This is a genomic window from Pseudomonadales bacterium, from assembly GCA_041395665.1.
Lineage (GTDB): Bacteria > Pseudomonadota > Gammaproteobacteria > Pseudomonadales > UBA7239 > UBA7239.
In genome coordinates this window covers 113,148-338,955 of the sequence record JAWLAB010000001.1, presented here as the reverse complement: position 1 = coordinate 338,955, position 225,808 = coordinate 113,148, and the positions used below count along the sequence as shown (strand labels likewise).

At 50.4% G+C, this 225,808-nt stretch carries 231 protein-coding genes, 7 pseudogenes and 3 riboswitches (2 of these 241 only partly in view); of the genes and pseudogenes, 126 read left to right on the top strand and 112 right to left on the bottom strand.

Annotated features, from left to right (window positions below):
- Together yihA and dapF are read left to right on the top strand one after the other, a co-directional pair.
- Positions 1-523: the 3' portion of a ribosome biogenesis GTP-binding protein YihA/YsxC gene (gene yihA, locus R3E63_01855; GenBank protein ID MEZ5538706.1), read on the top strand. Its footprint begins 92 nt before the window's first position; 523 of the gene's 615 nt are visible here — the last part of the coding sequence; the start codon falls outside the window, past its left edge; the stop codon is at positions 521-523.
- A gap of 59 nt (positions 524-582) precedes the next feature.
- Positions 583-1,413: a diaminopimelate epimerase gene (dapF, locus tag R3E63_01850; protein MEZ5538705.1), complete on the top strand. Its 831-nt coding sequence runs from the start codon at positions 583-585 to the stop codon at positions 1,411-1,413.
- Between the two features lies 1 nt (position 1,414).
- Here the strand turns inward: dapF and gluQRS are convergent, their stop codons facing one another.
- A complete protein-coding gene (gene gluQRS, locus R3E63_01845) occupies positions 1,415-2,278 on the bottom strand; it encodes a tRNA glutamyl-Q(34) synthetase GluQRS (protein ID MEZ5538704.1) in 864 nt (287 codons plus the stop codon).
- On the bottom strand, positions 2,275-2,637 hold the full coding sequence (gene dksA / locus R3E63_01840; protein MEZ5538703.1) for an RNA polymerase-binding protein DksA: 363 nt from the start codon (positions 2,635-2,637) through the stop codon (positions 2,275-2,277). The genes gluQRS and dksA overlap by 4 nt, the downstream gene beginning before the upstream one ends.
- Positions 2,638-2,668: 31 nt before the next feature.
- Between dksA and R3E63_01835 the strand changes: the two genes are divergently transcribed.
- The 4 genes from R3E63_01835 to R3E63_01820 all read left to right on the top strand — a co-directional run bounded on the left by R3E63_01835 (position 2,669) and on the right by R3E63_01820 (position 5,980).
- Positions 2,669-3,388, top strand: a complete 720-nt coding sequence (locus R3E63_01835) for a hypothetical protein (GenBank protein MEZ5538702.1) — start codon at positions 2,669-2,671, stop codon at positions 3,386-3,388.
- A 305-nt stretch (positions 3,389-3,693) separates the two neighbouring features.
- Positions 3,694-4,359, top strand: coding sequence for a DUF484 family protein (locus R3E63_01830; protein ID MEZ5538701.1), 666 nt, complete (start codon positions 3,694-3,696; stop codon positions 4,357-4,359).
- A gap of 9 nt (positions 4,360-4,368) precedes the next feature.
- Positions 4,369-5,283 (top strand): tyrosine recombinase XerC, encoded by a 915-nt coding sequence (gene xerC / locus R3E63_01825; protein ID MEZ5538700.1) that lies wholly within the window; start codon positions 4,369-4,371, stop codon positions 5,281-5,283.
- Positions 5,276-5,980, top strand: a complete 705-nt coding sequence (locus tag R3E63_01820; GenBank protein MEZ5538699.1) for an HAD family hydrolase — start codon at positions 5,276-5,278, stop codon at positions 5,978-5,980. The genes xerC and R3E63_01820 overlap by 8 nt, the downstream gene beginning before the upstream one ends.
- Here the strand turns inward: R3E63_01820 and R3E63_01815 are convergent.
- Positions 5,934-7,115 carry an SGNH/GDSL hydrolase family protein gene (locus R3E63_01815; GenBank protein MEZ5538698.1) on the bottom strand — a complete coding sequence of 394 codons (1,182 nt, stop codon included), beginning with the start codon at positions 7,113-7,115 and terminating at the stop codon, positions 5,934-5,936. The two genes, R3E63_01820 and R3E63_01815, sit on opposite strands and share 47 nt — an antisense overlap.
- A gap of 24 nt (positions 7,116-7,139) precedes the next feature.
- Between R3E63_01815 and hemC the strand changes: the two genes are divergently transcribed.
- Genes hemC through R3E63_01785 form a run of 6 tightly spaced genes read left to right on the top strand, consistent with a single transcriptional unit; the run spans position 7,140 to position 12,057 of the window.
- Entirely contained in the window at positions 7,140-8,099 is a 960-nt protein-coding gene (hemC, locus tag R3E63_01810; protein ID MEZ5538697.1) for a hydroxymethylbilane synthase, read from the top strand.
- Complete coding sequence (locus R3E63_01805) at positions 8,089-8,871, top strand: uroporphyrinogen-III synthase (protein MEZ5538696.1); 783 nt, start codon at positions 8,089-8,091, stop codon at positions 8,869-8,871. Before hemC ends, R3E63_01805 begins: the two co-directional genes overlap by 11 nt.
- Positions 8,868-9,947 carry a uroporphyrinogen-III C-methyltransferase gene (locus R3E63_01800; protein MEZ5538695.1) on the top strand — a complete coding sequence of 360 codons (1,080 nt, stop codon included), beginning with the start codon at positions 8,868-8,870 and terminating at the stop codon, positions 9,945-9,947. The genes R3E63_01805 and R3E63_01800 overlap by 4 nt, the downstream gene beginning before the upstream one ends.
- Positions 9,947-11,029 (top strand): heme biosynthesis HemY N-terminal domain-containing protein, encoded by a 1,083-nt coding sequence (locus R3E63_01795; protein MEZ5538694.1) that lies wholly within the window; start codon positions 9,947-9,949, stop codon positions 11,027-11,029. The genes R3E63_01800 and R3E63_01795 overlap by 1 nt, the downstream gene beginning before the upstream one ends.
- A 10-nt stretch (positions 11,030-11,039) precedes the next feature.
- A complete protein-coding gene (locus R3E63_01790; protein MEZ5538693.1) occupies positions 11,040-11,564 on the top strand; it encodes a disulfide bond formation protein B in 525 nt (174 codons plus the stop codon).
- Positions 11,565-11,610: 46 nt separating this feature from the next.
- On the top strand, positions 11,611-12,057 hold the full coding sequence (locus R3E63_01785) for a hypothetical protein (GenBank protein MEZ5538692.1): 447 nt from the start codon (positions 11,611-11,613) through the stop codon (positions 12,055-12,057).
- A gap of 78 nt (positions 12,058-12,135) precedes the next feature.
- On the opposite strand, the gene R3E63_01780 is transcribed toward R3E63_01785, so the two are convergent.
- The 4 genes from R3E63_01780 to R3E63_01765 all read right to left on the bottom strand — a co-directional run bounded on the left by R3E63_01780 (position 12,136) and on the right by R3E63_01765 (position 13,715).
- On the bottom strand, positions 12,136-12,528 hold the full coding sequence (locus R3E63_01780) for a PIN domain nuclease (protein MEZ5538691.1): 393 nt from the start codon (positions 12,526-12,528) through the stop codon (positions 12,136-12,138).
- A complete protein-coding gene (locus R3E63_01775) occupies positions 12,525-12,719 on the bottom strand; it encodes a type II toxin-antitoxin system VapB family antitoxin (protein ID MEZ5538690.1) in 195 nt (64 codons plus the stop codon). The genes R3E63_01780 and R3E63_01775 overlap by 4 nt, the downstream gene beginning before the upstream one ends.
- A gap of 127 nt (positions 12,720-12,846) precedes the next feature.
- Positions 12,847-12,975: a hypothetical protein gene (locus tag R3E63_01770; protein ID MEZ5538689.1), complete on the bottom strand. Its 129-nt coding sequence runs from the start codon at positions 12,973-12,975 to the stop codon at positions 12,847-12,849.
- Entirely contained in the window at positions 12,972-13,715 is a 744-nt protein-coding gene (locus R3E63_01765) for an FKBP-type peptidyl-prolyl cis-trans isomerase N-terminal domain-containing protein (protein ID MEZ5538688.1), read from the bottom strand. The genes R3E63_01770 and R3E63_01765 overlap by 4 nt, the downstream gene beginning before the upstream one ends.
- A gap of 191 nt (positions 13,716-13,906) precedes the next feature.
- Here R3E63_01765 and R3E63_01760 point away from each other — a divergent pair, with 191 nt between their 5' ends.
- From R3E63_01760 to R3E63_01750, 3 genes are all read left to right on the top strand, one after another.
- Positions 13,907-14,587: a PaaI family thioesterase gene (locus R3E63_01760; GenBank protein MEZ5538687.1), complete on the top strand. Its 681-nt coding sequence runs from the start codon at positions 13,907-13,909 to the stop codon at positions 14,585-14,587.
- A gap of 71 nt (positions 14,588-14,658) precedes the next feature.
- Positions 14,659-15,255 carry a YceI family protein gene (locus R3E63_01755; GenBank protein MEZ5538686.1) on the top strand — a complete coding sequence of 199 codons (597 nt, stop codon included), beginning with the start codon at positions 14,659-14,661 and terminating at the stop codon, positions 15,253-15,255.
- 43 nt (positions 15,256-15,298) lie between these two features.
- Positions 15,299-15,829, top strand: coding sequence for a cytochrome b (locus R3E63_01750; protein ID MEZ5538685.1), 531 nt, complete (start codon positions 15,299-15,301; stop codon positions 15,827-15,829).
- A 10-nt stretch (positions 15,830-15,839) separates the two neighbouring features.
- Here the strand turns inward: R3E63_01750 and queG are convergent, their stop codons facing one another.
- Together queG and dapB are read right to left on the bottom strand one after the other, a co-directional pair.
- Positions 15,840-16,886, bottom strand: coding sequence for a tRNA epoxyqueuosine(34) reductase QueG (gene queG, locus R3E63_01745; GenBank protein ID MEZ5538684.1), 1,047 nt, complete (start codon positions 16,884-16,886; stop codon positions 15,840-15,842).
- An 11-nt stretch (positions 16,887-16,897) separates the two neighbouring features.
- Positions 16,898-17,719 carry a 4-hydroxy-tetrahydrodipicolinate reductase gene (dapB, locus tag R3E63_01740; GenBank protein ID MEZ5538683.1) on the bottom strand — a complete coding sequence of 274 codons (822 nt, stop codon included), beginning with the start codon at positions 17,717-17,719 and terminating at the stop codon, positions 16,898-16,900.
- 120 nt (positions 17,720-17,839) lie between these two features.
- Here dapB and R3E63_01735 point away from each other — a divergent pair, with 120 nt between their 5' ends.
- The 8 genes and pseudogenes from R3E63_01735 (at position 17,840) to R3E63_01700 (ending at position 27,053) form a co-directional block, all read left to right on the top strand.
- A complete protein-coding gene (locus R3E63_01735; protein ID MEZ5538682.1) occupies positions 17,840-18,022 on the top strand; it encodes a hypothetical protein in 183 nt (60 codons plus the stop codon).
- A gap of 3 nt (positions 18,023-18,025) precedes the next feature.
- Positions 18,026-20,986, top strand: coding sequence for an ATP-binding protein (locus R3E63_01730; GenBank protein MEZ5538681.1), 2,961 nt, complete (start codon positions 18,026-18,028; stop codon positions 20,984-20,986).
- Between the two features lie 20 nt (positions 20,987-21,006).
- A complete protein-coding gene (gene prmA, locus R3E63_01725) occupies positions 21,007-21,855 on the top strand; it encodes a 50S ribosomal protein L11 methyltransferase (protein ID MEZ5538680.1) in 849 nt (282 codons plus the stop codon).
- Positions 21,856-21,999: 144 nt separating this feature from the next.
- Positions 22,000-23,169, top strand: a pseudogene (gene hmpA, locus R3E63_01720) (NO-inducible flavohemoprotein).
- Positions 23,170-23,246: 77 nt separating this feature from the next.
- Complete coding sequence (locus tag R3E63_01715; GenBank protein ID MEZ5538679.1) at positions 23,247-23,684, top strand: Rrf2 family transcriptional regulator; 438 nt, start codon at positions 23,247-23,249, stop codon at positions 23,682-23,684.
- A gap of 59 nt (positions 23,685-23,743) precedes the next feature.
- A riboswitch (S-adenosyl-L-homocysteine riboswitch) is annotated at positions 23,744-23,830 on the top strand.
- Positions 23,831-23,910: 80 nt separating this feature from the next.
- The gene (gene ahcY, locus R3E63_01710) at positions 23,911-25,323 is read left to right on the top strand and encodes an adenosylhomocysteinase (GenBank protein MEZ5538678.1); all 1,413 of its coding nucleotides are present in this window, start codon (positions 23,911-23,913) and stop codon (positions 25,321-25,323) included.
- Between the two features lie 13 nt (positions 25,324-25,336).
- Entirely contained in the window at positions 25,337-26,086 is a 750-nt protein-coding gene (locus tag R3E63_01705) for a 16S rRNA (uracil(1498)-N(3))-methyltransferase (protein ID MEZ5538677.1), read from the top strand.
- A 28-nt stretch (positions 26,087-26,114) separates the two neighbouring features.
- Positions 26,115-27,053 (top strand): homoserine kinase, encoded by a 939-nt coding sequence (locus R3E63_01700; protein MEZ5538676.1) that lies wholly within the window; start codon positions 26,115-26,117, stop codon positions 27,051-27,053.
- A gap of 5 nt (positions 27,054-27,058) precedes the next feature.
- Here R3E63_01700 and R3E63_01695 read toward each other — a convergent pair whose 3' ends face one another.
- Positions 27,059-29,260 carry a GAF domain-containing protein gene (locus R3E63_01695; protein MEZ5538675.1) on the bottom strand — a complete coding sequence of 734 codons (2,202 nt, stop codon included), beginning with the start codon at positions 29,258-29,260 and terminating at the stop codon, positions 27,059-27,061.
- 62 nt (positions 29,261-29,322) lie between these two features.
- Between R3E63_01695 and R3E63_01690 the strand changes: the two genes are divergently transcribed.
- Positions 29,323-31,587, top strand: a complete 2,265-nt coding sequence (locus R3E63_01690; protein ID MEZ5538674.1) for an adenylate/guanylate cyclase domain-containing protein — start codon at positions 29,323-29,325, stop codon at positions 31,585-31,587.
- 43 nt (positions 31,588-31,630) lie between these two features.
- Here R3E63_01690 and R3E63_01685 read toward each other — a convergent pair whose 3' ends face one another.
- The 8 genes and pseudogenes from R3E63_01685 to znuC form a co-directional block, all read right to left on the bottom strand.
- The gene (locus R3E63_01685; protein ID MEZ5538673.1) at positions 31,631-32,491 is read right to left on the bottom strand and encodes a FecR family protein; all 861 of its coding nucleotides are present in this window, start codon (positions 32,489-32,491) and stop codon (positions 31,631-31,633) included.
- A 52-nt stretch (positions 32,492-32,543) separates the two neighbouring features.
- Positions 32,544-33,011 (bottom strand): hypothetical protein, encoded by a 468-nt coding sequence (locus tag R3E63_01680; GenBank protein ID MEZ5538672.1) that lies wholly within the window; start codon positions 33,009-33,011, stop codon positions 32,544-32,546.
- Positions 32,987-33,403, bottom strand: a complete 417-nt coding sequence (locus tag R3E63_01675) for a hypothetical protein (GenBank protein ID MEZ5538671.1) — start codon at positions 33,401-33,403, stop codon at positions 32,987-32,989. Before R3E63_01675 ends, R3E63_01680 begins: the two co-directional genes overlap by 25 nt.
- A gap of 32 nt (positions 33,404-33,435) precedes the next feature.
- On the bottom strand, positions 33,436-34,743 hold the full coding sequence (locus R3E63_01670; protein ID MEZ5538670.1) for a CDC27 family protein: 1,308 nt from the start codon (positions 34,741-34,743) through the stop codon (positions 33,436-33,438).
- Positions 34,744-34,790: 47 nt separating this feature from the next.
- Positions 34,791-35,581: pseudogene (locus tag R3E63_01665) on the bottom strand (SDR family oxidoreductase).
- Between the two features lie 25 nt (positions 35,582-35,606).
- Complete coding sequence (locus R3E63_01660; GenBank protein ID MEZ5538669.1) at positions 35,607-36,398, bottom strand: enoyl-CoA hydratase-related protein; 792 nt, start codon at positions 36,396-36,398, stop codon at positions 35,607-35,609.
- On the bottom strand, positions 36,395-37,189 hold the full coding sequence (locus tag R3E63_01655; GenBank protein ID MEZ5538668.1) for an iron chelate uptake ABC transporter family permease subunit: 795 nt from the start codon (positions 37,187-37,189) through the stop codon (positions 36,395-36,397). Before R3E63_01655 ends, R3E63_01660 begins: the two co-directional genes overlap by 4 nt.
- Positions 37,182-37,973: a zinc ABC transporter ATP-binding protein ZnuC gene (gene znuC, locus R3E63_01650; protein MEZ5538667.1), complete on the bottom strand. Its 792-nt coding sequence runs from the start codon at positions 37,971-37,973 to the stop codon at positions 37,182-37,184. Before znuC ends, R3E63_01655 begins: the two co-directional genes overlap by 8 nt.
- 74 nt (positions 37,974-38,047) lie before the next feature.
- Between znuC and R3E63_01645 the strand changes: the two genes are divergently transcribed.
- Entirely contained in the window at positions 38,048-38,920 is an 873-nt protein-coding gene (locus R3E63_01645) for a metal ABC transporter substrate-binding protein (GenBank protein ID MEZ5538666.1), read from the top strand.
- A gap of 11 nt (positions 38,921-38,931) precedes the next feature.
- On the opposite strand, the gene R3E63_01640 is transcribed toward R3E63_01645, so the two are convergent.
- The 4 genes from R3E63_01640 to R3E63_01625 form a co-directional block, all read right to left on the bottom strand.
- Positions 38,932-39,384, bottom strand: a complete 453-nt coding sequence (locus tag R3E63_01640; GenBank protein MEZ5538665.1) for a hypothetical protein — start codon at positions 39,382-39,384, stop codon at positions 38,932-38,934.
- Positions 39,385-39,418: 34 nt separating this feature from the next.
- Positions 39,419-40,990, bottom strand: coding sequence for a FadD3 family acyl-CoA ligase (locus tag R3E63_01635; protein ID MEZ5538664.1), 1,572 nt, complete (start codon positions 40,988-40,990; stop codon positions 39,419-39,421).
- Positions 40,991-41,004: 14 nt separating this feature from the next.
- A complete protein-coding gene (locus tag R3E63_01630; protein MEZ5538663.1) occupies positions 41,005-41,511 on the bottom strand; it encodes a flavin reductase family protein in 507 nt (168 codons plus the stop codon).
- A 91-nt stretch (positions 41,512-41,602) separates the two neighbouring features.
- The gene (locus R3E63_01625) at positions 41,603-43,102 is read right to left on the bottom strand and encodes a mechanosensitive ion channel (protein ID MEZ5538662.1); all 1,500 of its coding nucleotides are present in this window, start codon (positions 43,100-43,102) and stop codon (positions 41,603-41,605) included.
- Between the two features lie 240 nt (positions 43,103-43,342).
- Between R3E63_01625 and R3E63_01620 the strand changes: the two genes are divergently transcribed.
- Both R3E63_01620 and R3E63_01615 read left to right on the top strand, forming a co-directional pair.
- Positions 43,343-44,092, top strand: coding sequence for a PhoH family protein (locus R3E63_01620; protein ID MEZ5538661.1), 750 nt, complete (start codon positions 43,343-43,345; stop codon positions 44,090-44,092).
- Positions 44,093-44,206: 114 nt separating this feature from the next.
- Positions 44,207-44,545: a P-II family nitrogen regulator gene (locus R3E63_01615; GenBank protein MEZ5538660.1), complete on the top strand. Its 339-nt coding sequence runs from the start codon at positions 44,207-44,209 to the stop codon at positions 44,543-44,545.
- 4 nt (positions 44,546-44,549) lie between these two features.
- Here R3E63_01615 and bioD read toward each other — a convergent pair whose 3' ends face one another.
- The 6 genes and pseudogenes from bioD to R3E63_01585 form a co-directional block, all read right to left on the bottom strand.
- Complete coding sequence (gene bioD / locus R3E63_01610; GenBank protein ID MEZ5538659.1) at positions 44,550-45,188, bottom strand: dethiobiotin synthase; 639 nt, start codon at positions 45,186-45,188, stop codon at positions 44,550-44,552.
- Positions 45,185-45,550, bottom strand: coding sequence for a VanZ family protein (locus R3E63_01605; protein MEZ5538658.1), 366 nt, complete (start codon positions 45,548-45,550; stop codon positions 45,185-45,187). The genes bioD and R3E63_01605 overlap by 4 nt, the downstream gene beginning before the upstream one ends.
- The gene (bioC, locus tag R3E63_01600) at positions 45,534-47,057 is read right to left on the bottom strand and encodes a malonyl-ACP O-methyltransferase BioC (GenBank protein MEZ5538657.1); all 1,524 of its coding nucleotides are present in this window, start codon (positions 47,055-47,057) and stop codon (positions 45,534-45,536) included. Before bioC ends, R3E63_01605 begins: the two co-directional genes overlap by 17 nt.
- Positions 47,054-48,196, bottom strand: coding sequence for an 8-amino-7-oxononanoate synthase (bioF, locus tag R3E63_01595; protein ID MEZ5538656.1), 1,143 nt, complete (start codon positions 48,194-48,196; stop codon positions 47,054-47,056). The genes bioC and bioF overlap by 4 nt, the downstream gene beginning before the upstream one ends.
- Before the next feature lie 89 nt (positions 48,197-48,285).
- Positions 48,286-49,227 (bottom strand): annotated as a pseudogene (gene bioB / locus R3E63_01590) (biotin synthase BioB).
- A 50-nt stretch (positions 49,228-49,277) separates the two neighbouring features.
- Positions 49,278-50,252, bottom strand: a complete 975-nt coding sequence (locus tag R3E63_01585; protein MEZ5538655.1) for a phytanoyl-CoA dioxygenase family protein — start codon at positions 50,250-50,252, stop codon at positions 49,278-49,280.
- A 56-nt stretch (positions 50,253-50,308) separates the two neighbouring features.
- On the opposite strand from R3E63_01585, the gene R3E63_01580 reads away from it, so the two are divergent.
- From R3E63_01580 to R3E63_01525, 12 genes are all read left to right on the top strand, one after another.
- On the top strand, positions 50,309-50,947 hold the full coding sequence (locus tag R3E63_01580; GenBank protein MEZ5538654.1) for a paraquat-inducible protein A: 639 nt from the start codon (positions 50,309-50,311) through the stop codon (positions 50,945-50,947).
- A 1-nt stretch (position 50,948) separates the two neighbouring features.
- Positions 50,949-51,989 (top strand): hypothetical protein, encoded by a 1,041-nt coding sequence (locus tag R3E63_01575; GenBank protein MEZ5538653.1) that lies wholly within the window; start codon positions 50,949-50,951, stop codon positions 51,987-51,989.
- A gap of 6 nt (positions 51,990-51,995) precedes the next feature.
- Complete coding sequence (locus R3E63_01570; GenBank protein ID MEZ5538652.1) at positions 51,996-52,646, top strand: paraquat-inducible protein A; 651 nt, start codon at positions 51,996-51,998, stop codon at positions 52,644-52,646.
- 49 nt (positions 52,647-52,695) lie between these two features.
- Complete coding sequence (locus R3E63_01565; GenBank protein MEZ5538651.1) at positions 52,696-53,553, top strand: DUF3313 domain-containing protein; 858 nt, start codon at positions 52,696-52,698, stop codon at positions 53,551-53,553.
- Positions 53,554-53,579: 26 nt separating this feature from the next.
- Complete coding sequence (locus R3E63_01560; GenBank protein MEZ5538650.1) at positions 53,580-56,261, top strand: MlaD family protein; 2,682 nt, start codon at positions 53,580-53,582, stop codon at positions 56,259-56,261.
- A 43-nt stretch (positions 56,262-56,304) separates the two neighbouring features.
- Entirely contained in the window at positions 56,305-57,003 is a 699-nt protein-coding gene (locus R3E63_01555) for a ComF family protein (protein ID MEZ5538649.1), read from the top strand.
- Positions 57,004-57,077: 74 nt separating this feature from the next.
- Positions 57,078-57,305 (top strand): hypothetical protein, encoded by a 228-nt coding sequence (locus tag R3E63_01550; GenBank protein MEZ5538648.1) that lies wholly within the window; start codon positions 57,078-57,080, stop codon positions 57,303-57,305.
- Between the two features lie 191 nt (positions 57,306-57,496).
- Positions 57,497-58,372 (top strand): CoA-transferase, encoded by an 876-nt coding sequence (locus R3E63_01545; protein MEZ5538647.1) that lies wholly within the window; start codon positions 57,497-57,499, stop codon positions 58,370-58,372.
- Between the two features lie 15 nt (positions 58,373-58,387).
- Positions 58,388-59,155: a ketoacid CoA transferase gene (locus tag R3E63_01540; protein MEZ5538646.1), complete on the top strand. Its 768-nt coding sequence runs from the start codon at positions 58,388-58,390 to the stop codon at positions 59,153-59,155.
- Positions 59,156-59,161: 6 nt separating this feature from the next.
- Positions 59,162-59,593: a Zn-ribbon domain-containing OB-fold protein gene (locus R3E63_01535; protein MEZ5538645.1), complete on the top strand. Its 432-nt coding sequence runs from the start codon at positions 59,162-59,164 to the stop codon at positions 59,591-59,593.
- A 10-nt stretch (positions 59,594-59,603) separates the two neighbouring features.
- The gene (locus R3E63_01530; GenBank protein MEZ5538644.1) at positions 59,604-60,212 is read left to right on the top strand and encodes a beta-ketoacyl synthase N-terminal-like domain-containing protein; all 609 of its coding nucleotides are present in this window, start codon (positions 59,604-59,606) and stop codon (positions 60,210-60,212) included.
- Positions 60,188-60,784, top strand: coding sequence for a hypothetical protein (locus R3E63_01525; GenBank protein MEZ5538643.1), 597 nt, complete (start codon positions 60,188-60,190; stop codon positions 60,782-60,784). The genes R3E63_01530 and R3E63_01525 overlap by 25 nt, the downstream gene beginning before the upstream one ends.
- 76 nt (positions 60,785-60,860) lie before the next feature.
- Here the strand turns inward: R3E63_01525 and R3E63_01520 are convergent, their stop codons facing one another.
- Positions 60,861-62,117 (bottom strand): cytochrome P450, encoded by a 1,257-nt coding sequence (locus tag R3E63_01520; GenBank protein MEZ5538642.1) that lies wholly within the window; start codon positions 62,115-62,117, stop codon positions 60,861-60,863.
- A 100-nt stretch (positions 62,118-62,217) separates the two neighbouring features.
- Here R3E63_01520 and R3E63_01515 point away from each other — a divergent pair, with 100 nt between their 5' ends.
- The 3 genes from R3E63_01515 to R3E63_01505 all read left to right on the top strand — a co-directional run bounded on the left by R3E63_01515 (position 62,218) and on the right by R3E63_01505 (position 64,455).
- Positions 62,218-63,330 (top strand): nitronate monooxygenase, encoded by a 1,113-nt coding sequence (locus R3E63_01515; GenBank protein MEZ5538641.1) that lies wholly within the window; start codon positions 62,218-62,220, stop codon positions 63,328-63,330.
- 133 nt (positions 63,331-63,463) lie between these two features.
- On the top strand, positions 63,464-64,033 hold the full coding sequence (locus R3E63_01510) for a DUF882 domain-containing protein (GenBank protein ID MEZ5538640.1): 570 nt from the start codon (positions 63,464-63,466) through the stop codon (positions 64,031-64,033).
- A complete protein-coding gene (locus tag R3E63_01505; GenBank protein MEZ5538639.1) occupies positions 64,033-64,455 on the top strand; it encodes a thioesterase family protein in 423 nt (140 codons plus the stop codon). Before R3E63_01510 ends, R3E63_01505 begins: the two co-directional genes overlap by 1 nt.
- On the opposite strand, the gene R3E63_01500 is transcribed toward R3E63_01505, so the two are convergent.
- Complete coding sequence (locus R3E63_01500; GenBank protein MEZ5538638.1) at positions 64,449-66,041, bottom strand: L,D-transpeptidase family protein; 1,593 nt, start codon at positions 66,039-66,041, stop codon at positions 64,449-64,451. The two genes, R3E63_01505 and R3E63_01500, sit on opposite strands and share 7 nt — an antisense overlap.
- Before the next feature lie 126 nt (positions 66,042-66,167).
- Between R3E63_01500 and R3E63_01495 the strand changes: the two genes are divergently transcribed.
- The 7 genes from R3E63_01495 (at position 66,168) to R3E63_01465 (ending at position 72,455) form a co-directional block, all read left to right on the top strand.
- On the top strand, positions 66,168-66,923 hold the full coding sequence (locus tag R3E63_01495; protein ID MEZ5538637.1) for an enoyl-CoA hydratase family protein: 756 nt from the start codon (positions 66,168-66,170) through the stop codon (positions 66,921-66,923).
- A gap of 41 nt (positions 66,924-66,964) precedes the next feature.
- Positions 66,965-67,621: an isoprenoid biosynthesis glyoxalase ElbB gene (gene elbB / locus R3E63_01490; protein MEZ5538636.1), complete on the top strand. Its 657-nt coding sequence runs from the start codon at positions 66,965-66,967 to the stop codon at positions 67,619-67,621.
- Position 67,622: 1 nt separating this feature from the next.
- Positions 67,623-68,762: a phosphatidylserine/phosphatidylglycerophosphate/cardiolipin synthase family protein gene (locus R3E63_01485; GenBank protein ID MEZ5538635.1), complete on the top strand. Its 1,140-nt coding sequence runs from the start codon at positions 67,623-67,625 to the stop codon at positions 68,760-68,762.
- Between the two features lie 9 nt (positions 68,763-68,771).
- Positions 68,772-69,488, top strand: a complete 717-nt coding sequence (locus R3E63_01480; protein ID MEZ5538634.1) for an endonuclease/exonuclease/phosphatase family protein — start codon at positions 68,772-68,774, stop codon at positions 69,486-69,488.
- Between the two features lie 121 nt (positions 69,489-69,609).
- The gene (gene rpoZ / locus R3E63_01475) at positions 69,610-69,882 is read left to right on the top strand and encodes a DNA-directed RNA polymerase subunit omega (GenBank protein ID MEZ5538633.1); all 273 of its coding nucleotides are present in this window, start codon (positions 69,610-69,612) and stop codon (positions 69,880-69,882) included.
- A gap of 18 nt (positions 69,883-69,900) precedes the next feature.
- Complete coding sequence (spoT, locus tag R3E63_01470; protein MEZ5538632.1) at positions 69,901-72,030, top strand: bifunctional GTP diphosphokinase/guanosine-3',5'-bis pyrophosphate 3'-pyrophosphohydrolase; 2,130 nt, start codon at positions 69,901-69,903, stop codon at positions 72,028-72,030.
- A gap of 41 nt (positions 72,031-72,071) precedes the next feature.
- Complete coding sequence (locus R3E63_01465; protein MEZ5538631.1) at positions 72,072-72,455, top strand: RidA family protein; 384 nt, start codon at positions 72,072-72,074, stop codon at positions 72,453-72,455.
- Between the two features lie 7 nt (positions 72,456-72,462).
- Here the strand turns inward: R3E63_01465 and R3E63_01460 are convergent, their stop codons facing one another.
- The gene (locus R3E63_01460; protein ID MEZ5538630.1) at positions 72,463-73,779 is read right to left on the bottom strand and encodes a S41 family peptidase; all 1,317 of its coding nucleotides are present in this window, start codon (positions 73,777-73,779) and stop codon (positions 72,463-72,465) included.
- Positions 73,780-73,851: 72 nt separating this feature from the next.
- Between R3E63_01460 and dtd the strand changes: the two genes are divergently transcribed.
- A complete protein-coding gene (dtd, locus tag R3E63_01455; protein ID MEZ5538629.1) occupies positions 73,852-74,289 on the top strand; it encodes a D-aminoacyl-tRNA deacylase in 438 nt (145 codons plus the stop codon).
- A gap of 64 nt (positions 74,290-74,353) precedes the next feature.
- Here dtd and R3E63_01450 read toward each other — a convergent pair whose 3' ends face one another.
- Positions 74,354-75,607, bottom strand: a complete 1,254-nt coding sequence (locus R3E63_01450) for a CoA transferase (GenBank protein ID MEZ5538628.1) — start codon at positions 75,605-75,607, stop codon at positions 74,354-74,356.
- A gap of 213 nt (positions 75,608-75,820) precedes the next feature.
- Here R3E63_01450 and R3E63_01445 point away from each other — a divergent pair, with 213 nt between their 5' ends.
- On the top strand, positions 75,821-77,404 hold the full coding sequence (locus R3E63_01445) for a phosphoenolpyruvate carboxykinase (GenBank protein MEZ5538627.1): 1,584 nt from the start codon (positions 75,821-75,823) through the stop codon (positions 77,402-77,404).
- A 109-nt stretch (positions 77,405-77,513) separates the two neighbouring features.
- The gene (locus R3E63_01440) at positions 77,514-79,049 is read left to right on the top strand and encodes a thrombospondin type 3 repeat-containing protein (GenBank protein MEZ5538626.1); all 1,536 of its coding nucleotides are present in this window, start codon (positions 77,514-77,516) and stop codon (positions 79,047-79,049) included.
- On the opposite strand, the gene R3E63_01435 is transcribed toward R3E63_01440, so the two are convergent.
- Positions 79,029-80,888, bottom strand: coding sequence for a DUF4105 domain-containing protein (locus tag R3E63_01435; GenBank protein ID MEZ5538625.1), 1,860 nt, complete (start codon positions 80,886-80,888; stop codon positions 79,029-79,031). The two genes, R3E63_01440 and R3E63_01435, sit on opposite strands and share 21 nt — an antisense overlap.
- 70 nt (positions 80,889-80,958) lie before the next feature.
- Here R3E63_01435 and R3E63_01430 point away from each other — a divergent pair, with 70 nt between their 5' ends.
- From R3E63_01430 to R3E63_01420, 3 genes are read left to right on the top strand one after another with little or no spacing between them, the layout of a single operon-like run.
- Positions 80,959-81,393, top strand: a complete 435-nt coding sequence (locus R3E63_01430; GenBank protein MEZ5538624.1) for a hypothetical protein — start codon at positions 80,959-80,961, stop codon at positions 81,391-81,393.
- A gap of 21 nt (positions 81,394-81,414) precedes the next feature.
- On the top strand, positions 81,415-81,903 hold the full coding sequence (locus tag R3E63_01425) for a hypothetical protein (protein ID MEZ5538623.1): 489 nt from the start codon (positions 81,415-81,417) through the stop codon (positions 81,901-81,903).
- 7 nt (positions 81,904-81,910) lie between these two features.
- Positions 81,911-82,420, top strand: a complete 510-nt coding sequence (locus R3E63_01420; GenBank protein ID MEZ5538622.1) for a hypothetical protein — start codon at positions 81,911-81,913, stop codon at positions 82,418-82,420.
- Positions 82,421-82,489: 69 nt separating this feature from the next.
- On the opposite strand, the gene R3E63_01415 is transcribed toward R3E63_01420, so the two are convergent.
- The 10 genes from R3E63_01415 to pcnB form a co-directional block, all read right to left on the bottom strand.
- Entirely contained in the window at positions 82,490-83,422 is a 933-nt protein-coding gene (locus R3E63_01415; protein MEZ5538621.1) for a dihydropteroate synthase, read from the bottom strand.
- Positions 83,423-83,559: 137 nt separating this feature from the next.
- Positions 83,560-84,948 carry a monomethylamine:corrinoid methyltransferase gene (locus R3E63_01410; protein MEZ5538620.1) on the bottom strand — a complete coding sequence of 463 codons (1,389 nt, stop codon included), beginning with the start codon at positions 84,946-84,948 and terminating at the stop codon, positions 83,560-83,562.
- Positions 84,948-85,607 carry a cobalamin-dependent protein gene (locus R3E63_01405; protein ID MEZ5538619.1) on the bottom strand — a complete coding sequence of 220 codons (660 nt, stop codon included), beginning with the start codon at positions 85,605-85,607 and terminating at the stop codon, positions 84,948-84,950. Before R3E63_01405 ends, R3E63_01410 begins: the two co-directional genes overlap by 1 nt.
- Positions 85,608-85,643: 36 nt before the next feature.
- Positions 85,644-87,722, bottom strand: a complete 2,079-nt coding sequence (locus R3E63_01400) for an ASKHA domain-containing protein (GenBank protein MEZ5538618.1) — start codon at positions 87,720-87,722, stop codon at positions 85,644-85,646.
- Positions 87,719-88,357 (bottom strand): TetR/AcrR family transcriptional regulator, encoded by a 639-nt coding sequence (locus R3E63_01395; protein ID MEZ5538617.1) that lies wholly within the window; start codon positions 88,355-88,357, stop codon positions 87,719-87,721. Before R3E63_01395 ends, R3E63_01400 begins: the two co-directional genes overlap by 4 nt.
- Positions 88,358-88,426: 69 nt before the next feature.
- Positions 88,427-89,044 carry a guanylate kinase gene (gmk, locus tag R3E63_01390; GenBank protein MEZ5538616.1) on the bottom strand — a complete coding sequence of 206 codons (618 nt, stop codon included), beginning with the start codon at positions 89,042-89,044 and terminating at the stop codon, positions 88,427-88,429.
- 24 nt (positions 89,045-89,068) lie between these two features.
- A complete protein-coding gene (gene panB / locus R3E63_01385; GenBank protein MEZ5538615.1) occupies positions 89,069-89,860 on the bottom strand; it encodes a 3-methyl-2-oxobutanoate hydroxymethyltransferase in 792 nt (263 codons plus the stop codon).
- Positions 89,861-89,874: 14 nt separating this feature from the next.
- Positions 89,875-90,588: a deoxynucleoside kinase gene (locus R3E63_01380; protein MEZ5538614.1), complete on the bottom strand. Its 714-nt coding sequence runs from the start codon at positions 90,586-90,588 to the stop codon at positions 89,875-89,877.
- Positions 90,585-91,091, bottom strand: coding sequence for a 2-amino-4-hydroxy-6-hydroxymethyldihydropteridine diphosphokinase (folK, locus tag R3E63_01375; protein ID MEZ5538613.1), 507 nt, complete (start codon positions 91,089-91,091; stop codon positions 90,585-90,587). The genes R3E63_01380 and folK overlap by 4 nt, the downstream gene beginning before the upstream one ends.
- Positions 91,092-92,486, bottom strand: a complete 1,395-nt coding sequence (pcnB, locus tag R3E63_01370) for a polynucleotide adenylyltransferase PcnB (GenBank protein ID MEZ5538612.1) — start codon at positions 92,484-92,486, stop codon at positions 91,092-91,094.
- A 220-nt stretch (positions 92,487-92,706) separates the two neighbouring features.
- Here pcnB and R3E63_01365 point away from each other — a divergent pair, with 220 nt between their 5' ends.
- Positions 92,707-92,946, top strand: coding sequence for an Lpp/OprI family alanine-zipper lipoprotein (locus tag R3E63_01365; protein ID MEZ5538611.1), 240 nt, complete (start codon positions 92,707-92,709; stop codon positions 92,944-92,946).
- Between the two features lie 176 nt (positions 92,947-93,122).
- Here R3E63_01365 and R3E63_01360 read toward each other — a convergent pair whose 3' ends face one another.
- Together R3E63_01360 and R3E63_01355 are read right to left on the bottom strand one after the other, a co-directional pair.
- Positions 93,123-94,064, bottom strand: a complete 942-nt coding sequence (locus R3E63_01360; protein MEZ5538610.1) for a L,D-transpeptidase family protein — start codon at positions 94,062-94,064, stop codon at positions 93,123-93,125.
- Complete coding sequence (locus tag R3E63_01355; GenBank protein MEZ5538609.1) at positions 94,061-94,513, bottom strand: L,D-transpeptidase family protein; 453 nt, start codon at positions 94,511-94,513, stop codon at positions 94,061-94,063. The genes R3E63_01360 and R3E63_01355 overlap by 4 nt, the downstream gene beginning before the upstream one ends.
- A gap of 280 nt (positions 94,514-94,793) precedes the next feature.
- Here R3E63_01355 and R3E63_01350 point away from each other — a divergent pair, with 280 nt between their 5' ends.
- Together R3E63_01350 and R3E63_01345 are read left to right on the top strand one after the other, a co-directional pair.
- Complete coding sequence (locus R3E63_01350) at positions 94,794-95,432, top strand: DUF47 family protein (protein MEZ5538608.1); 639 nt, start codon at positions 94,794-94,796, stop codon at positions 95,430-95,432.
- A 35-nt stretch (positions 95,433-95,467) separates the two neighbouring features.
- Positions 95,468-96,475 (top strand): inorganic phosphate transporter, encoded by a 1,008-nt coding sequence (locus R3E63_01345; protein MEZ5538607.1) that lies wholly within the window; start codon positions 95,468-95,470, stop codon positions 96,473-96,475.
- 16 nt (positions 96,476-96,491) lie between these two features.
- Here the strand turns inward: R3E63_01345 and cmoB are convergent, their stop codons facing one another.
- From cmoB to R3E63_01330, 3 genes are read right to left on the bottom strand one after another with little or no spacing between them, the layout of a single operon-like run.
- Positions 96,492-97,481, bottom strand: a complete 990-nt coding sequence (gene cmoB, locus R3E63_01340) for a tRNA 5-methoxyuridine(34)/uridine 5-oxyacetic acid(34) synthase CmoB (protein ID MEZ5538606.1) — start codon at positions 97,479-97,481, stop codon at positions 96,492-96,494.
- Positions 97,478-98,200, bottom strand: a complete 723-nt coding sequence (gene cmoA / locus R3E63_01335) for a carboxy-S-adenosyl-L-methionine synthase CmoA (protein MEZ5538605.1) — start codon at positions 98,198-98,200, stop codon at positions 97,478-97,480. Before cmoA ends, cmoB begins: the two co-directional genes overlap by 4 nt.
- Before the next feature lie 2 nt (positions 98,201-98,202).
- Entirely contained in the window at positions 98,203-99,099 is an 897-nt protein-coding gene (locus tag R3E63_01330) for an aldo/keto reductase (GenBank protein MEZ5538604.1), read from the bottom strand.
- Positions 99,100-99,191: 92 nt separating this feature from the next.
- On the opposite strand from R3E63_01330, the gene R3E63_01325 reads away from it, so the two are divergent.
- Genes R3E63_01325 through R3E63_01310 form a run of 4 tightly spaced genes read left to right on the top strand, consistent with a single transcriptional unit; the run spans position 99,192 to position 103,174 of the window.
- Complete coding sequence (locus tag R3E63_01325; protein MEZ5538603.1) at positions 99,192-99,680, top strand: YajQ family cyclic di-GMP-binding protein; 489 nt, start codon at positions 99,192-99,194, stop codon at positions 99,678-99,680.
- A 6-nt stretch (positions 99,681-99,686) separates the two neighbouring features.
- Positions 99,687-101,117 carry a UbiA family prenyltransferase gene (locus R3E63_01320; protein ID MEZ5538602.1) on the top strand — a complete coding sequence of 477 codons (1,431 nt, stop codon included), beginning with the start codon at positions 99,687-99,689 and terminating at the stop codon, positions 101,115-101,117.
- The gene (locus R3E63_01315; GenBank protein ID MEZ5538601.1) at positions 101,117-102,418 is read left to right on the top strand and encodes an FAD-binding oxidoreductase; all 1,302 of its coding nucleotides are present in this window, start codon (positions 101,117-101,119) and stop codon (positions 102,416-102,418) included. The genes R3E63_01320 and R3E63_01315 overlap by 1 nt, the downstream gene beginning before the upstream one ends.
- An 18-nt stretch (positions 102,419-102,436) precedes the next feature.
- Positions 102,437-103,174, top strand: a complete 738-nt coding sequence (locus tag R3E63_01310) for an SDR family oxidoreductase (protein MEZ5538600.1) — start codon at positions 102,437-102,439, stop codon at positions 103,172-103,174.
- A 4-nt stretch (positions 103,175-103,178) separates the two neighbouring features.
- Here R3E63_01310 and R3E63_01305 read toward each other — a convergent pair whose 3' ends face one another.
- The 4 genes from R3E63_01305 to R3E63_01290 all read right to left on the bottom strand — a co-directional run bounded on the left by R3E63_01305 (position 103,179) and on the right by R3E63_01290 (position 105,853).
- Positions 103,179-103,586, bottom strand: coding sequence for a MaoC/PaaZ C-terminal domain-containing protein (locus tag R3E63_01305; GenBank protein MEZ5538599.1), 408 nt, complete (start codon positions 103,584-103,586; stop codon positions 103,179-103,181).
- 2 nt (positions 103,587-103,588) lie between these two features.
- Positions 103,589-104,074, bottom strand: coding sequence for a MaoC family dehydratase N-terminal domain-containing protein (locus R3E63_01300; protein MEZ5538598.1), 486 nt, complete (start codon positions 104,072-104,074; stop codon positions 103,589-103,591).
- A gap of 116 nt (positions 104,075-104,190) precedes the next feature.
- Entirely contained in the window at positions 104,191-105,381 is a 1,191-nt protein-coding gene (locus R3E63_01295) for an acyl-CoA dehydrogenase family protein (protein MEZ5538597.1), read from the bottom strand.
- Positions 105,382-105,535: 154 nt separating this feature from the next.
- On the bottom strand, positions 105,536-105,853 hold the full coding sequence (locus R3E63_01290; GenBank protein ID MEZ5538596.1) for a TRL-like family protein: 318 nt from the start codon (positions 105,851-105,853) through the stop codon (positions 105,536-105,538).
- A 220-nt stretch (positions 105,854-106,073) separates the two neighbouring features.
- On the opposite strand from R3E63_01290, the gene R3E63_01285 reads away from it, so the two are divergent.
- The 5 genes and pseudogenes from R3E63_01285 to R3E63_01265 all read left to right on the top strand — a co-directional run bounded on the left by R3E63_01285 (position 106,074) and on the right by R3E63_01265 (position 110,624).
- On the top strand, positions 106,074-107,342 hold the full coding sequence (locus R3E63_01285) for a 6-phosphofructokinase (protein ID MEZ5538595.1): 1,269 nt from the start codon (positions 106,074-106,076) through the stop codon (positions 107,340-107,342).
- A 4-nt stretch (positions 107,343-107,346) separates the two neighbouring features.
- Positions 107,347-107,625 (top strand): polyhydroxyalkanoic acid system family protein, encoded by a 279-nt coding sequence (locus R3E63_01280; protein MEZ5538594.1) that lies wholly within the window; start codon positions 107,347-107,349, stop codon positions 107,623-107,625.
- Between the two features lie 80 nt (positions 107,626-107,705).
- On the top strand, positions 107,706-108,020 hold the full coding sequence (locus tag R3E63_01275; protein MEZ5538593.1) for a hypothetical protein: 315 nt from the start codon (positions 107,706-107,708) through the stop codon (positions 108,018-108,020).
- A 57-nt stretch (positions 108,021-108,077) separates the two neighbouring features.
- Positions 108,078-108,590, top strand: coding sequence for a hypothetical protein (locus R3E63_01270; protein ID MEZ5538592.1), 513 nt, complete (start codon positions 108,078-108,080; stop codon positions 108,588-108,590).
- An 11-nt stretch (positions 108,591-108,601) separates the two neighbouring features.
- Positions 108,602-110,624, top strand: a pseudogene (locus R3E63_01265) (LTA synthase family protein).
- 13 nt (positions 110,625-110,637) lie between these two features.
- Here R3E63_01265 and R3E63_01260 read toward each other — a convergent pair.
- The 22 genes and pseudogenes from R3E63_01260 to R3E63_01155 form a co-directional block, all read right to left on the bottom strand.
- Positions 110,638-112,557 (bottom strand): TonB-dependent receptor, encoded by a 1,920-nt coding sequence (locus R3E63_01260; protein ID MEZ5538591.1) that lies wholly within the window; start codon positions 112,555-112,557, stop codon positions 110,638-110,640.
- Positions 112,558-112,671: 114 nt separating this feature from the next.
- Positions 112,672-112,894, bottom strand: a riboswitch (cobalamin riboswitch).
- 38 nt (positions 112,895-112,932) lie between these two features.
- Positions 112,933-113,922: a threonine-phosphate decarboxylase CobD gene (gene cobD, locus R3E63_01255; protein ID MEZ5538590.1), complete on the bottom strand. Its 990-nt coding sequence runs from the start codon at positions 113,920-113,922 to the stop codon at positions 112,933-112,935.
- A complete protein-coding gene (gene cbiB / locus R3E63_01250; GenBank protein ID MEZ5538589.1) occupies positions 113,915-114,829 on the bottom strand; it encodes an adenosylcobinamide-phosphate synthase CbiB in 915 nt (304 codons plus the stop codon). The genes cobD and cbiB overlap by 8 nt, the downstream gene beginning before the upstream one ends.
- Positions 114,829-115,551 (bottom strand): annotated as a pseudogene (cobA, locus tag R3E63_01245) (uroporphyrinogen-III C-methyltransferase). Before cobA ends, cbiB begins: the two are co-directional and overlap by 1 nt.
- A 29-nt stretch (positions 115,552-115,580) precedes the next feature.
- Complete coding sequence (locus R3E63_01240) at positions 115,581-115,946, bottom strand: ferredoxin (GenBank protein MEZ5538588.1); 366 nt, start codon at positions 115,944-115,946, stop codon at positions 115,581-115,583.
- Positions 115,939-116,643 (bottom strand): ChuX/HutX family heme-like substrate-binding protein, encoded by a 705-nt coding sequence (locus R3E63_01235; protein MEZ5538587.1) that lies wholly within the window; start codon positions 116,641-116,643, stop codon positions 115,939-115,941. The genes R3E63_01240 and R3E63_01235 overlap by 8 nt, the downstream gene beginning before the upstream one ends.
- A 79-nt stretch (positions 116,644-116,722) precedes the next feature.
- Entirely contained in the window at positions 116,723-117,316 is a 594-nt protein-coding gene (cobJ, locus tag R3E63_01230) for a precorrin-3B C(17)-methyltransferase (protein MEZ5538586.1), read from the bottom strand.
- Positions 117,313-117,708 carry a cobalamin biosynthesis protein gene (locus R3E63_01225; protein ID MEZ5538585.1) on the bottom strand — a complete coding sequence of 132 codons (396 nt, stop codon included), beginning with the start codon at positions 117,706-117,708 and terminating at the stop codon, positions 117,313-117,315. The genes cobJ and R3E63_01225 overlap by 4 nt, the downstream gene beginning before the upstream one ends.
- Positions 117,705-117,947, bottom strand: a complete 243-nt coding sequence (locus R3E63_01220) for a cobalamin biosynthesis central domain-containing protein (protein MEZ5538584.1) — start codon at positions 117,945-117,947, stop codon at positions 117,705-117,707. Before R3E63_01220 ends, R3E63_01225 begins: the two co-directional genes overlap by 4 nt.
- Complete coding sequence (locus R3E63_01215; GenBank protein ID MEZ5538583.1) at positions 117,917-118,279, bottom strand: hypothetical protein; 363 nt, start codon at positions 118,277-118,279, stop codon at positions 117,917-117,919. The genes R3E63_01220 and R3E63_01215 overlap by 31 nt, the downstream gene beginning before the upstream one ends.
- A complete protein-coding gene (locus tag R3E63_01210) occupies positions 118,269-118,457 on the bottom strand; it encodes a hypothetical protein (GenBank protein ID MEZ5538582.1) in 189 nt (62 codons plus the stop codon). The genes R3E63_01215 and R3E63_01210 overlap by 11 nt, the downstream gene beginning before the upstream one ends.
- 291 nt (positions 118,458-118,748) lie before the next feature.
- On the bottom strand, positions 118,749-119,198 hold the full coding sequence (locus R3E63_01205; protein ID MEZ5538581.1) for a precorrin-2 C(20)-methyltransferase: 450 nt from the start codon (positions 119,196-119,198) through the stop codon (positions 118,749-118,751).
- Between the two features lies 1 nt (position 119,199).
- Positions 119,200-120,501: a precorrin-6y C5,15-methyltransferase (decarboxylating) subunit CbiE gene (cbiE, locus tag R3E63_01200; protein ID MEZ5538580.1), complete on the bottom strand. Its 1,302-nt coding sequence runs from the start codon at positions 120,499-120,501 to the stop codon at positions 119,200-119,202.
- Positions 120,498-121,601 (bottom strand): cobalt-precorrin-5B (C(1))-methyltransferase, encoded by a 1,104-nt coding sequence (locus R3E63_01195; GenBank protein MEZ5538579.1) that lies wholly within the window; start codon positions 121,599-121,601, stop codon positions 120,498-120,500. Before R3E63_01195 ends, cbiE begins: the two co-directional genes overlap by 4 nt.
- Complete coding sequence (locus R3E63_01190; protein ID MEZ5538578.1) at positions 121,598-122,275, bottom strand: precorrin-8X methylmutase; 678 nt, start codon at positions 122,273-122,275, stop codon at positions 121,598-121,600. The genes R3E63_01195 and R3E63_01190 overlap by 4 nt, the downstream gene beginning before the upstream one ends.
- Positions 122,276-122,286: 11 nt before the next feature.
- Complete coding sequence (locus R3E63_01185; protein MEZ5538577.1) at positions 122,287-123,240, bottom strand: sirohydrochlorin chelatase; 954 nt, start codon at positions 123,238-123,240, stop codon at positions 122,287-122,289.
- The gene (gene cobM / locus R3E63_01180) at positions 123,237-124,031 is read right to left on the bottom strand and encodes a precorrin-4 C(11)-methyltransferase (GenBank protein MEZ5538576.1); all 795 of its coding nucleotides are present in this window, start codon (positions 124,029-124,031) and stop codon (positions 123,237-123,239) included. Before cobM ends, R3E63_01185 begins: the two co-directional genes overlap by 4 nt.
- A complete protein-coding gene (locus R3E63_01175) occupies positions 124,028-125,326 on the bottom strand; it encodes a cobyrinate a,c-diamide synthase (GenBank protein MEZ5538575.1) in 1,299 nt (432 codons plus the stop codon). The genes cobM and R3E63_01175 overlap by 4 nt, the downstream gene beginning before the upstream one ends.
- Positions 125,327-125,328: 2 nt before the next feature.
- Positions 125,329-126,090, bottom strand: coding sequence for a CbtA family protein (locus tag R3E63_01170; GenBank protein MEZ5538574.1), 762 nt, complete (start codon positions 126,088-126,090; stop codon positions 125,329-125,331).
- A gap of 15 nt (positions 126,091-126,105) precedes the next feature.
- A complete protein-coding gene (locus R3E63_01165) occupies positions 126,106-126,285 on the bottom strand; it encodes a CbtB domain-containing protein (GenBank protein ID MEZ5538573.1) in 180 nt (59 codons plus the stop codon).
- A 109-nt stretch (positions 126,286-126,394) separates the two neighbouring features.
- Positions 126,395-126,631: riboswitch (cobalamin riboswitch) on the bottom strand.
- A 33-nt stretch (positions 126,632-126,664) separates the two neighbouring features.
- The gene (cobO, locus tag R3E63_01160) at positions 126,665-127,270 is read right to left on the bottom strand and encodes a cob(I)yrinic acid a,c-diamide adenosyltransferase (protein ID MEZ5538572.1); all 606 of its coding nucleotides are present in this window, start codon (positions 127,268-127,270) and stop codon (positions 126,665-126,667) included.
- A 26-nt stretch (positions 127,271-127,296) separates the two neighbouring features.
- A complete protein-coding gene (locus tag R3E63_01155; GenBank protein ID MEZ5538571.1) occupies positions 127,297-128,145 on the bottom strand; it encodes a PA4780 family RIO1-like protein kinase in 849 nt (282 codons plus the stop codon).
- Positions 128,146-128,199: 54 nt separating this feature from the next.
- Here R3E63_01155 and R3E63_01150 point away from each other — a divergent pair, with 54 nt between their 5' ends.
- The 4 genes from R3E63_01150 to R3E63_01135 are packed head-to-tail and all read left to right on the top strand — an operon-like array spanning position 128,200 to position 131,285.
- Complete coding sequence (locus R3E63_01150) at positions 128,200-128,391, top strand: lipoprotein (GenBank protein ID MEZ5538570.1); 192 nt, start codon at positions 128,200-128,202, stop codon at positions 128,389-128,391.
- A 12-nt stretch (positions 128,392-128,403) separates the two neighbouring features.
- Positions 128,404-129,657, top strand: a complete 1,254-nt coding sequence (lysA, locus tag R3E63_01145) for a diaminopimelate decarboxylase (GenBank protein MEZ5538569.1) — start codon at positions 128,404-128,406, stop codon at positions 129,655-129,657.
- Positions 129,658-129,685: 28 nt separating this feature from the next.
- Positions 129,686-130,237: an NUDIX hydrolase gene (locus R3E63_01140; protein MEZ5538568.1), complete on the top strand. Its 552-nt coding sequence runs from the start codon at positions 129,686-129,688 to the stop codon at positions 130,235-130,237.
- A gap of 31 nt (positions 130,238-130,268) precedes the next feature.
- Positions 130,269-131,285 carry a TIGR03617 family F420-dependent LLM class oxidoreductase gene (locus tag R3E63_01135; GenBank protein MEZ5538567.1) on the top strand — a complete coding sequence of 339 codons (1,017 nt, stop codon included), beginning with the start codon at positions 130,269-130,271 and terminating at the stop codon, positions 131,283-131,285.
- Between the two features lie 44 nt (positions 131,286-131,329).
- On the opposite strand, the gene R3E63_01130 is transcribed toward R3E63_01135, so the two are convergent.
- From R3E63_01130 to R3E63_01105, 6 genes are all read right to left on the bottom strand, one after another.
- Positions 131,330-131,584, bottom strand: coding sequence for a helix-turn-helix transcriptional regulator (locus tag R3E63_01130; GenBank protein ID MEZ5538566.1), 255 nt, complete (start codon positions 131,582-131,584; stop codon positions 131,330-131,332).
- A 60-nt stretch (positions 131,585-131,644) separates the two neighbouring features.
- Positions 131,645-131,902, bottom strand: coding sequence for a Txe/YoeB family addiction module toxin (locus R3E63_01125; GenBank protein ID MEZ5538565.1), 258 nt, complete (start codon positions 131,900-131,902; stop codon positions 131,645-131,647).
- Entirely contained in the window at positions 131,899-132,150 is a 252-nt protein-coding gene (locus R3E63_01120) for a type II toxin-antitoxin system prevent-host-death family antitoxin (GenBank protein MEZ5538564.1), read from the bottom strand. Before R3E63_01120 ends, R3E63_01125 begins: the two co-directional genes overlap by 4 nt.
- A 62-nt stretch (positions 132,151-132,212) precedes the next feature.
- Entirely contained in the window at positions 132,213-133,304 is a 1,092-nt protein-coding gene (locus R3E63_01115; GenBank protein ID MEZ5538563.1) for a hypothetical protein, read from the bottom strand.
- Complete coding sequence (locus R3E63_01110; GenBank protein ID MEZ5538562.1) at positions 133,301-134,032, bottom strand: methyltransferase domain-containing protein; 732 nt, start codon at positions 134,030-134,032, stop codon at positions 133,301-133,303. Before R3E63_01110 ends, R3E63_01115 begins: the two co-directional genes overlap by 4 nt.
- Entirely contained in the window at positions 134,029-135,303 is a 1,275-nt protein-coding gene (locus tag R3E63_01105) for a glycosyltransferase family 4 protein (protein MEZ5538561.1), read from the bottom strand. Before R3E63_01105 ends, R3E63_01110 begins: the two co-directional genes overlap by 4 nt.
- A 127-nt stretch (positions 135,304-135,430) precedes the next feature.
- Between R3E63_01105 and R3E63_01100 the strand changes: the two genes are divergently transcribed.
- Positions 135,431-137,095 carry a cation:proton antiporter gene (locus R3E63_01100; protein ID MEZ5538560.1) on the top strand — a complete coding sequence of 555 codons (1,665 nt, stop codon included), beginning with the start codon at positions 135,431-135,433 and terminating at the stop codon, positions 137,093-137,095.
- Positions 137,096-137,167: 72 nt separating this feature from the next.
- The gene (locus R3E63_01095; GenBank protein MEZ5538559.1) at positions 137,168-137,755 is read left to right on the top strand and encodes a toluene tolerance protein; all 588 of its coding nucleotides are present in this window, start codon (positions 137,168-137,170) and stop codon (positions 137,753-137,755) included.
- Between the two features lie 142 nt (positions 137,756-137,897).
- Here the strand turns inward: R3E63_01095 and R3E63_01090 are convergent, their stop codons facing one another.
- Complete coding sequence (locus R3E63_01090) at positions 137,898-141,371, bottom strand: acyl-[ACP]--phospholipid O-acyltransferase (protein MEZ5538558.1); 3,474 nt, start codon at positions 141,369-141,371, stop codon at positions 137,898-137,900.
- 105 nt (positions 141,372-141,476) lie between these two features.
- Here R3E63_01090 and R3E63_01085 point away from each other — a divergent pair, with 105 nt between their 5' ends.
- Together R3E63_01085 and R3E63_01080 are read left to right on the top strand one after the other, a co-directional pair.
- Positions 141,477-141,863, top strand: a complete 387-nt coding sequence (locus R3E63_01085; GenBank protein MEZ5538557.1) for a DUF488 family protein — start codon at positions 141,477-141,479, stop codon at positions 141,861-141,863.
- Positions 141,860-142,540, top strand: a complete 681-nt coding sequence (locus R3E63_01080; protein ID MEZ5538556.1) for a 5-formyltetrahydrofolate cyclo-ligase — start codon at positions 141,860-141,862, stop codon at positions 142,538-142,540. Before R3E63_01085 ends, R3E63_01080 begins: the two co-directional genes overlap by 4 nt.
- Positions 142,541-142,548: 8 nt before the next feature.
- Here R3E63_01080 and R3E63_01075 read toward each other — a convergent pair whose 3' ends face one another.
- A complete protein-coding gene (locus tag R3E63_01075; protein MEZ5538555.1) occupies positions 142,549-143,148 on the bottom strand; it encodes a hypothetical protein in 600 nt (199 codons plus the stop codon).
- Between the two features lie 300 nt (positions 143,149-143,448).
- Here R3E63_01075 and R3E63_01070 point away from each other — a divergent pair, with 300 nt between their 5' ends.
- Positions 143,449-144,039: an SIS domain-containing protein gene (locus tag R3E63_01070; protein MEZ5538554.1), complete on the top strand. Its 591-nt coding sequence runs from the start codon at positions 143,449-143,451 to the stop codon at positions 144,037-144,039.
- Positions 144,040-144,041: 2 nt separating this feature from the next.
- Positions 144,042-144,605: a BON domain-containing protein gene (locus R3E63_01065; protein ID MEZ5538553.1), complete on the top strand. Its 564-nt coding sequence runs from the start codon at positions 144,042-144,044 to the stop codon at positions 144,603-144,605.
- Positions 144,606-144,686: 81 nt separating this feature from the next.
- Here the strand turns inward: R3E63_01065 and R3E63_01060 are convergent, their stop codons facing one another.
- Complete coding sequence (locus R3E63_01060; GenBank protein MEZ5538552.1) at positions 144,687-144,986, bottom strand: cell division protein ZapA; 300 nt, start codon at positions 144,984-144,986, stop codon at positions 144,687-144,689.
- Positions 144,987-145,016: 30 nt separating this feature from the next.
- On the bottom strand, positions 145,017-145,250 hold the full coding sequence (locus R3E63_01055; GenBank protein MEZ5538551.1) for a TIGR02449 family protein: 234 nt from the start codon (positions 145,248-145,250) through the stop codon (positions 145,017-145,019).
- A 213-nt stretch (positions 145,251-145,463) separates the two neighbouring features.
- Between R3E63_01055 and R3E63_01050 the strand changes: the two genes are divergently transcribed.
- The 5 genes and pseudogenes from R3E63_01050 (at position 145,464) to dprA (ending at position 151,103) form a co-directional block, all read left to right on the top strand.
- On the top strand, positions 145,464-146,060 hold the full coding sequence (locus R3E63_01050; protein MEZ5538550.1) for a UPF0149 family protein: 597 nt from the start codon (positions 145,464-145,466) through the stop codon (positions 146,058-146,060).
- Positions 146,057-147,367, top strand: a pseudogene (gene pepP, locus R3E63_01045) (Xaa-Pro aminopeptidase). Before R3E63_01050 ends, pepP begins: the two are co-directional and overlap by 4 nt.
- Before the next feature lie 139 nt (positions 147,368-147,506).
- Positions 147,507-148,724, top strand: a complete 1,218-nt coding sequence (gene ubiH, locus R3E63_01040; GenBank protein ID MEZ5538549.1) for a 2-octaprenyl-6-methoxyphenyl hydroxylase — start codon at positions 147,507-147,509, stop codon at positions 148,722-148,724.
- Positions 148,721-149,926: a UbiH/UbiF/VisC/COQ6 family ubiquinone biosynthesis hydroxylase gene (locus R3E63_01035; GenBank protein MEZ5538548.1), complete on the top strand. Its 1,206-nt coding sequence runs from the start codon at positions 148,721-148,723 to the stop codon at positions 149,924-149,926. Before ubiH ends, R3E63_01035 begins: the two co-directional genes overlap by 4 nt.
- Before the next feature lie 49 nt (positions 149,927-149,975).
- The gene (dprA, locus tag R3E63_01030; GenBank protein MEZ5538547.1) at positions 149,976-151,103 is read left to right on the top strand and encodes a DNA-processing protein DprA; all 1,128 of its coding nucleotides are present in this window, start codon (positions 149,976-149,978) and stop codon (positions 151,101-151,103) included.
- 15 nt (positions 151,104-151,118) lie between these two features.
- Here the strand turns inward: dprA and R3E63_01025 are convergent, their stop codons facing one another.
- A complete protein-coding gene (locus tag R3E63_01025; protein ID MEZ5538546.1) occupies positions 151,119-151,403 on the bottom strand; it encodes an HPr family phosphocarrier protein in 285 nt (94 codons plus the stop codon).
- Positions 151,404-151,428: 25 nt separating this feature from the next.
- Positions 151,429-152,292, bottom strand: a complete 864-nt coding sequence (gene rapZ, locus R3E63_01020; GenBank protein MEZ5538545.1) for an RNase adapter RapZ — start codon at positions 152,290-152,292, stop codon at positions 151,429-151,431.
- 125 nt (positions 152,293-152,417) lie between these two features.
- Between rapZ and R3E63_01015 the strand changes: the two genes are divergently transcribed.
- Positions 152,418-152,642: a DUF3094 family protein gene (locus R3E63_01015; protein ID MEZ5538544.1), complete on the top strand. Its 225-nt coding sequence runs from the start codon at positions 152,418-152,420 to the stop codon at positions 152,640-152,642.
- A 5-nt stretch (positions 152,643-152,647) separates the two neighbouring features.
- A complete protein-coding gene (locus tag R3E63_01010) occupies positions 152,648-153,799 on the top strand; it encodes a GGDEF domain-containing protein (protein MEZ5538543.1) in 1,152 nt (383 codons plus the stop codon).
- A 16-nt stretch (positions 153,800-153,815) separates the two neighbouring features.
- Here the strand turns inward: R3E63_01010 and R3E63_01005 are convergent, their stop codons facing one another.
- On the bottom strand, positions 153,816-154,691 hold the full coding sequence (locus R3E63_01005) for a TIGR03619 family F420-dependent LLM class oxidoreductase (GenBank protein ID MEZ5538542.1): 876 nt from the start codon (positions 154,689-154,691) through the stop codon (positions 153,816-153,818).
- A gap of 119 nt (positions 154,692-154,810) precedes the next feature.
- Between R3E63_01005 and rep the strand changes: the two genes are divergently transcribed.
- The 3 genes from rep to R3E63_00990 are packed head-to-tail and all read left to right on the top strand — an operon-like array spanning position 154,811 to position 157,742.
- Positions 154,811-156,847, top strand: a complete 2,037-nt coding sequence (gene rep, locus R3E63_01000) for a DNA helicase Rep (GenBank protein ID MEZ5538541.1) — start codon at positions 154,811-154,813, stop codon at positions 156,845-156,847.
- Positions 156,844-157,521: a CoA pyrophosphatase gene (locus R3E63_00995; GenBank protein ID MEZ5538540.1), complete on the top strand. Its 678-nt coding sequence runs from the start codon at positions 156,844-156,846 to the stop codon at positions 157,519-157,521. Before rep ends, R3E63_00995 begins: the two co-directional genes overlap by 4 nt.
- Positions 157,522-157,532: 11 nt before the next feature.
- Positions 157,533-157,742 carry a DUF1289 domain-containing protein gene (locus R3E63_00990; protein MEZ5538539.1) on the top strand — a complete coding sequence of 70 codons (210 nt, stop codon included), beginning with the start codon at positions 157,533-157,535 and terminating at the stop codon, positions 157,740-157,742.
- 16 nt (positions 157,743-157,758) lie between these two features.
- Here R3E63_00990 and R3E63_00985 read toward each other — a convergent pair whose 3' ends face one another.
- Positions 157,759-159,795: a DEAD/DEAH box helicase gene (locus R3E63_00985; protein MEZ5538538.1), complete on the bottom strand. Its 2,037-nt coding sequence runs from the start codon at positions 159,793-159,795 to the stop codon at positions 157,759-157,761.
- Positions 159,796-160,004: 209 nt separating this feature from the next.
- Here R3E63_00985 and R3E63_00980 point away from each other — a divergent pair, with 209 nt between their 5' ends.
- Positions 160,005-161,513, top strand: a complete 1,509-nt coding sequence (locus tag R3E63_00980) for a radical SAM protein (GenBank protein MEZ5538537.1) — start codon at positions 160,005-160,007, stop codon at positions 161,511-161,513.
- Here the strand turns inward: R3E63_00980 and R3E63_00975 are convergent.
- From R3E63_00975 to gpmI, 4 genes are read right to left on the bottom strand one after another with little or no spacing between them, the layout of a single operon-like run.
- A complete protein-coding gene (locus R3E63_00975; GenBank protein MEZ5538536.1) occupies positions 161,510-163,039 on the bottom strand; it encodes an NAD(P)H-hydrate dehydratase in 1,530 nt (509 codons plus the stop codon). The two genes, R3E63_00980 and R3E63_00975, sit on opposite strands and share 4 nt — an antisense overlap.
- Positions 163,040-163,061: 22 nt before the next feature.
- Positions 163,062-164,006: a peptidoglycan DD-metalloendopeptidase family protein gene (locus R3E63_00970; GenBank protein MEZ5538535.1), complete on the bottom strand. Its 945-nt coding sequence runs from the start codon at positions 164,004-164,006 to the stop codon at positions 163,062-163,064.
- A gap of 41 nt (positions 164,007-164,047) precedes the next feature.
- On the bottom strand, positions 164,048-164,404 hold the full coding sequence (locus R3E63_00965; GenBank protein MEZ5538534.1) for a hypothetical protein: 357 nt from the start codon (positions 164,402-164,404) through the stop codon (positions 164,048-164,050).
- Between the two features lie 37 nt (positions 164,405-164,441).
- Positions 164,442-165,983 (bottom strand): 2,3-bisphosphoglycerate-independent phosphoglycerate mutase, encoded by a 1,542-nt coding sequence (gpmI, locus tag R3E63_00960; protein ID MEZ5538533.1) that lies wholly within the window; start codon positions 165,981-165,983, stop codon positions 164,442-164,444.
- A gap of 170 nt (positions 165,984-166,153) precedes the next feature.
- Between gpmI and R3E63_00955 the strand changes: the two are divergent.
- The 6 genes and pseudogenes from R3E63_00955 to R3E63_00930 all read left to right on the top strand — a co-directional run bounded on the left by R3E63_00955 (position 166,154) and on the right by R3E63_00930 (position 175,008).
- Positions 166,154-169,876, top strand: a pseudogene (locus tag R3E63_00955) (nitrate reductase subunit alpha).
- Positions 169,873-171,432 carry a nitrate reductase subunit beta gene (gene narH, locus R3E63_00950; protein ID MEZ5538532.1) on the top strand — a complete coding sequence of 520 codons (1,560 nt, stop codon included), beginning with the start codon at positions 169,873-169,875 and terminating at the stop codon, positions 171,430-171,432. Before R3E63_00955 ends, narH begins: the two are co-directional and overlap by 4 nt.
- Entirely contained in the window at positions 171,429-172,115 is a 687-nt protein-coding gene (gene narJ, locus R3E63_00945) for a nitrate reductase molybdenum cofactor assembly chaperone (protein MEZ5538531.1), read from the top strand. The genes narH and narJ overlap by 4 nt, the downstream gene beginning before the upstream one ends.
- Positions 172,112-172,819, top strand: a complete 708-nt coding sequence (gene narI / locus R3E63_00940) for a respiratory nitrate reductase subunit gamma (protein ID MEZ5538530.1) — start codon at positions 172,112-172,114, stop codon at positions 172,817-172,819. The genes narJ and narI overlap by 4 nt, the downstream gene beginning before the upstream one ends.
- Before the next feature lie 10 nt (positions 172,820-172,829).
- The gene (locus R3E63_00935) at positions 172,830-173,684 is read left to right on the top strand and encodes a peptidylprolyl isomerase (GenBank protein MEZ5538529.1); all 855 of its coding nucleotides are present in this window, start codon (positions 172,830-172,832) and stop codon (positions 173,682-173,684) included.
- Complete coding sequence (locus R3E63_00930) at positions 173,677-175,008, top strand: nitrate/nitrite transporter (protein ID MEZ5538528.1); 1,332 nt, start codon at positions 173,677-173,679, stop codon at positions 175,006-175,008. Before R3E63_00935 ends, R3E63_00930 begins: the two co-directional genes overlap by 8 nt.
- Here the strand turns inward: R3E63_00930 and R3E63_00925 are convergent.
- Positions 174,993-175,574: a TMEM165/GDT1 family protein gene (locus R3E63_00925; GenBank protein ID MEZ5538527.1), complete on the bottom strand. Its 582-nt coding sequence runs from the start codon at positions 175,572-175,574 to the stop codon at positions 174,993-174,995. The genes R3E63_00930 and R3E63_00925 overlap by 16 nt on opposite strands.
- A 146-nt stretch (positions 175,575-175,720) precedes the next feature.
- Here R3E63_00925 and R3E63_00920 point away from each other — a divergent pair, with 146 nt between their 5' ends.
- The 6 genes from R3E63_00920 (at position 175,721) to hemW (ending at position 181,484) form a co-directional block, all read left to right on the top strand.
- Positions 175,721-177,427 carry an FAD-binding protein gene (locus tag R3E63_00920; GenBank protein MEZ5538526.1) on the top strand — a complete coding sequence of 569 codons (1,707 nt, stop codon included), beginning with the start codon at positions 175,721-175,723 and terminating at the stop codon, positions 177,425-177,427.
- A 19-nt stretch (positions 177,428-177,446) separates the two neighbouring features.
- Positions 177,447-177,905, top strand: a complete 459-nt coding sequence (locus R3E63_00915; GenBank protein MEZ5538525.1) for an EVE domain-containing protein — start codon at positions 177,447-177,449, stop codon at positions 177,903-177,905.
- 75 nt (positions 177,906-177,980) lie between these two features.
- Positions 177,981-179,123 carry a homoserine O-acetyltransferase gene (locus R3E63_00910; protein MEZ5538524.1) on the top strand — a complete coding sequence of 381 codons (1,143 nt, stop codon included), beginning with the start codon at positions 177,981-177,983 and terminating at the stop codon, positions 179,121-179,123.
- 1 nt (position 179,124) lies between these two features.
- Complete coding sequence (gene metW, locus R3E63_00905; protein MEZ5538523.1) at positions 179,125-179,715, top strand: methionine biosynthesis protein MetW; 591 nt, start codon at positions 179,125-179,127, stop codon at positions 179,713-179,715.
- 12 nt (positions 179,716-179,727) lie between these two features.
- Positions 179,728-180,324, top strand: a complete 597-nt coding sequence (gene rdgB, locus R3E63_00900) for an RdgB/HAM1 family non-canonical purine NTP pyrophosphatase (GenBank protein ID MEZ5538522.1) — start codon at positions 179,728-179,730, stop codon at positions 180,322-180,324.
- Positions 180,325-180,326: 2 nt separating this feature from the next.
- A complete protein-coding gene (gene hemW, locus R3E63_00895) occupies positions 180,327-181,484 on the top strand; it encodes a radical SAM family heme chaperone HemW (protein ID MEZ5538521.1) in 1,158 nt (385 codons plus the stop codon).
- A gap of 1 nt (position 181,485) precedes the next feature.
- Here the strand turns inward: hemW and R3E63_00890 are convergent, their stop codons facing one another.
- The 6 genes from R3E63_00890 to hisF all read right to left on the bottom strand — a co-directional run bounded on the left by R3E63_00890 (position 181,486) and on the right by hisF (position 188,365).
- Positions 181,486-182,370 carry a DUF3014 domain-containing protein gene (locus R3E63_00890; protein ID MEZ5538520.1) on the bottom strand — a complete coding sequence of 295 codons (885 nt, stop codon included), beginning with the start codon at positions 182,368-182,370 and terminating at the stop codon, positions 181,486-181,488.
- Between the two features lie 66 nt (positions 182,371-182,436).
- Positions 182,437-184,386, bottom strand: coding sequence for an FAD-dependent oxidoreductase (locus tag R3E63_00885; GenBank protein MEZ5538519.1), 1,950 nt, complete (start codon positions 184,384-184,386; stop codon positions 182,437-182,439).
- Between the two features lie 13 nt (positions 184,387-184,399).
- Positions 184,400-185,269, bottom strand: coding sequence for an S-formylglutathione hydrolase (gene fghA, locus R3E63_00880; GenBank protein ID MEZ5538518.1), 870 nt, complete (start codon positions 185,267-185,269; stop codon positions 184,400-184,402).
- A gap of 122 nt (positions 185,270-185,391) precedes the next feature.
- The gene (locus tag R3E63_00875; protein MEZ5538517.1) at positions 185,392-186,501 is read right to left on the bottom strand and encodes an S-(hydroxymethyl)glutathione dehydrogenase/class III alcohol dehydrogenase; all 1,110 of its coding nucleotides are present in this window, start codon (positions 186,499-186,501) and stop codon (positions 185,392-185,394) included.
- 53 nt (positions 186,502-186,554) lie between these two features.
- Positions 186,555-187,388 carry an LLM class flavin-dependent oxidoreductase gene (locus R3E63_00870; GenBank protein MEZ5538516.1) on the bottom strand — a complete coding sequence of 278 codons (834 nt, stop codon included), beginning with the start codon at positions 187,386-187,388 and terminating at the stop codon, positions 186,555-186,557.
- Positions 187,389-187,591: 203 nt separating this feature from the next.
- Positions 187,592-188,365, bottom strand: a complete 774-nt coding sequence (gene hisF / locus R3E63_00865) for an imidazole glycerol phosphate synthase subunit HisF (GenBank protein ID MEZ5538515.1) — start codon at positions 188,363-188,365, stop codon at positions 187,592-187,594.
- Positions 188,366-188,517: 152 nt separating this feature from the next.
- Between hisF and R3E63_00860 the strand changes: the two genes are divergently transcribed.
- From R3E63_00860 to rpoH, 5 genes are all read left to right on the top strand, one after another.
- Positions 188,518-189,642, top strand: a complete 1,125-nt coding sequence (locus tag R3E63_00860) for a DUF1214 domain-containing protein (protein ID MEZ5538514.1) — start codon at positions 188,518-188,520, stop codon at positions 189,640-189,642.
- A gap of 2 nt (positions 189,643-189,644) precedes the next feature.
- Positions 189,645-190,811, top strand: a complete 1,167-nt coding sequence (locus R3E63_00855) for a sulfotransferase (GenBank protein MEZ5538513.1) — start codon at positions 189,645-189,647, stop codon at positions 190,809-190,811.
- A 71-nt stretch (positions 190,812-190,882) separates the two neighbouring features.
- Complete coding sequence (locus tag R3E63_00850) at positions 190,883-191,317, top strand: hypothetical protein (protein MEZ5538512.1); 435 nt, start codon at positions 190,883-190,885, stop codon at positions 191,315-191,317.
- Positions 191,318-191,353: 36 nt separating this feature from the next.
- Positions 191,354-191,755 carry a glycine cleavage system protein GcvH gene (gene gcvH, locus R3E63_00845; protein MEZ5538511.1) on the top strand — a complete coding sequence of 134 codons (402 nt, stop codon included), beginning with the start codon at positions 191,354-191,356 and terminating at the stop codon, positions 191,753-191,755.
- 86 nt (positions 191,756-191,841) lie between these two features.
- Positions 191,842-192,699, top strand: coding sequence for an RNA polymerase sigma factor RpoH (gene rpoH, locus R3E63_00840; protein MEZ5538510.1), 858 nt, complete (start codon positions 191,842-191,844; stop codon positions 192,697-192,699).
- Between the two features lie 27 nt (positions 192,700-192,726).
- Here the strand turns inward: rpoH and waaA are convergent, their stop codons facing one another.
- On the bottom strand, positions 192,727-194,025 hold the full coding sequence (gene waaA / locus R3E63_00835; protein ID MEZ5538509.1) for a lipid IV(A) 3-deoxy-D-manno-octulosonic acid transferase: 1,299 nt from the start codon (positions 194,023-194,025) through the stop codon (positions 192,727-192,729).
- Between the two features lie 42 nt (positions 194,026-194,067).
- Between waaA and R3E63_00830 the strand changes: the two genes are divergently transcribed.
- Genes R3E63_00830 through R3E63_00820 form a run of 3 tightly spaced genes read left to right on the top strand, consistent with a single transcriptional unit; the run spans position 194,068 to position 197,807 of the window.
- The gene (locus R3E63_00830) at positions 194,068-195,273 is read left to right on the top strand and encodes an FAD-dependent oxidoreductase (protein ID MEZ5538508.1); all 1,206 of its coding nucleotides are present in this window, start codon (positions 194,068-194,070) and stop codon (positions 195,271-195,273) included.
- A gap of 2 nt (positions 195,274-195,275) precedes the next feature.
- Entirely contained in the window at positions 195,276-196,049 is a 774-nt protein-coding gene (locus tag R3E63_00825) for an aldo/keto reductase (protein ID MEZ5538507.1), read from the top strand.
- A gap of 51 nt (positions 196,050-196,100) precedes the next feature.
- Positions 196,101-197,807: an FAD-binding protein gene (locus R3E63_00820; protein MEZ5538506.1), complete on the top strand. Its 1,707-nt coding sequence runs from the start codon at positions 196,101-196,103 to the stop codon at positions 197,805-197,807.
- Between the two features lie 28 nt (positions 197,808-197,835).
- Here the strand turns inward: R3E63_00820 and R3E63_00815 are convergent, their stop codons facing one another.
- Positions 197,836-198,372, bottom strand: a complete 537-nt coding sequence (locus R3E63_00815; GenBank protein ID MEZ5538505.1) for a gamma carbonic anhydrase family protein — start codon at positions 198,370-198,372, stop codon at positions 197,836-197,838.
- 81 nt (positions 198,373-198,453) lie between these two features.
- Between R3E63_00815 and R3E63_00810 the strand changes: the two genes are divergently transcribed.
- The 5 genes from R3E63_00810 (at position 198,454) to R3E63_00790 (ending at position 203,173) form a co-directional block, all read left to right on the top strand.
- Positions 198,454-198,714 (top strand): YheV family putative zinc ribbon protein, encoded by a 261-nt coding sequence (locus R3E63_00810; GenBank protein MEZ5538504.1) that lies wholly within the window; start codon positions 198,454-198,456, stop codon positions 198,712-198,714.
- 163 nt (positions 198,715-198,877) lie between these two features.
- On the top strand, positions 198,878-200,020 hold the full coding sequence (gene coxB / locus R3E63_00805; GenBank protein ID MEZ5538503.1) for a cytochrome c oxidase subunit II: 1,143 nt from the start codon (positions 198,878-198,880) through the stop codon (positions 200,018-200,020).
- A gap of 13 nt (positions 200,021-200,033) precedes the next feature.
- Positions 200,034-201,587 carry a cytochrome c oxidase subunit I gene (gene ctaD / locus R3E63_00800; protein MEZ5538502.1) on the top strand — a complete coding sequence of 518 codons (1,554 nt, stop codon included), beginning with the start codon at positions 200,034-200,036 and terminating at the stop codon, positions 201,585-201,587.
- Between the two features lie 40 nt (positions 201,588-201,627).
- Positions 201,628-202,200, top strand: a complete 573-nt coding sequence (locus R3E63_00795; protein ID MEZ5538501.1) for a cytochrome c oxidase assembly protein — start codon at positions 201,628-201,630, stop codon at positions 202,198-202,200.
- A 19-nt stretch (positions 202,201-202,219) separates the two neighbouring features.
- On the top strand, positions 202,220-203,173 hold the full coding sequence (locus R3E63_00790) for a cytochrome c oxidase subunit 3 (protein ID MEZ5538500.1): 954 nt from the start codon (positions 202,220-202,222) through the stop codon (positions 203,171-203,173).
- A 74-nt stretch (positions 203,174-203,247) separates the two neighbouring features.
- Here the strand turns inward: R3E63_00790 and R3E63_00785 are convergent, their stop codons facing one another.
- Positions 203,248-203,511 (bottom strand): DUF2909 domain-containing protein, encoded by a 264-nt coding sequence (locus tag R3E63_00785; protein ID MEZ5538499.1) that lies wholly within the window; start codon positions 203,509-203,511, stop codon positions 203,248-203,250.
- 71 nt (positions 203,512-203,582) lie between these two features.
- Between R3E63_00785 and R3E63_00780 the strand changes: the two genes are divergently transcribed.
- The 5 genes from R3E63_00780 to R3E63_00760 are packed head-to-tail and all read left to right on the top strand — an operon-like array spanning position 203,583 to position 207,553.
- The gene (locus R3E63_00780) at positions 203,583-204,341 is read left to right on the top strand and encodes an SURF1 family protein (GenBank protein ID MEZ5538498.1); all 759 of its coding nucleotides are present in this window, start codon (positions 203,583-203,585) and stop codon (positions 204,339-204,341) included.
- A 7-nt stretch (positions 204,342-204,348) separates the two neighbouring features.
- Entirely contained in the window at positions 204,349-204,966 is a 618-nt protein-coding gene (locus R3E63_00775) for a hypothetical protein (protein MEZ5538497.1), read from the top strand.
- A gap of 3 nt (positions 204,967-204,969) precedes the next feature.
- Positions 204,970-205,998 (top strand): COX15/CtaA family protein, encoded by a 1,029-nt coding sequence (locus R3E63_00770; GenBank protein MEZ5538496.1) that lies wholly within the window; start codon positions 204,970-204,972, stop codon positions 205,996-205,998.
- 1 nt (position 205,999) lies between these two features.
- A complete protein-coding gene (cyoE, locus tag R3E63_00765) occupies positions 206,000-206,881 on the top strand; it encodes a heme o synthase (GenBank protein MEZ5538495.1) in 882 nt (293 codons plus the stop codon).
- Between the two features lie 12 nt (positions 206,882-206,893).
- Entirely contained in the window at positions 206,894-207,553 is a 660-nt protein-coding gene (locus tag R3E63_00760; protein ID MEZ5538494.1) for an SCO family protein, read from the top strand.
- Between the two features lie 12 nt (positions 207,554-207,565).
- Here R3E63_00760 and R3E63_00755 read toward each other — a convergent pair whose 3' ends face one another.
- The 5 genes from R3E63_00755 to R3E63_00735 form a co-directional block, all read right to left on the bottom strand.
- On the bottom strand, positions 207,566-207,991 hold the full coding sequence (locus R3E63_00755) for a nuclear transport factor 2 family protein (protein MEZ5538493.1): 426 nt from the start codon (positions 207,989-207,991) through the stop codon (positions 207,566-207,568).
- A 17-nt stretch (positions 207,992-208,008) separates the two neighbouring features.
- Positions 208,009-209,475, bottom strand: a complete 1,467-nt coding sequence (ubiD, locus tag R3E63_00750) for a 4-hydroxy-3-polyprenylbenzoate decarboxylase (protein MEZ5538492.1) — start codon at positions 209,473-209,475, stop codon at positions 208,009-208,011.
- Between the two features lie 117 nt (positions 209,476-209,592).
- The gene (rho, locus tag R3E63_00745) at positions 209,593-210,852 is read right to left on the bottom strand and encodes a transcription termination factor Rho (GenBank protein MEZ5538491.1); all 1,260 of its coding nucleotides are present in this window, start codon (positions 210,850-210,852) and stop codon (positions 209,593-209,595) included.
- Between the two features lie 253 nt (positions 210,853-211,105).
- Entirely contained in the window at positions 211,106-211,432 is a 327-nt protein-coding gene (gene trxA, locus R3E63_00740) for a thioredoxin TrxA (protein ID MEZ5538490.1), read from the bottom strand.
- Between the two features lie 87 nt (positions 211,433-211,519).
- Positions 211,520-212,962 carry a tetratricopeptide repeat protein gene (locus R3E63_00735; protein MEZ5538489.1) on the bottom strand — a complete coding sequence of 481 codons (1,443 nt, stop codon included), beginning with the start codon at positions 212,960-212,962 and terminating at the stop codon, positions 211,520-211,522.
- A gap of 420 nt (positions 212,963-213,382) precedes the next feature.
- Here R3E63_00735 and hemA point away from each other — a divergent pair, with 420 nt between their 5' ends.
- A complete protein-coding gene (gene hemA, locus R3E63_00730; GenBank protein ID MEZ5538488.1) occupies positions 213,383-214,561 on the top strand; it encodes a glutamyl-tRNA reductase in 1,179 nt (392 codons plus the stop codon).
- A gap of 11 nt (positions 214,562-214,572) precedes the next feature.
- On the opposite strand, the gene R3E63_00725 is transcribed toward hemA, so the two are convergent.
- Positions 214,573-216,105 carry a glycosyltransferase family 39 protein gene (locus R3E63_00725; GenBank protein MEZ5538487.1) on the bottom strand — a complete coding sequence of 511 codons (1,533 nt, stop codon included), beginning with the start codon at positions 216,103-216,105 and terminating at the stop codon, positions 214,573-214,575.
- Positions 216,106-216,172: 67 nt separating this feature from the next.
- On the opposite strand from R3E63_00725, the gene prfA reads away from it, so the two are divergent.
- The 3 genes from prfA to moeB are packed head-to-tail and all read left to right on the top strand — an operon-like array spanning position 216,173 to position 218,870.
- The gene (gene prfA, locus R3E63_00720) at positions 216,173-217,258 is read left to right on the top strand and encodes a peptide chain release factor 1 (GenBank protein MEZ5538486.1); all 1,086 of its coding nucleotides are present in this window, start codon (positions 216,173-216,175) and stop codon (positions 217,256-217,258) included.
- A 3-nt stretch (positions 217,259-217,261) separates the two neighbouring features.
- Complete coding sequence (gene prmC, locus R3E63_00715) at positions 217,262-218,128, top strand: peptide chain release factor N(5)-glutamine methyltransferase (protein ID MEZ5538485.1); 867 nt, start codon at positions 217,262-217,264, stop codon at positions 218,126-218,128.
- On the top strand, positions 218,121-218,870 hold the full coding sequence (moeB, locus tag R3E63_00710) for a molybdopterin-synthase adenylyltransferase MoeB (protein ID MEZ5538484.1): 750 nt from the start codon (positions 218,121-218,123) through the stop codon (positions 218,868-218,870). The genes prmC and moeB overlap by 8 nt, the downstream gene beginning before the upstream one ends.
- On the opposite strand, the gene R3E63_00705 is transcribed toward moeB, so the two are convergent.
- The 3 genes from R3E63_00705 to R3E63_00695 are packed head-to-tail and all read right to left on the bottom strand — an operon-like array spanning position 218,871 to position 221,386.
- Entirely contained in the window at positions 218,871-219,626 is a 756-nt protein-coding gene (locus tag R3E63_00705) for a pteridine reductase (GenBank protein MEZ5538483.1), read from the bottom strand.
- Positions 219,613-220,857: a multifunctional CCA addition/repair protein gene (locus R3E63_00700; protein MEZ5538482.1), complete on the bottom strand. Its 1,245-nt coding sequence runs from the start codon at positions 220,855-220,857 to the stop codon at positions 219,613-219,615. The genes R3E63_00705 and R3E63_00700 overlap by 14 nt, the downstream gene beginning before the upstream one ends.
- 28 nt (positions 220,858-220,885) lie before the next feature.
- Positions 220,886-221,386, bottom strand: a complete 501-nt coding sequence (locus R3E63_00695; protein MEZ5538481.1) for a glycine zipper 2TM domain-containing protein — start codon at positions 221,384-221,386, stop codon at positions 220,886-220,888.
- 115 nt (positions 221,387-221,501) lie between these two features.
- Here R3E63_00695 and galE point away from each other — a divergent pair, with 115 nt between their 5' ends.
- Positions 221,502-222,530: a UDP-glucose 4-epimerase GalE gene (gene galE / locus R3E63_00690; protein MEZ5538480.1), complete on the top strand. Its 1,029-nt coding sequence runs from the start codon at positions 221,502-221,504 to the stop codon at positions 222,528-222,530.
- Positions 222,531-222,545: 15 nt separating this feature from the next.
- Here galE and crp read toward each other — a convergent pair whose 3' ends face one another.
- Positions 222,546-223,184, bottom strand: a complete 639-nt coding sequence (gene crp, locus R3E63_00685; GenBank protein MEZ5538479.1) for a cAMP-activated global transcriptional regulator CRP — start codon at positions 223,182-223,184, stop codon at positions 222,546-222,548.
- Positions 223,185-223,280: 96 nt separating this feature from the next.
- Here crp and R3E63_00680 point away from each other — a divergent pair, with 96 nt between their 5' ends.
- The 3 genes from R3E63_00680 to dnaG all read left to right on the top strand — a co-directional run.
- A complete protein-coding gene (locus R3E63_00680) occupies positions 223,281-223,703 on the top strand; it encodes an OsmC family protein (protein MEZ5538478.1) in 423 nt (140 codons plus the stop codon).
- Positions 223,704-223,798: 95 nt separating this feature from the next.
- Positions 223,799-224,014, top strand: coding sequence for a 30S ribosomal protein S21 (gene rpsU / locus R3E63_00675; GenBank protein MEZ5538477.1), 216 nt, complete (start codon positions 223,799-223,801; stop codon positions 224,012-224,014).
- 126 nt (positions 224,015-224,140) lie between these two features.
- Positions 224,141-225,808, top strand: partial view of a DNA primase gene (gene dnaG / locus R3E63_00670; GenBank protein ID MEZ5538476.1) — the 5' portion only. 180 nt of this gene lie beyond the right edge of the window; only the first 1,668 of its 1,848 coding nucleotides appear in the window; it begins with the start codon at positions 224,141-224,143; its stop codon lies off the right edge, out of view.

Here is a 225,808-nt window from a genome sequence, read left to right as displayed (position 1 = left end):
GGTTGCGTTCGCCGGTCGCTCGAACGCAGGCAAGTCCAGTTGCATCAATGTGCTGACTGACAACCGCCAGTTGGCGCGCGCCAGTAAAACGCCGGGGCGCACGCGCTTGATCAACTTTTTCGCGCTGGATGAAGCGGCAGCACAGCGCTTGGTGGATCTGCCGGGCTACGGCTACGCCAAAGTCTCGCAAGAGATGAAGGAGGAGTGGCAGCAGCATCTGGAAAATTACCTGCGCGAGCGCGAGACCCTGCGCGGTTTGGTATTGCTGATGGATGTTCGCCACCCGCTGAAAGACTTTGACTGCAATATGCTCGATTGGGCAGAGAGTGCCGCGCTGCCCGTGCATTGCGTACTGACCAAGGCGGACAAGCTCAATCGCGGTCCCGCGCAGCAAGTGTTGCTGCAAGTGCGTAAGCAGTTGAGCACACGCAGCGTGCCAGTCAGCGTGCAGTTGTTTTCCGCGCCTTCAAAGCAGGGTGTAGGCGAGCTCGCCGCCGCGCTGGGGCAATGGCTCGCGGTATGACAGCAGGGGAACCGCCCCGTATACTGCCAAGCTACTTCGCTTAACTATCGGCAGCGATCATGTTGCTCAAATTCAGCAAAATGCACGGACTCGGCAACGATTTTGTCGTGTTCGATTTCATCTCTCAGCGCGGCTACCTCTCGTCGGAACAGGTGCGCTTTATCGCGGATCGCCGTTTTGGTATCGGCTGCGATCAAGTGTTGATCGTGGAAGCGCCGGAGCAGCCGGATGTCGATTTCCGCTACCGCATCTTCAACGCCGATGGCAGCGAGGTGGAGCAGTGCGGCAACGGCGCGCGCTGTTTTGCGCGCTTTGTGCGTGAGCAAAGACTCACCAACAAACGCCGTATCCGTGTGCAAACACTTTCTGGCATCATCGAACTGAATGTCTTGGCGGATGAAAGCGTGCAGGTGAACATGGGCGCGCCTATCTTTGCGCCCGCACAAATTCCCTTTGAAGCACCTGTCGAAGCAAGCGCCGACTCACTGGAAATCAACGGTAAAACCGTGGAGATCAGCGCCGTTTCCATGGGCAACCCCCACGCCGTGCTGCGCGTGGACAATGTCGATACCGCCGAGGTCGCCAGTTTAGGTGCGGCTATCGAACGCCACCCGCGCTTTCCACGGCGCGTCAATGTCGGCTTTATGGAAGTGGTTGATGCCCATCGCATCCGCCTGCGCGTGTTCGAGCGCGGCAGCGGCGAAACGCTGGCTTGCGGCACTGGCGCTTGCGCGGCAGCGGTGGCTGGCATCCGGCGCGGTTGGTTGCAAAGCCCCGTGCAGGTCGCGCTCCCTGGCGGTGAGCTAAACATTGAATGGCAAGGCGCAAATCAGCCAGTGCTGATGACGGGGCCTGCCACTACCGTGTTTCGCGGACAGGTTAGGCTTTAAGTCAAAGCCCGTTTTTTATCTTCGCCATACCCCAGTGAGTAATCGCCCACTTCAATATCGTGGCTGGTGATTCGTGCGCTAGCTCTGCTGGCGGGGTTTGCCCTAGCTGCGTGAGCGCAAGGTGGAGATTGGCAGAAGCGCGGGTGTTATCCAGCGCGGGAGCGCGATTTTGCTTGCTGAGTTTTTGCCCATCGGCACCTAACAACACGGGCACATGGGCGTAGCGCGACGGGATTCCACCCAACAATTTCGTGAGATGTATTTGAATGCCGGTGGCGGGCAGGATGTCGCTGCCGCGCACGATGTCGGTGACGCCCTGCTCGATGTCGTCCACCACCACGGCAAGTTGGTAGGCGAACAAACCGTCTTTGCGATGGATGATGCAGTCGCCTGCCTCTGCCAAGTGCTGGCTTTGCGCACCCAAGATGCGGTCATCAAAGTGAACTGTTTTGTTTGGCAGTTGCAAGCGCAGGGCGCAGGCTTGCTCGTCAGGCGGTGGGTACAGGTGGCAGTGGCCATCGTAAACATGGTTCAACCCTGCCAAGCGCGCGCGTGCGCAGGCGCAGCGGTAGGCGAGCTGACGCGCTTGTAGATCCGCCAGCACCTCGCGGTAGCGCGCGGCGCGGGTGGATTGGTACAGCACTTCGCCATCCCAATACAGCGCGTGTTGCTCGAGGGTTTGCAGGATGAGGTGGTCGGCTCCCGCCATTTCACGCGGCGGGTCGATATCCTCCATGCGCACCAGCCAGCGCCCATTGCGCGCACGCGCATCGACAAAGCTGGCGACAGCCGCTAACAGAGAACCTGCGTGTAGTGAACCAGAAGGCGACGGAGCGAAACGCCCCGTCAATGAGCGGGTGCTCACACGCCTGTCTGTTTTTCCTTGATTTCAGAGAGGGTTTTGCAATCGATGCACAGGGTGGCAGTCGGGCGCGCTTCCAAACGGCGCACGCCGATCTCGATGCCGCACTGTTCGCAGTAGCCGTAGTCGTCCTGTTCGATCAGCTCGATGGTGCTGTCGATTTTTTTGATCAACTTGCGCTCACGGTCGCGGGTGCGCAGTTCGAGGCTGAATTCCTCTTCTTGCGTGGCGCGGTCAGCGGGGTCGGGAAAGTTGGCAGCGCCATCTTTCATGTGCGTCACAGTTCTGTCCACTTCCTGCATCAACTCTGCTTTCCAGTCGAGCAGCAATTGGCGGAAGTGTGCTTTTTGCTCATCGTTCATGTAGTCCTCACCAATTTTTTCTTGGTAGGGCATGAACTCTTGTTTGTCAGCCGCTTTGCGTGTTTTTGCTGCACTGGCGGGTGCTGCTTTGCTAGCGGTTTTGCTGGTGGTGGATTTTGTCGTACTGCTCACAGGTTTACTGCTCGACCCCTTGGGTGATGGAACGGGTTTAATGGGTGCTGCTTTTGCCGCCGGTTTGGTGGTGGGCTTTGCAGCTGGTTTTACAACGGATTTTGCAACTGGCTTTGCAACAGGTTTTGCAACTACAGCCGGTTTAGCAGCTGCTTTTGCAGGAACTTTGACAGGTGCTTTTGCTGGTGCCGGTTTAGCAGCAGCTTTTTTTGTAACAGGTTTAGCTACGGGTTTAGTAGCTACAGCTTTGGCTGCCGCTTTTACCGGTGCTTTTACTGCTACGGGTTTTTTCGCAGCTGGTTTAGCAGCAGCTTTTTTTGCAACAGGTTTAGCTACAGCTTTGGCTGCCGCTTTTACCGGTGCTTTTACTGCTACGGGTTTTTTCGCAGCTGGTTTAGCAGCAGCTTTTTTTGCAACAGGTTTAGCAACAGCTTTGGCTGCCACTTTCGCCGGTGCTTTTACTGTGGCTTTTACTGGCGCCTTTGCTGCTGCGGGTTTTTTCGCAACGGGCTTAGCTGCAGGCTTTGTTGTTTTGCTGGTGCTTTTTTGTGGTTTTGCAGCTTTGTTTTTTGCAGGCATCGTGTCCGCTCCTGTATTGGGGCGCGTATTGGCACCCTGACCTGTAAAGATACGCTTGATGGTTTTAAGCATACTGTCCTTTGAACTCTATCGACAATGAATAGGTGATTGCAAATATAGCTGGAATCATTGTGGATGGGGTGATGGTGTGTTGAAAAAAGCGGGCGCACGCTAACAGAAAGACCACAACAGTGCCAGCAAAGTGCAGCAATAAACCAGTAACATAAGCACGGTTGCACCGTCCATCTTTTCACGCCAACGAATTTATTGATTCCTATGAAAGATTTACACACCGATATCCCGCTGCTAGACGATGTATTTCACGAGCGCAGCCACGCTGAGCTGATGGAGGAACGGGCTTTGAATCCTGATCGCGTCGCCGACTATTTACGCCAACATCCAGATTTCTTTATCGAATATGAAAGCCTGCTTTCGGAGTTGGCGCTGCCACACCACACCGGTGAACACGCGATTTCGCTGGTGGAGCGTCAGGTGAGTGTGCTGCGTGCACGCAACCGCGATGTGCGCCAGCGTTTAGGACGCTTGTTGGATATCGCACGCGATAACGAACGCCTGTTCCAGAAAACACAGCGTTTGGTACTCGCTCTGCTGGAGCAGCGCGATGTGCAAGGTGTGGTCGATGCGGTGGAAGCCAGCTTGCGCGACGACTATCAAGTGGATGTCTGCCGCTTACTGTTGCTGCAAGGCGATGCCTTGCAAGAAGCGCAGCAGCAGATCAATGCCTTGTTGATGGCGCGTCAGCCGGTTTGCGGGCATTTGCGCCCAGAAGAAACCGCATTTTTGTTTGCGCAGGCATCACAGCCAGTGCAGTCGGCGGCAGTGGTTAGCATTGCGCGACCTCATGCGGCTGCAGGTGAAAATTTGCTGGCTGTGCTGGCCATTGGTAGCTTTGATCCCGAGCATTATCGCAGCGGCATGGGCACGATGTTTCTGACTTATATCGCCGATGTGGTATCGCGCACGCTAGTGCGTTGCGAAACTACTGCGTAGCGCAACGCGATGCAGGCGCAGTTCGATCGCTACCTGCAATACCTCGCCAGCGAGCGCAGGTTGTCGCCGCACACCGTGTCGGCGTATCAACGCGATTTGGTTTTGCTCGCGCAACACGCACAACAAAATGCGCTGAGTGATTGGGCGCAGTGGCGCGAATTTCATGTGCGGCAGTTGGTGGCGGCGCTGCATCACAAAGGTTTGTCGGGGCGTAGCTTGCAACGCTTGCTTTCAGCGTGGCGACAATTTTTTGCGTGGCTGGGTCGGCAACATTTGGTTGATAGCAATCCTGTCGCGGCAGTACGCGCACCGAAAAGCGCCAAGAAATTGCCGAAAGCTTTAGATGTCGATCAAATGAATCGCTTGCTGGCGATTGATGACGACAACTGGATAGCGCGCCGCGATCACGCCATGTTCGAATTGTTTTACTCCTCTGGTTTGCGTTTGTCGGAATTGGCGGGATTGGATTTGAACGCAATCGATTTAGCCGAGGGTTTGGTGCGCGTTACGGGTAAAGGCGGCAAAGTGCGCGTGTTGCCGGTTGGGCGCATGGCGATCAAAACACTGCAACAGTGGTTGCGTGTGCGCGGCGAAAAAATTGCCGAAGGCGCGACGGAATATGCACTGTTTATCAATCAAAAAGGTTTGCGTTTGGGTGTGCGCGCTATTCAATTGCGCTTAAAACATTACAGCGTGAAACAGGGTTTGGATGAGCCGGCGCATCCGCACATGTTGCGCCACGCGTTTGCCAGCCATATGTTGGAATCCAGTGGCGATTTGCGCGCAGTGCAAGAATTGTTGGGTCACGCCAGTATTTCCACGACGCAAATTTATACGCATTTGGATTTTCAACATTTGGCCAATGTCTACGATGCCGCGCATCCGCGTGCACACAAACGCGCACCGAAAGCTGGCGATGAATAATCGCGCTATTCGTTTAATTACTTTCGATTTGGATCACACGCTGTGGAATCCTGATGATGCTTTGGTGCGTGCCGAAGCAGCAAGTTATCAATTTCTGTGCGAACAGTTGCCGGCGTTTGCACAAATATTTTCTGCGCAAGGTTTTTTTGATCTGCGCGTACAGGCGCGCGAACATTATCCCGCGTTGCGTTTTCGCGTGAGTGAGCTGCGTCGTGTGACAACGCGCGATGCGTTATTACAGGCTGGCGCAACAGCACAACGGGCAGATGAATTATCCAATCAAGCCTTCGATATTTTTTGGGCGCTGCGTCAACAAGTAGCGATCTTTGATGAAGCGCCCGCGCTGCTACAAACGCTGATTCAGCATTTCACTTTAGGCGCAATTAGCAATGGCAATGCCAGTTTGCGCGCCATCGGCCTCGATCATTTCTTCGCTTTTCATTTTGCGGCGGACGATTTTCCACAGGGAAAACCCGCGCCCGATATGTTTCTCGCTGCATTAGCGCGTGAAAACCTTGCGCCGCAACAAGTGCTGCATATTGGCGATCACCCTGTAGACGACATACAAGGCGCGCAAGCGGTGGGTATGCAAACACTGTGGGTCAATCTGGATAGGAAAACTTGGCCAGAGCAAGTGCGGCAGCCGGATTTTATTGTGACGGATTTGCAGCAGATTGTTCCGCTGTTGTTGCCGTAGCTGGCGCAGCCTGCGCCGCTAGATGTTGCGCAACGCGCGCAGTAAATTGCGCTACGCCTTCATTATTGAAGTGACAGACATCGCCAAACCACGCGCCGTGATTGCTCATTTGTTGGTCGATATCGATTAAAGCAATTTTGCGCTGTGCAGCAATCTCACGCAGCGCAGTATTTTCTTTGTCCAAACCTTCGCGCACATAAGTAGGCGGCCCCCAGTTGTAGACATCGCGGCTGTCGTAGTTGTCGGGGTTGCGGTAATCCAATTGCTGATTCAAAAACGCTTGCCGCGAATAATTTGCAGGTAAGTGGTAGGCGAAAGTGAGCAACACAGGTTTTGCGCCGATCTGTTGGCTGATATCGATAAGGGTGTTGATGTTGTCGCTAAAACTGTTTTGTGATGCAAAGTCGGCGGCATTGATGTACGGTTTTTTTGGAAACACAAATTGATAGATAGGAAAAAAAGCTTCGCTCATTTTTGTATTGAGTACACGAATGTATGTGTAGCTGTTGTTGTAAATATGGCGCGCAATCAAACTGTGATCGAGTAAAAAACTTCTGCGATGCCAAGGATCGGTGTGGCGGTAATCGGCATAAAAATCTTGCGGTCGCACATGGTTGGCCCACAAATCATTGATGCCGTTGTAAATTAGGACGAAATCCCAAGCGTAGTGTTTGAGATATTGTAGTTTGATGACATCGGCGCGCGTCGTGTGTGAGCGAATACCGGCATCCAATAATTCAATATTTTTATTGGGTAAAGATTTTTGTAGCGCGGCTTTCATTTGTTCAGCCATGTGGCGATTGAACATCGTGGAGGAGCCGAGAATTAATACGCGCACGGTATTGGATGATTTTTGTTGGCTGATCACATCGCCGGTAAAACCCATGGTATTGATGCGTTGCCCGTCAATCACTTCGTTGGGTTTTGCGTTAAAACCCAACAGTAATAAGTCACGCGGCATGCCGAATAATCGTGGCAGCAAAACAAATTCCGCCAATAAAACGGCTGATAACAGCAGCAGTGTGCAATACAGAGCGAAAGCGTGGCGGCGGACAAACATCTTGTTGTGTTTTTCGTGCGATGGAATCGTGCAGTGATTGTAAGGAGCTGCGCCGCGCTCTGCTATCATGAGCATGATTTTCTCGCTGGATTTTTAGTCGTGAATACCACTGCACCGCGCTTGCGCATCGCCACTCGCCAAAGCCCGCTCGCCCTGTGGCAGGCGGAATTCGTGAAGCGCGAATTGGAGCGTCATCATCCGAATATCGTCGTCGAATTGCTGAAGTTCACTACACGCGGCGATCGCATTCTCGACACACCACTCGCCAAAATCGGTGGCAAAGGGCTGTTCGTCAAAGAATTGGAGCAGGCGCTGTTGGCGGGCGAGGCGGATATCGCCGTGCACTCCATGAAAGATGTGCCGATGGCGTTTCCAGAAGGGCTGGAGCTGGGCGTGATCTGCCCGCGCGAAACGCCGTTTGATGCGTTTGTCAGCACGCGCTACGACAGCTTCGCCGCGCTGCCGCAGGGCGCGGTGGTAGGTACTTCTAGCTTGCGCCGCCAATGCCAGTTGCGCCGCCTGCGACCGGATTTTGATATCCGCGATCTGCGCGGCAATGTCGGTACGCGCTTAGCGAAGCTGGATGCCGGTGAGTACGACGCCATCATTCTCGCTGCTGCGGGTTTGAAGCGCTTGGGTCTAGCTGATCGCATTCGCGAAGTGCTGGCGCCAGAAGTGAGTTTGCCCGCTGGTGGGCAGGGTGCGGTGGGTATAGAGCTGCGCAGCAATGACAGCACAATCGCCGCCTTGATCGCGCCGCTGGCTTGCGCGAGTACCGCCGACCGCGTGATCGCGGAGCGCGCCTTGAACCGCCATTTACAGGGCGGCTGCCAAGTGCCAATCGCTTGTTATGCCATCGAAGAAGGCGAATCGTTGTGGCTGCGCGGGCTGGTGGGCAGTGTCGATGGCAGTGAAATGCTGAGTGCCGAAGCGCGCGCGCCGCGCCATGAAGCAGAAGCTCTGGGTGTGCGCGTGGCGGAACAACTGTTGGCGCAGGGTGCGGATCGTATTTTGCAGGCGGTCTACCACGCCGGTAATCAGGCGGGCGATGATGCCTGAGGTATTGTCGTTGGCGGGTTTGTCCGTCGCGGTAACGCGTCCGCTCGGGCAGGGCGATGCGCTCGTGCAGCGCTTGCAAAGCGCAGGCGCGCAGGCGGTTTCCATTCCGCTACTCGCTATTGCGCCATTGACGGACGAAGCCGCTAAACAGCGCGTTGCCGATTGTTTGCAGCAGTTGGCGCGTGTGGATGTCGCCATCTTTGTCAGCCGCAATGCCGCAGAACAATTACTGGCAGCGTTGGCTGCACACGGCATCGCTTGGCCAGAACACATCGCCAGCATTGCTGTGGGCAGCCCCACTGCACAGTTTTTGCGTGAACACGGTATCGCCGCCATCAGTCCCGCACGCATGGACAGCGAGGGCATGCTGGCTATGCCCGCTTTGCAAACAGCGCAGGGAAAACATTGCGTAATTTTTCGTGGTTGTGGTGGGCGAGAAAAAACGGCGCAGACTTTACGCGAGCGCGGCGCGAGCGTGGATTACTGCGAGCTGTACCAGCGTGTGTTGCCCGATGGTGCAGCGGCAGCGTGGGCGGCGTGGATCAATGAAGATACCGCGCAAAAACTTGCGTGCATCAACAGCGTGGAAACGCTGCAACATTTGCTGCAGATCGATCATCATGCAGCAGCGCGTGCTAACCTCGCGTTAGTTGTTCCGGGTACGCGCGTCACCGAGCGTGCGCAGCACGAAGGTTTTGCGCAACTTTGTACGGCAGTGAACGCAACTGACGACTGTATTTTTCAAACGATTACACATTGGTATTCATTATGACCGATACAACACTCCCAGCAGCAGAAACAACAGCCGCTCCGCTCGTTGAGACGAAAAAACGCGGTGGCTCGTGGTTGCAATACGGCGCATGGTTTTTTTTATTGTTGCTCAATATTACAACTGCCGCTGGCGGATTGTGGCTGTGGCAGCAGTGGACACGGATCGACCATGAACGCGAACTTACGCAACAGGCGTTGACGACACAAACCGAGCAAACAGCTGCATTAAAACTGCGCTTGGAAAAACAAACGGCGGATGAAAAACAGTTTCGTCAGAGAACAACAGAAATTTTACAAGACAACAATGAGAAACTGCGCGGTTTGGATCGTATCGATACCAGTTATTGGCGCTTGGCAGAAGCAGAATTTTTATTAAAACAGGCGCATCAGCGTTTGTTTATCACGCACGATGCCGATACCGCCGATTTGCTGTTAGCGTCTGCGGAAGCAGCCATCATGCAACAAAAAGATCCAGGCTTATTGCCGGTGCGCAGTGCGATTGCTAAAGATCGCGCTGCTTTAAAAAGCGTACCGCGTGTTGATCGCGACGGCATTTATTTGCGCTTGCAAGCGTTATCTTCACAAACCGGTATGCTCACCAGTGAAAATCGTTTTTTACAGGCGGGTGATGATGCTGCCAGCGAAGAAGAAAAAAGCTACAGCGATGTGTTGTGGGATAGGTTGTTGTCAATCGTGCGTGTGCGTCACTACGATCAACCGGTAGAACCGCTGCTGCCGCCAGAACAGGAATTGTATTTCTCGCAGAATTTGCAGCTAGCCTTACTGCAATCACAGTTGGGTTTGTTGCAATCACAACAAGAAACTTACGCCAGCAATTTGGCGCGTGCCCACGCTTGGGTGAGTCAATACTGCCAAACTTCCGACCCTGTTGTACAAGAGTGGCTAAATGAAGTACAAGGTTTGATGCGGATAGAAATTGCGCCGCCGATGCCTAGCGTTTCTGATTCTTTGGCGATTGTGCAAAAACAAATTGAACAGCGCGCAGAAGAGATTCGTAATGCATTGATGTTGGGTGATGACAGTGACGCAGGTGATGCTGTGCAGGAGTTGCCTTGATGCGCCGCTGGATTTTATTGTTTGTAGTGGGCTTGGTTGGCCTGCCGCTGTTGTTGCGTTTAATTGCGTTGGACAACAGCTTTGTGGTTTTTGTTTTCGGTCAAACCACGGTGGAAATGCCTTTGTGGTTTGTAGTGGCGGCGATGGTGCTGGCATCGGTAGCGGGTTACTACGCTGTGCGTGTTATACATACCGTTTTTTTTACACCGCGCCGTATCAGTCGTTGGATGAATCGCCGCAATCAACGCAAAGTGCAGGATTTAACGCTGAGTGGCTATTTGTCACTGTTGGAAGGTAACTGGAGTACGGCAAGCCGCGATTTGCAAAAAGCAGCGGATAAATCTGACAACGCTGTGCTCAATTATTTATTGGCAGCGAAAGCACGTATTGAAAATAGTGATCTTGCCAGTGCAGAAAATTTGCTGCGCAAAGCAGAGGAAATGCTGCCAGAAGCACGCACACCGATCAGCATTTATCAAGCGCAGTTGTTGCAGCAAATCGGCGTGCCAGAAAAAGCGCACGAAATTTTAGAGATTTTAGCGGCAGAGCATCCGCGCCATGCCTATGTGCAAAAATTGTTAGTCGATAGCTATCGCCAGCGCGGCGAAACAGAAACCGTGTTGCAAATACTCAGCAAACAACATCGCCAGAAGCCGCTGCAAGATGTGGCTATGATCAGTGAACTTTGCCGCTTACAGATTTCACACGGCAACGGTGTGGCTGCGGAAGAATTGTTGCGCAAAAAATTGGCGAAACAATGGCTGCCGGAGTGGGTGTCTTTGTATGGCAATGCAGCGGCACAAGACGGTATTCAACAGCTGCAAACCGCTGAAAAATGGTTGAAAGAGCACCCGCAAGATCCTGCCTTGCAATTGGCATTAGCACATATCTGCCAGCGCAACCAATTGTGGGCAAAAGCACGCGATTACTACGAGAGCTATTTGCGTTTGCAAAAAGATGAACAAGCTGCCAAGGAACTTGTGCAGTTATTACAGGCCTTAGGTGAACGAGAGCGCGCCCAACAGTGGGTACAGAAAATTGCAGCACATCATGCAAACGCGCTGCCACTTCCCCCTCATTGAGAATGTTGTTATGTCCAGTGCTTTAACGAATCACCCTTTATGTCGCACGCTGTTTTCACCGCGCGGCTTGTTTTTTTTGATGGCGGCCGCCAGTTTATTTTTGATGTCTTTTGCGCTGTATTTGCAGAATGTTTTGAACGAGGAACCTTGCCCGCTCTGTATCACCCAGCGCATATTTGTCATCGTGATTGGCGTGTTGGCGCTGATGGCAGCGATACACAATCCCGCGCAAACGGGTCGCCGTGTGTGGAGTGCGTTGATTGCGTTGGCGGCGGTGGTCGGCGGCGCTGTTGCTGGTCGCCATGTGTGGATACAGCGCCTGCCGGAAGATTTAGTACCAACTTGCGGCCCCGATCTCGCCTATATGTTTGAAAACTTTCCGTTGCAAAAAGCGCTGCAATTATTATTCAGCGGCGACGGCAATTGTCACGAAGTGGGTTGGACACTTTTAACGCTGAGTATCCCTGAATGGACGCTGATTGCGTTTACCGGTTTTGTTATTGCGGCGCTGGTGCAGTTTTTTCGTAAGTGTTAATCGTTAATAGAAGGATAATTAACATAGTTAGTTGTTGAGAGAAGCTGTGGAGTCGCCGATTAAAAAAATTCAAGAATGGTATTTATCTTTACCAGAAGATCAACGAGTTGATATTGCTGCATTGGTTGGTTCTTATTGTTTGGATATCAGAACTATTGAGTTAGAAAGTGAAGAAATCGTAAATGGTTTTCTAGGGAAAATTGAAAGATCTCAGGTAAGCAGCATGCAGGAAGTTGGCATGAGTGTTGTTCTTAAGGCGGGCATAGAGTTTTTTATTATCAATAAGCGCAAAGATGAATCATCTTGGGCTGAAACAAAAAAGTCGCTAGAAATGCTTGCAGAAAGGAGCAATTCTGAAACGTTTAGGCAAAAAGCTCTGGAGGTTGACTTCAGGGCTAAACAGTGGGCAGCCACCTGCAAGAAGTGGGCAGAGATCAAACCATATCTGGCGGAAGAATATCTTGATAAATACATGTCCCCCATTGGTAACTAACTAGCCACTCAAAGTCGTTCGCTTCGCTCACTGGACTCGCGGCTGCGCAGCTCGCCTCTTAGCTCGGCGTTATGTTTCTTAAACCACAGAAACCAAGCCTAAACTTTTAACGAAAGGCATAAAATCCTTGTCAGAAAATAGCAATGGCAAACGGTTGTCTATACAGAATGATGCGATTATTACATCCGTTGTCTTTCTAATTGTTACGCCTTTTTTTCTTAAGTAACGGTAGTTTTCAGCGTATTTTTCTACCGCGCCATGGCCTAGCATTTCATATTGGTCAAGCTTGCTTAGCATGGTTTTTACACGTTTGTAGTCTTTGTCGCTTCTTATGCCCTGCAATATCTCCAGAAAAATCAAATCACCAATAACAACATCGCCGTTAAACAATGCGGAATCAAGCGCATCAGTAAACTTATTGGCATTGCCGTTTAAATAATCAACCCATACACTGGTATCCACCAGAATCATTTTTTGCCCCGCATTTGGCTTAAATCGCCCTCCCAATGTATTTGGCCACGCAATTTGCGTATCTCACGTTGCGCATTTCTTTGCACTAGCAGTCTAAGCCCTTCTTCCACTGCATCTTTTTTTGTTTTGAGTCCTGAGACTTTGAGCGCATTGGACATCAATGAATCATCAATCACTATGTTGGTTCTCATAATTTACCTTCTTGCCGTTGGTTCCAGTGTGTATATAACAGCATAATATACACAAAGAGAAACATAACTACAGACATAAAAAAACCGGCAGATGCCGGTTTTTTTATTGCTTGCTGATAAGGAGCTATCAGTTTTTCTTGGCAGCGTCTTCAGCAGGTTTTTCTTCCACAACAGGTTGTTCTGCTTGGATATCAGCAGGCTCTACCGTTTTGGACTGCTCTTCTGGCTCACCAATTTTGTGCAGGTGTGATTTCAAAAACCAGCGTAGCGTTGGGGCCAATTTACCGTGGCCTGTGCCGCCGGCGCCGTAGGCGAGATCAGAGGGATGGCTACGCGCCATAAAGACCGATAGGCATCAACTGCAACACTTCTTGCCAGCCAGGAATCACTGCGTTCACCGCAAAAGTTGCCGGTTCGCCGCGCTTGATTGAGCTGTCGAATTCTTTGCCGTCGATCAGCGTGCCGACATAGTCCACGGTGACGGTATCGGTTTCTTTGGCTTCTCACGCCGCTGCCTTCGGTCAGTACTTCGTACTGAATGCCGCTCTTGGTGGTCGTTACGCCTGCTTTGCCGTTTTCCGCTAAGAACTTGTCACCTTCTTCTTTGTTCTTTTTGCTCTCGGCTTCTGGCTTGGCTTGCTCGGCTTTTTGAGCTTCTTCCTGTTTTTTTCTGCATTTCTGTTTGAGAGAGTGCTGCATCGCTTTCTGCATCTCATCCTTATTCAATTTAGGCTCGCTGCCATCAATCGCTGTTTTCATACCGGCAACAAAGCTGCTTTCATCCAAAGTGACTTGGTTGGCTTTGAATTGGCTGCCGATGTTCATACCGAGGATGTAGCTGACTTTTTGCGCTTGCGTCATGGTGCTGGCGGCAGCAGTTGCTGCGGGTGCAGCGGCATCTTTGGATGCGGCGGCAGCCTTATCATCCTTACATGCGCTCAAAGCGAGCACGCTAGTGACGGCAACAGTAGCAATGGCTAAGGTGCGAATTTTCATCGAGGGATTCCCTTTGAGAGTGGATGAATGAGTCGCGGATAATACCGCGCACGGAGAGAGACCGCCATGATTGCCACAAGTTCCAAATAAAGGTGTAGACGAGTGGACTCTGCGAGGCAAGCGTAGGCGATTACTTATTAAGCCACTAGCCGCCGCGCAGCGATAATGTGCGGAAGTCTCGGGAGATTGTTATGAGTACAGCCAAACCGTTTACTTCACGCACGCCGATGCTGCCGCACAATGAACAATGGGCAGCGCGCCGCCGTATCGCTGCGCACATGCGCGCCTTGAATGAGCAATTGCTGACGCACGATATGCCGCTGGAGGCATTACAGCGGGTGGAAAACAGTTTGCAGGCTTTGCAAGATGTGAGCGTGGGCGCGCCGGAGATCCACGGCCGTTTGGAGTGGGCGGCAACGGCAGCCAACGGCTCTTACGATTTGCTCTCGCGCGACACCACGCCGATTGCCGGTCAGAGCAACATGCTGTCGCCGCCGCTGCATATGCATTTGGATTACGACAAAGGTGAAGCGCACGCCAGCGTCACACTGGGCTGGGCGTTTGAAGGGCCGCCGAAATGCGTACATGGCGGCTGGGTGGCAGCGCTGTTTGATGAGTTTCTCGGTTGTGCGCAGTTGCTGTCGGGCGCGACCGGCGCAACCGGCAATCTCAGTGTGCGCTACAAACGCCCCACGCCACTCAACAAGGAACTCACGCTGTTTGCACGGGTCAAGGAAGTGCATGGGCGCAAAATCTTGATGGAAGGCACGATCAGCGCAGAAGGGCAGGTTACTGCCAGCTGCGAAGGTTTGTTTATCAGCTTTGCCGAAGGCGTGCTTAATTTGGCAGAGCGAAAATTGGTGGTTGATTGAACGCCAACCGTACGCCATCCAAAAAATTTGCTACAGTCGGACACACAAGTTTTAACAGCGAGGGTAAATCCATGATGAACAAAAAAGGTTTAATTGGTGGTGTTTTAGCTTCAGCATTATTGGTGAGTGCTTGGTCTGTACAGGCGGATGACTACAAAATTGACGAAACACATAGCTTTGTTCAGTTTCGCGTCAAACACCTTGGTTATAGCTGGGAGTACGGTCGCTTTAGCGTTATCGGCGGCACCTTCACTTATGATCCTGCTCAACCAGAAAAAAATAAAATTGATATCGCTGTGGATGTAGACAGTATCAATACCAATCACGAGCTGCGTGATGATCACTTGCAGGAAAAATATCTGCATACCGATAAAGCACCCAAAGCCACTTTCAAAAGTACAGCGTACAAAGGAGATGCAAACAGCGGTGAAATAACGGGTGAGCTGACGCTGAACAAAACCACGAAAACGGTCACGATCCCCATTAAAAAAGTCGGCGAAGGCTCTGATCCTTGGGGTGGGTACCGCGCAGGTTTTGAAGGCACATTAACAATTGATGCGCGCGATTACGGCTATACCTATCAATTGGGCGAGCAGAGCTACGCAGTGGAATTGCAGCTTGGTATTGAAGGCGTGCGAACCAGCGCTAAACCTGTAACAAAAAGTTAATACCACTTGCGTTTAGTTGATCGATAAAAAAGAGGGAATAGAGATGAGCACAAATGGTGTGGTAAATCGGTACCCAGCAGCGATTCGCTGGTTGCACCGCATCATCGCGGTGTTGATGATTTTTATGATCGCTCTCGGTTGGTATTTGTCCGAGATCGATTATGAAAATCCAGGCTATAACACTTTGCGTTTGTTGCACCGCACCATTGGTCTTTCACTGTTTCCTCTCGGTCTTGCGCATTTGTGGGCTTATGCCTATTTGCCGCGCCCTGCGTTCTCTGAACATTTGCAGCCTTGGGAAAAAACGCTGGCTAAGTTGGCGCATTTTTTCTTGTTGTATGTGGTGATCGCCATTCCCGTAGCGGGCTATTTGATGTCAGGCGATCAGCTGCATATTCTCGGTGATATCAAAGTTCCGCAAGTGTGGGAACTAAATAAAGGCATACGCAAAACATTGTTTGGTGTGCACGAAACACTGGCGTGGACTTCTGCTTTCGTCATTGGTCTGCATGTCGCCGGTGCGTTAAAACATCATTTCATCGACAAAGACGATACCCTGCGAAAAATGCTGTAACGCATCATGTTTAGATGGCGTGCTGTGCGAGAGCCCACGCCACATGTTCGCGTACTAAATCAGAAGGGTGATCCATTTTTTCTTGCAGCGCTTGTAAAATTTCTGGCGCAGTGTGCGCATTGCCCAATGCCACTGCGATATTGCGCAACCAACCCTCATACCCAATACGGCGCAGTGCCGAGCCTGCGGTTTTTTCTAAATACTCAGCTTCTGTCCACGCAAATAGCGCAATGAGTTGCGCATCCGCCAAACCGTGACGCGGCATAAAATCTTCCTGCTCGGTGCGCTGCGCAAACTTATTCCACGGACAAACGGCTTGGCAGTCATCGCAACCAAAAATGCGATTGCCAATCGGCTTGCGCAATTCCAATGGAATACTGTGGCGATTTTCTATCGTCAAATACGAAATGCAGCGCCGCGCATCCAATTGATACGGCGCAGCAAACGCCTGCGTGGGGCAGAGATCCAAACACGCGCTGCAAGTGCCGCAGTACGTACTGTCTTGCGAAGTGGTCAGCGGCAGTGGCAAATCGGTCAGTATTTCACCGAGAAAAAAATACGAACCCGCTTGCGCGTTGATCAACATGGTGTTTTTGCCGATCCATCCCAAACCAGATTTTTGCGCAAATGCTCTCTCTAATATCGGCGCGCTATCAACAAAAGCGCGGTGCTTGTGTGCGGATTTTTCTTCAATTTTTTGTGCCAACAGCGCGAGGCGTTTGCGCATCAATTTGTGATAGTCGCGCCCTAAGGTGTAGCGCGCAATGTACGCGCCGCCGTCGGCATTGATTTTGGCGATGAGATTTTTATCGTCTTCGGGTAAATAATCCATGCGCACAGAAATCACGCGCAGTGTACCGCTGTGTAATTGATCAGGATGCGCGCGCAGTGCAGCGTGTTGTTGCATCCATGCCATGTCGGCGTGATAACCGTTTTTCAACCACTGCTGTAATTTTTCGGCGTGCGCGGCGACATCAATATCGCTCACGCCGATTTGTTGAAAACCTAATTCGCGCGCCCAGAGGCGGATGTCTTCTAACAAAGGTGTATCAGTCATGCGCGTATTTTTTAACGCAAGTCGAGCACATCCTGCATGTCGTACAAACCCGCTGGCTGTGCGCGCAACCATTCGGCAGCGCGCACCGCGCCGCGCGCAAAGCTCATGCGCGAGCTCGCTTTGTGGGTGATTTCTACGCGCTCACCGTCGGCGGCAAACATCACGGTGTGATCGCCGACAATATCGCCAGCGCGCACAGTGGCAAAACCAATTGTGGCGCGCGCGCGCGCGCCGGTTTGTCCTTCGCGTCCGTACACGGCCACTTTATCGAGATCGCGCCCCAACGCCTGCGCCACCACTTCGCCCATGCGCAGCGCCGTGCCAGACGGCGCATCCACTTTGTGACGGTGATGCGCTTCGTACACTTCGATATCCACTTCATCGCCGAGCACGCGCGCGGCGGTGTCGAGCAATTTGAAACACAGATTCACGCCGATGCTGTAATTCGATGCAATCACCGCGCCCGTTTTTTCGGCGAGCGCGAGCAGTGATTTTTTTTGCTCCGCGTTAAAACCTGTGGTGCCGATAACCATTTTTTTACCGAGCGCGGCGCAAGTTTCAATATTGGCGAGTGTTGCCACTGGTGCAGTGAAATCGATCAACACATCAAATTGATCAACGACTTTTTTGAGGTTATCGACCACCAAAACGCCGTTGCGACCGATGCCAGACAGTTCGCCTGCATCTGCGCCGATTAACGAACTGCCTGCGCGTTCTATCGCTGCGCTCAACACGGCATTGGGTGCGGCGTTAACCGCTTCGATCAGCGTTTTTCCCATGCGACCGGCAGCGCCGGTAATGGCAATGCGTACGGGTGAGGCGGTTGTTGTCATGGCAAATCCTGCGAATGTTGCGAGTGTGCGCATGGTATCAGCTCCACTTGCGTTTCTGTTCACGCGCGCAGCCATTCGGTAACATCCACGCAGACTCTTTTATCGGTGTGGAAAACAAGCGTGTATCTCTCTCGTTCAATCATGCTGATGTTGATGGCGACCTATGTGTTTTCGCCCTCGTTGTTCAGTTGGATGATCGATCCCGCTGGTGTTTGGTATCGGCCTTATCTGATTTGGGCGGGTGTGGTACTGGTAGCGTTTTGTTTGCAGCCCAGTGCGCTGGACGACGAAGATGAGCGGTAGCGCATGAGTTCTATCAGCGTTGATCAGATGCTTTTGCTCGGCAGCTGCGCCTATTTCGGTGTGCTGTTTTTGGTGGCGTGGCTGACGGATAGACCCAGCGCACCGCGTTGGCTGACGGACAGCCCTGTGCTGCATATGTTGGCGCTGGGTGTGATGGTCAGTGCTTGGGGTTTTTACGGCGTGGTCGACCTGTTTAATCAGTACGGCTACGGTGCGCTGTCTTATTACATGGGTGCGGGCGGTTTATTTTTATTTGCGCCGATGATGCTGATGCCCCTGCTGCGCCTGACGCGCGCTTATCAGCTGCATTCACTGGCGGATTTATTGGTGTTCCGATTTCGCAGTCCGTTTGTTGGCGTGATGACGACGGGCTGTCTACTGCTCTGCGCGCTGCCGCTGCTGGCGCTACAAATTCAAGCAGTGGCCGATACCGCGCTGATCATTAGCTATCGTCCCGAATCGCCACTCACCATGCGCCAAAACCTGTTCGCCCTGCACGATCGCCTCGCGTGGCTGTTCTGTTTAGCAGCGATTTTGTTTGCGGGCATTTTTGGCTCGAAACGCGAGCGACACCGCGGACTGGTGGTGGCAATGGCGCTGGAATCGCTGATCAAGTTAGTGGTGGTGATGGCGGTCGGTTATTTTGCGCTGCGTGCCGTGTTTGGTGGTATGGCGGGCTTGGATCAATGGTTGCTCGCCCATCCCGAGCAGCTGGAAACGCTGTACCACCCCACCGAGAATGCCTCCTCGCACATGCTGGTCATGCTGTTCTTCTCGACCGGCATAGTGCTGCCCCATCTGTTCCATGTAGTGTTAGCAGAGAACACGCGCCAGCGTACGCTGAAGCTGGCGAGCTGGGGTGTGCCGCTGTATTTGCTGTGTTTGGCGCTGCCGGTATTGCCTGTGCTGTGGGCGGGCTCGGAGCTGGGTACGGCGGTGACGCCGGAGTATTTCATGCTCGGTGTGCCGCTGGCTGCCGGTCAAAAATGGTTGGCGGCATTGGTCTATCTCGGTGGTTTGGCAGCGGCCGTGGGCACCACCGTGGTGCTGGCAATTGCGCTTTCCACCATGTGTTTGAACCACTGGCTGCTGCCATTGTATGGCCCCTTTGTCGGTATGGTGGATTTGTACGGGCTGATCACTTGGCTGCGTCGAACGCTGATCGCCTTCATCATCATCGGCGGCTATGTGTTTTATCGCGCCCTGCAAACAGGGCAGACGCTCACGGATTTAGCGCTGTTGTCCTTTGTCGGCAGCTTGCAATTCCTGCCCGCTGCGTTCGCGGTGTTGTACAGCTCGCGCGCTAACCGCCAAGGCTTGATCATTGGTTTATGTGCCGGCATGAGTGTGTGGGTGCTTACTTTATTGCTGCCTACACTGTTTGGTTGGCGTATGTTGCTGCTACCAATGGATACGGTGCTGGGGTTGGGTATCGACAACTGGAGCCAGCTGGCGATGTTGTCGGTTGGTATCAATATCGCCCTGTTTGTGGGCGTTTCTCGGCTGACGCAGCAGTCATTAGAGGAGCGGCGGGTGGCTGTCTTGTGTGCGCCAGAGAACACGCTGCGTGCCCTGCGTCTCAGCTTGGATGTGCGCAGTGCGGATGAAATCGAGCAGCGCCTCGCGCCTACGCTGGGTGTTGATATTGCGGCGCAAGAAGTACAGCGAGCACTCACTGACTTAAAGCAAAACGCGGCGGATACACGCCCCTACGCACTGCGGCTTTTGCGCGATCGCTTAGAGGCGAACCTCTCGGGTTTGATGGGGGCGGCAGTGGCGCACGCACTGATGGACCGCGTGTTGCCCTATCGAGCGGCCTCCGATGGCGCCCAGCGCGAAGATCTGCATTTGGCAGAAAATCGTATCCACCAATATCGCCATCACCTGACGGGATTGGCGAGCGAGCTGGACACCCTGCGACTGCACTACCTGCAGACGCTGGAGAGCCTGCCGATGGCGGTGTGTTCCATTGGGCAGGACGGCGAGGTCATTCTGTGGAACCGAGCGATGAGTGAGTTGACCGGCATCGCTTCTGCTTTTGCACAAGGTTCAGCGGCGTTGTCGCTGCCAGCACCCTGGGGTGCATTGCTGGATGGCTTTCGAATGGACGAAGGAGTCGAGGCGCATAAACAGACGGTAGAACTGGCGGGTCGTACACGCTGGTTGGCGCTATACAAAGCGCGCCTTGGCGAAAAAACAGATACGGCTGTTGGTGCGGAGAGTGAGCAGATCGTCATGATTGATGATCTCACCGAAACGCAGCAGTTGGAGCAGGAGTTATTGCACAGTGAACGCTTGGCATCGCTTGGTCGTCTGGCTGCCGGTGTCGCGCATGAGATCGGCAATCCAGTCACGGGCATCGCGTGTTTGGCGCAAGATTTGAAATACGAGAATACGCAGCCGGTGGTGCAAGAAACAGCTGCGCAAATCTTGGGGCAGACCGAGAGAATCAGCCGCATTGTGCAATCGCTGGTGCATTTTGCGCATGCGGGCAAAGCGGGCGATAACACACACACAACGGTGGATTTATTCGAGTGCGTGGAAGAGGCGATTCATTTGTTGTCGCTGCAAAAAAATCAACAATGCGTGCATTACAACAACGCGCTGCCACCCGACACCATCATTTGCGGCAATGAGCAAACGCTGGTGCAGTTGTTCATCAACTTACTGAGCAATGCGCGCGATGCTAGCCCACCAGACGGTGCTATCGATATCAATGTCGCGCAAAAAAACCAGCAGTGGGAAATTCAAATTCGCGATTACGGGCACGGTATTACCACACACCACCTCGACCGTATTTTTGAACCATTCTTCACCACGAAGTTAGCGGGGCAGGGAACAGGTTTAGGCTTGCCATTGGTTTACAGCATTATGGAAGATCACGATGGGCGCATTGAAGTGATCAGCCCTGTGGATGTGAATGGCGGCACGCTGTTTATTCTTTCTTTTCCGTTGATGACATAAATTGAAAATAGGATTTTTGGATGAATTGGTTGCAATGTTTTATTCGCGTGTCGCAGCAGCAGAGTGAAGAATTTGAAGATTTATTACTCGCACTGGGCGCAGTGTCCGTAACTTATCGCGATGCAGCGGACCAACCTTTATTTGAGCCGGGGCCTGGTGAAATTGCGCTGTGGCAAGAAGTGGAGTTGGTGGGTTTGTTCACGGAAGATTTTTTCGCAGAAGATTTGCACGCGCAGCTGTTTGCTGCTCTGGGTGATGCATTGCCGCCGCTGCGCTTTGAGCCGCTGGCCGATCAAGTGTGGGAGCGCGCGTGGATGGAGCATTTCCAACCCATGCAATTTGGTAAACGCTTGTGGATTTATCCGAGTTGGTCAGAAGTGCCGAACGATGACAGTGTGGTGTTGCGTTTAGATCCAGGCTTGGCGTTTGGCACCGGCACGCATCCCACCACAGCGCTGTGTTTGGAATGGTTGGATGCACAAAATTTGCAAAAAAAAACCGTGATCGATTACGGCTGCGGCTCTGGCATTCTTGCAGTCGCCGCGTTGTTGTTGGGTGCAACTTCTGCATTGGGTTATGACAACGATCCGCAAGCATTGATTGCCAGCCGTGATAACGCGAGCAACAACGGCTGCGGTGATCGCCTCGCTGTGCAGCTAGTGGCGACGAGTGGAGAAGCGATTAAAGAACAAGCGGACGTGGTGCTGGCGAATATTCTCGCCGGCCCATTACGTGAACTCGCACCGCGCATTGCCCCCTTGGTGAAAATGGGCGGCAGCCTTGTACTGTCCGGTATTTTGGCGGCGCAGGCGGAGGCGGTAATGGATGCCTACCGTGCGTACGGTCACTTGTGTTTGATACGCCGGTGAACAGGGACGGTTGGGTGCGCTTGGCGGCAACAGCAAAAAAATCTGAAATCCTCATCAATTTGTCGCAGAAATGGAGAAAGACATTGCACCGTATAAAGATGTAAATAAAATAAATCTTACAAACCCAACGCGAGGAGCGATGCAATGAATGAAGCACAACGAGCGATTATCAAATCCACCGTGCTTGCTGCTGGAGTCTGGCGGGAAGCGTTGATTAACCATTTCTACAAAACCATGTTGGGTGAATACCCAGAAGTGCGCCCGCTGTTTAATCAAGCGCATCAACAGAGTGGTGCGCAACCGCGCGCGGCGCTGGCGCACAGTGTGCTGATGTATGCCAAACACATTGATAACTTGGGCGCATTAAGGATCTGCCTGCGCAGATCGTCCAATAGCGCTCTGTTGCTTTGCAGGTGCAAGCGGATCCAGTACCCTATTGTTGGTACTTGTTTGCTGCGCGCCATTCGTGAGAGTGCTGGGGCCTGAGATTGCCACGGAAGAAGTGTTGGCAGCATGGGCGACAGCGTATCAACAACTGGCGAATATTTTGATTGCGGCTGAGCGTGAAGTGTATGACCGTACGGCAGCTGCAGAGGGCGGCTGGCGTGAACGCGTTCAAAGTCGAAAAGAAAGTCGAAAGTGCGGAAGTCACTTCGTTTTATTTAACGCCTGCCGATGGCGGCAGGTTATTGCGCATTACCGGGGCAGTACATTGGTTTGCGTGTGTTGATCGAAGGCGAAGAGCAGCGCCGCAATTATTCACTGTCGGCACCCGCCAACGGACACAGCTTGCGTATCAGTGTGAAGCGCGGCGGCAAAGTCTCCAACTATTTGCATGATCAGGTACAAGTGGGTGACACCTTGCGCGTATTTCCACCGGCAGGACATTTCACGCTGCAAGACAGCAACAAACCCTTGGTGTTGATCAGCGGCGGTGTCGGTATCACACCCACTTTGCCGATGCTGGAAACTGCACTAGCGAGCCAGCGTCCAGTAATTTTTATTCACTGCGCCCGCGATCGCTCAGTTCATGCGTTTCGTGAAAGCATTGATCGCTTTACTGCCGAACACCCCCAACTCACGCGCTATTACTGCTATGACAATGCTGTGCCAGAAGACAAAGTGGATGCTGAAGGCTATTTAACCGAGCAGCATTTGGCTGAATGGCTGCCCGCTTCGCGCGATGTGGACGCTTACTTCCTCGGTCCGCGCCCTTTTATGCGCAACCTGAAGCGCTTGCTGAAACATTTGGGCGTACCTGACAAACAAGTGCGCTACGAATTTTTTGGTCCAGCGGAAGCGTTAGAAGGTTGAGAAGCCGTTGGCAACATTTCGGTGGCGCGTGCTGTACCATCGCCCACCCTAGGTGAAACGCCGAGGGGATTGCCGTCATGCAATTAACACGCTTTACCGATTACTGCCTGCGCGTGCTGATGTATCTCAGCCACAAACAGGAGCTCGCCACCATTGCAGAATTGGCGCAAGCCTACCGCGTGTCAGAAAACCATTTGATGAAAGTGGTGAACCATTTGGCGCGCAAGGAATACATCAGCACCGTGCGCGGTAAAGGTGGCGGTGTGCGATTGGCGCGGCCAGCCGTAGAGATCAACCTCGCCAATGTGATTGAAGACTGCGAAGTCACGCAGGGTGCTGTCGAATGTATGCGCGAGGAATATGACGGTAGTTGCCCGCTCACGCCGCGCTGCGAACTGCGGCGCGCACTTTATGGCGCGCAGCGTGCGTTCCTCGATCACTTGCGCCAGTTCACTCTGCAAGACCTTGCAGCCAACAGTGGCGTGCAGCGGGTGTTGTTGCAGGAGTCACATTAATCCATACCTTACGGGCGTAGTGTTTCCCGCAACACTTGCTCAGGCTACAATCCGCCTCCCCTGAGGAGCGCTGCAACGCAACGGTTTAGCCGATTGCGCCAGGCTCAGCTTTCACGGCTCTGCCGTCAAAACTGCGCTCGCTAAACCCGTACCGCGGTTGGCGAGTGCTACTGTTCAGTTGTGCTTACTCCACCGCGTTATTTTTCAAACCTTTGGAGAATGACGCATGTCAGCTAAAAAAACACCCGCTGCTAAAACAGCAACAGCTAAAACTAAACATGACTACAAAGTGGCCGACATTGCGCTCGCTGCTTGGGGTCGCAAAGAAATGGATATTGCCGAAACGGAAATGCCCGCGTTGATGGCATTGCGCGCGAAATATGGCAAGAAAAAACCCTTGAAGAACGCAAAAATTCTCGGCTGTATCCACATGACGATTCAAACCGCCGTGTTGATTGAAACGCTGGTGGAATTGGGTGCCGAAGTGCGCTGGTCCTCGTGCAATATTTTCTCGACGCAAGATCACGCGGCGGCTGCGATTGCCGCTGCCGGTATTCCGGTGTTCGCTTGGAAAGGTGAAACTGAGCAGGAATACGATTGGTGTATCGAGCAAACCATTTTGAAAGATGGCAAGCCGTGGGATGCCAACATGGTGTTGGATGACGGCGGCGACTTGACGCTGATGCTGCATCAAAAATATCCAAAAATGTTGGAAAAAATTCACGGTATCACCGAAGAAACCACCACAGGCGTACACCGCTTGCAAGAAATGTTGGCAAAAGGCGAATTGAAAGTGCCGGCAATCAATGTCAACGATTCTGTCACTAAATCGAAAAACGATAACAAATACGGCTGCCGCCATTCTTTGAATGATGCGATCAAGCGCGGCACCGATCATTTGCTCGCCGGCAAAAAAGCGCTGGTGCTCGGTTACGGTGATGTGGGCAAAGGTTCTGCGCAATCGCTGCGTCAGGAAGGCATGATTGTCAAAATCAGTGAGATCGATCCAATCTGCGCGATGCAAGCGTGCATGGACGGTTACGAAGTGGTGTCGCCGTACAAAAATGGCGAAAACACTGGCAAAGCGGACGGCGTAGACGCAGCCTTGCTCAGCTCATTGGATTTGGTGGTAACGGCGACCGGCAATGTTGATGTATGCGATAAACACATGCTCAAAGCACTGAAAAGCGGCGCGGTAGTGTGCAACATCGGTCACTTCGACAATGAAATCGACACCGCTTTCACGCGCAAAAATTGGCGTTGGGAAGAAGTGAAACCGCAAGTACATAAAATTTATCGCAGCAAAAAAGCGGATGATTTTTTGATTCTGTTGTCGGAAGGTCGCTTGGTGAATTTGGGCAATGCGACAGGTCACCCATCGCGCGTGATGGACGGCTCTTTCGCCAACCAAGTGTTAGCGCAAATGTATTTGTTTGAGCGCCGCTTTGCAGATTTGGAAAGTTCACTGAAAGCCAATCAAATCAGCGTCACGGTATTGCCGAAAAAATTGGACGAAGAAGTAGCAGCACACATGGTGCGCGGTTTTGGCGGCGTGATGACCAAGTTGACCAAGCAGCAGGCGAGCTACATCGGTGCTGCAGTGGAAGGCCCGTTCAAACCTGATAGCTACAAATACTAAAAGTAGCATTGCGATGCGCATCACGCGCTTGTGTGTTGAGCAACCGTTGGTGGCGGGCAGTGAATTGCTGCTGCCAGCGGACGCTGCGCACCATTTGAGTGTGGTGTTGCGCGCAAAAGTTGGGCAGGCTGTCATTTTATTTGATGGCGTAGGTAACGAAGCGCATGCGCACATCACAGAATGCACGCGCAAAGCTGTCACGGTACAAATTGAAAATGTTTCAGCGGTGAATCGTGAATCGCCTTTACATATTCATTTGGCGATAGGCGTTTCGCGCGGCGAACGCATGGATTTTGTTTTACAAAAAAGCACCGAGCTGGGTGTGAGCAGCATTACGCCGCTGTTGTGCGAGCGCACTGAAGTGCGTTTGAGCGATGAGCGCCGGCAGAAAAAACACGAGCAGTGGCAAAAAATTATTGTCAGTGCTTGCGAGCAGAGTGGCCGAACTTTTTTGCCAACTTTGCATGTGGCAAAAAATTTTAGTGCATGTTTAGCAGAAGACAACAGTGAACAACGGTTTGTGTTGCATCATCGCAGTGACAGCGCATTACCAGCGGTGCAAGAAAAACCGCGCAGTGTGTTGTTGTTAATCGGCCCCGAAGGCGGTTTGTCGGAGGATGAAATTGCTGTGGCATTAGCGGCGAATTGCCGCGCACTGACTTTTGGCCCTCGCGTGCTGCGTACCGAAACAGCACCCTTGGCGGCAATCAGTGTGTTGCAATATCAGTGGGGCGACTTTGCTTCACTGCCACAAACAATTTAATAACAGTTTTTGAGCAAAGGCAGCGAGCATGGCGTTTTACACAGCCTTAGATGAAAAAGAATTATTGGCGCTGTTGCGCGGCTATGGTGTGCAGGCTTTGTCGTCTTGCGTTGGTGCCAGCGATGGTATCGAAAACAGCACTTATTTTCTGCAAGCCGAAAAGCAACAATGGATTTTGACCATTTTTGAAGAAATCAGTGCAGAGGAATTGCCATTTTTTGTGCGCCTGATGGATTGGTTATTTGCAAAACAGTTGCCGGTAGCGCATGCCTTGGCCGATGCGAATGGCAAAACGCTGCACGCGTTGTCGGGCAAGCCGGCACTGTTGTTTCCGCGTTTATCGGGCAAACATCCGCGCAGCATGACAGTGGAACAGTGCCGCGCTATCGGCGATTTTCTCGGCCGCATGCACGCAGCCAGCCAGCATTATCCTGAACAGCGCGCCAATCATCGCGGCACAGAGTGGATGCGTGCAGCGCGTGAACGATTGGCTTCTTGTATCAATGCGGAACAAAAAGATTTATTGGATGCGCAAATTGCCAACGCGGTGCAGGTGCGGGTATTGAATCTGCCAACGGGTTTAATTCACGGCGATTTATTTCATGACAACGCATTGTATGAAGGTGATGCATTGTGCGGCGTGATTGATTTTTACAATGCCTGCACGGATGTGTTGGCGTTGGATTTAGCGATCGTGATTAACGATTGGTGCGTGTTACCGGATGGCGGCATTGAACAGGAACGCTACAGCGCCATTGTCTATGCGTATCAACAACATCGCGCATTGAACGAATTAGAAAAGACGCACTGGCAGGCAATTTTGCAATTGGCGGCATCGCGGTTCTGGGTATCGCGTTTGTTGTCAGAAAAATTGCCCGCGCGACCCGATATGGTGCACGCGCACAAACCATCAGCAGAATATTTTGCGCGTTTACAATTTCACGCCAGCCAGACGCTATCACTGTAAGCGGTTTACGCTGTTAAAAACTCGCGCGCATCGGTGATGTCGAGTTGCTCTGGCAGCAGAGCATCATGCGCGTATTTTTCCCACACGCGGCTGCGCACAAACAATTCGTAGAGATCAGGGTCGATGTGGTTGTCGTTGCGCATTTTTTTCAAAATGCCCAGCGCCATACTGATTTTCATCGGCTGTTTGTAAGGGCGATCGCGTGAAGTGAGTGCTTCAAAAATATCGGCAATCGCCATCATGCGCGCGGGCAGTGACATCTGTTCACGCTTCAAGCCACGCGGAAATCCAGTGCCGTCCATTTTTTCATGGTGGCCGCCAGCGTATTCCGGCACGCGGCGCAATTTTTTCGGAAACGGTAGTGATTCCAACATATCTATCGTCACCGCCATGTGATTGTTGATCACGCTGCGCTCTTCGCTGGTCAGCGTGCCGCGATCAATACACAGGTTGTAAACTTCTTCCTCAGTCAACATCGGTTGCGCTTGATTGCTCGCGTCCAACCATTGCAGTTGTGCAATTTGCTGCACGCGCGCTTTCGCTTCCGGCGCCATGAATTCGCCACCTTTATTAGCGGTAGTGATGAATTGTCTATCCGCTTCTAATTGTGCTAACTCCTCATCCAGTTGTGTTTGCAATACTGTTTGCTGCGCTGGGTCTGCAAGAACAGCTTGATAAAACGCGGTCATTTTTTGTTGGCGCAGTGCAGCAAAGCGCACATGAATGGTTTCTATGCCATCACGCATTAAATGCAATTTGGTGGCTTTATCTAACACAGAATCTGGCGTGGATAATTTGCCGCAATCGTGCAGCCACGCCGCGACGCGTAGTTCATACCAGTCGTCATCGTTGAGGGTGAAGTCGTGAAAGACGGTGTCGTCATCGTTGGCAGCTTGCGCAATCATTTCCATCAACACCGGCACTTTTTGGCAGTGCGCGGAAGTGTGTTGAGACTTGGCATCAATAGCTTGCGCGATACAGCGAATAAAGGCATCCAACAGATTTTTTAATTCTTGCACCAGAATTTGATTGGTGAGTGCAATGGCAGCATAAGAAGCGAGAGCATTGACCAACGATTCAGTGCGCTCAGAAAAGGAGACAATCGCACCAGTATGTGTATCGCATGCGTTAATTAGCTGTAAGACGCCAACGACATCATTCTCGTGATTGAGCAGCGGCACAGCGAGAAAAGAACGCGATTGATAACCGGTTTGTTGATCGAACGCGCGCGTGCCAGAAAAATCAAATTGCTGGTCACTATACGCATCAGCAATGTTGATCACTTTTCGTTGCAGTGCAGCACAGGTGGCAACATTGTGTAAATTTTCACTGCCATCTTCGTTGTACAGTGAAATGGGTGGTAATGTTACAGCACTGCCATTGCGCCCACCCATGTTGATATTGAGCGTATCGTTTAATACCAATGCAAATTCCAAGCGCGGTTGTTGCAAATCATCTTTCAACAAATACAGCGTGCCGCCGTCAGCGTGTGTGAGTAATTTTGCTTCGTGCAAAATGCGCTCAATTAACGCGCGGGTGTTGGGCTCTGCTGATAATTCGATCAATAAATCTTTTTGCTGTTCTGCCAGCATTTGATTGTCGAGTGCAATCGCCGCAAAAACAGATAACGCTTGCACGGCAGGTTCCAGCGCAGGCAAAAACTCTATCGTGTTGCCGGTTTCATCTTTGGCGTTAATCAACTGCATCACGCCGATAATACGGCCGTTGTCGCCGATTAAAGGCACAGAAAGAAAAGATTGTGAGCGATAACCGGTTTTTTGATCGAAGGCGCGTGTGCCAGAAAAATCAAAGCGCTGATCGCTGTAAGCATCGGCAACATTAATTAATGCGCGGTGATGGTAGGCGCAGGCAGCAATATTGCTTTTGTTGAGTGCGCGCGCATTGTTTTGTGTAATAAATAAAGATACGGCAGGAAGATTACTGCTTTTGCCTTGGTGGGTTTCCATACCGATACCGAGCGTGCGATTGCGCACAATGACAAAATCTAAATGGTCGTCATTGCCGTTGTTGTCTTGTCGTACGAGATAAAAAGTACCGCCATCGGCCTGCGTAATATCCATTGCTTCTGCAAGAATTATTTCGCAGAGGCGATAAACATTCTTTTCGGCAGCAATTTTTTGTGCAATTTGTAACAGGCGGCGATACAGCGAGATAGACATGTCGGAATGTGGCGTTGTGCTGGACATGACAAGAACCAAAGTGGTGAACGGCGAGTTCGTATTCTAGCAGTGTCGTTGTTGAGTCGAGGGTGTCTGATGCCCGTATACTGCCCGCTGGGCGGTATTCTTTTGATAGCACGATGCGTTTATTTTCACGGAAAAAATTACACGAAGTGCGCGCCATTATTGCGCTGGGTATTGTGTTGGCGCTGCTGATGGTGGGCGCACAATTCTCGACGGGTTACGCCAGACAATTATTGGATCGTCTCGATCTCATGTTGTACGACCTGCGCTTCAATGTGCTGCTGCCTTACAGCAAGCCCGCTCCTTCGGCACAACCCATTGTCATCATCGACATCGACGAGCGCAGCTTGAAGGAAGTGGGCCACTGGCCGTGGAGCAGAAAAGTGGTGGCCGAACTGGTTGATAAACTGGTGGCGGCGGGCGTGGTCAGCATCACCTTCGATGTGGTGTTCTCCGAGCCAGAAACCAATATGGCACAGGCATTGGCCGCCGCGCAGCCCGCCAGTACGCCGCTGGCGCAATCGCTAAAAGCCTTAGAGTCTGCGTTCGATTACGACAGCAAAATGGCGACCAGCATCGGTAAAACCGATGTGATTTTGGGTTACATCCTTCATCGCGGCGATTTCCGCACAGGCGTGATGCCAGAAAGTGGTATCGACATGGCTGCCGATGCCGTGATGCAAGCGCCGGTTGAGCGCATGGGTGGCTACACGGCGAGTATCCCGATATTGAAGGACGCAGCGCGCGGGCAAGGGTTTATTAACGGCGATCCTGACCCTGACGGCACGGTGCGTCGTGCGCCTTTGGTGTTGCGTTATGGCAATCAGTTGTATCCCAGTCTGGCCATGCAAACAGCCATGACTTACTTGCTGCTTGATATAGCGACGCCCAGTGTGATCGACGGCAATATCCAAGGCTTCACTTTGGGCGATAAACAAATCCACACTGATGCCAAAGGGCAGATGTTGGTGCCATATCGTGGCCGCCAAGGCAGCTTTCCCTATGTTCCTGCGGTGGACGTCTTGCAGGGTAAGGCGGATCCTAAATTGCTGTCTGGCAGCATCGCCATGGTGGGCACTTCAGCAATTGGCTTGGTGGATTTGCGAACCACGCCGGTGGGGGCGATGTATCCAGGCATTGAAACACAAGCCACTTTGGTGGATGCGCTGCTGCGTGGTGCTGCGCCGTACAAACCGGATTTTGCGGCGGGTGCTAATGCGGTGGCAATTTTCTTGCTGGGCTTATTGCTTGCTATTTTGCTGCCTTTTTTGGGGCCAGCGATGATGACTCTGCTCGGCACGCTGTCGATGACATTGCTGGTCGCAGGCAATGTGTGGCTGTGGCAGGAGCGCGGCTTAGATATGCCAGTTTCCGGCCCGTTGCTAACGGTAGCCGCGCTCTATGTCATCAACATTGCGTTTGGTTTTTTTACGAGTTCGCGGCAAAAAGAACAGATACATGGCATGTTTGGCCAGTATGTGGCGCCTGCGCATATTGATCGCTTATTGGGTGATCCGGCGGCGCTCAGTTTTGAAGGCGACAGTAAAAAAATGACGGTGTTGTTTTCGGATATTCGCAATTTTACCAATATGTCAGAAACACTGTCGGCAACGGATTTGAAAAATCTGCTCAATCGCTACTTTACGCCGATGACAGAAATTATTTTTGAGCAACAAGGTACGATTGATAAATATGTCGGCGATATGATCATGGCGTTTTGGGGCGCGCCTTTAGATGATCCGCAACACGAAAAACACGCAGTGCAAGCGGCAATGTTGATGCAAAAAAAACAAGCGGCATTGCGTGATGAATTCCAGAAGATTGGCTTGCCCGCTATTTTTACCGGCATTGGCGTCAACACGGGTTTTATGAATGTCGGCGACATGGGATCCACTTATCGCCGCGCTTACACCGTGTTGGGCGATGCAGTAAACCTTGGCTCGCGTTTAGAAAGTATTACCAAATTTTACGGTGCATCTATCTTAGTGAGTGAATCCACTTATGCAGCAACGCGCGACGATTTTGTCTGGCGCGAAGTGGATTACATGCAGGTAAAAGGCAAAAAAGAGCCGATTTATGTGTATGAGCCGTTAGCAATAAAGGCCGATGCCAGTGATGAGTTGTTGCGTCATGTGCAGCAGTACAGCGTAGCGCGTGCAGCGTACTTGGCGAAAGATTGGCAACAGGCACAGCAGTTATTTTCACAACTCAAAGAAGAAGCAAAAGATTTTCGCGCCCTGTGCAAAATTTACTTGCAGCGCATTGCCCAGTATCAGACAGAAGGGGTGGCGGAAGATTGGTGTGGCGTGTGGCAGCACACGGAAAAATAAAAAAGGCCGACAGAGTCGACCTTTTTTGCGCTGCTAACCTTGGTTAGCACTGGTACGGGTTTTGTTGGCAATGGCATTGCAGGTCATTCGGGCCACAAGCACTGCCGCTGTCGCTACTTCCCCCCGTTGGTGTACCTGGTGCTGCACCATCTCCCTGAATTTCTGGCGGCAGGTCATTGATGATGTTGATGACATCACCGCCCGCATCAATGCGCGCACCGTTATCGGTGGTTTCCCATGTTGCGCTGTCAGGAATGTTGGGCAGGATGCCGCGCAGGTAATCCAATACATCGGCTGGTGGTGTAGCAGGCTTGGTGGGTGCGCCCCCGGCGTTAATCACGGTACCCAAGCCAGGTTGCGTCAATACTTCGGTGCCGCCCGCCAAGCCATTCACGACCACTTGGCCGTTGCGCAGAATAACAATCGAGCTGCCGCCATCACGCACATACACATCAAACACCGTGCCGCGAATACCGAGCGTTGCTGTCGGTGTGTTCATCGAATAAGTGGACTTGGCGATTTGACCAGAAATCGTGCGCAGACCACCTTTAACCAGTGACAGCACCGCTTCGTCTTTCTTGTCGCCTTTGGCCGCTTGGCTGTAGGCCTTCACTTCAAACTCGGCATTGGCACCGAGGGCGATCATCGCACCGTCTTTCACGCGCATTTGCAACTGGCTTTCGTTGCCTGTGGTGATGCGGTCGCCGACATAAATATCCGAGCGGCGGCTCAGTGTGCGTGCTGCGTCACTGGCTTGCTGCGCGGAGGCTTGGCCGTTGGCGAGCAACACCACGCCAGCAGGCTGCGTGTTGGCGTTAACGACCAGAGCTGCACTTGCCAGCGCGAGTACGAAAGCAGAGAGGATGCCGTAGCGGTGGAATGGGTTTTTCATACTGATTTTCACAAGGGTCTCTCCCTAGGTTTCCATTAAAAGTCATAGCGTAAAGAACGCAGGTCTAATCGACGCCAATGCCAGGTTCGCAATACGGCTCGTTGGGGCTACAAGAGCTACCACCACCTCCGCCGCTACTTCCACTGCCACTTATGCTTCCAGGTGTGGCGGGAATAGCGCCGCTACCCTGAATTTCAGGCGGCAGGTCATTGATGATGTTGATGACATCACCGCCAGCATCAATGCGCGCGCCGTTATCGGTGGTTTCCCATGTCGCGCTGTCAGGAATGTTGGGCAGAATGCCGCGCAGGTAATCCAAGACATCGGCTGGTGGTGTGGCAGGTTTGGTGGGTGCGCCACCGGCGTTAATCACGGTACCCAAGCCAGGTTGCGTCAACACTTCAGTGCCGCCCGCCAAGCCATTCACGACCACTTGGCCGCTGCGCAGAATAACAATCGAGCTGCCGCCGTCGCGCACATAAACATCAAACACTGTGCCGCGAATACCTAGCGTGGCAGTGGGTGTGGACATGGAATAGCTGGACTTAGCGATCTGCCCTGAAATTGTGCGCAAACCCCTTTCACCAGTGACAGCACGGCTTCGTCTTTCTTGTCGCCTTTGGCCGCTTGGCTGTAGGCCTTCACTTCAAACTCGGCATTGGCACCGAGCACGATCATCGCGCCGTCTTTCATGCGCATTTGCAACTGGCTTTCGTTGCCCGTAGTGATGCGGTCGCCGACATAAATATCGGAACGGCGGCTCAAGGTGCGTGCCGCGTCGCTGGCTTGCTGTGCGGATGCTTGGCCATTGGCGAGCAATACCACGCCAGCGGGTTGCGTGTTGGCGTTTACCATCAATGCGGCGCCTGTAAGCGCGAGCAGCAGTACTGACAGAATGCCGTAGTGGTGTAATGGGGCTTTCATGTTAATTTTCATGAGAATTCCCCTCATGTTGATTAAAAGCTATAACGCAGGCCGGTTTGCAGACGGGTGCGCTCAAAGGAATAGTAATCTACATCGCTGTCGTTATCGCCGTAGACCAGCTCGGTGTGCACGCGCAACGGCTTGCTCAACTGCCAGTTCCAACCGACAGACAGTTGGTGGAAGTTGTCGTCACGCGTTTGCAGGAAGAAAGGATCCTCACCGCGTTGATGGGAATTTTGTACATAGGCGCGAGCGAACAACTGGTGACTAGTGCTGATGTCGTAACTGGCGTTGTAGTAGAGGCCTGTAAATAGGCGGGCATTGTTATTGCCGCGCGAATGGAGGGCATCTTCGCTGCCCAACATCACGCCGAGACTTTGTGCGAAAGCGCCATCTTGACGCTGAATAGCAAAGTTACCGAGGTATTGGTTGATGTCACGCAGACCGTCATCTGGGTATTTCACACGGTTGAGATGTAAGGCGCTGTAAAAGCTCCAGCTGCCGTAGTTATAGTGCGTCCAATCAACAGACAAACCGTAGAAGTTTTGAAAGTCTGAATCGCTGAGGCGGTAATCCTGCGCGGTGAAGGTGGCGCGCACTTGGTCTTTGCCCCACAGTTTGACTAAGCCAACGCTGCCACGGTAGGCATTGTTGTCGAAGCGGTCAGAGCTGAAGTTATTGCGTGCGGTATAGCGGCCGCGTGCCTCAAAGCCGGTGTCGGCGCTCAAAGGCTTGTAGTAGTCAACACCTGCTTGTACATAGTCATACATATCGGACTGTTTGTTCGCTTGCCTGTCCAGCAGGATGAACGGATCCGATGTCGCTGTTGCTGGGTCGAAAGCCGGATTGGCAATGCTGTTGGCTGAAGTGGCGGAATTGACATTGTTGTCGTGGCCGATACCGGCCTCAACAAAACCGTTAATCGTGCCGTTTCGTGCTTGCCCCATGCGCGCCAAGTAGTGGTTCACTTCACGCATGATGTAAGCGGGCGGCTCGCTAATTTTGACAGCATTCAACTGACGCAGGGCGCTGTGTTCATCACCCAATTGGTAGTAAGCCTTGCCCAGAGCCAGCCGTGCGCGCGTATGGGCGGGTTCTGCCATCACCACGCGCTCCAGTGCGAACTGTGCCTCGTTGTATTCGCCTTGGTCGTAAGCCAACAGACCGTACAGATAATCAAACTCGGGAACGGCTTCCCAATCGGCACGCATCTTCTGTGCGTGAGCCCAAGCTGCTGCTGGGCGAGTCATTTCACTGTGCAGTACGGCCAGCTCGTTGGCATCTACTGCCCAAGCGGTGCCGGAGGTCAAAGCCAGAGCCAATACGAGGGGTTTAGACATCTTTCCATGTGTGTGCTCACCTTTAAAAGGGCAAATAAAATAGGCTCTTAGTGCTGTGCGTTGCCAGCATCTAAAAACGCAGGTTTTTCACCGCCACCGTGTACCAACAAACTGCTGCCGCTGATGTAACTAGCTAGAGGTGATGCTAAAAAAGGCAGGCGTTGCCGATATCTTCCGGCGTTGCCAATCGGTTTAAAGGGACGGTTGCTGCCACTGCAGCAATGCCTTGCTCATCACCGTAATGCAGGTGTGCCTGCTCGGTGCGAATCATGCCACAGGTAACCGCTACAACGCGAACCCGAGAAGCCCACTCTACCGCCAGTGATCGAGTGAGATTGAGCAAACCCGCTTTCGCCGCACCGTAAGCTGCCGTGCCAGGAGAAGGGCGTTCGCCGGAGACACTGGCGATGTTGATAATCACGCCGCCTTCGGCTTGTTCTTGCATCACGCGATTCGCCGCTTGCGCAAAATTGAGCGGCGCCAATAAATTCAGCGCGATGATTTTTTCTGAGAAACGCGGACTGGCTGTCGCCGCGTCGGTGTGCGGCGCGCCACCGGCATTATTGATCAGCACATCCAATCTGCCGAACGAATTTTTCGCGTAATCAACCACATTTTTGATTTGTTCGACATCGCGCACATCGGCAGCGACGAAATGCGCACGATTGCCGCTCACTTCTGGCAGTGATTCCAGCTCGCTGCGGCTGCAAATCACGACTGTTGCACCTTGCGCTAAAAAGCAACGCGTGATGCCTAGCCCCACGCCTTTGCCGCCACCGGTGATGATGACGACTTTGTTTTTGAAAGTGCTGCCTGAGTGAGAAAAAATTTCAGTCATGGTTATTCGTTCCTAAATAAAAAAATTATTCGCCAGTAAAAATGGGTGTACGTTTTTCGAGAAAAGCGTGGATGCCTTCTTGCCCATCGTGACAGGTAGAAAGGTGCGAAATGGATTGCCCTTCCAATGCCATTTGCGCTTCAGGGCTGTTGCTGAAACTGGTGAGCAATAATTGCTTTACTGTGCCAATCGCTTGTGTTGCACCACTGGCCAGAGATTGCGCCAATGCACGCGCTTCTAGTTGCAATTGATCAGCGGGGCAGACACGAGAAATCATGCCCCACTCCAGTGCTTCTGCCGCTGTTAGTTTTCGATTGCCTATCATCAATTCTTGCGCGCGACGCAACCCAACTAAACGCGGCAAAAAATAACTCGCGCCGCCGTCTGGGCTGAGACCGGCTGCGGTGTACGCCATGGCAAATTTTGCATTGTCGGCGGCCAACACAAAATCGCCCGCCATCGCCAAACTAAAACCTGCGCCGACTGCCGCGCCGTTTACTGCGACAATCAAGGGTGCGCGCATATGCAGCAGCGCACTGACGGCAGCGTGTAAGTGATCGGTTAGTTGATGCAATTTCCCGCCGATAGCATCGCCAAAATCAGCAAAGGCTTTTAAGTCGCCGCCGCTAGAAAAAAATGCGCCTGCACCGGTCAAAATCACCGCGCGAATATCTTTATCTTGCGCGCATAGGTTGGCGACTGCTTGCAATTCTTCGCCCATTGTCATGTTCATACTGTTGGCAGAACTGGGGCGATTCAGTGTTATCGTCGCGATATGGCTTTCAATAGAAAAAAGTAAAGTAGAATAATTTTTCATAAAAATTTTCGTAAATAACTTGCTAATAAAGTGTTGAGAAAAAATCCCCCAGCGATCAATACAATCGAAGGGCCGACAGGGCTGTTGCTAAACCACGACAACAACAAACCGCCAATCACCGCGAGTGCTCCAATGACAGCGGCGGTGCACGCCATTTGCTCAGGCGAGCGCGCATAGCGTTGCGCAATCGCGGCTGGAATAATCAGAAGTGAAGTCATCAATAATACGCCGACCACTTTCATCGCCACGGCGACGACGAGTGCCATCATCATCATTAGCAGGGTGCGTGTGCGTGCGACAGCAATACCTTCGGCTTGTGCTAACTCTTCGTGTACGGTGATTGCAACCAAGGGCTGCCACAAACGCCATAACACAACACACAACACGATAATCAATGCGCCCAAACCCAACACTTCTTGTTGAGAGACCGCGAGCAAATCGCCAAACAGCAATGCATCCAAGTTGACGCGCAAATTGGGCAGTGTGGCGAGCAACACCAAACCGCCGGAGAGTAAAGTGTGCGACAAAATACCGAGCAGTGTGTCGGAAGAAAAACGCGATTGCTGCTGTAAGCCTGCTAATAAAACAGCGAGTGCAATACCGGCACCAATCACGGTAAGTGTGATTGGTAGTTGCAACCACAAACCGAGCGCCACACCGAGCAGCGCACTGTGCGCCAAACTTTCACCGAAATACGCCATGCGTTGCCACACCACGAAACAACCGAGCGGTCCGGCAATCAACGCGGTGCCGATACCGGCGAGCAGCGGCAACCACAACAACTCAATCATGCGCGCAACCTTGATGCACATTGCCGTGTACATCGTGATCGTGATCGTGACGATGCGTGTACACCGCGAGATCATCGGCAATGTGTTTGCCAAATAATTGCAAATACTCGGGATGCCGGCTGACATGCTCAGGTTTGCCTTGGCAGCAGATGTGACGATTCAAACAAATCACGGTGTCGGTGGCGGCCATCACCAAATGCAAATCGTGCGACACCAATAAAACACCGCAGTGATAACGCGCGCGTAAATCTGCAATCAAGCGATACAAATCTACTTGTCCGCACACATCTACACCTTGTGCGGGTTCGTCCAAAACCAGTAAATCGGGTTTGCGTAGCAGTGCGCGCGCCAATAAAACGCGTTGTAATTCGCCGCCCGATATTTGATGCAAGGATTGTTGCGCCAATGCTGCAACACCAGTTTCGTTCAACGCTTGTTGTATCTGTGCCGGTGTTGCGTTGGTTTGTTGCAAGAAGCGTTGCACCGTCATCGGCAGTAATGGATTGAGCGCCAATTTTTGTGGCATATAACCGATGCGTAAATCGCGGTGGCGGGTGATGCTGCCGCTGTTCGGCGCGATAAAACCGAGCAGTGTTTTTAACAGTGTGGTTTTACCTGCGCCATTGGGGCCGATGATGGTGACGATCTCGCCCGCGTGCAAATCCAACTGAATGTTGTCCAGCAGCAGACGATCATCCACACGCACGCAAACCTGCTGTGCCGACAACAACAACGCAGGCGATGGCCGTGTTTCAGTGGGGTGTGAGGGGGCGTGCGTGGACATGGCGCGATGCAGTGAACGAAAGGAGGCGATAATAACAAAATGCCTGAAATCCTGTGGCGCGAAAGGGGAATGCGATGAAGAAGATGTGCGGTTTGTGGCTGTGTTGCTTGGCGTTGATGTCGTCTGTGTGTGCTGCAGAACCGGTGGTATTGGCTACGGTGCAGCCTTTGGCGTGGATGGCGCAAGCCATTGCGCCAGCGGGTACACAGGTGCAAGTGTTGCTGCCGCCCACGGTGTCGCCGCACGAGTACCAATTGCGCCCTGCCGATGTCGCCAAAGTGCAGCACAGTGCGCTGTTGTTGTGGGTGGGACCGGCAATGGAGCCGTGGTTGGTGCAGTGGGCGAAACAACTGCCAGCGGAAAAAAATCTCGCGCTGCTGCCCAATGTATTGCACGAAGAATCGCATGATCATGATGAAGCATCACACAGTGTCGAGAGCGATCCGCATCTGTGGTTAGATCCTTTAGCCCTGCGCGCGCAAGCGCCGATGTTGGCAGAAAAATTGATCGCGATATTTCCGCAGCAAACCGATGAAATTCGTCAACGCCAACAACAATTTGAAAAAGACATGACGGCATTGGATGCAGAATTGTCTGCGCGTTTTGCATCCGTCGCCGCGCAGGGTTTTGTGGTGTATCACGACGGTTATCAGCGATTGGTGCAGCGTTATCACTTAAATCAACGCGCGGCTGCTTGGCAGCATGAAAGTATCGCCACCGGTGCACGCGATCGCGCCAAATTATTGCAGTTGCTCAACAGTGGCAGCGTGCGCTGTTTATTTTACGAACCAGAACACGGTGCGGATGTGGTGCAAAGCTGGTTGGGTAGTGCCGCAAAAACCGTGCGCATGGTGGAGATTGATCCACTGGGCGCATCCGCAAAAAATTATGCCGATTTTATGCGCGATTTAAGTCAAAAAATGGCGGCGTGTTTGGCCGGTAATTAAAAGTTGAATCGTTAAACACGAAACAAACCAGACAAACCGTAGCGCACTAAATGCGCTTTGCCATTCGCTGCCCACAAGGCCAGTGCAATCACGCCCGCTTGCAGCGCAATGCGCGTGTACAAAATTTCCTGCGGAAAGTTGTGGCCAAACATCGGGATATTGTTTTGCAACATATAAAAGTTGGCAGGCAAAACAGCTAAACAGTACACGGCAATCCATAAACTGATTAGAGGGCGCGCTTTTTTTACAAACAATAACGCGGCAAACAATACTTCTAATACGCCGGTGGCTAATACCGTTTCACGCGGATAGGGCATCCACGGCGGCACGATGGCAGAAAAATCAGCCGTGTAAAGAAAATGTGTTGCTCCCCCGCCAATAAAAAATAGCGCAAGTACAACAATGCCTGCCCATTTTGCGGGTGACATGCGATAGACATTCACGGTGTTGCGTGTAATTGCCATGTGTTTTGATTCCTTGCGTTTTATGCTTTGCGCTTTATGTTTTGCCCAATGCGCGATCGCGCAAAACAAATTTCATCACTTTGCCGGTGGCGTTGAGTGGGAAAGCGTCAATAATTTCCACGCGGCGCGGTACTTTGTAGTTCGCCATGTTTTCTTTGCACCACGCGGTAATTTTTTCTGGCGTGAGATCGGCGCCTGCTTTCGGCACGATGTAGGCCATCGCCACTTCACCCATGCGCTCATCGGGAATACCGATCACCGCCGATTGTGCGACGCCTTCACAAGTGGCGAGCAAGTTTTCAATTTCTGCGGGGTAGCAATTGAAGCCGCCGACGATAAACATATCTTTCATGCGATCCGTGATTTTTAAATAGCCGTCTGCATCCATCACGCCGATATCGCCGGTGTGCATCCAGCCATCTTTGTCGATTGTTTTTGCGGTTTCTTCGTCGTTATTGAAATAGCCTTGCATCACATTGTAGCCGCGCACAATAATTTCACCGGCCTCGCCGCGTGCGACTTCTCGATTGTTTTCATCGACGCAGCGCACTTCGACATCAGGAATCGCGCGACCGGAAGTGGTCGCAATAATTTCTGCCGCATCGCCATCGCGACACATGGTTACCATGCCGCAACTCTCGGTTAAACCGTAAGCGGTCAACACCGTTTTGAAACCGAGTTCGTTACGCATTTGGTGAATCAATGAAACGGGAATCGCCGCTGCGCCAGTCACGGCCAAACGCAAATTGCTGATGTCGTAATTTTTCAAATCAGGAAAAGCGAGCATGGTTTGATACAGCGTTGGCGGCCCTGGCAGGACAGAAATTTTATCGCTACCGATGCGCACTAAAATTTCTTTGGCATCGAACACGGCCATCGGCAAAATCGTGGTGCCACGAATCAAGCAAGCGAGCCAGCCCGCTTTGTAACCGAAAGAATGGAAAAATGGGTTGACGATTAAATAGCGGTCTTTTTCTGTTAAGCGCGCCAAATCCGACCACACGGCAAACACTTTGATGTTTTGTCCGTGACTGGTTTTTACGCCTTTTGGGTTGCCGGTAGTGCCGGAAGTGAAAATCAAATCAGAAATGTCGCTGGGTTTTACCGCAGCGGTGCGTGCAGCCACTTCTGCGTCGCTGATATTGTCGCCCTGCGCGAGGAACGCCTGCCAGTCCACCGCATTATCAGATGCGCCGCGCAGGCAAATCATTTTTTGCAAATCGGGCAGCGATTCTTTTGCCAACATGGCGGGATAATCAAAACCGAGAAAGCCGGAAACGGTCAGCAATAATTTGGCGTTGCTGGTGCGCAATACATAGCCTGCTTCTGTACCTTTCATACGCGTGTTTACCGGCACTAAGATTGCGCCTAGTGATTGCAAACCAATAGCTGCAGTAATCCATTCCGCAATATTCGGCGCCCACACCGCAATGCGATCGCCGTGCTGAATACCGGCGGCGATAAATGCTTTGGCGGCGCGCACGCGCGCTTGTTCCAGTTGCGCATACGACAGACGAATATCGCCATCTTCAATCGCGCTGTGTTCAGCAAAGTTTTTGGCAGCGTTTTGCACCAATTGTGGAATGGTCAGTTCAGCAAAATTCATGAGTGTTTCCTGCGTCAGTTCAGTTGACGGTATTGACCGTCGGCATAGAGCAGTGGATTGACTGGCTGTTGTTGCACGCGCACTTCGTGCACATTGCCCACCACAATTAAATGCGTGCCGTGTTGCAATTGCGCCGCGCTGTCGCAAAAGAAAACTGCTTGCGCATCGCGCAGCCACGGCAGTCCGTGCGTGCTGTCCCAATCGCCCAAGCTGAAACGATTTTCACCGGCTTCACCGGTGGCGCAGAGCACAGAAATATCGGCGTGATGTGCCGACAACACATTCACCGCAAACGCGCAGCCAGCGACCACGATGTCATGCAACGAGGATTGACTGTTGATGCACACCAAGAGTGAGGCGGGCGAGTCAGACACTGAGGCGACTGAGGTCGCGGTCATGGCTTGGCGTTGACCATGGCTGTCCACGGTGGTGACCACGCACACACTGGCAGCGAGGCGGCGCATACCTGCGCGCAAGCCTTCAGCGGCGAGTGTTTGGGTAGAGAAGTCGTGCAGTTTCATGTTCAGTCGTGTTCGGCGGGACAGCGATCGGGGCTGCACATGATACCCGTGACTGTATCTGACCTGTAGCGTATTGGCGCTGTTTCTGGCGCTAGTTGGTTTGTGAGCCGATGCGGCCGAACAGGTTTTTCATGGAGTCGAACAGCTGAGTCGCGATGCTAGAGCGTGTATCGGCTTGCAGGGTATCGCTAGATATTTCACTGGCCTGTTCGTTGTGCAGTTTGCGTGCCGCCATGATTTCACTGAGATTATTCATCAACGCTGGGCGCCGTTGCAGTAGCTCCGCCATGGCTTTCTGCGTGATTTCAATGATGGCCACATCGGTGGCTGGTATCACGGTTGCTGAACGCGCGACGCCGGTAAGCAGTGACATCTCACCAAAAACCTCACCCGGTATGATTTGCCCCACACGCAGTGTTTGGTCGTCCTGTTCAATGCTGGCGTGCAGCAGCCCTTCCATCAGTACAAACATCGAGTAATCCTGCTCGTTGCTACTGTCGCCGTAGGTAAACACCACCTCACCTTTTTTGAGCAGGTGTTGGATGCCGGTGTCAGCGAGAAATTGCAATTCATCCACTTGAAGCGGTGCAAAAATATCAACGCGCTGCAGTAATTGAGTGCGATCTTCTGCAGAGGCACCTTCAACATTGCGCTGTGGCATATCCGCGAGATAGAGATCTTGTTGCGGGTACGCCAAGCTCAAACCGGCCTGATGCATATGTTCCAACACGCTGGTGAGCATTAAATCTTTAGCGGTGCCGTGCGCTTGCGTCGTCATAAAAATAATACGGTACACCACGCCACCCGGCTCCGTGCCCGCAATACGCACTTTAGGTGATGGTGTGAGCAGTACCGGCCCTTGCTCGCGTGCGATTGCGAGTGCTGCGCCTAACAAGATGCGTTTGGCTCGCGCAGGCTCTACCGTGAATGCGAGCATAAAATCCAATTCGCTTTCGCTGGATGTCGATGGTGCGGAGTGATTGGTTAGAGCAGAAGTGCCAATAACACTGTTGGGGATATACAAAATGTTGGCATCAGATGTCAGCAATTTAGTGGTGCGCCAATTAATTTCTAGCACCAAGCCGCGTGCACCGGTGCCTTTATTTAATGAAGTGGTATGAACGGTAATGGTGTCACCGATGCCATAGGGTTTATCAATGTTGACTGCCAAACCAACAAAGATGTCGCGAATCATGCTCTGCAATGCAAGACCGAGCACGATACCTACTACACCAGATGTCGCCCAAATACCTGTAATGGGTTTTTGGAATACCACACCAATAATGCCGGTGATAGCGATAGCAAAGATAAGAATGCCGGTAACATTTTTCAGTAAGCGCGGCACTTGGTTGTCACCAAATAATGCAGCAAACATACGATCCCAAAAAATGAGATTGAATAATGCGTTACAAAAGAATGCACCAGACAGCCACACCGCACATTGCAAACCGTAGTGCAGCACTTGACTAGATTTTGACAGGGTTTGAGTGCTCGTATGCGTGAGTAGGTCGCCGCTGAAATAGGCTGCCGCAACAAAAATTACAAACAGAGAAAATGAACGGAGTGCGGGCTGATAGCTAGGAAAGTGCATAGCGGTCTGCTCACAGCGAGAAAGACGGCATTCTACCTACACAAGAGAAAAACTGGGTGAATTAACTATTTTTTTGTTGACAGAGAGCTTTTTGCCATGTCTATTAGTGCAATTGCGAAATAAAAATTCAGAAAGATTTTTGACGACATTTTTAACTGACCGGGGGGTTCGTTAACCATGGCAAGAAAATCACACGCAAAGCACCAAGGACAGTCACATCGAGATGCGACCGATCGCGGGATGAAAGAGTCGCGGCGACATTCACGACGACAATCACAGCGACACCGACGCAGTGCAGAAGTTGTAGAAATTAACCCGTCGCAACACCATCTCGATACGGCCTACGCCGCTCAACGCACACTGCTGCCCTTGATGGCACGCACACCCGCCCAACAACGCTACATCACCGCCATCCGCAATCATTGCCTCACTTTCGGTATTGGCCCTGCCGGTACTGGCAAGAGTTATTGCGCGGCATCGCTGGCAGCGGAGGCGTTGGAATCAGGGCAGATTGAACGCATCATCCTCACGCGCCCTGCGGTGGAAGCGGGCGAGCAACTGGGTTTTTTACCTGGTGCGGTGAATGAAAAGTTTGCTGTCTACATCGAAGCGTTTCGCGACATACTCAACGAACGGCTCGGCGCAGGTACGGTGGATTACTGTATTCGTCACGGGCGCATCGTTGCCGCGCCGTTGGCGTTTATGCGCGGTAAAACCTTCAGCAGTAAAAACTTTGTGATACTCGACGAGGCGCAGAATACTTCCATCGCACAGATGAAAATGTTTTTAACGCGCATCGGTGAGAACTGCAAAGTGGTGGTGAATGGCGATGTCAAACAGAGCGATATACGCGGCGCCAACGGTTTAGCCGATGCGGTGGCGCGGCTTGCTAATTTGAGCAGCGTGTATGTGCACGAGTTTGAACGCGGCGATATTGTGCGCAGTGGCTTGGTGCGTGACATCATCGACTGCTACGAGCCAGAAAGCTGACAAAAGCGGCGTTGCTCAATGGCTTTTTAACGAGCCATTGCATAGACTGCCTCACATTAGCGCACCACCTGTCGTGGTGGTGTGCTGTTCTTGTCACTTGCGGGAGCCGTCAGCATGAAAATGATCACAGCCATTATCAAACCCTTCAAATTGGATGATGTGCGTCAGTCTCTCGGTGAGATTGGCATTCAAGGCATGACCATCGAAGAAGTGAAAGGTTTTGGTCGTCAGAAAGGCCACACCGAGCTGTATCGTGGCGCAGAATATGTCATCGATTTTCTACCAAAAATTAAACTGCAATTGGTGGTAAAAGATGACCAAGTGGACGCTGCTGTAGAAGCGATTATCAGTGCCGCCAATACCGGCAAAATCGGTGATGGCAAAATTTTTGTCACTGCCGTTGAGCAGGTGATCCGTATTCGCACCGGCGAGACCGGCGCAGAAGCGCTGTAATTTTTTAGGCGAGTAACAAACGCGGCGCTGAAATTCTCTGTTCTAGCGCCGCAATATTTTCTTTTAGATAAGGCATAGGATTGCCGAAATCATTGGCAATCCATCCGCGTAAAACTAAACCATCGCGGGTAATCGCTTCTGTTGTCAGCAGTGCATGATTGAGGCAACCGAGTTTCATGCCGACGACTAAGATCACAGGCGCATTTAACAGCTTAGCCACATCCGCCAGCGTTTCTTGCTCATTGATCGGCACGCGCCAACCGCCAGCACCTTCAATCACTGCGTAATCAAAATCGGTGTTATCCAGCGTGTGACGAATATGCAGTGCAATATCACGCGCGTTTAATTGCATACCAATTTTTTCAGCGGCACTCTTTTCTGCTGCAATGTGTGGCGCAATGGCTTCGAGAAAACAAAAAGGATTGATCACTTCATAGGGGAGTTGTACGGAAGATGCTTGCTGCAGTAACAGCGCATCGGCATTGCGTAAACCTTCAGCAGTTTTTTCTGCGCCAGCCGCCAGTGGTTTTAATCCCAGTGTGCGAAAACCGCGCTGCTGTGCGGCACGCAATAATTGGCAGGCGACAAAAGTTTTGCCTGCGTCGGTATCAGTGCCGGCAATAAAAAAAATCTGCTTGCTCATGATTTATTTCTCAAGCGCAGTACAAATAGCATGAACAGAACACCAATGCTGTCTGCCACCATGTCCAGCACGCTAAAACTGCGCGATGGAATAAAGTGCTGCAAACATTCTGTAGCAACGCCATAACCAATCAGCAATGCGGCCAATACGGTGAGTGAATAACGATGTTGGTAAGCGAGCCACGCTAAAAACATCAAACCGGCAAAAGTCATTGCGTGTTCGGCTTTGTCCCAAATATTTACCGAAGGCAAACTGCTGGTAGGCAATAACATCACCAGTGTCGCAACGCACCATGCGCTCCAAAAAGCGATTTGCCGTAGTGGCAACGGAATGCGCAGCAAGGTATTAGGCTGCGGTGACATACAGCACCTCGTAAGTGGCGGGCAGCCCGCGCTCGGTACGCAGCATTTCGTAAGCCGTTATTAATGTTGCCCAGCGATTTTTTCCTGTCAGCCCTTGCGGTCTGCCGCTATTCATATTGTGTGCACCGATCGCTTTGAGTTCGCGCGCCAAATCTTGCAGTTGATCGTAATACAACACATGCGCAGCAGAGAAAGTTTCAATAGAGGAAAAGCCTGCTTGCTGTAACGCACCCACAATTTTTTCTTGTGTCATAAAAGTATTGACATGCACAGCATCGTCAACAGCCTGCCAACTGGTTTTAAGTTCTTGCAGCGTGTTGGGTAAAAAAGTGGTAAAACGCAGTGTGCCCTGCGGTTTCAAGGTGCGCCGCCATTCAGTAAAACATTGCGTGAGATCATCTGCCCATTGCAATGCGAGATTAGAAATTAAATGATCGGTTGATTGTGTTGCAAACGGCAGCTGTTCCATATCCGCTTGCACGGCTGTGATAGCGTGTGTTTGTTGTGCGGTTTGCAACATGCCGCTGGCGAGATCAACGCCGATTACACGCAGTGCAGGATGTTTTTTTTGCAGTGCTGCGCTGATAAATCCCGTGCCGCAACCGAAGTCTAATGCTGTGCCTTGTAAATCATCAGGCAGAGTTGCGAGCAGAGCTTCGCCGACTATTTTTTGCAATTGTGCCGCTTGGTTGTAACTGGTGGCGGCGCGCGAAAAAGAGTTGGCGATATGAGATTTTTTTGGTGAGTTATTTGAAATTGCGGCTGACGGTTGTTGTAGGAACTGCAAAATATGGTCAGCAATGGTTTCGGCGTGTGATACCGGCATGGCGTGGCTGCTGTGCGATAAAACTACCGTTGTTTGCTGTGCATTCATAACAGAAAGCTGTGGCGCAATCGCTGCAGGTGTAATTGCGTCTGCATCACCCAACACATGCAAGCTCGGCATAGGCAATACGGAAAAAATAGCGCGATTATCTATCTCGCCAAGTAATTTCAGCATTTTTGTTGCGGTGTGTGCATTGCAATCTTGGAAATCTACCAAAGTGTTGATAAGAGCATTGGTGCGTTCGCAATCAGCATCGCCGCGCGTTTGCAGGCCGAGAAATCGCTGCCAAGTTTTTTCGGGTTGATTGTCGAATCGTTGACAAAATTGTTGGAAATCTTGCCGTGGCATGCCAGGCCAGCCGTCATCGGCAGTGAAATACAAATTGCTGCCGAGCGTGATTAAACCGGCAACGCGTTCTGGGTGTTTTGCCGCCAGTTGTGTCGCCAGCATCCCGCCCAATGACCAACCGCCCAACACACAACGCTCTGGTAATTGTTCAACGAGGTATTGCAGCACGGCATCGTTGCTGTTTGCGTGTTCATGAAAGGCGCTGCCAAAGCCGGGTAAATCAAGACAAAAAACTTGTGTGCAATCGCGTACCGCTAAAGCTTGCAACAGTGGCTGCCAAATGCGACTGCTAAACCCCCAGCCGTGTAACAAAATAATCGGTAAAGATTTCATGATGTTGCACGCAAACAGTCGACGATGGCATCGAGCAAATGTGCCATATCTTTTTCTTCGTGTATGGCAGACAGTGTGATGCGCAAACGCGCTGCGTTATCTGCTACGGTGGGCGGTCGCACGGCGCCGACTAAAAAACCACGCTGACGCATCTGTTTGTCGATTTGCATAACTCGCACACTGCTGCCAATCAAAAGTGGTTGGATGGCGGTGGGAGAATCTTGCAACGCGAGTTGCCGCTGTGCAGCTTGTTGTTTGAAAAAGGCAATATTGTTTTGCAGTTTTTCACGCCGCCAGCTTTCTGTTTTTAATAAGCCAAGCGCAGACGATGTCGCAGCAGTTTGTGCCGGTGGCAGCGCGGTGGTGTAAATAAAAGGTCGCGCGAATTGAATTAGCATTTCTATCAAATCATTTGAACCGGCAACAAAAGCGCCGAAGCTGCCCAGTGCTTTACCGAAAGTACCCATCAAAATCGGCACAGCGTTTTGTGACAGTGAAAAATGTTCGCAACTGCCAGCGCCGTTTTTGCCCAGCACGCCAAAGCCGTGCGCATCGTCCACCATCAATAGTGCTTGATGCTGTTGGCACAGAACAGCTAATTCAGGTAGCGGCGCAATATCACCATCCATACTGAATACGCCATCGGTGGCGACTAAAACTTTTTTGTCCGCGCAGCGCGTTAGATGTTTTTCTAGGCTATTAATGTCGCTGTGCAAGTAGCGGCGAAAATCCGCGCCGGAAAATAAACCGCCGTCCAACAGTGATGCGTGGTTGAGTTTGTCTTGCAGTACGCAATCGCCTTTTTGCAGCAGCGCTGTCAACACGCCAAGATTTGCCATGTAACCGGTGGAAAAAAGCAGGGCGCGTTCGCGACCGGTGAAGGCGGTGAGTTCTTCTTCTAGTTGTTGATGCGGCGCAGAATGCCCGCCCAATAAATGCGAAGCGCCGCTACCACTGCCGTATTTTTCTGCAGCAGCGCACAGTGCTTTTTTTAAGGCTGGATGTTGCGCAAGACCAAGATAATCATTGCTGATAAAAGAGCGCTGCGCATCAAACGCATTGACGCGTACGGTACGCAGCAAATTATTCTCGGCGCGCTCAGTAAGTTTTTCTTGCCATGATTGTTGCCAGCGGTTCATGCGTTGATTTACGCGCAAGCATCGTAAAACAGCGAGTTCTCTTGTGTGGCTGTTACGGGTGTTTCTGTTGCGGCGCGCAAATGCGGGTTGATACCGAGCTTGGCAAACAATTGCTGGTCTTTGTGCGCGGCAGGGTTGGGCGTGGTCAACAATTTTTCGCCATAGAAAATGGAATTCGCGCCGGCGAGAAACGCAAGCGCTTGCATTTGCTCATTCATGGTTTCGCGACCAGCAGACAAACGCACGAAGGATTGCGGCATCAAAATACGCGCGACTGCAATCGTGCGCAGAAAATCAAACGCGTCGAGATCTGCTTCGTTTTCTAGTGGTGTGCCTTCTACTTTCACTAAATTGTTGATCGGCACCGAATCCGGATGTGGATGTAGATTGGCGAGTTGTTGCAATAAACCTGCGCGATCGTTTTGTGTTTCGCCCATGCCGACGATACCGCCGCTGCACACTTTCATGCCTGCTTTACGCACATGATCCAAAGTTTCTAAACGATCAGCATAAGTGCGCGTGGTGATAATTTCGCCGTAATATTCGGGCGAAGTGTCGAGATTGTGGTTGTAATAATCCAACCCCGCTTCTGCCAAACGTGTGGATTTATCGGCATCCAACATACCCAACGTCATGCAAGTTTCCATGCCCAATGCTTTCACTTCGCGCACCATGTGCAACACATAGGGCATATCTTTTTCTGCTGGTGAGCGCCACGCCGCACCCATGCAAAAACGCGAGGAGCCGTTGGCTTTCGCTGCGCGCGCTTCTTCAATTACTTTTTCAATTTCGAGTAGTTTTTCTTTGTCGAGACCGGTGTCGTAGTGGCCGCTCTGTGGGCAGTATTTGCAGTCTTCAGGGCAGGCGCCGGTTTTGATCGACAGCAGTGTGCTGACCTGCACTTGGTTGGGATCGAAATGCTCGCGGTGCACTTGCTGCGCGCGGAACAGCAGATCGTTAAAAGGTAGGGCGAACAGCGCGAGGATTTCAGCGCGTGTCCAGTCGTGACGGAGGGTGGCAGTGGTCATGATGAGATCGCAGAAAAAAGGACAGGGGCATCATAGTCGTGCCGCCTGAGTCGTCAACCTTCGAGCGATGGTTTTGGTTGACTGCGAGGCTGGGGCGTTTCCCAATGTGATAAGAATTGAGTCTTTTTTACACTGCGAGAGGGGATGTCGTAATGGCGCGAAGCATAGAACCCATCGCCCTGTGCATAGCGGTCTGCTCCAGTGGGCTGCTTCTGCAAGAAGGCGGGGCAGTCGGACATCGGGCAGTAATGCGTAACAAAACTGCGGCGCGTTTGCTCCGGCTCTAACACAGGGCTGCCGCCGTGCACTAAACCGGCATGCCACACTAAAATTTGTCCTTTTTCGGCGAGAAAGGTTTTTCGCTCCAGCCCAGCGTTTTCACAAGTGTTGACCAGCCGGTCGAGATGGGATTCATGCTGTTCGCGTGAGTCCGTTTGGCGCGTCCATGTAGTTTTGCCGCTGGCGAATGCCGTGTCGCTCACGCGATGGCTGCCGACGAAGTACGCCAGCTCGCCCGAGCCTTCCACAATATTTTCCAGCGCAACCCAAGTGGCGGTGAGAAAGGCGGGCTGCCCCGTGACGACATAGTAAGGGTCGCGATGCATGGCTTGGCGCGAGCCGTATTGAAACAGTAGTGATTGAAACGCCAGCGCGGGTTCGCCATACAACAGAGAGAGAAAACGCGTGATTGGTGCAGCAAGGGAGACTTGCAATGCAGCATCGCTAAACGCGTGAAAATCAATGATGCGTTTGCGCCTGCCCACCACGCCCAACGTCCCTGGATGGCTGTACTGCCCGTTTTTACGCAGCACAATTTGCTCGCGGTGTTGTGGCGCTTGCTGAATATCGTCAAGGATTTGATCGATTAACGCGGCATCAATGCGTTCAGGCAGAATCACATAACCATCGCGAATAAAGTCCACCAACGCATCGCGCTCTGATGCACTGATTTCTCCTGCCGCACAACGCGCACTGGCTTGCGCAGCAGCATCGGGAGCGTCAAACCAAGGCGTAAGAGGTAAAGTCATCAGTGCATACAGATAATGTTCTAATGGCGGCAATGTACAACGGAACTCAGACTCAGGTGAATCCTCCCATTGATACAGTGCAGAGCAAGCTCACCGCCTGCGCCGACTGTGACTTGCTATTGGCAGATCTGCCTGTGCCTGAAGGCAGCGAGTCGGTGTGCCCTCGTTGTGGCCACGGCCTGAGAGAAGGCCGCCCTGACAGTGCATTGTTTTCTGCTCTGCTGTCCTCCGTTGGCTTGCTGCTGCTCATTCCTGCCATGGGTATGCCATTGCTGAGCTTGGCATCTACTGGTTTGCGTCACGATGTGTCGATTACGCAAGCTGTATTGGCGCTCGGCAATGATGGCTATTGGGAAGTGGCAACGCTGGTGGCGGTGTGTGCGTTAGTGGCGCCTTTCCTCAATCTCTGGTTGGTGTTTGCGGTGGGTGTGGTATTGCAGATGGGTGGCGCGCCGCCGTGGCTACCGGCTTTGCTGCGTCTTAACCATCATGTGCGCGAATGGGCGATGCCGGAAGTTTTCTTGCTGGCGGTGTTGGTGTCTGTCGTCAAATTAAAAGATATGGCGCAGCTCTTGCCCGGCGTGGGTTTGTATTGTTTTATTTGCCTCATGCTGTGCACCTTGTTGATTGAAACACTGATAGACCAGCACGAGTTGTGGCAGACCTACGAAAAGAATCGCGCGCAGGAAAAATAATATGGAACCCATACGCATCAGTTATCGCATTGGCTTGAACGATGAAACGACCGAAGTGTTTGATTTTGATCTCGACGGTGAAACATTTGAGTTGCTTGATCAGCCAGTTTCTAATCCCCCCCCGTGGACAGAGCTTGGCTTTAAACAATGCTCACATTGCCCGCTCAATGCAGAAGAAACAAAGCACTGCCCTTTAGCGTTGCGCTTGTACGATATTATCGAACGCTTTCATACCACGCGCTCCATTGATGTGGTGAAGTTGGAAGTGGTGACAGAAGATCGCACCGTAGTAAAAACAACAGCTTTACAACGCGTGTTAAGTTCAATGCTCGGTTTGATTTCGCCGACTTGCGGGTGTCCAAAAACAGCGTATATGCGTCCGATGGCACGATTTCATTTGCCATTATCTTCGGAGGAAGAAACGGTTTATCGTGTAGCGGGGATGTATTTAATCGCGCAATACTTTTTAACGAATAACGGTAAAAAAGGGCAATTTGCTTTTGATGGCTTGATAAAAATTTATGAGGATTTACACATTCTCAACAAAGCGATTGCCAGTCGTTTGCAATACGCGACCGATTCCGATTCATCTAAAAATGCTATTACTTTGTTGGATATGTATTCGAGTTTGGTGCCGATGTTGTTGGAAGATCAGCTGGTAGAAATTCGCGGGTTTTTCGCGGCATTCTTGCCTAAAGATGAAGTGAAAAGCGATGCACCTACCAATAACTATTTGGAGAAAGCAAAAGCCTTCGTATTGGAATTTGATTCTGAGTTAGCGCTACTGCCTGTAGAAATGGCTGATAGTGTTGACGATGGGTTACCCGCTTGGTTGCGTGAAATACAGAATGAAAAAGAGGGGCAGAATGAGCCCAAGTATTCTCTAGAAAATGCGGTAGATACTAGCGCGATCGATGCCATTTTGAATGCATCGAGCTTGTCACTGTCATTAGAGCCGACAGATACACCACCAGAGCGTCCTACAGGCAGAGCTATCTTTGTGCTGCCGGATGATGAACCGCCACCGAGTAAACCACGCTAATTGTTTATGCCAGCGCAAGAAAACTTATCGGCATCAGCAATGCATGTCACGGCGGCGAGTCGTGGCTTGGCACTGTGTAAAAGCTGCCATCGCTTACAACCCTGTCCTGCGAGAGGTTATGTGCGCTGTACGCGCTGTGGTGAAATGGTTTTTGTGCGTAAGCCTTACAGCTTGGCGTTAAGTGGTTTTTTTTTGGCATTGGCGCTCTTGTTGTTGATTCCTGCCAATATGCTGCCGATCATGAATATTCTTCTGTTCAATCGCGGAGAACCGTCTACCATCATCGGTGGTGTGGCGCTGCTATGGCATCACGAAATGTACGCCATTGCTGCTATCGTTTTTGTCGCCAGTTTTGTTGTGCCTTTGGGTAAAGCAATCAGTATTATCGTGCTGCTATTGTCGGTGTACTTTCGTTGGCCAATGAATACGCACAGGCGCATTGCGGTGTACCGCATTGTAGAATTTCTCGGGCGCTGGTCCATGTTAGATATTTTTGTCGTGGCGGTGATGGTTGGACTGGTGCAACTGGGTCAAACGGCGGCGGTCGTCCCAGGCATGGGTGCGACAGCTTTCGGCGCTGCAGTAATATTCACTATGTTGTCTTCCATGAGTTTTGATCCCCGCCTGATTTGGGATGCTGCAGAGCAAGCCCATTGATTGCCCCTCTCAGAAAGTAATTTTTAATCGAAACACAAAGGTAGTAGAAATGAAAAAGTTGTATCTGTGCATATTGGGCGCTGCTGTTGTTTTGAATATCAGTGGATGTACTTCGCTCAGCCAATGGTTTGATAGTCTGGCAGAAAATAAAGCGAAACCGGTAGCAGAAAATAAAGCAGCCGCGCCAGAAAAAAAGCCTGTTCATGCTGCTGCCAATACAAAACACACGAATAAAAAAACTGAGACTACAAAGCCTGCGTCAGTGGCAGCAGAAAAATCATCACCCAGTAAAAAAGAGCTAGAAAAAAAGGCGTTCAATAGTCAATTTTCTGGTTGGCTAGGGGATTACAGTCAGATGAAGGAAAATCATACGGCAACAGGCGGCACCAGTTTGTTGTGGGTAAGCCCTGATCTAAAAAAAGGTAAATACAAAGCCATCATGATTGATCCTGTTGGCTTGTATCCGCGTCCGCCATTATTAACACGCGTGACAAAGGGTCGTATGTTGGAAGCGCTGACTTATATTCGTGATCGTGCCATCAAACAAATTGGCAGCACGCTGCCTGTAGTTGATAAACCAGGCCCTAATGTCTTGCGTTTAGACGCAGCGATCACCAGTGTGAAAGTTCCTACAGATAAAGACAAACTGCGTGATGCAAAAAACACGCCTGTCTCCATGATCTTTGCTGATATTTCGCCGACAGTGGCAAAACAAGATCAAAACTTGGCCGTGTTTTTGGAAGTGCGTTTGCGCGACAGTCAAACAAAAGAGACTTTAGTAAAAGCTGTGCGAGCAGGAACTGGCGGAGCAGCGGGCAAAGAAAAAATTACAGTCGATCACATGAAGCCTATGCTGAATGATTGGGTGCAAGATGCCGATAAATTCGTGCGCGAAAAAGTGAAATAACGGTAGACAATGGAGAGATAAAACCCATGGAGAACAGTGCGCTACCCACGCCAACCGTCACTAAAAAAAAATACATCGCCTACATATGGCTGTTGCCAGTAATTGCCTTATTGGTGGGTGTTTGGTTGGTGTGGCGCAGCTTGTTAGATATCGGGCCGACAATTACGGTGGAGTTTGAAAATGGCGAAGGTATCGTCGCCAATCAAACGCCGGTAAAACACAAAGGCATTACGGTCGGTATCGTGCGTGAGTTGCATGTCAAAGATGACATGAGCGGTGTGTTAGTCGATATTGAAGTGGATAAAGCGGTTGCTAAAAAATACGGCGGTGTACCAAAAGAATCGCAATTCTGGTTGGTGCAGCCGCAAATTTCTTTAGGTGGTATTTCAGGAATTGGCACAATTTTTTCCGGCAACTATATTGGTGTGCAATTACCTTCTACGCAGTTGAGCGGTGACATTGCCACGAAATTTTCGGCATTTACTGTGCCGCCACCGCTGCCAGATAGTGCGCCAGGATTGCATATTCAATTACGCACAGACCGCTTGGGATCACTCGGTGCGGGCGCGCCCATTTTTATGCGTCAAATTAAAGTGGGTTATATACAAACAGCAGCAATGATGCCTGATGGTAGTGGCGTAGAAGTGAGTGCTTATATCCTGCCTGAATTTTCCAAAATGGTGCATAAAAATACGCGCTTTTGGAATGCGAGTGGCGTACAGGTCAATATGAGTTTGAGCGGTATCCAAGTTAAAACAGACTCAGTGGCTAGTATGCTGGTGGGCGGTATCAATATGAGTTTGCCAAAAGATAAAGACGATACGCCGCTGGCAAAAAATGGCGACGATTTTACGCTGTACCAAGATTATGAGGCGGCTGAAACCAGCACCTTCGTCAATATACGGTTCCTTTCGGCAGAAGGCTTAGTTAAAAACACAACAAAAGTTTTATATAAAGGTATTCCCGTCGGGAAATTGCGCGATGTTTGGTACAGGAATGAAGATGATAAAGTGATAGGGCGTTTTGGCATCGACCCGCGTTTTGAATCATTTATCACGGATAAAACGCGCTTTTGGTTGGTGCGCCCACAATTTTCTGTCACCGGCATTACGGGATTGGATGCATTAACTTCTGGCGGTGCGTATCTCGCTTTTACGCCAGACACGACAGGAAAATCAGCGCAAGATTATGAGTTTATTGCAGCATCAGGCCCTGATGCGATGGATTTTAGTGAGCCAGGTTTGCATTTGCGTTTGACATCCCCTGTTGCAGGTTCTGTTAGCAGTGGTGCGCCGGTGTATTACCGCGAGTTTGTGGTAGGCGTCGTACAAAACAGTGAGCTAAAGCGAGATCAAGTTGATCTTCATGTATTGATCAAACCGGAATACCGTTATCTCGTGAATGACAGCAGTCGTTTTTGGAATGCCAGCGGCGTGCACGCCAACGCGAGTTTGCAAAACGGTATTCAAGTGCGCACAACTTCCATGGTGTCAATGTTAGCGGGCGGTATTGCTTTTGATACGCCGGACAGCCGTGCGTCAAATAAAGATATTCACGACGGTCACAGCTTTGCATTATTTGATAACGAGCAACAAGCAACGACAGTATCACCCAACGCATTACCCGGTTTACACCTCTTGCTAGATGCCGATGATGCTAGTGGCATCAGTGTGGGAGCGCCGGTGTTGTATCGCGGATTATCGGTTGGTTCCGTGCAAGAAATACGGCACAGCGCTGATGGCAAACGCGTACAAATTCGTATTTATATTGCCGCCGATCATAAAAAAACGGTTCGAGCGGATACGCGTTTTTGGCGTGCAGGTGCATTAGATATGCGCGTGGGTTTGAGTGGCGCTACGGTGCGCGTGGGATCTGTGCCACAGATGTTATCAGGCGGTATTGCGTTTGATGCTTTTGATCAAACAAGTGAAGAAAATAAAATTGAACAAAAAAATGCGCGCGTGGCAATTGATGATAGTTTTCGTTTGTTTAGCAGCAAAGAAACGGCAGCCAACGCCGGTGTTGCTGTTCGATTGCATTTGCAGAACGCGAAAGGATTAACGACGGGTAGCGAAATTCGCTATCGCGGTATTGCGTTGGGAGAAATCACGCGTTTGCAGCTGCGCAGTGATATGCAAGGCGTTGATGCCGATGCCGCGCTGAAATCCGAAGCGTTACCTTTGTTGAATACAGGTGCGCGTTTTTGGAAAGTAGAACCGAGAGTGGGATTAACTAACACACAAAATTTAGATGCGGTGTTTGGTAGCTATCTTGAGTTTTTACCAGGCAGAGGTGATCCTGCGCGTGAATTTAAAGTGACGATACAGACGCCAGTAACTACAGCGTTATCTGATGGCTTGAATGTGCGTGTGGTCGCACAGCAGTTAGGTTCTTTGCAGGTTGGTAATCCAGTTTTGTATCGCCAAGTACCGGTGGGTACAGTGTTGGGTAGTGATTTATCTGCTGATGGCAAGCAGGTTTATATCTACCTCAATATTTATTCGCAGTATGCAAACTTGGTGCGTGCTAACAGTCGTTTTTGGAATGCCAGTGGTATAGAGGTTAAGGCAGGATTGTTTTCCGGTATCAATATACGCACTGAGACAGCAGAAACTATTTTGGCAGGTGGTATTGCTTTTTCTTCATCGAATGAAGCTTCACCAATAGCCAAAGAAGGCGACAGTTTTGTTTTGAACGATAAACCTTAATAGAAATTTTATTCATCCATATCAATAATGGAAAAGGATTTCCATGTTGCTGTCACAATTTTTTGGCTCACTGATTTCATCTGCTTGCTTGTTGTGTCGTCGTACACTGCGTGGCATTAAACCTTTGTGCGCAGTGTGCGAACATCACTTGCCGTGGAATACGCAAGCCTGTTTGCGTTGCGCTATACCGTTGGTGGCTACCGAAAAATATTGCGGCCACTGTTTGCAATCACCGCCCATTTTTTCCAGCGCGGTCTGTGCTTTTCGCTACGAAGAGCCGGTTGCTGGATTGCTCAATCGTTACAAACACAGCGGTCAGCTGGCTTGCGGACATTGGTTGGCACACAGCTTGGCGCAACACATTCGAGATAGTGAACGTGCAGGTGTGTTGATATTGCCGGAGTGCATCCTGCCTGTGCCACTGCATTGGCGACGACTACAGCAGCGCGGTTTTGATCAGGGAGCAGAGATTGCCCGCGTGCTTGCACGGCAACTGCACCTACCTTTGTCGCGCGCGTTAGCTCGACAGCGCAACACGGATAGCCAACAAGGTCTGAGTCGTCAGCAGCGGCAAACCAATCTCAACGAAGCATTTATTTTGCAGCGACCACTGCCGTATCGGCGAGTAGCGGTAGTTGACGATGTGTTGACCACTGGCAGCACGGCGACAGAGATTGTTCGTGTGCTTTCTGCGGCGGGTGTGGACGAAGTGCAGGTGTGGGCGATCGCTCGTACGCCTTAGCAATCTGCAGTTTCACCGCAAGAAGGCAGCACCTATAATGCGCCGGCTTCCTATTCTTCTATTGAGAGTATGTTATGGATTCGATTTCGTCTGTTTTGACCATGTTTGGTATTGCTACCCTTGTGATCAGCTGGGGCTACCTGATCATTTTGTCATTCAAGGCCGATTACGCGTGGGGCTTCATGAGCGTATTTTTACCCCCTCTCTCTTATCTGTACGCGCTGTTTAATTTGGGTAAAGCGTGGGAAGTGTTGGCTTTAGCTCTGTTGGGCTTTGGCTTTCTGCTGGCGGGCTTGACTTAAGGTCAGGAGCCGCAAAGTGTAAGCCAGCCACTTTGTGGCGGATTTATCGCTAACTTTTTGTTTTTTAAGGATTTTATGCGGCAAGCTGCAGCCGCTTTCATTGACTTGCACCCCGTGAACCCGTAGTATCACCGCGCTTTCTTGGGCGGGTTTTCCGCCTTTCCTCTCATCTGATCGAAAGGTAACTCACGATGAATAAAGTCATGACGGCGGCTGATGTCGTCAGCCAGCTGCGCGATGGTATGACCATCGGTATCGGCGGCTGGGGTCCTCGCCGCAAACCTATGGCGCTGGTGCGCGAAATCCTCCGCTCTAATCTGAAAGATCTCACCGTGGTGGCCTACGGCGGCGCGGATGTCGGTATGTTGTGCGCGGCGGGCAAGGTCAAAAAAGTGATCTTCGCTTTCGTATCTTTGGACTTTATTCCGCTCGAGCCCTACTTCCGTAAAGCGCGCCAAAACGGCGACATCGAAGTGATGGAAGTGGATGAAGGTATGTTCCTGCTGGGCTTAAAAGCTGCGGGCTACAACATTCCGTTTATTCCAACGCGCATTGGTATCGGTACCGATGTGTTGAAGCACAACCCTGATCTCAAAATGATTGCATCGCCTTACGACGACAAAGAATGGGTGGCAATGCCTGCGATTAAATTAGATGTCGCGTTAGTGCATGTTGATCGCGCCGATGCGCGCGGCGTTTGCCAAATCAAAGGTCCTGATCATTACATGGACGATATATTTGTGCGCGCAGCGGACAAAACGTTTGCAACTTGTGATGAATTGGTGGAGACCGAATATTTCCATCAAGGCGAAGAAGCGCGCTATGTATTTTGGGAGCGCAGCGAAACGACGGGCGTAGTGCATATCGCCGGTGGCGCACACCCAACTTCTTGCGCACCGCTCTACGGTTTTGACAGCAAACATTTCAAAGCGTACAACGCGTCGGCAAAAGAAGAAGGCGGTTGGCAAGCGTATTTTGATCAATACATTGCTGGCAGCGAGAAAGACTATTTAGAAAAAGTGGGCGGACTTGATGCAATCAAGCAGCTGCCACTGCCCGTATTTTAATCAGGAGACAATGACATGAGCGAATACACACTCGTAGACCTGGTTATTTGTGCTGCATCACAGGCGTGGAAAAATAATGGCGAAGTCTTGGCAACCGGTATTGGTGTTGTGCCGCGTTTAGCTGCATCACTGGCGATGAAAACATGCAATCCAGATATGTTGATGACAGATTCTGAAGCATGGATGGTGTCTGAACCGGTACCGGTTGGACCACGCGGCGATTACAAACCTCAATTTGAATCTTGGATGGGTTTCTCACGCATTTTTGATAATGTGTGGAGCGGAAAGCGCCACGCAATGGTGGGGCCAACACAGATTGATCGTTTTGGTCAGGCCAATATTTCTATGATCGGTTCCGACTACAAAAAACCGAAAACGCAAATGTTGGGTGTGCGCGGTTTTCCTGGTAACTCCATCAGCCACGCGAACTCGTTTTTTGTTCCCAATCACAACAAAAAAGTGTTTGTGGAAAATGAGTGCGACATGGTGGCATCTATCGGTTACAACCCTGCGCGTTTGCCAAAAGGTTGGAGCTTGCAAGAATTAGTTGATATTCGTTGGATCATCACCAATTTGTGCATCTTGGATTTCAGCGGCCCGAATCACCAAGTGGCGATTCACTCACTGCATCCGGGTGTGACGGTGGAACAAGTGGTGGAAAACACTGGCTTTCCGCTGCATATTCCAGCAAATATTCCAACCACGGCTGAGCCGACGGCTGAACAATTGGCGTTGCTGGCGCAGTTGGATCCACACAATATTCGCGCAACCGCTTTGGGTTGATTGACCATGACGAAACCGACAGCTCCCGTTCTTGAAGGCTGGTTCACGATGGATGCGGAAAAGCCGCATCTCATCGGCACGCAGTGCAAAAGTTGCAGCACTTATTATTTTCCGAAGCAGACGGTGTTTTGCAAAAATCCGGATTGCAACAGCGAAAGTTTTGATGAAGTGCAGCTGTCGCGCACCGGGAAAATTTGGTCATTCACTAACGCTTGTTATCAACCACCAGAGCCGTATGTGTCGCCTGATCCGTATGTGCCGTACACCATCATTGCGGTGGAGTTGGCGAAAGAAAAAATGATTGTGCTCGGTCAAGCCGTCACTGGTGTGGAAGTGTCGCAATTAAAAGCGGGCATGGATGTGGAATTGGTGTTGGAAAAACTGTTCGAGGATGAACAGTCTGTAAAACTGACATGGAAGTGGAAGCCGGTAGCCTGAGGAATTGATGATGAGTAATGAAATTGCCATTCTCGGCGTAGGCATGCACCCGTGGGGAAAATGGGGCAAAAATTTTGTTGAATACGGTGTCGTCGCTGCGCGTGCAGCATTAAAAGATGCAGGCATCAATTGGCGCGATGTGCAATTTGTTTCTGGTGCGGCGACGATGCGTTGCGGTTACCCCGGTTATGTTGCCGGCGCAACTTTTGCGCAAGCACTCGGTTGGCAGGGCGCAGAAGTAAATACTTCTTACGCGGCTTGTGCATCCGGTTCGCAAGCATTAGCAGCAGCGCGTACAAAAATTTTATCCGGTCAATGCGATGTGGCTTTGGTGATTGGTTCTGATACCACGCCGAAAGGTTTTTTGAAACCGGCACCGGGTGAGCGGCCAGAAGATCCAGATTGGGTGCGTTTTCGTTTGGGCATTACCAACCCGAGTTATTTTGCCTTGTATGCGCGCCGTCGCATGGAAATGTACGGCGACACGCTGGAAGATTTTGCCAGTGTCAAAGTGAAAAATGCAGAACACGGTTTTACCAATCCGTATGCGCGCTACAAGAAAAATTTACCGCTGCGGATGTTGCTGCTTCTGCGATGGTGGCGGATCCGCTGCGCTTGATGGATGTGTGCGCGACTTCTGACGGCGCTGCGGCGTTGATCGTTTGTTCAGCGGAATACGCGAAAAAAATCGGTCGCAGTGATGCCGTAAAAGTCGCGGCGATTTCTACCGTCACGCCAACTTTTGCTTCGGCGGTGATTGAAATGCCGGATTTGGCAACCGATTCTGCGGTGGCGATGGAAGCGCATTCTTTCCGCGCGGCGCTGCCGAAAAAAGCCTACGCCGAAGCGGGTATTGGCCCTGAAGATGTGTCGGTGGCGGAAGTCTATGACTTGTCCACTGCGCTGGAGTTGGATTGGTACGAAGATTTGCAACTGTGCGCGCGCGGCGACGGTGCAAAACTGGTACGCGATGGCGTCACCAAATTGGGCGGTCGTTTGCCGGTCAATCCATCCGGCGGTTTAGCGTGTTTTGGCGAGGCCGTACCCGCGCAAGCACTCGCACAAGTGTGTGAGCTGACATGGCAGTTGCGCGGTCAAGCGGGTGAGCGCCAAGTGCCCAACGCCAAAGTCGGCATCACTGCCAATCAAGGTTTATTCGGTCACGGCTCGTCGGTGATTTTGAAAAAATAAATTGCTGTCGCTACTCTGCGATAAAGAAAAAAGGCAGCCTAGGCTGCCTTTTTGTGTTTTTGGAATACGAAAAATATTATTGCGGTTTAACCAAAGTCATCCGATTAATCCGCCGTGTCAGCATATTGTATTCACGCGTAGGATCGGTTTTAGACTGCATAGTCGGATAGCGTTTTACCACCGCCATCACCGTTACTTGCGCGATCAATTTGGCGATAGCGTGACCCAAACAGTAATGCGCGCCGAGACCGAAGGTGTAGGCTTTGTCGAGATTTTCGCGCAGTGGGTTGAAGGTATTTGGCTCAGGAAATACGGCAGGGTCGTGGTTGGCGATGGAGAACATAATCTGTACGATTTCGCCTTTTTTAATTTTCTGCCCGTGAATTTCCAAATCTTCTACTGCAAAACGAAAGAAGCCGCGATTGCCAAAGGTATTCCAGCGAAAAGTTTCATCCATCAAGTTTTGTAATTTATCTTCGTTCTCTAACAGCCAAGGTCCCCACTGCGGATTTTTCACCAAGCCGTAGAAAATATTCAGCATGTAATCAAAAGTGGTATCAACGCCGGCGGCGAGCAGTGCGCCCACTAAACCGAGCGCTTCGTTTTCCGACATGCTGTCGCCATCTTCCATGTGGTTGATGAGCGTAGACATAAAAGAGTCGTCAGGATTGCGGCGTTTTTCTGCAAACAGTGCGCGCAGTTGTGCGATGCCGCGCTCGGCAGCTTCAGTATCCATGTTGTCCATTTCGGAACTAAACGCGGCAATGATGGCGTGACCCAGTGCGTTGAAATCACCGCGCATGGCATCGGGAATGCGGAAATAAATCGCCATCGCGTTGATAGGAATTTCACGGCACAGCTTCACCAAATCCAATTCGCCGTTACGATCAAAATGTTTTAATTCTTCTTGCACCAGCGCTTCAATTTCCGGTTTGGCTTCGGCAACAAAACGCGGTGAAAACGCGGGCGACACCAATTTGCGCACGCGCATGTGATCTTTGGCGGGCAGCGCCATCAACAAACTGCTCAATAAATTATCGAGTGGGCTAGATGCATCGTACTCCGGTGCAAATTTCCACAAACGAAAACAGTGACTGAGGCGTTCATCCTTCAAACACTGCAATAAAAATTCGTGCGAGCCAGAGATGTGCCAGCCGATCGTGTAGGGCGACCAAAAAGCAGGTTTTTTATCACGCATACGGCGATACACGGGATAGGGGTCATCAATAAACGATTGTTTGCGCGGGCTGTAAGCAAAGAACTGCGGCTTGGTGAGTAGGCTGTGCGCCATATAAAAGCCGATGCCCACTTTTTGTTTTGCGCTAAGTTTCATACTGCTGCTGCCGTTTCCTTGGAAGGAGGGCATGTTACCACTGGAAGATTTCCTGCCCGATTGTGTTCTGCACCTAAGACAATTTGCCTAGCGCATTTTGATAAAATGCCGCCTCCGCAAAACCAGCCAGAGACTTGCCATGACAGTATCCCTCAGCACGCGCATCACCGATTTACTGGGTTGCCAGTACCCAATCATTCAAACGGCGATGGGCTGGGTGGCTGATCCGCGCTTGGTGGCGGGCACCTGTAACGCCGGTGGTTTCGGTTTTCTCGCCGGCGCGACTATTCCGCCTGAGCATATGGAAGCGGCCATCATCAAAACCAAATCGCTGACCGATAAACCTTTCGGTGTGAACTTCCATATGTATCAGCCCAATGCGCCGCAGATCGTGGACATGGTGGTGAAACACGGCGTGCGTGCGGTGAGTTACTCGCGTTCGCCTGGCAAAGACATGGTGAAGAAGTTGAAGGATGCTGGCGTGATTTGCATGCCGACCATCGGCTTGCCCAAGCACGCGGCAAAGGCGATAGAGATGGGTGCGGATGCGGTCACTATTCAAGGCGGCGAAGGTGGCGGCCACACCGGCGCGGTACCTACCACTTTATTGGTGCCACAGGTGATCGACGCCTGCGCGGGCAAAGTGCCGGTGTTGGCGGCGGGCGGCTTCAAAGACGGTCGCGGGCTGGTGGCGGCGATGGCTTGGGGTGCGGACGGTATCGCCATGGGTACGCGCTTTCTGCTCACGCAAGAGAGCCCTGTGCCGGAGGCGACCAAGCAACGCTACCTCGCCTGTAAGAATCCCGCCGAGATCATCGTTTCCACCGCCTTGGATGGTATGCCGCAGCGCATGATCCTCAATGATTTCCTCAGTAGCGTTGAAAAAGCAGGCACTCTGCGTAAGTTAGTGCTTGCTCTGCAAAATGGACTCAAATACCGAGCTCTGACCGGCGCGAGCTTTTTGTCGCTGTTTCAATCGGCGCTGGCGATGGCAAAAGACGATGACATGACCCTGTCGCAGGCGATGTTTTCTGCCAACGCGCCCATGATTATTCAGAAGGCGATGGTGGAAGGGCGGCCTGATGAAGGTGTGCTGCCATCGGGCCAAGTGGCAGGTACCATCGACGATTTGCCGACCTGCGCCGACCTGATCGCCCGTATTGTCAGCGAGGCGGAGGCGCGTCTCACCGTGTTGGCAGGGCGCGTACAATAAGCTAAAACCTTGATTTCTATGGGTGGATTGAGCTGATTGCATGGGGTAGCATGGCCAGCCCTAGAAAAACGCTGGCCGTAAGCCAGAGGTTGTCTCAGTGATTTTTACCCGTAGAAAGTTGACTGATAGTCCCTTGATTGAATTGCCGGACGAAACAGTCTGCCCCCAACGCCGCCGCTTGCTGTGCGGTATTGCTGGTGGTGCCGTTGCTCTCGCGGCTCCTAGTTTATCGCACGCAGCAAAAATTTCCGGCAAGCAACGCGCGCTGTCGTTTGTGCACACGCACACCGGTGAAGAGATGTCGCTGATCTATAAAGTAGGCGAGCGTTTTGTGCCGCAGTCTTTGGTCAGCGTCGCGCATTTAATGCGCGATTTCCGTAGCGGCGATGTTCATCCGATTGATCCACAACTGTTGGATACTCTGTGGCAAGTGCAGCGCAACTTGAAGAGCAGCAAGCCGTTTGAAATTATTTCTGCGTATCGTTCGCCAAAAACCAATACGATGCTGCGTAAACGCTCTGCCCATACTGGTGTGGCTGAAAAAAGCATGCACTTAACAGGGCAGGCTGTGGATATTCGACTGCTCGGCTCGTCTTTAAGTGATGTGCGCGATGCGGCGAAAGAATTGAAGCGCGGCGGTGTGGGTTACTACTCGGAATCGGATTTCGTGCATGTCGATACCGGCCGCGTGCGGTACTGGTAATGGCGAAAATCCACATCGACATTCCTGAGCAGTTTCCTTTTGCCACGGAATTGGATATTTACATCGAACACATCAATGCGGGATTGCATTTAGGTAACGAACGCTTGGTGGGTTTGCTCAACGAAGCGCGCCGTCGCTATATGGCAACACTACCGTTTGAACAATATGGCGTGGACCTCGGTGGTTTTATCGGTGCGGATCTCGCCGTCAATTACAAAGCGGAAGCACATTACGGCGATCGCTTAAAAATTGAAGTGGCGGCGCAGGACTTCAACAAATACGGCTGCGATTTTGTCTATCGCGTCACCAATCTCAAAACAGGTCAGTTGTGCGCCATCGCCAAAACGGCGATGCTGACTTTCGACTACAAAACAGGGCAGTTAAAGCCCGTGCCAGAGCAATACGCGCAGATTTTTCAGTGAGCGCGGTGCGCAGTGATTAACGCCGCCAATTTGTTATCCCGCTGATAAATATCCTGTAGAAAAATTGCCTCGCCTTTGTCGTCTGCTGTAGCAGTAAAGTACAGCAGTAGCACCGGCAATTTCTCGCCGAGCGACAAATGTTGATCATGGCTGTTAGCTAATTTATTTCTAATGCGTTCTTCATCCCAACCGCCATTTTGTGATTGCAGAACAAACAGCGCCAGCGCCATCGGGTTGCCAAGGCGCACGCAACCGTGGCTCAAATCTCGGCGTTCTTTGGCAAAAAAAGATTTCGATGGCGTGTCGTGCATATAAATCGCATCGTCATTGGGAAAAACAAATTTCAAACTACCCAGTGCGTTCTGGCTGCCAGGGCGCTGACGGATGCGCGCACCGCCGTTGAGTATGGCGTTGTATTCTGCCTCACCCACTTCACTGCCGATGGAGCGACCACTGCCATCGACCAACTCCATGCCCTGTCGCGCCAAATAAAAAGGGTTGTCGTACAACTGCGGCAACAATTCTTTGGTGGCGATACTGCGCGGCACATTCCAGTACGGATTAAATACCAAGGCACTGAGTGTTTTGGTCATGGCAGGTGTTTGATGCCTGAGCGCCTTGCCGACCACGACTGGCATTTGCAAAACAGCTTTCGGTTGTTGATTGGCATCGGGTGCGTAAGCCCACAGCGTAAATTGCGGAATGTTGATCAGCAGAAAACGCTTTTGCAGCACACTGTCATCGATCCAGCGCAAGCGTTCCATCGCCAACTCAATTTGTTGTACGCGTTGTGGCAGAGAAACCAGCAAATTGGCGTAGGTCTGCTTGCCGATTACGCCGTCAGGAATTTGGCCGTGTTGCTGTTGAAAGCGTTTCACGCCCTCCACCACGGCGTCATCGTATTGCGTAGTCGCGGTCGTGTTGGCGGGCAGATAACCCAGTGTAATTAACCAGTTGGTGAGTGCAGGTGTGCCATCCCAAGTGCTATTGGCAACAAGTTTTTTACTGGGTAATGGGGGTAATACAGGTGCAGAAGGATGTTGTGTTGCTAGTGTGCGGTATTTGACCAGTAGGCGGCGCAGATCGGTATACGGTGGAATCGTGGGGCGCAGCGTGGCCAGTGCGCCGGTGAGATCGGTCGCGTTTAGAACGGTTTGCAGATGCTGCGGCAGTGCGGCGCGTTTGGTGTTGGTGTCGATCGCCATGCCCATTTGTCGTGGGTCTGCGCGGCCGAGGTAGAGATCGCTGGCGTAGTGTGTCAACGCTCCGCTCATGGCGAGGTCAAATGCTGCGAGTTGTGTGTCGCTGCCGCTTTGTTGTTGCAGTGTGGTGAGCGATTGTTGCAAGGCGGGTAGTGCGTAGTCGCTAGCTTGTAGGCCATCGAATTCTGCTTGGTTCATCAACTCCAAAGCTTGTGTCGCACGCGTGCTGGGTTTGTCTCCCTCTAGCCATAGAGGTGCGAATTGGCGTGTGGCGTAAGTGTCACGCAAGGCTGGTGGTGCGAGGCGGTTAATTTCGGCAGCGGGATCTGCCCACAATATTGCTGGCAAGCACAGGGTAAAAATGAAGAAAAGATGGCGTGACACAGCGTGCATCCCTGTTTGTCGAATTAACTTGTTATGGCACTCGATAATAGCGTAAAGCCATTGTGTTTGTTTGGTTTCGTCGCGGGCTGGCTGGTAAAATCGCACGCGAATCTAAGAGAGGTCATCATGAGCAAACCCTTTACCACCACCATCGACAACAACGGCATCGCTGAACTGATTTTTAACAAGCCGCCAGTCAACGCTTTTACTTCGCAAGGCTGGGCAGACATTGCCACTGAAATTGAAGCGTTGGGAAAAAATGCGGCGGTGCGCGTCATTATTATTGCGGCAGAAGGTCGCGGTTTTTGTGCCGGCGTAGACATCAAAGAATTGGCTGCCGATGGTAATTTGATCACTAAAGTGAACAAAGGCAATTACGACACTTTCCAAGCGATACATCGCAATTCCAAGCCTGTGATAGTTGCGGTACATGGTTTTGTGTTGGGTGGCGGTATCGGCATTTCCGGCGCGGCGGATATTATCGTGGCGTCTGAATGTGCAACATTTGCAGTGCCTGAAGTGGATCGCGGTGCGATGGGCGGCGGTGCGCATTTGCAGCGTATGTTCCCCGTACAAAAAGTGCGCTACATGTATTTCACCGGCGAAGCGATTACTGCGCAAGAAGCGTATCGTTTAGGCGCGGTAGAAAAAGTGGTGCCAAAAGAACAGCTGCGTGAAACGGCGCGTGAAATCGCAATGAAAATTGCCGAGAAAAGTCCGGTAATGATCGCGCTGGCAAAAGAAGCATTGACCGGTATTGAAGACGGCAATCTGGAAGATAAATATCGCTGGGAACAAGGTTTTACTTTGCAAGCGTATAGCGATAAAGATTCACAAGAAGCGCGCGATGCGTTTGTCGAAAAACGCGACGCAAAATTCTAAAGCGGTGTTGTGTTGCAAAACTGTGCTAACGAGGTGAGTGTATGAGTAAGCGCGTAGCGGTAGTGTTAGCGGGCTGTGGTGTTTTTGATGGCTCAGAAATTCACGAAGCTGTACTCACTTTGTTACACCTATCGCAAGCGGGCGCACAAGTGCAGTGTTTTGCACCAGATATACCGCAGATGCATGTGGTGAATCATCTCAAAGGTGAAGTGGCGGCTGGTGAAACGCGCAATGTGTTGGTGGAAGCGGCGCGCATTGCGCGTGGAAAAATTAAACCCGTGACGGAAGCGCGTGTAGAAGATTTTGATGCGTTGATTGTGCCAGGCGGCTTTGGCGCTGCAAAAAACTTGTGTGATTTTGCCGTAAAGGGTGCAGATTTAATTGTGCAAAAAGATTTTTTAGCGTTCGCACAGGCGATGCATGCAGCTAAAAAGCCCATCGGTTTACTGTGTATTGCCCCGACGATGGCAGCTGCGATTTGTGGGAAAGAAGTCAAAGCCACTATTGGCAATGATCAAGAAATTGCTGCTGCAATTAACGCTATGGGTGCATTGCACTGTGTTTGCGGCGTGGAAGAAACTTGTGTCGATCGTGAGAAAAAATTGGTGACAACGCCTGCGTATATGTTGGGGCAGACCATTGCCGATGTCAGCGTTGGTATAAACAAGTTGGTGCAAGAGGTGTTGGCACTCGCTTGATATGGCGCGCTGGCCACGAAATATCCAGCCTTTACCGGCGTGGGATACCGAGCAAGTTTTCTTTTCTGCCGCAGACTGGTTTTCTGATTTATTAAAAAACATTCAGCAAGCGCAGCGCAGTATTTTTTTACAGACCTATATTTTCTCGTTGGATTCTATCGGTGAGCCACTGCTACAGAGTTTGTGCGAAGCGGCGCAGCGCGGTGTTCGTGTTTGTGTGATTGTTGATGGTGTGGGTTCATCGGCTGCTGTTGTAATACTGCAAGAAAGGCTGCGTGCTCGCGGTGCAGAACTGCATATTTATCACCCCTTACCTTGGTCTTGGGCAAAAAACCGCATTGAACGCAGTAGTTGGGCGGCGCGGTTTTTTCGCCGTCTTTGGCGCGTCAATCAACGCCAGCACAGTAAATTATGTTTGATTGACAATCAGCAGGCATGGGTGGGCAGCTTTAATATCACCGATGACCATATCGAAAATCATGATCGCAGTTTGAATTGGAAAGATTGCGGTGTGCGCGTCACAGGGAGCCGCTGTCAATTATTGCGTGAGTTTTTTGAGGCAGTATGGCTTGATGATATTAAAAAGCTATCGCCTTATTTTTTACTGCATCCTGTAACGAACTTAGGTCTTTTTTTACGCAGAAGGCGTTTGCGAGTTATGCTGCAAAGCCTTTACGCTGCGAAACAAAGAATATGGATAGTTAGCGCATATTTTTCGCCAGTGCAATCCATTATTCGTGCCTTAAAGAAAGCAGGCCGTAGAAAAGTTGATGTGTGTATTATGGTTCCAGCGCATTCAGATGTTAAATTTTTTCCAGCGCTATCAAGCACATACTATTTGGATTTATTGCGCGCAGGTGTAAGAATTTATGAATACGAAAAAGGGATATTGCATACAAAAATGATGCTGGTTGATGATGCGATTGTGATTGGCAGTAGCAACATGAACCATAGAAGTATGTTGCACGATATTGAATTGGATATTCCCTTGTATTCGACGCAGTCAAGGAATGATATAGAAAAGGATTGTCTTTTTTTGGTGGAGAATAGTCGAGAAATAACTATAAAAAATATCAATAAATTTTATGCGTGGTTGTTGGTCTTTGGCCAAATTCCCCGCCTGCTGCGTTATTGGTTGTGAAGGTGCAGCGTGCGTATATTGTCCTACAACATCCATAAGGGATTTTCAGTCGGCAATCGCCGATGGGTGTTAAATGAAATTCGCCGAGCGATTCGTGAAGTGGGTGCAGATATTGTTTGCTTGCAAGAGGTGGTTGGAGAAAACCATCATCACGCCGCTCAAATACATCAATGGGTAGACGCGCAGTTTGAGTACCTAGCCGATGAAGTGTGGGATTACAAAACCTATGGCAAAAATGCTGTCTACGATCATGGGCATCACGGCAACGCGATTCTGAGCAAAGTACCGTTTACGCAGACGAATAATCACGACATCAGTGTTCTGCCATTTTCACGACGCGGAATTTTATCGACAGTGACAGAGGATGGCGTGTATGTGCTGTGCACGCATTTCGGCTTGCTGGCGCTGGAGCGTCGCTACCAACTGCGTTGTCTGCAAGCACTGCTTCAGGCAATACCGCACGACGCACCTTTGATCTTGGCGGGGGATTTCAATGACTGGAATGGTCGTGCACATCGTTGTTTGCGTGAGTGGGGGTTGCGAGAGGCATTGAGTGAATCTGCCGGCGCGTTGCAAAAAACTTATCCGGCACACCTGCCATTGTTGTGTATGGATCGCGTGTATTTTCGCAATCTGACGCTGCAGTCGGCGGTGTGTCTGACAGGTGCACACTGGCGGCGCTTGTCTGATCATCGTGCCTTGTGCGTAGAGTTTCAATGCAGTTGACCCTATCGGTCTTGAGACCAAGAGGGGCTTTGCGTAAACTGACAGACCCACTGGTGCAGGCGATTCATACGCTGCTGTGGCACCTCCTACTGATGTTGAACTCCAAGGTAAGGTTTTAAGCATGGCTCGAATTACCGTAGAAGACTGTCTCCCATTTGTTGAAAATCGCTTTGAGTTGGTGATGAAGGGCGCTAAGCGCGCGCGTCAGCTTGCGGTTAAAGGGCGTGAGCCTTTGGTGCCTTGGGAAAACGATAAGCCTACCGTGGTGGCGTTGCGCGAAATCGAGCTGGGCTTAATCACGCCAGAAGTGTTGGAAGAGCCGTTAGAAGATCGCTTCAAACATTTGGCGGAGCGCCCTTACGACAACAACGCGCCAGACGACGACGCCGACTGAGGTCGTGCGGAGGCTTGATTGCAAACGAGCATTGACACCTTCTGTCACCGACTGTCCTCATACCTCCCGCAAGCTCAGGTACAACAGGTTCGCCGCGCCTATTTCTATTCGGAACAGGCGCATGACGGTCAAACCCGCCGTAGCGGTGAGCCTTATGTCACGCACCCGTTGGCAGTCGCCAACATTCTTGCCGAGCAAAAACTCGATCACCACAGTTTGATCGCTGCACTGTTACACGATGTCATTGAAGACACGGGCATCAGCAAAAGCGCATTAGCTGAGCAATTTGGTGACACCGTGGCAGATTTAGTGGATGGCGTTAGCAAGCTGACACAAATCGAGTTCACTTCCAAAGCTGAAGCGCAGGCAGAAAATTTTCAAAAAATGGCGATGGCGATGGCGAAAGATATTCGCGTCATTATCGTTAAACTCGCCGATCGTCTACATAATATGCGTACGCTAGGTGTTCTCAAACCAGAGAAGCGCCGCCGCATCGCACGCGAAACGTTAGAAATTTATGCGCCGATTGCTAATCGGCTTGGCATGAACAGTTTGCGCATTGAATTTCAAAATTTGGGCTTCCAAGCAATGTATCCCATGCGCGCGACGCGCATCGCCGCAGCAGTCAGTGCAGCGCGGGGTCATCGCAAAGAAGTCGTCAACAAAATTGAAGAAAATATCAAACGCTGTTTGGCGCAAGAAGGCCATGTTGCCGAGGTGACAGGTCGCGAAAAAAACTTGTACAGCATTTATATGAAAATGCGCAGCAAGCACAAATCATTTTCCGACATCATGGATGTGTATGCGTTTCGCATCGTGGTGGACAGTGTTGACACTTGTTATCGCGTACTTGGCGTAATGCACAGTCTGTATAAACCCGTGCACAGTGAATTTCGCGATTACATTGCCATTCCTAAAACCAACGGTTATCAATCACTGCACACGGTGTTGATCGGCATGCATGGTCTGCCGATAGAAGTGCAAATTCGCACACGCGAGATGGATGTAGTGGCAGAAAGCGGTATTGCGTCGCACTGGTTGTATAAAAGTGAAGACGAAGTAAAGCCGCCAGCCGGTGCAGTGCGCGCACGCGAATGGATTCGTAATTTATTAGAGATTCAAAAAAGCACGGGAAATTCTTTAGAATTTATCGAACATGTAAAAATCGATTTGTTTCCTGATGAAGTGTATGTTTTCACGCCCACCGGAGAAATTGTTGAATTGCCTGTCGGCGCAACGGCGGTAGATTTCGCCTATGCAGTGCATACGGATATTGGTAATGCCTGCGTTGCGTGTCGCATCAATCGTCAACTCGCGTCTTTATCGCAGCCGTTAGAAAGTGGGCAAGTGGTTGCTATTGTGACTGCACCTGGCGCGCAACCGAATCCGTCGTGGTTAAATTTTGTCACTACCGGCAAAGCGCGCAGTGCGATACGACATTTCTTAAAAACACAACGGCACACAGAGTCGATTGATCTCGGCCGACGCTTATTAGAAAAAGCCCTATTAGGTATGGGAAAAAACCTACAACAAATTACGGAAGAAAAAATTTGTGAATTGGTTGAACAAACAGCGGTAGAGCATTTTGATGATATTTTAGAAGGTATCGGCCTCGGCAATCGCGCTGCGTACTTGGTGGCAAAAAGATTGGTGTCGGATGAAGAACAAGAAGAGAGCGGCAATAAAATAGCGCGACGCGCACAAGCACCTTTGATGATTGATGTGGCGGATGGCGCCGTAATTAGTTTTGGTCGATGCTGTAAACCGATTCCGGGTGACCCGATTATCGCGCACATCAGCGCAGGACGCGGCTTAGTTGTGCATACCGATACCTGCAGAAATATTGCCGATATTCGTGAAAATCCAGAAAAATGTTTGATGGTGAATTGGTCGCCGGATGTTAGCGGTGAATTCATTGTTGATGTGCGCGTGGATGTTAGCAATGAGCGTGGCATCATCGCGCAGCTCGCCACGCGTATTACAGACATGGAAGCCAATATCGATAAAATTGCTTTTGAAGAAAAGGATGCAGGATTCCGAGTGATTACACTTTCAATTGCTGTAAAAAATCGCCTGCATCTTGCGAATATTATGCGAAAAATTCGCACCATGCCTGCCGTTGTGCGTACTGTGCGCGTCAAACATTAAGAAAGTTTATTTTGTTTTTTTGCTAGAGTTAGGTAGAAGAAATGACGAACAAAGCAGTGATCCAAACAGAAAAAGCGCCAGCAGCTATCGGTACTTATTCCCAAGCGATTAAGGTCAACAATACCGTGTATCTATCAGGGCAAATTCCTTTGGATGCTAAAACCATGCAGATGGTGGAAGGCGATATGCGCGCACATATCGTGCAGGTGTTTGAAAATTTATCTGCCGTGTGTGAAGCAGCGGGCGGTGAATTGAAAGACATTGTGAAATTAAATATCTTCCTCACGGACCTTGCTCACTTCGCGCTCGTCAATGAAGTAATGGCGCAGTATTTCGTACAACCCTATCCGGCACGCGCTGCAGTGGGAGTCGCCAGTTTGCCTCGCGGCGCGCAAGTGGAAATGGATGGCGTGATGGTGATTTAAGCAGCCACTACTGTGTTTGTTTTTTTAGAAGCTGCAATGCGTCTTGTAGTTGGTTATCTACAGGCGCTTCATGTTTTTTTGCATTTGGCGCGGCGCTGGATTGCGAATCTTTTTTGTTAGTACTCACTGCCGGCTGTTTTGTGTCGCGTTTATTTGCGTTGGTAATGTGTTTCTCAAGGCTGGCTTCTGATGTGAGTGCAGAAGATTGTGCAGCAGAAAGATTGTTGTCGTTATCAACGATATCAGGCTGTATGCCTTCAGCTTGAATAGAGCGACCTTTGGGTGTGTAGTACAACGCTGTTGTCAGTTTGATGGCTTTTTCCGCACTGATTGGAATCACGGTTTGGACTGTGCCCTTGCCGAAGGTTTTGCTGCCGAGAATTTTTGCGCGCCGATTGTCTTGCAATGCGCCCGCTACAATTTCTGCTGCGGATGCCGTACCTTGGTTAACGAGTGCAATCATTGGTGCGTTAGACAGTGCATCACCACCTGTTGCGCTGAATCGAGTGTTACTGCTGGGTACACGACCTTTAGTGTAGACAATCAAACCTTCGTCGAGAAAAGTATCAGAAACACTGACGGCTTCACTCAACAGGCCGCCAGGGTTGTTGCGCAAATCTAAAATCAAACCGCGAATGGCGCCTTGTTTTTTTAATGTGGACAGTGCTTTTTGTAATTCTTCTGTTGTGCTGACTTGGAATTGTGAGACGCGAATATAGGCAAAGCCAGGTTCCAAGAATTTTTCTTTGACGCTGCGAGTTTTAATGGTTTCGCGTACCAAATGAAATTCCAAGGGTTGTTCTTGATTGATGCGCATGACAGTCAGTTTGATTGCTGTGCCAATATCGCCACGCATTAAAGTTACCGCTTCATTGATGCTCATACCTTGCACGGAATGGTTATCAATTTTGATAATAATATCGCCAGCTTGAATGCCTGCGCGGCTGGCTGGTGTGTCGTCGATGGGCGATACAATTTTAATCAAGCCTTCTGCCGCGCCAATTTCTATACCTAAGCCGCCGAATTCACCGCTGGTCATATTTCTTAGATCGGAAAAATCATTTTCATCGAGATAGGCCGAGTGTGGATCCAGCTCACCGAGCATGCCACGAATCGCATTTTCCAATAAAGTTTTGTCGCTGACTGGCTCGACATACGCTGCGCGAATTTGCTCCAGCACTAATGAAAATGTGCGCAGCTCATCCAGTGGTAATTGCCCTTCGGCAGCATCTGCCGTTTTTTCTTTCGCCTCGGCGTGTGCTGTGTTGAATGCGAAGCAGACCGCCAATGCAGTGGCAGCAAAAAACCGAGAGGGCAGTGGCATGCAGTGGCACTCAAAAATGTCGATAGAATGAGCCGTGATGCTAGCGGAAGTTCGGGAGCTTAACCAGTTGTTATGAAAGTTTTAATTCAACGCGTCAGCCGTGCGAGTGTGACGGTACAGGGTGAGGTGGTCGGCGAGATTGAGCGCGGCATGCTGGTCTTGCTCGGCGTAGAGCGTGACGACAATTACGCGCGCGCGCAAAAGCTGTGCGACAAAATGTTGCGCTATCGTCTGTTTGCCGATGCCAACGGCAAGATGAATTGCTCCGTGCAAGATGTCGCTGGTGGTGTGTTGGTAGTGTCGCAGTTCACGCTGGCGGCAGACACCAACAGTGGCTTGCGCCCTTCATTTTCCATTGGCGCTGCGCCAGAACACGCGCGAGATATTTACGATTACAGCGTCAATTATTTGCGCGAGCAGCACAGCAACATCGCCACCGGTATTTTTGCAGCGGATATGCAAGTGGCTTTGGTCAATGATGGACCAGTGACTTTTTTGTTGCAGATGTGAATGCTTTTTTACGCGCATAAAAAAACCGGATTGCTCCGGTTTTTTTGGCAGTACAGCACAATACTTATTTCTTGCCGAATGCACCTTTGGCTTCCATCGCTGCAATTTTCGCATCATCAAAATGCAAAACGCGTTTGAGGATTTCATCGCGGTGTTGACCTGGCGTGGGTGCTTTGCTTGGCACCGGCAGTTCTTCGTCGATGAAATGCACAGGGTAGCTCATCATGTCTGCACCGTGTGTTTCATGCGGATACCACTTGAAGCGCGCTTTGAAGTGCTCGTCTTCCATCACACTTTCTGAGTTGTAAACTGGTGCGATCGGTGTTTTCACTTCCACGCCCCAATCCATCCACTCTTTGATGGTTTTGGTTTTGAAGATTTTTGTCAGCTCGCGCTGCATTTCTTTATTGCCGGGCGCGTGATCAGCCAATTTTTTGCCCGGCCATTTTTCAAACATATCCATGCGGCCAAGCGCTTCGCAGAAGTTTTTCCAGAACGATTGCTCGGATGCCATGAACAACACATAGCCGTCTTTACATTCGTAAGCTTGATAGCGTACGCCTTCTTTCAAACCGGCAGTGCCGACAGGGCGACGACGGAAATCATCAGCGGCGTTGCCTGTCACTTCTGATTGTGGACGCTGATAGGCTTTGTAGCTCTCGATGCGATACCAATCCATGTATGCCGCACCATCGGATTGCCCGATTTCTACCATAGCGCCTTCGCCGGTTTCGCGTGCGCGCATCACGGCAGCGAGGGCTGCAAACGCGCCCAGTAATGGACCAGCGTGCATGCCGATAGAGGGGTGAGCAGGGAGATAGACCATGCCTTCTTCGTCGCGTGCTGGCTCGACGCAGCCCGCCCAAGTGTCGTAAGCCACGCCGTGCGAGGGCATGTTTTCGTAAGGGCCAGTCATGCCGTAGCCAGAAACGCAGCAGAACACGATTTTAGGATTCACTTTTTTCAGCTCGTCAAAACCGAGGTCCAAGCGATCCAGCGTGCCAGGCTTCATCGCCTCGATGATGATGTCAGCGTCCTTGATCAGCTCTTTGAAAATTTCTTTGCCTTCCGGTGTTTTCAAGTCCAGCTCGATGGATTTTTTGCCGCGCGCGATGTGCCAATGCAGTAGGGAAATGCCTTCTACGATGGGCCAAGTCATCACGCGCACATAGTCGCCACCAGGTACTTCGACTTTGATTACATCTGCACCCAATTCTGCAAAATGGTGGGCGGTCGCGCCGGGGCCGAGGATAGAAAAGTCGATAACGCGCAAGCCGGCCAGCGGCGCAGGTTTTGGGCTGGAGCTAGAAGTGCTCATGCAGTTCTCCATTGATTTCATAGGGATTTGTGGGGCTTAGTGCGCCCGCAGAGGGCTGGGCATTGTACCCGTAAGTTGAGTATTGCGCCGCACCGTGAGGGTGCGCCATTTTCCCTGTCTCTCGGGTTCGGGTAAGATACACACCCCGCCTACCTAGGCGTTGTTCTACTTCCTTTCTGACATCGGAGATCGGCCACCGCCGACAGGAACACAATGAGCGCAATCGAAGATACCAAGGTTTACAACGAACTGACCTCAGCCGCATTGATCGAGCAAGCACTGCTGCGCCGTGAAGGCTCTTTGACTGACACAGGAGCGCTGCTCGTCACGACAGGCAAACGCTCAGGGCGTTCTCCGAATGACCGCTTTGTCGTACAAGAGCCATCGACGGCAGACGCCATCGACTGGGGCAATGTCAATCGCCCATTTACACAAGAGAAATTCAATGCCTTGTGGGATCGTGTCGAAGCGTATCTCGCACAAAAAGATCGTTTTACTTCGCAGCTGCATGTCGGCGCGCACGACGAGCATTACATCCCCGTCAAAGTGAATACAGAAACTGCGTGGCAAGCGCTGTTTGCACGCAACATGTTTATTCGCCCTGAAAAATACAATCCAAAAGGCAAAGAAGAATGGACGATTTTGAATGTCGCTTCTTTCCAATGTGATCCAGCGCGTGACGGCACGAATTCAGATGGTGTTGTGTGTTTGAACTTTGCTAGCCGCCGCGTATTGATTGCTGGCATGCGCTATGCCGGTGAAATGAAAAAAGCGATGTTCTCGGTGCAAAACTTTTTGCTGCCAGAGAAAGATGTATTGCCAATGCACTGCTCAGCGAATGTCGGTGAAGCGGGTGATGTTGCGCTGTTTTTTGGTTTGTCAGGCACAGGTAAAACCACATTGTCTGCCGATCCTGCTCGCTATTTGATCGGTGACGATGAGCACGGCTGGGCAAAAGGCGCAGTGTTTAATATCGAAGGCGGCTGCTACGCAAAAACGGTAGATTTGTCGCAGAAAAATGAACCAATTATTTGGGATGCAATTCGTTTTGGCAGCATCGTGGAAAATGTGCATGTCGATGGTAATCGACAAGCGCATTACAGCAATTTGGAAATTACTGACACGGTTGATGGTCAAACGCGCAACATCGAAAACGGTCGCTGTTCTTATCCCTTAGAGCATGTAGAAAAACGCGCCTTGGCGAACGCTGCAGGCGAACCGAAAGTGGTGATCTTTTTGACTTGTGATGTATCCGGCGTGTTGCCACCGGTTTCTATTTTGTCGAAAGAAGCGGCGGCGTATCACTTTTTGTCTGGCTATACCGCGCGCGTGGGTTCAACGGAAGTCGGTGCAGCACCAGGTGTGCAGCCTGCGTTTTCCACCTGCTTCGGTGCGCCGTTCATGCCGCGCCGTCCGATGGAATATGCGAAGTTGTTAATGAAGCGTGTGGAAGATTTCGGCTCACAAGTGTATTTGGTTAATACCGGTTGGACAGGCGGTGCTGGCGGCCCTGGCGGTAAAGGCAATCGTTTCCCGATTCCTGTTACGCGTGCAGTTGTGAATGCTTGCTTGAGCGGCGAATTGCTCAAAGGCGAGACGGAGCAATTGGCCGGATTGAATTTGACTGTGCCGAAAGCAATTAGCGGTGTGGATAGCAAATACCTGAATCCGCGCAACGCATGGGCCGATCAAGCGGAATACGACGCGCAAGCGAAAAAGCTGGCGGGTTTGTTCCAAGAAAACATCAAGAAGTTTGAAGTCAGCGAAGCGGTGTTGAACGCGGGTCCTAAAGCCTAAGTCCATCATCGATTGCTGGTTATAAAACGCCCCGCTTGCGGGGCGTTCTTGTATCTGGATATCGCTATACTGCCTCGATCCCCTAAATATTTCACAACGCTGGATGTTTATGTACCTCGCCAAACATTTTTTTCTTGCACTTTGCTTATCCATCGTTGGTATAACTGTTGTGCAAGCAATGCCCAACGATAGAGATAATGATCGTCTTAGCGACGAACTGGAGCAGTCTGTTGGGCGCAACCCAGATCGTGCTGACTATATCGTTAGTGCGGGCTATCGCCGAAGTTGTGCGCTGGATGACAGCGGCGTGCAGTGCTGGGGCAGTGAGCCGCGTATGGGCGTTACGCCAAGTTTTGCACATCCGTTTGCACTCAGCGTCAGTAACACACACGCCTGTGTAATCGGTGATAACGGTGTGCAGTGTTGGGGAAACAACGCGCACGGTGAAGCTACCGCGCCTGTGTTGCACAAGCCAGAGGCTGTGAGCGTGGGTTGGTACCACAGTTGTGCGGTAGACACGAAAGGTGTGCAGTGTTGGGGCGATAACAGTCGCGGACAATTGAATGCACCAAAGAAACTAAAAAATATAAAACAAATTGCGGCGGGCGGTTTTCATACCTGTGTATTAGATGAAAAAGGTGTGAGCTGCTGGGGCGATAATTGGGCGCAACAATTGGATGTGCCCGCCTTAGTAAATCCGCATCAAATCACCTCTGGCAATCACCACAGTTGTGCTTTGGATGATCGCGGTGTGGTGTGTTGGGGCGATATTTATTTTGATGAAGAAGCGCGTGATCCCGATGTGTTAAAAAATTATAAAAAGCGTGTTGTGCCACCATTACAAAATCCACGACAAATCAGTGCGGGTTTTGATCACACTTGCGCATTAGACGATACCGGTGTTGTCTGTTGGGGAGCGCGTGATCGCGGCCAGTCAGACCCACCAAAAGATTTATTAAAACCACCTGTTTTTTCTATTAGTGCTGGTTGGTACAGCACCTGCGCGTTAGATTCTGTGGGTGTGAAATGTTGGGGCGATAACGCCAATAAACAAACAGAAGTGCCGTCGTTATTTTTTGATGCGGACCGTGATGGCATTGTGGATACAAAAGATAATTGCCCACAAACACCAAACACAGATCAATTGGATGCCGATAAAGATGGGCAAGGTGATGCCTGTGATGCTGATGATGACAATGACGGCATTGCCGATGACTTAGATAATTGTCCGCTGGTGGCAAATCCTGATCAAAAAGACAGCGACGGCGATAAAGTTGGCGATGTGTGTGATGCATTTCCCAATGATTCTACCGAATCCGTTGATACGGATCGTGATGGTGTGGGCGATCAGCGCGACAATTGTCTCAATGTAGCGAATCCTGATCAAAAAGACAGTGATGGCGACAAAATAGGCGATGTTTGTGATAACGACAAAGACAATGACGGCGTATTAGATGACAAAGACAATTGCCCGCTGGTGGAAAATCGTAATCAAAAAGATACGGATAAAGATGGTGTCGGTGATGCCTGCGATGATGATGACGATAATGATGGAATTCCTGACAAGCAGGATAAAAGTCCATTAAAACCAGCAAAACAAAAGGCAAAAAAACCGGAGCAGAAATTAGAAAAAGGTGCGCAGTGATAATTGAAAGCGATCGCGTGTCGCGTCGTCGTTTTCTTCGTGACTGTAGGAAAAATACGCCGATAAATCTTTAGTGATGCGATAGCTGGCTTCAGTATTAAAGCGTGTGAGTGCATCACTGCTGTTGATCAAATACTGTTGTTGGCTGGCGTCTGCTGACCAACTCCAATTCGTGGTTTGATACAGCGCGCCGACTCTTACACCAGCACGCAAATCCCAATCCTTATTCAGAGAGCCATTGGTGAGTGCGCCGCCAATTATTTCAGCGTGACACAATAGAGGCCCACAATGTTTGGCAATGCCGCGATAGCCTTCAATCATATTGGCAAGCCGCACTTTGTTGCCCAGTAATTCGCGCTGCCGTACAACAGAAATTCCCCAAGAAGCTTCTTGAAAAAAATCATCCGAAGGGCTGTAAGATTGTAAATCAAACCAGCGAATGTTATCTAAGTTAATAGATGCGTCATTAGACGGATCAATGCGCACTTGAAAATTTAAAACTTCCAATTGCACGCCTTTTTGATAAGCGATTAGTGGGTCGTGAAAATCATGAAAGGCATAGCGCGTACCTAGTGTTAGATAATCTTTGCCATCATCGTGTTGCCAACCCGTTTGTACGCGCATGATGTCGTGGCCGGTCGTGGTGGGATCTGGCGCAGTTAGTGGTGGTGATTTTCCCTGTGTGACAGTGTTTATTTTGAATTGTTGTTGTATCGCTTGATGCGCTTGTTGTGCGTGTAATGTTTTTTTATTTGGATCAGTCTGTATTTGAATGCTGCGGTATTTTCTCGTTGCTTCTAGTACGGGCTCATCAACTACCTGTTCAATAGACATTTTTCCTTGCAGCAGCTCTTTTAACTGCTGGTTTTGCTCCGGTGTGAGGTTTTCTAATGAGGCATAAAATCTTTTTCGTGCAGATGGGATGTAGCGCGTTTTAGAAATTAAATGGTTAGCTTGTAGAGCTTTTATCGTATCGATAGGGATAGTGTGTGTGGTGAACTGTTCGCGCAGATTATGTGTTGGTGTAACCACATCCAGTAGTGAAATAAGTCGATAAGAACAGTTTTCATCTAAAAAGAAATAATTAAAGCTACTTCCTTTCACTTCCCATACATGGTCAATAAATTCACGAACTTTATCTTGTGTTAATGCAAGTGTGTATTCACGGATATCACGATCTTCGTTGTCACTATAGGTACGAAGTCTTTCAAAGTAGGGGTCTAACGCAATCACGCCAGGGAAGCGACCTGTTAAACCTTTTGCCACATATAAAACAGCGCTATTGTCGGTAGCGCCAACATCGGCGTAGTAACTGATAGTTTGTGAGAGCAATACAGGTTTTTCAATTTTGTCTTTGGCATCAATTCGTAGAAAAGTGTGGCCAAAAATGGAAGCAATTTTTTTGAGGTAGGGATCGGGGTAAACCAAGGTGATTTCTTCTGGCGAAAACTGCATGCGCCAATCTGCCAGCGCCGTACATTGAAGGTTATTCGGTTTTTGCAAGGCTAAGTGTCGAGCGAGAAAAGCTGCGCGCGCAGGAAAGCGGCACCATGCGCTTCTGTCATTGCTGTGCGCTTGTTGCAGTGCTGAAATGGTGGCGCGGAGTTCGGCGGCACTGTCATCGTTTTTGCCAGAGAGAAAAAAACTGTTGTCATCCACTTCGCTGCGATAGTTGCCGGTGAGTGGATTTTTTTGCATATGCAACAGTGCCAACCACTGTGGATGTTGTGATAAGACTTGGTCGTTATTGTGCGTATCTGCACTGACAAGAGTGCTACGAGTAGTAAGCAGCACAAAAAAAATTGCCAATAAAATAAGCGTGACGAATCGGCGTGGCATGGGACATTGACAGCAGTGAAGTGCGCGTTATTGTATCGGTGTCACAGATTTTTGGTGAGATATGCGTGTAATGCCGACATTGTTTTGCGTGGCTATTTTGTTGGCAGGAGCTTCTAGTGCATTGGCTTCTGGCGGCACTTGTACGCTACAGCCCCTATCAGTCCAGCTGAGATTGCCTTCGGTCTATCAAGGGGATATGCAAAGTAGTGAACTAGCGTATCGTCGCCAGCTTTTACGCTTTACTAAAGGATTTTATGGTGCGTTAGCGCAGGATATTTTGCGTGGCGAAGGAGAGTATCTCAGCACACTAAAGCAACTCATGGGCTCAGACGGTGATGCTTGTTTGTATACTTACCGACAGCTATTGTTAAAAGAAACCAGCGGTGAAGATTTTGCGTTAGCTTTGTGGATGTGGCGCACTGAGAATGTAGCAGCGATGCCAACGCAGGTAACTACTACGATGCCAGTACAGGATTGGGGTGTTGTTACCGTCGATCATGAATAATTATTTCTAGGAGCTATCACAGTGGCGGTACAGTACGGAATAAAACGCAGAATTCCTCCAACAAAAGTACTCAATGGTAAAGGGGCATTGGCTTATGTTGATGATATCGCGGTCATGATTACCACGATTGAAAAATGGACAGAAAAAGACATTGTGCAGTTGCTAGAAGAAAGCGCGCGCTTAGGCCAACAAAAAACAGCACCAGCGGCGATTACCCATTTTCTGGGTGAAACTTTGGGCGCTGCAGCATCACAAAGAAAATTAGTGGTTGATTGGATGGCGAATAACAATATTGAACCGTCACCGCGCACGATTACGATGACAGACTCTGCTCTGATACGCGCCGCATTAACGGCATATTCGTGGTTAACAAAAACAGAAATGAAAGCGTTTGCTTCAAAAGATTTGCCAGCAGGTTGTCAGTGGTTAGTGCGCGATTTGGATACTAATGCAGAGGATGTGGTGCAAGCGGTTCAAGGCTGCTACAAAATTTTGAATGTAAAAATTTAAAAGGAAAATGAATTGGGAAGGATGGCGCAGTATGTTTAATCACGATTACAGCAAGATTCATATCAAGCCCATGCTGTTGTTGAAAGGTAAGGCTAGCTTTGCGCAAATTCACGATGTCACAATGATTATTAGTGATATTCCTAAATGGAATGATGCACTGGTGTTGCAATATCTCAACGAGGTATCCAAGGCAGGTAATGGTGTGTCTGTGCCCGCCAATGTCGCTATTTTTTTGGGCGATGTATTTGATGCGGGCCAGCGCAAGTTGGCAACAGATTGGACTACCGATCAAGGGTTTGAGCCGTCAAAACGCACCACTATGATTTCAGATTCTTTGCTGATTCGCGGCGCATTGACAGCGTATTCATGGCTCACCAAAACAGAAGCTAAAGCGTTTGCCATGAAAGATCATGTGTCGATGTGTGACTGGATTACCAAAGGGCAGATTGCTACTTCAGCGGATGTGCATGAAGCATTGTCCATTTCCTTTCATTTGCTGGGAAAAAAACTGGGATAGTTGTTAAATATGAGCGAATAAAAAAGCCGACATTGCTGTCGGCTTTTTGTTATAGCGAGGCAGGGTTAATTAAGCTTCGCTGCCGTCTTTCGCTGCGGCGCGGCGCGCTTCACGCTCCGCTTTTTTACGCGCTTTTTCTTCTTCCTGCGCTTGTTTTTCTGCGAGCTTGGCTTTCATCTCGTCAGACATTGGCGTTAACAAAACACCATCGCGGTGCGCTTGAATGTAATCGCCGCATTTTTCGTCTTCGCCCATCAGTGCGCGAATGGCGTAAATCATCGCGCGCATTTCTTTCACGCGCGGGTTGATCATGAAGCCTTCCATACCGTTTGCAGCCAACATTGCTACATAAGTACGGTTTAGCAGTGCGCGGTGTGGCATGCCAAAGCTGACATTCGATAAGCCGCAGAAAGTACGCACTTCAGGAAATTCTGCTTTCATCATTTGCAATAAATCAAAGCTGATTGGGCCGACATTGTCGTCAGTGCCGAGTGGCAGAATGAGTGGGTCGATCCACAAGTTTTTATCAGCAACGCCAGCGTCGCGCGATTTGTTGACCAATTCTTTACAAATTGCAAAACGGCCTTTAGCAGTGTGATTGATGCCGTTGTCATCCAACAACAATGCAACAACGCCCGTGTTGTATTTGGCGACCAACGGCAATAAATTTTGCGCACTGCCTTGTTTGTTATTGATAGAACTGAGCACGGGGTATTGACCTTGCCAGTCTATCGTTTCCATCGCGTGCTTGAGAGCAGGTGGGTTGGAACTATCGAGCACGAGAGGGATATTGGTTACTGCGCGCACGCTTTCGATCATCCACGGCAAATCGATCAATTCATCGCGACCAGTAACCTGTGCGTTCAAATCCAAATAATCGGAATCTGCTTCAACTTGTTCTAATGCAACTTGTTGGATGTAAGCTGTGTCGTGTGCTTTTACTGCGTCACAAATGGCAGGAATGGTGGCGTTTAAGGATTCGCCGATAACAACAACGGCCATAATTTTCTCCGTATTTAATTCAATCAAAAAAAGAGTACCCCTCCGTCGTTACGCGACACCTCCCCTATTGCACAGGGGAGGATTTGCTCCCCCTGCAAAGTAGGGGGAGTGGCTCGCAGAGCCGAGGGGGTCGGTTTTTATTTCAGCGCTTTCAAACCCATGTCATACAGTTCTTGTTTGACACGGTTGTAGTCTTCCAGCAGACCAGCTTTCGGTTCGCATTTTTCGCAATCGTAAGCGTCGGTGAAGTGACGAGGGCCGGCGCCACTCGCTTTGTGCTTCTCGGTTTCTTCATTGCGTTTGGCGAAGATTTTGTTCATCAAAATATCCGCTTCTTTCGGGTCTTGTACTTCCAAAGTTGCTTGCATGACTTCGCCGACCAAGCGCGTTTCTAAACCGGAGTGGCCGCCGATCCACACATAGCCCATGCCATTGATGGTGTTGGATACCGTCATCGCCTGCGCCTGCCAGATACCGGCGTAGGTACGCCAGTACGGCTCCATGCCTGCGCACACAGAAGCGATAGGCACTTTGACATGGCGCTCAAACGCGCGCGTCGCAGCGGCGACCGCCCACTGAGTCTCTTGGTCAGACCAAGTGCCATTGAGGTGGTTGGCAAACATCTGTGTCATGCCGCCGTGGCCGTAAGACAACTGGCCGAGGGCGTTACACACGATACCGATTGCAGTTTCTGCGCCGTCGCGACAGATGGCGCCTGTGAGTGATACGCACGAAGTCCACGGCTCAATGCCGCGATCTTGGCAGTATTTCGCCATCATGAAAGCGTTCCAGTCGATTTTCATTTCTGGAATGATGTGGATACCAATTTGTGTGTTCCATGTTTTGCGGCGATCAGGATTGTGATCGTCGATACAGGCAAACGATGCAGCGGCAGAAGAAGCCGTGCACAACAAACCTTGGTGCATGCCAGGACGACCTTCTTCGCGGCAGATGCGTTGGATTTCTGCACACTCCCACTGGGCAGCATACATTTCAGACAGCGTGCCCGCTTTTGCTGAGTGGCCGTGAATCACTTCGATGCCGCCAGTGATACCCATCGCCTTGTTCGTTTTTTCTTTCACGAAAGAACGGATGTACGGGTCGTGCCAGTCTTCACCGATAACACCGCAAGGGCCGCCGGCAAGAATTGGTAATTTTTTCTCAAACGCTTTGCGGTAGGTGTATTCAATACGATCGTCGCCTTGGCCGAATTTTGAAACGCGTGGATTAGAGTTGTAGAACTCTGCTGTGTCGCGAATTTCTTGTTCAGTCAACGCAATCACACGGAAAGTGTTGTTGTGATAAATGCCGCACTCCGCTAACAATTTCACCGCCGCGTTAAAAACGCCGTCAGCAATTTCATCAGAAATAACCGTGCTGTCTGGTGTGTAGACTACGCCAAACTCTTCTGCTGCTTTACGCAGCGTACGAGACCATTTAATGTCAAACTTGCTGGATTTTTCTAAAACCTCGCCAGTTTCTGCGCGGCTTTGAAACTCCATAATATCCAATAATTTACCGGCCATTATGCTGCTCTCCCAAAATGTGCTGCCATAATATTCTTGCAGAGTGTTACTGCTTCCATCGCGTTAGGCGCCCAACCGTCTGCACCCATCATGTTGGATTTTTCTTGATTGGTTTCCGCGCCGCCCATCACAATTTTAAATTGATCTTGTAAGCCCATGTCGCGCACATAGTTCACCACATCGCGGCAGTTAGGAATGGTGGTTACCAAGAAAGCAGACAAGCCGATGATGTTGGCTTTCTTTTCTTTTGCTGCGTTGATGAATGCCATCGAATCGACATTCACACCGAGTTGATGCACTTCAAAACCTGCGAGTTCTAATTGTTTTGCCACCAAGCCGTAACCAATATCGTGCAAGTCGCCGGAAACTGCACCGATAACGACTGTGCCTTGGCGTTCGCCATCCGATGATTTAGGCAAATGCGGGTTGATGATTTTGATGCAGTTTTCTGCCAACTCGCCACCGACCATCAATTCCGCCAAAAAATATTCTTTGGCTTCAAACAATTGACCAATTTTTTCCAAACCTTTAACGACACCGTCTTTCAATACAGAAACAGGATCTAAACCTGCGTCTAAACATTCTTGCACCAGCTCGGTTGCTTCGTCATCAAGATCGGCAATCAGTTCGGCAATTTCTGCAATATCGTTTTGATCCATGGTGGTTTCCTCGATTGTTAATTGGAGATAGTTTTATTATTCGGCAACGGCGCGTTCGCGACGGCGACGACGGGTTTCCGTGGCTGGCGGAGCAGGCTGGATACCATAGCGTGCCAGTGATGGAAATGCATGTTTTTTGTGCGGCAATAGCGTGGAGTCCACGAAGTGCGGCACAAAGCTGGATTCGTTGGTGAGTTCGACATAATGAATGCGGCGCGCAATGTGTTCGGCTTCTTCGCGTTTGGCGCGATTCATCAAGGCCATGCGCGCGCCATCACCGGCGGCATTGCCTACCGAGTGCATATTTTCAAAGCCGACATCTTGGAACAGCCCGATCATCAACGAGCGGCGCAAATCGAGATGCGAACCGAAAGCGCCCGCGAGTATCACTTTTTCTGGTTTGTCGCGGCCGAGTTTGTCGAGCAACACTTGGATACCGGAATACACAGCCGCTTTTGCTAACTGCACATTGCGCACATCGTCGATGGTCATAGTGATGTCGCGACCGAGTGCGGTTTCATTTGCCCAAGCGATAACAAATTCTGGATCGCCGTCTTCGCCGCGACGCAAACGCGGTGTGTCAATTTCCATGTTGAATTTGCCGTTGGTGGCGAGTACGCCCACTTTGTACAACTCACCTACTGCATCGATGATGCCGGAGCCGCACAAACCAATCGCGCCGATATCGCTCGCTTCTAAACGAGTATTCCACGCTTCTTTGCCGATCACTTTGAAGCGCACATCGTAATTTTTTTCGATGCGCACTTTTTCAATCGCGCCGCGTGCCGCGCGTACGCCGTATTTAATATTCGCACCTTCCAGCGCAGGGCCAGTTGGGCAAGAAGTGGAATAAATTTTTTCGCGATTACCCACCAAAATCTCGCCATTGGTGCCGATGTCGACAATTGCCATCAACTCGTCGGAATTGTAAGGCTCCAAAGCGATGGCAACGGCCGTGTTATCGCCACCGACAAACCCTGCTTGGTTAGCAAGCAAATGCACATTAATAGAAGGCAATACATGTTCTAAATGTAAATCGCGTGCTCTCACATTCACCGAATGTGCGATGCGCGGATTAAACGGTGATTTGCCGAGAGAATCTGGATCTAAGCCGAGAAAAATATGGTGCATACAAGTGTTGGCAACCAACACGATCTCACTGATATCTTCTGCCGTAAAACCTGCCGCTTGCGTGACGCGACTGGATAATTCGCTCAACGCACCCGTTACTGCTTTTTGCATACGATCCAGTTTTTCTGGATTGTCACTGGAGGCGATGCGATTCATCACATCATCGCCGCCGATACGAATTTGTGGGTTCATCACTGATTCGGTCGCCAGCGTTTCGCCCGTGTGCATATCGCACAAATACGAAGCCATCGTCGTGGTGCCGAGATCAACCGCCAAGCCCAACCACTGTTGCGTGGTGTCACCATTTTCAATGCGAATAATTTCGCCGGATTGATGGATGTCGGCTGTCCACACGGTGGCGGTGAGGTGCATCACTTTTGCGCGCTGTGGTTTGGCGATATCGCTCAATTGTTTCAAGGCCGTGAAGTCGATGCGTACTTCAATATTGTGTTCTGCTTTCAGTGCATCGCGCAGGCGTTCAAAATCACCGCGATGATCTTCTAAGGTTGGCGCAGGCACGGTGACGAAATATTTGCGCGTCACAGGGTCGCGCACAGCAATCGGTTTGCCAGCTGCTTTGCGCACAATCGCTTCGCGCACGCGTGCTTCTTCTGGAATAAAAACTACCGCATCGCCGAGGACGCGTGTTTGGCAACTCAAGCGTTCGCCATTTTTGTAACTATGTTTTTTAGCGAGCTTTTCTTCGTGGCTGCTGGCGGGCGTGACATGCGATTCACGCGAGCGCAAACCGTGACGCGTCGCAGCCGTCACCATGTGTCCCATCGACAACTCGTGGCCTTCGTCATCGAAAGTGCCGTCTAACACCTGGCATTTACATTTGGCGCAAGCGCCGGTGCCGCCACAAATCGATTCGATGCCTACGCCGAGCTCGCGCGCGGCGGTTAAGAGCGGCGTGCCTGCCGCGAACTGCCCTTTTTGACCAGAGGGCAGGAACAGGACATCAAATTTCTCAACGGCGCTCATGCGGCATCTCCTGTACTGAGCATATGGCGAGCCACGCGCTTCAACTCCTGTTTATAGGTATCCAGCCGTGCAACCGTTTGGGCATTGGCCAGCAGCGGCGCGTCCATGATGAAGAACATCGACGCGCCAGCGAGAATCGACCAAAACTGCACAGGGTCAATGTCGCGGAAAGTTTTATTGCTGCGACCTTCCTCCAGCGTGCCAATCAAACGGGCAAACATGGGGTCGACAAAGCGTTGTACTTCAGGGCGCAAGCCGCCCTCGGAGCCAGCGACTTCGCGCATAAATAGGCGCATCAGCGTGGGGCGTTCACCGGCAAAATCCAGCCAGGCCTCAACGGCGGCTTCGATGCGCTCTGGTAGGTCGGCGGTGGAGGTCAGCGCGGCGTGGATGTGGTCGTTCAGCTGTGTAAACAAGCGCTCCAGCACGGCGTTGTACAGCGTTTCCTTATCCTGGAAGTGGTAGATCACCGCTGTGCGTGTGATGCCGACATCTTCGGCGATGTCTTCTAAACGCGTGGGATAAAAGCCTGTGGCGGCAAAGCGCAACTCTGCCGCGCTGAGTATCAACTCGCGTGTTTCGTCCGCTTTGAGGGTGGTGCGGCGGGGGGCTGAGGCTACGGAACTTACTGACATGCAAGTAGCTTACTCATGAGTAAGTTTTCTTGCAAGCGGTAGCGGGTGGAGGGATTTTCGAGAGGGCGATCAGTTCAACAGCGAGGTGAGCAAACTGTCTAGCGTGTCGAGCTGGTGTTCTTGACGCAAAGGCTGTGCTTGCATGATGGCGGCGAGTTCAGAGAGCGCTTTCTCAAAGCTGTCGTTTACGATCAAGTAATCCGCAGAAGAGTAATGTGTGATCTCGTCGCGCGCTTGCGCCATACGCTTTTGAATGGTGATGTTATCGTCTTGCCCGCGTGCATTGAGGCGCTGCTGTAGCGCATCCAGCGAGGGTGGCAAAATAAAAATACCGATACTGTTGGGCATCAAACGGTGTACTTGCTGTGCGCCTTGCCAATCAATTTCCAAAATAACATCGCGCCCTTCAGTCAGTGTTTGCTCTACCCAGTGCTGTGAAGTGCCGTAAAGATTGCCGAAGACTTCGGCGTGCTCAAGGAACTCGCCGCGGTCAATCATGGCGGTGAAACGATCGCGATTGATGAAGTGGTAGTTCACGCCATTGGTTTCGCCGGAGCGTTGTGCGCGGGTGGTGTGTGAAATGGAAACGGTGAGTGCAGGAATTTTTTCCAGCAGGGCTTTGACCAAGCTGGTCTTGCCTGCGCCAGAAGGAGCGGAAACGGTGTACAAAATGCCGCGTCGTTGCATGGTGCTTCCCACAATATTTATTTGTTAGCGAAAACTGTGTTCATCAGTGGGGAAAGCCCCACTTTTGACTTCTTCGACATAAGCGCGCAATGCGGCAGGAATGTCATCGTTTTCGAGTAAAAAGTTTTTGGTAAATTTCGGCGCGCGGCTGGGCGTTAAGCCGAGCATGTCATACAGCACTAAGACTTGCGCATCGGTGTGTGAGCCTGCGCCTATGCCAATCACTGGAATGTGCAGCGTGCGCGAGACTTCCGCTGCGAGTGATGAGGGCACACATTCCAACACCAATAAATCTGCACCGGCTTGTTCCAGTGTTTGCGCATCTTGCAAAATTTGTTGCGCATCATCGCCGCGACCTTGCACGCGATAGCCGCCAAATTTATTCACGGATTGCGGCGTTAAACCTAAATGTGCACAAGTCGGTATGCCGTGCTGTGACATACGATACAGCGTATCCGCCAACCATGCGCCACCCTCCAATTTCACCATTTGCGCACCGGCTTGCATCAAGGTTGTTGCATTGTTTAAAGCGGTGTCGGTATTGCTGTAACTCATGAATGGCATGTCGGCCATGATGAAAGAGCGCTTTGCCCCGCGTTTTACCGCAGCAGTATGGTAAGCAATTTGCTCAACGGTGACTGGCAGTGTGGTGTCGTGGCCTTGAATGACCATGCCCAAAGAGTCACCGACCAAAATAACTTCTACTTCCGCTTCGCTGATGAAATGCGCAAAAGTGGCATCGTAGGCGGCGAGAACGGCAAATTTTTCGCTCTCCTGCTTCATAGCCTGCAGTGTGTTGATAGTAATCGTGCGCATCGAATCAGCCTTAATTAAATCGTCGATGGATTGTAATAGTGACGACCATTGCGAATCGTCAACATATATTCAACAAGCGAGCGATAGTGTTGTGCATTGTTAGCTAAATCAATCTCTGCCGCATTAACAATCAATAATGGCGCATCGTTGTAGTAGTGAAAAAATTGTGTGTACGCTTCGTTGAGTTGCTGTAAATATTCTTGATCGATGCGCTGCTCGGCGGCGATACCGCGCTGGCGTACGCGCTTTAATAACACTTCAATCGGCGCTTGTAGATAAACCACTAAATCGGGTTTAGGTACATCGCAGATCAATTGATCATACACTTTACGGTATAAGCTGAATTCGTCATCGTCTAGAGTTACGCGTGCGAACAAAGGATCTTTATTTAAAAGAAAATCCGCAACGCGCAGAGGAGAGAACATATCGTCTTGGCGCAGCTCTTTAAATTGCTGGCTGCGTTGAAAAAGAAAATGCAGTTGTGTGGGTAACGCATTGCGTTTGCGATCTTGATAAAAGCGCTCAAGAAATGGATTTTCTTCAGCCGCCTCTAATAGAGTTTTGTAATTAAAGGTGCTGGCTAACCGTTTGGCTAATGTGGTTTTGCCTACACCAATATTGCCTTCTACAGCAACAAAGCGCGGCAGTGTGCGACCTTCAAAATCAAAATGCAGATTGTCGAAGGTGCCATCTGTGATTGGGCTATATTGTGTGGAAATATTGGTCATCTTGCTGCGTTGGTGCGCGGTAATCGCCACAACCCCTCACTTGGTAGTGCCGACAATAATGACGCAACACTGCACCCGTTGGGAAGCACAAGCTGCGGCGCAATGTCGAACAGCGGTGCTAAAACAAAAGCACGCTCTTGCATACGAGGGTGCGGCACGGTGAGTCGATCATCATCTACGCAATGCAGGTCGTAGAGCAGCAAATCTAAATCCAGCGTGCGTGCGCCCCAGCGTTCGTGACGCACACGGTGTTGCTGTTGCTCAATGGCTTGCAGCGCATCTAAGAGAGAGTGCGGGGAGAGTGTAGTGTGTAAACATGCTGCACCATTGATGTAGTCGGGCTGATTAGCAGGGCCGCCAACAGGGTGGCTGCCATACCACGGCGAAACGGTAATCACTTGGATATTGGGCGTGCGTTGCAAAGAAGTGATGGCCGTCTGTACTTGTTGCAGAGGTTCAGCCAAATTGCTGCCGATACCGATGTACGCAGTCGCTATAGCCATTTAGTGTGTGGGCGGATGCGTGTTGCTAGGTGAGCGAGTCGCGCTGCGTCGCCGGCGCGGTTTGTTATTGCTGCTGCCACTGCGTTGCAAATGTTGTCGCATTTGCTCGCGTGTATCGGGTGAAGCTTTTTGATACTCGGTCCACCACGCACCTAAATCTTGCAACTCTTCGCCCGCTTGTTCGCGCAGCAATAAAAAATCATAGGCAGCACGAAAACGCGGATGCTCCAGTAATTGATCGGCGCGTCCACCCTGCCTGCGCGTCAATAACCATTGCAACTCCCATATTTCTTGCATGGGTTGTGTGAATCGTCGCGGAATGCCAATCAATTTTGTTTGCTCGCCGATAATCTTCGGCATCACTTTTTGTAGTGCTTGATGCGGATGCATACCGTTTTTTTGTTCGCGCTGTTGTTCCTGTTGTAGTGCAGGCCAGAGCAATGCCGCACATAAAAAAGCGGGTGTAACACGCAAATCATTGTTGATGCGTGTATCGGTATTGGTAAAAGCTTGGCGTATCAATCGGTCAGTGTAGTTGCCGTTTTCCAATAAGCGTGCTGCGCTAGGGAATAAAATGTGAAAGAGCCGCTGCTGCACCATTAGATCAAAAGTTTTAACGGCATAGCCTGCCATAAACAGTTTCAGCATTTCATCGAATAAGCGCGCATTGGAAATGTCGCGTAATAGTGGCGCAAGTTTAGTAATTGGGGCCGCAGTATTTTTTTCGATAGAAAAATTTAACTTGGCCGCTAAACGCACTGCACGCAGCATACGCACAGGGTCTTCGCGGTAGCGTGTTTCCGCATCGCCGATAATTTTTATTTGTCGTTTTTCTATATCTTTTAATCCGTGACAAAAATCACGAATATGATGATCGGTGCCGTAGTACAACGCATTAACGGTGAAATCGCGACGAATTGCATCTTCTTCAATGCTGCCGTAAACATTGTCGCGCAGCAGCAAACCGCTGTCGTGTGCGATGGCATCTTTTGTACTCTCGGCGTTGCTGTGATGACCGCGAAAAGTCGTGACTTCAATCGTTTCGCGGCCAAACAATACATGCACGATGCGAAAGCGGCGACCGATGATGCGTGAGTGACGAAACACTTGCCGCACTTGCTCGGGGGTGGCGCTGGTGGCGACATCAAAATCTTTGGGGCGCAAGCCGAGCAGTAAATCACGCACGCCGCCGCCGACGATGTGTGCGTCATAACCGGCTTCTTGTAAGCGCCGAATCACTTGCAGGGCGTGATTGTTTATTTTTTGTTCAGGAATGCCGTGTTGCTGTGGGGTAACAAGATCAGCTGATTTAGGTTTGCGAGACTTCGAGCCGGAGTTGGATGTGCCTTTGGTTGTGCGCACTTCGGAGATGCGGTGTTTTATCCAATCCAGCATGGAAGTTGATGGTCAAAGAAAGTGGTAGTGCGGGTCAGTGTAGCACAGCGTTTCTTGGCGGTAGCTGCACCGTTGAAGCTGCAAAAAAATGTTGCGTTGGTTGTACTAGAGGGAGTGCAAGTAATAAAGATATTGTGCTAGTCTAGCGCCGTCCTCATTGGCAGGGGGGATTAATGAAGATCCTGCCTTAATCATTACTTGATAATCCATGGAGTCTCTGATGAAAACTACTCTGTTGAAAGCATCTGTTGTTGCTGCAACTCTCGTGTTGGCTGCTGGTTGCGCAAGCAACGGCGACTTGGACAAAGTGCGCCAAGAAGCTGCTGCTGCTCAGCAAACTGCTGATGAAGCAAAAGCTGCTGCTGCAACTGCTCAGCAAACTGCTGACGAAGCTAAGCAATTGGCTACTGATGCAAACACTAAGATCGACCGCGCTTTCAGAAAATCAATGTACAAATAAGTTTTGTGCAAAGATGACTGACTGCTGAGGAGAAATCCTTAGCAGCTTAGCGAGAACCCGCTACGCGTTGTGAGACGAATAGCGGGTTTTTTATGCGTGTTCAATTTGTGCACACATAAAAAAGCCCAGATAAAACTGGGCTTGGAATGATTAGCCTCTTGTGTGCGAGGCGGGGGTTATTGAGCGCTGCTATTTTCGGCAACGGTAATGCGTGGGCCTACGGCTACGGGTAAGCCGGTAGCTTCCACTTTTGCCTGTTCAACAGCCTGCCAGTCGACGGGGTAGTCCATATAAGCTTGCAGCTGCTTGTGAACCAGTTGGGTCAGTGCCGTGGAGCTACTTTGCTGGTGCGTAGATCCGCCTTCCTCTAGTGAATGCACTTCAACATACAGCACGCCATCGCGCCAGCCGACTTTATACGGCTGATTGACGATGCGTACGGTGGTGCCGACAGGCACTCTTTCAAACAAGCGCTGCACATCTGGTGCATACAGTCGCATACAGCCGTGGGTGACTTGCATGCCGACACCGTTTTCATTGTTGGTACCGTGCAACAAATAACCCGCAGTACCAAGGTATAAAGCGTATTTGCCCAACGGGTTGTCAGGGCCTGGCGGCACCACCGCTGGTAGTGGATCGCCTTTCTGCAAATGCTCTTTGCGGATAGATGCTGGTGGATACCAAGTTGGGTTGGCTGCCTTGCGGACAATTTTGGTGGTAACGAGCGGTGTGTTCCACTCCGTGCGGCCTACGCTGACGGGATAGGTTTCTACGGTGCCTGTTGATTTAGGAAAGTAGTAGAGGCGCATTTCAGAGACATTGATGACAATACCTTCGCGCGGTGCTTCTGGGAGGATGTGCGCATGCGGCAGGATGAGTGTGGAGCCATCAGCCGGCATCCAAGGGTCAATGCCGGGGTTGGCGGCAGATATTTCGTCATAGCCAAAGCCGTGCAGGCGACCCAAATCAATCAGCGTGTCTTTACGGCCTACCGTAATGCGCTGCTCTTTGCCCACGAGCCCATCATCGCCTTGCGGTAACGAAAAAGTAGTGGCGTGTAGCGAGCTTGCCGTTGCTGCCAAACCGAAGGCAAAAGCGAGGGAATAACAATTTTTCATGGACGAATCTCAATAGGGGTGCCGATAGGCATTAGTTTCCATAGGCGATCCATTTCCTGATTGGTGACAGCCACGCAGCCGTTGGTCCAATCGACCGAGCTGTGTGTGCGACCCACCCACTCAAAGCCATTTTCAAGGCCGTGAATGGCAATGCTACCGCCAGGTCTGCAATTGCGTTGCTTGGCAACAGCAATGTCGTTGGCATTGGGATAGTTCAGCATTAAGGAGCGGTAGAAGCGTGATTGTGTATTTTGCCCTACAACCTTGTATTGCCCCTCAGGGGTTTTGTAGTCACCTTCACAGTTTTTTGGGCCTACGGGTTCGCGCCCTAAAGCAATACGGTATGAAGCTACTACATGGTTGCCTTGGTAAACCGTCATGGTGCGCTTACCTTTCTCAATTACGACACGGTCAACTTTTTTTGTAGCTGGTTGCGGCAATTTACGCACAATCTTCTGCGGGGAGGCTTTTTTATGCCGGAACCAAGAGGAGGTGTTTTCGCAACCCGATAGTGGAATAAGCGTCATGGATAGCAAGACAAGCAAGGGGCGAGTGTAGCGAGGAGTGGTCATGTGCAAATCAAATTCACTGTGTGCCGGTGCGGTCACGGCTGCCATGGATGGGGTGATTAACGGGACATTTTCGTCGATCGCGTAATTGTCTCACAGACTGTCACGGCATTGCCAGAAGCGGTATCCTTGCGCCCCTCGCGATCAGCCCAGGTGTTCTATGTTTGGCCGTTTCATTCCAAAAGAAGTGAAGTTCTTTGATATGTTCAATGCGCATGCCAAAGAGATTGTTCGCGGCGCTGATGCGCTGGTCGCAGTTATGGCTGCTTTGAATCAGTCGCAAGCGGCGGCGGCGGCACACGCTGAGGCTTTGGATGTGATTGAGGCGCGCGCAGACAAGATCGCCGATGAAGCCATGGTGATGTTGCACTCTACTTTTATTACCCCGCTGGATCGTGATGAAATCCATTTATTGATGAAATATTTGGATGATGTTTTGGACACCATGCAGGATGCAGCCGGTACCGTCACCACTTACGACATCAATCGCGCGACGCCACACGCTATTCGATTTGCCGAAATTATTCGCGACTCCTGTCAAATTTTGGAAACAGCGGTAGGCATGCTGCATAACATGGACAATGGCCCAGCGATTCTTGAGGCTTGTAAAGAAATTAATCGTCTGGAATCAGAAGCTGATGTGGTGCTGCGTGATGCAATGTCAAAATTGTTTCGTGAAGAACCCGATGTGCGAGAGTTAATAAAACTCAAAGCGATCTACGAATTACTAGAAGCCGTGACTGACTGCTGCAAAAATGTCGCCACGATTCTTGAAGAAATTGTGCTCGAAAATTCTTAATTCCCTGACCACTCACCGATAAGTAACCAGCCACTATGGATCACATAACCATATCATTTGGTGTCTTAGCATTTCTGGTGTTTTTGGCGCTGGCTTTTGATTTCATGAATGGATTTCATGATGCAGCCAATGCAATTGCTACGGTAGTGTCTACGCGTGTACTCAAGCCGCATCACGCGGTCATGATGGCCACTTTCTTTAACTTTATCGCTATTTTTGTTTTTCATTTAAAAGTAGCGACGATGGTAGGTAAGGGCACTATTGATCCGTCTATTGTCGACCACTATGTAGTATTCGGCGCGTTATCAGGTGCGATTGCGTGGAATATCATCACTTGGTATTACGGTATTCCTTCGTCATCTTCACACGCATTGATCGGCGGCTTGATTGGCGCTGCCTTAATTAAAGCAGGTCCCAGCTCATTAATTTCCAGCGGCATTATGAAAACCGTTGCGTTTATTGCGATTTCTCCGTTGGTAGGAATGTTGCTCGGCGGTTTGATTATGTTGTTAATCAGCTGGATTTTTCGCAGTCAAACGCCGCGCCGTGTAGAAAACTGGTCGCGTCGTTTGCAGCTGATTTCAGCATCGGCGTATGCGTTAGGTCACGGTGGCAATGACGCACAAAAAACCATCGGTATTATTTGGATGTTGTTGATTGCTGCTGGTGTGACAGGGCAGGACGAGCATGTGCCGTACTGGGTAGTTTTGGCGTGTTATTCGGCGATTGGTTTAGGTACAGCATTTGGTGGCTGGCGCATTATCCGTTTGATGGGGCAAAAAATTACTAAGCTCAGCCCTGTAGGTGGTTTTGCCGCACAAACGGCAGGCGCAACGATGTTGTTTGTCGCCACTTCGCTGGGCATTCCCGTATCGACCACACACACCATTACCGGTGCGATTGTGGGTGTGGGTGCGAATAGAAAATTATCTGCCGTGCGTTGGGGTGTTGCTGGCACTATCGTTTGGGCGTGGATTTTCACTATCCCCTGCAGCGCATTAATCGCCGCCATTTTCTGGGGTATTGGTAAATTAGTGCTTTGATTGCGCCGCTGCGCTTTTATGCATAAGCCGTGATGATAGCGCGGCGCGGTGCTGGGTAGCCTTCAACCGTTTTGTTGTTATTTTCTGGATCTAAAAAATCACTCAGCGATTGGAAACGCATCCAATCGGTGCTGCGCTGTTCTTGTATGGATGTTTGATTGACATCGATCACGCGAATGTCATTAAAACGCAATTTTTTTAACCAATTGACTAATTCGGGAGCGCTGGGCAAAAACCAAACATTGCCCATTTTGCCGTAGCGCCCTTCGGGAACGAGTACGGTATTTTCATTGCCTTCAATCACTAAAGTTTCCAATACCAATTGCCCATTGGGTTTGAGTAATTGCTTGAGTTCTAATAAGTGATCCATGGGCGAGCGGCGGTGATACAGCACGCCCATCGAAAAAACTGTATCAAAGGCTTGCAAGTTAGCCGGCAAATCTTCGCAAGCAGTTGGCACAACAAATACGCGTTCATCCTGTAAAAAATGTTGCAGCGCCCAGTACTGCACTACAAATAAAGGTGAAGGTTCTATGCCTATTACTAAATCTGCGCCTGCCCCACGCATACGCCATGCGTGATAACCGCTGCCGCAACCAACATCCAACACGGTTTTTCCGCGCAGCGAATCTATATGCGGTGCGAGGCGTTGCCACTTCCAATCGGAACGCCATTCTGTGTCGATAAAAATATCAGCGATATTGAATGGGCCTTTGCGCCACGGGTGCAAGCCGCGCAAAGCGGTTTCTAGTTGCGTTGCTTGTTCTGTGTTAAGTGGATTTTGCGGCGTGAAAGAAACGGTATCGCTATCGAGAGAAACATTGCCTTTGTCTAAGACGGGAAGTTGCGCAACGCAATCCAACCAACGCGGTAAGTCACCCCAGCGCTCGCGATTGAAATGTTTCTCGATTGTAGAAGACAGCGTTTCTAGCCACGGTTCTAAGGCAGTATTTTTTAAGTGAGCGAACAGCGGTGTGTAGTCGCCAGTTTGGATGTGTCCAGTCATTTAATGGCGACCAAAGAAATAAAATTAAAACACTGAAACCATACGCCGATGGTTTGAAAGCCAGCTTTGCGAAGGCGTGCTTCGTGTGCGGCTAATGTTTCTGGGATAAGCACATTTTCCAATGCGGTGCGTTTTTGACTGACTTCTAACGCGGAATAGCCGTTAGTCATTTTGAAATCGTGATACAGCTCGGTGGTCAGTGCCTGCATTTCTGCGTTTTCAAAACAAATTTTTTCAGACAGGATCACCGCACCATTAGGTAGCAATCCTTCATAAATATTTTGCAATACTCTTTCACGCTCAGCGAGTGGCACAAACTGCAAAGTGAAATTGAGCACAACCACGCTGGCATTATTGATGGGAGTGTCTTGTAAGTTTTCGCACAGCAATTCAAGTTTGGCGTTTGATGATAAAGACGACAGCGCATCCGCGCAGCGCGTCAACATCGCTTTCGAATTATCAACTGCAACAAAAGTGATCGGACGATTATTGAGTTGCGCAGCCATCGCCAGCGTCGATGCGCCCAATGAACAGCCGAGATCGTAGCAGCGCGAGTTATCTTGCGCGTGGCGTGTGGCCAGCAAACCCGTCATGGTGATGATATTGCTGTAGCCGGGGATAGAGCGTTGCAGCATATCGGGAAACACAGCAGCAACGGATTCGTCAAAACGAAAACCGGCGATATTGTCGAGGTTGTTGGCGTAAATTGTGTCGCGCATAATTAATTTTGGTCGATGGATAAATCTGCACTGTGTGCATTGCTTTGTAATTGTGCAATGGATTTGATGCCGGGGATAACACTGCTAATGGCTGGATGTTGCAAACACCACGCACACGCCCAGCTTGCGGGATCAACGCCGACAGGCACGTGTTGTAACACTTGCAGTGCTTGCTCTATTTGCTGTTGATTGACTTCGGGTTTGCGCTCTGCGCGCACATCATTGTCGGGAAAAATAGTATCAGGCTGATATTTTCCTGACAAAAAACCGCTGGCGAGTGGTACGCGCGCCAACACGCCGAGATCTTGTCGTTGACAGGAGGGCAGCACGGCGTCCGCAGCTTTGGTGTTAATCGCGTTGTAAATGGTTTGAATCACAGAAACGCCGAGTGCGGTGGCGCGATCTACTTGATACAACTGATTGGGTTGGCCGATAGAAATCCCCAAAAAACGAATTTTGCCTGCTTGTACTTGTTTATTGAGCATCGTCCACAGCGCATCGTTGTCCAGTTGTTCGCGCGTACCGGAATGAAACTGATAAATATCGATGTAATCGGTTTGCAGCGCGCGCAATGAGGCTTCGAGTTGCAGCTGCACTTGTTCCGGTTGCCAGTGCGCTTCAGCGGGTAAATCGCTGGCGCGGTTATGACCAAATTTCGTGGCAATGATCCAGCGTTCGCGCGAGCTCTTTAATGCCTCGCCGATAAACGATTCAGAGACATGGTGGCCGTAACATTCAGCGGTATCGACCAAATTGATGCCCAGCTCTGCGCCGTGCGCGAAAATATCTGACACTTCGCTTTGGTTGAAATGCTTGCCCCAGTGATTGCCGAGCTGCCATGTGCCGATACCGACAGCGGATACCTGTAATTGGGTTTTGCCCAAGCGGCGATATTTCATGTGGGGAGTACCAGAAAGCGGGAAAACATTATTGAACCAATGCTGACTGTTGTAAACTTCGGTGCATATTTGTCTTTCTGTTTGAGGTGCTCATGCCGTCTTTTGACATCGTTTCTGAATTGGATAAACACCAAGTCACCAATGCTATCGATCAATCCAACCGTGTGGTTGGCAATCGTTTTGATTTCAAAGGTGTGGATGCGAAATTTGAATATGCAGATAAAGCGGTGACGATGCGCGCCGAGGCCGATATCCAAATTCAACAAATGTTAGATATTTTGCAGCAGACACTGGTGAAAAGCGGTATCGATTTGGCCTGTATGGAAATCAAAGACATCGAACACAGCGGAAAAACCGTGAAGCAGGTGGTGATTCTTCGCGAAGGTGTCGAGCAGGATTTGGCGAAAAAAATTATCAAGATGATTAAGGACAGTAAATTAAAAGTGCAGGCGGCAATTCAAGGTGAGCAAGTACGCGTGACAGGAAAAAAACGCGACGATCTGCAAGAGGTGATCGCTTTTTTGCGAACTGAGAAAGATGCTATCGGTCTGCCGTTGCAGTTCAATAATTTTCGTGATTGATACGCTATGAGCAACCCGATTCCACTTTGTGTCGATATGGATGGCACGCTGCTAAAGATAGACACATTGCTGGAGTTACTGATTGGTGCGGTTAAACAGCAACCTTGGGTAATTTTGCTGTTGCCTCTGTGGTGTTTTCGCGGGATTGCGTTTGTAAAGCGATCGCTTGCAGCACGCTGTGCTTTGCGCGTGGATTTGCTGCCAGAGAATGTGGAGTTCGCGGCATTTTTGCAGCGTGAAAAGAATCAAGGCAGAGACCTGTATCTAGTGACAGGCGCGTACAGTGATGTGGCAGAACAAGTGGCTGCACGCTACGGCTTTTTCTCTGGCGTACTTGCTACGACAGATAAAAACCTCACAGGAAAAGCCAAAGCGGATGCGATGGTTAATCAGTTTGGTGAAAAGGGCTTTGATTATGCTGGAAACAGTACAGTAGATTGTCCTTGTTGGGAAAGAGCGCGACAGTGTTATTTGGTTAATGCCAGTCCTGCAGAGACAAAAAAAATCAACGAGAAAATTGTATTCACGGAAAAATTTGATTTGCAGAGTGGCTTAACGCTGGCGGTGTTGCTGCGTGCTCTGCGCATTCACCAATGGGCGAAAAATGCATTGATATTTGTGCCTTTGCTGGCGGCGCATCGCGTTCTGGAATGGGAATTGTTGCGCGATACGCTGCTGGCCTTTTTGGTTTTTGGTTTTTGTGCATCATTTTCTTATGTGCTGAATGATCTGTGTGACCTAGATGCCGACCGGCAACATCGCAGTAAATGTAAAAGGCCTTTTGCCAGTGGAGTATTGGCAATTCCTTTGGGATTGGCGGTAGCTGCAATTTTGGCGCTGAGTTCGGTGTTGATCTCATTCATGCTGCCGTTGAAGTTTTTTTATAGTTTGTTGATCTACTTTGTCGTAACGCAAGCTTACACACTGCGTTTGAAGCATATTCCTATACTTGATGTCGCTGTATTAGCTGGTTTATACGCTTTGCGCGTGATAGCGGGCGGATTCTCTGCTCAGGCTGAAACTTCTTTTTGGTTGTTAGCTTTTTCATGTTTCATCTTTTTTAGCTTGGCCATAGTAAAGCGTTTGTCAGAATTGCAAATTGTAGAAGTAGATAGCAGCAATACTTCTATACAATATCGTGGTTATCGAACAACCGATACACCTGTGTTGATCGGTTTGGGCACGGCAAGTGCCATGATGGGCGTATTGGTTTTAGCTTTGTACATCAATAGCCCCACGGTTACTGCGTTGTATAGCAGTCCACGCTATTTATGGTTGTTGTGTCCCATTATGGCGTTGTGGCTGGGTCGTGTATGGTTGATCACTGGTAGAGGAGAGATGCACGACGATCCAGTCATTTTTGCATTGCGTGATCGCCTCAGTTGGCTGTTCTTTGTTTTGGCCGGAGTATTTATGGTTGTTGGAGCAAATTTCTAATGACAGCAACGCGTCATTCTTGGGGGCGCTATTTCCATTACCAACAAAAAGAATTTGATTTTTGTTGGCAGCAAGATTCACTACCACAAGTCGAAGTTTCTTTGTTGCCATATGGCTTGGGTCGTAGTTACGGCGATAGTTGTTTGAACGATGGTGGTGCTTTAATTCACGCGCGCCATCTCGATCATTTTATTCAGTTCGATAAAAGTACGGGTGTGCTGTGTTGTGAAGCTGGCGTTACGCTGGCAGATATTTTGAACTTATGCGTGCCAGAAGGATGGTTTTTACCCGTTACACCTGGAACAAAGTTTGTGACAGTGGGCGGTGCGATTGCCAACGATGTGCACGGAAAAAATCATGTCGCTGACGGCACATTTGGACGACATATAAAGTCATTTGAATTGTTGCGCAGCAGTGGAGAGCGGTTGCTGTGTTCGCTAACAGCACAGCCAGAATTATTCGCAGCAACGATCGGTGGTTTAGGATTAACGGGCTTTATTACTTGGGCTGAGTTGCAATTAATTCCCGTACACAATGCCTTTGTGCAGGACGATTCTTTTCAGTGCGACAATCTAGATCATTGTTTACAGCTGTTTGAACAATCGCGCGAGACGCATCGCTATCGCGTGGCGTGGATAGATTGTTTGGCGCAAGGTAATGCTCTGGGGCGCAGTATTTTTTCACGCGCTAATCACTGTGCAGATACTGCGTTACCTGTGGTGCATCAGCCTAAAAAGAAGTTGTCTGTGCCGATTACTTTCCCTCCCTATGTGTTGAATCGCTACAGTGTGCAGGCGTTCAATGCTTTGTATTTTCGCAAGTTGCGTGCGCGCAGAAAACAATCGCGTTTGGATTACGATAGCTTTTTTTATCCCTTGGATAATATCCATCACTGGAATCGCATCTACGGGCCACGCGGATTTTTGCAGTACCAATGTGTTGCCACCAAAGAACCGCGTGCCGCATTACAAGCTTTATTGACGAGAATTGCGCAATCCGGTCAGGCTTCTTTTCTCAGTGTGTTGAAAGAGTTTGGTGATTTGCCTTCACCCGGGATGCTTTCGTTTCCGCGTCGCGGCTACACCTTGGCGCTGGATTTCCCTAATCTCGGCGCGAGCACTTTGAATTTACTGAATGATTTGGATGCTATTGTGCGCGAGGCAGAAGGCGCTATTTATCCAGCCAAAGATGCGCGTATGTCGCCAGTAATGTTTCAGTTGAGTTATAAAAACCTTGACGCGTTTTCTGCGTATATTGATCCAAAGTTTTCTTCCAGCTTTTGGCGTCGCGTTTGTCCGTAATAAAATAAAGGAGAGTACATGAATATTGTTATAGCGGGAGCGACTTCGGCGATTGCGCAGGCTTGGGCGCGATTGCGTGCGGTACAGGGCGATAGTTTTTATTTGTTGGGCAGAGATAGTCAAAAGCTAGAAGCCGTTAAAAATGATTTGCTGACGCGCGGTGCGCGGGAAGTGTTGATACAGATTGCTGATTTTTCTCAGTCACAAAATTACGCAGAGCTAGTTGGTGGTATTTATACAACATGGTCGGTGGTGGATGTAGTTTTGTTTGCGCAGGGCAGTATGCCCACACAACAATCGTTAGAAGAAAATATCGATAGCATTCGTCCGCTGTTTGAAATCAACGCCATGAGTTATATGCAACCAGCGGTCTTGTTTGCTGAACGCATGGCGCAAAAAAACTCAGGCAGCGTGGTGTTGATTTCTTCGCCCGCTGGAGATCGCGGGCGGCAGAGCAATTATTTTTATGGCGCGAGTAAAGCGGCGGTGACGGTGTTTGCCAGTGGTTTGCGCAATCGCATGGCAAAAAAAGATGTGCAGGTGCTGACGGTTAAGCCCGGTTTTGTCGATACGCCGATGACGGCGGGTATGGATAAAAGTGGTCCGCTGTGGGCGCAACCAGAGCAAATTGCGCAGTGCATTGAGCGCGGTATTCAGAAAAAAAGTGATGTAATTTACGCGCCGTGGTTCTGGCAATACATCATGCTAATCATTCGCCACATCCCTGAAAAAATCTTCAAGCGTTTATCGTTGTGATTTTTTAGTGTGGCAGTGTAAAGGTTACGGTAGCCGTGGTTTTTGCCACATCGCCCGTATTGAGCGTGATAACGGCTGTGATGCTTTGCTCATCTTTGGCAGTAATTTCGCCGCGTAAAATCATTTCGTCGTCAGGACAAAAAGAATCTTTCATACGAAATGACATTTTGCGTATGTCGGCGGCTGCGCCCGCCCAGTCGGTGATGAATTTGCTAATCCAGCCGGCTTGCGATGGCGAATTGAGAATAATGCCGCGCAAGCCCGCTTTGGTCGCAGCTGCGTGATCGTGATGGATGGGCTGCCAGTCGCGCGTCGCGGCGGCTGCGCTGATAATTTTTTGCGCGCTTAAAGTTGTGCGCTGTTCAGGAATGGTGTCACCCACTTGTACGCTAGCGGCAGTCAGTGCGGGCATGATCAATTCCTGTTGTAGCCGAAAAAATTCAGTGTTTCGATGCCGGCGATTTCATCGCGCTGGTTTTTGTAAGTGACATCAATCACCCAACTACGACCCGTGCCGAGTTTATTGGTTTTCAATTCACTCACTTCGCGCAGTGATTGCTCGGCGCGCAACTTATCGCCCACGCGCACGGCAACACCAAATTCAAAGCCGAGTTCACTGACAATACCGCGCGGCAGTTGCAGTAAATCTTTGACGCGAAAATGCAATTCCAACGGGCGATTTTGTGGCTGATTACCGCGCGTTGGTGTCCACGGATGCGGGCGGTTGTACGCGCTCAACATCCCCGGCGGTGAAATGCCTTCTTGCCAGTAACGCGGGTTGCCGTCTTCCACTGCAGAGCAAAAGTTTTCGATGGCAGATTGCTCCACGCACACTTCGGCTTCATCAACGACGACAACTTTGCCTATCCAGTCTTGAATTTGTTGCGGTAGTTCCGACACAAACACTCCTTGACCCCCTCGCCCCTCTGGGGCACTCCCCCTACTTCGCAGGGGGAGATCGCATCCTCCACTATGTAATAGGGGAGGTGCCGCGTAGCGGTGGAGGGGTCATTTTTTTACATCACCAGCGGCAATTCAAGACCGCGGCGCGCGATGATATTTTTTTGCACTTCAGAAGTGCCGCCGCCGATGGTGTCCAACGCAGTCGCGCGCAGTGAATGTTCCCATTTACCGTGGCAAGGTGCGTGTTCAACACCTTCGTGCAACATACTGCTAGGGCCGAGAATATCGAGCGAAGCATTGGCAAGGCGTTGACCGAGTTGTGTGCTGAACAATTTACACATTGCCGCTTCAACGGTCGGCACGCCACCTTTCACGGCGGCAGCAATGACGCGGCGTTGCAACATCACAGCAGTTTCTAAATCAGTAGACAATTGCGCGACCAATTTGCGCACATGTGGATCATTTTTTAATGGCTGACCGTCGCGTGTTTCCTGTTTGATCATATCGACAAACACTTCAAATTTTTTCTGTAGTGGGCCGACGGTGTAGAGCGTGAAGCGTTCGTAGTCGAGTGCTTCGCAGATGTACACCCAGCCTTTGTTGAGCTCGCCGACCAGTGCGTCTTCCGGTACGAACACATCGTCAAAAAACACTTCGTTGGTGCGATGGTCGCCCATGGTTTTGATTTCGCGCACGGTGATGCCGTCGGAGTTCATCGGAATCAAAAATAAAGAGATGCCTTTGTGTTTCGCCGCTTCAAAATCGGTGCGCGCCGCGAGCCAATACCATTCGGCAAAATGTGCGGAAGTGTTGAAGATTTTTTGACCGTTCACTTTCCAGCCGCTGTCGACTTTTTCCGCTTTTAATTTCAGGGAAGCGAGGTCAGAGCCCGCGCCAGGCTCGGAATAGCCCAAACAGAATTCGATGTCGGCGTTGAGGATTTGTGGCAAAAATTCGCGTTTTTGTTTTTCAGAACCGTGGCGAATCAGCGTCTTGCCCACGCAACCTACGCCTTTGCCGATCAAAGGTGCGCCCACGGAGGCCAGCTCTTCGTTGACGAGGTATTCGAAAATACCCTCTTTGGCTTGGCCGCCGTATTCCACGGGCCAGCTCATGCCGAGGAAGCGTTTCTTGGCCAGTTGCTTGTTGAATTCGCGGCGTTCAGGGCTGTCAGCCAGCATAGAGTCGGCTTCGCGGTCGGGGCTCATGACTTCCTTGGCGTAGGGTTTCTTGGCTTCTTCTGCCAAGAAAGCGCGCACATCGCGAATGAACTGTTGCTGATCGGGGCTGAATTCAAAATCCACGGCAAGCTCCTCGGTGAATCGTTGTCGGAATCGGGGGCGCTATTTTCGCTGGATTGTGGGGGCGGTGCTAGTGAAAAGTGAGGGGAGGGGCTGCGGATGTTACAAAAGCCAGATAAAGAGAAGGCTCCCGAGGGAGCCTTCTGCTGCGAGCTGATCAGTCGCCTTTAACGATGGTGCAAGTTTTACCGAAGAAGGGGTAGAAACCTTGTGTGTGGAAGTCAGCAGTAGACACTTCGGTGATGCCACCATTGGCTTTAGCTGCTGCAATAGAGGCGTCGCCACTGTTGACCAAGCCGATGATGGTAGACGCACAAGCGGTACCAGTTTTGCTAGTGCCGCGGTGAGAGGTGGCCACGATGGGGCCTTTCACATTGGTGATTAAGCCAGTTGAAACCGGAGTGTAGCCTGTGGCACAGCCGCCTAACAGGGCAACAGAGGACAGAGCTGCGATAGTGGCAATTTTCTTCATCATGATAGATTTCCTTTTGTCAGTTTGAGATGTTGTGTTTCTCGCCGACCATATCCGGCGGCAGGCTCAGTAAACCACAGGTATCCCGTGTCGCCAAGCAGCATTTTATCTCATAAGGTCTTTCAGTAAGATGGCGCATCGCGTATCTCAACTTTCGTTGACATATATCACCTGATCACTAGGAACTTTTATGCCTGTCAGCAAAAAATCGACTCCAAAAAATATTGCCAAGAAAAATGCGTTTTATGCGCAATCGGGAGGTGTGACTGCGGTCATTAACGCTTCAGCGGCGGGTGTAATTGAAACCTGTCGCGCACACAGTGACAAAATTGGCAAAGTGTACGCGGGCGCAAATGGCATCATCGGTGCATTGCGCGAAGAGTTGATCGATACCGGTAAAGAAAGTGCTGCGACTATTCATGCGTTAATTCATACGCCATCAGGTGCGTTTGGTTCTTGCCGCTATAAATTAAAAGGTTTTGATCAACATCGCGCTGAATACGAACGCTTGATTGAAGTGTTTCGCGCGCACAACATCGGTTATTTCTTTTACAACGGCGGCGGCGATTCTGCCGATACCTGTTTAAAAATTTCGCAGTTGTCAGAAACGATGGGTTATCCAATCCAAGCCATTCATGTGCCTAAAACAGTCGACAATGATTTACCGATTACAGATAACAGCCCTGGTTTTGGATCGGTCGCAAAATATGTTGCCGTTTCAACAAAAGAAGCGGCGCTGGATGTGGCTTCGATGTGTGAAACATCCACCAAAGTTTTTATTTTGGAAGTGATGGGGCGCCATGCCGGTTGGATTGCTGCTGCCGGTGGTTTGGCAGCGGAACAGGAAGGCGATGCGCCACACATTATTTTGTTTCCAGAAGTTGCGTTTGATAAAGCCAAATTTTTGAAGCGTGTAAAAGAAACCGTCACTAAAAATGGTTATTGCGTGGTAGTGGCCAGTGAAGGTGCGCAGTACAAAGACGGCACTTTTTTGGCGGATGCCGGCTCTGTGGATGCTTTTGGTCACAAACAGTTGGGCGGCGTGGCGCCAACCCTCGCGCAAATGGTGAAAGAGGAATTGGGTTACAAATACCATTGGGCGCTGGCAGATTATTTGCAGCGCGCAGCTCGCCATATCGCATCCAAAACCGATGTCGAGCAGGCGTATGCAGTGGGTAAAGCGGCGGTGGAAATGGCGCTAAAAGGAAAAAATGCAGTGATGCCTGCGATCACGCGCGGCACGGGCAAAAAATACAGTTGGACAATTACCGAAGCGCCGCTGGCAAAAGTCGCCAATGTCGAGAAAAAAATGCCACGCGATTACATCAGCAAAGACGGTTTTGGTATCACGCCAGCTTGCCGTGAGTATTTGGCGCCGCTGATTCAAGGTGAAGATTATCCACCGTACAAAAATGGTGTGCCGCAGTACGCGCGCTTGAAAAAAGTGATGGTGGAGAAAAAAATCAAAGCGGATTTCAAGGTGAGCAAGTAAACGCATGGCGACAATCAAAATTAGCCATGCGCACAAATTGCCAGAGCGCGCCGTGCGCGCTGCGCTTGATGAATTGATTGAGACGCTCGAGGACGAGTATCAAATTGTCAGCACATGGCATGGGCAGCGCGTGGAGTTTCACCGCAGCGGTGCCAGCGGCACGCTGACGCTGCAGCCGCATCAGGTGGATGTCGAAATAAAACTGAGCATGGTGCTATCGATGTTTGAGAAGAAAATTCGCAGCGCCATTACTGCCTTTTGTGAGGAAAAATTAGCCAGTTAATCGCTGGCAACATTCACAATCTCTTCACGTTTGCCCTGCTTGAATGCCGCACCTTTGCGTGCGGATATCCGGGTCGATTCATGCCTTTTTCTAAGCAGTCATTCAGCCACAAAAAAACCGTTTTACTGTGTCTCATCGTCAGTGCCGCATTAGTGCTGGGCACGCTGGCTTGGCTGCGTTTTGCGCCGGTTACGGCGGCGGAGGGCTGGACAGTAACGGTGGCGCAAGACAATTTAGACCGCATCGTTTCCTTGGCGCGTATGCCCGATAACAGCATTTTTGCCACGCTGTCGGAGAAACAGCATCTAGGAGATAAAGGCAAAGGACGGTTGATTAAGCTGGATATTCCAGCGCAAAAATACACGGTGCTGGCAGAAGGATTTATACAAACCTGATGGCTTGCTGCCTTACAACGGTGGCGTGGTGTTGACGCAGGGTATCCAGAAAAGTCGATGCTGTTTTGGAAAGATGGCGTGATGCAAACCTTGCTGACTATCGTCAAACCGGAATCGATAGTGTTGAATTCGGATGGGCATTGGTTGGTGATTGAAGATGCTGCCAATGGTCGCCTACTCGACATTGATCCCAAAACCTATCAACAAAAAGAATTGGTGGGCGGCTTTGATTCCGGCGAAGGCGTGTGCGTGGACAAAAATAAACGCATCTTTGTGGTCGATAACAAAATCCCCGACTTGTTGGAGTATGTGGATGGCAAGCTGCGCCATATTCCCGCTAAGATGCGCGGCGCAGGGTTTTTGCGTTGCACCGATAAAGGTATTTGGATTACCGAAGATATTACCAATAGCGGGCATCTCTGGTTTTACGATTACAAAAACTTTTATGCCGTGGCTTCGCACTTGCACGCGCCACAATCAGTTTTAGAAGAGAGTGATGGCTCTATCCTTGTGGCTGAACAAGGGCGTTCGCGGCTGTTACGGTTTTCTCGCATAGAGGTTTCTGAGTGAGCAATTCATCAATGAATAAACAATACACTTTAGCCAGTCACTGCAAATTTATGCTGTTGGCTATGCTCACAATGATGATGCTGTTTTCCTTGGCGCGGGTGGCGCTGTATCGCTACAACATTGATTTAGCCAGTGCGTTATCTGCAAAAGATGTGTGGATAAGTTTTGGTATCGGTTTGCGATTTGATTTGATGGTGGTCAGTATTTTTTCTGTACCGCTTTTGGCTGGATTTATTTTCCCTGCATCATCTAGACTGCGTAAGTTTTTTATTGTCTGGCTCTCTTTTGTTTCGTCAATTTCCATTTTTTTCTGTATAGCTGAGTTGGATTTTTACCGTGAGTTCCATCAAAGGCTCAACAGTTTAGTGTTTGAGTACATGAAGCAAGACCCTAAAACAGTTATCAGTATGTTGTGGAATGGATTTCCGTTGTTTCGCTACTTATTGGCGTGGGCAGTGTTGTCTGGATTGATTTATTGTTTCTATCGCTGGTTGAGTGCAAAAACGCTGAGAGCGACACAAAGCGAACTGATTGGTAAAAATGCAGCGCCTTGGTGGTTGCGCTTTGTGCTTTGCGTGGTTGTGATGTTTGCGTTAGTGCTGGGCGCGCGCGGCACGCTGCGCGAAGGTCCGCCATTGCGTTGGGGCGACGCATTTCACGGACAAAATCTTTTTGCTAACCATTTGGGTTTGAACGGCGTGTTTACTTTGTATAAAGCTACGCGCACTGGCAATGGCAAAACCGATAAAAACTTTTGGCTGAATGCCATGCCGATAGAGCAGGCGACAGCAATTGTGAAAGATTTATTGCTCACACCTCAAGACGCGTTGGTGGGCGGCAAAGAGCATCCTCTGTTACGCACACACAAAGGCAGCCCGATTACACACGCTGCCAATGAAAAAAAACCTAATGTTGTTGTTATTTTGATGGAAAGTTTTTCTGGTGTGTTTACCGGTGCGCTGGGGAATGATCTGAACATCACGCCTTCGTTTGACCAAATTGCCAAACAAGGCCTGTTGTTCACGCGATTTTCAACGGCACACGCATCAAGGGATGTTTGCCACGTTCGCGTGTTTCCCCAATTTGCCCGGCTATGAATACTTAATGCAGGAGCCGGAAGGTACGCACAAGTTTTCTGGTTTGCCCTTGCTGTTGCACAGAGAGGGCTATCAAAACATCTACATCTATAACGGTTCTTTTTCTTGGGATAACCAAGAAGGATTTTTTCGCAATCAAGATGTCACAAAATTTATTGGTCGCGATGATTTCGTGAATCCTGTTTTCGTCAATCCTACTTGGGGTGTGTCTGATCAAGATATGTTTGATCGCTCCGTCACAGAATTAAATGTGCTCGCAAAAAATGACAAGCCGTTTTTTGCGATGCTGCAAACTTTATCGAATCACACGCCTTATGCCATGCCTACGCCGCTGCCGGTTCCGGCAGTTACAGGACAAGGCATCTTGAACGAACATTTAACGGCAATGCGTTATGCGGATTGGGCGTTGGGACAGTTCTTCCAAAAAATTGAAAAAGAGCCTTGGTATAACAACACGATTTTTGTTTTGGTAGGTGACCACGGGTTTAGCACCAGCAATCAAGTCACGGATATTGATTTGCTGCGCTTTCGTGTGCCACTGTTAATTATTGGCCCTAAAGTGCGTGAAACTTTTGGCGCGACTACCGATCGCGTTGCAACACAAAATGACATTGCTCCAACCGTGATGGGTTTGATTGGTGATTCGTTTACGCATCAATGTTGGGGGCGCGATGTATTGTCGGTGAAAGACACGGGTTTTGCGCTGATTAAACCATCAGGCAATGATGAAATTGTCGGTTATGTGCGCGACAGTCATATCGTGATTAAACGACCCAATGCTACACCGGAATTGTATCGCTACGATGTCAAACAAACGGCGCATGCAGAATTGTTGAATGATGAGGTGGAAAACAAACAAATGGCGACAACGCTCGCTGCTTTTGTTGAGCGCGCCACGCGCAGCCTGCTGGATAACACAGCAGGTGCGGGGCAGTAAGAGCGTGTGTTAATTACAACGCAGGTGTGTAGGTGATAGTTGCCATATAACCAAAGCCTTCCGTGTTGTAGCGTTCGTTGAGGTGATATTCCTTATCAAATAAATTGGTAAGTTTTAATTGCAGCTTCACTTCTTTCGTGAGGTTGTAACCGGCGCGTAAATTTACCAAGCCGTAGCCGCCTTCAACATTGTTGTTCCCGCGATCAGTGTAGCGTTTGGTTTGTGCAATCACTTCTGTGCCGAATTCAAATGCCCCCCAATTTCGACTGACATCTAAATTCATGCTGGTGCGTGGGCGATAAATTAAAAGATTATCGTGATCAGCTCCTTTGCCGTCATAACGCGCATCGATATAGCTGGTGTTGAAGGCGATGTTCCACTCTTGAATCGCAGTGGCTAATTCAAATTCCACACCTTGAATCTCGGCTTTATCGACATTGCTCGGTGTATAAAACCAAGAGCCAGCGGGTACTTCTGCCCATTCGATCAGTTGATCGACATTATTTTCAAATACATTGACAGACCAAGTACCCCAAGATGGCGTGCCTTTTAACCCAATCTCATAGTTGATGGACTCTTCTGGTTTTAAGTTAGGGTTGCCCGCTGACCAAGGCGTGATAGGCCAAAACAAATCATTAAATGTTGGTGCGCGAAATGCAGTGCCGTAAGAAGTGACGAACTTCAAATCGTCGCGCAGTGTATAGCCATAACTGATATTGCCGGTGGCGTTGTTGTGGTATTGCTCGTGGTTGTCATTGCGCAAACCCAATACTAATTGGTGTTTACCTATCTCCATTTGTTCTTGGAGAAAAGTGCCGACATTGTCGCGTTCTTTAACCGGTTTTCCCGTAGCGTCAGTGAAAGTGGATGTGCTTTCTACTTCATCGTTGTAGTAATCCACGCCGCCGGTAAATACATGATTGACCTCGCCTGTTTTGAAAGAAAAATCGTTCTGCCAGCTCGCAGAAGTCCGGCGCGTGACAAACTTACTGAAAGTAGCTTTGTTCAAATCATCAAAATCTTCTGATGTATTTCTCGTTTCGCCAAGTTGCACGGTGCTTTTCCAAATATCACTAACGACAGGCTGCTCCCATTTGAAAGAAGTGGTTTCTAGGCCTGATCTTGAATAGGGCTGAGCGGTGGGTAAAAATCCATTGTCGTATTCGTTTTCGCTATTGGATTTATAATGTGATAACTGAATATCGGCGTCATTATCAAAGTGATAGCCTAGTGACGCGCCGATTGTGGTATTGCGATATGCATCGCGATCAAAATTGGTGCCAGCATCATCAATCAAATAATCAATACCATTGGTGCCGTAGTGAGAAGCAGAAAAACTGCCACGGAAGCCATCTTTTGCGCCGTTCACACTCAACACTGTTTCCTGCGTGCCGTTTTTCCCAAAACCGTAAGAAATTTTTGGATGCAATCCCGCTTTGCCACCCTGCTTGGTGAAAATTTGTATCACACCACCAATAGCATCTGCGCCGTATAAACTAGAGCGCGGGCCGCGCACAATTTCGATGCGCTCAATTTGATTAATATCCAGCGATTCCAGCGGCGAATTACCGAGTGTTGCACTGTTAATGCGTTGGCCGTCGATCAAAAATAAAGTGTGTTCTGAGTCTGTTCCGCGTAAAAATAAACTCGCAACGGAACCTTGACCGCCTGCGGTACTGATGCTCACGCTGGGAATACGACGCAATAATTCTGTCACGCTATTGGCTTGAAACTGTTCGATGTCTTCTTGTGTATAAACTGTGGCGGGAGCAAGAGTGCTGGCGGCAGTTTCTTCTGTGCGCGTTGCCGTCACTAAAACAGTTTTTAACGTGTTGTCGGCTGCTTTTGTGTTGTCGTCATCCGCTAAAACGGGTTGCGTCAATGTAGCGAGTAGAGTGATGGATAGTGTGGTGTGCAGTGAAAAATATTTCATAAAAACCTCAATGCGATGTGAGTGACATGCGTTTGAGGAGGGATACGGAACAGGCGAGACATCCTTGCACACCAGCCGGATGAAGCCCTCCGCTCATCGTAGCTATTGGGAATTTGATTCCCGTGTGTCGCAGGCCGGTCTCCGGGCTCACAGGTGGCGATTGCCGGTTGGCGCCTTCCCATGCGGCTCTTGTGAGCGATGCACAGTGGCGTGTTGCCAACCTAAACCTGTTTACCGTTGCGGGGGCAGCGTTGGGATGATCGCAAGCGATGGCACCAACTTCCCATTTCACCAGCGGCCAGAAAGACGCGCCGGAACCTGTAACAGCGGGCGGCACTGTAGCCCTATCTGGCAGTCAGGACAACCGTAGGAAACTTAGGGGGATTGCAATGCAGCTAGCGCAGCCGCCAGCCGCGACCACTGCGCTTCGGTGGCAGGCAAGCCAAGCCGTAAGCTTGACGGTTCGGTGTAGTAGCGCGTGAGAATGCCTCGCGCCGCGAGCTGTTGGTGGATGCTGTGTGCGTGCGGTGTTCGCAGCCATTGAAACAGTGCACAGCCACCGGTGGGTGTGAGCGCGTGCGCAGAGAGTAGTTGCGATAAGCGCGATGAGAGTTGTGGGAGCAATGTGCGCTGCTGTTCCTGCCATGCCACATCAAACAGCGCGCGTTGCGCGGCGATGCGCGAAGGATGGCTGATCGGCCAAGGCCCTAGTGCTTCGCGTAAAGCAGAGAGCAAGTTTTGTTCAGCAAATACAAAGCCGACACGCGCACCAGCCAAACCAAAAAACTTTCCGAGCGAGCGCAACACAATCAAGCCACTTTGCTGTGTGTGTGTCACTAAGCTGTGTTGTGAATTACAGTCGATAAAGGCTTCATCGACAATCAAACAGCCATTTTTTTTCTTTAGATAGGCGTGCCACTGCAATAGTTGTTCGCGTGCAAAAACTTTGCCGGTGGGGTTGTTGGGGTTGACCAATAACAGCACATCCAAGTGTTCGATTTGTGTGTCAATCTCTGTTTCATCCAGTGCGTATAAGGTATGGCCGGCGCGCTGCCATGCGTGCGCGTGCTCGTTGTAAGTGATACGCAAAACACCAACGCGTTTAGCTCGCTTAAATAAAAAAGGCAGCGTTTGTATAGCTGCTTGTGAACCGGCAACGGGTAGCAGGTGTTCTGTTTGATAATAACGCGCTGCGAGTGTGATGAGTGGGTCATCATCTTCCGGTAGGCGATGCCATACGGTGTGATGAATTTTTCCTACAGGAAACGGTGTGGGATTTAAGGCAGCGGAAAGATCAAGCCAATCTTCTAGTGGAATATTGTATTGCTTGACTGCGCTGCGCAGTTTTCCACCGTGCTCAAGCATAAAAAAAATAAAAAACTGTGTAGAGAAAAATCCATAGGCCAGTGCTGCGCTGCACTAATTGCAATGCGCGAGCGATATCTGCTGTTTGAGGTGGAATGCCTTCACCCATCATAATTTTCTCTTTGATTTCGCCGTGATAAGACGCCGTGCCGCCCAGCGTAATTTGTAAGGCGCCGGCACCGGCGGTCATCACCGGTCCGCCGTTTGGGCTTGCACAAAAAGAGGCTTGCGTGCGCCAGCAATGCAGTGCGCGTTTAAAGTTGCCCAATAGCGCAAAAGTGAACGCAGTGAGACGAGCGGGAATCCAGTTCAATACATCGTCCAGCTTTGCGGCAAAAGTGCCGAAATAATGATAGCGATCGGTGCGGTAGCCCCACATTGCATCTAGCGTGTTCGCCGTACGCAGCAAAACTGCGCCAGGTGCGCCGAACACGAAAAACCAAAACAGCGTGGCGAAAACAGCGTCGTTACCATTTTCTAAAATAGACTCAATCGTCGCGCGTGTGATTTGCGTTTCATCCATATTTTCTGTGTCACGACTGACAATCATCGCCACTTGTTTTCTAGCATCATCAAGAGAATTGCTTTCTAGTGGAATGCGAATGGCGTTAGCGTGTTCACACAGGCTTTTTAATCCTAAACACAAATAGAGTAGTGCGATAGAAAAGAAAGTACCGATGGTGGGAAGTTTTACCAGCATCAGCGCCAGAAGTGTGATCGGCAGCAATAAACACAGCACAGCTAAAAATCCGCACCACTGTTGTTTAACAAAAGACGCTTTAGCACTGGGATGAAAGTAATTTTCGATAATGTTGGCGCAGCGACCAAAAAAAACCAGTGGATGCGCGCGCCGTGGTTCACCCAGTGCGCTATCCAATAAAATTGATAGCAGTGGAATAAAAGGCATTAGCGCCACTGCAATTTTTCGTGCAGAGTGACAACATCGCCGATAATCGTTAGCGTCGGTGCGGTAACATTTTCAGCGTGTACGCGTTCGTTGATAGTGGCGAGTGTGGCAATCACCACGCGCTGTTGCCGCGTGGTGCCTTTTTCAATGAGAGCGACGGGCGTTTGCGGATCGCGTCCATGTGCAATCAATTGTTCGCAAATCGCTTGCAAGCCAATGAGTCCCATATAGAAAACTAATGTTTGTGTGGGATCCATTAATTCTGGCCAGTGCAAATTGACCTCGTGATTTTTTAAATGGCCGGTGATAAAACGCACGGATTGCGCGTAATCGCGGTGCGTTAAAGGAATCCCCGCGTAAGCAGCGCAACCGCTGGCGGCCGTGATGCCCGGTACTACTTCAAAAGGAATATTAGCTGCCGCGAGCTCTTCAATTTCTTCACCGCCACGACCAAAAATAAATGGGTCACCGCCTTTTAAGCGCAAGACTTTTTTTCCGCTGCACGCTTCGTCTATCAATAATTGGTTGATGCCACCCTGCGGTACGCTGTGTTCACTGCGCGCTTTGCCGACATAAATTTTTTGTGTTTCAGCGGGAATTAACGCCATGATGTCATCAGACACGAGACGATCGTAAATCACCACATCGGCTAGCTGCATTAAACGCAGCGCTTTGATGGTCAACAAATCCGGATCACCGGGGCCTGCACCCACTAACCAAACAATGCTGTGATGTGTTGGGGAAATAGTGCTCATACATCGCAACCTGCGCGGTGGTAAATCAGATCTTCAACGGGCGTGCCACCGACTAAATGCTCGCGAATAATGCGATCCATATTGGCATCGGTGACATTGTAGTACCACACGCCATCGGGCTGTACCGCCATCACTGGGCCTGATTTGCAGGTGGCAAAGCAGTGCGCACGCGTGCGTTTGACACGCAGTGCACCATTATCGATACCTGCCGCTTTAAATTTAGCGCCGAGGCTATCGAATAATTGTTGCGATTCGCCATTTTCCGTACAGCGTGGACCGGTGCAGACAATCAAGTGGCGTTTGTATTCGCCCAGCTTGGGTTTTTCCAGTGACGCTTGTGCGGTAGCAATTAACTTACTCATCGCTGTTGCTCTCTTCGTCGCCATAAACATCGGCATCACTAACGACTAAGGCGATTTGTTTTTGTAATGTGGCGATATCGAATACAGGTTTGTTATCGCGTGGCAGTAGTGAAAAAATAGCGTTGTCGTGTTTGTCGATAAAGTACAAACCCTGCACTGTTTTTTCTTGCGATGCTGTTTGCTCGGCGAGTAACCAGACGCGATCTACTTCACTCCATTTAATGTGTAAATGGAAATGCTCAGTGATTAAATTGAGCCAATCGCCTTTGTGTGAAAAGCCGAGTGAGTCCATCAGCAGTTCGGCAATTGCGCCGTTACCTTGACGCACGATGCCGCGAATTTTTGGCCATTGTCTGGCAATATCTAGCGCTTTTTCATTATCTTGCTGTTGAATGCAGACAGCATAAAAAGGTGCTGCCGCTTCGCCTTCGGCCAGTGTAGAAACGGCCTGCAACAAATTGCCGATAGGCATATCAAAATGTGCAGATGCATCGCGCAAATTTTTGTTGGGATTGCTTCGCAGCCATTCGCGCGCCAGTGCTTTCCAGCCGAGTAAGCCGCTAGTCAGTGAACGACCGGATTGCTCGCCTTCTCGTACGGCGTCGCTGCCAATAGCTGTGGTGTATTTATTGGCGTAGCCGCGCGGCGTCACCATCAAACCTTCGCGCACAAAAGTGTTGCTGTTGCCGATCAACACCGTGGAGCATACCGATATCCGCTTCTGCCATTTTTTCCAGCGTGCTGAGTTCAATGTTTTGGCGGACGATAAGCCGATTTCACAGCGCGACGGGCGTTTCAGGCTTGCGATATTGCAACAAAATTCGTTGTGCTTCGACGATTTGTTGTGTGCGACGCCCACTTTTGGGGTTGTATAACGCGATAACAAAATCGGCGCGTGCGGCTGCTTCAATGCGACGCATGATCGTCGGCCACGGTGTTAACAAATCCGATAAAGAAATGGTGCAGGCATCGTGCGTTAAAGGTGCGCCGACCAATGCGGCACAGCTATTAATCGCGGAGCTGCCCGGCACCACTTCCACTTCCACGCCATCACCCGGTTTCCAGCCACTTTCCAATAGCACTTCGTAAGTGGGACCGGCCATACCGTATACGCCGCTGTCACCGGAAGAAATCAGCGAAACGATTTTTCCTGCTCGTGCGCGCGACAGCGCTTCGTGGCATCGATCCAACTCTTCAGTCATGCCTTTGCGAATAACTTCTTTGTTCTCAATTAAATCTGCCACTAATTTAATATAGGTGGTGTAACCAATGATGGTGTCGGAAACAGCGATCGCTTCGCGCGCACGCGCCGTCATGTGCGCTTCACTGCCAGGACCTAAACCAACCAAGAAAATTTTTCCGTTACTCATAGAGGGATTCTCACAATAGAAATGGTGACATTTTTTCCATCTGTGCCGCGTAGTTTGTGTTTCTCTACTAGCAAATCTTGCAGTGTGGTATCGGCTGCTAATAACGCCGCTGCTTCAGCAACGGCGGGCGTGCCCATAAATTTCAACACGGTATTGGATGGATTGGGTACACGCACTTGCGCGAGTTGCTCGGCTGTAAAAAACAGCAGCATTTTGTTTTCACTGCGCGTTAAATCAAGGAAAGCAACCTCATCATTTTTTTTGTCGATAGTGGCAAACACAGCGATGTGCGCTCGCGTGGCATTGATACTGGTCAGCGCCGCATCCAATGCACTATTGAGTGTTTCCAATAACGCGCCGCGATCACAGCCTAGCCCGACGGATAATTTCATACCGCCTCCAGCGGTGGGCGATACACCACAAGGCGTTCGTGCAATTGCTGCCATTGTGCTTCAGAAACTTCTGCGTGTGTGACCCACAGCACCGATTTGTAACGCGATAAATCGACATCAGAAAATTGTTGAAAAAGATGAATGTTGTCCGGCAGTGGGTTCGGGCGCGTCCACCAATGCGGTGAGCCCGCTTCTTGCACAAATGCAATCAATTCACCGTTAACCACATCCGCAGACACGCGTGTAACATTGATCTTTGGTGCCTCCAACTTCCAGCTAAACCGCGGCCAAGAATATCGGCTGAGATGGTTTTTCCAACATCAGAGGCTGTGGTGAGTATCGGTGTTGCACCCAATAAATCACCTAACTGTTCCGCGCAGGCATTCGCGCCACCAACATGGCCAGACAAAACAGGAATCACAAACTGTCCAGCATCATCTACAACAATAATACCTGGATCTTCATCTTTAGATTTGAGATAAGGTGCAATCATACGCACCACAACACCCAAGGAAACAAAGAAAATAATTTGATCGTATTTAGCAAACAGTGGCTCGATTTCATCTTTCATCGCGCCTTTCTAAATATGAAGTTTTGTTGGTGGATTTGCCCAGTTCTCCGGATACTTTTTCCGATGCCGAGGTACCTGCATTGGGCAGAGCGGGCGCTAGAGCTGCCACTTGTTTGGCGCCGTGTTTGGTAATCGCGACAAGTACGACGCGCAGATCATGGAGTACGGGATCGCTCATGCGGTTTTTTTCCTACAGCCTTTTTGAATGGTGCCGCGTTGGCGATAGGGGTTTTTAACCAACAGCAGCGAGAGAGTGGATTCACTTTTCACCCGCGTAGTGTGCGTATGTCATGTACGTCGCGTTCGAGCGCTGAACCAGATTTTCGACAAGCGTGTATGTTCAATCAACTGTTTAACAAAACGATCCGTCACAACAACAGCTTTGCCCAACAAAACAATTGTCGAAGTCAGTGAGTAAATGCTCAACAAATTCAACATAAGCTTACAGCGGGAATAATATAACGATGTGTCAGGTATCGGCAACGGGCATACCGAGTGATGCACTGGCAGCGTTGTAAGCGGTAACGCCAGCAATGGTTTTAATCGTCACATTACTGTCGAGTGCGTGCAGGGTGCGCGCTAAATGCCCAAAAGTGGAGTAAGTGGAGGCATCGCCTTCCACCAGAAAAACTACATCGCGGCCACTGCGTAAAACAGCTAACACAGTTTCTGCCGCTTGCAGCCAATAGTGCGCGAGTTTTTCTTGATCGTGCGTCATCGGAAAAATTAACGCTTGTGCATCAGCAGGCGTAGCAAGACCTGCCGCGTGCGCAATGCCTAGCGCATAACTCTCACCATTTTTTTTGCGAATGGGATAAGTCCACAATGCATTACTGTGTAGCGCATTCCATGCTGCTCGGGTAATCAAATTCGGATCACCAGGGCCTAGCGATGCGCCGATTAAGGTACCTGTTGCCATCTCAGGTCTCACTTTTATGGGTAGATTTTTTTACGCTGATGATCCATACCGGATTTTCAGCCGCGAGTCTTTGCATGTCTAAAACAGGCTTACTACGCGAGCATTGCATCTGTGTAATATCCCATTCGACGGGTAGTGCTTTGAGTTTTTCCATCGCCACAGCAATGTTTTCAAAAGTGACAAAGTTCATCACCAAGCGACCGTTAGGGCGCAGGCGTTTAACAATGAGTTCAATCAAATTGCCCAATTCGCCGCCGGATCCGCCGATAAAAACAGCATCGGGGTCTGGCCAGTGTTCTAAACCTTCTGGCGCTTTGGCATGTAACAGCGTGTAGTTGTGTGCGCCCATTGCAGTGCGATTGGCGAGTGCATTTTCACAATCGCCGACATTTTTTTCGATGGCATACACATGGCCGTAACTGCACAGGCGAGCCGCTTCTAAGCCCACTGAGCCGGAACCTGCGCCGATGTCCCATACGATGCTATCACTACGCAATTGCAGTCTTGCCAATGAAACCGTACGCACTTCCTGTTTAGTGATTAAACCTTTTTCGGGATAGCGCTGCTGAAAACTGTTATCGGTTAAACCCAATAAAACCGGTTTGTTGATCGGTGTGTTGCGCCACAACAAGACAACATTCGGATCAACAAAGGTTTTTTTAGCAATTTCGTCGACAGATAAATCGGTGATGATATTTTCTTCGTCGGTACAAAGATTTTCTGCAATCGCCATCTGAAAATCGTTGTGCAAATTGGCGGCGAGCAATAAACGCGCAATGCGCTCCGGTGTATTGTCAGGGCTGGTGAGTACAGCAAGTTTGTGATGCAGTGCCAGTGCTTGTCGCAGCGCATACAAGCCGTGTTGTGGCGTGCAGCCTTCCTGCCACTCGCCCGCATCTTTGCTGTGTATGGAAATAATGCGCAAATCTTGCCAAGACAACCCAATGCGCGCGCAAGCCAATTGAATGGTGGAAGTATTGGGAAAGACTTCTATCGCCTCCACGCACAATTGCGCGGCGAGATAACTGGCGATGCCGTGACACAGAGGATCGCCCGTGGCTAATACGGCACAGCGTGTGTGATCGTTTTGTGCCTCGCGTATCCATGTGGGCACTTGGCTTAATTTGCCGGTTAACTCATGCGTGACACAGCCCGCTTTCAATTCTGGTGCAAACAATGCGAGTGTTCGGTAGTTGCCGATCACCACATCCGCTTGGCGCAGTGTGTTGAGAGCGTGCGTATTCAAACCGTCGCTACCGTTGTCGAGTACGCCAATCACAGCGCAGCGGTGCATCATCTTCATGCGGATACTTCCTCAGAAATTTTATTGCCGTCAAAATCACACACCAGCACACGCAAGCGAAATTTTTCTGGGTAGCGAGAAAGAATGGTACTGATCACGCGCTGCGCGAGCGCGTCGTGAAATTCCTGCGTGAGATTTAGTGTTGCCATTTGCTCGCTGGCAAAACGCGCGGTTTCGTTGTTGCGTATTGCTTCACAGACTTCATGGGATGCACCTAATGTTTCAGCAATACCAGCCAATAGACCAGTATCCACTTCAGAGCGACCGGCATGCGTAATCGTTTCGCCCTGCGCCATTTTGGCGAGCTTGCCCACCATGCCACCGATGACGACTTCGCGAATATTGCATTTCACAGAGGCATCTAATGCGTAGCGCAAAAAATCGCCCATTTGAATAAAACAAGCGTCGCCTAAATGCGGCAATTCTTTCATAGTAAATTTTTCGGTGCGGCCGCCCGTTGTTAAAACAACAGTGTCGTAACCCATTTTCGCAGCGACCTGTATACCTTGCACCACGCTCGCACGAAATGCGCTGGTGGAATACGGTTTCACAATACCGGTGGTGCCGAGTATGGAAATGCCACCGAGTATGCCTAAGCGCGCATTGGTGGTTTTTTTTGCCATCTCTTCACCGCCAGGCACAGAAATCGTGACGGATAACCCATGTTGTGTAAGTAATTCACTCGCTATTTCGCGTAAATTTTCGGCAATGTTTTTGCGCGGTACAGGGTTGATAGCGGGGCCACCAACTTCTAAACCCAAACCTGGTTGTGTCACGGTACCAACACCAGAACCTGCATGAAGCTCAATCACATCGACACGGTTTTTTAATAGGCGTACATGTACGGTGATGTGTGCGCCGTGCGTGACATCCGGATCATCACCCGCATCTTTCACAATCACAGCGTGTGCTTCTTCTGCGGTACAACTACTCTCATGTACAGAAAAAGTGACGCGTTGCCCATTCGGTAATAGGCTTTCAACCTGATCAGGCACCGTGCCGTTGAGTAGACCCAAAGTCGCTGCGCGCGCGGCGGTGGCAGCACAAGCACCGGTAGAAAAGCCGGTGCGCAGTCGTTCTTTGGCAGGAATTTTTTTCATGATTTTTTCTGAGTGGACTCCGCTAATGCCAATAAAGCGTGTATCGCTGCAACCACTAAAGTGGATCCGCCTTTGCGACCTTCAGTGATGATCCACGGCACGCTGTTGCTTTCTGCCATTAAAGCTTTGGATTCAGCGGCAGAAACAAAACCCACTGGCATACCGATAATCAGCGCAGGTTTGGCATTTTCTTCGTTGATTAAACGAATCAATTCCAGCAGCGCAGTGGGTGCGTTGCCAATACCAACAATTGCGTTATCGAGTAAACCTAAACCATGCGCTTTGCGCATGGCAAAAACCGCGCGTGTGGAATCGGCGGCTTTAGCATCGCGGATCACATCGTCATCGCTAATGAATTGATGTAGTTGTACGCCAAAATGCGCCAAGCGCGGTTTAGAAACACCGACACAAATCATTTCAACATCTGCGATCAACGCACCGCCATTCAAAATAGCCTGCACACCTGCTTCGATGGCACGCGGGTGAAATTTTGTTAAACCGTTAAATTCAAAATCTGCCGTAGCGTGGATCATACGGCGCACCACTGGCCATTGCTCTGTGGTGTAAGTGTGTTCACCCGCTTCGCGATCTACTGTGGCAAAAGATTCATGTTCAATCTGCTGACCTAAGCGAGTTAGCTGCTCGGTAGCACTGTTATTTGTGGTGTAAGTCATAGCGATGTTCCTCACGCTGGTACATGCTGGTGATCATGGTCGTGATCGTATGCATGGTGGCTGTGGCCATGGTTGTGGCCATGGTTGTGGTCATGGTTGTGGTCATGGTTGTGGTCGTGCGAATGGTCATGTGAATGACCATGACCAAGATCGTGCGCGATCTCGCGAAAACGGCAGCCATCGCAGGGCATGGTTTTTTTGTGATACACAGCATCGTGAATGTGTTTTTCCAGCAGTGCAAAAATTTCTTTTTCAAAACCAAAATAATCGCCACAATGAAAAATAACTTGTGGAAATTGCTGCTGTAATCGCGCCACTTGGCGTTTAATGCGTTCGATTAAAGTGCCGGTAAATAAATAGTAAGGCAGTACCGCGATATGTAACATGCCTAATTGCACTTGGCGCTGTACGACGCGCTCTAAACGCGGATAAGTAATACCAGTGAAAGCAAAATCCACCAATTCGTGACGCACATTGCGGCTGAACGCATCTTCTTGCAACCAGCGCGCCATTTTGGCAACTTCGCCGTTGGCTTGACGATCAGACGATCCGCGCCCTAACAAAATTACGCCAGTAGTGATGGGGTCTGGCATATCGAATGCAGCCATGGCGGTGGTTAAACGGCGGCGTAGGATGGCAAGAATGTCATCGCAAGCGCCGAGATGCGGTGCGTAGATGAATTCACATTGCGGGAATTTTTTGCGCGCGTGTTCTATGTGTTCAGGGATTTCCATTTTCACATGACCGGCGGCATTGAGAATTAAAGGAACCACCACCACGCGTTTTGAGTCTTTAGCAGCGTTCGCTAAGCCTTGATCAATTAATACATTAGCGAATTCGATAAAGCACAATTCGATACGCTGTTGCGGTAATTGTTCGCGCCACTGCTGGGTAAATTTTTCAATTTCAATATTGCCGTTTACATCGCGCGAGCCGTGACCGACCAATAAAATCGTGTGCGTCATGTTGAAGGCTCCTCTTTACTGGCTTTGCGAAAACGGTGAGTGAATGCTGGGTCGTACAATTTTGATTTTTTTAATTCGGACCAGTGACGCGCGCCTAAAGTGGGGCTGGCGACAATCATGGCTTGCGCAGTGATACCTTCTTCTAAACAGCGTTCACGAATATCGGCGAGTGTGCCGCGCACAATTTTTTCTTCATTAGGCCAGCTGGCTTTTTGCACAACGAGTATGGGTGAATCTTCAGCCCATCCCGCTATCAATAATTCTTTTTTGATGGTTTTTAATAAAGTGATGGAGAGATACATGCACAGCGTGCAGTGGTGAGATGCCAGTTCAGCGAGTTGCTCGCCTTCTGGCATCGGCGTGCGACCTTCCACGCGTGTGAGAATGACGGTTTGTGTCACTTCTGGCAGCGTGAGTGTTTCGCAAGCCGCTGCCATCGATGCCATCGCGGAAGTCACTCCAGGCACAACCGCAACGGGAATGCCGGCTGCATCCAATGGCTGCACCATTTCAATCAATGCGCCGTACAAACCGGGGTCGCCGGTTTGCAAGCGAATCACGGTTTCATGTTTTTGCGCGCGTGAAATTAACCAATCGACAATTTGTTGCAGTGTCATGTCTTTGGAATCGGCAATTTCACAATCAGCGGGTGCCCATTGTGTGGCCGCTTCAGAAACCAACGAGCCGGCAAATAAAATCGCACCGGCGCGCGCAATTAAGTCGCGACCTTTTAATGTCAGTAATTGCGGATCACCTGGACCCGCGCCGACAAAATGCACCGTGCCCGTCATGGTGTAAACAACCTCGCAACTGCGGTGGGATTGGATGGGAAATACATATGCAAATACGACGCGTGTAAACGCCCTTCACGATACACTGGCTCTGCTTTGCCGCGTTTTCCGTAAGTCATGGTTTGCGGCGTTAAAGGTGATTCGGTGAGCGAGTGATGAAACGAGTGGCCACGCAGCGTACCTTCTGGCAGATCGACACTGTGCAAACCTAAATTGGCTAATTTTTTTTGCATGCTGGCAGTGCCGCGCAACAGGCCGATCATATCGGCTCGCTGTCCTTCTGCGTTGGCGAGTGATTCCAATAAATATAAAAGACCGCCGCATTCCGCGACGATGGGTTTGTGTGCGGCGTGATGCGCGTGCAACGCTTGTTTGAGTGATCGATTGTTAGAAAGTGCATCTAAATGCAATTCAGGATAGCCGCCAGGCAAATATACAGCATCACAAACAGGCAGTGCTTTATCGGTGAGTGGAGAAAAATAAATAATCTCTGCGCCCAATTTTTTTAAGCAGTGCACATTGGCGTGATACAAAAAAGCAAACGCGGTGTCGCGTGCAATCGCCACACGCACGCCTTGCAAAATTTTTTCGTTATCGGGGGTTTCCATTTCTTGCGATAAAAATACAACGGGCGCAGGCAGTGTGTTGAGCGCAGTCTGTTCCAATGCATCGGCGACAGCATTTAAGCGCGCATCGAGATCAGCAATTTCTTCCGCTTGTACCAAGCCGAGATGGCGCGCGGGCAATGCGTGTTCTGTGGCAAGGCGCGACAAATGCCCGAACCAGTGCAGGTCAGCAGGCAAGCTGTTGCGCAACAGTTCGGCGTGACTGTCGCTGGCGACATGGTTGGCGAGTACGCCAGCGAAAGGCAGGGAGGAGCGATAGTGCGCCAAGCCGTAGGCAATCGCGCCGAAGGTCTGTGCCATCGCCGCGCCGCTGATGACAGCCATCATCGGAATACCGAAACGGGTGGCGAGATCTGCGCTGGAAGGTTCGCCATCGAACAGCCCCATCACGCCTTCAATCAAAATTAAATCGGCTTCGCCTGCGGCTTCGTACAGCAGTTCACGGCAGTGCGCTTCGCTGCCCATCCACAGGTCGAGTTGGTAAACCGGCAATCCCGAGGCATGCTCGTGGATCATCGGGTCAAGAAAGTCGGGACCTGTTTTGAATACCCGCACACGACGACCCGCTCGCGTGTGCAAGCGGGCGAGGGCTGCCGTGACCGTTGTCTTTCCCTGACCGGAGGCAGGCGCTGTGATGAACAGCGCCGGACACAGGCGTGCGTTGCTCATTTTTAGGTGGCCGATGCCACTGGCGCATCCTGCGCAGATGAGGTGATGCCGTTCGCGCGGCAGTACAGCCAAGCACTGAGTGGGCCGATGATCAGCCAGAACAATGCGTTGAGCAGGGCAGACGCGAGGATGAACTGATGTTGCAATGCTTCAGGCGCCAGCGCTTCTTTCACCGCAGGGTGTGGCGCACCGATCAAATGCGGCAGCGCCAACAAGACCAAGCCAACAGCACGCAAACTCCAAGATTGAGTGAGCACGCACAAACCTAAACCGCTCGCTGTGGCAAGCACAGTGCCTATCCACCACTCTTGCCTACCCATCAATTCTGCGGCGGCGGTGCCGGGTAATTCAGGGTGTAAGCCAATCGATGGTGCGACAAAAACGGTGAGATAACCGGCCGCGCCCCAAGCCAAACCGGTCATGGTGTTGCGCGGTGGGCGCAGGCGAAAAATGCCAACGAGTAACAAACCGTAGCCGACACCCAGCAGGCTGTTGGCACTGGCGGTAGACAAGATGCGCTGCCAGCCATTTTCCGGCTCCCACTCTTCAGCGGGCGCGGCGTGGTGGTCGGGGTTAGCCGTTTGAGCGTCATCATGGCTGTGTGCTGCCACTGGCTCAGCCGGTTGCGGCGCGGCGGATTCGGCCGCTGTTTCGTAAGTTTCAGCTTCTAAAATAAGGCGGTCAGCAGTGAAATGTTGCGCCACCGTCAGAATGAGGGCAGCAAGCAACCCCGCCAGCAGTGCGGGCGTAATCAGTGTTTTCATGTGCGAAATCCCTGTTTAGTGGCAGGGAAACGCGGCAGTGTGTCGCGTATCGTGTGCGGCATTGTGCGCAGCACTCATGTGCGAAAAGCCGACAGCGAAAATCAACAGCAGGCCTGCTGCGATAGAGGCGAATGCAGGCAACGCACTCGTTCGTACAGCGGCGTGAGTAGAAACAGTAGAAGTAGCAGCAGTCATGACAATTCCCCGTGCGATGCTGGTTATACGGGGGAGAAGCAGCTAGAGAGGAGGGCTCCACTCACTGCTCGCCCGCCGCGAGTCAAGTAAATAAAGGCATCTGGCTATACCAGAGCCGTGTGCGGCAGGCCGGTCTCCGGGCTCATGAGTGCGTATCATCCTGAACGCTGACGGGTACCTTCCCATGCTGGATTATTTACCAGAACACAGTGGTTATTGCCGGTCTCTACTCATTTACCGTTGCGGGGGCAGCGCTGGGATTATTGGCTCAATGAGCGAATGCACCAGCTTCCCGTTTCACCCTTGGAGCAGAAGCTCCTCAGGCACCTGAAGCAGGTGGGCACTCTAGCGGGATTGGCGGAGGGAGGCAAGGTTGGGCTTACATCTCCACGCCTTTCTGCGCGCGGATGCCGGCTTTGAAAGCGTGTTTCACTTCGTTGATTTCGCTGACGGTGTCCGCCATCTCAATCAATTCTGGTAGAGCGCCACGACCGGTGACCACCACATGCTGCATAGCGGGGCGCTGTTTGATGTCATTGAGTACGGTGTGCAGATCGAGATATTTCAAACGCAGTACGATGTTGAGTTCATCGAACACCACGAGCTGAATATTTTCATCGCGCAAAAACTTTTTTGCCTGTTCCCATGCCGCTTCTGCTTTTTCGATATCGCGCGTTTTGTCTTGTGTTTCCCAAGTAAAGCCTTCGCCCATCACATGGTATTCCACCTCAGGAAAGCGACGAAAAAATGTCTCCTCGCCCGTGCTCTGCGCGCCTTTAATAAATTGCACCACGCCGACGCGCATGCCGTGACCGAGCGCGCGCGCCACCATGCCAAATGCGGAACTGGATTTGCCTTTGCCGTTGCCGGTGTGTACTAGCAACACGCCACGATCTTCCTTCGCGGCTGCAATTTTTGCGTCTACTACTTCTTTGCGATGTTGCATTTTTTTCTGGTGTTTTTCTGCTTGCTTGTCAGCGCTCATGCTTAATACCTAAATAATTTTGGTGTTTATTCTTGCTCTTGCAGGCGTTCACGGCGCTGCATTTCTTCTTTGATGGCGGCGTCAATTTCGCGCATCACGCCGCGCACATCTGCTTTCTTGGTCGATTCAACAAAGCGCCCTGTCAGTGCAGTTTCCGGCGTTAATTCACCTTTGCTGTAGATGGCCCAGATTTCTTGTCCGTAGCGCGTATCCAGCAATTCCGGCGCAAAACGACCAAAAAAATCAGCGAGATTTTCTACATCGCGCAATAAAAAATCTGCAGCGTGATGATTGGCAGCGGCATCCACGGCTTGTGGAAAATCAATGATCATGGGGCCATCGGCAGCGAGCAAAATATTGAATTCGGATAAATCGCCGTGTACTAAACCGGCGCACAAAATTTTTACCACTTCGCCAATTAACAGCGTGTGAAAAGCGCGCGCTTCTTCTGGCGTGAGCATGACATCATTGAGGCGCGGTGCAGGTTGCCCTGCATCATCTTCAATCACATCCATCAGCAGCACGCCGTCAAAAAAACCGTAAGTGCGCGGCACGCGGATGCCTGCGTTTGCTAAGCGATACAGCGCGTCGGCTTCGGCGGTTTGCCACGCGGCTTCTTGCTCTTGCTTGCCGTAACGCGAACCTTTTTCCATGGCGCGGGCGCGGCGAGTGTTGCGCGATTTGCGACCTTCGGTGTATTCGGCAGCTTGGCGAAAACTGCGGCGTTCGACTTCTTTGTAGACCTTGGCGCAGCGCAGATGCTCGCCGCTGCGCACGAGGTACACCGCTGCCTCCTTGCCGCTTTTTAATTGGCGTTGGACGCTGTCGATGATGCCGTCTTCGATCAGGAGTTGTAAGCGTGGTGGAATCTTCATCGCGGCAGTTTACCTTATACTGCCCGCTTCCCCGTTTGGATGATGAGTGCTCGTATGTATCGCGTAATTGCTGCCACTTTATTGACTGTTTTTCTCGCCGCTTGCGGTCAAACCGGCCCTTTGTATATGCCGAAAGATGATCCGAATGCTGTGCCTGCGCCAGATGCTGTGCCACCTGCAGCGGAAGGCGAATCAGCCGTTGAGAGTGAAACCGAAGTACCTGCGCCAGAAGATCAAGTCGAGTAATAAATCATGAGCATGCAGTTGCAAGTGTTTACGCGTCACCAAGGTGAATTGCGCGCCGAAGAAGTGCCGCTGAGCGATATTGCTGCGCGTTACGGTACGCCAACTTATGTTTACAGCCGCGCGGCGATCACTGCGAATTATCACGCCTACACCGAGGCGCTCGCGGGTTGTGCTCATCGCGTGTGTTTTGCCGTGAAAGCCAATTCTAATCTTGCGGTATTGAATGTGTTGGCGCGTTTGGGTGCTGGCTTCGATATTGTTTCTGTCGGCGAATTGGAGCGCGTGTTGGCAGCGGGTGGCGAAGCCTCTGGTATTGTTTTTTCTGGCGTTGGCAAACGCGAAGATGAAATCGCGCGTGCCTTGGAAGTTGGTATTCACTGCTTCAATGTGGAATCCGGTGCGGAATTGCAACGCATACAAAAAGTGGCAGCGCGTGTGAATAAAATTGCACCGGTGTCGCTGCGCGTAAATCCTGATGTTGATGCCAACACGCATCCGTATATTTCTACCGGTTTGCGCGAAAATAAATTTGGTGTTGATATGCTGGAAGCGATGGATGTTTATCGCGCCGCTAAAAAAATGCCCAACATTCATATCAAAGGTATTGATTGTCATATCGGTTCGCAGTTGTTAACGCTGACACCTTTTTTAGATGCGCTTGATCGCGTGTTGGCTTTGATTGATCAATTAGCCGCTGAAGGTATTGCCGTTGAGCATCTCGATATTGGTGGCGGTTTGGGCGTGGTGTATCGCCCTGGGGAAGAAGCGCCAACACCTAGCGATTACATGAAAGCATTGCGTGCAAAACTCGGTGATCGAAAACTGAAATTATTGGTCGAGCCCGGCCGTTCGATTGTCGCCAATGCCGGCGTGTTGCTCACGCGCGTTGATTTATTGAAATCCACACCTTCGCATCATTTCGCGGTGGTGGACGCAGCGATGAATGATTTGATTCGTCCTGCGTTGTATCAAGCGTGGCAATACATCGAGCCGGTGCGCGAGCGCGCAGGAAAATCACACATTTTTGATGTGGTGGGGCCAATTTGCGAAACGGGCGATTTTCTCGGCAAAGAACGCGAACTCACTTTAGAAGCGGATGATTTGTTGGCGATACACGGCAGCGGCGCTTACGGTTTTGTAATGAGTTCTAATTACAACAGCCGCCCGCGCGCGGCCGAAGTGATGGTGGACGGTGAACAAGTATTTACCGTGCGCCAACGCGAAACGCTCGCCGATTTGTGGCACGGCGAATCGACACTGCCGTGAAATTTTTGCTGCGATGAACGCGCCGGTTGTGAAATATTGTTCGTCTTGCGGCAGTGAAGTGCGTTTGTGCATTCCGGCTGGCGACAATCGCGAACGCCATGTTTGTACGCAGTGCGCGACGATTCACTATCACAACCCGCGCATCATCACTGGCTGCTTGCCGGTGTATGGCGATCAAGTATTGATGTGCCGTCGCGCGATTGAACCGCGTTTAGGTTTTTGGACATTGCCCGCCGGATTTTTAGAATTGGGTGAAAGCGTTGCTGAAGGTGCAGCGCGCGAAACACTGGAAGAAGCGGGCGCTGCGGTGCAAATGGGCGAATTGTTTTGCATGTTCAATTTGCCGCACATCGGTCAGGTTTACATGATGTATCTCGCGCAGTTGTCAGATCCTGCAGATGCCAGCGCATTGTTTGCCGCAAGCACGGAAGAATCTTTAGAAATTAAATTATTTAACGAAGCCGATATTCCTTGGCAGGAGTTGGCGTTTCGCACCATGTGGCGCACGCTGCATCATTATTTTGCCGACAGAAAGCGCGGCGCGTTTTCACTGCATGTGGAAGATATCGGGCCGTTGTAAATAAATCATAAAAATTGTTGCGGAGGTTTGCATGGAGATTTTTGCCTCGGCACCAGAGGGTATGGGCTTGGATGCCATCGGCGATTTTGCGCGCCGCGTTGAAGCCATCGGCTACGATGGTTTTTTTGTTTCCGATGCGATTCACGATGGCTTATTACTCGCCTGCCAAGCGTTGACCGCAACAACGCGCATCACTGTCAGCACTTCCGTATTGGTGGCGTTCCCGCGCAGCCCGATGAATGTTGCTTTGGCAGCGTGGGATTTACAAAAGCTATCACAAGGGCGTTTTGAGTTGGGTCTCGGCACACAAATTCGCCAAAATATTGAAGAGCGTTACGCCGCGCGCTGGTTGCCGCCAGTTGCCGGTATGCGCGAATACCTCGCCGCACTGCGCGCGATTTTTCACAGTTTTCAAACCGCAGCGCCATTGCAATTTGAAGGCGAATATTTTCGTTTTACGCGCTTACAGCCGTTTTTTAATCCGGGGGCGATGCCGTTTTCTGCGCCGTCATTGATGACGGGCGCCGTTGGGCCAAAAATGTTGGCGATGACAGGGCAGTATGCCGATGGTTTGCACACACACCCCACCAACAGCGCGCGCCGTTATTTGCAAGAAGTCGTGCAACCGAATTTAGCTTTGGGAATTGAAAAGCGCGATGCGTCACTGTCGCCATTAAAAGTGTGTGTGAATGCTTTAGTCGCAGCGGGCGCTGATGAAAAAAGCATTTCTCAAGCGCGCGAACATTATCGCCAAATGTTGGCGTTTTTATTTTCTACGCCAGCCTATTGGACGAGCTTGGAATTGTTTGGTTGGCAGGCAATTGGCGAATCACTGTTGCAGTGCGCGCGCGAAAAGCGTTGGCAGGATATGTCGACACTCATCAATGATGAAATGCTGGACACTTTTTTAGTAAGCAGCAATTACAACGAACTGCCAGAAAAATTATTAGCGCGTTACGGCGATATCGCTGATCGCATTACGGTGGCTGTGCCGGCAGAGCAAGAGCAGGATGCAGCGTTGGCAGAAATGCTAAAGAAATTACGCTAGAAAAAGGTTGGGAAGTCCAAATGCATGCTGAGGTGACACTATGTCTAAGCCGCATGTGGCGTTTGCCAGCCAGGAAAAACTAGCACAGCAGGGTGACAGTGCAAGGCAGTTGCTAAAACTTTGGCTCGTTCAACGCCGAGATTAATGCGCCCTGTTTCAATGCCTGAAATGGTTGCCTGGGGCAAGCCGCATAATTCTGAAAGTTTTGATTGAGTTAAACCTTGCAGTTCACGAATAATGCGAACCGATTCACCGGCGGAAACTTCAACGCGTTTTTTTGCAAGTTTATATTCACGCATATTGCATTTCCCTTTGACTGTCTGTGTTATACGGTATCAAGGATAAATCTTAAAAACTAGCTAGCTGTAGTGATACCGCAACTGCGCAATCAACAACGCATCATCAACAATTTTATAAACCAAGCGATGTTCATTATTGATGCGCCGCGACCAGTAACCGGCGAGTGCGTGCTTCAGTGGCTCTGGTTTACCGATGCCGCTGAATGGTTGGCGTGAAGTTTCTTTAATGAGTGTGTTGATGCGTTCCAAAATCTTTGTATCGGTTTTTTGCCAATACAGATAATCGTCCCACGCTTGTTCGGAGAAAATCAGTTTCATTCGATAAGACTGCGCGTTTCACCTTTGCCTGCTTCCAACTGCGCGATAGAAGCCAAGAGGCGTTGAGCGTTTTTTGGGCTGCGCAGTAGGTAGGAGGTTTCTTCCAAGGCTTTGTAGTCTTCCAGCGACATCATCACCACGGCTTGTTCACTATTGCGCGTGATGATCAGCGGCTCATGGTCTTCGCAGACTCGATTCATGGTGGCGGCAAGGTTGGCGCGGGCGGCGGTGTAGGTAATGGCATCCATAATGCACCTCATTTATGTACAGGTTATTGTACATATTTTAGTGGGGCTGCCTAGCTGCGTTTTTACTCTTTATGTTTCCTTCGCGCGGCTAGCTGCTGCTCTAGCTGCTCGGCGCTCTCCAACAAATTCACTTCGGTAAACAATTTGCTGGCGGCGGTATGTTGGGTGAGCGCATCGGCGGCGAGCAAGATCGCGCCAGAAGTCCAAGTCGGTTTTTCATCCGGCCACAGCAAATCTTCGGCAAATTGATAACCGGTCCAGTACACGCCTTCATCGTCGCGCCACTGGTGCAGCCAACTGTATAACTCCACGGCGCGCGCGCGATCACCGGCAGCGAGCAGCGCCATCGTCAATTCACAAGATTCCGCCACTGTCACCCACGGTTGATCGGAAACGCAGCGACAACCCATGCCTTGCACAATAAATTCATCCCAGCGCGCATTCAGGCGTTGCAGTGCGGTTTTTTTGTTGTCGATTGCGCCGGTGAGAATGGGATAAAACCAATCCATCGAATAGCGCGCTTTGGATTCCCAAGTGCGATCAAAACGCTCAGGTTTGTGGCGCAATGCATGCCCCAATTTTTCGCGCGCTTTTTCCCAGTGCGGTTTCGGTTCGCCGAGTACGGTAAAAATATTGATCGCGCATTCCAAACTTTTATAAATCGATGCGTTGCCGGTGACTAAGGCATCGCGCATGGTTTTGCCTTGTTTATCCACTGCCCAGTGAATATCGCCGTATTCAGTTTGCAAACCGATAACAAAACGCATGGCGTGTTCCACCATGTCAGCCATTTCACAGAGGAAAGAATAATTTTCAGTGATCAGATAGTGATGCCACACACCGGTGGCGACATAAGCGACGAAATTGGTTTCGCGGCGCTCGTCATTTTTTACTGTGCGATCTTGATAATGTATCCACCAACTACCGTCTTTTAATTGCTCGCTTTTCAACCATTGATACGCTTTTTCAGCGGCGGCGTATTCACCGGCAATCGATAAACCCATCGCGGCTTCGGTGTGATCCCAAGGGTCGGCGTAGCTACTCGGAAACCATGGAATGCAACCGTCTTCGAGTTGCGTTTTTAAAATGTAATTGACTGCCGGTTGCAATAAATCGTGCGGAAAAAAACCTTTGCTGAGAAACGGGCCACTCATGTTGCGCTCCTTGCGGGTGCGCTCGGTTTATAAAAATACATCACCACACTTTTTCCCATGATGGGGTTGAGCAGCGCTTCAAGTGTTTGTGTGAGCGCTGGTTGTTGCATCATGTCCCACACCAATAATTTGTGCCATTGCTGCACCAGTGGATTGCTGTCTTTGGTTTTCCAAAAAGCACATTGCAACCACCAATAAATGCTGTGCAAGGCGTGTGCCCAATGGCGGCGAATAAAACGCAAGCCAGTATTTTCGATATCGCGGCGGAGTGAATGCTCTTTGAAAATACGAATGTGTCCGCCTTCATTGCTGTGGTATTCATCCGACAGCGCCCAGCAAATCCACTCCGGCACAAAACGCGGCACGCTGATTGCGGCTACGCCGCCGGGCTTGAGTATGCGTTCGATTTCACGCAGTGCACCGTGATAATCGGGAATGTGTTCTAACACTTCTGAACAAATCACTTTATCGAAACTAGCATTGGCAAACGGTAGCTGCAGGGCGTTGGCGCAAGAAAAGTGCAGGTGTTTTTTGTTGTCATCCGGCGCGAGAAAATCTTGGGCGCGTTCAGCTGCCGTGCTTAAATCTTTGAAACCGAGATCAACGCCAATTGCATGGGCATTCGCTTCCACATAGGCGCTGATGACATGGCGACCTTCGCCGCAGCCAAGATCCAATATCGTATCGCCATCGCGAAAATTGAGCGTTTTGAAATCAACCGTTTTCATGCTTTCTTCTCTTGCAACATGCGGTGGTAATACTGCGTGAATTGCTGCGCGGCTAAATTCCAGCAAAAAGTATTTTCGATGCGCGCGCGCCCCGCTTGCGCCAGTTGTGCGCGTTTTTCTGGGTGCTCGAACAAATCCACAATCGCATCGGCAATTGCTTGTTCGCTGCCCGCTTGCACCACCAATCCTGCATCGCCCACCACTTCCGGCAGCGCGCCGCCGTTGGAAGAAATCACCGCCGTGCCGCAAGACATCGCTTCGCCAGCGGGCAGACCAAAACCTTCGTACAGTGACGGACATACCACTATTTCCGCTTCGTTGTAGTGCTGCACTAACTGTTCGGTAGAAATGCCAGAAACAAATTGTACGATGTCGTTGATACCGAGACGCATGATTAAATTTTCTGTGTAGCCACCTTCTTTTGGTTTTCCTACGACTAACAGCGTGAGTTGAGGATAACGATCACGCAATTGCGCAACGGCTTTCAATAAAAACTTCAAACCTTTGAGCGGTTGATCGGCAGAAGCGGTGCACATCAAACGAAACGGAATTTTTTTCACATCTGGCAGTGGACGAAACTCTTCGGTGTCTATGCCGCAATGAATCAGATCTATTTCACTTTCTTGAATAGGAAAATCGCGCGCAATGTCGCGGCGAGAATGTGCTGAAACCGTCACGATATGATCAAGTTTTTTCACCACATTTTTTTGCATCTTCAAAAAAGAATGCCAGCGCAGAATTAAAGCACGCATATACCAGCGTGGCTCGGACTGCAGTGCGATGCGCAAATCGTGCGTGATGGGATGATGAAACGTGGCAACAACGGGAAATCCCTGTTTTTGCAAATCAAGCAGGGCGTAGCAGAGGCTTTGGTTGTCGTGAATGATGTCGTAATGGTTACGTTTGCTTTTTAATAATTTATTGACGCGACGGCCAAAACTGTATGGCTCGGCAAAGCCGCCGGTGAGCATGCTCCACCATTCCATGAAATCCGCCCACGACAACAAATGGTGTGCGCGCAAACCAAACGCATGATGCCGTTTGCTATCAAACAAATTCAAGCTCGGCACTTTGATCAACTGCACGCGCGGATCGAGATGCGGGTAGGGCGGGCCCGAAATCACATCCACCTGATGCCCTGCATTCACCAGCGCCTTGCTCAAGTATTTGAGATAAATGCCCTGACCGCCGCCGTAAGGATGGCTGCGATAGCCGAGCAGAGCGATGCGCAGAGGATGCGCCATCGCGTGTTGGAGGGGGGTCTCGCTCACAGGCTGGCCAAAAAGTCGTCAAAAAAGAGGGCGTTATGGTAATGAGTGGGGGGCAGCAGCGCCACTGCGTATAGCCACAGGGGCGGCGCGTCAGCCACAATATCGCCTCACAAAAAGAGTTGTTTGCATGCCGCACGAATCCACCCTGATTTTTACCATCGCCGCCAGCTTTGGTCTCGCCCTCGTGCTGGGCTTTCTGGCGGCGCGTCTCAAACTGCCCGTGCTGGTGGGCTATATGGTGGCCGGCATCTTGGTCGGTCCACTCTCACCTGGTTTAGTGGTAGATGTGGGTCTGTCGCACCAATTGGCGGAGATCGGCGTAATTTTGCTGATGTTCGGTGTCGGACTGCACTTTTCATTGGCAGATTTATTCTCTGTACGCCGCATTGCCCTACCGGGGGCGTTGATCGAGATTCCCCTTGTTACGGCACTGGGCGCGGGCTTGGCGACGTGGTGGGGTTGGTCCTTGGGCGGCGCGCTGGTGTTCGGGCTGTGTTTGTCGGTAGCCAGCACCGTGGTCTTGGTGCGTGCGATGGAAACGCACGGCCAGCTCAAAACCATGAACGGCCACATCGCCATCGGCTGGTTGGTGGTGGAGGATCTGGTGATGGTGCTGGTGCTGGTGTTGCTGCCGCCGCTGGCGGGCGTACTCAGCGGCAATAGTGGTGCGGGTGATGTGCACACCCTACTAAAAACGCTGGCGATGACATTTATTAAAGTCGCCGGTTTTATTGCGCTGATGATGGTGGTGGGGCGCAAAGTGTTTCCGTGGTTGCTGTGGCAGGTAGCGCACACCGGCTCGCGGGAATTGTTTAATTTGTGTGTGGTGGCCGCGGCGATAGGCATTGCTTACGGCGCTGCCACGCTGTTTGGTGTGTCGATTGCGTTGGGGGCATTTTTTGCGGGCATCGTGTTGCGCGAATCTGATTTCAGTTACCGCGCTGCACAGGAATCGCAGCCGTTGCGCGATGCGTTTTCTGTACTGTTTTTTGTCTCGGTCGGTATGTTGTTTGATCCGCGTGTACTGCTGGACAACCCGTTGGGTGTGTTGGCGGTGCTGGCCATCATCATGTGCGGCAAATCGATGTTGGCGTTTACTTTGGTAAAAGCGCGCGGCTATCCACTGACTACAGCGCTGACCGTGTCTGTCGGCTTGGCGCAAATCGGCGAGTTCTCTTTTATTTTGGCTGGCTTGGGTGTGAGTCTGAATCTGTTGCCCAAAGAAGGCTTAAATTTAATTCTGGCAGGTTCGCTGTTATCTATCGCACTAAACCCCTTGGTGTTTCATGCCGTGGAGCCACTGCAGCGCTGGATACGCACGCGCTCGCGCTTTGCGCGTTTTCTGGAGCAGCCGGATGACCCACTGGCGATCTTGCCGATGACTTTTGCTTCGGAGGAATTGACGAACCATGTCGTGTTGGTGGGTTATGGTCGCGTAGGGCGGCGCGTTGGCCGCGCATTGCGCGAGCGCGGTCTGCGCTATGTGGTGGTGGAAGAAAATCGTGATTTGGTTGAAGGCTTGCGTGCAAAAGGTTTGCCGGCAGTGGCCGGTGATGCTGTGGAGCCAGAAGTATTAATTCAAGCGCACATTGCGCGCGCCTCATTGTTGATTGTGGCGATGCCAGATGCGTCGCGCACCTGCCGCATGTTGGAGATTGCGCGCATGCTGAACCCGCATATTGGTTCGATTGCGCGCGTACACAGCGATGATGAAGCAGAATTGCTGGCGCGTGAAAATGTCGGCAGTGTGTTTTATGGTGAACAAGAATTGGCGAAACGCCATGGTGGTTGATCTTGATCGTCAGTTGTTAGATCACTTACAGCGTCACGAGTGATGAGAGTGTCTACTTTATCCTGGAAGTCGATGAGTGAACCTGAATGGGTGAGCTTATGCGGTGATGGAAAAGTTATCGAGCACGGTATTCACGGCGTTAAAGTGTTGCGTTGTAGCAATGGCGATTACATCAAAGTATTCCGTATTAAACGCCGCTTTACCTTGGCGCAGATTTTTAATCCTGCACGCGAGTTTTGTAAAAAAGTAGAAGGCTTGCAGCAGCGCGGTATTGCGACGCTAGAGCCCACCAATTTGTATCGATTTACTCATGTGCCGCGCTGGGCAGTGCGTTATCGCCCGTTGCACGGTGAAACTGTGCGCGGTTTGATGCAGGAAGAAAAATTAACGCCAGAATTGATTGCGCAACTTGGGAAGTTCATCGTGCTGTTGCACAACAAGGGTATTTATTTCCGCTCTTTGCATCCTGGCAATGTTGTGCTGCAACCCAACGGAAAGTTTGGTTTGATTGATGTCTTGGATTGCCACTTCCGTTTCTTTCATCGCCCACTAAACAAATGGCAGCGCGAACGCAATTTCCAGCACTTTTTTCGCTATGAGGATGGTGAGAAAATTGAAAAGGAGTTGCGAGAGGCGTATGAAGCTTCGAGTGGAAAGTGACCCCCTCCCCGCTGCTGCAATTCCCCTATTGCATGGGGGAGCTATCACAGCCTCCCTGCGAAGTAGGGAGTGTCGCGCAGCGACGGAGGGGTCAACATCCTCATTATGTTTGCGCCGAGAAGTGCATAAACATTAAAAATAATTACGCCAACGCCTCCTGCGCCAATTTCCTCGCCGCCACGCCATCGGTTTTGCCGCTGCCCAATTTGGGAATAGCGGCAACTTGCACATATTCAGCGGGCATCATCAGCGCCAGTGTGTCGGAGGCGAGCATCATCTTGCGCAAAGCGTCTTCGGCGATATTGGCGGCGTAAAGCAGCACAATGCGTTCGCCTTTTTTTGCATCAGGCAAACTCACGGCCAACAAATCAATGGCGTAATCGGATGTGGCGCTGCTTGCAGAAATAACTCGCTGCACAACTTCTTCCACCGCCGACAGTGAAATCATTTCGCCGCCAATTTTTGCAAAACGCGAATAGCGATCGACGATCACTAAAAAGCCGTCTTCATCGAGATGACCTTTGTCGCCCGTTTTGTACCAGCGCTGTCCATCCAATTCGACAATGGCATTGGCAGTTTTTTCTGCTTGTTTGAGATAGCCGAGCATCACTTGTGTGCCGGCAATTAAAATTAAACCGTCTTCGTTGGTGGGCAATGTGGCTAAAGTTTCTGGATCGACAATGCGAAATGCCGTGCCGGGGAGTGGTAAGCCGACAGTGCCGTGTTTTTGTCCGCGCTGCACATGCCAGTAGCGCTCATTGAGTTGATCGGGAATGTTGACGCTGGCAACGGGCGTGGTTTCTGTCGCACCGTAACCTTCAAAAATTTCCACATTAAATTTCAGCGTAAACGCTTCGCGCACATCGGGTGCTAATTTTTCTGCGCCGGCAACCACGATGCGTAAGGATTGCAACATCAGCGGATGAATTTTGGTGTTGCGCGCATACAAACGCAAGAAAGTAGATGTGCCGCACAACACGGTGGCTTTGTTGCGCGCAATCGCTTTGGCGGTGCCGAGCACATCGGTGGGGTCGGGATGACAAACAACCGGTATGCCTTCTAACAGCGGCATAAAACCTGTCACGGTTAAACCAAACGAGTGAAACAGCGGCAAGCTACCGACCATCACATCGCTCGCTTGTGTGTTCAACACATCAGACACTTGCAAACAATTGGCGACAATATTGCGATGCGACAACACTACACCTTTAGGTACGCCTTCGCTGCCGCTGGAAAATAAAATTGCGGCAGGATCGTCAAGTTTTACGCGGCGCGATCCATACAAACGATAAAGCCATTGCGCGGGCAGAAGCAAAGCGATCAGCATCGTGGTGATCATATGATGCGGCAAAATGCTGGCTTTCATGTCTTCGAGATAACGCAGGCGCACGCCAGAGAAAATTTCTTCAACAGCGATGCCTTTTTGCTCCAATTTTTTGACAAACAAACGCGCGGTGTAAACTGTTTGAATGTCAGCTGTATCCAATGCGGCAGTGATGGCGTCAGCGCTCGCGGTGTAATTGAGGTTGACGACTGTTTTCCCTGCCAGTAGTGCTGCCATATTGCCAATTAAACCAGCGCTGGATGTCGGCAGCAGTACACCGACGCACTGTTCGCGGCTGAGTTTTTTGATGCGCGTAGCAAACAGCAAAACGGCCGTCATGAATTGCAGATTATTGAGTTGCGTGCCATTGCTGTCGATCACACTTTTTTGCAAGAGTTTTCGTTTGGCGGTGCGCAGCCAAGTGCGCGGCAGTGTGTGCAGCCAATCAGTTTGTTGTTGCCACGCGCCGATAGAAAGCTCCGTTACTTTTTGTTTCACTTGTGCGGCGCGCGTGGTGATGGGCAGCGCTTCGCCAAAGGCGACCAAAATATTGCGCTTGATACCGCGCGCACGGTTTTCATTCAATTTATTGCTGGCGCGTGATAAACGGCTGCCCCACAAACCGTGTAAATAAAACGGCACGATGCTGCCTTCCACCCCTTCAACGGTGCGTTCAAAGCCGTGACGAAACTCACCGAGCTGCCCGTTGTAACTGATCGCGCCTTCTGGAAATAAACAAACCACCGCGCCATCTTTTAATAGACGATTGATTTCAAGTAATGCGGTTTTACTGTTGCCACTGGCAATGGGAATGGCGCCGAAGGCTTTCAAAAACGGTTTTAGAAACCAGAGATTATAAATTTCGCGCTGCATCACAAAATGGATGGGGCGCGGGCAGGCGATTTGCACCATCGCCCAATCAATCCAGCTGATGTGATTGCCGAGCAATAAAACGCCTCCTGTGCGCGGAATACGATCAAAACCGCTGACATCAATGCGATACGCGCCGCGAAATAAAATCGTAAAAAGAATGCGAATAAATGATTGCGGCAGTTGTGAAACGGTGTAACCCGCGCCGATCAGTGCAACAACGGTGAGCAGTACAAACATGCCGCTGCTATCTAAGCCAATCCACGAGGCACTGGCTGTGACAGCAAGAAAAGTCAGCATCGTGACATTTTGTACCCAGTTATTGCCAGCGAGTACGGTGCCAATTTTTTCAGCGCTGGCTTGGTATTGAATCAGTGCATTGAGCGGAATAATAAAAAAACCACCGGCAATGCCGACAGTGAGCATGATGATCGCCATGGAAGTGGTGGTGTGCAGTGTGGGCAACAACGCGAGACTTAGCGCGATGCCAACAGCGCCGATAGGAATTAAACCCGTTTCAATGTGATGACGCGAAACGCGGCCGGCAATTAACGAACCTATCATCACGCCGATGCCGGTGATGGCGAGCATGGCTTGTATCGCCACCGTGTTGTGTTCTTGCAATCGTTCTTCGGCAAAAGTAGGAAAAACTGCGATCAGTGATTGCGCCAAACCCCAATAAGTCGATAAGCCAATAATCGATAACCAAATCACGCGCTGTTCGCGCAGGGTTTTGATATTGCTGCGCAAATAGTCGCCACGAAAATATTGTTGCAGCGAAAAAGTTTCAGTGTTGTTGTTTGGAAATTGCGGTAAGCGATAAGCAAGAATTAATTCCACCACGCTGTTGCCCACCAGCAGCCAACCGAGCGGCACCATCAATTGCAACATGGCGTGCGGCGTTTGTGCATCGGGGTGCGCAGCGAGTGTGCGCTCAAATAAAAATGAAAACACAAACATACCGGAGAGAATGGCGATGGTGGTGGCGGCTTGCACAATGCCATTGCCGGCAGCGATGTTATCCGTGCCACTGATCTCGCGGATGTAACCGTATTTTGCTGGAGAGTAGAACGCGCTTTTCGCGGCGAGTATCAGCGTTAAAACAAAAGCAGCGCGAAACCAGCCTTGTGAATAGCAAAAAGTAATCAATAGCGTGACGGCAACCGCCGCCCACGCAGCACACTGCATCACGCGCGGTTTCGGGTAGCGGTTGGCCATGTGGCCTGAAGGAGAAAACAACAAAATAAATGGCAGTAAAATCATGGCGTTGACGACAGCGATCAATGCGCTTTGCGTAGTGCCGTCATAAATTTTGAAAACGGTATTTTGGATAACGATCTTGTGGCCGAGATCGACAAACGCATTGAGAAACAGCATGGCGACATAAGGTGCAAAGCCGCGTTTTTTGAACAATTCCCACATCGACTATCCCTCTTCGTGAAAGCTTCTTTGTTAGCCGTTGACTGTATCTTGCAGCAGGCAGACAATCAAACATACAGAATGTTTAACGGTGTGAGGAGGTGTGGTGTGAGTGCTAAACCTGTGATTCATCTGGCGCGTGTCTACGATGACTTAAGCAAAGTGCATGGAGCGCGTTTGTTAGTTGACCGTCTGTGGCCGCGTGGTGTGCAAAAAGAAAGCTTGCATTTGAGCGAATGGGTTCGTGATGTGGCGCCAAGCAATACACTGCGACAGTGGTTTGCGCACGAAGTAGAGAAATGGCCTGAGTTTCAGAAACGCTACCGCAAAGAATTGCAGGACAACCATGAAGCCGTTGAGCAGTGTTTGGTCTGGTTGCGTAAAGGCTCTGTCACTTTGCTGTACGGTGCAAAAGACCACGAGCACAATAACGCGGTGGTATTGGCGGATTATTTGGCGCACCACGCTACACAACACGGAAAAAAACATTCGTGAGCCAGAAAGAAAAACCGTCAATTTCATCCAGTGGCCACTTTGCTTCATCGCCCTGTTATGCGGCAGAGTTTGCTGATGAATCCGATGCGCAACAACAGCAAGACTTAGCAAATTGGCGCAAAGCAGAGCGGAAGTGGCAGTTAGCTGCGCGTAAGGCTTTGTCGCCAGAGCAGCGTGATGCTCTGGCAATTGCTGTGGCAAAAAATCTTGATACGCTTTTGCGGGAACATTTTCCTACACTGCAAGGAAAAAGTATCGGCGGCTATTGGCCAATACAGAGTGAGTTAAATTTAGTGTTCTGGTTTTGTGATTTACATGAGCGCGGTGTGCGTATTGCTTTGCCGATTACGGCACAACAAGATGCTCCGCTAATTTTTCGTGCGTGGACCCCAGAAACAATCATGGATAAGGACTGCTGGAATATTCCTATTCCACCCGAAGTAAACGAACAGTTGCAGCCTGATATTTTATTAGCGCCATGTGTGGCTTGGGATGAAAATAGATTTCGCCTTGGTTACGGTGGTGGTTATTTTGATCGTACGCTCGCTGCACTTTCTCCTAAACCTTTTGTAATTGGTGTTGGCTTAGAAAGCGCAAAAGTGTCAACAATTTTTCCGCAGCGATACGACATTGCAATGGATGCTGTTGTGACAGAAACTGGTGTGCACTCGCTGTAACTGGCACATTATTTCAAAAACACATCTTTCAAAATATCACTGGCTATTTTGCGATTGCCTTTCACAATTTCATCAGCCAATAAACGGTAATCATTTTTGAACCAATAGCCGACAGGTTGCGGCGCGCTGTCGTAGCGGTAGTCCTGTTTGTATAAGGATTTGTTGCTGCGCGTATCCACTAAACGCACACGCGCCTCCATTGCAAAGTGCATCATCGCTGTGCGGCCATCATCGGTTTCAAAGCCGGCTTGATTCACTTCAATATGCATCACGGTGGCGTAGCCCCATTGCTGCGCTACTTGCTCTATGGTTTGTTGTTTGTTCGGTGCGGGCAAAACCCCGTGGCTGATTTCGTATGCGCTCAAGGTGTCGAGGCGCTGGCTCTGCTCGTCCACGGCGGCAACCAGTGCGCCGTTGAGATCCGCCTCTTGCAGCGTTTGATTGGCTTTGCCTTTTAACTCTGCTAACGCCTCTTTTGAAATCAGTGGTTGACTGCCCTTGCTACCACCTTGAATCATGCCTGCAGGTACTTGTAATGGTGTGCAAATGGCTAGTACCAAAGGCCACAGTGGGCCGGAGGCAATGGCGCTGTCGAGGCAGCCATCCAAGCCATTGGCTGCACCATTGCCTACGCCACGGAGCGTTCCACTAATGCCGCCTTTGCGAATGTCGCCACGAAAAAAGTCTCATGTACTTGGCTGGCGCCGTATAAGTAAATTGTGCCCAGTTGTTGTCGTTGCTCAGTAGAAAGCGGTTTGCTTGAAACGGAACAACCTGCGAGCAAGAGTGTGGTTACCAGAAAAAGCAAAGGAAACCGTGCGTGAGATATTTGTGTCATGGCATGAATTCAGTGGGTTGATCGGTGGTCTGCGCTAGAATACACGGTTGGCGTGGCACAGGATTTTGCGATGGCATACGAGGCACTAATAGAGCAGTTTTTTCATCAGAGCGTCAATGCCACGATCGATTGTGTGGATGTGGTCGCTGCACCTTTAGTGCGTGCAGGAGCTTCACTGACGGAATGCTTATTAGCGGATGGCAAAATCCTAGTGTGTGGCGATGGCAGCTCAGCGCTGATTGCACAATTTTTTGCAACAACGCTAATGAATCAGGGGGAGCGTGAGCGCCCAGGTTTGCCAGCCATTGCCTTGGATAATAGCAGCGCCATATTCGGTGCGATTGAAGGTGATTACGGAACTAATGAGGGTTTTGCGCGTCAAGTGCGCGCAGTGGGGCAGCCCGGTGATTGTTTGGTGCTGTTCACTTGCTCAGGTGTGGCTGCCAGTTTGCTCAATGCGGTAGCTGCAGCACATGAACGCGGTATGGTCGTGATTGCGATCACGGCACAAGGTGGCGGGCATTTGCCTGCGCTGTTAGCAGAGTGTGATGTGGAAGTCAGCGTACCTTCAGTGTCGCGCTTTCGTATCCACGAAAATCATTTACTGCTATCGTTTGCGCTGTGCGAATTTATTGAAAATCAGATGTTTGGAGAGGTGTAAGTATGCGTTTTCTTGCTGTTGTTTTTGCAGTGGTTATGTTTTCAGGTTGTGCATCCATCATGGATGCCACCAGTGATGGCCCGATTCGCCAAAATCAGGGTACACGCACATTTGGCACTGCGTTGGATGATGATCGCATTGAAGATGTGGTGGAAGTGAATATCAAAAAAGTGTCGCCAGAAATGCGTCGCGGCCATATCAGTGTTGTTAGCTTTAATGGCGTGGTGTTACTTGTAGGTCAGGTACCTAGTGAAGCTTTGCGCACGCGCGCCGCAGAAGCAGCTGCGAAAGTAAAAAAAGTGCGCCAAGTGCAAAACGCTTTGACTGTTGGTCCTAATATCACTTTTGGCGCCCGCAGCAACGATGCTTGGCTGACAACGAAAGTCAAAACCGGTTACGCGTTTAATAATGATGTGAACGGTCAGCGCGTCAAAGTTGTGACAGAAAATAAAGTGGTTTACTTGATGGGTTTGGTAACGCAGCGTGAAGGCGAGCTGGCTGCTTCTTCTGCGCAAAGAACGCGTGGAGTAACACGCATTGTGAAAGCGTTTGAATACATCAACTAAAGCTAGATAGAGAAAATAAAAAAGCTGTCAGCGCGCAAACGATGACAGCTTTTTTTATGTGTGTCGTTTTGGTTTTCTTGCTTAAAGTTCAAGCTGTGATTGACTGCCTAGAGCGAGAGTGATTTTGTCGGTAAGGCGTTGCAGTTCACGACCATCACCTAAATTTTGTCCATTCTGCTGTAACAGATCGTGCACGACATTCAGCCCAACCAATACGGCAATACGCTCCGTACCGATGACATTACCTGCTGAACGAATGGCGCGCATTTTTTCATCTAAGTAGTTTGCTGCCTGTAACAAGCTGTCCTTTTCTTCTGGCGGACAGGCAACTTGGTAGTCGTTATCGAGTATGCGTAAGCGTACGGTGGATGGTGTGCTCATGGTTGCCTCGCCACGCCGATGTGAAAAGAATTAAGAGGAGTGTTGTGTGTTGGAGCCGTATTCTTGCTCCAGTGCTTTGAGTCGTTCGATCATGGCTTCCACACGCGTGCGCGCCAATTCACTTTTTTCAATCAGCCGTCCGCGCTCTTTGCGCCAAGTGTTTTCCTGTGTGCGCAGGGAGCGGTTTTCCTGTTCTAGCTGTGTGCAGCGGTAGATCAGCTGGTCTATTTGATGCTCAAGTGCCGCGAATTGTTCTTTGCTCATTGCTCGTGGCCTGACGGTGAATACGCGCCGTACTATAAGTGAGCGATGGCGGCACGGTCAACGCAGAGTGCTTGTGAACTTGGCGTTGCAAGCATCTGATGTTCCTGCATTTTTTGTGATCCGCGTCAGGTCGGTAGCCGCGCGCGCAGTGCAGGAATACAGGGCAAGTGGTAGCATGCGGCGCTGTTTTCTGCGATGAATCACGAGGCTTTTGTGGCTGTCCTCATTACTTACGAACAACTCAGTGCGCGCCTGCAAACACTGCAAATCCCCGTGTCGGCGGATGCGCTGCACGGCGCACTCACCGGCTTGGCGTGCAGCGGGCAGTTGCCAGAGCAGCCAGCGTGGCTGCAACAATTGAGTGATTGTCTGGATGATATTGATTTGTCGGAGCACGCGCCGATGCTATCGGCATTGCAAACTTGGGTGCAGGGTGAATTGGCCGATGGTGATCTCAGTTTTCAATTGTTGCTGCCAGATAGCGAAGAGTTTTTATCCGTGCGCACGCGCGCACTGGCGCAGTGGAGTGATAGTTTTCTGTACGCTTTTATCGCCAGCGGTGTTGAATTAACCGTAGAAGATCGTGAATTGATGGAAGACATGGCAGCGATCAGTCAAGTAGATGATGGTGAGGCAGAAGACGGCGCAGAAAAAAATATATCGGCATTGAATAATCCAGAAGATGCTGAGAACAATGAGCGCGATTTTTTTGAGTTGTGCGAATATGTGCGCATGGCGGCGATGGATTTGTATCGCGAATACGGCAATCTCACAACAAATAATGTCGATACACAAGGAGAAACAAAATGAAATCCTTGTTGCCGCGCAAAGAGTTTGCCGCGCGCCGTACGCGCTTAATGCAGATGATGGATCCAAACAGCATCGCCATCATTCCTTCGGCGCATGAAATTATTCGCAATAACGACACGCATTTCCCTTTTCGCCAAGACAGCGATTTTTATTACCTCACGGGTTTTAACGAACCGGATGCTGTTGCTGTTTTAATTCCGGGGCGCTCGCACGGTGCATTTGTTTTGTTTTGTCGCGATCGCGATCCTGAGCGAGAATTGTGGGATGGTTATCGCGCAGGCCCAGAAGGTGCGTGCCAAGAGTACGGCGCTGACGATGCGTTTCCGATTGATGATCTTGACGAAATTTTGCCCGGCTTATTAGAAGGCAGAGAGCGCGTGTATTACGCGATGGGTCGTGACGGTGAGTTTGATCGTCATGTTATGGAATGGGTGAACGCTATTCGCAGCAAAGTGCGCTCCGGTGCGATTCCGCCGGGCGAGTTTCTCGATCTCAATCATTTTTTACACGAATTGCGTTTATTCAAAAGTGCACAAGAGTTGCAGTTGATGAAACAGGCGGCAGACATTTCTGCCAAAGCACATCGCCGAGCTATGGCGGTGTGTAAACCGGGGATGATGGAATATCAATTAGAAGCCGAATTGTTGCATGTGTTTGCTAAAAACGGTGCGCGGCATCCGGCGTATTCGTCTATCGTCGGTGGCGGGGATAACGGCTGTATTTTGCATTATGTTGAAAATCGCGACATGTTGAACGATGGTGATTTGGTGTTAATTGATGCCGGTTGTGAGTTGGATCACTACGCATCCGACATCACGCGCACTTTCCCTATCAATGGTCAATTTTCACCGGAACAAAAAGCCTTGTACGAATTGGTGTTGCAAGCACAGTTGGCAGCCATTGCTGTGGTGAAGCCGGGCAATCACTGGAATGAACCGCACGATGCCACAGTAAAAGTAATCACCGAAGGTTTAGTAAAGCTGGGTTTGTTAAAAGGCAAAGTGAGTGCCTTGATTAAAAGTGCAGCGTACCGTGACTTTTATATGCATCGCGCCGGACATTGGTTGGGCATGGATGTGCATGATGTCGGCGATTACAAATGCGGCGGCGAGTGGCGCGTGTTTGAGCCGGGCATGGTGTTAACGGTAGAGCCTGGCATTTATGTGTCGCCGCACAATAAAAAAGTGGATAAAAAATGGCGCGGCATTGGCATTCGTATTGAAGACGATGTGGTGGTCACTAAAAACGGTTGTGAAGTATTAACGGCGGCAGCGCCAAAAACTGTGGCCGAAGTAGAAGCGTGGATGGCTTTGCAGCATCCGCACTTGTCATCCGAAATGGAAAAAGCCGCAAACAAAGCCAAGACAAGCAAAACCGAAAAAAGCAGCGCGACGACCAAAGCCAAAACCGTCAGCAAAAAAACTGCGGCGGCGCGTGAAAAAGAGCATGGCTGAAACGGTAGACATTGCCATTATCGGTGGTGGTATGGCGGGTGCTGCGCTGGCTCTGTTGCTGTCACAGCAATTGCCAACTTTGTCCGTACTGCTGCTGGAACAGTATCCACTGACAGCGAGTTCGTCTGAGCAATTATCGCTTCCTAGTTTTGATGCGCGTTCGACGGCGCTTTCTTACAGCACGCGCAATATTCTTGATGATATGGGTGTGTGGGGTGCGCTCTCTGTATATGCGCAGCCAATTTTGCAAGTGCATGTCTCTGAACGAAAACAACCACTCGGTATGTTGATGCGCGCAGAAGAAACGAATTTGCCCGCGTTAGGTTTTGTGGTGGAAAATCGTGCGCTGGGCAGTGTTTTACTGCAAGCAGTAAAACAACAAAGTGCCATTCAAGTGTGTGATCGCGTACAGGTGAAAAAAATTACGCCGCTGGCAGAATCGGTTGCTTTGTTGTTGCAAGGCGCTGAGGGCGATGAGAAAAAAATCGCTGCGCGTTTGGTGGTGGTAGCTGATGGTGCGCAATCGGCTCTGCGACAACAGTTGGGTATTGCTGTGGATGAGCAACCTTACGATCAACACGCGCTGGTGGCGAATGTCGTTACTGAATTACAGCACAATGCAGTGGCGTACGAGCGATTTACTGAGCATGGCCCAGTCGCTTTGTTACCGTTAATAGATTGCAACACGCAACATCGCGCGGCATTAATTTGGACACTGCCCGACAGTGAAATTGACGCGGTGATGCAATTGCCAGAAAAAGAATTTTTGCAGCGCGTACAAACACAGTTGGGCAACCGCTGCGGAAAGTTAGTCTCCGTCGGCAAACGCCATTGTTATCCCTTGTCTTTGCTGCAGGCGCGCGAGCAAGTGCGTTCACGCATTGTGTTGTTAGGCAGCGCGGCACACTATTTACATCCGGTTGCAGGGCAGGGTTTTAATTTGATTATGCGCGATTGTTTGGCTTTGGTTGAAACGCTGGCAGAAGCAATAAATGCCAAAAAAGATTTTTCCACGCTTTTGGTGTTGAAAAACTATCTGTTGCAGCAACAGTGGGATCAGCAAAAAACTGTCAGTGCCAGCGATTGGCTGCCGAAACTATTTTCCAATCAATTTTTGCCGCATAAAGTGTTGCGCAGTGCGGTATTGCTGGGTTTGGATTTTTTACCCGGTGTGCGCGAGCGCTTTGCACGCGAGGCAACGGGCTTATGAGTGAGTGGTTTGATATCGTGATTGTCGGCGGAGGCATGGCGGGCTGTGCTTTGGCCTGCGCTTTGGCGGATACGCACTATCAAATCGCCATCATCGAAAATCAAGAATCCGTCACCTTTTCGAAAGACAATTTTTTTGATGCGCGCGTGGTAGCGCTCAGTATGGCATCGCGCCATTTTTTGCAGGCTATGCAAGTGTGGGAGTTGATTGCTGTACAACGCTTATCGCCATTTGATCGTATGCAAGTGTGGGATGCAGAAGGCACAGCACAAGTGCATTTTGATGCCAGCGATGTGCGACAGCCTGCACTGGGTTATATCGTTGAAAACAGTTTAATTGTTTCTGCGTTGCGTGAACGCTTACAACAACAGCGCAATGTGCAGTGGATATGCCCTGATGCGGTGGTGAATTTAAGTGACGCAAAAAATGAGTCGCACGCGGTTTTAACGCTAAAAAGTGGCAGAGAAATTATTGGTAATTTGGTCGTTGCTGCGGACGGCGCGCAATCACTGTTGCGCCAATTGTCTGGCATCAACACCGTGGAATGGGATTACGGTCACAGTGCGGTCGTCGCAACAGTGCGCACAGAAAAACCGCACGATGGCGTGGCGCGCCAACGCTTTATGACAGAAGGCCCCTTAGCATTTTTGCCATTGCGCGATAACGAAGGCGACGAGCATTGGTGCTCGGTGGTGTGGTCGATGTCGCCAGAGTTGGCGCAGTCTTTGCTCGCTATGTCGGAGCAGGAATTTGCTGCGCAACTTGCGCGTCATTTTGAATATGCTTTGGGCGATATTTTAGAAGTGCGCGGGCGTTTTGCCTTTCCTTTGCGCCAACGCCACGCGCAAACTTATCAGCGTGGTCGTGTGGTGTTGATTGGCGATGCCGCGCATACAATTCACCCGCTAGCGGGGCAGGGCGTGAATCTCGGTTTTATGGATGTGCGTGTTTTGGCTGAGGAACTGCAGCGCGCACAAACCAGAAATATTTCACCAGCGGATACACGCGTGTTGCAGCGCTATCAACGCCGTCGTCGCGGCGCCAACCTCACCATGACGGCGACGATGGAATTGTTCAAACAGTTATTTGCACAACGCAGTTTACCCGTGCGTTGGTTGCGCAATACCGGGATGAAAGGAGTAGAACATCTTCCTTTGCTAAAAAAACAAATTATGCAGCACGCGATGGGCTTATCATCGTAAAATTAGCTGTCATTTAACACACAACATATTTCTCAAGGATGGAGAAAAAATGAATAAAGAAACGGATTATCTTTCGTGGTTGGCACTGAATCGCATTCCAGAACTCGGTCCTGTATCACAACGCAAGCTGCTGCAAGAAGTGGGTGGTATGCTGCCTTTGCTGCAACTATGCTCTGAGTATTTACAAAATTTTCTCAAGCCCAGTCAATGTCGCTTGTGGTTGGATTTTTGCGACGAGAACCAGAAAAGTATTTTGCGTGAACAAGCTTTGCGCGACGCGGAGTTGGCAGAGCAATGCGGAGCCGTTTTGCTCACGGCAGAATGCGAAAATTATCCGCTGTTGCTGGCGCAGATTCCTGCAGCGCCGACGGTATTGTATGTGCGCGGTGATGTCAGTGCTTTGCACTTGCCGCAGTTGGCGATGGTGGGTAGTCGCAATGCTTCTGCGAGCGGTTTGGAATTGGCGCAAGAGTTTGCTGTGGCGCTGGCGCAACAGAGTTTGGCGATCACCAGTGGTTTGGCTTTGGGGATTGATGGCGCGGTGCATCGTGGTGCGCTGCAAGCCAAGGGTAAAACGGTGGCGGTGATTGCAACGGGCGTCGATGATATTTATCCGCGTCGCCATACAAAATTGTTCGATGAAATTTTGGCGAGTGGCGGTGCAGTGGTGAGTGAGTTGCCGCCGTGTTCGCAGCCATTGGCGCAAAATTTTCCGCGCAGAAATCGCATTATCAGCGGTTTAAGTTTGGGTACTTTGGTGGTGGAAGCGGGTTTGCAAAGCGGTTCGTTGATTACGGCGCGCTACGCGGCAGAACAGGGACGCGAAGTGTTTGCACTGCCGGGCTCAGTGCGCTCGCCGTTTCATCGCGGTTGCCATGCTTTAATTCGTCAAGGCGCAAAACTGGTGGAAACCACGCAAGATATTTTGGACGAGTTGGGCGGTATGCTCGCTTTCAAACAACAAGAGTTTTCTGTGATACATGCAGCACGAACAGCAGATACGCATTTATCGGGTTCTGCAAAAAAAGTATTTGCTTGTTTGGATTACGCGCCTGTGCCACTGGATACGCTGGTATTGCGTTGCGCTTTATCCATTGAGGATATTTCGGCGGCGTTGTTGGATTTAGAATTGGAAGGAGTTATCGCACAGCAACATGGATTTTATGCGCGTGTTTAATTGTGCTTTATAGCTTTACTCGCTCTCATCAAAGCGATCGGCAAACAGTTGGGTGATCGCTTCCATGGCTTTTTCTTCATCACTGCCCTCACAGCATAAATAGAGCTGCGTGCCTTTTCCTGCTGCTAACAACATCAGAGCCATGATGTTTTTGCCATCAGCTGTTTGTTTGTATTCACCATTAACAATTTTTTTGAATTGAATGGTGCTATTAAAGCTCGTACACAAGCGCATGAGCTTCGAGGCTGCGCGTGCGTGCAATCCTAGTTTGTTAACGATGTCGAGAGTAGATTCTTTCATAAAAATTTTGTGATATAGAGATGCGTTATTGTTTTACTTGATGTAATTCACGATGCCTTGTGTTGGTGAGGGTGTACTCTGTGGAAAAAGCAGCATACAGCTTCTCGCAGAGGTATACGGAGCGGTGCTGCCCACCGGTGCAGCCAATTGCCACGGTTAAATAGCGTCGATTTTGTTTGAAAGAGGGTAGCCATTTTTGTAAAAAATCACGGATATCCGCAAACATATTTTGCACTTCTGCTTCTTGATTCAGAAAATCAATAACGGGCTGATCGCGTCCTGTGTAAGCGCGCAATTCTGGTTTCCAATAAGGGTTGGGTAGATTGCGCACATCGAAAACTAAATCAGCATCCACTGGGATACCGTGTTTGTAGCCAAAAGACATGAATTGCAACGATAGATCGGTTGCTGCTCGGCGTGCTACGCGTTCCAGCACCAAATCGCGCAGTTGATACAAATTCAGCTGGCTGGTGTCGATGGTCAGCGAGGCAAGATTAGCGATGGGTTCTAAGCGTTTTTTTTCTGTTTCAATAGCCTCAACGAGATCGGTTTCGTTATCAGACAAGTGGTGTTTGCGGCGTGTTTCACTGAAGCGCTTAATCAGGGTAGGTTTATTGGCATCCAAATAGATCACATCGCAATCCATCTGTGTGCGGGCTTGCTCCAGCATAGAAGGAAACAGTGCGAGGTCGCGGCTGGTATTGCGCGCGTCAATGCTGATGGCGATTCCGCGAGTGATGGCGTAATCGCTCTCCTGCAGTTGTGTAACCAGTACGCCGAGCAAACTGGCGGGCAGGTTGTCGATGCAGTAATAGCCCTCGTCTTCCAGCACATGCAGTGCGGTACTTTTACCAGAGCCTGAGCGACCACTGATGACGACTAAGCGCATCGATGCATCCTTTTTTCATACGAAGTGCAGGCAGTGTAGCAAACCTTGATCGCGCTGCATTGACTTGCCCCTATCTGCACAGTAGCTTGGTTCACAAGAGTGAGACCTAGGTAAGCGGTAAAGGTATGAGCGATACAAAACAAGACACTACGGTGGAAGAGGCGCCCAAGAAGAAGTTGTCAGACGAAGACATGGCGCGTGTGGCGGAGTACCTCAATTCACCGATACACCAGTTTGAGCGCAAGCCGTTCCGCCCTTGGATATTGTTATTGATTTTGACGGTAATCGTCGTTGGTATGAGTGTGCTGAGTTTGTTGTACGCACAGATGCACGGTATTCCTTTGGAGTAATGATTATGCGTCCAGCAGAGAACGGTTTTGCTCCTGTGCTGAGATTGTTGGATAAGTTCGTTCCATTGGCGGTGCGCACCGATAAAGTGCAGCGTACTCGCGCCTATATTTTAATTAGCATTATTTTGATCAATTTGGGTGTTTGCGCGTTAAGTGGTGCGGCTTTGCTATTGACCAGTTTGTCCTCTCTTGGCATGCGTGCCGGCATGGGTGTGGTGTTGGCATCGACAGTTTTTTATGTATTAGCGCTGTTAGCGTTTCGTTGGCGACACTCTTTAGTGCTCGCGGGCAATATCGCCGTATTCGCTATTTATGTGGCGGTATTGGTGGGTATTTTGATCAGTGGCGGCTACGGAGAATCACCGTTCATGGCGTTGTGGATTGTGGTGCCGGTGTTTGTTTTTCCGATGGCCGGTGCGCGCTCTGGCATTGTATGGACAGGGATTATTTTTCTGACGATCAATCTGTTGATGTTGGCGCGCGAATGGGGTTTTACGGCGTGGCAGTTATCCGATAGCGCGACACTGGTGCTATTGGAACGCGCACTGCCGATCGTGTTGTGTTTTATGGTGGTAACAGCGTTGCTGATTTACGAACGCGTCAATCACACTTTGTACCAATGGCTGCAAGAAGAGCGTATTCGTTTTGCGTTTAAAGCCAGTCACGATTCCTTGACGGATTTGCCCAATCGTGAAGAGTTTTACACGCGTCTAGATACTGCATTGCGTGAATCTACGCAAAAAAAATCACTGTTCGCCTTGGTCTATATCGATTTAGATAATTTCAAACCGATTAACGATCAGTACGGGCATTACGCGGGTGATCGTGTGTTAAAAGTGACAGGTCAGCGTTTGCGCGAAGTGTTGCGCAATACCGATATCGCTTCGCGTATCGGCGGTGATGAATTTGCATTGATTCTTAATGGCATTCAAAAACGCAGTGATATAGATTTGGCGTTAAACAAAATGCTGCACACGCTCGCTATTCCGATTGATATCGGTGGACAGGATGTGGTGGTGCAAGCGAGCGCTGGCGTGGCGATTTTCCCGCAAGATAGCCGTGACCTAACTGCGTTGTGCCGCTTAGCAGATAGCGCGATGTATTTAGCGAAAGAAAAAAGAAATTCCTACTGCTATCACTCGCCGTTGAATGTGTAGGGTGTGTTAAACGCCACTACGCCGTTTTTGCGATGATGTTGTCGGCAAACCAATGCAGCATGCCGATTTTTTGCTCGACAGTTTTAGTGTCTTGCTCGCCTTTGTAAGTATCGCGAAAACCGACGATACATTCCGTCACGCCGAGATCCTGTAATTTTTTCACGCCATCGACACTAAAGGCATCAGCCGTAGTGGCGTGAATTTCAAACGGCTTGTTGTCGGTGCCGTACTCTTTGCGAAATTGCTGCAATTTTTCTACCAACGGTTTCAGGGTGTCGGCAGAGCCGCCGGCGTGTATCCAACCATCGGCAATGCGCGCCGCGCGTTTCAGTGCCACATCGGCGTGACCGCCGAGCAGGATAGGCACTGGCTGGCTAGGCACAGGGCAAATGCGCGAAGCGGGGATTTGGTAGTGCTGTGAATCGTGCCCGTAATACTCGCCGCTCAACAGACCGCGAATGATGGCGACCATCTCGTCCATACGCGGACCGCGGCTTTCCCAGCGTTCGCCGCAGATTTGGAAATCTTCAATCCACGGTGAAATGCCCGCGCCGAGCGCAAAGCGGTTGTCGCTGATGCAGGCGATGGTGGCAATTTGCTTGGCGAGCAACACAGGGTTGCGGATAGGCAGTTTCACCACGCTGGTGGTGAAGCGCAGTTTTTGCGTCACGCCTGCCAGCCAAGGAATCGCGCAGAAAGGCTCCAGAAACGGCGTGCCGTCCAAGAAGTTGCGCGAGCCATCTTCGTTGTAGGGGTATTTGGTGTCGGCAATTTGCGGGTAGCAAATGCTGTCGGGGAAGGTAAAGCCTTGAAAACCCACGGCTTCTGCCGCTTGCGCGAGCGGGACATATTGATCCACTGGACACATGGTGGCGTGAAAAGCAAAGCGCATGGCCTTCCCCTGAGGTGTGCAAACGAGGCGCGCATGATAAAGGCTCAGTTGCGCGCGTGCCATGCTGGTAAAATGCGCAGCCACCTTGTTGTACTGCTGTGCCGCCTGTTATGAGCTCATTGCCCTCCCTCAATCCACGCCAACGCGAAGCGGTGCGTTATATCGACGGTCCGCTGCTGGTGCTGGCGGGTGCGGGCAGCGGCAAGACGCGTGTGATCACCGAAAAAATTGCCTACCTCATCCGCGAGTGCCAGTACAAAGCCAGCCATATCGCGGCGGTGACTTTCACCAACAAAGCTGCCCGTGAAATGAAAGAGCGGGTGGGAAAATTGCTGGGTGGTGAAGCGCGCGGCTTGCAGGTCTCTACTTTTCACTCGCTAGGTTTAGACATCATCCGCCGTGAAATAGGCACACTCGGTTACAAAAGCGGTTTCTCAATTTTTGATCAGCAGGATGCGCAAGCACTGCTGCGCGAATTGCTACTGCGCAATGGCGATGTTGATAACGATTATGTGGAAATGGCGCAGCACAGTATTTCCAATTGGAAAAACGATGGTCTGCTGCCTGAGGTTTTATTGCAGCGCGCCGCCACGCAAGGCGAAATGAATTTGGCACTGTTGTATGAGCGCTATCAACGAGCATTGAAAGCCTACAACGCGGTGGATTTTGATGATTTGATCGCGCTGCCGGTGCAGTTGTTTGAAAAATATCCGGATGTGTTATCGCGCTGGCATCAACGCATTCGCTATTTATTGGTGGACGAATACCAAGACACTAACGCCTGCCAATATCGTTTGGTGCAATTGTTGGTGGGCGTGCGTAGCGGTTTAACCGTGGTGGGTGATGACGATCAATCTATTTACGCATGGCGCGGTGCGAAGCCGGAAAATCTTTCGCAATTGCAACACGATTTTCGCGCATTGAAATTGATTAAGTTAGAACAGAACTACCGTTCTTTTGGTCGCATTCTGAAAGCCGCCAACCAATTGATTGCCAACAATCCGCACGAATTTGAAAAACAATTGTGGAGTGAGTTGGGTTACGGCGATCCGATACGCGTAATTCACTGCGCCAATGAAGAGGGTGAGTCTGAGCGCATCGCCAATGACATCGTGGTGCAACGCTTGCAACGCGGCGGCAAGTTTTCTGACTTTGCGGTGTTGTATCGCAGCAATCACCAATCACGTTTATTGGAAATGCAATTGCAACAGGCGCAAGTGCCGTACAACATTACGGGCGGCACTTCGTTTTTTTCGCGCGCTGAAATTAAAGATGTGATGGCGTATCTGCGCTTGCTCGCCAATCCCGATGACGACAACGCATTTCTGCGCATCATCAATGTGCCGCGCCGTAAAATTGGCTCCAGCACGCTGGAAAAATTGGGTTTATACGCGCAGCAGCGCGACGGCAGTTTGTGTGCCGTGATTCAAGAAATCGGTATCGAATCAGTGTTGGGTGCAGAAGCGCTGGGGCGTTTGCGTCACTTCACGCAGTGGTTGGACGAGGTGCGTAAAAATTGCGCGCAAGGCAATCCGATGGAGGCGATTCGTGAAATGCTGGATGACATTGGTTACGAAGCGTGGCTGCATCAAAATGCGTCCAGCGCAACCGTGGCAGAAAGACGCATGGACAATGTGCGCTACTTGGTGGAATCCATGGGGCGCTCGCTCACTGTTAGCGAAGAAGAGGATACCGACAGCGCGCGCGACAGTTTGGATGCGATGCGCGATGCGATCAGTAAATTGGTGTTGCGCGATTTATTAGAGCGACAAGAGGAAGAGGATGACGGCGATCGTGTGCAATTGTTAACACTGCACGCTGCGAAAGGCTTGGAATTTCCGCATGTGTTTATCATGGGCTGGGAAGAAGAATTGCTGCCGCATCGCAACAGTATTGAAGCCAATCAAATTGATGAAGAGCGGCGTTTGGCCTATGTGGGCATTACGCGCGCGCAGCGCACGCTGACGCTGACACTGGCGCATAAACGCAAACAATACGGCGAAGTGACTGCGCCGACACCGAGCCGCTTTTTAGATGAATTGCCACCGGAAGATTTAGAGCGCGAAGGCGTGGGGCAAACAGTATCGGATGAGCAGCGCGAGAAAAAAGCGCGTGATACGATAGAAAAATTAAGAAAAATGTTGAGCGCATCATGATTAATCGCCTGCGACAGGGCATGGAAAATTTGCAGCCAGTGGATTACTGGCGTGAAACGACTTTTCGTACAGAAGCGGCAGTATTGTTGGCGTTTACCAATGAGCCGGAGCCGCAATTGATTCTCACGCGCCGCGCTGATCATTTGAAATCGCATCGCGGTGAAGTGGCATTGCCAGGCGGCAAAGTGGATGCCAGCGATCAAAACTTTATTGCCACTGCTTTGCGTGAAAGCCAAGAAGAAATTGCATTGTCGCCGACGGATGTTGAAGTGTTGGGTGAGTTGGATCCGATGGTGACACGCTTCGGCGTAAAAGTGATGCCGGTAGTGGGCATTGTTGCGTCGGATGTAAAACTTGCGCCGAACCCAGATGAGTTGGACAGCATTTTTCGCGTGCCGCTGTCATTTTTTCTGCGTGACGAACGCTTGCGCACGGATCGCGGAACGGTCAACGGTCACACGGTCGCGGTGCCGTGTTGGCAGTGGCAGGAATACGAAATTTGGGGTGTGACGGCGATTATTCTCGTCAACTTTATGAATCGCGTGATGGGGCAGAGTATTTCCACGGGCGTGGAAGCGTTGGCGCAATACACGCAAGGTCAAATCATGCCGGAAGAATGGTTGACGGACGAAGATAAATTAGCGCGTGAACAAAAAAATAGAGACAGCGAATAATGAATACAGAGGTGAATAATGTGGTTGAAGGCACAGAAGACAAAGTGGTGTTAATTGCTTCGCCGTGCATTTCAATTTGCGCCTTGGATGCGGAAGATGTGTGCGTGGGCTGTTATCGCAGTGCGCAAGAAATTACGCGCTGGTCCGTGGCGGATAACGCTGAGCGCCGACAAATCCTTGTCAGCGCGGCGGAACGCGCTAAGCGCGTCAATCCTTTCTAAGCTCCCTTTCTAGCAACTACTTCTTGCGAAAAGGTTTGGTGCCGTCCGGTTTTTTGGGCGCGGCACTGCGGGTAAAAGATTTTTTATCAGCAGCTGGCTTTTTGTCCGAGAATGACTTTTTCTCGCTGAACGCTTTCTTGTCGCCAAACGGTTTTTTATCGCCAAACGATTTCTTGTCGGAGAAAGGTTTCTTATCACCGAAGCTTTTCTTGTCAGAAAAAGGTTTTGAGTCTGAAAAGGACTTCTTCTCGCTAAACGCTTGCTTTTCACCAAATGATTTCTTGTCACGCGCTGGCGCGGCATCGCGATCACGGAAGGATTTTTTCCCGCCACTTGCGCCTGCACCCAACGGGGCGATATTCATCGGTCTGCCGGCAACGCGCACATTTTTCAGTGCTTTCATCAACTCGCCTGCGATTTCCGCAGGTAAATCCACGGTGCTGTAATCGTCGTGAATGGCGATGTGGCCGATGTGTTTGCTGTCGAGATCTGCTTCATTGGCGATGGCGCCAACGATGTTGCCCGGTTTGACATTGTGGTCGTAGCCCACTTCGATGCGAAAGCGTTGCATACCGTCTTCCACTTCACGCGAAGGTTTTTCACTGCGCATGCGTTTGATGCGCTCGCGTTTGTTGTCATCGTAATCATCGCGCTCGCGGTGTTTACGCGGCGGTCTTTCATCCGTTAGCGCTTGCGTGCGCGGTGATTCTTTTTCGTTGAGCAGCAGGCTGGTGCCGCCTTGCGCAATCGCTGCCAGTGCTGCGGCGACGATATCCAACTCCACGCCAGTTTCGTGTTGATACTGCGCGATCAATTCGCGGTACAAATCGAGATCACCGTTTTCTACGGCATTGTTTTCCAGAATATCGCTGATGCCTTGTTTGAATTTGGCAATGCGTTTGTCGTTAATTAATTTGGTTGATGGCAATTCCATCAGTTCAATCGCTTGGCGTGTGGCTTTTTCAATCGCAAACAGCAGGCGTTTTTCACGCGGTGCGACAAACAAAATCGCATCGCCGCTGCGACCGGCGCGACCCGTTCTGCCGATACGATGCACATAGGCTTCGGTGTCGGTCGGAATGTCGTAGTTGATAACATGGCTGACGCGCTCGACATCAATACCGCGCGCGGCGACATCAGTGGCAACGACAATATCAATCGCGCCATTTTTAATTTGCGCGATGACATGCTCGCGCTGCGATTGCACGATGTCACCATTCAGTGCGGCGGTGTTGTAACCGCGTGCACGCAACTTATCTGCCAATTCAACAGTCGCGGTTTTGGTGCGCACGAAAATAATCATGCCGTCAAAATCTTCCGCTTCCAACATGCGCGTTAAAGCATCGAGCTTGTGCATGCCGCTGACGGGCCAATAGCGTTGGCGGATGGTCGATGCGGTGGTGGTTTTTAACGCGATAGTAATTTCTGACGGTTCATTCAAATGTTGCTGTGCAATGCGACGAATTTCGCGCGGCATCGTGGCAGAAAATAAAGCGATTTGGCGTTCGTCCGGCGTTTGCTCCAGTATCCATTCCACATCGTCGATAAAACCCATGCGCAACATTTCGTCGGCTTCATCCAGCACCAAACATTGCAGTTGTGAAAGATCGAGCGTGCCGCGACGCATGTGATCCATCACGCGCCCCGGCGTGCCGACCACTACTTGCGCGCCCTGTTTTAGTTGGCGCAATTGCGTGCTGTAACTCGCGCCGCCGTAAATCGGCAACACTTGAAAGCGCGGAATAAACGCGGCGTAAGTTTGAAACGCTTCCGCGACTTGTATCGCCAGTTCGCGCGTCGGCGCCAACACCAATACTTGCGTGGCGCGGCTCGCCATATCCAAACGCGCCAAGATGGGCAGGGCAAAAGCAGCAGTTTTGCCGGTACCGGTTTGCGCTTGACCTAAAACATCGCGGCCTTCGAGCAGCAGCGGAATGGTTTGCGCCTGAATCGGTGAGGGCGTTTCGTAGCCGATATCGGCTAAAACGGAGAGCATGGCATCAGGTAGCCCCAAATCGCGGAATGCGACGGGCGTGGTCGTTTCGGTAGTCATCGTGTTGTCCCAGCTGTAAGTGAGCCCTTCGAAGGGCAAACGCGCTGGCACAAAAGAGAGGGTGCGTGGCGCGGCAACGGCAGTATAGCCGCCGCGCAAGGGCTTGTCAGATCAGGGATTGACGCAGGCTTGCACTTCGCGGGAAGCTGGCAGCCCTATGACGAAGCGCAGAATAAGCGGCTTCTCTGAAGTGTGTACGGAAAATAATAATGAAATTACCACCTGATACTGAAGTATTTATTCCTGCTAACGATGTGATTGCGTCGACAGTGGATCTCAAATCCTATCCGCGCCTAAAAGTGTTGTTGCTCAAGCCCTACCAAAAGGTGGTGGGTGCGGTGCAATCTCCTCAAATGGGCATTTTGTATTTAACGTCGGCTATTCGCGAACGATTTCAGCAGCATGTGGATATTCGCATCCTCGATATGAAACTTGAGCAGATGCCAGCAGAAAATTTGCTGCCATTGTTGAAAGAATTTCAGCCGGATGTTGTCGGTATGTCAGCGCTCAATTATGAGGCGCAAGCAAGCTATCGAATTGCAAAAGTTGTTAAAGCATTTAATAAAAAAATAGTGACAGTTGTGGGTGGGCCTTTTGCACTGAATGCAGCGGAAAAAATTTTGCAGGAAGAAGAAAACATTGATTGGGTATTTGAAGGGCCTGCGGATCGTGTTTTTCCAGAGGCATTGGTTCGATTGGTTTTGAAGCAAGAGTTAGATGTTGATTTGCCTGGCTTCTCGCATCGATTAGCAAATGGTCAGTTACATATCGCTAAGTCGAGAGATTTTGTGCAGGATCTCGATACGCTGCCTATGCCAGCTTGGGATTTAGTGGATTTTGATCGCTACGCAAAACACCCAAATCACGCAGCTAACTTGAAAGGAAAACGCTATTCCCCGTTATTCACTTCAAGAGGCTGTCCTTATCTCTGTAGCTACTGCCACGATATTTTTACAAAACGATTTGTGTATCACAGCGCAGAACGCGTTATTGCGGAAATAGAACATCTTTATACAAACTACGGCGTTAATGAGTTTCATATTGAAGATGATATTTTTAATCTGCATAAGCCCAGAGTGCATGAAATCATGGGCGAAGTGGCTAGGCGCTGGCCTGGAAAAATGAAGTTTGCGTTTCCTAACGGTCTTCGTGGTGACATTATCGATCAAGAGATTGTTGATGTGATGTGTGATGCAGGTGCGTACGCAGCTTCGATTGCAATCGAAACAGTAACACCGCGATTGCAGCGCTTGGTTGAAAAAAATTTGGATGTAGAAAAAGCACATCACGCTATTAAAATGTTTACTGATAGAGGCTTGCAAGTTACAGCTGCTTTTATGTTGGGTTTTCCAACAGAAACCAAAGAAGAAATTAAAGCGAGTATCGATTTCGCATTAAAAAGTGATCTCACTTTGGCTTTTTTCTTTACGGTAATTCCACAGCCAGGCACGCCATTGTTTGATTTGGCGCTGAGTGAACATGAGGCCATCACGCGAGATGCTGCGCGAGTAGATAGTGGTAGCTATCGCGCAAATACTTCGTGGTATGAAAGGGTTTACGGTTATCGATTGAGCAACGCGATAAGAATAGCCAATCTGCGTTTCTATACCAATCCAAGGCGCATAGTAAAAATTTTGAGGTTCTGGTCGCCTGCTCGTCTTTGGCAAACATTCAAAGTGTTCGTGGAAATTCTGCTCCACTCACCCGCTAATGCTTAGGGATTAACGAGCCCCTGCAACTCCGCAATCAAATCACTGGCGAGCAAGCCGCGTTCGCCCTGTTCTTCGGCGACGAGATCGGCGGCGCGCGCGTGCAAGCTAACGCCGAGGCGCGCGGCCAGCTCGGGTGCTACTTCTTGCGCGAGTAAGCTGCCGATGATGCCGGCGAGCACATCGCCCATGCCGCCCGATGCCATGCCCGGATTACCTTCGGTGCAAACGCCGATATCACCGTTGCGCCCGCAAATCAGTGTGCCTGCACCTTTCAAGATGGCGACACCGCCGTAGCGTTGTTGCAGCGCGCGCACAGCGGCGAAGCGGTCGCGCTGCACATCGGCCGTGGTGATGTTGAGCAGGCGCGCGGCCTCAGCGGGATGCGGAGTGAGCACCCAATTGTCGCGGCGCGGTTCGCGCACCACGCGGCCTTCCGCGAGCATGTTCAGCGCGTCGGCGTCCATTACCAGTGGCAATCCACTGAGGGTAGCCTGCTGCAACATCTGCTCCGACCACGCGCTGCGCCCGAGACCGGGGCCAATCACCAGCACGGTGGGCTTTTCCAATAACGGCTCCAATGCCTGACCAGAAGTCACGCCGTTGGCCATGATTTCAGGGCGACGCGCGAGCACCGCAGCCACATGCTCTGGCTGAGTGGCGGCGCTGGTGAGTCCTGCACCGCAGCGCGCGGCAGCTTCAGCGGCGAGCAACACCGCACCGCCCATGCCGCGATCGCCGCCGATCACCATCACATGACCAAACAGCCCTTTGTGCGCGGTGCGCGGGCGCATAGGCAGCCCTTCTTCCAACAGCCATTCGGCATCCAACAGCGTCACTTCGTAATCTTCAAAGGGCGGCACTTCTTCAGCACCCAAGCTGTCGTAAACGATTTCACCGGTGAAGTCGGGCGCATCGGCGGTATAAAGCCCGCGTTTTTGCGCGACAAAAGTGATGGTGACGCTGGCGCTCACTGCCACGCCTTCAGCACAGCCGGTGTCAGCATCAATACCGGAGGGCATGTCGAGCGCGAGGACAGGCAGACCGCTGTCGTTCATGATTTCGATTGCCGTGGCGTAAGCGTGATGCGGTGCGCCGTTGCTGCCGGTGCCGAGCAGGGCATCAACCAGAATAGTTTCTGCGGGCAGCTCTGCTACGACATCGCGCATAAAGACGAGCGTTGCTACTGGCGTTTCGCCGTGGTGCCAAGGCGTTATCGTTACGCCGTTTTGCAATGCGTACTGGTGCGCAGCGCGCGTGTCCGTTGTAAATTTTTCTTCCGCGCCGACAGCGATCACTTGCGCAGAAATATTTTTTTCCTTGGCGAGTGCGGCGAGCAAATAACCATCGCCGCCGTTGTTGCCGCTGCCGCAGAACACCGTGATATGTTCTGGTGCTGGCCAATGCGCTAATAAAGTGTCTAAAGCCGCGCGCGCTGCTTTTTTCATTAAGGCAATGCTGCTGATGCCGGATGCAATGAGATCGGCATCCAGTGCGCGAGTTTCTTCAGCGGTGTGTAGAGTATTGAAAAGCATATTCAAAACCTCATTTGAAAATTTATTTTTTACTCAGCCACGGCAATGGGTTGATGGGATTGCCGTCTTTGCGAATTTCAAAATAGAGTGCAGGATTTTTTTCACCGCCGCTGTTGCCAACGCGCGCAATTTCATCGCCAGGTTTTACCCATTCGCCAACTTCACGCAGCAACATATCGTTGTGCGCGTACAAACTCATGTAGCCATCGCCGTGATCTAATACCAATAGCAATCCTTGTCCTGTGAGTGCGTCAGCGTACATTACACGACCGCCGTGTACAGCCAACACGGGCGCACCGTTAGCTGCATTGATGCGCAAGCCATCCCATTGCACACTGCCTTGGCGTTGATCGCCAAAACGATTTTCCAATTGCCCTTGTGTCGGCCACTGCATTTTCCCTTTGCGCTGCGTAAAAGATTGCGTTTGCAGGCGTGCTAAATCTTCTGCGCTGTAGGCAGAAGCAGCGGGTTTTGTCTCTGTGCGATTTTTAGTTTGTTCAGCTTGCTGCTGTTGTTCTTTTTCTTGCTGCTCTTTTTCAAGTTGTGCTTGGCGCTGGCGTTTTTCTTCTTGAGCGATGGCCAGCGCGCGCTGTTGTTCAATTTGAGTGATTACTTTTTGCAATGCATTGCGGTCTTGGTTTAATTGCTCCAGCGTGCCACCTTTGGTTTTCAGGTCGGCATCGGCAGTGTCGATCAGTTTTTGTCGCGCCGCGCGCTCGGCGTGTAGTTGCGTATTTTCATCCTGCAAGTTTTTTTGCAGAGCTTGCAGCTCGATGAGGTTGGCGGCGATGTCTTTTTCAATTTGAGTGATGCGCTGAATAGCGTCGAGATACGACTGCATTTTGAGTTGCCGAGCAGCAACTAAATAGTCGTGATATTGCAAATTGCGGGTGAGGGTGCGGGCATCATCCTGATCCAACAGCAAGCGCAGTTGCGATTGCGCGCCTGCTGCATACAGAGCGCGCAACTGCTGGCCGATCTGTTCCCGCTGATCGGCGATAGAACTGCTTACTGCTTTTTTTCTTCAGCTTGTGTTTGTGCGGCTTTTTGCTTTTCAGCAATTTTGGCATTGATTTCTTCAATTTTTTTCATTTGCGCGGCAACATCTTTGTCGGATTGCTCCAGCTTGGCTTGCAATTCGTTGCGCGTGTTTTGAATGGTTTGGATGTCAGCTTTCAGTTTGTCGATAGATTGCTGCATCTCAGCAATTTTTTGTTCGAGATTTTTTGCTTGATCGGTTTGCGCAGGTGCAGCAGCTTCTGTGGGTGCGGCAGCGGGTTGTGCCGGTTGTGAATCATTGGCGATAGCGCCGCTGATGCTTACAGCAGAAAAAATTGCAGCCAGTAAAACAGTGTGTAATTTCATGCGAGCCTCTCCGTGCGGTGATGTTCAGTGTTATTGATTATTTTGTGTGCAAGTCAATCAAGTTGCGGCCGTGCATTTCAGCGGGTTGTGGTATGCCCATTAATGCCAACATGCTCGGCGCGACATCGGCCAGTGTACCACCGTCATGCAGGCTGACTGCGCGTTGACCGATATACAAAAACGGAACTTGTTCACAAGTATGTTGTGTGTGTACTTGGTGCGCTTCGTAATCTTGCATCTGTTCACAGTTGCCGTGATCGGCAGTGATCAGACATTCACCGCCTGCGGTCAACACCGCATCGCGCACGCGACCGACGCACACATCCAAGGCTTCCACCGCTTTTACGGCTGCGCTGAAAATACCGGTGTGTCCGACCATATCGCCGTTGGCGTAATTACAGATGATGACATCGTATTGTTTGCTGCCGATGGCTTCGATCAATTTATCCGTGACTTCAAAGGCGCTCATTTCGGGTTGCAAATCGTAAGTCGCGACTTTCGGTGAATCGACCAAAATGCGCGTTTCGCCTTCGTACAGTGCTTCGCGTCCGCCACTGAAAAAGAAAGTGACATGCGCATATTTTTCCGTTTCTGCAATGCGCAATTGCGTTTTACCTAAACTCGCCAAATATTCACCTAGCGAATTTTTTAAGGTGGAAGGTGGATACGCACACAGCGCGGGAATGTCATCGGCGTATTCGCTAGTCATCACAAAATGGCTGAGTGCCGGCGTGCGCGCACGCACAAAACCATCGAAAGCGGGATGGGTAAACGCGCGGGTGATTTGTCGCGCGCGATCCGCACGAAAATTCATGAACAACACGGCATCGCCATCGTGCAATTGCACAGGCGCGCCAACCACAGTCGGCTTCACAAATTCGTCGTTTTCGTCGCGAGCGTAAGCCTCATGTAAAGCTTCAACAGCCGTGGCGGCGTGGTAAGCGGCTTTGCCATCCGTGAGTAAGTTGTAGGCCTGCTCGACGCGATCCCAGCGCTTGTCGCGATCCATCGCGTAGTAGCGACCGCAAACCGTGGCAATGCGCCCAGTGCCGAGTGCTTCTAATGTGTCTTGTGTGATGCGCAAAGAATCTTCCGCGCTGCGCGGTGGGGTGTCGCGCCCGTCGAGAAAAGCGTGCAAATACACTTGTTCTGCGCCGCGTTGTACCGCGAGTTGCAAGGCAGCGAGGATGTGATTTTCGTGGCTGTGTACGCCGCCGGAGGAGAGCAGCCCCCAAATGTGTACGGCTTTTTTATTGGCGACTGCTGCATCAATGGCGGTGCAGTAGGCGGGGTTCTCAAAAAAGCCGCCGTCGGCGATGTCTTTGTCGATGCGTGTGAGTTGCTGCCACACCACGCGCCCAGCACCCAGTGTCATATGCCCGACTTCGCTGTTGCCGAACTGTCCTTCGGGCAAGCCCACATCCAAACCGGAGCCGGACACCAAGCTGCGCGGATTCTCGCGCCAGAGTTTGTCCCACACCGGTGTGTTGGCGGCGGCGATAGCGTTGTCTTTGGTTTCTTCGCGGTAGCCGAAGCCATCGAGAATCAACAGAACGAGGGGTTTTGGTGCTTGAGGCATGGGAAAAACCAGCGGTGAATTCAGCGGGCTATATTACGGAAGGCATTGCGGGATGAGAACCCAAGCCGTGGTTTATCTTGATATGCGTCAGAGTATAGTTTTGCTCAATGTATTAGCATGAAACTGGTATGCGGGTATTAGCCCTGCAGACAGACTTTAGGGAGAGGTGTGTGAGCTATTTTCTCGATCGGTTACGGTTTTTTCAGCGCTTTTGCCAACGGGCATGGCGAAACACGAACGGAGAACCGCGATTGGGAGGATAGCTACCGTGCGCGCTGGCAGTACGACAAAATTGTGCGCTCCACGCACGGTGTGAATTGCACCGGTTCTTGCAGTTGGAAAATCTATGTCAAAAACGGTTTGGTGACATGGGAAACGCAGCAGACGGATTACCCGCGCACGCGCCCTGATTTGCCGAATCACGAACCGCGCGGTTGCCCTCGCGGCGCGAGTTACTCGTGGTATTTGTACAGTGCCAATCGTTTGAAGTATCCATTGGTGCGCGGTGCGCTGCTGCGTTTGTGGCGCGAGGCGCGCAAAACGCTATCCCTGTGGATGCGTGGGCGAGCATTGGAAAACAGTGTAGCAGCTAAATCCTACAAATCCAAACGCGGCATGGGCGGTTTTGCGCGAGTGAATTGGGATGAGGCGAATGAAATTGTCGCGGCCTCAAATCTTTACACCGCAAAAAATACGGCCCCGATCGCGTGGTGGGATTTTCGCCGATACCGGCGATGTCGATGATTTCTTACGCCGCCGGCGCGCGCTATTTATCGTTGTTCGGCGGCGCGTGTTTATCGTTTTACGATTGGTATTGCGATTTGCCGCCATCCAGCCCGCAGATGTGGGGCGAACAAACGGATGTGCCGGAATCAGCCGATTGGTACAACAGCCGTTACATCATTGCGTGGGGTTCGAATGTGCCGCAAACGCGCACACCGGATGCGCATTTTTTTACCGAAGCGCGTTACAACGGCACAAAAACGGTTGCGATTACGCCCGATTATTCTGAAGTCGCCAAACTGACGGATCACTGGTTGCATCCCAAACAAGGCACGGATGCGGCGCTGGCTTTTGCCTTTGGGCATGTGATTCTCAAAGAGTTTCATGTCGATAAAAAAATTGATTACTTCGTGGATTACTGTCGTCAATACACAGACATGCCATTGCTGGTGCGTTTGGAAAAACGCGCGGATGGTCGCGTTGTGCCGCAACGATTTTTGCGTGCTAGTGATTTGGCTGATACAGGCGAGAGCAATAATCCTGAATGGAAAACGCTGGCGTTTGATGAGCGCATAGGTGCTATCACAGTGCCCAACGGTTCCATTGGTTTTCGCTGGGGCGAAAAAGGCAAATGGAATGTGGAGGAAAAAGACAGTGCTGGTCGTGAAACATATCTGCGCTTATCGCTAAAAGATTTTTGCGATGAAATAGTATCGGTGAGCTTCCCGTATTTTGGCGGCATTGAGCATGATCGTTTTACTGCCTCAAAATTTGATGACATTCTCGAACGCAATATTCCGGTTAAAAACATTGCGGTTGCCGATGGTTCTACTTGGCAAGTGGCAACGGTTTACGATTTGTTGCTCGCGCAATACGGTGTCGATCGCGGTTTTGGTGGTAACAATATCGCGAAAAGTTTTGATGAAGATTTGCCGGGCACGCCGGCGTGGCAAGAAAAAATTACCGGTGTGCCGCGCGCTGAAGTGATTGCCATTGCGCGCGAGTTTGCGAGTACAGCAGCGAAAACGCGCGGGCGCAGCATGATTATTGTCGGCGCGGGCATGAACCACTGGTTCCACAACGACATGAATTATCGCGGCCTCATCAATATGTTGGTGATGTGTGGTTGCGTGGGGCAAACCGGCGGCGGTTGGGCACATTATGTCGGCCAAGAAAAATTGCGCCCGCAAACTGGTTGGCTGCCGCTGGCATTTGGTTTGGATTGGAGCAAACCGCCGCGTCAGATGAATAGCACTTCTTTTTTTTATTTTATGTCCGATCAATGGCGCTATGAAAAATTGTCGATAGAGGAAATGTTGTCGCCATTGGCTGATGCAGAAAAATTCAGCGGCAGCCAAGCCGATTTGAATTTGCAAGCAATTCGTATGGGTTGGTTGCCGAGTGCGCCACAGTTGAATTGCAATCCTTTGTCCATCGCAAAATCAGCAGAAGCAGAGGGAAAAAATGTCTCTGACTATGTGGTGGGTTCATTGAAAAGTGGCGAATTGGATTTTGCTTACGCCGACCCTGATGCGCCAGAAAATTTCCCGCGCGCGATGTTTATTTGGCGTTCCAATTTGCTCGGTTCATCGGGTAAAGGTCACGAATATATGTTGCGGCATTTGCTCGGCACGCGTCACGGTTTGCAGGGCAAAGATTTGGGCGAACGCGGCGCAGTGAAACCGCAAGAAGTGAAGTGGCGTGATGAAGCGCCAGAAGGCAAAGTGGATTTGTTGGTGACGCTGGATTTTCGTATGTGCACCACCGCGCTGTATTCCGATGTGGTGCTGCCAACAGCAACTTGGTACGAAAAAGACGATCTCAATACTTCCGATATGCATCCCTTCATTCATCCATTATCGAAAGCGGTGGATCCTGCGTGGGAATCGCGCAGTGACTGGGATATTTTCAAAGGCGTAGCACAAACGGTGAGCGCCATGGCGCCGGGTGTGTTGGATGTAGAAAAAGATGTGGTGTTGGTGCCGATACTGCACGACACGCCCAATGAATTGGCGATGCCTCTCGGCGTGACCAATTGGAAAAAAGGTGAGTGCGAAGCGATTCCAGGAAAAACTATGCCGTCAATCGTGACGGTAGAGCGCGATTATCCCAATCTCTATAAAAAATTTACTGCGCTGGGTCCTCTACTGGATAAACAGGGCAATGGCGGCAAAGGCATACAGTGGAACACGCAAGACGAAGTACATTTTCTCGGTGAATTAAATCATCGCGTGCGTGAAGAAGGTGTCAGTCACAATCGTCCACAAATCAGCACGGCGATTGATGCCGCTGAAGTGGTGTTGAGTTTGGCGCCAGAAACGAACGGTCATGTGGCGGTAAAAGCGTGGGCAGCACTCAGTGAATTTACCGGTCGCGATCACACGCATTTGGCGAAAGGCAAAGCGCACGAAGCGATTCGTTTTCGCGATATTCAAGCGCAACCGCGAAAAATTATTTCTTCGCCAACTTGGTCCGGTTTAGAAGATGAACATGTGAGTTACAACGCGTGTTACACCAATGTGCATGAATGCATTCCTTGGCGCACGCTCACGGGGCGACAACAGTTTTATCAAGATCACGAATGGATGATCGCGTTTGGCGAAGGTTTTATGCAGTATCGCCCACCGGTAGATACCAAAACAGTGAAACCGCTGCACAACAAACGCGGCAACGGCAATAAAGAAATTTTGTTGAATTGGCTCACGCCGCACCAAAAATGGGGCATACACAGTACCTACAGCGACAATTTATTGATGCAAACTTTATCGCGCGGTGGGCCGATTGTGTGGATCAGTGAAGACGATGCACGCAGTGCAGGTATTGAAGACAACGATTGGATAGATGTGTTCAATGTTAACGGTGCGATTGCTGCGCGTGCGGTGGTGAGTCAGCGTGTGATGCCGGGCATGGCGATGATGTACCACGCACAGGAACGCATTCTCAATACGCCAGGCTCTAGCATTACCGGCACACGAGGCGGCATACACAATTCGGTAACGCGCATTGTGCAAAAACCAACGCACATGATCGGCGGTTACGCGCAACTCTCGTACGGATTTAATTACTACGGCACTTGCGGCACGAATCGTGATGAGTTTGTTATCGTGCGAAAAATGTGTGAAGTGGATTGGTTGGAAGAAGCTGCAACAGCGAAGGAGTCAACACGATGAAAGTGCGCGCACAAATTGCGATGGTGTTGAATCTCGATAAATGTATCGGCTGCCACACTTGTTCTGTCACTTGTAAAAATGTTTGGACCAGCCGCGAAGGTGTGGAATACGCGTGGTTTAACAATGTGGAAACCAAACCCGGTATTGGCTATCCGAAAGAATGGGAAAATCAAGACAAATGGAATGGCGGTTGGGAGCGCACGAAAGCGGGTAAGTTAGTGCCGCGCACCGGCGGCCGTTGGCGTTTATTATCAAAAATATTTGCCAACCCTGATTTGCCGCAGATTGATGATTATTACGAACCGTTTACTTTCGATTATCAGCATTTGCACACAGCGCCAGAATCGAAGCATCAACCCACCGCACGCCCACGATCTTTGATCAGCGGTCAGCGCATGGAAAAAATTGAATGGGGGCCGAACTGGGAAGAAATCCTCGGCAGTGAATTTGCCAAGCGCAGCAAAGATAAAAACTTCGACAATGTGCAAAAAGACATTTACGGACAGTTTGAAAAAACTTTCATGATGTATTTGCCGCGTTTGTGCGAGCATTGCTTGAATCCAGCTTGTGTATCGGCTTGCCCATCGGGTGCGATTTACAAACGCGAAGAAGAAGGCATTGTGTTGATCGATCAAGATAAATGTCGCGGTTGGCGTATGTGCGTTTCCGCTTGTCCGTACAAAAAAATCTACTACAACTGGAAAAGCGGCAAATCGGAAAAATGCATTTTTTGTTATCCGCGCATTGAAATGGGCGAGCCAACGGTTTGCTCAGAAACTTGTGTCGGTCGCATTCGTTACTTGGGCGTGATGTTGTACGACGCAGATCGCATTGAACAAGCGGCAGCAGTACCGGCAGATAAAGATTTGTATCAAGCGCATTTGGATGTATTTCTCGATCCGCATGACCCCAAAGTCATTGCCGCCGCGCGCGCGGAAGGTATTCCTGACAGTTGGTTGGAATCGGCAAAAATTTCACCCGTGTATAAATTGGCGATTGATTGGAAACTCGCACTGCCGTTGCATCCTGAATATCGCACGCTGCCGATGGTGTGGTATGTGCCGCCTTTATCGCCGATTCAATCTGCTGCAGAAAGTGGGCAGATGGGCATGAATGGCGCGCTGCCGGATGTGCATTCGCTGCGCATTCCTGTGCGCTATCTCGCCAATATGCTGACAGCGGGTGAAGAAGCGCCGGTGGTGCGCGCGCTGGAACGCATTTTGGCGATGCGCGCGTGGCGCAGAGCGCTGAATGTGGATGGCGTGGAAGATCACGCCGTGTTGCAACAAGTGGGATTGAGTGTGGCGCAAGCGGAAGAAATGTATCGCTATCTCGCGATTGCCAATTACGAAGATCGTTTTGTGATTCCCACAGGGCATCGCGAATACGCCAACGACGCGTACGGTGAGCGTGGCGGTTGTGGTTTTTCATTTGGCAATGGTTGTCACGGCGATAGCGCGGCAGATTTATTTGGTCAGCGCAAAACAACCAATTTTGTGGTGCAGGAATATCGACCTGCTGCGCAAGAAACTGCGGCACAGGCGGCGCAAAAATGAGCTTGCTTAAATTGATCGGTGTGTTGCTGGATTATCCGCAAGACGATTTGTGGCAACACGGTGATGAGTTAGTGTCGGCTGTGCAGGATGCGGGGTTGCCGGCGCATCGTCGTGAAGATTTGCTGCGTTTTGTGCGCGCGTTATTGGCACAGGATGCGTTGGATGCGCAAGATGGCTGGCTGCAATTATTTGATCGTGGTCGCAGCATGAGTTTGTTGTTGTTTGAACATATTCATGGTGAGTCGCGCGATCGCGGGCAGGCGATGGTTAACTTGATGGAAGCGTATCGCAAAAATGGTTTTGCGTTGGCGACAAAAGAATTGCCGGATTATTTGCCACTGGTTTTGGAATACCTCAGTCATCGTCCGATGGAAGAAGCGGTGGATTGGTTGCGCAATTTACAACATATCATTGCGCTGCTCGCCGCACGCGCTGAGGAACGAGAAAGTCCTTACGCCTTGCTGTTCTCGTTGTTGGTGGAGTGCGCGGATGAAAAATTTGATCTGCACGAATTACGGCAGCGCGTGAGCCAAGAGGCGCGTGATGACACACCCGAAGCGATGGATAAATTATGGGAAGAAGAAGTCGTGCGTTTTGGTGTTGATACGCCAGCGTGTAATACGCAGCAAGCAAGTGATGAACAACCTCTCCGATTTACTAACGCACAGCAGGTGCAACCGTGAATTTATTTGATCAATTTGCGTTTCAAATTTATCCCTATATCGCGATGGCGGTTTTTTTTGTTGGCAGTTGGGCGCGCTATGATCGTGCAATGTACACCTGGCGCACTGGTTCTAGTCAAATGCTGTCGGATAAAGGTATGCGTTGGGGTAGCAATCTTTTTCATGTTGGCGTGTTGGCGGTGTTGGGTGGGCATTTGGTGGGTTTGCTCACGCCACACGCGGTGTACGAGCATTTTATTTCTACGCCACACAAACAATTACTGGCGATGATTTTTGGTGGTGCGTTTGGCGTAGTTTGTTTAGTGGGTTTGTGTATTTTGTTGCTGCGGCGTTTAACCAATCCGCGTATTCGCGCTACAGGAACTTTTGCCGATACGCTGGTGTTGGTTTTGTTATTGGCGCAGTTGTTGTTGGGCCTGTTCAGTATTTTTATTTCAGCCGGACATTTAGACGGCAGCGTGATGTTGTTGTTAGCAGAATGGGCGCAACACATCGTGACCTTTCGTTGGGGTGCTGCGGATTATGTGTTGGGCGTGCATTGGGTTTACAAAGCGCACATTGTGTTGGGTATGACTTTGTTTTTGATCGCACCATTCACGCGTTTGGTGCATGTGTGGAGTATTCCTGTGGGCTATTTGTGGCGGCCGTATCAAGTCGTACGCCGTCGCTCTGCGTCTGCTTTTAATCAATCGCCGCGCGTGTGAGATGAGCGATATGTCTTCATCATCACCACAGCGCATCGATGCCGTACAAATTGAAGAAGCACTGCAAGAAGAAAAACGATCGTTTGGTCAGCCTGCGCCCAGTTTGTTGTTTGTCGGTGAGACTGCGATCAGCGAAGTGGATATTGCGCGCGAGATGCAATTTCATCCTGCGCTGACACCGGCGCAATCACGCACAGAAGCCGCACGCGCTTTGATGGTGCGCGAGTTATTGCGTTTGGAATGTGAACGCTTACAAATTGCAGAAAGCGTTGAGCGGCAGAATGATGAATCCTTAGAGGAGGCTTGTATTCGTGAGTTGTTAGAGCGCGAAGTGGTTGAACACGCTGCTCCTACAGAAACAGATTGCTTGCGTTACTTTGAACAAAACCGCGAGCGGTTTCGCGCGCCAGATCGATTGCGTGTGCGTCACATTTTGCTGCCGGCCGCTGCCGACGATACAGAGCATCGCGTGCAAGCGCGCGCACAGGCCGAGCAGTTGATTGCCCAGTTGCAGAGTAATCCCGTGTTGTTTGCGGATTTCGCTTTGCGTCATTCTGCCTGCCCGTCCAAAGAGCAGGGCGGCGAGCTCGGTTGGTTGCAGCGCGGGCAGACCACGCCGGAGTTTGAACGACAGGCGTTTCGCCTGCCGGAGGGGCTGGCGGATTTCCCTGTGGAGTCGCGCTGGGGTTATCACATCGTTTGGGTGGATGCGGCAGAGCAGGGCGCAGCATTGGATTTCGCTGCCGTGCAAACGCCCATCGCTGAGTATTTGGCATTACAGGTTCATCAGAGCGAAGTGCAGCACTATGTGGGTGAGCTGCAAGCGCGCTATGGCGTGCAGGGATGGGAGCATTTTGATGCCTGAGACTGCCTCTATTCAGCCGGCGCAGCGCACGCGCGCCCTGTGTTTAGCCACCTTTTCACTCACGGTGTGCGTCGCCCTGTGGGTGATTTTTTCCATTGTCGGGCTTGAGCTGCAGCGCGAGTTAGCACTCACGGATACACAGTATGGCCTCTTGGTGGCTGTGCCAATTTTGACTGGCTCACTCAGCCGCTTGGCGCTGGGTATTTGGGCGGAAGTTGTGGGTGCGCGCCGCGTGCAAAGTGTGTTGATGCTGGTGGTGGCGGGCTTTGCTTTTGCACTGCCGATGGCGTCGTCTTACGCCATGCTGTTGCTGTTAGGGCTGGGCTTGGGTTTGGCGGGTGGCGCGTTTGCCGTGGGCGTGGTCTATGTCTCGGCGTGGTATCCGCCAGAGAAACAGGGTGTCGCGCTGGGCTTGTTCGGCATGGGCAATGTCGGCACGGCGGTGACCAGCATGGCGGCGCCCTTGTTGCTGACGATCATGGATTGGCGGCATGTCGTGTGGGTCTATGCGGGTGTGATGTTGGTATCCGCCTGCGTGTTTTACCTGCTGGCGCAGCCACAGCCCATCAAACGCCTCACTGATGGCAAAGTGAATTGGCATGATCGCCTCGACCCACTGCGCAGCTTCCAAGTGTGGAGTTTCTCCGTGTACTACTTTTTGGTGTTCGGCGGATTTGTCGCACTGGCGGGTTGGTTGCCGCGTTTTTACATGGGGGTTTATGGTGTCGATATACAAACAGCGGGTTTGTTGGCTGCGAGTTTTTTGATTCCCGCCACGCTGTTTCGCTCTGTGGGCGGCATGTTGTCCGATCGCTACGGCGCGCGGCGCATGATGTATATCTCGTTCTCCACTTGTGCCGTCGCGTTTTTCTTTTTGTCGTATCCCAATACGCACTATGTGGTCGAAGGCATCAACGGCCCCATCCCTTTTAGCATCGTGCCTCATATGTCGGTGCGCGCCTTGGTGCTCGCTGTGATGGGTATGACGATGTCGCTCGGTATGGCAGCGGTGTTCAAACACATTCCCGAATACTACCCGCAGCATGTCGGCGCAGTGGGCGGTGTGGTGAGTATGATCGGCGGCTTGGGTGGTTTCTTTTTTCCGATTGCCTTCGGTGCAATGAATGACCTAGTAGGCATTTGGACAAGCTGCTTTATGCTGTTGTTTATCGTGTCTGTCACGAATTTATTATGGATGCACTTCTCGATTCTTTATATGAACCGCCGTCGCTTCCCAATGATTATTCACGACACCGATTTGCCGGAAATTATGCGGGCTAGGATGCGGCGGGAGAAAACGCAGTCGAATCAGAATCCCCATTGACTGCCTGCTCCCAACAGCGTCATCACGCCCAACACGGCAAAGACGCTAGCAGCGATGGAGTGCACTAAGCGCATCGGAATTTTGGTGGCGAGTTTGTCGCCAGCGAATACAGCGGGCACATCGGCAATCAACATGCCCAGCGTGGTGCCGATCACCACTAACAGCGGCGCGGCGTAGTGCGCTGCCATAGCGACGGTGGCGATTTGTGTTTTGTCGCCCATTTCCGCGAGAAAAAAAGTGATCAGCGTTGCGCCAAATACGCCAAGCTTCTGTGCCATCAGCGTTTCTTCTTCCTCAATTTTGTCGGGGATCAGCGTCCAGATCGCCATGCCGATAAACGATAAGCCCAGCAACCAGCTCATAATGCTAGGGCTGACGCTGGCGGTAATCCATGCGCCCAACGAACCGGCCAAACCGTGATTGACGAGGGTGGCAGCGAGGATGCCAAGAATAATCGGCAGTGGCTTTTTGAAGCGTGCGGCGAGTAAGAAAGCCAGCAGCTGGGTTTTGTCGCCAATTTCAGCGAGGGCGACGACGCCGGTGGAAACGAGCAGGGATTCGGTGATCATAAAAAGAAGAGCGTTTGCAGAGGCCGCGTAGCATACGAAAAAGCCCGTCACTGCGCCATTCCGCCTAGGTTGATCTGCGTCTGTAAAGCGGTGCAGGTGCTGGCTATGATGCTCGCATTCTTTTGGATGATTGAGGTTGTGCCGTGAGTGAGTTTGAAACGGTGGAAGTGGATTTTTTAATCGTCGGCAGTGGTGCGGGCGCGATGACGAGTGCGATACGCGCACACGATCTCGGTCTGAAAACACTGGTCGTGGAAAAAAGTAGTTATTACGGCGGCACTTCGGCGATGTCTGGCGGCAGTATTTGGATTCCCAATAATCATTTGATGCCAGCGGTCGGTGTGCCGGATAGCGACGAAGAAGCACTCACTTATTTAAAAGCGTTGACTGAAAATGAAGTGGAAGAATCGCGTTTGCAGGCTTACATCCGCAAAGGACGCGAGATGTTGGCGTATTTGGAAATGCGCGACGATTTGCACTGCGAAGCGCTACCGGAATACAGCGATTACTACCCAAATGTGCAAGGCGCAAAACCGGGTGCGCGCACTTTAGAAGCGAAGCGTTTTAGCACGCTGAAATTGGGTTGGGATTTGCAGCAGTTGCGTCCGCCACATCCAGCTTGCACCACGTTTGGTTTGTTGCATATGACGGCAAAAGAAGCACAGCACGCGGTGTATGGGCATTGGAGTGCTTCGTTGCAAATCGTCAAAAACATGGCTTTGTATTTGATTGGTTTACCGCTGCGTTTGATCGCGCCGCGCAGCACACGCGTCACACTGGGCAATGCCTTAGTCGCTGCACTGCGTTTGGGTTTGAAACGCAGAAATATTCCTTTGTGGTTGAATAGCCCAGCAAAAGAATTGTGCGTGGAAAATAATCGCATCGTTGGTGCAGTGATCGAACGCAATGGAAAAAAAGTTAGCGTGCGTGCAAAAAAAGGTGTACTGCTCGCCAGCGGCGGTTTTGAACACAATCCATTTTTGCGTCAGCAATATTTACCAAAACCGACATCAACCGATTGGTCGGCAGCCAACAAACATAACACTGGCGATGCCTTGGCAATGACGGAAAAATTACAGCCTGCGTTACATTTGATGGATGACGCTTGGTGGTCGCCAGCAACTTTAGTGCCGGGTTCTGCGCCTGCACACGCCTTAGTGTTTGAAAAAAGTATGCCGCACGGCGTTTTTGTAAACAGCAAAGGCGAGCGCTTCACCAATGAATCGGCGCCGTACATTGATGTTGTCAATGATATGTACAGCAATCACCAAGAAGGCGAAAGACATTCTGTGCCGTGTTGGATGATTTTTGATGCGCACTATCGCCACAAAACAGCGGTGGGTGGCGCGATTTATCCTGCGACGATGATGCCAGACAGCCGCGTACCAAAAAATTATTGGAATCGTTTGTTGTTCAAAGGTGACACGCTGCCAGCCTTGGCGCGAGAAATCGGTGTGGATTCACAAAAACTACAAGAAACCGTTTTGCGTTTTAATCGGTTTGCACACAACGGTATTGATGAAGATTTTTTGCGCGGCGCGAATGCGTCAGATCGCTACTATTCTGATCCCGCTTGCGCACCCAATCCCAATCTCGGTGCGATGTTGGAAGGGCCTTTTTATGCTGTACCAGTTGTAGCGGGTGATATTGGCACCAAAGGCGGTTTGCTGACGGATGCCGATGCGCGTGTATTGCGTGAAGATGGCTCAATCATTAAAGGTTTGTTTGCTTGCGGCAATTGTTCTGCCGCAGTGATGGGGCGCTCTTACGCGGGCGCAGGTTCAACATTGGGGCCTGCGATGGTGTTTGGTTTTATAGCGGCGGAAGCAGCGGCAGAATTATTTGAGTAGAAATAAAAAAGAGCATCCCATGAAATATTGGTTAATGAAATCCGAGCCAGAAACTTTTGGCATCGAACATTTAAAAAAACGCCCTAAGCAAACCGAGCCGTGGGACGGCGTGCGCAATTACCAAGCGCGCAACATGATGCGCGATGATATGCAGGTGGGTGATAAAGCATTTTTTTATCACTCCAATTGCGCAGAACCAGGTATTGTCGGCGTCGTGGAGATTGTGAAAGCGGGTTATCCCGATGTCACCGCTTTGGATCCAGAAAGTGATTACTACGATCCGAAAGCCAGTGCAGACAATCCGCGTTGGTATCGTGTCGATGTGAAATTTGAAAAGCAATTTGCGCAGACGATCTCGTTGCAAACATTGAAGCAGCATCCTGCATTAGAAGGCATGGCGGTGTTGGCTCGCGGTAGTCGTTTGTCGATTACGCCGGTAACGAAAGCGCAGTGGGATTTCATTCAAGGTTTAGCGTGAGCACGGCTGGCGGTTGCCCCCAGCGAATGCTGTCCGTAGACTGCGCTCTCCCTTAGTTTTAACGCACAGCGCACCATGCCCGCACACATTCCTGCCGACTCCGTTGGCATTGTTACGCCACAGCACATTGATTTCGCCGAGCCGGTGCAACTGCTGTCGGGTCGCATGCTGCCGAATGTTCGTTTGATGTATGAAACCTACGGCACCTTGAATGCGGCGCGTAGCAATGCGGTGTTGATTTGCCACGCGCTCTCCGGCCATCACCATGCGGCGGGTTATCACAGCGCAGACGACGAAAAACCCGGCTGGTGGGATTACTACATCGGTCCTGGCAAGCCCATCGACACCAATCGTTTTTTTGTTGTGAGTCTGAACAATATCGGTGGCTGCAATGGCAGCACAGGCCCCACTTCCATCAATCCAGAAACGGGTAAACCGTGGGGGCCAGATTTTCCGCGCTTGCGTGTGCGCGATTGGGTACACACGCAAAAAATGTTGATGGACGCGCTGGGTATTGAAGTGTGGGCAGCGGTGATCGGCGGCAGTTTGGGCGGCATGCAGGCGATGCGTTGGGCGACGCGCTTTCCTAACTTATTGCGCCACTGCGTGACGATTGCTTCGGCGATGAAGTTGTCGGCACAAAACATAGCTTTCAATGAAATTGCGCGCCACGCCATCACGGCGGACCCTGATTTTCACGACGGGCGTTATCTCGAACATGACACTTCACCGCGCAGCGGTTTGGCGATAGCGCGCATGGTCGGTCATGTCACTTATTTATCCGGCGATGCCATGGGGCAAAAATTTGGTCGCGATTTACGCAGTGGTACTTTTGATATCAATACTGATGCTGGCGTGGAGTTTCAAGTTGGCAGCTATTTGCGTTATCAAGGTGAAAACTTTTCTGATCGCTTCGATGCCAACACTTATTTGTTGATGACGCAGGCATTGGATTATTTTGATCTGGCGCGTGAGTTTGGTGATGAACCAGCAAATGCTTTTGCAGAAACACAGTGCAAATTTTTTGTGGTGTCGTTTACCACCGATTGGCGTTTTCCGCCGGAGCGATCGCGTGAAATTGCCAATGCATTAATTAGTGCGAACAAATCCGTCAGCTACACGGAAATTGATTCGGAATATGGGCACGATGCGTTTTTAATTCCAATTGAGCGCTATCGCCAAGTATTCTCTGCTTACATGCATAGTATTGAGGTGTGATGTGAGAGTTGACCTCGATATTTTACAACACTGGATCGCGCCATCATCGCGTGTATTGGATCTCGGTTGCGGCAGCGGTGAATTGCTTGCCAAGTTGACAGATAAAAAAAATATTACCGGTTACGGTATTGAGATTGATCACGATAAAATTACACGCTGCATAGAAAAACGTGTCAATGTGATTGAGCAAGATTTGGATGAGGGCTTGAAAAATTTTGCCAATGAAAGTTTTGATACGGTAGTGATGTCACAAACACTACAAGCAGTAAGTTACCCGCATTTGCTGTTAGATGAAATGTTGCGCGTGGGGCGCGAGTGCATTGTATCTTTCCCTAACTTTGGCCACTGGCGTTCACGCTTTTATTTGGCGGTGCGCGGTCATATGCCAGTGTCGGAGTTCATGCCTTACACTTGGTACGACACGCCGAATATTCACTTTTGCACGATAGAAGATTTCGAAGATTTTTGTCGTGCGCGCAATATTCGCATTCTCAATCGTCGCTATGTGACGGGTGGACGCGATGACAATGCGCTGTCTGTGCGTTGGCCTAATATGCTGGCAGAAACGGCAATTTATCGTTTGGCGCGTTGATCTGTATTTGTCATGCAAAAAATTGTTTTAGCCTCTGGCAACAAAAAAAAATTAGTAGAGCTGCAAACCCTGTTGCAAGGTTTATCGCTGGAAGTTGTGCCGCAATCACAACTTGGCATAGAGGATGCTGTAGAAGATGGTTTGTCGTTTATCGAAAACGCCATCATTAAAGCACGCCATGCCGCAAAACTATCAGGTTTACCGGCGATTGCTGATGATTCTGGCATCGCTGTCGATGCTCTAGGCGGCGCCCCTGGCATTTATTCCGCGCGCTTTGCTGGCGCGCACGGTGATGACGCGGCGAATAATCGCAAACTGTTGGAAGTGTTAGCGAGTGTGCCGGAAGAAAAACGCGGCGCGCAATTCCACTGCGTGTTGGTGTTTGTGCGCCACGCAGAAGATCCAGTGCCTGTGGTGTGTCACGGTGTGTGGCGCGGCACGATTTTATTTGCCCCGCGCGGTGAAAATGGCTTTGGTTACGATCCGTTGTTTTGGGTTCCTAGTCATCAGTGCAGTTCGGCTGAATTGCCAGCGGAAGAAAAAAATCGCATCAGTCATCGCGGGCAAGCCATGCAATTGTTGTTAAACGCACTGCGAGAAACTGTTTGACGATGTTGGCGCTACCGCCGCTCTCGCTGTATATCCATATCCCTTGGTGCGTGCGCAAATGTCCGTACTGTGATTTCAATTCGCACACGGCAGATGCCATTCCCGAGGCAATCTATGTCGAAAAACTGTTGCAGGATTTGCAGCAGGATTTGTCTTATGTGCAAGGAAGAAAACTGCACAGCATCTTCTTCGGTGGCGGCACGCCGTCCATTTTTTCTACGGCAGTGATCAAAAATATTCTGGATGGCGTACAGGAAAAAATCCCGTTTTCATCCGATATCGAAATCACACTGGAAGCCAACCCTGGCACGGTAGAGATGGAAAAGTTTGCCGGTTTTCATGCGGCAGGTGTGAATCGTTTATCCATCGGCGTGCAAAGTTTTTCGAGTGTGCAGTTGCAGAAGTTGGGCAGAATTCACGATGCGGATGAAGCGCAGCGCGCGGTGGCGATGGCAAGGTCGGCTGGTTTTGAGCGCATCAATATTGATTTGATGCACGGCCTGCCGAATCAAACGGTTGACGATGCCTTGGCGGATTTGCAGCAGGCGATAGATCTCGGTGTGTCGCATATTTCTTGGTATCAATTGACGATAGAACCGAACACGGTTTTTTATCGCCAACCACCGCTGCTGCCCGTGGATGAAGTGTTGTGGGATATACAGCAGGCGGGTTTGGCTTTGTTACAACAGCACGGTTTCGTGCAGTACGAAGTGTCAGCGTTTGCGCGTGATGCGAACGGAAAAAATCAGCAATGCCGTCACAATCTCAATTACTGGCAGTTTGGTGATTACCTTGGCATCGGTGCGGGTGCGCATGGAAAAATTACCCTGCCTGCTGAAAATTGTATTCTTCGCTACAACAAAACCCGCATGCCGAAACATTATCTGGCCAATGCGATAGCAGATTGCGTGGCAGAGCAGCATGACATCACAGCAAAAGATTTGCCGTTTGAGTTTATGCTCAATGCATTGCGTTTGCGTGAAGGTGTTCCAGCAACCTTGTTTGCTGAGAGAACAGGCTTATCGTTGACAGCAATAGAAGCCGTGCGAAAAAAACTGTGCAGCCAAGGATTGCTGGTAGACGATAAAAATCGCTTGGCGGCAACAGAAAAAGGTTTTTTATTTTTGAATGATGTGCTGACGGCATTTATGCCGGATTGATTTACGGCGGCGTCATCAAAGCGGCGTGCAACTGACGCAGCCACACTTTCAAACGCGAAACATTTTCCCAGCCACTGCGCAGCAATTGTTTTTGTGCGGATGGCAGTGCTTCCAATTGTGGCTGCGCATACACGAACATGCCTTTCTCATTAGGCGTCAGTACGGGGGCTTGTGATAACTCCGGTGTGGCTTCTAATTGCTGCAGCGCTTTCAAAACCAGCACATGAAAATTGCCTTTCTCGCCCAGCTCAGCGTAAGCGGCATTCAATAAAGGGTAGTAGCGGCGATACAACTGCGCGCACTGCTGCGGATCCAGCGCGGTAATAAGATCGACATACAAGTTGTAGCGTGTTTGGCTTTCAGCCGTTGCGGTTAACGGCATGCTGCTGCTGACGGCAAAGCGACCTTTGATCGGTGTGAGTAAACCAATTTTTTGATCAACTTTGCCTGCCGCCAAGCTGTTGACGAAGGAGACAAATCGGCGCAGTAGCTGATCTTTCGCCAGCAGGCTGAGTGCTTGCGCCTGCCATCCGCCCAGTTTGCCCAACTCGGTGCGTACGCCGTCATCGGAGCTATCCAGCACCGGTAGCGGTTCGGCATCGGGCGCTTGCTCTTTCGGCGGTTCACTGGCGGCGACAGCAGGATCAACTTCTGGTGCCGGCGCTTCTGCCACCTGACCAGAAACAGAAGCCTGCGTGGGCTGATCGTTCTGCGGATTGACGGCTTGCTTGAGCGCCGTCAGTGGCTCGGATTCACCCGTACCCTGCGTGTAGTAATAGCCTGCCGCGCCGATACCAGCGGCAACCAAGACGAGCAGCGCATAAGTCGCGGCGGATGAGCGTTTGGTGGGCAGTTCAATGATGCGGTCTTCATCAGACAGTTGCATGGTGTTCCCTCAGCAAGCCAGTCTGACTACGACCGCAACGCGGCGGAATAATTCCATCCCTCGCATTTAACCTAGCGAACGCACCGCGCGCACCGCATCCGCCAACGCTTTTTTCAGCAAGCCAAAACCGGTGCAATCACCGATGGGGATGATGGTGGGGCCGCAACCGTCCAGCGTGTCAGCCAGCGAAGTTTCCGCTTGCAGGATGGGCGGAATCACTACGCAATCCGCCTTTACGATGCGCTGTTTGCCGTCGATAGTGATGTGCACGCCGTCAGCAGCTATCTCGTCAATTTGCGCACCCGTGGTGACGATGACATCCGCTGCATCCAAGCGTTTGCATTCTTCGCCGCGGCGTTTTCTGCCGACTTCACTGGCGATGCGATGATCACTGCCCACCAGTTTTACCGTTTTTCCTGCGCGCGCTAACCACTCAGCTATTTCAACCGACAGCAAGCCGCTGCCGATGACTGCAACAGTTTTGCCTGCAATATTTTGTGGTGTGTTTTCTGCAAGATGTTGTTGCAGTGTGTCGCCTGAAACAACGGTTGCATTGCTATTGATGTTGAGCGTTTCGCGCGCTGCGATTGCGCCAGTGGCAACAATCACCGCATCCGGTTGCATACCGCAGACAAAATCATCGGTGACGCGCGTATTCAATTGCACTTTGATCGGCAATCGCGCGACTTCATTACGCAAGTAATCTAAAAACGCGCGCTGCTCACGATGCATATTGGCAGCGAGTGAAAGCAAACCACCTAACTGCGACGATTGTTCACACAGCGTCACCGTGTGTCCACATTCCGCTGCGGCGCGCGCTGCTTCCATACCGGCAGGGCCACCGCCGATCACCAAAATATTTTTTTTCTGTTGTGTCTGTTTAAGCGTAAGTGTGGCTTCACGACCGCTGAACGGATTGAGTGCGCACGCAGAGCCTGCACCTTTACCGATAGTATCGACGCAATCTTCGCAGCTATTGCACGGACGAATTTCCTCCAATTTTCCTGCAATCACTTTGTTCGGTAATTCGGGATCGGTAAACAAAGCGCGACCGATCACTACTAAATCTGCGCGTTCTTCACGCAATAATTTTTCAGCAAAAATAGGTTCGCCACTGCGACCTACCACCATCACGGGCACATCAACCACTTGGCGCAGTGCCGCAGCCATTGCTGCGTTATAACCTTGGCGATATTCACTGCCCGCAATAATTTGTGTGATGTTGCTATCGCTCACGCCGCCACTGATATGAAAGGCGTTGACGCCTGCGGCAACCAAGGTCGGTGCCATGCGTTGTGTGTCGTTAATTTCGCGCCCGCCACCATCGCGTTCAAAACCGGAGACGCGCAACACGATAGGAAAATCTTCGCCGCATTTCGCGCGAATATCTGCCAACACTTCCAACAAAAACTTCATGCGACCTTCAAGTTTTCTGCCGTTGTACGCGTCGGTGCGGTGATTGCGCAGCGGCGACAAAAAAGAACCGAGCAGCATATAACTGTGCGCCGCGTGCAATTCCACGCCGTCGTAACCGGCTTTTTGTGCGCGCAAACAAGCGTCGCCGTACATCGCTACATATTTAGGAATTTCTTCCAACGCCAACTCGCGGCACACCTGCATCGTAGTCGGCGTACGTACAACAGAGGGACCCACAGCAGGAATGCCGCGATAAAAAATGGATAAAGATTCGGGGCCAGTGTGCGAAATCTGTGGAAAAATTTTCGCGCCGTGTGCGTGTACGGCATCCACCAGTTTTTTGTGCGACTCAATCAAATGATCGGCGTATAAACCGAGAGAGTGCGCTTGATAGCGATGTTCTTCATCAATCGTACACACTTCCATGGTGATTAAACCCACGCCGCCTTTTGCGCGCTCGGCGTAGTAGGCGATATGGCGATCAGAAACGGTTTCATCATCGTTGGCGTAATCGACCGTCATTGGCGCCATCACCATACGGTTTTTTAAGGTCAGTGAGCCGATGTTAATCGGTTGTTGCAGTTGCGTGAGTGCAGTCATGGGAAACTTTCCTCTATAAAAAACGCGCGTGATAGCGCAAATGGTTTTCAAAAAATGAGCTGATGAAGTAATAGCTGTGATCGTAGCCTTCACGCAGATTGAGCGTGAGTGCTACGCCAGAGCGTTCGCAGGCGATTTGCAACAACTCTGGTTTTAATTGATTGACGAGAAAATTATCGGCTAATCCCTGTTCTACTAAAATGGGTTTGTCATAGCCGCGTGTGGCAATCAATGAGCAAGCATCGTGTTCGGCCCACAAGGATTTATCGTGACCAAGATAATGTGAAAACGCTTTTTCTCCCCACGGGCATTGCGTGGGTGCAACAATAGGCGAGAATGCTGATACAGAACGGTATTGTTGCGGGTGACGAATCGCCAGCGTCAACGCGCCGTGACCGCCCATCGAATGACCAGAAATACTTTGTCGCGTCACATCAATTTTTTCTGAAAAATCTTTGGTAATCAGCGCGGGTAATTCACTCTGCACATAATCGTACATACGATAGTGTTTTGCCCACGGCCACTGCGTGGCGTTGATATAAAAACCGGCACCCAAACCAAAATCCCAAGCATTTTCTGCGTCGTCTGGCACATCATCACCGCGCGGGCTGGTATCGGGCGCGATGATGGCAATGCCGAGTTCAGCAGCGATGCGTTGCGAACCCGCTTTCGTGACAAAGTTTTGATCGTTACAAGTTAAACCAGACAGCCACCACAGCAGCGGCACTTTTTTTGTTTGTGATTGTGGCGGTACTCCTTCAGTTTTTACCGCCTGTGGCGGCAAAAAAAGCGCAAAAATCATCTCGCACGATAAAGTGTGCGAATGATGTTTGATACGCAGTTGTTCGCCGCCGAAGCAGAGATTTCTTTCGATAATTTCCATAAACCCCCCATATCCTCCCCTGCGTAGTAGGGGAGGTGGTGCGAAGCACCGGAGGGGTTAGACCCCTTCGGCTTTTCGAGCCACTCCCCCTATTGCATAGGGGGGAGATTTAATAAACTACTTTAATAAATAACCACCGAGCGAATTGCTTTGCCATCGTGCATTAAGTCAAACGCCTTGTTGATGTCTTCTAAGGGCATGGTGTAAGTCACCATTTCATCAATTTTGATTTCGCCTTTCATGTAGCGTTCCACATAATCTGGCAATTGTGTTCTGCCTTTCACGCCACCGAAAGCACTGCCGCGCCACACGCGGCCCGTCACTAATTGAAACGGACGCGTGCTGATTTCTTGTCCTGCGCCAGCCACGCCAATAATCACGGATTCGCCCCAGCCCTTGTGACAGCACTCCAATGCCGAGCGCATTAAGTTCACATTGCCCACACATTCAAACGAGTAATCCACACCACCTTCAGTTAAATCGACAATCACTTCTTGTATCGGCTTGTTGTAATTTTTGGGATTGATGCAATCGGTCGCGCCGAGCATTTTTGCCATCTCAAATTTGGTTTCGTTGATATCGACAGCAATAATGCGCGCGGCTTTTGCCATCACTGCACCTTGAATCACCGATAAACCAATGCCACCCAAACCAAACACCGCAACTGTCGCGCCTGCTTCAACTTTTGCGGTATTTAATACCGCGCCGATGCCGGTGGTGATGCCGCAACCGAGCAAACACACTTTATCGAGTGGTGCGGATTTATTGATTTTTGCCACAGCAATTTCTGGCAACACGGTGTGTTCCGCAAAAGTGGAAGTGCCCATGTAGTGATAAATCGGTTTGCCGTCTTTGCTAAAACGCGTCGTGCCATCGGGCATTAAACCTTTGCCTTGTGTTGCGCGAATGGCTTGGCATAAATTAGTTTTGCCTGATAAACAAAATTTGCACTTTCCGCACTCAGGTGTGTACAGCGGAATGACATGATCGCCCACCGCAACACTGGTCACACCTGCGCCCACTTCAATCACCACGCCCGCGCCTTCGTGACCGAGGATGCAAGGAAACACACCTTCAGAATCTTCACCGCTCAAGGTGTAAGCATCGGTGTGACACACACCCGTTGCCGTGAGTTTGATCATCACTTCGCCCGCTTGCGGGCCTTGTAAATCGACTTCCTCAATCGTTAAAGGTTGATTGGGTCCCCAAGCAACGGCTGCGCGTGTTTTCATTTTTTCTCTCTCCAATTATTTGATTTTATCCATCACATCTTCTTTGAAACGCTTCATGCAATCAATTTTGAATTGCAGATCGATTTGAATTTCCCACCGTACATAAACCACGGCATCACGCAGGCTTCGGTGACGCCGTTGTCAGCCAGTTTTTGGTTGCCAGCGAGATCAAACACATCGGTCGCCACAGAAATAAATTCAAACGGTTTGTTGTCGGTACCGTACTCTTTTCTGTATTGCGCAATTTTTTGTGCCATTTCAATGATGTGGTCCGCTTTGGTATTCGGTGAAGCAAAACCATCGGCGATGCGCGCGGCGCGTTTTAAAACAATATCGGCTGTGCCACCAATCACAATCGGCATCGGTGTTTTGGGCACAGGGTTGATCGACATATTTGGGTAGTTGTAGAACTTGCCTTTGTGCTCAAACATTTCGCCGGTGAGTGCTTTGCGCAAAATTTCGATCATTTCTTCCGAGCGCGCGCCGCGATCATCCCAGTTCGTGCCGTTGATGGAAAAATCTTCCGGCCATGGCGACAAACCCACGCCCAGTGTCATGCGGTCTTGGCAGAAATAAGAAGCCGTGCCCGCTTGCTTGGCGACCAACATCGGCTGGCGCACTGGCAGCTTCAATACACTGATCAAGAAGCGCAGGTTTTTAGTCAGCGCGCCCATGTGAGCGATGGCGCAGAACGGATCAAGAAACGCGGTGTTGGCGTTCCAGTAGCGCGCGCCGCTGTCGCTGTACGGGTAGTTGACCGAGGTTTCATCGTAGAAAAACAGGCCGTCGCCGAGGTTGACGGAGTGAAAGCCCAGCTCGTCGGCGGCAACGGCCAAAGGCACTTGGTCGTCGGCGGGGTTGAAGGTGAGTGTCAGAGAAAATTTCATGGGTGCGTCCTCATGCGGGTTATGGGTGAAAAGCTAACAGCAGGAATATAGGCAAGGCGCTTGACTGTTTCAATACGCATCGTTTCGTAATTCGAAATAGTGGTGTTGATACCATAACGCTAGCGAAAATGTTTGCTTATGTGTTTAGAGAGTCTCTATGGATACTCTCGTCATTCTGGCAATGGGAATAGCTTGCTCGGCTTTCAGAGTCTCACCACCACTCCCTGCTGCGCCATAAATTGCTTGGCTTGCGGGATGGTGTATTCGCCGAAGTGAAAAATGCTGGCGGCTAGTACGGCATCGGCACCGCCTTGCTTCACGCCATCCACAAAGTGCTGCAAATTGCCCACGCCGCCAGAGGCGATCACGGGGATGTTGACGCTGTCGCTGATGGCGCGCGTCACGCCGAGGTCAAAACCGTTTTTGGTGCCGTCGCGATCCATGCTGGTGAGCAGAATTTCACCCGCGCCGTAATCCGCCATTTTTTTAGCCCATTCCACCGCATTGATGCCGGTTTCTTTGCGCCCGCCGTGGGTGAAAATTTCCCAGCGATCAGGCTCGCCTGCGGCATTTACGCGCTTGGCATCCAGTGCGACCACGATGCACTGTGAGCCAAAACGCTCGGCGGCTTCACGCACAAATTCTGGATTGTGAATGGCGGCGGTGTTGATGCTAACTTTATCGGCACCGGCGTTGAGCAGGCGGCGAATGTCGTCCACCGTGCGTACGCCACCGCCCACGGTCAGCGGGATGAACACTTGGCTCGCCATGCGCTCGACGGTTTCGTAAGTGGTGGCGCGATCTTGGCTGCTGGCGGTGATATCGAGAAAAGTGATTTCGTCCGCGCCCTGTTCGTTGTAGCGGCGCGCGATTTCTACGGGGTCGCCCGCGTCGCGAATATCGACAAACTGCACACCTTTCACCACGCGACCGTTATCGACATCCAAGCAGGGAATGATGCGTTTGGCGAGGGTCATGGTGGAGTTTCCATCAAAAAAAGAGGAGTGCATGGTAGCACCGGTAGCGAATGTAATCAGGTGGTGCAACAGTGGAATATGCGTTGCAAGAGGCGCTTCATCTCAATAAAGCTTTGTTATGCTAAACGAAATAAATAATGTGAGAGAAAAGAATGAGCGATGAAAAAAATGCAGCGCGCGAGGTGTCGATTGCGCGTGTGATGGATGGCAGAAGTTGGGATGATTTTTGCGATGCGCTAAAAAAAGCAGGGCGCGATGTGGTGTTGTCAGACAGCGCGCCGAACAATCCGCTGGATCGCGCTGAAGGTTGGCGTTATCTCGCGCGTTTAACACGCGGCGCGTTGGAATCTTTTTTAGAGGCGGCGGATACACAAGCGCCCGCTTTTACGCGCGGCGTGCATGAAACGATAAAAATGGGCATGGATAATCCCGACAATATTTATCTCACTGCGCCCGTCAACGGTAACTACACCTATCGCATCACTGGTACGCGCGGCAGCGTGCATTATTTAGGTTTTGGTGCGCAAGCGGGCGGTTACGGAAAAACCGCGTCGCTGGATACTTCCGGTTATCTTGAAGCCAAAGATATGCACATCCATGCCGATGGCAGTTTTGAAATTATTGCCTCCAGCACGCCGCAACAAGGCAACTGGTTAAAGATGTCGCCGGAGACGCGCTTGATACAAGTGCGGCAAACGCGCATACACCACAAAACAGAAATTCCTGCACAAGTGAGCATCGAAAGAATCGACGGCGATAATCAGCCGCGTCATCTTTCTGCGGAGCGCGTAGACAAAGCGCTGCAAGGCGCAGGATTTTTTGTCGCTGGCACGGCAAGTTTATTTGCTAAATGGGCGGAAGATTTTCGCCAAAATCCCAACACCCTGCCGCGTTTTAATCCTGATGTTGCTTTAGCCGCAGGCGGTGATCCGAATATCGCGTACTACCACGGTTATTTTCAGTTGCAGGATGACGAAGCCTTAGAAATTACTTTCACGCCGCCAGCCTGTGATTTTTGGAATTTGCAGTTGGGAAATTATTGGTTAGAGAGTCTCGACTACCGTTATTTTCCCGTGCATATCAATAAAGGCACAGCACACTACAACGAGGATGGTTCGGTGCGGCTTGTGATTAGCAAACAAAAAATAGCGGTAAAAAACTGGCTGGATACTTGCGGCAGAAACGAAGGCACGATGTGTCTGCGTTGGATACGCGCTGCCGAACATCCGCAACCGCAAGTGCGGGTGGTGAAAATTTCTGAATTAAAAGGACAATAAAAATGGCTGATGCAAAGGTGGATATAGAAAAACGCTTTGATGTAGAAACGCTGTTATCAGAAGCATCAGCGGCAACAGGATTGACGGATTTCGGCTCTAATGATTTTCAGGCTGGCTTACAGAAACTGATCGAAACTTACACGAATAATGGTTTCAATGAGCGAGGTGTGGCAAAACAGCGCAAACGCCTGCTGAAGTTATTGCAAGTGCGTTTGAAGATGGAAGCAGCGTGGAAAAAATATCCAGAGATTCGCCAAGTTGAAATCAAAGCGCCGATGTTTTTAACGGGCTTGCCGCGCACAGGCACTTCGGCGCTGCTGAATTTATTGTCGCAAGATCCTGCGTTTCGCCCGATGAAATTGTGGGAGGGTATGAGCCCAGACCCGTTAGACGGCAATCCGCCGGAGGCAGAAGATCCTCGCTATGTGCAGTTAAAAGCGTTTTACGAAGAAGCGCACAAGAAAAATCCCAATTTTGACAAAATTCATTTCACCACGGCAGATACCGCCGAAGAATGTATTCATTTATTGAATCACACATTTCAAGATGTGCAGTTCGGCTTGGAAACCATGATGGAGCCTTACGGTTCTTGGTTTCAGCAGCAAGATCATTTTCCTGCTTATCAATATTACGCAGATATTTTGCGTATGTTGCAGTGGCAGCGCGCGGGTGAACGATGGCTGTTGAAAACGCCCGCGCATTTGTGGGCGCTGGATTGTTTGGTGAAATTATTTCCCGATTGCTCCATCGTCATCACGCATCGCAATCCTTTGGAGTGCGTCACTTCTTACGCCAGCATGATGGAATCCATGTTGAGTGATCGCAATTTTGATCGTCAACAATTTGGCGCGGTGGTGATGGAATATTTGGCGCGCAAAGTGGAAGCGAGTTTGCGCCAGCGCGAACGGATTGATCCAGCGCGTATCATTGATTTGCAGTTCAATGATTTCATTGCCGATGGCGTCGGCACGGTGCAGCGCATTTATCAACATTTTGGTGTGCCGATGACAGCGGTGGCAGAGCAGCGTTTTCAACGCTATGCCGACGAACATCCTATGGGCAAACACGGCAAGCACAACTATCGTTTGGAAGAGTACGGGTTGACAGAACAACAAGTGCTGTCTCGTTTTGCTTTTTATATTGAACGCTTTAATGTACCTCTGCATTAGAGACGAGCGCCGAGAGAAACTTTTGCTGTGTATGGCAATCTCATAAAAATTATTGGACGAGGAGCATCATCATGAAAAAAGAGCTAATGGTTGCGAGTGTGTTGATTGGTGTACTGGCGGTGGTAGGCTGCAATAAAAGCAATCAGCAGCAAACCATTGAATTGCCTGCCGGTCAGCTGCACCTCGGCACACAATGGGTGGACGGTCAGTTGTGGGTAGAAAGCTTCGATCCTAAAACACAGACCTGTCTGTTCAGCGCATACAAAAACGGTAAGGCGGTTGAAGGCAAAACCGTCACACTCAACAACTGTCGCACCGGTTTGGGCGGGCCGATGATGCGCCCAAGCATGGAGCGGCGCATGAAAATGAATCCCAATGCGGGTGGCATGATGCACCCGAATATGCCGCAACGCCCTGGTCGTATGCATCCTCATGCCATGCCGCAAGCACCCGCAACGGGTGGGCAGCCAGAGCAGCCATCCGTTGCCCCACCTGCACAGGACTAATATCCTGTGCAACCTTTTTAACGGCCAGCAGATTTTGTGATGAATACGCCTGACGACATCAAATACCTCGCCACCCACCAATGGGGGCGCTTGGAAGCCGATGGTACGGTGACGGTAGGCATCACCGATTACGCGCAAGACCAGTTGGGCGATGTGGTATTTGTCGATCTGCCTGCCGTGGGCGCGCAGTTAACACACGCCGATCAAGCGGGCGTGATCGAATCGGTCAAAACCGCTTCCGATTTATTCGCACCGGTTTCCGGCGTAGTGATTGCTCACAATCCAGTTTTGGAAGACACTCCAGAAACCGTCAATGACTCGCCCTACGACAAAGGTTGGCTGTTCCGTATCCAGCCCGACAACGCCGCTGCCGAGTGGGAGCAGCTGCTCGATGCCGCCGGTTACAACGCTGCGGTTGCCGCCGAGCAGGATGACTAAATAGACGACTGACTGCGTTGGAACTTTGCTGCGGCTTTGCCTTCCAACAAGGCATTGATAGACTTTGTTTCCCCTCGGAGGAAGCTATGAGTAAACAACTGATTCCCGCCAGCGCGTTAAGCCCCAGCATGGGTTTGACCAGCTATGCGCAGGCCATTAGTGGCATCCCCATTTTGACGGCGGATGAAGAGCGTCGCTTGGCTGAAGATTTGTACTACCGCGAAGATTTAGATGCCGCGCGTCAACTCGTTATGTCGCACCTGCGTTTTGTTATGCACATCGCGCGCAGCTACAGCGGTTATGGCTTGCCGCAAGCGGATCTCGTGCAAGAAGGTAATATCGGTTTGATGAAAGCGGTGAAGCGCTTCAATCCAGAAAAAGGCGTGCGTTTGATTTCTTTTGCCGTGCACTGGATCAAAGCAGAAATTCACGAATACATTTTGCGCAACTGGCGCATCGTTAAAATTGCGACGACTAAACCGCAACGCAAACTGTTTTTTAACTTGCGTGGCGCGAAAAAAAGTCTGGCGTGGTTATCGAATGATGAAGCGCATGCGGTGGCAAAAGATCTAGGGGTTTCGGTCAACGATGTGCGCGAAATGGAAAGTCGTCTGTCTAGTCATGACGCGTCTTTTGATATCAGTGCAGATGACGACGAAGATAAAGCCTACGCCGTGCCTGCCAACTACCTTGAAGCGGAAGGCAGCGATCCATCCTTGCAGTTGGAAAGTGATAACTGGGAGGAGGTGTCTACCCGCCAGTTGGCGCAGGCGATGACGCAACTGGATGATCGCAGTCGCAACATATTGCAAAAGCGCTGGCTGGATGAAAGTAACAAATCCACGCTGCATGACCTGGCAGCCGAGTACGGTGTTTCTGCTGAGCGTATCCGTCAGTTAGAGCAGAACGCGATGAAAAAATTACGCGCGGCGATGGATTTGTAAGCGCAAAGCGTAATGTAAAAAGGCAGCTTAGGCTGCCTTTTTTGTGCTCAGCATTTGGCGTTGTATTTGTTCGCACAACTTCGCCAACGCACCGCGGTTGCTGTCCGCCACGGCTTTACCGCGTTCGCCAAAGGCGCGGCGTGCACTTTCATCGCTCAACCACTGTGTAACTTGTGTGGCGATTTGTTCGGCGTTATCGGCAATCGCCAGCGCGCGGTTATCGCACAGCAATTTTTCCACTTCAGAAAAATTAAATAAATGCGAACCGCTGATCACAGGGCAAGCCCACGCGGCTGGCTCAATTAAATTGTGACCGCCCACCGGCACTAAACTGCCGCCGACAAAAGCGATATCCGCTGCGCCATAAAACACAAGTAACTCGCCAATGGTGTCGCCGATCACAATGTCGATGTTTGAAGTTGGCACTGTGTTGTAGCTGCGGCGCACAACAGAAAATCCGGCGGCTGCGCACTGTTTGCTCACGCTATCAAAGCGTTCAGGGTGGCGTGGCACGATAACCAATAGTAAATCGGGTTGCGTTGCGCGAATTTGTTGAAATGCTTGCAAGATGATTTCGTCTTCACCGAGGTGTGTGCTCGCTGCTAACAAAATTTTGCGTGTGTGATTAAGCGACCACTGCTCGCGCAGAGCGGCAGCTTTTTCACGCGTGGTAGCATCAATCACAAGATCAAACTTAATCGAGCCAGTAACAACAAGGTTTTCGCGTGGCAAACCCAGATGCATAAAGCGCACGCCGTCGGTGTGCTGCTGCGCAGCTACTAGCGCGACATCGTTCAACATTTTGTGTGTCAGTGGCGCTACTTTTTTATAGCCGCGCGCGGATTTTTCAGACAATCTGGCGTTGGCAATGATGACGGGAATATTTCTTTGTTTGCAGCTGTGCAGCATGTTGGGCCACAACTCGGTTTCCATCACAATCGCGCATTGCGGTTGTGTGCGCTGTAAAAAATTACGCAAAAAAATGGGAAGATCGTAAGGCGCATAAACATGAAACACGGTGTCGCCAAAACTGGCGCGCACGCGTTCCGAGCCGGTGGGTGTGGTGGTTGTGATCACCCATTGCCAATCGGGATTGTCGTGCCGCAATTTTTTAACCAGCGGCACGGCGGCTAAAGTTTCGCCGACTGAAACCGCGTGCAACCAAATCACGGGTTGATTGGCATGAAATGCTGGCGCAGAAAAACAACCAAAGCGCTCGCGCCAGCGCAGGCGATACGCAGGTGCGCGCAGAGAACGCCACAGCAAGTGCAGCACAATGATGGGCAGCAATAAGCTAAAGACAAAGGTGTAGAGCAGTCGCGACATGCACCGCATTATAATGTGCGCTTTCGCGCTCGGGAGTTGTCAGTGCAGACCATTCAAGTGGATATCGCCATTCTTGGCGGCGGCATTGCCGGTCTGTGGCTGCTCAACTGTGCGCGTAACGCGGGCTACAACGCGGTGTTGTTTGAGCAGGCTGCATTGGGCAGCGGGCAGACGGTGGCCTCGCAGGGCATGATTCACGGCGGCGTGAAATACACACTCACGGGCGCGTTGTCTGGTGCGTCGGAAGCGATTGCCGATATGCCGGCGCATTGGCAGCGCTGTTTGCAAGGCAAAGGCGATGTGGATTTACGCGGCACGCGCGTACTCAGCGAGCATTTTTATATGTGGTCCTCGCAGAGTGTTTTATCTAAAGCGACCACTTTTTTAGCGAGCAAAGCTTTGCGTGGCCGCGTGGATAGCGTGCAGCCCAAAGATTACCCGCCAGCATTTTGTCACGAGAAATTTCGCGGCGCGGTGTATCGCTTGGTGGATATGGTGATTGATGCGCCATCACTGCTCGACACTTTGCGCCAACGCTGTGCTGATTTTGTTTTTCAGGTCGGCGATCAAGCATTGCGCGTAGAAAAAAATCAAAATGGCGCAGATATTTTTCTATCACATAACGGCGTAGATATTTTGTTGCGCAGCCAGTTGTGTGTCTTGGCTGCGGGTAAAGGCAATGGCGAATTGTTGCAACAGTTGGCGGTGAAAAATATCGCCATGCAAACGCGCCCTTTGCAACAAGTGATGGTGAAACATCTGCAGCTCTCTGCCTTGTATGCGCATTGCGTAGGCTCAGACAGCAAACCGCGCTTGACGATTTCATCACATACAATCAACGACGAAGTGGTTTGGTATCTCGGTGGGCAGTTGGCGGAAGAAGGTGTAGGTATTTCTTCATCAGAATTAATACTGCGCGCTAAAAAAGAATTGGAAATATTATTTCCGCAGATCCATTGGAATGAGGCACAGTGGTCAACTTATTGCGTGGATCGCGCTGAACCGAAGCAGCCTGGTTTGTTGCGTCCTGATAATGCTTGGTTGTCAGCTTGCGATGATTTATCGCGCTGCGTCGTTGCGTGGCCAACCAAATTAACTTTAGCGCCCAATTTGGGTGCGCTGTTGATGAATTATTTGCACGCGCAAAATATCTCACCCTGCTTTCCTGATGGGTTGCCAAATGATTGGCCGTGCATGACAGAAGTTGCGACCACGCCGTGGTGTGCTGCTGTGTGGCAAAAGGTGTGAGCATGTTTTATCGCGCATTAGGCAGTACCGGCATGCAAGTGAGCGCGCTCGGTTTTGGTACGGTGAAATTGGGGCGCACGGAAGGTGTGAAATATCCGCAAGCATTTGCCGTGCCTGACGATAAAGCTGCGCGCACTTTGTTGGATTTATCGCGCGATCTCGGCATCAATTTAATCGACACCGCGCCCGCTTACGGCAACAGTGAAGAGCGATTAGGTAAATTATTAAAAGCGGATCGTAAACATTGGTTGATCTGCAGCAAAGTCGGCGAGGAGTTTTCTGAGGGACAATCTTCTTTCGATTTTTCAGCAGAACATACGCGCATGAGTGTGGAGCGCAGTTTGCGTCGCCTGCAAACCGATTACATCGATATGGTGTTGGTGCATTCAGACGGTAATGATCTCGATATCATCAACAACACTGCGGCATTAGAGACACTGGCCGAGCTAAAGCAGCGCGGTTGGATTCGTGCCTTCGGTATGTCCACAAAAACAGTGGCCGGCGGTTTGTTGGCAGCGGAGCAATCGGATGTGGTGATGGTCACATACAACCTGAATGAGCAAGCCGATGTTGCAGTGTTGGATTATTGTCAGCAGCACCAAAAAGGTGCGCTGATTAAAAAAGCATTTGCCAGCGGTCATCGCTGCGACGGCGATGCGGTTACTGAAGCTTTAGCAATGATTTTTGCGCACGCGGGCAGCAGTTCAGCGATTGTCGGTACGATCAATCCTGTGCACTTGCGTGACAACATCAACAAACTGCCCAAGCGGGCGTAAATCACCTAGACTAGCCATCAATTTTTCATCAGCAAAACGAAGGAGACTGTTATGTCAGACGCAGTGAAATGGGATCACACCGTGGATGTGATTGTTGTAGGTTCTGGCGGCGGCGCTATGGTGGCGGCCATTCGCGCAACCGATAACGGTGCAGATACTTTGATGCTGGAAAAAACCGATAAATACGGCGGCAATACCGCGATGAGTGGCGGTGTTATTTGGGTGCCGAACAGTCATTTGATGGCGGCCAAAGGTTTAAAAGACAGCGCAGAAAAAGGTTTTAACTATCTCAAACATTTGATCGGTGATGCAGTACCTGATGTACGCATCCGCGCGTATGTCGAAAAAGCACCAGAGATGATGAAGTGGCTGCACGAAAAAACTGCACTGCGTTTTGAATCGCTGGAGTTGTATCCAGACTACTACCCGGGCGCGCCTGGCTACATGGAAGGGGGGCGCAGCCACGATCCCAAAGCGTTTAATGCGGCAGCATTGGGCGATGATTTTGAAAACTTGCGTGGACAACATCCACAAACATTAATTTGGAATATTTTCACCATGGAGACCATGGAGTTCCGCGCAGTATTCAAAAAAGAAAAAGGTTGGATGGGTGTTTTTGCGCGCGTATTTTTTGAATGGCTGTTTGATCTTGGTTATCGCTTGCGTGGCAAAAAACGCAGCCGCCGCTTGACGCTGGGCAACTCCGTGATTGGTTCGTTGCGTAAATCCATGTTGGACAGAAAAATCCCACTGTGGCTCAACTGCGGCATGAAAGATTTGATCGTCGAAGACGGTCGCGTTGTCGGCGTGTTGGCAGAAAGAAACGGTCAGCCTTTCCGCATTCATGCCAAAAAAGGTGTGATTCTCGGCGCAGGTGGTTTTGAAAAAAACCAACAAATGCGCGAACAGTATCTGCCCAATCCTACGCACACTTCTTGGACGGCAGGTTCTCCTGGCAACACCGGCGATGCGCACCGCGCAGGCATGGCAGTGGGTGCAAATGTGAAATTTATGGACGACGCGTGGTGGGGGCCAACCGTAGTTGTGCCAGGTGAAGAACAAGCACGCATGATGATTGTAGAAAAATCCCTTCCAGGTTGTGCCTTTGTGGATATGAACGGCAAACGCTACACCGATGAAGCGGCGCCTTACATTACTGTCGTGCAAGACATGTACAAACGCGAACGCGAAGGTACGCAAGCGGTACCGAGTTGGATGATTTTTGGTAAAGATTATCGTCAAAAATATCCTTGTGGCCCTGTGTTTCCTGGTGAAATGATGCCAGACAAACGCGTGCCGAAAGAATTGTGGGATAGCTATATTTTCAAAGCAGATTCCTTGGAAGAGTTGGCGCAAAAAACCGGTATTGCGAGTTTGGAAAATCTAAAGCAAACCGTTGCCAATATGAACGAGTATGCAAAAACGGGTAAAGATTTGGAGTACGACAAAGGCGGCAATGAATACGACCGTTTTTACGGCGACGATCAAACCGGTTTTCCGAATCCTTGCTTGATGCCGATCGAAGGTCCTTTCTACGCAGTGAAAGTACACGCAGGTGAATTGGGTACCAAAGGTGGTTTGAATGCGGATGAAAAAGCGCGCGTACTCGATAAAAATGATCAAGTGATTCGCGGCTTGTATGTTATCGGCAATAATTCAGCTGCCTTGATGGGGCCAACTTATGCCGGTGCTGGTTCAACAATCGGCCCTGCGATGGCGTTTGGTTTTATCGCAGCGGATGATGTGGTTTCAGCCTGAGGCTGATTCCGCATCAACTGTTTTTAGATCAGCGGTTTTCTGCCAGATATTGATCTTTTAATTTACGGTAATTGTTCGCGCTGTAAGTAAAAAAACTTTTCTCTTTGTCGGTCAGTGCGCGCGCTTGTTTAGCGGGGCTGCCGACATAGAGAAAGCCGCTCTCCAATTTTTTTCCCGGCGGCACCAAGCTGCCAGCGCCCAACACCACATCATCTTCAATCACCACACCATCCATCACAATTGAGCCGATGCCGATCAGCACGCGATTGCCGATAGTGCAGCCGTGCAACACCACGCGATGCCCTACCGTGACATCATCACCCAGCGTTAATGGAAAACCGTCAGCTTCATAAGGACCAGCGTGTGTGATGTGTAGCACGGAGTTGTCTTGAATGCTGCAACGCGCGCCGATACGAATGCGGTGCATATCGCCGCGAATGACGGTGTGTGGCCACACAGAACAGTCATCGCCCAAATGTACATCGCCGATGACGCAGGCCATGCCATCCACAAAGACGCGTTCGCCTAATTGCGGCGTCTTGCCTTGATGCGAACGAATGGAAATAGAGGAGGTGGTCATGCTGTGCTCCAGAGGGAAGTGTGCTCTCGCTATAATGATAGCCTCGGTTTCATGGATTGCCGCAGCATGAATACTTCAGATCAGCCATCGCTTCCCGATACGCCCAAACGCTTTGTAGCGGGGGCAAAATGCCCGCAATGTCAGGCTGTGGATAAAATCGTGATGTTCCGCCGCAACGGTGTTCAGCACCAAGAGTGTGTTAGCTGCGGGCATCATGCCGAAATGGTGTTTGAGCAGAACTTTCGTGAGCTGGAGACAAGGGTCAATCGCACCGAGGCTGAGCGTGCGGAGGAAGTCACTCCAGTCAGGTTTGTTGATCCTGCGTAAGCCTTGTGTGCTGGTTTTAGGATAGGCTATCCAGCATTTTTCCCCGATAGATATTTACCCTGCCCCGTGCGATGACTATAATTTGCGGCGCTTTGTCGCACCTGCCTTTGCTCAATAGTTGAGCAAACCACATTTTTCACAGCATAAAACGGAGAATAAGGGCATGCATTCCAGAACAAAAAGGCTGCTGACGCTCTTGCTCGGCTCTGTATTGTCGGTCGCCACCATGGGTGCTTGGGCTGATCTTGCCGAGCGTAGCAAAATCAACTTGTCGCCGGGCGCCACTTTAGTGGGTCAAGATATTTATGATCTGCATATGCTGTCGATCTGGATTTGTGTGGCGATCGGTGCGGGCGTTTTTGCGGTGATGTTTTATTCCATCATTGCTCACCGTAAATCACTGGGGCATAAAGCGGCGCATTGGCACGAGCATTTGGGTGCGGAGCTGGCTTGGACTTTGATTCCTTTCGTTATTCTGGGCTTCTTGGCTTGGCCGGCTATCCAGACGCTGCTCAAAATTTATGACACCAAAGAGCCGGAAGTGAACATTGTTGTTACTGGCTACCAGTGGAAATGGAAATACGATTATCACGGTGAAGAAGGTGTAAGTTTCTTCTCTAATCTGTCAACGCCTCAAGATGAAATTTACGGCAAACAAGATAAAAGCGAATATTATCTATTGGAAGTGGATGAGCCTGTCCATATTCCTGTTAATACGAAAGTACGGTTTTTAATTACGGCGAATGATGTTATTCACTCGTGGTGGGTTCCTGCTTTGGCAATTAAGAAAGATGCAGTGCCTGGTATTGTGAATGAGTCGTGGGCTAAAGCAGAAAGAACCGGTATTTTTCGTGGCCAATGTGCGGAGCTGTGCGGCAAGAACCACGGCTTTATGCCCATCGTTGTTGTCGTTGATACGAAAGAAGATTACGCCAAATGGCTGGAAGGTAAAAAAGCTGAAGCGAAAAAAGTACGCGAGTTGATGGCGCAAACTTTTACGCTTGAGCAGCAGATTGAGCGCGGCAAAAAAATCTACGAAAAAGATTGTGTTGCTTGTCACGGTGTCAATGGTGAAGGCGGCGTGGGTAAAGCGATCGCAGGCAGCAAAATTGCGATCGGTCCTATCGATCATCACCTAGAAACTGTTGTTAAAGGTGTGCCAAGCACGGCGATGCAGGCTTTTGGTGGCTCGCTGAATGATTTGGATTTGGCGGCAGTGGTGACTTACCAGCGTAACGCCTTTGGTAACAATATGGGCGATAGCTTGCAGGCTGTCGATGTCTACAAATTCAAGAGCAAGAAGTGAGGAGTAAACAACTATGGCGCACGGTCCAGCGAAAGGTTTGAGCCGGTGGTTGTTTTCCACCAACCACAAAGATATTGGCTCGATGTATTTGTGGTTCAGTTTTGCAATGTTCCTTTTGGGCGGCACTTTTGCACTGGTTATCCGTGCAGAATTGTTTAAGCCAGGTTTGCAATTGGTTGAACCAGAATTCTTCAATCAAATGATCACGATGCACGGATTGGTGATGGTATTCGGTGCCATCATGCCTTCGTTCGTTGGTCTGGCAAACTGGATGATTCCTATGATGGTGGGAGCGCCAGATATGGCGCTGCCGAGAATGAACAACTTCTCATTTTGGTTGCTGCCATTCGCTTTCTTAACGCTGGCCTCTACTTTGTTTATGCAAGGCGGTGCACCTAACTTTGGTTGGACTTTTTATGCGCCATTGTCGACAACTTATGCGCCACCCTCGGTCACCTTCTTTATTTTTGCCATCCATATCATGGGCCTTTCGTCCATCATGGGCTCTATCAATATCATCGCCACCATATTGAATATGCGTGCGCCTGGTATGACTTTGATGAAAATGCCCATGTTCTGCTGGACTTGGCTGATCACAGCGTTTTTGTTGGTAGCAGTAATGCCCGTATTGGCGGGCGCAGTGACCATGATGTTGATGGATATTCACTTCGGCACTTCATTTTTTAGTGCAGCTGGCGGCGGCGACCCTGTGTTGTTCCAGCATGTATTCTGGTTCTTTGGTCACCCAGAGGTTTACATCATCATCCTGCCAGCCTTTGGTGTGGTGTCACAAATTATTCCAACCTTTGCTCGTAAGCCTTTGTTTGGTTACAGCTCAATGGTGTATGCAACGGCAGCAATTGCGTTTTTGTCATTCATCGTGTGGGCTCACCACATGTTCGTGGTTGGTATTCCTGTCGCGGGCGAAATGTATTTCATGATCGCCACCATGTTGATCGCAGTACCAACGGGCGTAAAAGTTTTCAACTGGGTAGCCACTATGTTCCAAGGCTCACTTAGCTTTGAAACGCCAATGTTGTTCTGTATTGCGTTCTTGATTCTGTTCACCACGGGCGGTTTCTCCGGCTTGATGCTGGCAATGGCTCCAGTCGACTTCCAGTATCACGACAGCTACTTTGTTGTTGCCCACTTCCACTATGTCATGGTGGCTGGTGCGATGTTCTCCATGTCAGCAGCCATTTACTATTGGCTGCCTAAGTGGAGTGGTCGCATGTACTCCGAGACGATGGGTAAGACGCACTTCTGGATTTCTTTCATCGGCTTTAACTTGACTTTCTTCCCGCAACATTTCGTTGGTTTGGCAGGTATGCCGCGTCGTATCCCAGACTACAACTTAATTTTTGCTGATTGGAACATGGTGTCTTCTATTGGCGCGATGATTTACGGTGCTTCGCAGGTATTGTTCTTGTTTAACATCGTGCGCACAATTGTTGCTGGCAAACCGACAACAGAAGCAAAAACATGGGATGGTGCAGAAGGTTTGGAGTGGACAGTACCAACGCCTGCGCCGTATCACACATTCAGTGTTCCGCCACAGGTTAAGTAAGACGGTTTGTTGTTATTTCTAGTTAAAGTAGCGGTAAGTAATGGGGCAGGTTGATCAAAAAGGCGACAAACATATTGTCGCCAAGCTGCTTTTCGGTGCAGTGGGCATGTTTGTTTTTGCCCTGTTTGTAATGCCGCCGTTTTACAACATGCTATGCAATATTTTGGATATCAATTCACCGAGGTTAAACAGTAAGAAACCCTATGTGGCGGAAGAGGTTAAGGTAGATAAAACGCGATTGGTAAAGGTGCAGTTTGTGACCATTAACAGCGCGAATATGCCATGGGAGTTTCGCGCAAAGCAGGCGTCGGTAGAAGTGCATCCGGGTCAGCCGACACAAGCGGTGTTTTATGCGCGCAACATAACAGATAAAAAGATGACGGCTCAGGCCGTGCCCAGTATTGTTCCAGAAAAAGCTGTGGAGTATTTTCACAAAACGGAATGCTTCTGCTTTACGCAGCAAACGCTGGAAGCGGGGAAAGACATAGAAATGCCGGTAGTGTTTATTGTTGATCAAGCGCTACCAAAAGAAGTCCATACAATTACTTTGAGCTATACCTTGTTTGATGTAACTGCATCGATCAAGCCGACGGAAGCAGTGAAGTCAAACTAAAGCAAAACTGGAGAGCATTATGGCAAGTGAACACGGTCAACAGACCTACTATGTCCCAGAACAAAGCAAGTATCCTCTGTTTGCTTCAGCGGGTATCGGCATGATGTTAGTGGGGGTCTCCACTTGGTTAAATGACCTCCACGCCGCGCGCCCTGGTAGCCCAACATTATTGATATTGGGCAGCTTAGTTCTTGCGACTGTTTTATTTCGCTGGTTCGGAACAGCAATTGGAGAGCATCTCCAAGGGCTAAATAATGCACAGCTGAAACGCTCTTACCGTATTGGCATGCAGTGGTTTATCTTTTCTGAAGTGATGTTCTTTGCCACTTTCTTTGGCAGCTTGTTTTATGTGCGTGCTTTGGTTGGCCCGTGGTTATCAGGTGAGGGTGTTGGTCATTTCACCAATGAATTACTGTGGAAAGGTTTTACTTTTAGTTGGCCAATGATGGAAACACCGCAGCAAGCTATTGGCGGTGTCGCCAATCAAATTATTGCCAATACTGGAACATTTGTCGGTCCGCATAAGAGTATGTCTTGGCCTGGCACTGCGGAAATGATGCATTGGTTGCCACTGTGGAACACCATTTTCTTGGTAACCTCTTCTATCACTTGTGAGTTTGCTCATCACGCATTGAAAGCGGATAAGCGCGGTGCGTTTAAATTGTGGTTGTTTATCACAGTGTTGTTGGCGGCTGCATTTATTTATTTGCAAATCGAGGAATATCACGAGGCGTATACTGAGTACGGTTTAACACTGAAATCCGGTATTTACGGTACAACTTTCTTCATGTTGACAGGCTTCCATGGCTTTCACGTTGCATTGGGCGCTTTTATGTTGCTGGTGATGTTGTTGAGGGCGCTGAAAGGTCATTTTAATAAAGATGACCACTTTGGCTTTGAAGCAGCCAGCTGGTATTGGCACTTTGTTGATGTGGTTTGGTTGTTCTTGGTGGCCGTGGTCTATGTGTTCTAGAGCACAGAGATGGTCAAGGAAAAGGCCCGCAAAAGCGGGCTTTTTTGCGTATAAGCGTTAGTGTTTTAGAAAAATTATTTGGATAGAGGTTGCTGTGGTTGTGTCACGGCGGGATTATTCCAAGGCGCGTGTGATTGCAGCTTTCCGGTGTAAAAACCGTAAATCATGGCACTGAGTAGCGCTGCAGCTAAGGTGACGCGAGTGATTAAATTGTGCAGTGTGCGATGAGATTTTGGATTGCCATTGTCTTTAAAAAGCACATAAAGGCTGCGTAAGAGACTCGCAACCATGAGTAATATGATGATAAGTATCAATACTTGCAGTTGAACCGTAGACATGGCTACCTCAATGAAAACAAATTTAGCGCGCTCGCATTATAGCGTCGGCAAGCAAATCAGGTTTGATCAAAATGGCACGCAAATTTAGGTTTGAGTGGCGCATCACTGTATTGACGGTCATTTTGTTGCCGGTATTGGTGGGTCTTGGTTTTTGGCAATTGCATCGCGCTGATACCAATAGAATTGTGCTGGCGCAAGCCGACGAACAGCATAAAAAGCCGCCGGTTTTTCTTGTGGATCTATTGCCAGAAATAGCTCGCGATATTGCTTCAAAAAATACAAAAGTGGCGTGGCACTTGACCCCTGTTGTATTGCGTGGGCAGTGGTTAGAAAAATCTTTTTTACTCGAAAATCAGATATACGATGAACGTAATGGCTATTATGTCTTTGGTGTAATGCGTTTGGATAATAATCAGGGTTTAGTGTTAGTTAATCGCGGCTGGCTGCCTGCACCGGCTTTGCGCAATCAGTTACCCATTATTCCGCCGGTTACCACTACAGGTAGTGAAGTTGGTGAGATTTATGAGTCATTAGCATGGCGAGACGAAAAACCTATATTTGCAGAATCCGGTTGGCCAAAACGCGTAGGGCGCATGAACTTAGTTGGCGCAGAACAGGCTCTGCAATCAACATTATTGCCAGTGCTTGTAAGATTGACGCCTACGGCACCTTCGGCATTGGCTACGCAGTGGCCCATCGTCAATATACAACCTGAAAAAAATACAGCGTATGCCGTGCAATGGTTTGCGATGGCTTTTGCATTACTACTTTGTTACGGATTTTATTCATTTAGAGTAGTGGCCAATAACACTGCTAATTTTGTTAAGTGAGATTTTTATGACGAACCATACCGCTGCTGAAACACGAAACGGAAAATTGGTGTTGCTTACACTCATGCTCATTCCCGTCTTTGTGGTTTTGGCGGCCACTTTTGTTTTTTATACCGGTATTGGTATGCCAAAAACTACGCACAATAAAGGTGTGTTAGTCGTGCCGCCGTTGCAGCTTAATGATTTACATCCAACGGATATGGATGGAAAAGTTGTTGTCTTTGATGGAACGGCAAAAAGCGGTACTTGGACTTTTTTAACCGTACAGTCGGCCGCTTGTAATGAAAGCTGCAAACAGCGTTTTTGGTTGAATCGACAGACGCGTACTGCACTGGGTAAATACAGCGGGCATTTACAACGCGTTTGGTTGGTGACGGGTGGAGCCATGGATAAAGAAACTACCCAATGGCTAAAAAAAGAACACAGTGATGTCGTTGTGCTCCATGCTGGTGATGAGCAGTGGCACAAATTGTTAAAGCAGACCAACTATTCTCCTGCTGACGAAAAGAAAACAAATTTCTTTTTAGTAGACCCTCGTGGCTTTGTCATGATGTATTACACCGTCGACAATACTTATAAAGATGTGATGAAAGATATTAAATTTCTGCTGAAAGAAGTGGAGTAGTCCATGATACGTAAGCCTGGCTTTTATCTCGCCGCTTTTGCGTTTTGTGTTGCAGTTATTGTTGTGATACTTGGCGCGTATACTCGTTTAGTACACGCAGGTCTTGGGTGTCCTGATTGGCCAACATGCTATAACCATTTCTGGGTGCCAAACACGCCAGAAGAAATTCACACGGCAAATCAAAATTTTGCAGCCACACCCGTTGAAACGGATAAAACTTGGCCAGAGCAAATCCATCGTATTTTTGCTTCGAGTTTAGGCTTGTTGATGATCGGCTTGCTAATTATTTCAATTAAAAATCGCCGTCAAATTGATCAGCCGGTAAAGCTACCTGCGTTTATGTTGGGGTTTGTTATCTTGCAGGGATTGTTTGGTATGTGGACCGTGACGCTTTTGTTGTGGCCACAAGTAGTGACTGCGCATTTATTGGGTGGATTTACGACGCTGTCTTTGTTGTGGTTGTTAGCACAGCGTTTAGGGGGATTTGTTTGGTCATTAAATGCAGAAAATTTGAAAAAAGTGATGCACTTGCGAAAGTTGGTAGTCGCTGGTTTGTTGGTAGTTATTGTACAAATTGCTCTGGGCGGTTGGACTACTTCTAATTATGCAGCGTTAGCTTGCCCAGATTTGCCAACCTGTCATGGTGAGTGGGTGCCGGAAATGGATTTTGCATCGGGCTTTAATGTTTTGCAGCACATTGGACCCAATTATTTAGGTGGCCAGTTGGATAATACAGCGCGCACGGCGATTCACTTTGCGCATCGTGTTGGTGCTGTAGCGGTAACTGTACTGCTGATGTTATTGGTGTTTTGTCTGTGGCGTACGCGTATTAAAAAATGTCAAAACATGGCGCTTGTATTGTTGTTGGCGTTATTTGCACAAGTGTCACTGGGGATCAGTAATGTATTTTTTGGGCTGCCGCTCTTTGTGGCAGTTGCACATAACGGTATGGGTGCGATTTTGCTGTTGGTAATGGTGACGCTGACTCATCGATTGTTTACTGCGCAAAACCAAGCAGAACGAGAAAGTTGATATGACAGAGATGACCAAGCTACAACGCGCACTGTGGCGTGACTATTTAGAGTTGTGCAAACCCAATGTTGTGGCTCTGATGATTTTGACATCGGTCATCGGTATGTTGTTATCGGTGCCAGGTGCTGTACCGTGGCAAGTTTTATTGTTTGGTAATTTGGGGATTGCGTTTTGTGCGGCATCCGCCGCTGCAGTCAATCATATTGTGGATCAGCGTATTGATTTGAAAATGGCGCGCACAATCAATCGCCCTGTTGCACAAGGCCGCATTAGTAGTAAGCAGGCAATATTGTTTGCCGCTGTGCTTGGTGTAATCGGCATGTTGGTGTTAAAAGTGTTCACCAACGACCTCACCATGTGGCTAACTTTTTCAGCATTAATTGGCTATGCCTTTGTGTATACGCGTTTTTTGAAACGCGCTACGCCACAAAATATTGTTATCGGTGGTTTGGCTGGTGCAGTGCCACCATTGCTTGGTTGGACAGCGGTGACCAACCATATACATCACGATGCGTTGCTGTTGGTGCTGGTAATTTTTGCGTGGACGCCGCCGCATTTTTGGGCGCTGGCAATCCACCGTCGCGATGAATACGCCAAAGCGGGTATTCCTATGATGCCTGTTACACACGGCATAAAGCTGACAGCGCTGCATGTTATTTTGTACACCTTGATGTTGATTGCAGTGACTTTGTTGCCGTTTGCGACGGGTATGTTTGGTTGGCTGTACTTGGTGAGCGCTGTTGTATTGGGTGCCGGCTTTTTATTTTGGTCGATTCAGCTGTATCACGAAAAACCCAAAGCGGGCATGGAAACCTTTAAATATTCGATTATTTATTTGATGGCGCTATTTGTCGTTATGTTGTTGGATCACTACTGGTTTTAGTTGAGGTTTTGTGTGAGTGAAAAATTAAAGATACGCCTGACAATAGTAGCCTTGCTGTTGTTTATGGGGAGTTTGGTGGGTGGCTTTGTACATCGCATGATGCAACCTGCTATTTTTAGCAAAGAAAAAATGGAAACTTACGGCGGTCTTTTCTTTGATAAGCCGAGAGTATTTCGTGATCCTGTTTTGGTAGATCAAAATGGCAAGGTATTTGATAAAAATACTTTTCAGGGAAAGTGGACACTGGTATTTTTTGGATTCACCTATTGCCCAGATATCTGTCCAACAACCTTGGGCGTATTGGATAAACTGTATCGCGAATTGCAAAAAGAAAAAGAAGCGGATGATGTGCAGGTGATGTTGGTTTCTGTAGACCCAGCACGAGATACGCCACAAAAGCTAAAAGAGTACACGGCTTATTTTAATCCCGCTTTTATGGGTGTGACCGGCGAGCATATGGATCTGATTCGTTTTGCTACCGATTTGAACACGGGGTTTACCAAAGTACCCATTGAAGGCGGTAGTTATTTAATGGAGCACAGCGGTAATATTGCGGTGATCAACCCGCGCGGCCACTACCACGGGTTGTTTAAGCCGCCTTTTGATCCTTTGCGCCTGCGTGTGGCGCTGTCATCTGTGCGTGCGCAGTATCAGCGCGATTACGGTAAATAATCACGCTCGTGATTACATGAATCCCAATTTTTTGAGTTGGGATTCCATGTCTGCCCAACTCCAAAAAGCACTCATGCGAATGATTTTTCCTTCGTCACTCACTTCGTAGACCGCGATCATTTCCACTTCTGTTTTGCCTTTGCCCATATCGTTAATGGCAGTTTGCAAAACCGCGCACGAGCGTTCACCGCTAGGAATGCGTTTGTGTACATTGATGGTTAGTTTTGATGGGCCGATTACCATATCCCAGAATTTTGCGATGGCAGCTTTGCCTTGGTGGCCTGCGCCACTGGTGTCAAACGGTGAAATGCCAACTGGGTCTTGCACTACAGCATCATCAGCGTAGAGCGCCAACCAACCTTCGCGGTCGCCCTGCATGGCGAGCGCAACGGATTGCATATTGGCTTTGATGGCGAGATGTTCAGTGTGCTCAGTCATGTTGATTCCTTTTTCTTTTAATCGAGATTGAGTGTTTGCCACAACGCGTCTACGCGTTGTTTTACTTCGGCATTCATTGCTATCGGCTTACCCCATTCGCGTTGTGTTTCGCCCGTCCATTTGTGCGTGGCATCCAAGCCCATTTTCGAACCTAAACCAGAAACGGGGGATGCAAAATCTAAATAATCTATCGGCGTGTTATCGACCAAAACCGTATCGCGAATCGGATCCATGCGTGTAGTAATCGCCCACACTACATCTTTCCAATCGCGTGCATTTACATCGTCATCTGTCACGATAACGAATTTTGTATACATGAATTGACGCAAAAAAGACCACACACCCATCATCACGCGCTTGGCATGACCCGGGTATTGTTTTTTCATCGTTACCACCGCGAGGCGATACGAACAGCCTTCAGGCGGCAAATAAAAATCGGTAATTTCTGGAAATTGTTTTTGCAGTAGAGGTACAAAGACTTCATTCAGTGCCACGCCGAGAATCGCGGGTTCGTCGGGCGGCCTGCCGGTGTAAGTGCTGTGATAAATCGGTTTGTTGCGATGAGTGATGCGTTCAACCGTAAACACGGGGAAACGATCGACTTCGTTGTAATAACCGGTGTGATCGCCAAACGGTCCTTCGTCCGCCATGTCGTCTGGATGAATAACGCCTTCCAAAATAAATTCAGCCGACGCGGGCACTTGTAAATCATTGCCGATACTTTTGATCACTTCGGTTTTTTCACCGCGCAATAAACCGGCAAAAGCGTATTCCGATAATGTATCGGGAACGGGAGTTACTGCACCCAAAATCGTTGCAGGATCGGCGCCGAGTGCAACCGAAACGGAGAATGGTTTCCTCGGATTTTGTTGCTGCCATTCGCGGAAATCGAGTGCGCCACCGCGATGCGATAACCAGCGCATGATCAAACGGTTTTTGCCGATTAATTGCATGCGATAGATGCCGAGGTTTTGTCGCTCTTTGTGCGGGCCGCGCGTGATGACGAGTGGCCAAGTGATGAGTGGCGCAGCGTCGTCTGGCCAGCAAGTTTGGATGGGCAATTGGTGCAAATCAACCGCGTCACCTTCCAAAATATTTTCTTGGCACGGCGCATCGCGCAACACTTTTGGTGCCATGTTTAATACTTGTTTTAGTGTCGGCAGTTGACCAATTAAATCGCGAAAACCTTTTGGCGGTTCCGGTTCTTTGAGATAAGCGAGTAATTTGCCGACATCGCGCAAATCATCCACCGATTCGCGACCCATGCCGAGTGCGACGCGTTTTTCTGTGCCAAATAAATTGGCGAGTACAGGAATGTCGTAGCCTTTGGGATTTTCAAACAACAGCGCAGGGCCGCCGGCGCGCAACACGCGATCACAGATTTCTGTCATTTCCAAATGCGGATCGACTTCGGCTGTGATGCGTTTGAGTTCACCGTTTTTTTCGAGGAAGGCGATAAAGTCGCGCAGGTCTTTGTGTTTCATGCAGTGAGCCTTGTATGAAACCCCTCGCCCTTTGGGCACTCCCCCTGCCGCGCAGGGGGAGAATAAAACCCTTCCCTATGAAATAGGAGAGGTGGCGCGTAGCGCCGGAGGGGTCATCTATTTCCGTTTCATCGAAGCAAAAAACTCTTCGTTGGTTTTGCAATCTTTCAATTTGTCGACAAGGAATTCTGTTGCTGGCGTGTCTTCCATATCGTGTAACAGTTTGCGCAGTATCCACGCTTTCTGCATTTCATCTTCCGCCATCAACAATTCTTCGCGGCGCGTACCGGAGCGGCGAATATTGATCGCAGGGTAGACGCGTTTTTCAGCAATTTTGCGATCGAGGTGTAACTCCATATTGCCCGTGCCTTTGAATTCCTCGTAGATCACTTCGTCCATTTTGGAACCGGTGTCGACCAAAGAAGTGGCGATGATGGTGAGGCTGCCGCCGTGTTCGATATTGCGCGCCGCGCCGAAGAAGCGTTTCGGGCGCTCCAGTGCGTTGGCGTCGACACCGCCGGTCAATACTTTGCCGGAAGAGGGAATCACAGTGTTATAAGCGCGCGCGAGGCGGGTGATGGAATCCAACAAAATCACCACATCTTTTTTGTGTTCGACCAAACGCTTAGCGCGCTCAATCACCATTTCCGCGACTTGCACATGGCGTGTGGGCGGTTCGTCAAAAGTAGAGGCAACCACTTCGCCGCGCACCGAGCGCTGCATCTCGGTGACTTCTTCTGGGCGCTCGTCGATCAGCAGCACAATCAAATGGCATTCAGGGTTATTACGAGCAATGGCCTGCGCGATGTTCTGCATCATGATGGTCTTACCGGCTTTCGGCGGTGCGACGATCAAGCCGCGCTGGCCCTTGCCGATGGGTGCGATCAAATCAATGATGCGACCGGTCAAATCTTCACGCGAGCCATTGCCCGCTTCCAGCTTCATACGCTGGTTGGGGAACAGCGGTGTCAAGTTTTCAAACAGGGCTTTGTTCTTGGTGCCTTCAGGACGGTCACCGTTGATGGTGTCAACTTTCAGCAGGGCGAAATAGCGTTCGCCTTCTTTGGGTGGACGAATTTTGCCGATGACTTCATCGCCAGTGCGCAAGTTGAAACGGCGAATCTGGCTGGGTGAGACATAGATGTCGTCGGGGCCAGCGAGATAGGAAGAGCTGGAAGAGCGTAAGAAGCCGAAGCCGTCTTGCAGAATTTCTAACACACCCTCGCCGCTGATTTCCTCACCACTTTTAGCGTGGCGCTTGAGGATGGTGAAGATCACATCCTGCTTGCGATTACGCGCCATATTTTCGAGGCCGATGCTTTCGGCGATTTGCAGTAGTTCTTCGATGGGTTTGGCTTTCAGATCCGTCAGATTCATAGCGTCTTTTGTCATGCGTTTGAGGAGAGTGGGTGGAAGGGGTGCGGGGAGGCGCCGTATGGTGGCACTGAATAGTCTTTGTGAGTGTGTAGGGAGTGAGGGATTGAACTGTTGTGCGAGCTGTCGGTGTTATGGGAGCCGACTTATGAATGCTGCGCCAGTGGATATGCGGCTAACTATAGGTTGCCTTGCTTGTTCTTGTCTAGTGGGCAGAGCGAGGAGGCTGTACTGCCTCCTCGGTATGGCATATCCATTACAGGTTGCTGTTGATGAACTCGATCAGTTGCACTTTAGACAGTGCGCCGACTTTAGTGCTCTCTAAATTGCCATTTTTGAAAATCATTAGTGTAGGAATGCCGCGAATATTGAACTTGGCCGGTGTTTCTTTGTTGGCATCCACATCCATTTTACAGACCTTGATTTTGTCGCCTAATTCTTTGGCAAGTTCATCCAAAATGGGGGCAATCATTTTGCAGGGACCGCACCATGCAGCCCAGAAATCGACCAACACAGGCTGGCTGGCTTTGAGTACATCAGCATCAAAGCTGGCATCGGTGACATGGACAATGGCGTCGCTCATGGCGTTCTCCAGTGCGGAATTAAAAGGGAGGCCATCATAGCCTAAGCCCTCAGTGCCTCCAAGATTGACACGCGCATTGCCGCGCGATTATTGCGCTTGCAGGCGTTGGCGTGTATTGCGAATAGCTTCGCTATTGGGCTCTAGTTTCAAGCCTTCATTCCACATTTTTTTAGCTTCATCGCGCTGATTGGTCTGCCACAACACTTCGCCGAGGTGGGCTGCCACTTCATCATTTGGGTGTAGGGCAAAGGATTGTTTTAGGCGCAACAAGGCTTCTTCATTTTGCCCTGTGCGAAAAAGTAGCCAGCCCATGCTGTCGAGTATTGCAGGGTCTTTAGGCTGCAATGCCAGTGCGCGATCCAATAATTGTTTGGCTTCGTCCAGCTGGCGGTTGCTATCGGCCAGCAGGTAGCCCAGCGCATTTAAGGCATCAACATTGCGAGGTTCGATAGCGAGCACTGCGCGTAAATCGGCCTCGGCGGCGGCGAGGTTGCCCTGCTGTTGATGAATCAGTGAGCGTGCCATGTTGAGGTTGGGCGTATTGGGGTATTGCTTGAGCGCCTCGTTGAGTACGGCAAGACTGCGCGGGATGTCATTGCTGCGAAACAGCGCATCGGCTTCAATCAAATACAGAGCGGGTGCAAGTGTGGGATGCAAAGTTCTTTGATTGGCTAACCATTGCTGCCCTTCAAGCCGACGGTTTTGCTGCACCATCAACTGAAAGGCTTTTGTTGCTGCAGGCAGGTATTCGCTACCATTTTCTACACGGCGAAAATGCTCCAGTGCTTTGCCTGTTTTCTGGGTGGCTAAATCAATTTCGCCTAAATAAAAATGTGCTGTGTCCGTATTTTTCTTTAGAAATAAAAGTTGTTCAAAAAACTCTCGTGCTTGTGCGTAATCTTTTAGTTGAAAGTTAACCAGCGCTCTTGCCAACAATAAATTGGATTCCAGAGAGTTTTTCTGCGCTAGATAGTCAAACTGCTCGCGCGCTTTCTTGAGGTCTACTTCACTCAGCATGCGTGCATATTCCATGCGTAGGCGCTCGTTTTCTGGATCATTGTTGACGAGATCGCCCATGCGCTTAACGGCGGTATCAGGCCTGCCGTTTTTGTATAACACATCCACTTCGAGTAAGCGCGCTGCTAAGTTATCCTTGTCGGCTGCTAATGCTTTGTCGATTAAAGCAATGCTGTCTTCATAGCGTTCATTGGCGGAGAGCAAAGCGGCATTGCCGAGTAATAAATCAATGTTGTCTGGATGCTCTTTCAATAGATCGGCGTATTCGTTCGTGAGTGAACTCAGGTTTTCTTTTTCGGCCGTGATAGGGTTGGTGGCGATAGCGAGAAATAAAGAACGCGCTTGCAGCGCCAATAATTTTTTTGATTGTTGCAAAGCAGCTTGAGGCTGTCCGTTGTCGAGAAAATATTGGCCCGCAATATAAATCGGCTCTGCATTGTCTGGCTCTATGGTTGACCACAGTTGGGCGAGATCCAGCGCAGCTTGGTGAGCTTGTAAATAACTGGCCAGCATGGTTGCGCGGCGAGCAATATCGGCATCGCGTGTTTTATAAGCCTGTTGGTAGTAATTAGCTAATGCGATATCAATTGCCGCGATTGATAGCCGCTACAACCACTAGCAGTGAGTACAGCGCCCCATCGGAAGAGGTTTATCTAACTCCACTTTGGGCGATGAGCTGCTCGTTTCCAGCTGGATGGCGAGTAACTGCAGCCGACGAGCAAGCGCTAAAGCAAACTGCTGGCCAGATAGCGGAAAGAAGAGTGGGAAGCCATGGCGATGCCTGAGTAATAAATGCGCTCATGATATAGAGAGACTGCGGATTACCCAACACGAGCCGAACAGTATAATGACGCCGAATTTTGCGGGTTCCTGCATGTCTTTATTGGTTGTTGGCATTAATCACAATTCGGCTTCTTTGGCGCTGCGCGAGCGGTGTCAGTGTTGCTCCCCGCTCGAATGACCGAAGCACTGTGCGCGTTGTCTGCAGCGGCGGGCGGTTCTGATGCTGTTATTTTGTCAACCTGTAACCGCACGGAACTGTATTTGGCAGCATCTGCACAGGTGCAAGTGCACGCCGTGTTGGATTGGTTAGCAACTTTCCATCAGTTGGATGTGGAGGAGCTGCGGCACTGTCACTATCACCACAACGACGACATCGCTGTGCGTCATTTGATGTTGGTGTCTTGTGGCTTGGATTCCTTGGTATTGGGTGAGCCTCAAATTTTTGGGCAAATGAAAGCTGCCGTCGCCCAAGCGGTTGAAGCTGGGACATTGAACGGCGCATTGCACCAGACTTTTCAGCAAGTCTTTGCCGTTTCCAAACGCGTGCGTTCAGAAACCGCTATTGGGCACAACCCTGTTTCTGTCGCTTATGCCGCAGTGCGGTTAGCACAGCAAATTTTTTCTGATTTACGCGATAACACGGCGTTGTTAATCGGCGCTGGAAAAACAATTGAGTTGGTGGCGCGTCATCTGCGCGAGCAGGGTGTGGCGAAAATTATTATTGCCAATCGCACTTTGGAGCGCGCGCAGGAATTGGCAGAATCCATTCAGGCGGAAGCCATTTTATTGGGTGATATTCCACAACGCCTGCACGAAGCCGACATCGTGATTTCATCTACCGCCAGCCAGTTGCCGGTATTAGGTAAAGGAGCAGTGGAGCAAGCCTTGAAACAACGCAGACATCAGCCGATGTTTATGGTGGATATCGCTGTTCCTCGTGATATTGAGCCGCAAGTAGGCGAATTGGACGATGTGTATTTGTACACTGTCGACGATTTGCGTGATGTGATTGATGAAAATTTGCGCGCGCGAGAACAAGCAGCCGAAGATGCGCGTGTAATCGTTGAAGAAGGTGTTGCGGCCTATCACCAAGGAAAATTTGAGCAGGAAGTTGCATCAAGTATTGTGGAATACCGTCGTAAAGCAGAAGCGTGGCGCGATGCAGAAGTGGCGCGCGCACTTAAATTGGTGGCACAAGGACAATCTGTTGATGATGTTGTCAAAGTATTGGCGCGTAATTTGACCAATAAATTGTTGCACCATCCAACAGAAATGCTGAAACGCTTGCCTGAAAATCAGTCGCTATCCGTTATCAATAATAAAAAATAAAGCTTCCATTGCTATTTTCGATGGCGATAAATCGTGTATTGGCCATCTTCCTCTGCTGCAATGTCGTAGTGATCGCTGAGAAATTGATTCAGCTCGCGGAATTCTTTTAGGCGATTACCTCCTGCTGGATGAAAAAAGTTATGGATATAAACAAAGTAGGTGGGTGGCTTTTTGGCCATCGTATCGAGAAATTCACGGCGAAATGCCTGTGTGACAGGTGAGTTTGGTTGTAAGTACAGAGGGATATCCTCGAGGAATCTTGTGGCATAAGTGGCATGCGCCAGCAGCAGTGCGCCTTGTCCATCGCCGGATCCATCAAGGCTTTGTACGGTGTCGTTAGGTTGTAAATTAGCTTGTAAATAGCGAGCTATTTTTTGTGAGCGAATATCGTGGTTTTCTGCGGTGTAGTGCAAGTTACTTAAGCGCTGGAAATTGTATGACCCTAAAAGGTAGGCGATATAAATAAAGAGGCAAGCAGGTAGTGGCGCGATTATTTTTTCCGTTTTTGTCGCTGCACTGTTTACCGGTGTTAGTAAGAGCGAAAAACATAAAACGGCAAAGAAGTAAGGAGGTAATAAGTGGGCTGCCCAAAATTTCCCTGCAATGACTTCATGCCAGCTGATAGCAAAAGTGAGAATAGCAATGGAGCGCAAGCGCATGAGTAGAGCAGGGTTGTTGCGGTGTTGTCGCCACGCCCACAGCAATCCAGGAATAGAAAGAATAGCCATTTTCATCAGGTGGTTTGCTTGCATGGATAACAATGCAAACCATCGCTGCGGCTCGCTGTCGTAGTGATAGAGGTCGGGTCGAGTATTTACATAAAGCTGCGTATAACCACCTGTGTAAATATCAATAAAAACTTGGTAGTCGGCGTGCTTTAAGCCCCATAAAAATGGAATAGAGAAAATACCGACAAAGGCGATGGCTGCAGGAAGGAAAGTGGTTTTTAGTTTTGTAACAAAGCGGCCATTCATTTTTGAAAGGAGTATCCAATACAGTGCCGGCGCGACGACAATAAAATTTGGCTTGAGTGAGCAAGCTGCACCGCATAGCGCGCCAACTAAAATAGCATCGCATAGTGGTTTTACTGCCTTGCTGCATAGCAATGCGAGGGATAGTACAAGAGGAATAATGGCGATGTAGTCGCGTTGAAAAGCTGCCACAGGGCCGCCAGAAATATAAACCAGAGTGAAAATTGCTGGTGCTAATACGGCGCTCGGTTTTGAGATGGGAGAAATAATTATCCAGCTACAGGTGGCAATTATTCCAAGAAAAAAAGCGTCAATGATACGGACGGGTAGTGCAGTGTAGCCAAAGACCTTTCCAATCATGGCGTGCAAAAAGAATGGGCCAGGAAGGTTGTTCTCAAATATGTCGCGATACAGCAAAAAATGCTTTTCATTAATGAGAAAAGCACTGTAGTGCAGCATGGCCAAGTCCATTTCTATGGGCTGGTAGCGCGCTAACCAAAGACAGGTTAATGCCGCTAATACGGCAAGCATCGTGCTGATCCATACAAAAGTAGTCGTGGTGGCGCGGTACACGGTGCGTATTCCTTTCAATCGAGTAAACGATTAAGGATACAATGCCGCACAGTTCACGGGTACAGTTATGAAGCCTTCTATTCTGCAAAAACTACAAACGCTCTTGGAGCGCCACGAAGAGTTGGCGGCTCTGCTGGGTGATGCAGAAGTAATTGCAAACCAAGATAAGTTTCGGTTGTATTCACGCGAGTTTGCCGAGTTGGAGCCGGTGGTTGAGGGTTATCGCCAATACCTCAAAGTGTTAGCAGATATTCAGACCGCACAGGAATTATTGCGCGATGGCGATGCCGATTTCAAAGCCATGGCGGAAGAAGAATTGCGCGATGCTGAAGAGCGATTGCAGTATTTTGAAAGCGAGTTGCAAACGCTGCTATTGCCTAAAGATCCTGACGATGGGCGCAATGTGTTTTTGGAAATTCGCGCAGGCACAGGCGGCGACGAGGCTGCTATTTTTTCGGGCGATTTATTTCGCATGTACAGCCGCTATGCCGATGAGTGTGGTTGGCGCATTGAAATTATCAGCGAGCGCCCTGGCGAGCACGGCGGCTATAAGGAAATTATCACGCGCGTTTCTGGATCAGATGTGTACTCGCGTTTGAAATTTGAATCCGGCGCGCATCGCGTGCAGCGTGTGCCGGCAACAGAAGCGCAAGGTCGCATACACACATCGGCTTGTACGGTGGCGATACTGCCGGAAATGGATGAAGTCGAAGCGATCAATATCGATAAAAATGATGTGCGCATCGATACCTTTCGCGCGTCGGGTGCGGGTGGTCAGCATGTCAACAAAACCGATTCTGCGATTCGCATCACGCACATTCCAACCGGCATTGTGGTGGAGTGTCAGGACGAGCGCAGCCAACATAAAAACCGTTCGCGTGCGATGGCCTTGTTGGTGGCGAAATTGCACAGCAGTGCAGTGAACCAGCGACAGCAACAGCAAGCCGATGAACGCCGCAATTTAGTGGGCAGCGGCGATCGCTCAGAGCGCATTCGCACTTATAACTTTCCACAAGGGCGCATGACGGACCATCGCATCAATCTTACTTTGTATTCGCTGGATGAAATTATGCAAGGCAAGTTGGATGCGGTGATTCAACCATTGGTCAACGAACATCAAGCGGATTTGTTAGCCGCTTTATCTAACGAGTAAACAATGTCATCGCCTCATGCCATTGAGGTGTTGCTGGAACAGGCGACAAGCCTGTTGTTGGCGATGAGCGATTCCGCGCGTTTAGATGCAGAGGTTTTATTGGCGGATGTGCTGCAAAAAAATCGCGCGTATTTATATGCCTACGGTGATGTAGAGCTGGATCCGGCTGCGCTGCATCTTTTTTTACAGTATGTAGAGCGGCGAAAAAATGGTGAGCCAATCGCGCATATCACGGGTCAACGAGAGTTTTGGTCGCTATCTTTGATGGTAGATGCCAGCACTTTAATTCCGCGCCCTGATACGGAAGTATTGGTAGAAACAGCGTTGCGTTCTTGCGATAAAAAAAATGCGCAGGTTTTAGATCTCGGTACGGGAACCGGTGCGATCGCTTTGGCCTTAGCGCATGAGCAGCCGCAGTGGCGCATTGACGCTGTGGATAGGCAGCTGCAGGCAGTCGCCTTGGCAAAACAAAACGCACAAAACTTACAGCTGCACAATGTTCGTGTTTACGAGAGCGACTGGTTTTCTGCTGTAGAGGAAAATGCGCGTTTTGACATAATCGTCAGCAATCCACCGTATATTGCAGCCAGTGACAAGCATCTCTGCGAAGGTGATGTGCGTTTTGAACCGCGCAGCGCATTGGTGGCTGATGAGGAAGGTTTTGCGGATTTGTTTTTTATTGCGCACACAGCAAAAAAATATCTTGCTGAAAATGCTGTGCTGTTGTTGGAGCATGGATTTGAGCAGGGCGAGCACTTGCGAAATTATTTGTCGCAGTGTGGTTATGTCGCTGTAAAAACGGAAAATGATTACAACAACAATGCACGCGTGACATGGGGTGTGTGGTCGCGAGGAATGTCGCATGAATGATCAACAGTTGTTGCGCTATAGCCGCCATATTGCTTTGCAAGGTTTTGATATTGAAGGACAGGAACGCGTTAATCAGTCGAGTGTGTTGATCGTCGGTGCGGGCGGATTAGGTTGTCCGGCGGCGATGTACTTAGCTGCTAGCGGTGTGGGGAAAATCATTTTAGTTGATGACGATGTCGTGGAGCTGAGTAATTTGCAGCGACAAATTGCTCATGGCAATGCGGATATTGGTAAAACAAAGGTGGCATCTTTAGCGGAATCACTGCGCGCGTTAAATACAGAAATGATTGTTGAAGAAAAATGCCTGCGTCTGGCGGGCGATGTATTAACTGAACAAGTTGCCGCCGTCGATGTGGTGTTGGATTGCTCCGATAATTTCACCACGCGTTTAGCAATCAATCGCGCCTGTGTTGCGCATAAAAAACCCTTGGTATCGGGTGCTGCTATTCGTGGTGAAGGGCAAGTATCAGTCTTTAATTTCAGCGCAGAAAGCCCGTGCTATGCCTGCCTCTATGGTGAGCAAGATGCGCAAGAAAATCTCTCGTGCAGTGATAGCGGTGTGTTGTCGCCTTTGGTGGGGATTGTCGGTGCGATGCAGGCGGCAGAAGCTTTGAAAATAATCGCTGGCTATGGCGAGCCTTTAGATGGTCGCGTGCTGTTATTAGATGCAACAAGTATGCAAGTTCGTACGATGGTGCTGAAAAAAGATTTAGCGTGTTCGGTTTGCGGAGATGGCGCGTAGCTAGCTGCACACGCTTCTTCCTCCATCCACTTTAATAATTTGTCCTGTGATATACGGCGCATCGCGCAATAAAAACAAAACAGTTTTTGCAATATCCAGCGCTTCGCCTGTGCGATGTAGTGGAATTTTCTCTAGTATTTTTTCTTGTGCTGTCTCGTGTTCTTGCGTCGCATCTTTTGGCCACAGAATTGCGCCTGGTGCGATGCCATTGACGCGAACCTGTGGAGCCAATTCACAGGCGAGTGATTTTGTTAGCATCACATTGCCCGCCTTGGCCATGCAGTACACGGTGTGCTGTGCTAGTGGTGTTTCTGCATAAATGTCGGCGATGTTGATAATGCAGCCGAATTGTTTTTTTAGATGATCGGACAAGGCCTGCGCTAAAAAAAATGGCGCTTTCATATTGCTGTCTATCAATGCATCCCAATCGGTTTCTGTGGTTTTCCTGATTGGTGTAGGAAAAAATGAAGAAGCGTTATTGATCAGCGCGTCGATATGACCCCATGCAGCAACAGATTGTTTCGCTAATGACAGAATGGCGCTGTGATTCTGCAAGTCAGCGGCAATACAAATAGCGGAATCAGCTCGTTGCGTATTGAGATTGTGTGTCAATATTTCTGCTGATTTTTGCGAATGACGATAATGGATAATGATGTTGTAGCCGGAATCATGTAACTGCTCTGCGATAACCGCGCCAATTCTTTGTGCGCAGCCCGTTATCAGTGCAACAGGTGGTGTAGCGTTAGTGAGATTCATGTTGTTCCTGATTGGGTTGTGCAATAGCTTTTAAGGCATGGATACGCAAGCGTCGCAACTCTTCGCCAAAGGCTTTGCCAGAAAAAATTTCGCTATCAATATCTTTGCCGGTGATCGCATTGCACAGCGCATAGGCGTCGCGCAAAAATGCTGTTGGTAAATACGAGCAATTTTCAAATCCAGTGCGACCGCGTGCATCAGCTTCGCAGGCCATCAAGAAAGGTTCCAGCCTTTGTGGTCGACGGAATACATCTAAATTTTCAAATAATTCCAGAATGGTCGCTGCGCGCAGTGTGAGTGCTCGATGGCAGTGTGTGTGATACACCGCGGTTAGCACAGCAAGATCACGATACTCGGTAGGCACGCCCAAGCGTTCGCACAAAGCGATGACCAAGGGTTTACTTTTTGCTTCATGACCAATATGGCGAGGTAAAACGGACGCAGGTGTCAGTGCTTTGCCTAAGTCATGACACAGTGCTGCAAAGCGCGCGACAGTGTTGTCAGTGAGTTTTGCACACTGCTCGACAACCATCAGCGTGTGCACACCTGTATCAATTTCTGGGTGATGCTGTGGCGGTTGCGGCACGCCAAACAAGGCATCCACTTCGGGGAAAATAACAGCCAGTGCGCCGCATTGTTGCAAGACAGAAAAAAATATTTGCGGATTTTTTTCGCCCAGTGCGCGCTCGCATTCACGCCAGACGCGCTCTGGCGTTAAAGCACCCACTTCGCCTGCGGCTACCATCTCGCGCATCAGCATTAGCGTTTCTTCGGCGATGTGAAAACCTAAATGATGGAAGCGTGCAGAAAAACGCGCCAAGCGCAAAATGCGAACAGGATCCTCTGCAAAAGCGGGCGATACATGGCGTAGAATTTTTTTCTGCAAATCGTGCTGTCCATTGTGAGGATCAACAAGATTGCCTTGCTCATCTTTTGCGATTGCATTGATGGTTAAGTCGCGGCGATATAAATCCTCTTCCAGTGTAACGCCGGTATCGGTATGAAAAACAAAACCGTGATAACCGCGCGCTGTTTTTCTTTCTGTGCGCGCCAATGCGTATTCTTCAGCGGTTTCCGGGTGTAAAAAAACGGGAAAATCTTTACCTACCGGTTTGTAATCAAGTTCTAGCATTTGTTCCGGTGTTGCACCAGTCACTACCCAATCGCGCTCGTGTACAGGAATGCCGAGCAGCTGATCGCGTACGGCACCGCCAACCAAATAGATTTTTATACCGTTGCTTTGTGCTGGCATTTAGCACTCAGTTGCGATAGCTGTCGTAGGGCGGATAGGAATAGCCTTCATTGGTAGGAACGACACGGCTGCCGCGTGAGTTCTCCATCAATTTTACGCGTTGCCCTACGCCAAACTGCTGTTCGTTTATTGGCACGGCAATGGCAACGGTGCGACCACTATCAAGTTGAATAATCAATTCGCAGCCGTCCGTTGCTGTCATGCCTTGTTGCGTCGCGCTGCCCACTAACCCACCGACGAGAATGCCAATCATCGTGCCTAAGCCTTTATCCCAGCGCCCCGATACTGCATTGCCCGCTACGCCGCCAATCACTGCGCCTGTTACTGCTCCAACGCCGTTGCTGTAACCGCGTAAGTTGACGCGGCGCATTTCGCGCACCGTACCGTACTCCACATTCATGGACTGGTTGGTTTCGTAGCGCGAATAGCTTTCTTCATCGCGTTGAGCGCAACCAGCTGTTACCCCTATTAAGCTGAAAGCCAGTGCAATGCTAAGAAATGTTTTCATGGTGTAGTCCTCGTGGATACTCAGCATCAAACAACGACCGTGATGGGAAGTCAAACGCGTGTAAACCTAGGTAAAAACTTTGATAATGCGGCGCAGTGACCAAGGGCGGAAAGATATGACGGAAGCAATTTTAGTAACGGGTGGCGCTGGTTATATCGGCAGCCATGCCTGCGTGGCACTGTTGAATGCAGGCTTTTCTGTGGTGGTACTGGACAATTTTTGCAACAGCCATCCCGTCGCATTGGAGCGTGTTGAAAAAATTACCGGTCGCGCACTGGTGACTTATCGCGGTGATATGCGTGATCGCGCATTATTGAATCAAATTTTTATACAGCACACGATCAGTGCGGTAATGCATTTTGCGGGATTGAAAGCGGTGGGCGAATCGTGCAGTGAGCCATTGCGCTACTACGAAAACAATATCAGTGGCACGCTGGTGTTATTGCAGGCGATGCAGGCGCATGCCGTCCACCGTTTGATTTTCAGTTCATCCGCTACCGTGTATAGCGCAAACAGCACAATGCCTTTGGACGAAACAGCCGCGCTGGGCGCGTGCAATCCTTACGGTCAAACTAAACAAATGACCGAACAAATTTTGTGCGATGTTTGTGCGGCGGCTGCGTGGCAAGTGGCGTTGTTGCGCTATTTCAATCCCGTCGGCGCGCATGCAAGCGGTTTGATTGGCGAAGATCCTGCGGGCATCCCGAATAATTTGTTGCCGTACATTGCGCAAGTGGCGGCTGGTGTGCGCGCGGAGTTGCCCGTGTTTGGTGACGACTACGCAACGCCTGATGGCACCGGCGTGCGCGATTATATTCATGTGGAAGACTTAGTAGCGGGGCATCTCGCTGCCTTGCGTTTACTGTTATCAAAACCAGAAGCGCAATCATTTTGTCGCGCGTACAACTTAGGCACAGGGCAAGGTTACAGCGTGCTGGAAATGGTAAAAACCTTCGAGCGCATCAGCGGAAAACCCGTGCCGTATCGCGTCATGCCGCGCCGCGATGGTGATGTGGCTGAGTGTTGGGCGGATGCCAGCCGTGCACGCGAAGAATTGCAGTGGGTGGCAGAAAAAAGTCTTGAAACAATGCTGGCGGATAGTTGGCGATGGCAGTTGAATAATCCGCAGGGGTATCGCGGTTGATGAAATATGCGGTGGTTACCGTGCGTTGTACACCACCATGGTTTTGCCTTTCGCGCTAATTAGATTTTGTTCTTCTAATGTTTTAAGTACACGCCCGACCATTTCGCGTGAGCAGCCGACGATGCGTCCAATTTCTTGTCGCGTGATACGAATTTGCATGCCGTTGGGATGTGTCACTGCGTCGGGTTCTTTGCATAAATCCAGCAGTGTGCGTGCGACGCGGCCGGTGACATCCATAAATGCCAAATCGCCAACTTTGCGTGTGGTGGAGCGCAAACGGTGTGCTAATTGTTTGCCCATAGCGAGCAAAATTTCTGGATGGTTGTCGCTGATTTCGTGAAATTTGGTGTAACTGATTTCGCCAACTTCGCAGGCATTTTTTGCGCGCACCCACGCACTGCGCGGATTGTTTTCATCGTCGAACAAACCCATCTCACCAAAAAAATCACCGGCATTGAGATAGGCGACAATCATTTCGCGGCCGTCGGCATCTTCAATCAAAACTGTGACGGAACCACTGATGATGTAGTACAGCGCATCGCTGGTATCGCCTGCATAAATAATGGTGCTTTTGGCGGGATAGCGGCGGCGATGGCAATGCTCGAGAAACTTATCGACATTATGAATTTTGGGTGTGAGCGAAACGGAAACCAAAGCGGCCTCTCCTTTTTCTTTTTATGAACGCCGTGCTTTGTAGCAGGGGGTTTGTGATAATGGGCATGAAAACAAAACCTTGAGTGATTAGCAACGATGAAATCGACAGTGAGATGGGTGGGCGAGGCGATGTTTCTCGCGGAATCAAGCAGTGGGCATTGCGTGTTGATGGACGGCCCACCGGATCACGGTGGCCGCAATTTGGGTCCGCGCCCGATGGAAATGTTGCTGATGGGTATGGGCGGCTGCGCTTCGTTTGATGTGGTTAGCATTCTGCAGAAGTCGCGCCAAGCAGTGACGAACTGTGTCGCGCAATTGGAGGCCGAGCGCGCGGATGAGATTCCCGCCGTATTCACGCGCATCCATATTCATTTCGTCGTCAGCGGCAAGCAGTTGAAGGACGCGCAGGTCAAACGCGCAGTGGATTTGTCGGCCGAGAAGTACTGCTCCGCCTCGCTGATGTTCAGTCGCGCTGGCGCGACGGTCACGCATAGCTACGAAATCGCGTCAGAAGCGTGAACGGAAGCGGTTTACGGGTTTACATTGCGCCCTCCATAGGGCTAGAATTCGCGCCCCGCCTAAGAGCGGGCTGTTAATTATTATCGGAAGAACACATGCCTTCAGTACGTTTGAAAGAAAACGAGCCATTTGATGTTGCACTGCGCCGCTTCAAGCGCTCTTGCGAAAAAGCGGGTGTATTGGCGGAAGTCCGCCGCCGCGAGTTCTATGAGAAGCCCACTTCAGTGCGCAAACGCAAAGCTGCTGCGGCAGTTAAGCGTCACCTGAAAAAGCTGTCTCGCGAAAACCGCCGTCAGCAACGCCTGTACTGATTGCTCCGCCCAGTTTCGCTGGGCATTTCAGCACTTATTTAAAAAACCACGCGTGAAGCTCATGCGTGGTTTTTTGCGTTTGCAGTATTATGGAAAGTCCTACGAAAGGATGAAAACCATCGCGGTATGGCCGGCTTAATTCCTCAATCTTTTATCGATGATTTGCTCGATCGCGCCGACATCGTCGAAGTGATAGATCGCCGCGTGCGCCTGAAAAAAAGCGGCCGCAATTACATGGCCTGCTGCCCCTTTCACGATGAAAAGACGCCCTCGTTTAGCGTCAATCAAGAAAAACAGTTCTATCACTGCTTCGGTTGTGGCGCGAGCGGCAATGCCATTGGCTTTTTGATGGCATTTGAAAACTTGGATTTTCCGCGCGCTGTGGAGAGCTTGGCGCAACTGCAAGGCGTGGAAGTGCCGCGCGAGCAACTCTCTGAGCAGGAACAGAAAACCCAGCGCGTGCAGCAAGATCTGTGTGCGCTGCTGGAGCAGGCGGCGGCATATTTTCAGCGGCAGTTGCAGCAGCACCCGCAAGCGGACAAAGCGCGTGCGTATTTACAGCAGCGCGGTTTGAGCGAGGCGGTGATACAGCAGTACGGCATCGGCTACGCGCCCCCAGGCTGGGACAATCTCATGCAGCATTTGCTGAGCGCGGGTTGGCAGGAGTCGCTGCTGTTGGAGAGCGGCATGCTGGTTGATCGCGACGACACCGGCAAACGTTATGACCGCTTTCGTGATCGTGTGATGTTCCCTATTCGTGATTTGCGCGGCCGCGTGATCGCTTTCGGCGGTCGTGTGCTGACCGACGAAAAGCCCAAGTACCTGAACTCGCCGGAAACGCCGGTGTTTTCCAAGGGGCGCGAGCTGTACGGGCTGCACGAAGCCAGCCGCAGCAAGAGTACTTTGGCGCGCCTCGTGGTTGTTGAAGGCTATATGGATGCAGTGGCGCTGGCGCAGTTCGGGCTGGCTGGTGCGGTGGCCACGCTGGGTACGGCGGCAGGCACCGCGCACTTGGAGAAAGCCTTCCGCTACGCCAATGAAGTGGTGTTTTGTTTCGATGGCGATGAAGCCGGTCGCCGCGCCGCTGTGCGCGCGCTGGATGTGTCTCTGCCTGCCCTGCGCGAGCAGCGCCAAGTGCGATTTTTATTTCTGGGTGACGGCGACGACCCCGACAGCTATGTGCGTCGCAGTGGTTTGGACGCGTTTACCGCGCTGTTAGAAAAAGCACTGCCGCTGTCGGAATATCTGTTTGAGCAAGCTAGCCTTGGTTTGCAGATGGATGCTGCCGAAGGGCGTGCCGCCTTGGCCAGCCGTGTGGCTCCGCAGTTGCAACGCCTGCCGGATGGTCCCTTCCGCCAGCAGATGTTTGTCGATTTATCGCTGCGTACACAGTTAGATATCGCTTACTTACAACGCTTGGTGGGCGAGCGTGTCAGTGTGTCGCAATCCGAAGCAGCAGATGCCGCGCACTCGCTATTGCCGCAAACTGAACGCTCTGCTAGCCCACAAAAAATCATGCCGAAAGCTGCCGATACGCGGCGCATCGCGCTCAGCCTGCTGGAATCGATTCTGCATTTGCTGTTGCACTACCCGCATCTGCATCAACAGCTGTTGCCGGCGTTGTCGCGTCTACAGCAGGGTGAGCCGAGTGGTGATTTGCTGACTTTGTTGCGCTTGCTGAACTTGATGCAGGAGCATCCGCACGCCAGTCGCAGTCGCTTATTGGGGCTGTGGCATGGTCAATACGGCAGCGAAAGTGGCGCGCATTTGTACGAGTTGGCGAATCGCGAAAAA

What these genes read in the sequence shown, in the direction of transcription:
- R3E63_00780 (MEZ5538498.1), top strand. Translation starts at nt 203,583, where the DNA reads ATGGCACGCAAATTTAGGTTTGAGTGGCGCATCACTGTATTGACGGTC.
- R3E63_01585 (MEZ5538655.1), bottom strand. Translation starts at nt 50,252, where the DNA reads ATGACTTTACCTCTTACGCCTTGGTTTGACGCTCCCGATGCTGCTGCG.
- R3E63_00810 (MEZ5538504.1), top strand. Translation starts at nt 198,454, where the DNA reads ATGAATACTTCAGATCAGCCATCGCTTCCCGATACGCCCAAACGCTTT.
- R3E63_01125 (MEZ5538565.1), bottom strand. Translation starts at nt 131,902, where the DNA reads ATGAAACTGATTTTCTCCGAACAAGCGTGGGACGATTATCTGTATTGG.
- R3E63_01090 (MEZ5538558.1), bottom strand. Translation starts at nt 141,371, where the DNA reads ATGTGGGAATTGTTCAAAAAACGCGGCTTTGCACCTTATGTCGCCATG.
- R3E63_01530 (MEZ5538644.1), top strand. Translation starts at nt 59,604, where the DNA reads ATGAGTAATGAAATTGCCATTCTCGGCGTAGGCATGCACCCGTGGGGA.
- R3E63_01550 (MEZ5538648.1), top strand. Translation starts at nt 57,078, where the DNA reads ATGGATTCGATTTCGTCTGTTTTGACCATGTTTGGTATTGCTACCCTT.
- R3E63_01100 (MEZ5538560.1), top strand. Translation starts at nt 135,431, where the DNA reads ATGCCGCACGAATCCACCCTGATTTTTACCATCGCCGCCAGCTTTGGT.
- R3E63_01555 (MEZ5538649.1), top strand. Translation starts at nt 56,305, where the DNA reads ATGTTGCTGTCACAATTTTTTGGCTCACTGATTTCATCTGCTTGCTTG.
- trxA (MEZ5538490.1), bottom strand. Translation starts at nt 211,432, where the DNA reads ATGAGCGACGCCATTGTCCATGTCACCGATGCCAGCTTTGATGCTGAT.
- R3E63_01695 (MEZ5538675.1), bottom strand. Translation starts at nt 29,260, where the DNA reads ATGTCCAGCACAACGCCACATTCCGACATGTCTATCTCGCTGTATCGC.
- R3E63_01175 (MEZ5538575.1), bottom strand. Translation starts at nt 125,326, where the DNA reads ATGAGCAACGCACGCCTGTGTCCGGCGCTGTTCATCACAGCGCCTGCC.
- R3E63_01310 (MEZ5538600.1), top strand. Translation starts at nt 102,437, where the DNA reads ATGAATATTGTTATAGCGGGAGCGACTTCGGCGATTGCGCAGGCTTGG.
- R3E63_00890 (MEZ5538520.1), bottom strand. Translation starts at nt 182,370, where the DNA reads ATGCAACTGTCTGATGAAGACCGCATCATTGAACTGCCCACCAAACGC.
- R3E63_01700 (MEZ5538676.1), top strand. Translation starts at nt 26,115, where the DNA reads ATGGCGTTTTACACAGCCTTAGATGAAAAAGAATTATTGGCGCTGTTG.
- R3E63_01325 (MEZ5538603.1), top strand. Translation starts at nt 99,192, where the DNA reads ATGCCGTCTTTTGACATCGTTTCTGAATTGGATAAACACCAAGTCACC.
- galE (MEZ5538480.1), top strand. Translation starts at nt 221,502, where the DNA reads ATGACGGAAGCAATTTTAGTAACGGGTGGCGCTGGTTATATCGGCAGC.
- R3E63_01780 (MEZ5538691.1), bottom strand. Translation starts at nt 12,528, where the DNA reads ATGATTCTGGTGGATACCAGTGTATGGGTTGATTATTTAAACGGCAAT.
- R3E63_01330 (MEZ5538604.1), bottom strand. Translation starts at nt 99,099, where the DNA reads ATGAAATATCGCCGCTTGGGCAAAACCCAATTACAGGTATCCGCTGTC.
- R3E63_01575 (MEZ5538653.1), top strand. Translation starts at nt 50,949, where the DNA reads ATGGAACCCATACGCATCAGTTATCGCATTGGCTTGAACGATGAAACG.
- ctaD (MEZ5538502.1), top strand. Translation starts at nt 200,034, where the DNA reads ATGGCGCACGGTCCAGCGAAAGGTTTGAGCCGGTGGTTGTTTTCCACC.
- panB (MEZ5538615.1), bottom strand. Translation starts at nt 89,860, where the DNA reads ATGCGCACGATTACTATCAACACACTGCAGGCTATGAAGCAGGAGAGC.
- R3E63_01675 (MEZ5538671.1), bottom strand. Translation starts at nt 33,403, where the DNA reads ATGAAAGCCCCATTACACCACTACGGCATTCTGTCAGTACTGCTGCTC.
- R3E63_01445 (MEZ5538627.1), top strand. Translation starts at nt 75,821, where the DNA reads ATGAGCGCAATCGAAGATACCAAGGTTTACAACGAACTGACCTCAGCC.
- R3E63_01625 (MEZ5538662.1), bottom strand. Translation starts at nt 43,102, where the DNA reads ATGCACTTTCCTAGCTATCAGCCCGCACTCCGTTCATTTTCTCTGTTT.
- R3E63_01155 (MEZ5538571.1), bottom strand. Translation starts at nt 128,145, where the DNA reads ATGAAGATTCCACCACGCTTACAACTCCTGATCGAAGACGGCATCATC.
- bioF (MEZ5538656.1), bottom strand. Translation starts at nt 48,196, where the DNA reads ATGAACCGCTGGCAACAATCATGGCAAGAAAAACTTACTGAGCGCGCC.
- R3E63_01345 (MEZ5538607.1), top strand. Translation starts at nt 95,468, where the DNA reads ATGGATCACATAACCATATCATTTGGTGTCTTAGCATTTCTGGTGTTT.
- R3E63_00785 (MEZ5538499.1), bottom strand. Translation starts at nt 203,511, where the DNA reads ATGTCTACGGTTCAACTGCAAGTATTGATACTTATCATCATATTACTC.
- R3E63_01190 (MEZ5538578.1), bottom strand. Translation starts at nt 122,275, where the DNA reads ATGACTTACACCACAAATAACAGTGCTACCGAGCAGCTAACTCGCTTA.
- rapZ (MEZ5538545.1), bottom strand. Translation starts at nt 152,292, where the DNA reads ATGCGCTTAGTCGTCATCAGTGGTCGCTCAGGCTCTGGTAAAAGTACC.
- R3E63_01120 (MEZ5538564.1), bottom strand. Translation starts at nt 132,150, where the DNA reads ATGGATGCCATTACCTACACCGCCGCCCGCGCCAACCTTGCCGCCACC.
- R3E63_00790 (MEZ5538500.1), top strand. Translation starts at nt 202,220, where the DNA reads ATGGCAAGTGAACACGGTCAACAGACCTACTATGTCCCAGAACAAAGC.
- bioD (MEZ5538659.1), bottom strand. Translation starts at nt 45,188, where the DNA reads ATGAGCAAGCAGATTTTTTTTATTGCCGGCACTGATACCGACGCAGGC.
- R3E63_00850 (MEZ5538512.1), top strand. Translation starts at nt 190,883, where the DNA reads ATGAAAAAAGAGCTAATGGTTGCGAGTGTGTTGATTGGTGTACTGGCG.
- R3E63_01460 (MEZ5538630.1), bottom strand. Translation starts at nt 73,779, where the DNA reads ATGCCACTGCCCTCTCGGTTTTTTGCTGCCACTGCATTGGCGGTCTGC.
- R3E63_01170 (MEZ5538574.1), bottom strand. Translation starts at nt 126,090, where the DNA reads ATGAAAACACTGATTACGCCCGCACTGCTGGCGGGGTTGCTTGCTGCC.
- narH (MEZ5538532.1), top strand. Translation starts at nt 169,873, where the DNA reads ATGAAAGTGCGCGCACAAATTGCGATGGTGTTGAATCTCGATAAATGT.
- R3E63_01795 (MEZ5538694.1), top strand. Translation starts at nt 9,947, where the DNA reads ATGCGCCGCTGGATTTTATTGTTTGTAGTGGGCTTGGTTGGCCTGCCG.
- R3E63_00825 (MEZ5538507.1), top strand. Translation starts at nt 195,276, where the DNA reads ATGTTTTATCGCGCATTAGGCAGTACCGGCATGCAAGTGAGCGCGCTC.
- R3E63_01495 (MEZ5538637.1), top strand. Translation starts at nt 66,168, where the DNA reads ATGAGCAAACCCTTTACCACCACCATCGACAACAACGGCATCGCTGAA.
- xerC (MEZ5538700.1), top strand. Translation starts at nt 4,369, where the DNA reads ATGCAGGCGCAGTTCGATCGCTACCTGCAATACCTCGCCAGCGAGCGC.
- znuC (MEZ5538667.1), bottom strand. Translation starts at nt 37,973, where the DNA reads ATGTCCACGCACGCCCCCTCACACCCCACTGAAACACGGCCATCGCCT.
- dtd (MEZ5538629.1), top strand. Translation starts at nt 73,852, where the DNA reads ATGAAAGTTTTAATTCAACGCGTCAGCCGTGCGAGTGTGACGGTACAG.
- cbiB (MEZ5538589.1), bottom strand. Translation starts at nt 114,829, where the DNA reads ATGCCTTTTATTCCACTGCTATCAATTTTATTGGATAGCGCACTGGGT.
- R3E63_01405 (MEZ5538619.1), bottom strand. Translation starts at nt 85,607, where the DNA reads ATGGATCAAAACGATATTGCAGAAATTGCCGAACTGATTGCCGATCTT.
- queG (MEZ5538684.1), bottom strand. Translation starts at nt 16,886, where the DNA reads ATGACTGATACACCTTTGTTAGAAGACATCCGCCTCTGGGCGCGCGAA.
- R3E63_01275 (MEZ5538593.1), top strand. Translation starts at nt 107,706, where the DNA reads ATGCCTTTTTCTAAGCAGTCATTCAGCCACAAAAAAACCGTTTTACTG.
- R3E63_01005 (MEZ5538542.1), bottom strand. Translation starts at nt 154,691, where the DNA reads ATGCGCTTTGCTTTTCACGCCACCATGTGTCCAGTGGATCAATATGTC.
- R3E63_01365 (MEZ5538611.1), top strand. Translation starts at nt 92,707, where the DNA reads ATGAAAACTACTCTGTTGAAAGCATCTGTTGTTGCTGCAACTCTCGTG.
- R3E63_01680 (MEZ5538672.1), bottom strand. Translation starts at nt 33,011, where the DNA reads ATGTCCACACCCACTGCCACGCTAGGTATTCGCGGCACAGTGTTTGAT.
- prmA (MEZ5538680.1), top strand. Translation starts at nt 21,007, where the DNA reads ATGAATTGGTTGCAATGTTTTATTCGCGTGTCGCAGCAGCAGAGTGAA.
- lysA (MEZ5538569.1), top strand. Translation starts at nt 128,404, where the DNA reads ATGCAGTTGCAAGTGTTTACGCGTCACCAAGGTGAATTGCGCGCCGAA.
- R3E63_01450 (MEZ5538628.1), bottom strand. Translation starts at nt 75,607, where the DNA reads ATGAGCACTTCTAGCTCCAGCCCAAAACCTGCGCCGCTGGCCGGCTTG.
- R3E63_01630 (MEZ5538663.1), bottom strand. Translation starts at nt 41,511, where the DNA reads ATGAAACTGCACGACTTCTCTACCCAAACACTCGCCGCTGAAGGCTTG.
- bioC (MEZ5538657.1), bottom strand. Translation starts at nt 47,057, where the DNA reads ATGAAATCTTTACCGATTATTTTGTTACACGGCTGGGGGTTTAGCAGT.
- R3E63_01440 (MEZ5538626.1), top strand. Translation starts at nt 77,514, where the DNA reads ATGTACCTCGCCAAACATTTTTTTCTTGCACTTTGCTTATCCATCGTT.
- R3E63_01270 (MEZ5538592.1), top strand. Translation starts at nt 108,078, where the DNA reads ATGCTGTTTTGGAAAGATGGCGTGATGCAAACCTTGCTGACTATCGTC.
- R3E63_01520 (MEZ5538642.1), bottom strand. Translation starts at nt 62,117, where the DNA reads ATGAAACTTAGCGCAAAACAAAAAGTGGGCATCGGCTTTTATATGGCG.
- R3E63_01060 (MEZ5538552.1), bottom strand. Translation starts at nt 144,986, where the DNA reads ATGAGCACACCATCCACCGTACGCTTACGCATACTCGATAACGACTAC.
- R3E63_01410 (MEZ5538620.1), bottom strand. Translation starts at nt 84,948, where the DNA reads ATGGCCGGTAAATTATTGGATATTATGGAGTTTCAAAGCCGCGCAGAA.
- rdgB (MEZ5538522.1), top strand. Translation starts at nt 179,728, where the DNA reads ATGCAAAAAATTGTTTTAGCCTCTGGCAACAAAAAAAAATTAGTAGAG.
- R3E63_01755 (MEZ5538686.1), top strand. Translation starts at nt 14,659, where the DNA reads ATGATGAACAAAAAAGGTTTAATTGGTGGTGTTTTAGCTTCAGCATTA.
- R3E63_00795 (MEZ5538501.1), top strand. Translation starts at nt 201,628, where the DNA reads ATGGGGCAGGTTGATCAAAAAGGCGACAAACATATTGTCGCCAAGCTG.
- R3E63_01730 (MEZ5538681.1), top strand. Translation starts at nt 18,026, where the DNA reads ATGAGTTCTATCAGCGTTGATCAGATGCTTTTGCTCGGCAGCTGCGCC.
- rpsU (MEZ5538477.1), top strand. Translation starts at nt 223,799, where the DNA reads ATGCCTTCAGTACGTTTGAAAGAAAACGAGCCATTTGATGTTGCACTG.
- R3E63_01435 (MEZ5538625.1), bottom strand. Translation starts at nt 80,888, where the DNA reads ATGCCACGCCGATTCGTCACGCTTATTTTATTGGCAATTTTTTTTGTG.
- R3E63_01815 (MEZ5538698.1), bottom strand. Translation starts at nt 7,115, where the DNA reads ATGCTCATGATAGCAGAGCGCGGCGCAGCTCCTTACAATCACTGCACG.
- R3E63_01565 (MEZ5538651.1), top strand. Translation starts at nt 52,696, where the DNA reads ATGAAAAAGTTGTATCTGTGCATATTGGGCGCTGCTGTTGTTTTGAAT.
- R3E63_01505 (MEZ5538639.1), top strand. Translation starts at nt 64,033, where the DNA reads ATGGCGAAAATCCACATCGACATTCCTGAGCAGTTTCCTTTTGCCACG.
- R3E63_01260 (MEZ5538591.1), bottom strand. Translation starts at nt 112,557, where the DNA reads ATGAAATATTTTTCACTGCACACCACACTATCCATCACTCTACTCGCT.
- R3E63_01705 (MEZ5538677.1), top strand. Translation starts at nt 25,337, where the DNA reads ATGCGCATCACGCGCTTGTGTGTTGAGCAACCGTTGGTGGCGGGCAGT.
- R3E63_00985 (MEZ5538538.1), bottom strand. Translation starts at nt 159,795, where the DNA reads ATGACTACCGAAACGACCACGCCCGTCGCATTCCGCGATTTGGGGCTA.
- R3E63_01115 (MEZ5538563.1), bottom strand. Translation starts at nt 133,304, where the DNA reads ATGAGTGGCCCGTTTCTCAGCAAAGGTTTTTTTCCGCACGATTTATTG.
- cobM (MEZ5538576.1), bottom strand. Translation starts at nt 124,031, where the DNA reads ATGACGGGCACGGTGCATTTTGTCGGCGCGGGTCCAGGTGATCCGCAA.
- R3E63_01765 (MEZ5538688.1), bottom strand. Translation starts at nt 13,715, where the DNA reads ATGAAAATTCGCACCTTAGCCATTGCTACTGTTGCCGTCACTAGCGTG.
- R3E63_01465 (MEZ5538631.1), top strand. Translation starts at nt 72,072, where the DNA reads ATGACGAACAAAGCAGTGATCCAAACAGAAAAAGCGCCAGCAGCTATC.
- R3E63_01605 (MEZ5538658.1), bottom strand. Translation starts at nt 45,550, where the DNA reads ATGTCACCGCAGCCTAATACCTTGCTGCGCATTCCGTTGCCACTACGG.
- R3E63_00870 (MEZ5538516.1), bottom strand. Translation starts at nt 187,388, where the DNA reads ATGAAATTTTCTCTGACACTCACCTTCAACCCCGCCGACGACCAAGTG.
- rpoH (MEZ5538510.1), top strand. Translation starts at nt 191,842, where the DNA reads ATGAGTAAACAACTGATTCCCGCCAGCGCGTTAAGCCCCAGCATGGGT.
- R3E63_00860 (MEZ5538514.1), top strand. Translation starts at nt 188,518, where the DNA reads ATGAGCGATGAAAAAAATGCAGCGCGCGAGGTGTCGATTGCGCGTGTG.
- R3E63_01350 (MEZ5538608.1), top strand. Translation starts at nt 94,794, where the DNA reads ATGTTTGGCCGTTTCATTCCAAAAGAAGTGAAGTTCTTTGATATGTTC.
- cmoA (MEZ5538605.1), bottom strand. Translation starts at nt 98,200, where the DNA reads ATGCGCGACACAATTTACGCCAACAACCTCGACAATATCGCCGGTTTT.
- R3E63_00975 (MEZ5538536.1), bottom strand. Translation starts at nt 163,039, where the DNA reads ATGCTTTTCAATACTCTACACACCGCTGAAGAAACTCGCGCACTGGAT.
- narJ (MEZ5538531.1), top strand. Translation starts at nt 171,429, where the DNA reads ATGAGCTTGCTTAAATTGATCGGTGTGTTGCTGGATTATCCGCAAGAC.
- R3E63_01035 (MEZ5538548.1), top strand. Translation starts at nt 148,721, where the DNA reads ATGAGTGAGTGGTTTGATATCGTGATTGTCGGCGGAGGCATGGCGGGC.
- pcnB (MEZ5538612.1), bottom strand. Translation starts at nt 92,486, where the DNA reads ATGCTGGATTGGATAAAACACCGCATCTCCGAAGTGCGCACAACCAAA.
- cmoB (MEZ5538606.1), bottom strand. Translation starts at nt 97,481, where the DNA reads ATGACTGGACACATCCAAACTGGCGACTACACACCGCTGTTCGCTCAC.
- R3E63_01760 (MEZ5538687.1), top strand. Translation starts at nt 13,907, where the DNA reads ATGAGTACAGCCAAACCGTTTACTTCACGCACGCCGATGCTGCCGCAC.
- R3E63_01400 (MEZ5538618.1), bottom strand. Translation starts at nt 87,722, where the DNA reads ATGAGCGCCGTTGAGAAATTTGATGTCCTGTTCCTGCCCTCTGGTCAA.
- R3E63_01305 (MEZ5538599.1), bottom strand. Translation starts at nt 103,586, where the DNA reads ATGCCCGCACTGACTGCCGCTAGCGTACAAGTGGGTGACACCATTCCT.
- R3E63_00965 (MEZ5538534.1), bottom strand. Translation starts at nt 164,404, where the DNA reads ATGAAATTACACACTGTTTTACTGGCTGCAATTTTTTCTGCTGTAAGC.
- hemW (MEZ5538521.1), top strand. Translation starts at nt 180,327, where the DNA reads ATGTTGGCGCTACCGCCGCTCTCGCTGTATATCCATATCCCTTGGTGC.
- R3E63_00980 (MEZ5538537.1), top strand. Translation starts at nt 160,005, where the DNA reads ATGAAATTACCACCTGATACTGAAGTATTTATTCCTGCTAACGATGTG.
- R3E63_01055 (MEZ5538551.1), bottom strand. Translation starts at nt 145,250, where the DNA reads ATGAGCAAAGAACAATTCGCGGCACTTGAGCATCAAATAGACCAGCTG.
- ahcY (MEZ5538678.1), top strand. Translation starts at nt 23,911, where the DNA reads ATGTCAGCTAAAAAAACACCCGCTGCTAAAACAGCAACAGCTAAAACT.
- R3E63_00855 (MEZ5538513.1), top strand. Translation starts at nt 189,645, where the DNA reads ATGGCTGATGCAAAGGTGGATATAGAAAAACGCTTTGATGTAGAAACG.
- dprA (MEZ5538547.1), top strand. Translation starts at nt 149,976, where the DNA reads ATGAATAAAGAAACGGATTATCTTTCGTGGTTGGCACTGAATCGCATT.
- R3E63_01525 (MEZ5538643.1), top strand. Translation starts at nt 60,188, where the DNA reads ATGGTGGCGGATCCGCTGCGCTTGATGGATGTGTGCGCGACTTCTGAC.
- rho (MEZ5538491.1), bottom strand. Translation starts at nt 210,852, where the DNA reads ATGAATCTGACGGATCTGAAAGCCAAACCCATCGAAGAACTACTGCAA.
- R3E63_01620 (MEZ5538661.1), top strand. Translation starts at nt 43,343, where the DNA reads ATGAAAGAGTCGCGGCGACATTCACGACGACAATCACAGCGACACCGA.
- R3E63_01380 (MEZ5538614.1), bottom strand. Translation starts at nt 90,588, where the DNA reads ATGACCAATATTTCCACACAATATAGCCCAATCACAGATGGCACCTTC.
- R3E63_01010 (MEZ5538543.1), top strand. Translation starts at nt 152,648, where the DNA reads ATGCGTCCAGCAGAGAACGGTTTTGCTCCTGTGCTGAGATTGTTGGAT.
- R3E63_01835 (MEZ5538702.1), top strand. Translation starts at nt 2,669, where the DNA reads ATGAACTCTTGTTTGTCAGCCGCTTTGCGTGTTTTTGCTGCACTGGCG.
- R3E63_01065 (MEZ5538553.1), top strand. Translation starts at nt 144,042, where the DNA reads ATGCGTTTTCTTGCTGTTGTTTTTGCAGTGGTTATGTTTTCAGGTTGT.
- R3E63_01360 (MEZ5538610.1), bottom strand. Translation starts at nt 94,064, where the DNA reads ATGAAAAATTGTTATTCCCTCGCTTTTGCCTTCGGTTTGGCAGCAACG.
- R3E63_01750 (MEZ5538685.1), top strand. Translation starts at nt 15,299, where the DNA reads ATGAGCACAAATGGTGTGGTAAATCGGTACCCAGCAGCGATTCGCTGG.
- folK (MEZ5538613.1), bottom strand. Translation starts at nt 91,091, where the DNA reads ATGGCTATAGCGACTGCGTACATCGGTATCGGCAGCAATTTGGCTGAA.
- R3E63_01415 (MEZ5538621.1), bottom strand. Translation starts at nt 83,422, where the DNA reads ATGGCCGTTGTTGTTATCGGCGAATCCTTAAACGCCACCATTCCTGCC.
- R3E63_01645 (MEZ5538666.1), top strand. Translation starts at nt 38,048, where the DNA reads ATGAAGAAGATGTGCGGTTTGTGGCTGTGTTGCTTGGCGTTGATGTCG.
- R3E63_00930 (MEZ5538528.1), top strand. Translation starts at nt 173,677, where the DNA reads ATGCCTGAGACTGCCTCTATTCAGCCGGCGCAGCGCACGCGCGCCCTG.
- R3E63_00820 (MEZ5538506.1), top strand. Translation starts at nt 196,101, where the DNA reads ATGTCAGACGCAGTGAAATGGGATCACACCGTGGATGTGATTGTTGTA.
- R3E63_01485 (MEZ5538635.1), top strand. Translation starts at nt 67,623, where the DNA reads ATGGCGCGCTGGCCACGAAATATCCAGCCTTTACCGGCGTGGGATACC.
- ubiH (MEZ5538549.1), top strand. Translation starts at nt 147,507, where the DNA reads ATGGCTGAAACGGTAGACATTGCCATTATCGGTGGTGGTATGGCGGGT.
- prmC (MEZ5538485.1), top strand. Translation starts at nt 217,262, where the DNA reads ATGTCATCGCCTCATGCCATTGAGGTGTTGCTGGAACAGGCGACAAGC.
- R3E63_00995 (MEZ5538540.1), top strand. Translation starts at nt 156,844, where the DNA reads ATGATTAATCGCCTGCGACAGGGCATGGAAAATTTGCAGCCAGTGGAT.
- R3E63_01820 (MEZ5538699.1), top strand. Translation starts at nt 5,276, where the DNA reads ATGAATAATCGCGCTATTCGTTTAATTACTTTCGATTTGGATCACACG.
- R3E63_01130 (MEZ5538566.1), bottom strand. Translation starts at nt 131,584, where the DNA reads ATGCGTGAATATAAACTTGCAAAAAAACGCGTTGAAGTTTCCGCCGGT.
- R3E63_01430 (MEZ5538624.1), top strand. Translation starts at nt 80,959, where the DNA reads ATGCCGACATTGTTTTGCGTGGCTATTTTGTTGGCAGGAGCTTCTAGT.
- R3E63_01070 (MEZ5538554.1), top strand. Translation starts at nt 143,449, where the DNA reads ATGGCATACGAGGCACTAATAGAGCAGTTTTTTCATCAGAGCGTCAAT.
- fghA (MEZ5538518.1), bottom strand. Translation starts at nt 185,269, where the DNA reads ATGGAAATTATCGAAAGAAATCTCTGCTTCGGCGGCGAACAACTGCGT.
- gmk (MEZ5538616.1), bottom strand. Translation starts at nt 89,044, where the DNA reads ATGCAACGACGCGGCATTTTGTACACCGTTTCCGCTCCTTCTGGCGCA.
- R3E63_01210 (MEZ5538582.1), bottom strand. Translation starts at nt 118,457, where the DNA reads ATGAGCGATCCCGTACTCCATGATCTGCGCGTCGTACTTGTCGCGATT.
- R3E63_01395 (MEZ5538617.1), bottom strand. Translation starts at nt 88,357, where the DNA reads ATGTCAGTAAGTTCCGTAGCCTCAGCCCCCCGCCGCACCACCCTCAAA.
- R3E63_01095 (MEZ5538559.1), top strand. Translation starts at nt 137,168, where the DNA reads ATGAGTGAACCTGAATGGGTGAGCTTATGCGGTGATGGAAAAGTTATC.
- gpmI (MEZ5538533.1), bottom strand. Translation starts at nt 165,983, where the DNA reads ATGCCTCAAGCACCAAAACCCCTCGTTCTGTTGATTCTCGATGGCTTC.
- elbB (MEZ5538636.1), top strand. Translation starts at nt 66,965, where the DNA reads ATGAGTAAGCGCGTAGCGGTAGTGTTAGCGGGCTGTGGTGTTTTTGAT.
- R3E63_01015 (MEZ5538544.1), top strand. Translation starts at nt 152,418, where the DNA reads ATGAGCGATACAAAACAAGACACTACGGTGGAAGAGGCGCCCAAGAAG.
- R3E63_01225 (MEZ5538585.1), bottom strand. Translation starts at nt 117,708, where the DNA reads ATGAAATTATCCGTCGGGCTAGGCTGTGATCGCGGCGCGTTATTGGAA.
- dapB (MEZ5538683.1), bottom strand. Translation starts at nt 17,719, where the DNA reads ATGACAACAACCGCCTCACCCGTACGCATTGCCATTACCGGCGCTGCC.
- R3E63_01545 (MEZ5538647.1), top strand. Translation starts at nt 57,497, where the DNA reads ATGAATAAAGTCATGACGGCGGCTGATGTCGTCAGCCAGCTGCGCGAT.
- R3E63_00775 (MEZ5538497.1), top strand. Translation starts at nt 204,349, where the DNA reads ATGACGAACCATACCGCTGCTGAAACACGAAACGGAAAATTGGTGTTG.
- R3E63_00935 (MEZ5538529.1), top strand. Translation starts at nt 172,830, where the DNA reads ATGTCTTCATCATCACCACAGCGCATCGATGCCGTACAAATTGAAGAA.
- R3E63_01240 (MEZ5538588.1), bottom strand. Translation starts at nt 115,946, where the DNA reads ATGAGTAAGTTAATTGCTACCGCACAAGCGTCACTGGAAAAACCCAAG.
- R3E63_00755 (MEZ5538493.1), bottom strand. Translation starts at nt 207,991, where the DNA reads ATGACTGAGCACACTGAACATCTCGCCATCAAAGCCAATATGCAATCC.
- R3E63_01110 (MEZ5538562.1), bottom strand. Translation starts at nt 134,032, where the DNA reads ATGAAAACGGTTGATTTCAAAACGCTCAATTTTCGCGATGGCGATACG.
- R3E63_01560 (MEZ5538650.1), top strand. Translation starts at nt 53,580, where the DNA reads ATGGAGAACAGTGCGCTACCCACGCCAACCGTCACTAAAAAAAAATAC.
- rpoZ (MEZ5538633.1), top strand. Translation starts at nt 69,610, where the DNA reads ATGGCTCGAATTACCGTAGAAGACTGTCTCCCATTTGTTGAAAATCGC.
- R3E63_01660 (MEZ5538669.1), bottom strand. Translation starts at nt 36,398, where the DNA reads ATGAAAAATTATTCTACTTTACTTTTTTCTATTGAAAGCCATATCGCG.
- R3E63_01540 (MEZ5538646.1), top strand. Translation starts at nt 58,388, where the DNA reads ATGAGCGAATACACACTCGTAGACCTGGTTATTTGTGCTGCATCACAG.
- R3E63_01290 (MEZ5538596.1), bottom strand. Translation starts at nt 105,853, where the DNA reads ATGATGAAGAAAATTGCCACTATCGCAGCTCTGTCCTCTGTTGCCCTG.
- prfA (MEZ5538486.1), top strand. Translation starts at nt 216,173, where the DNA reads ATGAAGCCTTCTATTCTGCAAAAACTACAAACGCTCTTGGAGCGCCAC.
- R3E63_01670 (MEZ5538670.1), bottom strand. Translation starts at nt 34,743, where the DNA reads ATGTCTAAACCCCTCGTATTGGCTCTGGCTTTGACCTCCGGCACCGCT.
- R3E63_01790 (MEZ5538693.1), top strand. Translation starts at nt 11,040, where the DNA reads ATGTCCAGTGCTTTAACGAATCACCCTTTATGTCGCACGCTGTTTTCA.
- R3E63_00680 (MEZ5538478.1), top strand. Translation starts at nt 223,281, where the DNA reads ATGAAATCGACAGTGAGATGGGTGGGCGAGGCGATGTTTCTCGCGGAA.
- R3E63_01215 (MEZ5538583.1), bottom strand. Translation starts at nt 118,279, where the DNA reads ATGAAAGATGAAATCGAGCCACTGTTTGCTAAATACGATCAAATTATT.
- R3E63_01635 (MEZ5538664.1), bottom strand. Translation starts at nt 40,990, where the DNA reads ATGAATTTTGCTGAACTGACCATTCCACAATTGGTGCAAAACGCTGCC.
- cobD (MEZ5538590.1), bottom strand. Translation starts at nt 113,922, where the DNA reads ATGCTTGAGCACGGTGGAAAACTGCGCAGCGCAGTCAAGCAATACAAT.
- R3E63_01025 (MEZ5538546.1), bottom strand. Translation starts at nt 151,403, where the DNA reads ATGAAAGAATCTACTCTCGACATCGTTAACAAACTAGGATTGCACGCA.
- R3E63_01640 (MEZ5538665.1), bottom strand. Translation starts at nt 39,384, where the DNA reads ATGGCAATTACACGCAACACCGTGAATGTCTATCGCATGTCACCCGCA.
- dksA (MEZ5538703.1), bottom strand. Translation starts at nt 2,637, where the DNA reads ATGAACGATGAGCAAAAAGCACACTTCCGCCAATTGCTGCTCGACTGG.
- waaA (MEZ5538509.1), bottom strand. Translation starts at nt 194,025, where the DNA reads ATGTCGCGACTGCTCTACACCTTTGTCTTTAGCTTATTGCTGCCCATC.
- cobO (MEZ5538572.1), bottom strand. Translation starts at nt 127,270, where the DNA reads ATGAGCGCTGACAAGCAAGCAGAAAAACACCAGAAAAAAATGCAACAT.
- R3E63_01185 (MEZ5538577.1), bottom strand. Translation starts at nt 123,240, where the DNA reads ATGACGCACACGATTTTATTGGTCGGTCACGGCTCGCGCGATGTAAAC.
- R3E63_00915 (MEZ5538525.1), top strand. Translation starts at nt 177,447, where the DNA reads ATGAAATATTGGTTAATGAAATCCGAGCCAGAAACTTTTGGCATCGAA.
- R3E63_01800 (MEZ5538695.1), top strand. Translation starts at nt 8,868, where the DNA reads ATGACCGATACAACACTCCCAGCAGCAGAAACAACAGCCGCTCCGCTC.
- R3E63_01165 (MEZ5538573.1), bottom strand. Translation starts at nt 126,285, where the DNA reads ATGACTGCTGCTACTTCTACTGTTTCTACTCACGCCGCTGTACGAACG.
- moeB (MEZ5538484.1), top strand. Translation starts at nt 218,121, where the DNA reads ATGAATGATCAACAGTTGTTGCGCTATAGCCGCCATATTGCTTTGCAA.
- R3E63_00695 (MEZ5538481.1), bottom strand. Translation starts at nt 221,386, where the DNA reads ATGAAAACATTTCTTAGCATTGCACTGGCTTTCAGCTTAATAGGGGTA.
- coxB (MEZ5538503.1), top strand. Translation starts at nt 198,878, where the DNA reads ATGCATTCCAGAACAAAAAGGCTGCTGACGCTCTTGCTCGGCTCTGTA.
- R3E63_00735 (MEZ5538489.1), bottom strand. Translation starts at nt 212,962, where the DNA reads ATGCTGGCCAGTTATTTACAAGCTCACCAAGCTGCGCTGGATCTCGCC.
- R3E63_01615 (MEZ5538660.1), top strand. Translation starts at nt 44,207, where the DNA reads ATGAAAATGATCACAGCCATTATCAAACCCTTCAAATTGGATGATGTG.
- R3E63_01280 (MEZ5538594.1), top strand. Translation starts at nt 107,347, where the DNA reads ATGGCGACAATCAAAATTAGCCATGCGCACAAATTGCCAGAGCGCGCC.
- R3E63_01420 (MEZ5538622.1), top strand. Translation starts at nt 81,911, where the DNA reads ATGAATTGGGAAGGATGGCGCAGTATGTTTAATCACGATTACAGCAAG.
- R3E63_01535 (MEZ5538645.1), top strand. Translation starts at nt 59,162, where the DNA reads ATGACGAAACCGACAGCTCCCGTTCTTGAAGGCTGGTTCACGATGGAT.
- R3E63_01775 (MEZ5538690.1), bottom strand. Translation starts at nt 12,719, where the DNA reads ATGAGAACCAACATAGTGATTGATGATTCATTGATGTCCAATGCGCTC.
- dapF (MEZ5538705.1), top strand. Translation starts at nt 583, where the DNA reads ATGTTGCTCAAATTCAGCAAAATGCACGGACTCGGCAACGATTTTGTC.
- R3E63_01205 (MEZ5538581.1), bottom strand. Translation starts at nt 119,198, where the DNA reads ATGGCAACAGGTACCTTAATCGGCGCATCGCTAGGCCCTGGTGATCCG.
- R3E63_00910 (MEZ5538524.1), top strand. Translation starts at nt 177,981, where the DNA reads ATGCCCGCACACATTCCTGCCGACTCCGTTGGCATTGTTACGCCACAG.
- R3E63_01570 (MEZ5538652.1), top strand. Translation starts at nt 51,996, where the DNA reads ATGCCAGCGCAAGAAAACTTATCGGCATCAGCAATGCATGTCACGGCG.
- R3E63_01150 (MEZ5538570.1), top strand. Translation starts at nt 128,200, where the DNA reads ATGTATCGCGTAATTGCTGCCACTTTATTGACTGTTTTTCTCGCCGCT.
- R3E63_01805 (MEZ5538696.1), top strand. Translation starts at nt 8,089, where the DNA reads ATGATGCCTGAGGTATTGTCGTTGGCGGGTTTGTCCGTCGCGGTAACG.
- R3E63_00705 (MEZ5538483.1), bottom strand. Translation starts at nt 219,626, where the DNA reads ATGAATCTCACTAACGCTACACCACCTGTTGCACTGATAACGGGCTGC.
- cyoE (MEZ5538495.1), top strand. Translation starts at nt 206,000, where the DNA reads ATGACAGAGATGACCAAGCTACAACGCGCACTGTGGCGTGACTATTTA.
- R3E63_01830 (MEZ5538701.1), top strand. Translation starts at nt 3,694, where the DNA reads ATGGAGGAACGGGCTTTGAATCCTGATCGCGTCGCCGACTATTTACGC.
- R3E63_01655 (MEZ5538668.1), bottom strand. Translation starts at nt 37,189, where the DNA reads ATGATTGAGTTGTTGTGGTTGCCGCTGCTCGCCGGTATCGGCACCGCG.
- cobJ (MEZ5538586.1), bottom strand. Translation starts at nt 117,316, where the DNA reads ATGAGTAACGGAAAAATTTTCTTGGTTGGTTTAGGTCCTGGCAGTGAA.
- R3E63_00885 (MEZ5538519.1), bottom strand. Translation starts at nt 184,386, where the DNA reads ATGACTGCACTCACGCAACTGCAACAACCGATTAACATCGGCTCACTG.
- R3E63_01315 (MEZ5538601.1), top strand. Translation starts at nt 101,117, where the DNA reads ATGACAGCAACGCGTCATTCTTGGGGGCGCTATTTCCATTACCAACAA.
- R3E63_00770 (MEZ5538496.1), top strand. Translation starts at nt 204,970, where the DNA reads ATGATACGTAAGCCTGGCTTTTATCTCGCCGCTTTTGCGTTTTGTGTT.
- ubiD (MEZ5538492.1), bottom strand. Translation starts at nt 209,475, where the DNA reads ATGAAACACAAAGACCTGCGCGACTTTATCGCCTTCCTCGAAAAAAAC.
- R3E63_01320 (MEZ5538602.1), top strand. Translation starts at nt 99,687, where the DNA reads ATGAGCAACCCGATTCCACTTTGTGTCGATATGGATGGCACGCTGCTA.
- hisF (MEZ5538515.1), bottom strand. Translation starts at nt 188,365, where the DNA reads ATGACCCTCGCCAAACGCATCATTCCCTGCTTGGATGTCGATAACGGT.
- R3E63_01195 (MEZ5538579.1), bottom strand. Translation starts at nt 121,601, where the DNA reads ATGAAAAAAATTCCTGCCAAAGAACGACTGCGCACCGGCTTTTCTACC.
- R3E63_01715 (MEZ5538679.1), top strand. Translation starts at nt 23,247, where the DNA reads ATGCAATTAACACGCTTTACCGATTACTGCCTGCGCGTGCTGATGTAT.
- cbiE (MEZ5538580.1), bottom strand. Translation starts at nt 120,501, where the DNA reads ATGAAGATGATGCACCGCTGCGCTGTGATTGGCGTACTCGACAACGGT.
- R3E63_01135 (MEZ5538567.1), top strand. Translation starts at nt 130,269, where the DNA reads ATGGAGATTTTTGCCTCGGCACCAGAGGGTATGGGCTTGGATGCCATC.
- R3E63_00875 (MEZ5538517.1), bottom strand. Translation starts at nt 186,501, where the DNA reads ATGAAAACACGCGCAGCCGTTGCTTGGGGACCCAATCAACCTTTAACG.